Annotated in this window: 202 protein-coding genes, 1 rRNA gene, 1 other RNA gene and 5 pseudogenes (1 of these 209 running past the window's edge); 103 read left to right on the forward strand and 106 right to left on the reverse strand. The window is 60.5% G+C overall.

What is annotated here, in order from left to right; all coding sequences use genetic code 11:
• The 3 genes from E0D86_RS09805 to E0D86_RS09815 all read right to left on the reverse strand — a co-directional run.
• Window positions 1-292, reverse strand: the start of a protein-coding gene (locus E0D86_RS09805; protein ID WP_131649807.1) for an NAD(P)/FAD-dependent oxidoreductase. It extends 1,004 nt beyond the left edge of the window; the window shows 292 of its 1,296 coding nt (coding positions 1-292); the start codon lies at window positions 290-292; the stop codon falls past the left edge of the window.
• Between the two features lie 51 nt (window positions 293-343).
• Window positions 344-517 (reverse strand): DUF3094 family protein, encoded by a 174-nt coding sequence (locus E0D86_RS09810; protein WP_131649808.1) that lies wholly within the window; start codon window positions 515-517, stop codon window positions 344-346.
• 160 nt (window positions 518-677) lie between these two features.
• Complete coding sequence (locus E0D86_RS09815) at window positions 678-2,960, reverse strand: DUF1631 domain-containing protein (RefSeq protein ID WP_131649809.1); 2,283 nt, start codon at window positions 2,958-2,960, stop codon at window positions 678-680.
• Between the two features lie 337 nt (window positions 2,961-3,297).
• Here E0D86_RS09815 and nadC point away from each other — a divergent pair, with 337 nt between their 5' ends.
• On the forward strand, window positions 3,298-4,146 hold the full coding sequence (gene nadC, locus E0D86_RS09820; protein WP_131650043.1) for a carboxylating nicotinate-nucleotide diphosphorylase: 849 nt from the start codon (window positions 3,298-3,300) through the stop codon (window positions 4,144-4,146).
• A 39-nt stretch (window positions 4,147-4,185) separates the two neighbouring features.
• Here nadC and E0D86_RS09825 read toward each other — a convergent pair whose 3' ends face one another.
• Window positions 4,186-4,617 (reverse strand): YhcB family protein, encoded by a 432-nt coding sequence (locus tag E0D86_RS09825; protein WP_131649810.1) that lies wholly within the window; start codon window positions 4,615-4,617, stop codon window positions 4,186-4,188.
• A gap of 239 nt (window positions 4,618-4,856) precedes the next feature.
• Here E0D86_RS09825 and E0D86_RS09830 point away from each other — a divergent pair, with 239 nt between their 5' ends.
• The 3 genes from E0D86_RS09830 to zapE all read left to right on the forward strand — a co-directional run bounded on the left by E0D86_RS09830 (window position 4,857) and on the right by zapE (window position 8,167).
• Complete coding sequence (locus E0D86_RS09830) at window positions 4,857-5,486, forward strand: alpha/beta hydrolase (protein WP_131649811.1); 630 nt, start codon at window positions 4,857-4,859, stop codon at window positions 5,484-5,486.
• 75 nt (window positions 5,487-5,561) lie between these two features.
• Window positions 5,562-6,920, forward strand: a complete 1,359-nt coding sequence (locus E0D86_RS09835; protein WP_131649812.1) for a tryptophan--tRNA ligase — start codon at window positions 5,562-5,564, stop codon at window positions 6,918-6,920.
• 152 nt (window positions 6,921-7,072) lie between these two features.
• Window positions 7,073-8,167 (forward strand): cell division protein ZapE, encoded by a 1,095-nt coding sequence (gene zapE / locus E0D86_RS09840; RefSeq protein ID WP_131649813.1) that lies wholly within the window; start codon window positions 7,073-7,075, stop codon window positions 8,165-8,167.
• A 79-nt stretch (window positions 8,168-8,246) separates the two neighbouring features.
• Here zapE and E0D86_RS09845 read toward each other — a convergent pair whose 3' ends face one another.
• Window positions 8,247-9,239: a GlxA family transcriptional regulator gene (locus E0D86_RS09845; protein ID WP_131649814.1), complete on the reverse strand. Its 993-nt coding sequence runs from the start codon at window positions 9,237-9,239 to the stop codon at window positions 8,247-8,249.
• Window positions 9,240-9,420: 181 nt separating this feature from the next.
• Between E0D86_RS09845 and nfi the strand changes: the two genes are divergently transcribed.
• From nfi to E0D86_RS21915, 5 genes and pseudogenes are all read left to right on the forward strand, one after another.
• On the forward strand, window positions 9,421-10,149 hold the full coding sequence (gene nfi / locus E0D86_RS09850) for a deoxyribonuclease V (RefSeq protein WP_131649815.1): 729 nt from the start codon (window positions 9,421-9,423) through the stop codon (window positions 10,147-10,149).
• Window positions 10,150-10,222: 73 nt separating this feature from the next.
• Window positions 10,223-10,774 (forward strand): 1,6-anhydro-N-acetylmuramyl-L-alanine amidase AmpD, encoded by a 552-nt coding sequence (ampD, locus tag E0D86_RS09855; protein ID WP_131649816.1) that lies wholly within the window; start codon window positions 10,223-10,225, stop codon window positions 10,772-10,774.
• Window positions 10,775-10,796: 22 nt separating this feature from the next.
• The gene (gene ampE, locus E0D86_RS09860) at window positions 10,797-11,633 is read left to right on the forward strand and encodes a regulatory signaling modulator protein AmpE (RefSeq protein ID WP_131649817.1); all 837 of its coding nucleotides are present in this window, start codon (window positions 10,797-10,799) and stop codon (window positions 11,631-11,633) included.
• A 1,275-nt stretch (window positions 11,634-12,908) separates the two neighbouring features.
• Window positions 12,909-13,046: pseudogene (locus E0D86_RS21910) on the forward strand (HAMP domain-containing protein); the annotation flags it as partial.
• Window positions 13,047-13,196: 150 nt separating this feature from the next.
• Entirely contained in the window at window positions 13,197-13,901 is a 705-nt protein-coding gene (locus E0D86_RS21915) for a methyl-accepting chemotaxis protein (RefSeq protein WP_371924063.1), read from the forward strand.
• A gap of 2 nt (window positions 13,902-13,903) precedes the next feature.
• Here E0D86_RS21915 and E0D86_RS09870 read toward each other — a convergent pair whose 3' ends face one another.
• Genes E0D86_RS09870 through ada form a run of 3 tightly spaced genes read right to left on the reverse strand, consistent with a single transcriptional unit; the run spans window position 13,904 to window position 16,052 of the window.
• The gene (locus E0D86_RS09870; RefSeq protein ID WP_177493036.1) at window positions 13,904-14,683 is read right to left on the reverse strand and encodes a TatD family hydrolase; all 780 of its coding nucleotides are present in this window, start codon (window positions 14,681-14,683) and stop codon (window positions 13,904-13,906) included.
• 38 nt (window positions 14,684-14,721) lie between these two features.
• On the reverse strand, window positions 14,722-14,964 hold the full coding sequence (locus E0D86_RS09875; RefSeq protein WP_131649820.1) for a hypothetical protein: 243 nt from the start codon (window positions 14,962-14,964) through the stop codon (window positions 14,722-14,724).
• A gap of 50 nt (window positions 14,965-15,014) precedes the next feature.
• Window positions 15,015-16,052, reverse strand: coding sequence for a bifunctional DNA-binding transcriptional regulator/O6-methylguanine-DNA methyltransferase Ada (ada, locus tag E0D86_RS09880; protein WP_131649821.1), 1,038 nt, complete (start codon window positions 16,050-16,052; stop codon window positions 15,015-15,017).
• Between the two features lie 158 nt (window positions 16,053-16,210).
• Here ada and E0D86_RS09885 point away from each other — a divergent pair, with 158 nt between their 5' ends.
• The gene (locus E0D86_RS09885; protein WP_131649822.1) at window positions 16,211-17,101 is read left to right on the forward strand and encodes a PA4780 family RIO1-like protein kinase; all 891 of its coding nucleotides are present in this window, start codon (window positions 16,211-16,213) and stop codon (window positions 17,099-17,101) included.
• 495 nt (window positions 17,102-17,596) lie between these two features.
• Here the strand turns inward: E0D86_RS09885 and E0D86_RS09890 are convergent, their stop codons facing one another.
• Genes E0D86_RS09890 through E0D86_RS09900 form a run of 3 tightly spaced genes read right to left on the reverse strand, consistent with a single transcriptional unit; the run spans window position 17,597 to window position 23,227 of the window.
• Window positions 17,597-19,078: an efflux transporter outer membrane subunit gene (locus E0D86_RS09890; RefSeq protein WP_131649823.1), complete on the reverse strand. Its 1,482-nt coding sequence runs from the start codon at window positions 19,076-19,078 to the stop codon at window positions 17,597-17,599.
• Window positions 19,078-22,134, reverse strand: coding sequence for an efflux RND transporter permease subunit (locus tag E0D86_RS09895; RefSeq protein WP_131649824.1), 3,057 nt, complete (start codon window positions 22,132-22,134; stop codon window positions 19,078-19,080). The genes E0D86_RS09890 and E0D86_RS09895 overlap by 1 nt, the downstream gene beginning before the upstream one ends.
• A 4-nt stretch (window positions 22,135-22,138) precedes the next feature.
• Window positions 22,139-23,227: an efflux RND transporter periplasmic adaptor subunit gene (locus E0D86_RS09900; protein WP_131649825.1), complete on the reverse strand. Its 1,089-nt coding sequence runs from the start codon at window positions 23,225-23,227 to the stop codon at window positions 22,139-22,141.
• 217 nt (window positions 23,228-23,444) lie between these two features.
• Here E0D86_RS09900 and bfr point away from each other — a divergent pair, with 217 nt between their 5' ends.
• On the forward strand, window positions 23,445-23,912 hold the full coding sequence (gene bfr, locus E0D86_RS09905; protein WP_131649826.1) for a bacterioferritin: 468 nt from the start codon (window positions 23,445-23,447) through the stop codon (window positions 23,910-23,912).
• A gap of 45 nt (window positions 23,913-23,957) precedes the next feature.
• On the opposite strand, the gene E0D86_RS21920 is transcribed toward bfr, so the two are convergent.
• The 3 genes and pseudogenes from E0D86_RS21920 to E0D86_RS09915 form a co-directional block, all read right to left on the reverse strand.
• Window positions 23,958-24,821 (reverse strand): methyl-accepting chemotaxis protein, encoded by an 864-nt coding sequence (locus tag E0D86_RS21920; protein WP_371924064.1) that lies wholly within the window; start codon window positions 24,819-24,821, stop codon window positions 23,958-23,960.
• A gap of 42 nt (window positions 24,822-24,863) precedes the next feature.
• Window positions 24,864-25,880 (reverse strand): annotated as a pseudogene (locus tag E0D86_RS21925) (methyl-accepting chemotaxis protein); the annotation flags it as partial.
• 205 nt (window positions 25,881-26,085) lie between these two features.
• On the reverse strand, window positions 26,086-27,678 hold the full coding sequence (locus E0D86_RS09915; protein ID WP_131649828.1) for a malate:quinone oxidoreductase: 1,593 nt from the start codon (window positions 27,676-27,678) through the stop codon (window positions 26,086-26,088).
• An 85-nt stretch (window positions 27,679-27,763) separates the two neighbouring features.
• On the opposite strand from E0D86_RS09915, the gene E0D86_RS21390 reads away from it, so the two are divergent.
• Window positions 27,764-27,934, forward strand: a complete 171-nt coding sequence (locus E0D86_RS21390) for a hypothetical protein (protein WP_165914217.1) — start codon at window positions 27,764-27,766, stop codon at window positions 27,932-27,934.
• Window positions 27,935-28,126: 192 nt separating this feature from the next.
• On the opposite strand, the gene cueR is transcribed toward E0D86_RS21390, so the two are convergent.
• Window positions 28,127-28,537 carry a Cu(I)-responsive transcriptional regulator gene (cueR, locus tag E0D86_RS09920; RefSeq protein WP_131649829.1) on the reverse strand — a complete coding sequence of 137 codons (411 nt, stop codon included), beginning with the start codon at window positions 28,535-28,537 and terminating at the stop codon, window positions 28,127-28,129.
• 61 nt (window positions 28,538-28,598) lie between these two features.
• Entirely contained in the window at window positions 28,599-30,980 is a 2,382-nt protein-coding gene (locus tag E0D86_RS09925) for a heavy metal translocating P-type ATPase (protein WP_131649830.1), read from the reverse strand.
• Window positions 30,981-31,137: 157 nt separating this feature from the next.
• Between E0D86_RS09925 and E0D86_RS09930 the strand changes: the two genes are divergently transcribed.
• Complete coding sequence (locus E0D86_RS09930) at window positions 31,138-31,329, forward strand: heavy-metal-associated domain-containing protein (RefSeq protein ID WP_131649831.1); 192 nt, start codon at window positions 31,138-31,140, stop codon at window positions 31,327-31,329.
• Window positions 31,330-31,369: 40 nt separating this feature from the next.
• Here E0D86_RS09930 and E0D86_RS09935 read toward each other — a convergent pair whose 3' ends face one another.
• Window positions 31,370-32,002: a TetR family transcriptional regulator gene (locus tag E0D86_RS09935; RefSeq protein WP_131649832.1), complete on the reverse strand. Its 633-nt coding sequence runs from the start codon at window positions 32,000-32,002 to the stop codon at window positions 31,370-31,372.
• 202 nt (window positions 32,003-32,204) lie between these two features.
• Between E0D86_RS09935 and E0D86_RS09940 the strand changes: the two genes are divergently transcribed.
• Window positions 32,205-33,392, forward strand: a complete 1,188-nt coding sequence (locus E0D86_RS09940) for a Bcr/CflA family multidrug efflux MFS transporter (RefSeq protein ID WP_131649833.1) — start codon at window positions 32,205-32,207, stop codon at window positions 33,390-33,392.
• Between the two features lie 180 nt (window positions 33,393-33,572).
• On the opposite strand, the gene E0D86_RS09945 is transcribed toward E0D86_RS09940, so the two are convergent.
• From E0D86_RS09945 to E0D86_RS09955, 3 genes are all read right to left on the reverse strand, one after another.
• Window positions 33,573-34,523, reverse strand: coding sequence for an adenosine deaminase (locus tag E0D86_RS09945; protein ID WP_131649834.1), 951 nt, complete (start codon window positions 34,521-34,523; stop codon window positions 33,573-33,575).
• Between the two features lie 505 nt (window positions 34,524-35,028).
• A complete protein-coding gene (locus E0D86_RS09950; protein ID WP_131649835.1) occupies window positions 35,029-35,325 on the reverse strand; it encodes a hypothetical protein in 297 nt (98 codons plus the stop codon).
• 156 nt (window positions 35,326-35,481) lie between these two features.
• The gene (locus E0D86_RS09955) at window positions 35,482-36,072 is read right to left on the reverse strand and encodes a YigZ family protein (protein ID WP_131649836.1); all 591 of its coding nucleotides are present in this window, start codon (window positions 36,070-36,072) and stop codon (window positions 35,482-35,484) included.
• A gap of 182 nt (window positions 36,073-36,254) precedes the next feature.
• Between E0D86_RS09955 and E0D86_RS09960 the strand changes: the two genes are divergently transcribed.
• A complete protein-coding gene (locus E0D86_RS09960) occupies window positions 36,255-36,584 on the forward strand; it encodes a four-helix bundle copper-binding protein (protein WP_131649837.1) in 330 nt (109 codons plus the stop codon).
• Window positions 36,585-36,688: 104 nt separating this feature from the next.
• Here the strand turns inward: E0D86_RS09960 and E0D86_RS09965 are convergent, their stop codons facing one another.
• From E0D86_RS09965 to E0D86_RS10005, 8 genes are all read right to left on the reverse strand, one after another.
• Window positions 36,689-38,917, reverse strand: a complete 2,229-nt coding sequence (locus E0D86_RS09965; protein ID WP_131649838.1) for an esterase-like activity of phytase family protein — start codon at window positions 38,915-38,917, stop codon at window positions 36,689-36,691.
• Window positions 38,918-39,777: 860 nt separating this feature from the next.
• Complete coding sequence (locus tag E0D86_RS09975) at window positions 39,778-40,392, reverse strand: hypothetical protein (RefSeq protein WP_218568015.1); 615 nt, start codon at window positions 40,390-40,392, stop codon at window positions 39,778-39,780.
• A gap of 317 nt (window positions 40,393-40,709) precedes the next feature.
• Complete coding sequence (locus tag E0D86_RS09980; protein WP_177493037.1) at window positions 40,710-41,462, reverse strand: hypothetical protein; 753 nt, start codon at window positions 41,460-41,462, stop codon at window positions 40,710-40,712.
• Window positions 41,463-41,544: 82 nt separating this feature from the next.
• Window positions 41,545-42,054, reverse strand: coding sequence for a hypothetical protein (locus E0D86_RS09985; protein WP_131649839.1), 510 nt, complete (start codon window positions 42,052-42,054; stop codon window positions 41,545-41,547).
• Window positions 42,055-42,170: 116 nt separating this feature from the next.
• Complete coding sequence (locus tag E0D86_RS09990; protein ID WP_131649840.1) at window positions 42,171-42,647, reverse strand: hypothetical protein; 477 nt, start codon at window positions 42,645-42,647, stop codon at window positions 42,171-42,173.
• 83 nt (window positions 42,648-42,730) lie between these two features.
• Window positions 42,731-43,372, reverse strand: coding sequence for a hypothetical protein (locus E0D86_RS09995; protein WP_131649841.1), 642 nt, complete (start codon window positions 43,370-43,372; stop codon window positions 42,731-42,733).
• A 37-nt stretch (window positions 43,373-43,409) separates the two neighbouring features.
• The gene (locus E0D86_RS10000; RefSeq protein WP_131649842.1) at window positions 43,410-44,057 is read right to left on the reverse strand and encodes an AAA family ATPase; all 648 of its coding nucleotides are present in this window, start codon (window positions 44,055-44,057) and stop codon (window positions 43,410-43,412) included.
• Between the two features lie 85 nt (window positions 44,058-44,142).
• Window positions 44,143-44,670: a hypothetical protein gene (locus tag E0D86_RS10005; RefSeq protein ID WP_131649843.1), complete on the reverse strand. Its 528-nt coding sequence runs from the start codon at window positions 44,668-44,670 to the stop codon at window positions 44,143-44,145.
• A gap of 147 nt (window positions 44,671-44,817) precedes the next feature.
• Here E0D86_RS10005 and E0D86_RS10010 point away from each other — a divergent pair.
• Window positions 44,818-45,782: pseudogene (locus E0D86_RS10010) on the forward strand (integron integrase).
• A 233-nt stretch (window positions 45,783-46,015) separates the two neighbouring features.
• Here the strand turns inward: E0D86_RS10010 and E0D86_RS10015 are convergent.
• The 3 genes from E0D86_RS10015 to E0D86_RS10025 form a co-directional block, all read right to left on the reverse strand.
• On the reverse strand, window positions 46,016-47,311 hold the full coding sequence (locus E0D86_RS10015; protein ID WP_131649844.1) for a sorbosone dehydrogenase family protein: 1,296 nt from the start codon (window positions 47,309-47,311) through the stop codon (window positions 46,016-46,018).
• Complete coding sequence (locus E0D86_RS10020; RefSeq protein ID WP_131649845.1) at window positions 47,308-47,736, reverse strand: DUF2231 domain-containing protein; 429 nt, start codon at window positions 47,734-47,736, stop codon at window positions 47,308-47,310. Before E0D86_RS10020 ends, E0D86_RS10015 begins: the two co-directional genes overlap by 4 nt.
• A gap of 263 nt (window positions 47,737-47,999) precedes the next feature.
• Window positions 48,000-48,380, reverse strand: a complete 381-nt coding sequence (locus E0D86_RS10025; protein ID WP_131649846.1) for a hypothetical protein — start codon at window positions 48,378-48,380, stop codon at window positions 48,000-48,002.
• 329 nt (window positions 48,381-48,709) lie between these two features.
• Between E0D86_RS10025 and E0D86_RS10030 the strand changes: the two genes are divergently transcribed.
• The 5 genes from E0D86_RS10030 (at window position 48,710) to E0D86_RS10050 (ending at window position 56,536) form a co-directional block, all read left to right on the forward strand.
• Window positions 48,710-50,122: a sodium:alanine symporter family protein gene (locus tag E0D86_RS10030; protein WP_131649847.1), complete on the forward strand. Its 1,413-nt coding sequence runs from the start codon at window positions 48,710-48,712 to the stop codon at window positions 50,120-50,122.
• Window positions 50,123-50,566: 444 nt separating this feature from the next.
• Complete coding sequence (locus tag E0D86_RS10035) at window positions 50,567-51,721, forward strand: mandelate racemase family protein (RefSeq protein WP_131649848.1); 1,155 nt, start codon at window positions 50,567-50,569, stop codon at window positions 51,719-51,721.
• 379 nt (window positions 51,722-52,100) lie between these two features.
• Window positions 52,101-52,832 carry an oligogalacturonate-specific porin KdgM family protein gene (locus E0D86_RS10040; RefSeq protein ID WP_131649849.1) on the forward strand — a complete coding sequence of 244 codons (732 nt, stop codon included), beginning with the start codon at window positions 52,101-52,103 and terminating at the stop codon, window positions 52,830-52,832.
• A 96-nt stretch (window positions 52,833-52,928) separates the two neighbouring features.
• Entirely contained in the window at window positions 52,929-54,716 is a 1,788-nt protein-coding gene (locus E0D86_RS10045) for a sodium:solute symporter family protein (protein WP_131649850.1), read from the forward strand.
• Window positions 54,717-54,793: 77 nt separating this feature from the next.
• Window positions 54,794-56,536 carry a transporter gene (locus E0D86_RS10050; protein ID WP_131649851.1) on the forward strand — a complete coding sequence of 581 codons (1,743 nt, stop codon included), beginning with the start codon at window positions 54,794-54,796 and terminating at the stop codon, window positions 56,534-56,536.
• A 12-nt stretch (window positions 56,537-56,548) separates the two neighbouring features.
• Here the strand turns inward: E0D86_RS10050 and E0D86_RS10055 are convergent, their stop codons facing one another.
• The 4 genes from E0D86_RS10055 to E0D86_RS10070 all read right to left on the reverse strand — a co-directional run bounded on the left by E0D86_RS10055 (window position 56,549) and on the right by E0D86_RS10070 (window position 59,717).
• On the reverse strand, window positions 56,549-57,292 hold the full coding sequence (locus E0D86_RS10055; protein ID WP_131649852.1) for a FadR/GntR family transcriptional regulator: 744 nt from the start codon (window positions 57,290-57,292) through the stop codon (window positions 56,549-56,551).
• A 118-nt stretch (window positions 57,293-57,410) separates the two neighbouring features.
• Window positions 57,411-57,869, reverse strand: coding sequence for a DUF2214 family protein (locus E0D86_RS10060; protein WP_131649853.1), 459 nt, complete (start codon window positions 57,867-57,869; stop codon window positions 57,411-57,413).
• Window positions 57,870-57,871: 2 nt separating this feature from the next.
• Window positions 57,872-59,263 (reverse strand): MATE family efflux transporter, encoded by a 1,392-nt coding sequence (locus E0D86_RS10065; protein ID WP_131649854.1) that lies wholly within the window; start codon window positions 59,261-59,263, stop codon window positions 57,872-57,874.
• Between the two features lie 160 nt (window positions 59,264-59,423).
• Window positions 59,424-59,717 carry a hypothetical protein gene (locus E0D86_RS10070; protein ID WP_131649855.1) on the reverse strand — a complete coding sequence of 98 codons (294 nt, stop codon included), beginning with the start codon at window positions 59,715-59,717 and terminating at the stop codon, window positions 59,424-59,426.
• Between the two features lie 211 nt (window positions 59,718-59,928).
• Here E0D86_RS10070 and E0D86_RS10075 point away from each other — a divergent pair, with 211 nt between their 5' ends.
• Window positions 59,929-60,864 (forward strand): SdiA-regulated domain-containing protein, encoded by a 936-nt coding sequence (locus E0D86_RS10075; RefSeq protein ID WP_131649856.1) that lies wholly within the window; start codon window positions 59,929-59,931, stop codon window positions 60,862-60,864.
• A gap of 15 nt (window positions 60,865-60,879) precedes the next feature.
• Here E0D86_RS10075 and E0D86_RS10080 read toward each other — a convergent pair whose 3' ends face one another.
• The 6 genes from E0D86_RS10080 to cra all read right to left on the reverse strand — a co-directional run bounded on the left by E0D86_RS10080 (window position 60,880) and on the right by cra (window position 64,750).
• A complete protein-coding gene (locus tag E0D86_RS10080) occupies window positions 60,880-61,329 on the reverse strand; it encodes a DMT family transporter (protein WP_131649857.1) in 450 nt (149 codons plus the stop codon).
• Window positions 61,330-61,401: 72 nt separating this feature from the next.
• A complete protein-coding gene (locus E0D86_RS10085) occupies window positions 61,402-61,962 on the reverse strand; it encodes a DUF4136 domain-containing protein (RefSeq protein WP_131649858.1) in 561 nt (186 codons plus the stop codon).
• A gap of 34 nt (window positions 61,963-61,996) precedes the next feature.
• The gene (locus E0D86_RS10090) at window positions 61,997-62,617 is read right to left on the reverse strand and encodes a DUF4136 domain-containing protein (RefSeq protein WP_131649859.1); all 621 of its coding nucleotides are present in this window, start codon (window positions 62,615-62,617) and stop codon (window positions 61,997-61,999) included.
• Window positions 62,618-62,637: 20 nt separating this feature from the next.
• Window positions 62,638-63,387, reverse strand: coding sequence for a methyltransferase domain-containing protein (locus E0D86_RS10095; protein WP_131649860.1), 750 nt, complete (start codon window positions 63,385-63,387; stop codon window positions 62,638-62,640).
• Window positions 63,384-63,689 carry a nucleotide pyrophosphohydrolase gene (locus tag E0D86_RS10100; RefSeq protein WP_131649861.1) on the reverse strand — a complete coding sequence of 102 codons (306 nt, stop codon included), beginning with the start codon at window positions 63,687-63,689 and terminating at the stop codon, window positions 63,384-63,386. Before E0D86_RS10100 ends, E0D86_RS10095 begins: the two co-directional genes overlap by 4 nt.
• A 59-nt stretch (window positions 63,690-63,748) precedes the next feature.
• Window positions 63,749-64,750, reverse strand: a complete 1,002-nt coding sequence (gene cra, locus E0D86_RS10105; RefSeq protein ID WP_131649862.1) for a catabolite repressor/activator — start codon at window positions 64,748-64,750, stop codon at window positions 63,749-63,751.
• Window positions 64,751-64,948: 198 nt separating this feature from the next.
• On the opposite strand from cra, the gene ptsP reads away from it, so the two are divergent.
• The 4 genes from ptsP (at window position 64,949) to E0D86_RS10125 (ending at window position 73,065) form a co-directional block, all read left to right on the forward strand.
• Window positions 64,949-67,837, forward strand: a complete 2,889-nt coding sequence (gene ptsP / locus E0D86_RS10110) for a phosphoenolpyruvate--protein phosphotransferase (protein WP_131649863.1) — start codon at window positions 64,949-64,951, stop codon at window positions 67,835-67,837.
• On the forward strand, window positions 67,837-68,775 hold the full coding sequence (gene pfkB / locus E0D86_RS10115) for a 1-phosphofructokinase (protein WP_131649864.1): 939 nt from the start codon (window positions 67,837-67,839) through the stop codon (window positions 68,773-68,775). Before ptsP ends, pfkB begins: the two co-directional genes overlap by 1 nt.
• A gap of 21 nt (window positions 68,776-68,796) precedes the next feature.
• Entirely contained in the window at window positions 68,797-70,536 is a 1,740-nt protein-coding gene (locus E0D86_RS10120) for a PTS fructose-like transporter subunit IIB (protein WP_131649865.1), read from the forward strand.
• A 123-nt stretch (window positions 70,537-70,659) separates the two neighbouring features.
• Entirely contained in the window at window positions 70,660-73,065 is a 2,406-nt protein-coding gene (locus E0D86_RS10125) for a membrane-bound PQQ-dependent dehydrogenase, glucose/quinate/shikimate family (protein WP_131649866.1), read from the forward strand.
• Between the two features lie 133 nt (window positions 73,066-73,198).
• Here the strand turns inward: E0D86_RS10125 and E0D86_RS21930 are convergent.
• The 4 genes and pseudogenes from E0D86_RS21930 to E0D86_RS10140 all read right to left on the reverse strand — a co-directional run.
• A pseudogene (locus E0D86_RS21930) lies at window positions 73,199-73,332 on the reverse strand (hypothetical protein); the annotation flags it as partial.
• Window positions 73,333-73,564: 232 nt separating this feature from the next.
• Window positions 73,565-73,991, reverse strand: a pseudogene (locus E0D86_RS10130) (endonuclease domain-containing protein).
• A 34-nt stretch (window positions 73,992-74,025) separates the two neighbouring features.
• Complete coding sequence (locus E0D86_RS10135; protein ID WP_131649867.1) at window positions 74,026-74,334, reverse strand: hypothetical protein; 309 nt, start codon at window positions 74,332-74,334, stop codon at window positions 74,026-74,028.
• Window positions 74,335-74,405: 71 nt separating this feature from the next.
• Window positions 74,406-75,989 (reverse strand): peptide chain release factor 3, encoded by a 1,584-nt coding sequence (locus E0D86_RS10140; RefSeq protein ID WP_131649868.1) that lies wholly within the window; start codon window positions 75,987-75,989, stop codon window positions 74,406-74,408.
• 438 nt (window positions 75,990-76,427) lie between these two features.
• On the opposite strand from E0D86_RS10140, the gene E0D86_RS10145 reads away from it, so the two are divergent.
• Window positions 76,428-77,591 carry a type III PLP-dependent enzyme gene (locus E0D86_RS10145; RefSeq protein ID WP_131649869.1) on the forward strand — a complete coding sequence of 388 codons (1,164 nt, stop codon included), beginning with the start codon at window positions 76,428-76,430 and terminating at the stop codon, window positions 77,589-77,591.
• A 230-nt stretch (window positions 77,592-77,821) separates the two neighbouring features.
• Here E0D86_RS10145 and E0D86_RS10150 read toward each other — a convergent pair whose 3' ends face one another.
• Both E0D86_RS10150 and E0D86_RS10155 read right to left on the reverse strand, forming a co-directional pair.
• A complete protein-coding gene (locus E0D86_RS10150; protein ID WP_131649870.1) occupies window positions 77,822-78,637 on the reverse strand; it encodes a tetratricopeptide repeat protein in 816 nt (271 codons plus the stop codon).
• Window positions 78,638-79,318: a Fe2+-dependent dioxygenase gene (locus E0D86_RS10155; RefSeq protein ID WP_131649871.1), complete on the reverse strand. Its 681-nt coding sequence runs from the start codon at window positions 79,316-79,318 to the stop codon at window positions 78,638-78,640.
• Between the two features lie 156 nt (window positions 79,319-79,474).
• Between E0D86_RS10155 and E0D86_RS10160 the strand changes: the two genes are divergently transcribed.
• Window positions 79,475-81,760 carry a TonB-dependent siderophore receptor gene (locus tag E0D86_RS10160; protein WP_256681174.1) on the forward strand — a complete coding sequence of 762 codons (2,286 nt, stop codon included), beginning with the start codon at window positions 79,475-79,477 and terminating at the stop codon, window positions 81,758-81,760.
• A 165-nt stretch (window positions 81,761-81,925) separates the two neighbouring features.
• Here the strand turns inward: E0D86_RS10160 and E0D86_RS10165 are convergent, their stop codons facing one another.
• From E0D86_RS10165 to E0D86_RS10190, 6 genes are all read right to left on the reverse strand, one after another.
• Complete coding sequence (locus E0D86_RS10165) at window positions 81,926-83,488, reverse strand: sulfite reductase flavoprotein subunit alpha (protein ID WP_256681175.1); 1,563 nt, start codon at window positions 83,486-83,488, stop codon at window positions 81,926-81,928.
• Between the two features lie 175 nt (window positions 83,489-83,663).
• On the reverse strand, window positions 83,664-84,539 hold the full coding sequence (locus tag E0D86_RS10170; RefSeq protein WP_131649874.1) for a DUF4198 domain-containing protein: 876 nt from the start codon (window positions 84,537-84,539) through the stop codon (window positions 83,664-83,666).
• Window positions 84,540-84,555: 16 nt separating this feature from the next.
• The gene (locus tag E0D86_RS10175; protein ID WP_131649875.1) at window positions 84,556-85,065 is read right to left on the reverse strand and encodes a DUF2271 domain-containing protein; all 510 of its coding nucleotides are present in this window, start codon (window positions 85,063-85,065) and stop codon (window positions 84,556-84,558) included.
• A 9-nt stretch (window positions 85,066-85,074) separates the two neighbouring features.
• Complete coding sequence (locus E0D86_RS10180; protein WP_131649876.1) at window positions 85,075-85,668, reverse strand: PepSY-associated TM helix domain-containing protein; 594 nt, start codon at window positions 85,666-85,668, stop codon at window positions 85,075-85,077.
• Between the two features lie 162 nt (window positions 85,669-85,830).
• On the reverse strand, window positions 85,831-88,059 hold the full coding sequence (locus E0D86_RS10185; RefSeq protein WP_131649877.1) for a TonB-dependent receptor domain-containing protein: 2,229 nt from the start codon (window positions 88,057-88,059) through the stop codon (window positions 85,831-85,833).
• Window positions 88,060-88,307: 248 nt separating this feature from the next.
• Window positions 88,308-89,000 carry an SIMPL domain-containing protein gene (locus E0D86_RS10190; RefSeq protein WP_131649878.1) on the reverse strand — a complete coding sequence of 231 codons (693 nt, stop codon included), beginning with the start codon at window positions 88,998-89,000 and terminating at the stop codon, window positions 88,308-88,310.
• Window positions 89,001-89,320: 320 nt separating this feature from the next.
• On the opposite strand from E0D86_RS10190, the gene E0D86_RS10195 reads away from it, so the two are divergent.
• From E0D86_RS10195 to E0D86_RS10220, 6 genes are all read left to right on the forward strand, one after another.
• On the forward strand, window positions 89,321-90,580 hold the full coding sequence (locus E0D86_RS10195; protein WP_131649879.1) for an ATP-binding protein: 1,260 nt from the start codon (window positions 89,321-89,323) through the stop codon (window positions 90,578-90,580).
• 27 nt (window positions 90,581-90,607) lie between these two features.
• On the forward strand, window positions 90,608-91,168 hold the full coding sequence (locus E0D86_RS10200) for a response regulator transcription factor (RefSeq protein WP_131649880.1): 561 nt from the start codon (window positions 90,608-90,610) through the stop codon (window positions 91,166-91,168).
• Window positions 91,169-91,359: 191 nt separating this feature from the next.
• On the forward strand, window positions 91,360-92,301 hold the full coding sequence (locus E0D86_RS10205) for an AEC family transporter (protein WP_131649881.1): 942 nt from the start codon (window positions 91,360-91,362) through the stop codon (window positions 92,299-92,301).
• 175 nt (window positions 92,302-92,476) lie between these two features.
• On the forward strand, window positions 92,477-93,457 hold the full coding sequence (locus E0D86_RS10210; protein ID WP_131649882.1) for a M23 family metallopeptidase: 981 nt from the start codon (window positions 92,477-92,479) through the stop codon (window positions 93,455-93,457).
• Window positions 93,438-93,794, forward strand: coding sequence for a hypothetical protein (locus tag E0D86_RS10215; protein ID WP_131649883.1), 357 nt, complete (start codon window positions 93,438-93,440; stop codon window positions 93,792-93,794). The genes E0D86_RS10210 and E0D86_RS10215 overlap by 20 nt, the downstream gene beginning before the upstream one ends.
• Before the next feature lie 15 nt (window positions 93,795-93,809).
• Window positions 93,810-94,235, forward strand: coding sequence for a polymer-forming cytoskeletal protein (locus tag E0D86_RS10220; protein ID WP_131649884.1), 426 nt, complete (start codon window positions 93,810-93,812; stop codon window positions 94,233-94,235).
• A gap of 69 nt (window positions 94,236-94,304) precedes the next feature.
• On the opposite strand, the gene E0D86_RS10225 is transcribed toward E0D86_RS10220, so the two are convergent.
• From E0D86_RS10225 to gatC, 6 genes are all read right to left on the reverse strand, one after another.
• Window positions 94,305-95,396: a calcium/sodium antiporter gene (locus E0D86_RS10225; RefSeq protein WP_131649885.1), complete on the reverse strand. Its 1,092-nt coding sequence runs from the start codon at window positions 95,394-95,396 to the stop codon at window positions 94,305-94,307.
• 28 nt (window positions 95,397-95,424) lie between these two features.
• Window positions 95,425-96,510, reverse strand: a complete 1,086-nt coding sequence (locus tag E0D86_RS10230) for a calcium/sodium antiporter (protein WP_131649886.1) — start codon at window positions 96,508-96,510, stop codon at window positions 95,425-95,427.
• A 32-nt stretch (window positions 96,511-96,542) separates the two neighbouring features.
• The gene (locus E0D86_RS10235) at window positions 96,543-96,926 is read right to left on the reverse strand and encodes a septal ring lytic transglycosylase RlpA family protein (protein WP_131649887.1); all 384 of its coding nucleotides are present in this window, start codon (window positions 96,924-96,926) and stop codon (window positions 96,543-96,545) included.
• A 160-nt stretch (window positions 96,927-97,086) separates the two neighbouring features.
• Window positions 97,087-98,532, reverse strand: a complete 1,446-nt coding sequence (gatB, locus tag E0D86_RS10240; protein WP_131649888.1) for an Asp-tRNA(Asn)/Glu-tRNA(Gln) amidotransferase subunit GatB — start codon at window positions 98,530-98,532, stop codon at window positions 97,087-97,089.
• Between the two features lie 11 nt (window positions 98,533-98,543).
• Window positions 98,544-99,995 carry an Asp-tRNA(Asn)/Glu-tRNA(Gln) amidotransferase subunit GatA gene (gatA, locus tag E0D86_RS10245; RefSeq protein ID WP_131649889.1) on the reverse strand — a complete coding sequence of 484 codons (1,452 nt, stop codon included), beginning with the start codon at window positions 99,993-99,995 and terminating at the stop codon, window positions 98,544-98,546.
• Between the two features lie 14 nt (window positions 99,996-100,009).
• Window positions 100,010-100,297, reverse strand: a complete 288-nt coding sequence (gene gatC / locus E0D86_RS10250) for an Asp-tRNA(Asn)/Glu-tRNA(Gln) amidotransferase subunit GatC (RefSeq protein WP_131649890.1) — start codon at window positions 100,295-100,297, stop codon at window positions 100,010-100,012.
• A 313-nt stretch (window positions 100,298-100,610) separates the two neighbouring features.
• Between gatC and mreB the strand changes: the two genes are divergently transcribed.
• From mreB to tldD, 8 genes are all read left to right on the forward strand, one after another.
• Window positions 100,611-101,648, forward strand: coding sequence for a rod shape-determining protein MreB (gene mreB, locus E0D86_RS10255; RefSeq protein ID WP_131649891.1), 1,038 nt, complete (start codon window positions 100,611-100,613; stop codon window positions 101,646-101,648).
• Between the two features lie 127 nt (window positions 101,649-101,775).
• A complete protein-coding gene (gene mreC / locus E0D86_RS10260; protein ID WP_218568020.1) occupies window positions 101,776-102,747 on the forward strand; it encodes a rod shape-determining protein MreC in 972 nt (323 codons plus the stop codon).
• Window positions 102,744-103,232: a rod shape-determining protein MreD gene (mreD, locus tag E0D86_RS10265; RefSeq protein ID WP_131649893.1), complete on the forward strand. Its 489-nt coding sequence runs from the start codon at window positions 102,744-102,746 to the stop codon at window positions 103,230-103,232. Before mreC ends, mreD begins: the two co-directional genes overlap by 4 nt.
• An 81-nt stretch (window positions 103,233-103,313) precedes the next feature.
• Window positions 103,314-103,904 (forward strand): nucleoside triphosphate pyrophosphatase, encoded by a 591-nt coding sequence (locus E0D86_RS10270; RefSeq protein ID WP_131649894.1) that lies wholly within the window; start codon window positions 103,314-103,316, stop codon window positions 103,902-103,904.
• 245 nt (window positions 103,905-104,149) lie between these two features.
• On the forward strand, window positions 104,150-105,607 hold the full coding sequence (gene rng, locus E0D86_RS10275; RefSeq protein WP_131649895.1) for a ribonuclease G: 1,458 nt from the start codon (window positions 104,150-104,152) through the stop codon (window positions 105,605-105,607).
• Between the two features lie 271 nt (window positions 105,608-105,878).
• Window positions 105,879-109,679 (forward strand): YhdP family protein, encoded by a 3,801-nt coding sequence (locus E0D86_RS10280; RefSeq protein WP_131649896.1) that lies wholly within the window; start codon window positions 105,879-105,881, stop codon window positions 109,677-109,679.
• A 34-nt stretch (window positions 109,680-109,713) separates the two neighbouring features.
• Window positions 109,714-110,559: a carbon-nitrogen hydrolase family protein gene (locus E0D86_RS10285; RefSeq protein ID WP_131649897.1), complete on the forward strand. Its 846-nt coding sequence runs from the start codon at window positions 109,714-109,716 to the stop codon at window positions 110,557-110,559.
• A 2-nt stretch (window positions 110,560-110,561) separates the two neighbouring features.
• The gene (tldD, locus tag E0D86_RS10290; protein ID WP_131649898.1) at window positions 110,562-112,004 is read left to right on the forward strand and encodes a metalloprotease TldD; all 1,443 of its coding nucleotides are present in this window, start codon (window positions 110,562-110,564) and stop codon (window positions 112,002-112,004) included.
• Between the two features lie 60 nt (window positions 112,005-112,064).
• Here the strand turns inward: tldD and yjgA are convergent, their stop codons facing one another.
• On the reverse strand, window positions 112,065-112,586 hold the full coding sequence (yjgA, locus tag E0D86_RS10295; protein WP_131649899.1) for a ribosome biogenesis factor YjgA: 522 nt from the start codon (window positions 112,584-112,586) through the stop codon (window positions 112,065-112,067).
• A gap of 106 nt (window positions 112,587-112,692) precedes the next feature.
• Here yjgA and pmbA point away from each other — a divergent pair, with 106 nt between their 5' ends.
• A complete protein-coding gene (gene pmbA / locus E0D86_RS10300; protein ID WP_131649900.1) occupies window positions 112,693-114,039 on the forward strand; it encodes a metalloprotease PmbA in 1,347 nt (448 codons plus the stop codon).
• Between the two features lie 128 nt (window positions 114,040-114,167).
• Here pmbA and E0D86_RS10305 read toward each other — a convergent pair whose 3' ends face one another.
• From E0D86_RS10305 to E0D86_RS10350, 10 genes are all read right to left on the reverse strand, one after another.
• Complete coding sequence (locus E0D86_RS10305; RefSeq protein WP_131649901.1) at window positions 114,168-114,440, reverse strand: HPr family phosphocarrier protein; 273 nt, start codon at window positions 114,438-114,440, stop codon at window positions 114,168-114,170.
• An 8-nt stretch (window positions 114,441-114,448) separates the two neighbouring features.
• A complete protein-coding gene (gene rapZ, locus E0D86_RS10310) occupies window positions 114,449-115,306 on the reverse strand; it encodes an RNase adapter RapZ (RefSeq protein WP_131650045.1) in 858 nt (285 codons plus the stop codon).
• Between the two features lie 132 nt (window positions 115,307-115,438).
• Window positions 115,439-115,903, reverse strand: a complete 465-nt coding sequence (gene ptsN / locus E0D86_RS10315; protein ID WP_131649902.1) for a PTS IIA-like nitrogen regulatory protein PtsN — start codon at window positions 115,901-115,903, stop codon at window positions 115,439-115,441.
• Between the two features lie 6 nt (window positions 115,904-115,909).
• Window positions 115,910-116,218 (reverse strand): ribosome hibernation-promoting factor, HPF/YfiA family, encoded by a 309-nt coding sequence (gene hpf, locus E0D86_RS10320; protein WP_131649903.1) that lies wholly within the window; start codon window positions 116,216-116,218, stop codon window positions 115,910-115,912.
• A 68-nt stretch (window positions 116,219-116,286) separates the two neighbouring features.
• On the reverse strand, window positions 116,287-117,795 hold the full coding sequence (locus E0D86_RS10325) for an RNA polymerase factor sigma-54 (protein ID WP_131649904.1): 1,509 nt from the start codon (window positions 117,793-117,795) through the stop codon (window positions 116,287-116,289).
• Between the two features lie 149 nt (window positions 117,796-117,944).
• Window positions 117,945-118,670: an LPS export ABC transporter ATP-binding protein gene (lptB, locus tag E0D86_RS10330; RefSeq protein WP_131649905.1), complete on the reverse strand. Its 726-nt coding sequence runs from the start codon at window positions 118,668-118,670 to the stop codon at window positions 117,945-117,947.
• Window positions 118,670-119,218, reverse strand: a complete 549-nt coding sequence (gene lptA, locus E0D86_RS10335) for a lipopolysaccharide transport periplasmic protein LptA (RefSeq protein ID WP_131649906.1) — start codon at window positions 119,216-119,218, stop codon at window positions 118,670-118,672. Before lptA ends, lptB begins: the two co-directional genes overlap by 1 nt.
• On the reverse strand, window positions 119,205-119,777 hold the full coding sequence (lptC, locus tag E0D86_RS10340) for an LPS export ABC transporter periplasmic protein LptC (RefSeq protein WP_131649907.1): 573 nt from the start codon (window positions 119,775-119,777) through the stop codon (window positions 119,205-119,207). The genes lptA and lptC overlap by 14 nt, the downstream gene beginning before the upstream one ends.
• Window positions 119,778-119,785: 8 nt before the next feature.
• Entirely contained in the window at window positions 119,786-120,307 is a 522-nt protein-coding gene (locus E0D86_RS10345; RefSeq protein ID WP_131649908.1) for an HAD family hydrolase, read from the reverse strand.
• Entirely contained in the window at window positions 120,308-121,282 is a 975-nt protein-coding gene (locus tag E0D86_RS10350; protein WP_131649909.1) for a KpsF/GutQ family sugar-phosphate isomerase, read from the reverse strand.
• Window positions 121,283-121,542: 260 nt separating this feature from the next.
• Here E0D86_RS10350 and E0D86_RS10355 point away from each other — a divergent pair, with 260 nt between their 5' ends.
• From E0D86_RS10355 to hisC, 11 genes are all read left to right on the forward strand, one after another.
• Window positions 121,543-122,358, forward strand: coding sequence for an ABC transporter ATP-binding protein (locus E0D86_RS10355; RefSeq protein ID WP_131649910.1), 816 nt, complete (start codon window positions 121,543-121,545; stop codon window positions 122,356-122,358).
• Window positions 122,351-123,148: a lipid asymmetry maintenance ABC transporter permease subunit MlaE gene (gene mlaE, locus E0D86_RS10360; RefSeq protein WP_131649911.1), complete on the forward strand. Its 798-nt coding sequence runs from the start codon at window positions 122,351-122,353 to the stop codon at window positions 123,146-123,148. Before E0D86_RS10355 ends, mlaE begins: the two co-directional genes overlap by 8 nt.
• A complete protein-coding gene (mlaD, locus tag E0D86_RS10365) occupies window positions 123,148-123,606 on the forward strand; it encodes an outer membrane lipid asymmetry maintenance protein MlaD (protein WP_131649912.1) in 459 nt (152 codons plus the stop codon). The genes mlaE and mlaD overlap by 1 nt, the downstream gene beginning before the upstream one ends.
• 11 nt (window positions 123,607-123,617) lie before the next feature.
• Window positions 123,618-124,268: a phospholipid-binding protein MlaC gene (locus E0D86_RS10370; RefSeq protein WP_131649913.1), complete on the forward strand. Its 651-nt coding sequence runs from the start codon at window positions 123,618-123,620 to the stop codon at window positions 124,266-124,268.
• The gene (locus E0D86_RS10375) at window positions 124,261-124,587 is read left to right on the forward strand and encodes a lipid asymmetry maintenance protein MlaB (RefSeq protein ID WP_131649914.1); all 327 of its coding nucleotides are present in this window, start codon (window positions 124,261-124,263) and stop codon (window positions 124,585-124,587) included. The genes E0D86_RS10370 and E0D86_RS10375 overlap by 8 nt, the downstream gene beginning before the upstream one ends.
• Window positions 124,587-125,069 carry a phosphate-starvation-inducible protein PsiE gene (locus tag E0D86_RS10380; RefSeq protein ID WP_131649915.1) on the forward strand — a complete coding sequence of 161 codons (483 nt, stop codon included), beginning with the start codon at window positions 124,587-124,589 and terminating at the stop codon, window positions 125,067-125,069. The genes E0D86_RS10375 and E0D86_RS10380 overlap by 1 nt, the downstream gene beginning before the upstream one ends.
• Window positions 125,070-125,167: 98 nt before the next feature.
• Window positions 125,168-125,407 carry a BolA family protein gene (locus E0D86_RS10385; protein ID WP_131649916.1) on the forward strand — a complete coding sequence of 80 codons (240 nt, stop codon included), beginning with the start codon at window positions 125,168-125,170 and terminating at the stop codon, window positions 125,405-125,407.
• 97 nt (window positions 125,408-125,504) lie between these two features.
• Window positions 125,505-126,770: a UDP-N-acetylglucosamine 1-carboxyvinyltransferase gene (gene murA, locus E0D86_RS10390; RefSeq protein ID WP_131649917.1), complete on the forward strand. Its 1,266-nt coding sequence runs from the start codon at window positions 125,505-125,507 to the stop codon at window positions 126,768-126,770.
• Window positions 126,771-126,889: 119 nt separating this feature from the next.
• On the forward strand, window positions 126,890-127,519 hold the full coding sequence (gene hisG, locus E0D86_RS10395) for an ATP phosphoribosyltransferase (RefSeq protein WP_131649918.1): 630 nt from the start codon (window positions 126,890-126,892) through the stop codon (window positions 127,517-127,519).
• A gap of 131 nt (window positions 127,520-127,650) precedes the next feature.
• Entirely contained in the window at window positions 127,651-128,961 is a 1,311-nt protein-coding gene (gene hisD / locus E0D86_RS10400) for a histidinol dehydrogenase (RefSeq protein ID WP_131649919.1), read from the forward strand.
• Window positions 128,962-129,051: 90 nt separating this feature from the next.
• Window positions 129,052-130,095 (forward strand): histidinol-phosphate transaminase, encoded by a 1,044-nt coding sequence (hisC, locus tag E0D86_RS10405; protein ID WP_131649920.1) that lies wholly within the window; start codon window positions 129,052-129,054, stop codon window positions 130,093-130,095.
• A gap of 190 nt (window positions 130,096-130,285) precedes the next feature.
• Here the strand turns inward: hisC and algW are convergent, their stop codons facing one another.
• Window positions 130,286-131,443: a Do family serine endopeptidase AlgW gene (gene algW / locus E0D86_RS10410; protein WP_131649921.1), complete on the reverse strand. Its 1,158-nt coding sequence runs from the start codon at window positions 131,441-131,443 to the stop codon at window positions 130,286-130,288.
• Between the two features lie 215 nt (window positions 131,444-131,658).
• Here algW and E0D86_RS10415 point away from each other — a divergent pair, with 215 nt between their 5' ends.
• The 3 genes from E0D86_RS10415 to cysN all read left to right on the forward strand — a co-directional run bounded on the left by E0D86_RS10415 (window position 131,659) and on the right by cysN (window position 135,548).
• Window positions 131,659-132,417 carry a Nif3-like dinuclear metal center hexameric protein gene (locus tag E0D86_RS10415; protein WP_131649922.1) on the forward strand — a complete coding sequence of 253 codons (759 nt, stop codon included), beginning with the start codon at window positions 131,659-131,661 and terminating at the stop codon, window positions 132,415-132,417.
• Between the two features lie 302 nt (window positions 132,418-132,719).
• Entirely contained in the window at window positions 132,720-133,637 is a 918-nt protein-coding gene (gene cysD, locus E0D86_RS10420; protein WP_131649923.1) for a sulfate adenylyltransferase subunit CysD, read from the forward strand.
• Between the two features lie 12 nt (window positions 133,638-133,649).
• Window positions 133,650-135,548, forward strand: coding sequence for a sulfate adenylyltransferase subunit CysN (cysN, locus tag E0D86_RS10425; protein WP_131649924.1), 1,899 nt, complete (start codon window positions 133,650-133,652; stop codon window positions 135,546-135,548).
• Window positions 135,549-135,674: 126 nt separating this feature from the next.
• Here cysN and E0D86_RS10430 read toward each other — a convergent pair whose 3' ends face one another.
• The 7 genes from E0D86_RS10430 to E0D86_RS21750 all read right to left on the reverse strand — a co-directional run bounded on the left by E0D86_RS10430 (window position 135,675) and on the right by E0D86_RS21750 (window position 140,041).
• Window positions 135,675-136,115, reverse strand: a complete 441-nt coding sequence (locus E0D86_RS10430; protein WP_131649925.1) for a YtoQ family protein — start codon at window positions 136,113-136,115, stop codon at window positions 135,675-135,677.
• A 366-nt stretch (window positions 136,116-136,481) separates the two neighbouring features.
• Window positions 136,482-137,378 (reverse strand): ABC transporter ATP-binding protein, encoded by an 897-nt coding sequence (locus E0D86_RS10435; RefSeq protein WP_131649926.1) that lies wholly within the window; start codon window positions 137,376-137,378, stop codon window positions 136,482-136,484.
• Window positions 137,375-138,205: a hypothetical protein gene (locus E0D86_RS10440; protein ID WP_256681176.1), complete on the reverse strand. Its 831-nt coding sequence runs from the start codon at window positions 138,203-138,205 to the stop codon at window positions 137,375-137,377. The genes E0D86_RS10435 and E0D86_RS10440 overlap by 4 nt, the downstream gene beginning before the upstream one ends.
• A 1-nt stretch (window position 138,206) precedes the next feature.
• Window positions 138,207-139,016: an ABC transporter permease subunit gene (locus tag E0D86_RS10445; protein WP_256681177.1), complete on the reverse strand. Its 810-nt coding sequence runs from the start codon at window positions 139,014-139,016 to the stop codon at window positions 138,207-138,209.
• A 136-nt stretch (window positions 139,017-139,152) separates the two neighbouring features.
• Window positions 139,153-139,332, reverse strand: a complete 180-nt coding sequence (locus E0D86_RS10450) for a type IV pilin protein (protein ID WP_131649927.1) — start codon at window positions 139,330-139,332, stop codon at window positions 139,153-139,155.
• A gap of 62 nt (window positions 139,333-139,394) precedes the next feature.
• The gene (locus E0D86_RS10455; protein WP_131649928.1) at window positions 139,395-139,841 is read right to left on the reverse strand and encodes a hypothetical protein; all 447 of its coding nucleotides are present in this window, start codon (window positions 139,839-139,841) and stop codon (window positions 139,395-139,397) included.
• Between the two features lie 14 nt (window positions 139,842-139,855).
• Window positions 139,856-140,041 (reverse strand): type IV pilin protein, encoded by a 186-nt coding sequence (locus E0D86_RS21750; RefSeq protein ID WP_125023576.1) that lies wholly within the window; start codon window positions 140,039-140,041, stop codon window positions 139,856-139,858.
• Between the two features lie 514 nt (window positions 140,042-140,555).
• Here E0D86_RS21750 and pilB point away from each other — a divergent pair.
• The 5 genes from pilB to yacG all read left to right on the forward strand — a co-directional run bounded on the left by pilB (window position 140,556) and on the right by yacG (window position 145,460).
• Window positions 140,556-142,259, forward strand: coding sequence for a type IV-A pilus assembly ATPase PilB (gene pilB, locus E0D86_RS10465; RefSeq protein ID WP_131649929.1), 1,704 nt, complete (start codon window positions 140,556-140,558; stop codon window positions 142,257-142,259).
• Window positions 142,260-142,261: 2 nt separating this feature from the next.
• Complete coding sequence (locus E0D86_RS10470; RefSeq protein ID WP_131649930.1) at window positions 142,262-143,485, forward strand: type II secretion system F family protein; 1,224 nt, start codon at window positions 142,262-142,264, stop codon at window positions 143,483-143,485.
• Window positions 143,486-143,488: 3 nt separating this feature from the next.
• Complete coding sequence (locus E0D86_RS10475) at window positions 143,489-144,352, forward strand: A24 family peptidase (protein WP_131649931.1); 864 nt, start codon at window positions 143,489-143,491, stop codon at window positions 144,350-144,352.
• A 308-nt stretch (window positions 144,353-144,660) separates the two neighbouring features.
• Window positions 144,661-145,269 carry a dephospho-CoA kinase gene (gene coaE / locus E0D86_RS10480; RefSeq protein WP_131649932.1) on the forward strand — a complete coding sequence of 203 codons (609 nt, stop codon included), beginning with the start codon at window positions 144,661-144,663 and terminating at the stop codon, window positions 145,267-145,269.
• Window positions 145,266-145,460 carry a DNA gyrase inhibitor YacG gene (gene yacG / locus E0D86_RS10485; protein ID WP_131649933.1) on the forward strand — a complete coding sequence of 65 codons (195 nt, stop codon included), beginning with the start codon at window positions 145,266-145,268 and terminating at the stop codon, window positions 145,458-145,460. The genes coaE and yacG overlap by 4 nt, the downstream gene beginning before the upstream one ends.
• 183 nt (window positions 145,461-145,643) lie before the next feature.
• On the opposite strand, the gene E0D86_RS10490 is transcribed toward yacG, so the two are convergent.
• Window positions 145,644-146,336, reverse strand: coding sequence for an energy-coupling factor ABC transporter permease (locus E0D86_RS10490; RefSeq protein WP_131649934.1), 693 nt, complete (start codon window positions 146,334-146,336; stop codon window positions 145,644-145,646).
• A gap of 78 nt (window positions 146,337-146,414) precedes the next feature.
• Window positions 146,415-147,452 carry an NADP(H)-dependent aldo-keto reductase gene (locus E0D86_RS10495; protein ID WP_131649935.1) on the reverse strand — a complete coding sequence of 346 codons (1,038 nt, stop codon included), beginning with the start codon at window positions 147,450-147,452 and terminating at the stop codon, window positions 146,415-146,417.
• Between the two features lie 394 nt (window positions 147,453-147,846).
• Here E0D86_RS10495 and rplM point away from each other — a divergent pair, with 394 nt between their 5' ends.
• The 7 genes from rplM (at window position 147,847) to E0D86_RS10530 (ending at window position 152,691) form a co-directional block, all read left to right on the forward strand.
• A complete protein-coding gene (gene rplM / locus E0D86_RS10500) occupies window positions 147,847-148,275 on the forward strand; it encodes a 50S ribosomal protein L13 (RefSeq protein ID WP_019342644.1) in 429 nt (142 codons plus the stop codon).
• A 14-nt stretch (window positions 148,276-148,289) separates the two neighbouring features.
• Complete coding sequence (gene rpsI / locus E0D86_RS10505) at window positions 148,290-148,682, forward strand: 30S ribosomal protein S9 (protein WP_131649936.1); 393 nt, start codon at window positions 148,290-148,292, stop codon at window positions 148,680-148,682.
• A 262-nt stretch (window positions 148,683-148,944) separates the two neighbouring features.
• A complete protein-coding gene (gene petA, locus E0D86_RS10510; protein WP_131649937.1) occupies window positions 148,945-149,538 on the forward strand; it encodes a ubiquinol-cytochrome c reductase iron-sulfur subunit in 594 nt (197 codons plus the stop codon).
• Window positions 149,538-150,749 (forward strand): cytochrome bc complex cytochrome b subunit, encoded by a 1,212-nt coding sequence (locus E0D86_RS10515; RefSeq protein ID WP_131649938.1) that lies wholly within the window; start codon window positions 149,538-149,540, stop codon window positions 150,747-150,749. The genes petA and E0D86_RS10515 overlap by 1 nt, the downstream gene beginning before the upstream one ends.
• Entirely contained in the window at window positions 150,749-151,558 is an 810-nt protein-coding gene (locus tag E0D86_RS10520) for a cytochrome c1 (protein ID WP_131649939.1), read from the forward strand. The genes E0D86_RS10515 and E0D86_RS10520 overlap by 1 nt, the downstream gene beginning before the upstream one ends.
• An 89-nt stretch (window positions 151,559-151,647) precedes the next feature.
• The gene (locus E0D86_RS10525) at window positions 151,648-152,265 is read left to right on the forward strand and encodes a glutathione S-transferase N-terminal domain-containing protein (RefSeq protein ID WP_131649940.1); all 618 of its coding nucleotides are present in this window, start codon (window positions 151,648-151,650) and stop codon (window positions 152,263-152,265) included.
• 12 nt (window positions 152,266-152,277) lie between these two features.
• Window positions 152,278-152,691: a ClpXP protease specificity-enhancing factor gene (locus E0D86_RS10530; protein ID WP_131649941.1), complete on the forward strand. Its 414-nt coding sequence runs from the start codon at window positions 152,278-152,280 to the stop codon at window positions 152,689-152,691.
• Window positions 152,692-152,787: 96 nt separating this feature from the next.
• Here E0D86_RS10530 and E0D86_RS10535 read toward each other — a convergent pair whose 3' ends face one another.
• The 4 genes from E0D86_RS10535 to E0D86_RS10550 form a co-directional block, all read right to left on the reverse strand.
• A complete protein-coding gene (locus tag E0D86_RS10535; protein ID WP_131649942.1) occupies window positions 152,788-153,366 on the reverse strand; it encodes a BON domain-containing protein in 579 nt (192 codons plus the stop codon).
• On the reverse strand, window positions 153,363-153,956 hold the full coding sequence (locus E0D86_RS10540) for a phosphoheptose isomerase (protein WP_131649943.1): 594 nt from the start codon (window positions 153,954-153,956) through the stop codon (window positions 153,363-153,365). The genes E0D86_RS10535 and E0D86_RS10540 overlap by 4 nt, the downstream gene beginning before the upstream one ends.
• A gap of 98 nt (window positions 153,957-154,054) precedes the next feature.
• Window positions 154,055-154,426, reverse strand: a complete 372-nt coding sequence (locus tag E0D86_RS10545; RefSeq protein ID WP_131649944.1) for a YraN family protein — start codon at window positions 154,424-154,426, stop codon at window positions 154,055-154,057.
• A complete protein-coding gene (locus E0D86_RS10550) occupies window positions 154,423-156,183 on the reverse strand; it encodes a penicillin-binding protein activator (protein ID WP_165914218.1) in 1,761 nt (586 codons plus the stop codon). The genes E0D86_RS10545 and E0D86_RS10550 overlap by 4 nt, the downstream gene beginning before the upstream one ends.
• Before the next feature lie 121 nt (window positions 156,184-156,304).
• Between E0D86_RS10550 and rsmI the strand changes: the two genes are divergently transcribed.
• The 18 genes from rsmI (at window position 156,305) to lpxC (ending at window position 175,667) form a co-directional block, all read left to right on the forward strand.
• Window positions 156,305-157,177: a 16S rRNA (cytidine(1402)-2'-O)-methyltransferase gene (gene rsmI / locus E0D86_RS10555; protein ID WP_131649945.1), complete on the forward strand. Its 873-nt coding sequence runs from the start codon at window positions 156,305-156,307 to the stop codon at window positions 157,175-157,177.
• Window positions 157,178-157,276: 99 nt separating this feature from the next.
• Window positions 157,277-157,636: RNase P RNA component class A (gene rnpB / locus E0D86_RS10560), an RNA gene on the forward strand.
• Window positions 157,637-157,930: 294 nt separating this feature from the next.
• A complete protein-coding gene (mraZ, locus tag E0D86_RS10565) occupies window positions 157,931-158,386 on the forward strand; it encodes a division/cell wall cluster transcriptional repressor MraZ (RefSeq protein ID WP_131649946.1) in 456 nt (151 codons plus the stop codon).
• On the forward strand, window positions 158,383-159,330 hold the full coding sequence (gene rsmH / locus E0D86_RS10570; protein ID WP_131649947.1) for a 16S rRNA (cytosine(1402)-N(4))-methyltransferase RsmH: 948 nt from the start codon (window positions 158,383-158,385) through the stop codon (window positions 159,328-159,330). The genes mraZ and rsmH overlap by 4 nt, the downstream gene beginning before the upstream one ends.
• Before the next feature lie 17 nt (window positions 159,331-159,347).
• On the forward strand, window positions 159,348-159,617 hold the full coding sequence (ftsL, locus tag E0D86_RS10575) for a cell division protein FtsL (protein WP_131650049.1): 270 nt from the start codon (window positions 159,348-159,350) through the stop codon (window positions 159,615-159,617).
• Entirely contained in the window at window positions 159,614-161,341 is a 1,728-nt protein-coding gene (locus tag E0D86_RS10580; RefSeq protein WP_131649948.1) for a penicillin-binding protein 2, read from the forward strand. The genes ftsL and E0D86_RS10580 overlap by 4 nt, the downstream gene beginning before the upstream one ends.
• Window positions 161,341-162,804 carry a UDP-N-acetylmuramoyl-L-alanyl-D-glutamate--2,6-diaminopimelate ligase gene (locus E0D86_RS10585; RefSeq protein WP_131649949.1) on the forward strand — a complete coding sequence of 488 codons (1,464 nt, stop codon included), beginning with the start codon at window positions 161,341-161,343 and terminating at the stop codon, window positions 162,802-162,804. Before E0D86_RS10580 ends, E0D86_RS10585 begins: the two co-directional genes overlap by 1 nt.
• Complete coding sequence (gene murF, locus E0D86_RS10590) at window positions 162,797-164,173, forward strand: UDP-N-acetylmuramoyl-tripeptide--D-alanyl-D-alanine ligase (RefSeq protein WP_131649950.1); 1,377 nt, start codon at window positions 162,797-162,799, stop codon at window positions 164,171-164,173. Before E0D86_RS10585 ends, murF begins: the two co-directional genes overlap by 8 nt.
• A complete protein-coding gene (gene mraY, locus E0D86_RS10595; protein ID WP_131649951.1) occupies window positions 164,173-165,255 on the forward strand; it encodes a phospho-N-acetylmuramoyl-pentapeptide-transferase in 1,083 nt (360 codons plus the stop codon). Before murF ends, mraY begins: the two co-directional genes overlap by 1 nt.
• Before the next feature lie 6 nt (window positions 165,256-165,261).
• The gene (gene murD / locus E0D86_RS10600) at window positions 165,262-166,605 is read left to right on the forward strand and encodes a UDP-N-acetylmuramoyl-L-alanine--D-glutamate ligase (RefSeq protein WP_131649952.1); all 1,344 of its coding nucleotides are present in this window, start codon (window positions 165,262-165,264) and stop codon (window positions 166,603-166,605) included.
• Window positions 166,605-167,837, forward strand: a complete 1,233-nt coding sequence (gene ftsW / locus E0D86_RS10605) for a putative lipid II flippase FtsW (protein ID WP_131649953.1) — start codon at window positions 166,605-166,607, stop codon at window positions 167,835-167,837. Before murD ends, ftsW begins: the two co-directional genes overlap by 1 nt.
• The gene (murG, locus tag E0D86_RS10610; RefSeq protein ID WP_131649954.1) at window positions 167,827-168,897 is read left to right on the forward strand and encodes an undecaprenyldiphospho-muramoylpentapeptide beta-N-acetylglucosaminyltransferase; all 1,071 of its coding nucleotides are present in this window, start codon (window positions 167,827-167,829) and stop codon (window positions 168,895-168,897) included. The genes ftsW and murG overlap by 11 nt, the downstream gene beginning before the upstream one ends.
• Entirely contained in the window at window positions 168,890-170,344 is a 1,455-nt protein-coding gene (murC, locus tag E0D86_RS10615; RefSeq protein ID WP_131649955.1) for a UDP-N-acetylmuramate--L-alanine ligase, read from the forward strand. Before murG ends, murC begins: the two co-directional genes overlap by 8 nt.
• Window positions 170,341-171,285 carry a D-alanine--D-alanine ligase gene (locus E0D86_RS10620; RefSeq protein WP_131649956.1) on the forward strand — a complete coding sequence of 315 codons (945 nt, stop codon included), beginning with the start codon at window positions 170,341-170,343 and terminating at the stop codon, window positions 171,283-171,285. Before murC ends, E0D86_RS10620 begins: the two co-directional genes overlap by 4 nt.
• Before the next feature lie 3 nt (window positions 171,286-171,288).
• Complete coding sequence (locus E0D86_RS10625; protein WP_131649957.1) at window positions 171,289-172,146, forward strand: cell division protein FtsQ/DivIB; 858 nt, start codon at window positions 171,289-171,291, stop codon at window positions 172,144-172,146.
• A gap of 12 nt (window positions 172,147-172,158) precedes the next feature.
• Window positions 172,159-173,406 carry a cell division protein FtsA gene (gene ftsA / locus E0D86_RS10630; RefSeq protein WP_131649958.1) on the forward strand — a complete coding sequence of 416 codons (1,248 nt, stop codon included), beginning with the start codon at window positions 172,159-172,161 and terminating at the stop codon, window positions 173,404-173,406.
• A gap of 53 nt (window positions 173,407-173,459) precedes the next feature.
• On the forward strand, window positions 173,460-174,644 hold the full coding sequence (gene ftsZ / locus E0D86_RS10635; RefSeq protein WP_131649959.1) for a cell division protein FtsZ: 1,185 nt from the start codon (window positions 173,460-173,462) through the stop codon (window positions 174,642-174,644).
• A 111-nt stretch (window positions 174,645-174,755) separates the two neighbouring features.
• The gene (gene lpxC, locus E0D86_RS10640; RefSeq protein WP_131649960.1) at window positions 174,756-175,667 is read left to right on the forward strand and encodes a UDP-3-O-acyl-N-acetylglucosamine deacetylase; all 912 of its coding nucleotides are present in this window, start codon (window positions 174,756-174,758) and stop codon (window positions 175,665-175,667) included.
• Between the two features lie 181 nt (window positions 175,668-175,848).
• Here the strand turns inward: lpxC and E0D86_RS10645 are convergent, their stop codons facing one another.
• The 3 genes from E0D86_RS10645 to E0D86_RS10650 form a co-directional block, all read right to left on the reverse strand.
• Entirely contained in the window at window positions 175,849-176,382 is a 534-nt protein-coding gene (locus E0D86_RS10645) for a bacterioferritin (RefSeq protein WP_131649961.1), read from the reverse strand.
• Window positions 176,383-176,479: 97 nt separating this feature from the next.
• A complete protein-coding gene (locus E0D86_RS21590) occupies window positions 176,480-176,614 on the reverse strand; it encodes a hypothetical protein (RefSeq protein ID WP_256681178.1) in 135 nt (44 codons plus the stop codon).
• Between the two features lie 11 nt (window positions 176,615-176,625).
• Window positions 176,626-177,024, reverse strand: coding sequence for a Rho termination factor N-terminal domain-containing protein (locus E0D86_RS10650; protein ID WP_131649962.1), 399 nt, complete (start codon window positions 177,022-177,024; stop codon window positions 176,626-176,628).
• 361 nt (window positions 177,025-177,385) lie between these two features.
• Here E0D86_RS10650 and rfbD point away from each other — a divergent pair, with 361 nt between their 5' ends.
• Window positions 177,386-178,309 (forward strand): dTDP-4-dehydrorhamnose reductase, encoded by a 924-nt coding sequence (rfbD, locus tag E0D86_RS10655; protein WP_131649963.1) that lies wholly within the window; start codon window positions 177,386-177,388, stop codon window positions 178,307-178,309.
• Between the two features lie 131 nt (window positions 178,310-178,440).
• A complete protein-coding gene (locus E0D86_RS10660) occupies window positions 178,441-179,340 on the forward strand; it encodes an AEC family transporter (protein ID WP_131649964.1) in 900 nt (299 codons plus the stop codon).
• A gap of 12 nt (window positions 179,341-179,352) precedes the next feature.
• Here E0D86_RS10660 and E0D86_RS10665 read toward each other — a convergent pair whose 3' ends face one another.
• Both E0D86_RS10665 and E0D86_RS10670 read right to left on the reverse strand, forming a co-directional pair.
• Window positions 179,353-180,108 carry a VC0807 family protein gene (locus tag E0D86_RS10665; RefSeq protein ID WP_131649965.1) on the reverse strand — a complete coding sequence of 252 codons (756 nt, stop codon included), beginning with the start codon at window positions 180,106-180,108 and terminating at the stop codon, window positions 179,353-179,355.
• Between the two features lie 88 nt (window positions 180,109-180,196).
• A complete protein-coding gene (locus E0D86_RS10670) occupies window positions 180,197-181,150 on the reverse strand; it encodes a YbhN family protein (protein WP_131649966.1) in 954 nt (317 codons plus the stop codon).
• A 204-nt stretch (window positions 181,151-181,354) separates the two neighbouring features.
• Here E0D86_RS10670 and E0D86_RS10675 point away from each other — a divergent pair, with 204 nt between their 5' ends.
• Window positions 181,355-182,617, forward strand: a complete 1,263-nt coding sequence (locus E0D86_RS10675; RefSeq protein ID WP_131649967.1) for a cytochrome P450 — start codon at window positions 181,355-181,357, stop codon at window positions 182,615-182,617.
• Here the strand turns inward: E0D86_RS10675 and E0D86_RS10680 are convergent, their stop codons facing one another.
• The 12 genes from E0D86_RS10680 to E0D86_RS10735 form a co-directional block, all read right to left on the reverse strand.
• Window positions 182,618-185,419 carry a hybrid sensor histidine kinase/response regulator gene (locus tag E0D86_RS10680; RefSeq protein ID WP_131649968.1) on the reverse strand — a complete coding sequence of 934 codons (2,802 nt, stop codon included), beginning with the start codon at window positions 185,417-185,419 and terminating at the stop codon, window positions 182,618-182,620.
• A gap of 115 nt (window positions 185,420-185,534) precedes the next feature.
• Window positions 185,535-186,824, reverse strand: coding sequence for a phosphoribosylamine--glycine ligase (gene purD / locus E0D86_RS10685; protein ID WP_131649969.1), 1,290 nt, complete (start codon window positions 186,822-186,824; stop codon window positions 185,535-185,537).
• Between the two features lie 197 nt (window positions 186,825-187,021).
• On the reverse strand, window positions 187,022-188,626 hold the full coding sequence (gene purH / locus E0D86_RS10690) for a bifunctional phosphoribosylaminoimidazolecarboxamide formyltransferase/IMP cyclohydrolase (protein WP_131649970.1): 1,605 nt from the start codon (window positions 188,624-188,626) through the stop codon (window positions 187,022-187,024).
• 105 nt (window positions 188,627-188,731) lie between these two features.
• Window positions 188,732-189,052 carry a DNA-binding transcriptional regulator Fis gene (gene fis, locus E0D86_RS10695; RefSeq protein ID WP_131649971.1) on the reverse strand — a complete coding sequence of 107 codons (321 nt, stop codon included), beginning with the start codon at window positions 189,050-189,052 and terminating at the stop codon, window positions 188,732-188,734.
• A complete protein-coding gene (dusB, locus tag E0D86_RS10700) occupies window positions 189,049-190,062 on the reverse strand; it encodes a tRNA dihydrouridine synthase DusB (RefSeq protein ID WP_131649972.1) in 1,014 nt (337 codons plus the stop codon). Before dusB ends, fis begins: the two co-directional genes overlap by 4 nt.
• 188 nt (window positions 190,063-190,250) lie before the next feature.
• Window positions 190,251-191,519 carry a DUF3426 domain-containing protein gene (locus E0D86_RS10705; protein ID WP_131649973.1) on the reverse strand — a complete coding sequence of 423 codons (1,269 nt, stop codon included), beginning with the start codon at window positions 191,517-191,519 and terminating at the stop codon, window positions 190,251-190,253.
• A gap of 109 nt (window positions 191,520-191,628) precedes the next feature.
• Window positions 191,629-192,510, reverse strand: coding sequence for a 50S ribosomal protein L11 methyltransferase (gene prmA / locus E0D86_RS10710; protein WP_131649974.1), 882 nt, complete (start codon window positions 192,508-192,510; stop codon window positions 191,629-191,631).
• 108 nt (window positions 192,511-192,618) lie between these two features.
• The gene (accC, locus tag E0D86_RS10715; protein ID WP_131649975.1) at window positions 192,619-193,968 is read right to left on the reverse strand and encodes an acetyl-CoA carboxylase biotin carboxylase subunit; all 1,350 of its coding nucleotides are present in this window, start codon (window positions 193,966-193,968) and stop codon (window positions 192,619-192,621) included.
• Between the two features lie 17 nt (window positions 193,969-193,985).
• The gene (gene accB / locus E0D86_RS10720) at window positions 193,986-194,441 is read right to left on the reverse strand and encodes an acetyl-CoA carboxylase biotin carboxyl carrier protein (protein WP_131649976.1); all 456 of its coding nucleotides are present in this window, start codon (window positions 194,439-194,441) and stop codon (window positions 193,986-193,988) included.
• Between the two features lie 79 nt (window positions 194,442-194,520).
• Window positions 194,521-194,964, reverse strand: a complete 444-nt coding sequence (aroQ, locus tag E0D86_RS10725) for a type II 3-dehydroquinate dehydratase (RefSeq protein WP_131649977.1) — start codon at window positions 194,962-194,964, stop codon at window positions 194,521-194,523.
• A gap of 198 nt (window positions 194,965-195,162) precedes the next feature.
• Window positions 195,163-196,938: a protein-disulfide reductase DsbD gene (locus E0D86_RS10730; protein ID WP_131649978.1), complete on the reverse strand. Its 1,776-nt coding sequence runs from the start codon at window positions 196,936-196,938 to the stop codon at window positions 195,163-195,165.
• A 71-nt stretch (window positions 196,939-197,009) separates the two neighbouring features.
• A complete protein-coding gene (locus E0D86_RS10735; protein ID WP_131649979.1) occupies window positions 197,010-197,333 on the reverse strand; it encodes a Rieske (2Fe-2S) protein in 324 nt (107 codons plus the stop codon).
• Between the two features lie 182 nt (window positions 197,334-197,515).
• Between E0D86_RS10735 and E0D86_RS10740 the strand changes: the two genes are divergently transcribed.
• From E0D86_RS10740 to E0D86_RS10750, 3 genes are read left to right on the forward strand one after another with little or no spacing between them, the layout of a single operon-like run.
• A complete protein-coding gene (locus E0D86_RS10740; RefSeq protein WP_165914232.1) occupies window positions 197,516-198,499 on the forward strand; it encodes an iron ABC transporter permease in 984 nt (327 codons plus the stop codon).
• The gene (locus E0D86_RS10745) at window positions 198,499-199,266 is read left to right on the forward strand and encodes a heme ABC transporter ATP-binding protein (protein ID WP_131649981.1); all 768 of its coding nucleotides are present in this window, start codon (window positions 198,499-198,501) and stop codon (window positions 199,264-199,266) included. The genes E0D86_RS10740 and E0D86_RS10745 overlap by 1 nt, the downstream gene beginning before the upstream one ends.
• A 10-nt stretch (window positions 199,267-199,276) precedes the next feature.
• A complete protein-coding gene (locus E0D86_RS10750) occupies window positions 199,277-200,149 on the forward strand; it encodes a ChaN family lipoprotein (protein WP_131649982.1) in 873 nt (290 codons plus the stop codon).
• 232 nt (window positions 200,150-200,381) lie between these two features.
• Here the strand turns inward: E0D86_RS10750 and E0D86_RS10755 are convergent, their stop codons facing one another.
• From E0D86_RS10755 to E0D86_RS10770, 4 genes are all read right to left on the reverse strand, one after another.
• Complete coding sequence (locus tag E0D86_RS10755) at window positions 200,382-201,179, reverse strand: cyclic nucleotide-binding domain-containing protein (protein WP_131649983.1); 798 nt, start codon at window positions 201,177-201,179, stop codon at window positions 200,382-200,384.
• A 105-nt stretch (window positions 201,180-201,284) separates the two neighbouring features.
• Entirely contained in the window at window positions 201,285-201,557 is a 273-nt protein-coding gene (locus E0D86_RS10760; RefSeq protein WP_131649984.1) for a TfoX/Sxy family protein, read from the reverse strand.
• Between the two features lie 8 nt (window positions 201,558-201,565).
• Complete coding sequence (locus tag E0D86_RS10765) at window positions 201,566-202,318, reverse strand: class I SAM-dependent methyltransferase (RefSeq protein WP_131649985.1); 753 nt, start codon at window positions 202,316-202,318, stop codon at window positions 201,566-201,568.
• 149 nt (window positions 202,319-202,467) lie between these two features.
• Window positions 202,468-204,030, reverse strand: a complete 1,563-nt coding sequence (locus E0D86_RS10770) for a bifunctional aminoglycoside phosphotransferase/ATP-binding protein (protein ID WP_131649986.1) — start codon at window positions 204,028-204,030, stop codon at window positions 202,468-202,470.
• A 153-nt stretch (window positions 204,031-204,183) separates the two neighbouring features.
• Between E0D86_RS10770 and mrcB the strand changes: the two genes are divergently transcribed.
• From mrcB to E0D86_RS10785, 3 genes are read left to right on the forward strand one after another with little or no spacing between them, the layout of a single operon-like run.
• Window positions 204,184-206,496 carry a penicillin-binding protein 1B gene (gene mrcB, locus E0D86_RS10775; protein ID WP_131649987.1) on the forward strand — a complete coding sequence of 771 codons (2,313 nt, stop codon included), beginning with the start codon at window positions 204,184-204,186 and terminating at the stop codon, window positions 206,494-206,496.
• A gap of 50 nt (window positions 206,497-206,546) precedes the next feature.
• Window positions 206,547-207,248: a tetratricopeptide repeat protein gene (locus E0D86_RS10780; RefSeq protein WP_131650050.1), complete on the forward strand. Its 702-nt coding sequence runs from the start codon at window positions 206,547-206,549 to the stop codon at window positions 207,246-207,248.
• A complete protein-coding gene (locus E0D86_RS10785; protein WP_131649988.1) occupies window positions 207,248-207,580 on the forward strand; it encodes a YqcC family protein in 333 nt (110 codons plus the stop codon). Before E0D86_RS10780 ends, E0D86_RS10785 begins: the two co-directional genes overlap by 1 nt.
• A gap of 34 nt (window positions 207,581-207,614) precedes the next feature.
• Here the strand turns inward: E0D86_RS10785 and E0D86_RS10790 are convergent, their stop codons facing one another.
• Window positions 207,615-208,049 carry a DUF4124 domain-containing protein gene (locus E0D86_RS10790; protein ID WP_131649989.1) on the reverse strand — a complete coding sequence of 145 codons (435 nt, stop codon included), beginning with the start codon at window positions 208,047-208,049 and terminating at the stop codon, window positions 207,615-207,617.
• 404 nt (window positions 208,050-208,453) lie between these two features.
• On the opposite strand from E0D86_RS10790, the gene E0D86_RS10795 reads away from it, so the two are divergent.
• From E0D86_RS10795 to E0D86_RS10830, 7 genes are all read left to right on the forward strand, one after another.
• Window positions 208,454-210,178, forward strand: coding sequence for an acetolactate synthase 3 large subunit (locus E0D86_RS10795; RefSeq protein WP_131649990.1), 1,725 nt, complete (start codon window positions 208,454-208,456; stop codon window positions 210,176-210,178).
• A 2-nt stretch (window positions 210,179-210,180) separates the two neighbouring features.
• On the forward strand, window positions 210,181-210,672 hold the full coding sequence (gene ilvN / locus E0D86_RS10800) for an acetolactate synthase small subunit (RefSeq protein WP_131649991.1): 492 nt from the start codon (window positions 210,181-210,183) through the stop codon (window positions 210,670-210,672).
• Window positions 210,673-210,718: 46 nt separating this feature from the next.
• The gene (gene ilvC / locus E0D86_RS10805) at window positions 210,719-211,735 is read left to right on the forward strand and encodes a ketol-acid reductoisomerase (RefSeq protein ID WP_131649992.1); all 1,017 of its coding nucleotides are present in this window, start codon (window positions 210,719-210,721) and stop codon (window positions 211,733-211,735) included.
• Window positions 211,736-211,882: 147 nt separating this feature from the next.
• A complete protein-coding gene (pssA, locus tag E0D86_RS10810; protein ID WP_131649993.1) occupies window positions 211,883-212,716 on the forward strand; it encodes a CDP-diacylglycerol--serine O-phosphatidyltransferase in 834 nt (277 codons plus the stop codon).
• 57 nt (window positions 212,717-212,773) lie between these two features.
• Window positions 212,774-213,784, forward strand: a complete 1,011-nt coding sequence (msrP, locus tag E0D86_RS10815) for a protein-methionine-sulfoxide reductase catalytic subunit MsrP (RefSeq protein ID WP_131650051.1) — start codon at window positions 212,774-212,776, stop codon at window positions 213,782-213,784.
• A complete protein-coding gene (gene msrQ, locus E0D86_RS10820) occupies window positions 213,784-214,392 on the forward strand; it encodes a protein-methionine-sulfoxide reductase heme-binding subunit MsrQ (RefSeq protein WP_131649994.1) in 609 nt (202 codons plus the stop codon). Before msrP ends, msrQ begins: the two co-directional genes overlap by 1 nt.
• 576 nt (window positions 214,393-214,968) lie before the next feature.
• Window positions 214,969-215,184: ribosomal RNA gene (locus tag E0D86_RS10830) — 16S ribosomal RNA — on the forward strand; the annotation flags it as partial.

Raw genomic sequence — 215,184 nt, forward strand, 5'->3', positions numbered from 1 at the left:
CGAGCGAGGCGGCAAGGTGTACGCATTTGCGCTCCCGCTCAAGTCCGCTCATACGGCCGAGCTGGAACTCGAAATGGTTCCATTTGGCCTGTGCGACGTAATTGAGCTCATCGGCGGACGAGTTCAGCGAGCCGGCAGCGACCTCATGCAACAATGGCTTCCAGATATGCGTCAGATTGGCGTCGATCAGGGTGATGCGCGCCTTGCGGCACTTGCCCAGCGTTCTACCCAGGCGGGTGGCAAGCTCCAGGCCGCCGGCGCCGCCGCCGACGATTACGATACGGTGTGTCATGGATGGACTCATAAGGCTTTTGCGGAATTCGGTTGCTCATCTGGGCGATACTCATAACACCAGGCGGCTGAGGAGGCGGCTCAATAAGCCCAGGCCGATGACCGTCACGAGTATCAGCGCAAGGAGCAGCCAGGGCCGAAAGGGGCGGCGCTCGACTTGGTGCTGTGGCGCGCTGAGGTATTGGTCAACGCGTTTTTGGTCGTCGGGGTTCAGGCGGCTGGGCATACGCACCTCGAAGGATATGCGGGCATTCTAGCGGCGCGACGGCAAATGCCAAGCGCGGCGGCAAATGAGGGCGGGTATCGAAGCAGGGCGGAGGCTGTGTGATGCGGCAGCGGACAACGAAAGGAGGGCATGCAGGCATCAGCCGGCACGCCGGTTGCACTTAGCGTCCGCTGCTCTTCAGGCTGCGAAGGTTTCCGATCACCGATTCCAGTGCGCGATCAAAAAGCAGGGCATCGTTGAGTAGGCGGATTGCGCCGCGACGGAACTCTGTGGCGAGCCCCATGCGAGTCTTTTCCAGAACCTTCATGCCGGTGCGGTTGACGAAGATGTATTTGCCGGTGGGCTTGATCACAGCGGCCAGCTTGCAACGTAGCTTGTGGTCCTCGTCTTCCTGGAATTCGACCCAGCTACCGACCCGTAGATTATCGACCTGTATCAGCGCTTCATCATTGTCCGCCAGGTTGATCTCGGGTTCCTTCTCCCGGCTTTCACCAGGCGCCAATAGCACGATTTCCTCGCTGACTTCGACCATCGCTGGCGTGGGGGCTTCGGCGGGGTGTTCGTCGCGCGGCGGCAGTTCCAGCTTCGGTTCGGTGATGATTTCACCGTGCGCGAGCGGGGCGTTATTCGAAGTAGGTTGGTTGAGCTGCTGCAGGGTCTGGACATGCAGCGCTTCGAGCTGGGTGAAGAAGTCGCTGGTAGAGAAGGGGTCGAATGCTGCGCTGACCAGGCCTTCACGAAGATTCTTAAGAAGGCTGGGAACCAGCTCGAGCAGCCTTTCCCGGGACGCTGGATCCTCGTGAGGCGTAACGCTCCAGATCAGGTCGTCCATCGTCGCCATGGCGTCCCGCCATTGCTCGGATTGAGTGCCGTTTTTCAGGCAGGTCAACAATAGAACCTTGCTCCATGCTTCCTGCAGCAGCCGGACGACTACCTCGGGGAGAGTTCTGCCGAGCAGGCGTTCATTGAGAGCGTGCTCTACTTCCTGGCGGGCCATTTCGGCCTTGGCGCGTCCTTCTTCGGCGTCTCGCGTGCGCTGTTCAAGCAGCTCGCTGCGACGGCGCTCGTCTCCTGTGAAAGCGAGGAAGTCGGCAAGCAATTCGGAGAAGATGGCAGGATCGTCGACGAAGTCGTTCAGCAGGCGAGCCACGATCTGCTCGATCTTCTGATACAGGCTGTCGCGCTGCGCTTCGTCCTGATCGACCCAGCCCATGGCGGCCGAGGCGATCTCGTTGAGCAGGCGACGGGCGGGGTGACTGCCGCGACTGAAGAAGGTCTTGTCCAGAACGGCAACTTTCAGCACCGGGATCTGCAATCGACCGATCAGCGCTTTGAGCGAGTCGGGCAGGGTGCGGTCGTCGAGGATGAACTCGAACAGCATCGACACCAGATTAATGACGTCTTCGTCGACCTCTCCAACCACACGAGATTTACCGCTCTTGGCGCTGACGCGGTGCAGGAGCTGCTCGAGCTGGCCCTGCAGATCGTATTCATCGATCTGCTGTGGGGCGCGAGACTGGAGATGCGAAAGCAGCCGCATCAAGTCATTGCTGGAAATCGGAATGGCATCGCTAGGCAGGTTGCGGGCGGGCAGCGCGCTTCCGCGTAGTTCCGAAAGCAGTGTTTGGAGCGCGCCAAACGCTTCGTGAGCACTGTCATCTGAATATGCGGGCGACTGATTGAAGCCTGAGCCCGGTGTTCGTTGTGTACTGCCTTCCTGTGCGTTCGGGCGGCTAGGTGAGCGGCGCGGCGGGCTGGACTGCAGTTCCGGCAGAACGCCTGCTGCGACCAGGGTCTGGTTCGATTCGGCGTAAAGCTGTTTGAGGTCCGTCAGCACGTAACGCTCGAACAGTTTGAGAATGATCAGCTTGACCTTGATCTCGACGCCCAGGTTGCGGCAGGCCTCAAGAAAGTATTCGCATAGCTGCTGTGGGCCAAGCGGGTTGCTCTTGTCGTCCAGCTTCCTGCTGACCAGAACATTCATGCGTGTGGTGAGGTGACTGAGCGGCTGGGTGGTGCGGCTCATTACCTTGGCGACCATGGTGTCGATCGCAACCGACTCTTCCAGTTCGTCGTTCTGCACCAGCGCCAGGCTTTCGAATGATGCTTCCTGCGGCGCGGGTTTTCCGATTTCGTACTGGTTGAGCTTGGAAAAGGATTCGAAAACCTGCTGTAGAAAGCTGCGCTCGATGCCGCGGCGCTTCATCCGCAGATCGCGCATGGCTTCGAAGAATGCGTTCTGTTCGGCGTTGCTGGTAGCGCGGTCTGCGATTTCGAAGAGCGAGTCGTCAGCGTTGTCGAACAGCGTTTGCAATGCCGAACGCAGCTGCTGAGCTGCTTTATCGCGGACGCTGATGAGCGCGACGGGCAACCTGCCTGTCGGTGAGGTCTGCTTTTGCTCAGGGGCGGCCTTCAGGTGCACCACTTTCGCATCGGTTCGCATCGAGACTCTCCGGTCGCCTGCTGATGCAAGCGCTCAACAACCCGTAGCATGCCGCTGTTAATGGGCAGGGGCAACGATTTGTCAGTCATGGCCAATGGCCGCCATTTTGGTGGCGCCAATTAACGGAGACATTACATGCATCTTATTTATTAGCCTAGCGCGGTTTTGCCTTGGACATGATGCGGCTCACAGATACTTCCCGAAATTCCTACAAGCGGTTGGCAAGGCATTAGCCCAGGCACGGCTGCCCACGGGCATTTTTGCCCGCAAACGGCTCTATGCTGCGTCGTGGCGGGGCGACGCCGTATACTCTCGTCGAATTCAATGGGAGCCCGTCGTGACCAATATCACTCTTGCGGACCTTTCCGCCGAAATCGAAACCAATGTGCGTAAAGCGCTGACAGAGGACGTCGGCACCGGTGACATCACGGCTCAATTGATCCCTGCTGAACGGCTCGCGTATGCCTCGGTCATCACGCGTGAGGCAGCGGTAATCAGTGGCACGGCCTGGGTCGATGCCGTGTTTCGGCAGCTGGATCCGCGGGTGGCGGTTCATTGGCATGCGGCCGATGGCGAGCAGGTCGCGGCCGATCAGGTCCTTTTTCATCTTGAGGGGCCTGCGCGCGCCTTGCTCAGTGGCGAGCGTGCGGCGCTGAATTTTCTTCAGACGCTGTCCGGCGTCGCGACGCGCTGTCGGCATTACGCGGATCTGGTCGAGGGTACCGGAGTCCGTCTGCTCGATACGCGTAAAACGCTTCCGGGCCTGCGCCTGGCCCAGAAATATGCGGTGACGTGCGGCGGCTGCCATAACCATCGAATCGGCCTGTACGACGCGTTCCTGATCAAGGAAAACCATATTGCCGCCTGTGGTGGAATCGTCGAAGCCGTTGCCGCGGCTCATCGCATCGCGCCGGGCAAACCGGTAGAGGTGGAGGTGGAGAATCTTGACGAGCTGGAGCAGGCGCTGCGCGCAGGCGCCGATATCGCGATGCTCGACGAGTTGAGCCTGGCTGACATGAGAACTGCGGTAGGCATCGCGGCGGGGCGGGCAAAGCTGGAGGCCTCGGGTGGCATCGATGACGAGACGCTACGCGCGATTGCTGAAACCGGTGTGGACTACATTTCGATCGGTGCACTGACCAAGCACGTGCGGGCGATCGATCTGTCTATGCGTTTGAAGCAGTAGTGCGTGAGGGAGCGGCACGCGAGACGTGCCGCCCTAGAGTCAATGCCGGCTTTTCAGGCCGAAGTTTTCGTTCAGTGTGCCGGGCGTGTCGCCGTCTTTGGGCGCGTAGTCCTTCGGCGGCTCGGTAAATGCCGGTGAGTTCAAGCGTTCCCGGTGGCTGTGGCTTTCCTCGCTATGCAACGCGGCTAGCAGACGCTGACGGGTTTGTTCGTCGAGGGCGAGTTTGTCGGCGCCTTCGGATAGATGATTCTGCATGTCCTGGTAGCTGTTAGTCAGCTTGCGCAGCAGGCTGGCAGTCGTATTGAAATGCGTGACCACTTCGCTCTGATAGGTATCGAGGCGCTCCTGCAATTCATCCACCTGACGCTGCGTGCTGTTCGGTGCGCTGTTGCGCGCGATCAGATATCCAATGACGATGCCGGCAATCACGCCAACGATCGGGAGCAACCAGGTCGCGAGGGTCTGTTCCACGAGTACTTCCTCTATATAAACGGCTGTGCTGTTCGGCAGCGAAGCTGTGTGATGGTGAGATGCCGGACGCAGCTGACATCCGGTGCTCTGCACCGTCCTATCGGCTGCTGTGCGGTGGTTTTCCCACGGCCTGATACGTTAACGTCTCGTACCTGCCCTGTATACCGCGACGCGATGCGGCGATCGCGACGCAGGTGCAAGCAAGACGAGTCGACTCGCCCTAACGTCACGGAGTTACTTTGTTGAAACGTGAAACCCCCATTTCCATCGAGGGTCCGGCCGGTGTGCTGGAAGGCCTGTATTTCGATCAACCCGATGCTCGCGGGCTGGCGCTGATCTGTCATCCCAACCCGGTAAAGGGCGGGACCATGCTCAACAAGGTGGTCTCGACGCTGCAGCGCAGCGCGCGCGATGCCGGCTATGCCACGCTGCGCTTCAACTTTCGTGGCGTTGGCGGCAGCGCCGGCAGCCATGACATGAATACCGGTGAAGTGGATGACGCCGAAGCTGCCCTGCGCTGGCTTCGTGATCAGCATCCCGGGCTGCCATTGACCCTGATGGGTTTCTCTTTTGGTGGTTTCGTAGCGGCCACGCTGGCTGGTCGGCTCGAGGCCCGTGGCGAGTCGCTGGAACGGTTGTTCATGGTCGCGCCGGCGGTTTCGCGACTGGCGGATCAGCCGCTGGCCGAGCATTGCGAGTTGGTGGTTATCCAGCCAGACGATGACGAAGTCGTCGATCCGGCTTCGGTGCACGCGTTCTCGGCTGAGCTCCAGCGCCCCCACGAGCTGCTGAAAGTGGCAGAATGCGGCCACTTTTTCCACGGCAAGCTGGTCGAGCTGAAAGAGCTGGTAGCGCCGCGGCTGGCCTAGTGCTCCGCTGCGTGACCGCCTTCAAATGGCCTTCTAGCCGCCTGCCGTTTGCGCTGACTGAATCGAGATGATCGTATGAAAACCCGAATCCTTACCGGCATCACCACTACGGGCACGCCCCATCTGGGCAACTATGCCGGGGCCATTCGGCCGGCTATCGTGGCCAGTCGCGAAGCCGATGCCGATTCCTTCTACTTCCTCGCCGACTATCACGCACTGATCAAGTGTGACGATCCGCTGCGCATCCAGCAGTCGCGCCTGGAGATCGCCGCCACCTGGCTGGCCTGTGGTCTGGATGCGGATCGGGTGACCTTTTATCGGCAGTCCGACATCCCGGAAATCCCTGAGTTGACCTGGCTGTTGACCTGCGTTGCTGGCAAGGGGCTGCTCAACCGCGCGCATGCGTACAAGGCATCAGTGGACAAGAATGTCGAACTGGGCGAGGACCCGGATGCTGGCGTCACCATGGGGCTATTCAGCTACCCGGTGCTGATGGCGGCGGACATTCTTATGTTCAACGCACATAAGGTGCCAGTCGGTCGAGACCAGATTCAGCATGTCGAAATGGCGCGTGATATCGCCCAACGCTTCAATCATCTGTTCGGCAATGGCAAGGAGTTTTTTACCCTGCCTGCCGCCGTGATCGAGGAGGGCGTGGCGACCTTGCCGGGGCTCGATGGGCGCAAGATGTCCAAAAGCTATGACAACACCATTCCGCTGTTCGCCAGTGCCAAGGAGCTGAAAAGCACCATCGCGCGCATCGTCACCGACTCGAAACTGCCGGGCGAGCCGAAAGACCCGGACGACTCCCACCTGTTCACCATTTACCAAGCCTTCGCCGCGCCGGCGCAACTGGCCGAGTTCCGCGCCGAGCTAGTCGGCGGGCTGGCATGGGGCGAGGCCAAGCAGCGTCTGTTCCAACTGCTGGACAACGAGCTGGGCGAGGCGCGTGAGCGTTATCACGCACTGATGCAGCGCCCCGGCGATCTTGAGGACATCCTGCAGGCCGGTGCCGGCAAGGCGCGCAAGCTCGCTACACCGTTCCTCGGCGAGCTGCGTGAAGCGGTGGGGCTGCGTAATTTCCGCAGTGAAGTGGCAAGCGCCGCGCCAGCCAAGAAAAAAGGCGGAAAGGCCGCGCGCTTCGCCAGTTTCCGCGAAAGCGATGGTAGCTTCCGCTTCCGATTCTTTGCAGCCGATGGCGAAGAGTTGCTGTTATCGCGGCCGTTCAACGATCCCAAGGCGATCGGTGTGACCAGCCAACATTTGATCGCGCAGGGTGTGGATGCTCTGGAACTCCGTGCCGATGAGAGCAATCAATTCACGCTGTGGCTGGATGGCGAATGCATCGCCGACAGCCCCGGCTACGCCGATGAGCAGGCGCGGGAAGCCGCCATGCTGCGCCTGCGCCAGGCATTGGCGACACTTGCCGTGTAGTTCTTAGGGCTGTCTGCCGTTCATTACTTGAACGGCATCGCTGCCGATCCCTGTTTTCCTCGAGGCCCAAGCGCTTGAACGATCTGCGTAAATTGCCAACCACCGAGGGCACGGCTAAAGTGTCGGCCCCGTTTCACTACCCAGACCCCGCCATGACACCTCTTGAGCGCTATCAGGCAGACCTGAAACGTCCCGACTTCTTCCACGATGCCGCCCAGGAAACTGCCGTGCGCCATCTGCAGCGTCTGTATGACGATCTGCTCGCCGACGACCGCAACAAATCCGGGCTGCTGGGCAAGCTATTCGGCAAGAAGCAGCAGGAACCGGTAAAGGGCCTGTACTTCTGGGGCGGTGTCGGTCGCGGCAAGACCTATCTGGTCGACACCTTCTTCGACGCGCTGCCCTTCGAGCAGAAGACTCGCACCCATTTCCACCGCTTCATGAAGCGCGTGCACGAAGAAATGCGCACCCTCAAGGGCGAGAAAAACCCGCTGACGATCATCGGCAAGCGTTTCGCCGACGAGTCACGGGTGATCTGCTTCGACGAATTTTTCGTCTCGGATATTACCGACGCGATGATCCTCGCGACCCTGCTCGAAGAATTGTTCAAGAACGGTGTGAGTCTAGTAGCCACGTCCAACATCGTTCCGGACGGCCTGTACAAGGACGGCCTGCAGCGGGCCCGTTTCCTGCCGGCGATCGAGCTTTTGAAGAAGCACACCGAAATCGTCAACGTCGACAGCGGCATCGACTATCGCCTGCGCGCGCTCGAACAGGCCGAGCTCTACCACTTCCCGCTCGATGCCGAGGCGGAGCTGAGCTTGGAGAAGAGCTTTCGCAGCCTGTTGCCGGAGCAGTGTCGGGTGCAGGAAAACGAAGCGCTGATGATCGAAAACCGCGAGATCATCGCGCGCAAGACGGCCGGCGGCGTCGCCTGGTTCGAGTTTCGCGAGCTTTGTGATGGACCGCGTAGCCAGAACGACTATATCGAGCTGGGCAAGATATTCGACGCGGTGCTGGTCTCCAATATCGAGCGAATGGACGTTTCCAAGGACGACATGGCGCGGCGATTCATCAACATGGTCGACGAGTTCTACGACCGCAACGTCAAGCTGATCCTCTCGGCCGAGGTCGAGCTCAAGGACCTGTATGCCGGCGGCCGTCTGGAATTCGAATTCCAGCGCACCCTCAGCCGTCTGCTGGAAATGCAGTCGCATGAGTATCTGGCTCGACCGCATAAACCGTAGAGAGGAAGCTTGAAGCCAGTAGCTTGAGGCTCAAAAAAAGCAAAGCTTGGCCGGATTCTGTCCGGCCCGCTGACAGCTTCTAGCCGCTCTTATACCGATACTGCTGCCGATACCGATTCGGCGATAGCTCGGTGTGCTGGCGGAACAGCCGAGCGAAGAAGCTGGCGTCGTCGTAACCCACTTCGTAGCTGATGGTCTTGATGCTCTTGCGGGTGGTGGAGAGCAGGTTTTTAGCTGTCTCGATGCGCAACCGTTGCAGGTAATGCAACGGTTTGTCGCCGGTCGCCGCTTGAAACCGGCGCATGAAGTTACGAATGCTCATGCCGTGGTCGCGCGCCACGTCCTCGAAGCGGAATTTCTCCGCGAAATGCTCCTCGAGCCATTCCTGAATCTGCAGCACGCGGGTGTCCAGATGGAGCTTCTGGCCGCCAAAGCCGATGCGCCCTGGGCTGTAGTTGCGTTGCACCTCGAACAGCACGTCGCGGGCCATGCCCTGCGCGATATGCGAGCCGCAGAAGCGTTCGACCAGATGCATGTAGAGATCGCATGCCGAAGTGGTGCCGCCTGCGCAGTACAGATTGTCGCTGTCGGTCAGATGCTTCTCCTGAGTAAAGAGCACTCGTGGGAATCGCTCGACGAACTCACGCGCGAAGCGCCAATGAGTCGTGGCTTCGCGCTCGTCGAGCAATCCCGCGGCAGCCATCCAGAATGCGCCGGTGGCTTCGCCGCAGATGGTGCTGCCGGCCTCGTGTCGTTCCTTCAGCCAGGGCGTCACCTGCGGGTACTGCTGGCCAAGCGCATCGAAATCGCCCCAGAACGCCGGCAATATCACCGCATCGGCGCCATCCAGCGCGCCATCTACCGCAACGCTGGCACCGCTGAACGTGGTGACCGGCCGGCCATCCGGGCTGACCAGCACCGTCTCGAAGGCCGGCGTCAAATCCATCCCCAGCTGTTTGCCATAGCGCAGGCTGGCCATGTGGAAAAAATCCTTGGCATGCATCAGGGTGGATGCAAACACCCCATCGGTGGCCAGAATGCTGATACGTTTCAACGGTTGGGCGGTGAGCATGGGTGTGATTTCTACGTGTTTCGGTTGTTTTTATAGGAACTTTTATAGCGACAATGCAGGGTAAAACTGCCGTAGTCCGGCGGGAGCGTCCTTGTTTTTCGACTGACTGTCTAGTCGCAATCCGTCTCAGTCGGCGGAACCGCTCATGGCTCTGCCGATCTGATCAGCAAAGAGGGCTTCCATGACAATCAATACAACACGCTCGAGCGCCGGTGCATTCAGCGGCTGGGATGGCAGTCCCGGTGCTGCCCGGGAAATGCAGAAAGAGCTGGCCAGCAAGGTCGTGCTAGAGGATGACTTCGGGTCGCTGCGGTTGATCGCGGGCGTCGATGTCGGTTTCGAAGAGGGCGGCCAGATCACCCGTGCCGCAGTGGTGCTGCTGGACGCCGAAACCCTCGAACCGCTGGCGCAGACCTTGGCGCGGATCCCTACCTGCATGCCGTACATTCCCGGGTTGCTGTCTTTTCGAGAGCTACCCGCCGTGTTGCAGGCGCTCGATTCGCTCGGCCAGACGCCGGACCTGATCTTCTCCGACGGGCACGGCATTGCGCATCCGCGCGGCCTCGGCATCGCTGCGCATCTGGGCGTCATCACCGGGCTGCCGACGATCGGAGTGGCGAAGAAAATCCTCACCGGCCAGCATGAGCCGCTCGGCGAGCGGCGCGGCGATCAGGTCGATCTGCTGGACAAGCACGGCAAGGTGATCGGCACGGTGCTGCGCAGCAAGGACAAGGTTCGGCCACTGATCATTTCGCCCGGCAACCGGGTCAGCCTGGCGACCGCCCCGCAACTGGTGATGCGCTATGTCACCCGCTATCGGCTACCGGAGCCGACGCGGTTGGCCGACCGTCTGGCCTCGCGCAGGGATGAAAAGCGTGCGGGCGGGCAGCAGACCATCGACCTCGGGTAGCGCAGCCGGGTTGCGGCCGGCAGCGTGCAGGCGCTAGCCTGCAGACCCCACAGCCAACCCAGGTTCCGCTTCGATGCAGCTGGATCATGCGACAGGCTGGTGCCGAGGCATTCGCCATTGCCCCTCGCCCAATTTCAACAAGCGCCCGGATGACGAGATTTCATTACTGGTCATCCACAACATCAGCCTGCCGCCGGGTTGCTTCGGGACCGGCAAGGTCCAGCAGTTCTTTCAGAATTGCCTGCCCACCGACGAGCATCCCTTCTTCGAAGAAATCGCCACCTTGCAGGTCTCTGCGCATTTCCTCATCGAGCGTGATGGTGCGATCACCCAGTTCGTCTCCTGCCTGGATCGCGCCTGGCACGCCGGCATTTCCTGCTTCGATGGGCGAGAAAGCTGCAACGACTTCTCCCTTGGTATCGAGCTGGAAGGCACCGATGACGTGCCCTTCAGTGAGGCCCAGTACGACAGTTTGATCCGCCTTTGCCTCATGCTGCAGCAGGCATATCCGGCGATCACGCCGGAGCGGGTTCGCGGTCACAGCGACATCGCACCGGGCCGCAAGACCGACCCCGGCCCGGCATTCGACTGGCTGCGCCTGCGCGCGGCCTCGATCGTGGCCTGAGAGCCTCGCATAGGATTCGATAATGATTTTTCTCGTGGTGCTGCTGGTTCTGCTCATCGACAAACTCACCGATTGGCGACGTGATGTGCAGCACGACGGCCCGTGGCTGCAGCTGCTGCGGCGAGTCGAAGGGCGCGCGGACATGGCGTCCAGACCATGGCTGAGTCTTTCGCTGTTGGTCCTGCTGCCGGTGCTGGTGCTCGGCTTGTTACTGATGGCACTCAAGCCGCTGGCCTACGGCTGGCTCAGTTTGCCGCTGCATCTGCTGGTGCTGCTCTACAGCCTGGGACGAGGGCAGGGCAAGCGTGAATTCGGAGCATTCCGCGACGCCTGGCGCCGGGGCGATGACAACGCCGCCGCGCTGGTGGCCGAGCGTGATCTGGGCCTCAGCGCACCGGATGCGCCGAGCCTGTTGCGCGCCGTGGAGACGCAGCTGCTCTGGCGCAGTCATCAGGGCTTCTTTGCGGTGATCTTCTGGTATGTGCTGCTTGGTCCCATGGCCGCGCTGGCCTACCGGCTGCTTGCGCTGACGATCGAGCACACCGGGAGCGAAGCCATGCGCGAGCGGGCGGGGCAGCTGCGACACGCCTTCGACTGGCTGCCGGTGCGGCTTCTGCTGGTCAGCTTCGGATTGGTCGGTAACTTCGTCGCAATGAATCGCGCCCTGCTGCAGGATCTGCTGCGTTGGGAAACGCCCGCCCCGCAGCTGCTGGCCGACATCGGTCCGGCTGCGGCGGATCTGCGCGAGCCGTATGAAGGCGAGGCGGGTATCTCTCGGCTGGACAGCCTTGCCGCGCTGTTGGTGAGAACCCGCATGCTCTGGTATGCCGCCATCGCGCTCTGGACGCTCTTTCTCTAGCCGCCCCGTACAATCGTATCGGGCGCCGCGCCGCCTCAGCCCGTCGTCCGGCGCTCTGCATAAGCGCCGTGGATAGGCCGGAATTGGCGGGCCTTCTGCCGCTTGTCGCGCCATCACTCTGCCATTACCTTAAGTTACATAACCTGTGACCGATATCCCGTATAAGTTCCTCACACTCTGACGAGCCCTGCTGCAGCCTCGATGCTGTTGGCAACAATAAAAATTGGGAGACGTCTTTTGAAAGGTCTTTTGTATCCCGCCATCGCGTTGATGAATCGCCTGAGCTTCGGCATGAAGTTCAGCCTGATCAGCGTGCTTTTCTTCGTCCCCATGCTGCTCACCAATTTTTACCTGGTGCGCGACTCCTATCGGGAGTTCGAGGGCACCCGCACCGAACTGCAGAGCCTTGAGTTGCTGGGTACGGCATTGCAGCTGCGTCGCGAGATGGAAGACTGGAAAGACCTGGTGGAAATCGAGGGCATCATTGGCCAGACCGGCGAGGTGCAGGCGCTGGTGACCCGATTGGCGGATGCCGAACGAGGATTGTCCGCGCGGATGCAAAGCCTGACGCCGGTCAGCGATAACCCCGAACAGGTGGCCGAATTCAATACCCGCCGGGACGACCTCGATGCCGCCCTGCGCGAGGCGCAGGCGCAGCAATCCCTGCAAACCAAGGTCGCCATGGCGCGTGCGCTGTTGGGCAAGGCTCAGGTGATGATCAAGCTGATCGCCAGCCAATCGGGTCTGAGCCAGGACAGCCAGCGCGATGTTCGGATGCTGGCGGAGCTACTGACCTCGGTCACGCCCTCGATCACCGCCATTCTCGGCGAGGGGCGAGCGGTCGGCTCCTACACCTTTGGCCAGGGCTATCTGAACTCCGACGCCAGCAACAAGTTGGACGAACTTCTCCTAGAGCTGGAGAAGCAACAGGCTCAATACGGCGCTCAGCTACAGGACGTATTGGCCAGTAGCGGCTCTGCGCAGCGCCAGCTCGACAGCCACACCGCCGCCAGTCGCGACTCTCTGAAGATCAGCAGCGATATCTTCCAGGATCAGGTGATCATGGCCGAAGCGCTGGATCAGCCATGGGACGCGTTCTATGACCTGATCAGCGCCGAGATGGCCAAGACCTACGCGCTCAACGACGCGATTCTGGGCTTCCTCGACGAACAACTCGAACAGCGTCTGGAGCAGAAGCGCCTGCTCATGACTCTGTTGCTGGCCGCGCTGGTGCTGGTGTTCGTGCTTGTGGTGTATCTCTACAGCGCGTTCTACATGTCCACTCGCGCGACGTTGAAGAGCCTCGGTGCAACCATGGACCGCGTCGCCGCCGGTGACATGACCGCGCGTTTCAATGTGCAAAGCCGCGATGAGCTGGGCGAGCTGGGCCAGGTATTCAACGAGACCGTAGCCAAGATCCGTGAGTTGATCGAACGGGTCGGTCAGACGGTCGGCGAGGTGGAGCGTCAGGCTTCGCGCGTCGAAACCGTCTCTGGCGAAAGCAATCAGACGGTGTCCGAACAGCGCGGGCAGATCGAGCAGGTCGCCACCGCGATGAATCAGATGTCAGCGACCGCGCAGGGCGTTGCGTCCAGTGCCGAGGCCGCTGTTGGTAGCGCGCAGAGCGTCAATGAAGAAACGGTGAGCGGGCGCAGCCTGGTCGAAGCGCAGGTCGGCGGCATCGAGCGACTGGCCGCGGAGATCGAGCAGTCGGTCAACGTAATCAATCAGCTGGCCAGCGACAGCAAGGCCATTAGCCAGGTGCTGGACGTCATCAAAGGTGTCGCCGAGCAGACCAATCTGCTGGCGCTCAACGCCGCGATCGAAGCGGCGCGCGCCGGCGAGCAGGGGCGTGGTTTCGCGGTGGTCGCCGACGAAGTGCGCAACCTGGCCAGACGCACCCAGCAGTCCACCGAAGAAATCGAGCAGATGATCGCGCGACTTCAGGGCGGTGTCGGCGCTGCGGTGAAGACCATGCATGCCAGCCATTCGATGGCCGATGCGACAGTCAATCAGTCGGCCCAGGTTCGTCAGGCGCTGGAAAACATTCTCGGTGCGGTCGGCGTCATCGTCGATCAGAACCAGCAGATCGCCGCGGCTGCGGAGGAACAAACCGCCGTCGCGCACGATATCGATCGCAACATCGTCGCGATCAACGAAGCCGGGCAGCGTACCGCCGAAGGCGCTGGGCATACCGAGCAAGCCAGCCGCGAGCTCAGCGCACTGGTTGGTCGGTTGCAGCAACTCATTGGCGCGTTCCGCGTATAGGCTCAGCGCCAGCCGAACAGCTCACAGCTGTTGCAATAGCTGACCTCGGCCAACTCTTCGGGGGCGATACCGCGCAGTTCCGCCAGCCCGCGACAGATATCGGGAAGAAATTCCGGGCTGTTGCGCTGGCCGGCATGGCTGTGAGGGGTGATGTCGGGCGCGTCGGTTTCCAGCACGATGCTGTCCAGCGGTAGCTGCTGCAGCACGCGGTGCATGCGGTGCGCCTGTGGCCAGGTACCGGCGCCGCCCAGGCCGAGCTTGTAGCCGAGCTTGATGTACTCGCGGGCCTCTTCCCAGCTGCCACTGAAAGCGTGGGCGATGCCGGCGCGCTTGAGCTTGCGCTGCTTCAGCGTCGCGATCATCGCTGCATGGGCGCGGCGTACGTGCAGCAGTACCGGTAGCTCGAACTCGCCCGCCAGGTCCAGCTGGGCTTCGAGAATGTGCTGCTGCCTCTCCTTGTCCGGACCCTCGATGTAATAGTCCAGGCCGATCTCACCGATGGCGCAGAGCTTTTCTTCCCCTTGCAGACGTTGCAGCCAATCGCGCAACTCGTCCATGTGCTCCGGTCGATGATCCTGCAGAAAGACTGGATGCAGGCCCAGCGCGGCGTGCACGGCGGGCTCGTCCAGCGCCATTTGCCAGACCCTCTTCCAGTTGGCCTGATGCACGCCGAGCACCAGCACGCGCTCGACGCCCACACGGGCGCAACGGGCCAGCACCTCGCTGCGGTCGGTGTCGAAGGGGTCGAAGTCGAGGTGCGTGTGGGTGTCGATCAGGCGCACGGCGGGCGTCTCCTTTCGTGGCATCGGGTCATGGGCGCTCAGCGCCTTTCCTCTTCGATCTGAATGTCACTGACGCCCAGCTCGGCCATGCGGCTGTGCTCGCTGGCGCGCTCCGGAATCTCCCAAGGCGCATCGGTGGCTGCGCGCGGTTCCCTGACGTGGTGCAGAAGAATCTCCAGCTCGGCCTGCTCGATGGCGGGCTCCTCGAAGGCGTCCAGCGTTAGCGACGCCGGGTTGCCATTAATCAGGTAATGGATACGGTAGCGTTTCAGTTCGGTCATGGCGGCGGCTCTTTTCCGGTGGCGTGGAATATCCGACCGCCAGATCGCCGTCAGGCTCCCGATTTTCCTCGCTCCGATTCGAGCAGAGCGGTCTTGCGCTCGATGCCCCAGCGGTAACCGGTCAGCGCCTGGTTGGCCCCGACGACGCGGTGGCACGGCACCAGCAGCCCGATTGGATTGCTGGCGCAGGCTCGGGCGACGGCGCGCGCATGGGTGCCCAGGCTCGCGGCGAGTTCGCCGTAACGGCGAGTCTCGCCGGCCGGAATATTCTGCAAGGCCTGCCAGACGCGTTGCTGAAATGCCGTGCCGCGTAAGTCCAGCGGCAACAGCGCAGCGCGGGTTGGCTCTTGCAATTGCTCCAGGATCGAGCGCAGCCACTCGCCGAGCCCGGCCTGATCGCATGTCAGTTCCGCCGCGGCGAAGCGGGATTGAAGCTCGTCGAGCAGAGCCTTCTCCTCGTCGGCGAACAACAGGGCACAGATGCCCTTGTCGCTGGCGGCGACCAGCAGTAATCCCAGGGGGCAGGGGCTGATCGCATAACGCAGAGCTTCGCCGGCCCCCTTGCGCCGACGCTGTGCTGGGCTGAGTGCGGCAATGTCTTGGTAGGCGCCGCGCGTGCTGCCATAGCCTGATTCCAGTGCTGCGCCTAGTACCGATTCGGCGCCTGGGAGCTGCGCCTCCAACCGCTCGCGTCGGCGCGCCGCCGCCCATGCGTGAGGCGTAAGGCCGGTTCGGGCCTTGAATGCGCGGGCTAGGTGCGAGGTGGACAGGCCGATACGGGCAGCCAGCCGGTCCAGCGTCATCGGCTCGGAATTTTCATCGAGCAGACGGCAGGCGGCGATTACCAGCGCATCCAGCTGCTCAGTCGGGCTCTGGCCATGCGGTGCGCAGCGCTTGCATGCGCGATAGCCGGCGGCTTCGGCGTCGGCTGAATTGCTGAAGAAACTCACGCCGTCCCGCCGGGGGCGACGCGCCGGGCAGCTTGGGCGGCAGAAGATGCCGGTCGAGCGTACCGCGAACACGAAGCGGCCATCGAAGTCTGCGTCGCGTTCGCTGAGGGCTTGCCAGCAGCGGTCAAAATCGATCATTGCGCGGCTCCTTGGGTAGTCGGGTTCGATTGTCCGTCCTGCTCGCCTGCGATGCCAATCCGCAATGCGCTTTCAAACTTGCTGGCGAGCATGGAAGCGTGCTGACGATTACCGTAACCTGCAGGCCTGCATAGTCGAATAGGGTCTGTAAGCCACTGATGAAAACGCCAAAACGACTCGAGCCGCTGGTCGAGGATGGGCTGATCGACGAAGTGCTGCGGCCGCTGATGAGCGGCAAGGAAGCAGCTGTATATGTGGTGCGCTGCGGTGAAGAGCTGCGTTGCGCGAAGGTGTACAAAGAAGCCAACAACCGCAGTTTTCGTCAGGCGGTGAAGTACCAGGAAGGTCGCAAGGTACGCAGCAGCCGCGACGCCCGAGCCATGGCCAAGGGCTCCAAGCACGGGCGCAAGGAAAAGGAAGAGAACTGGCAGAACGCCGAAGTGGCGGCATTGTTCCGTCTGGCCGATGCTGGCGTACGCGTACCCAAGCCGTATGACTTTCTCGACGGCGTCCTGTTGATGGAAATGATCTCTGGCGAGGATGGCGATGCCGCACCACGGCTCAACGACGTTGATCTACACCCCGACGATGCCCGCGAATTTCATGCCTTCATGATCGGCGAGGTGGTGAAGATGCTCTGCGCCGGTCTGGTGCATGGCGACCTGTCCGAGTTCAACGTGCTACTCGACGAGTACGGCCCGGTCATCATTGACCTGCCGCAGGCGGTCGACGCGGCAGGGAATAACCATGCGTTCGAGATGCTCGAGCGCGACGTCGGCAACATGTCGGCGTACTTCGGGCAGTTCGCGCCGGAACTCAAGTTCACCCGTTATGCCAAGGAAATGTGGGCGCTTTATGAGGACGGCAAGCTGACGCCGGATACCGAGCTGACCGGTGAATTTGCCGAGCCGGAGGATGCTGCTGACCTGGACGCGGTGATGCGTGAGATTAAAGCCACTTTGGCCGAACAGGCGCGTAAGGAAGCGTTGCGCAATGCGACGGATGAGCCCAACGACGAGCCGCCGACGCCGCCGTGGATGCGGGGGTGATGGCTTGTTGAGTCGCGACTTGTTTGTCGAGTCGCTTGATGGTCGGGTTTCGCCCTGCTGGGCGAGTGAGAGATCATAAAATCCTTGCTTTGGCTTTTTGGCCCGATGCACGAACCCATCAGGCAACACCAACCGCCCCTTTCAGAAGGGTGAGCGGAATCGTTGCGTAGAGGGGCGAGCCGCAGGGATGCGGCGAGAGTCGTAAAGGGTGGATGGCCCTTGTACGACGACCCTCGGTGCGGCGATGGAGCGAACGAACCCCGGCGCAGCCGGGGCCGTATGCAGGGGCAAGCGTTTTTGGTTACTTTTCCCGCGTTTGGAAAAAGTGACTCGCCCAGCAGGGCGAAACCCGCGCATCAAACCGCTCGATAATCGATGAAATAAAAGTTGGATCGTACCCACGCTCCCGCGTGGGCACGGCGCTTCGGGACGCTTGCGTCCAAGACGCCGGAGCGCCTGGCGCCATCAGACCCACTCGCGTTCGGCGGGCTAACTCTACTGGCCTGACGTCTCGGCGTCCGTCCCGGCTCCGAGCGCATTCGGATCCATCTCCCAACCACCACCCAGCGCCACGAACAGCGCGACCTGCGCTGTCGCCAGAGCAGTACGGCCTTGCAGGGCTTGCTGCCTCGCCTGCAGCGAGCCGCGTTGGGCATCGAGTACTTCGTTGAGATTCGCCTCGCCCAATCGATAGCTCTTCTGCGCGAGCTCGTAGGCGTACTGGCGATGGCGCAGGGTGTTACGCAGCGAATTCAGGCGGCGTTGCTGCCCGTCGATGCGTACCAATGATCGTTCTACCTCTTCCAACGCCTCGGCCAGGGCCTGTTGAAAACCAAGATACGTGCTTTCACCCTCGACATCGGCCAGTTCGATGGCTGCGCCGCGTCGCCGGTAATCGAGGAAGGGCAGGCCAAAGGTTGCGCCTAGGCGGGCAAAGTTGGAAGCGCTGGAAATGGCATCCCCCAGCGCCAGCCCTGAACGGCCTACGGCAGCCTGCAGGGCCAGCGTCGGAAACAGGTCGCGGCGAGCGGCTAGCGACTGCAGTTGTGCGGCCTCCAATTGCGCGGCTTCGGCGATCAGATCCGGGCGTCTGCGCAGCAGGTCCAGCGGTTGCCCCGGCGGAATGGGCTGGTCTGCCAGCGGCACTTCGGTCGATGCCGCGAGCTGTCGCGCGATGCTGCCTGGTGGTTCGGCGAGTAGCGTATCCAATGCCAGTCGCGCTTCGGCCAGGTTGATGTCCAGCTCATCGAGATCGGCTTCCAGCGAAGCCCGCTCCGCGGCGCTGGCCTCGACATCCAGGCGGGTGACCTCGCCGGCCTCGAACAGCGCGCGGGCGATACGCTCAAGTTCCGCGGCCAATTCGATGCCTTCGACCAGCAACGCCCGCTGGCCTTCCAGCGCGCGCAGTTGCATATAGCCTTGCGCCGTATTCGAGGCAACCGCCAGCCGAGCGGCGATGGCCTGGGCCTGGGCCGAGCGAATCTGCTGCCGTGCACTGTCTGTCCGCGCGCGGGTGGCGCCGAAGATATCCAACTCCCAGGTGGCCTGTAGCGCCAGTTCCCAGCTGTCGAAGGTGATCACGTCGTCATCCGGGATGAACTCGCCGATGGGGCTGTCGGGATTCGGCTCGTTGTTGTTTTCAATCCACTGGCGGCTGGCCGAACCTGGCAGATCGAAAGTTGGGAAAAGCCCGGCGCGAGCCTGACGCAACTGCGCCCGCGCGGTGTCAACGCGCAGCATCGCCAGACGGATGTCGCGGTTGTTTTCCAATGCCCGGTGCACCAGCTGGGTCAACGCCGGATCCTCGAATTGCCGCCACCAGTCGGCGAGCGCCTCAGCGTCTGCCGGTTGCTCGCGCACCGCATGAAACCAGGATTCCGGCACATCGGGCTCGGGCCGCTCCGGCACGCTGGAGCAGGCGCCGAGCGCCAATGCCAATGCGCAGATCAGGGGCGTGCGAGGCAATCGGCGCGGCATCAGGTTTCCTCCGGTTTGACGCGCATGAACAGCAGGTACAGGCACGGCACCGCCAACAATGTGAGCAACGTGGCGAAACCCAGCCCGCCCATGATGGTCACTGCCATGTTGGCGAAAAATGGATCGAACAGCAGTGGCACCATGCCCAACACCGTAGTGCCCGCAGCCATGACCACGGGCCGTAAGCGCGAGGCGGATGCCTCGATAATGGCGGTCAGGCGCGGTACCTCGTCGGCGATCTGCCGGTCGATCTCATCCACCAGCACCACGGCGTTCTTGATCAGCATGCCGGTCAGGCTGAGCAGGCCGAGCAGCGCCATGAAGCCGAATGCCTGGCCGGTCAGCAGCAGGCCGAGGGTGACACCACACAGCGCCATCGGCACTACCAGCCAGATCATCAGCGGCTGGCGGACCTTGGCGAACAACAGCACCGTGACCAGCACCATCGCTAAGTACGGCAGCGCCAACGTGCTGGCCAGAGCCTGCTGCGCGTCGGAAGACTGCTCATGGTCGCCGCCCCATTCCAGCGAGTAACCGACCGGCAATTCGATGCCCTCGATCAGCGGACGAATCCGCTGGAAGGCTACGTTGGTGTTTTCTCCGTCGCGCGGTTCGGCGCGCACGGCGATGGTGCGCTCGCGACCGTAGCGGCGAATCATCGATTCTTCAGTGGTGGCCTCGATGCCATCGGCCACCTGTGCCAGCGGCACGTAGCGGCTGGTCGACGGGCTCCAGATCAGCCGTTGCAGCAGGTCGCCTGGTGCCGTGCGATCCTCGGGCGTTGCGCGTAGCAATATCGGGATCAGCTCGTCACCATCACGGAAAACGCTTACCTGCTGTCCTTCGCTGGCCACGGCCAATGCTTGCGCCACCTGCTGACGGGTCAGCCCCGCATCGGCCAGGCGGTCCAGATCCAGTTGCGGGCGTAGCACCGGCACCGGGGCGCGCCAGTCGTCGCGAATGTTGAAGACCTGTCCCTGTTCCTGAAGGATGCGCTGACCTTCGGCGGACAATTGGCGCAACTCATCCAGTTCGGGGCCACTGATGCGTGCTTCGAGCTTGGCTTCGGCGTTGGGTCCGAACAGGAATTGCGCGGCGGCGACATCGGCAGAAGGGTAGCGGCCCGGCAATGTCTGATTCACTTCGCCAACCAGCTCGGCAATCACCTCGGCGTCTTCGGTGCGCACCAGAAAGTGCATCAGCGAGGAGTTGGGCTGCTCCGGCGCGTAAGTCAGCATGAAGCGCGACGCGCCCGCCCCGACGAAAGTGGACACATCGGTGACGCCGTCGAGCCCCTCCAGGTAACCCTCGACGTCTTCGGCGGTGCGGCTGGTTTCGCGGATGTGCGTGCCCTGCGGCAGGAACAGATTGACGTAGAAAAGCGGTGTGCTCGACGGCGGGAAGAAGCTCTGCGGCACACGGCTGAAACCCAGCACGCTGAGCACGGTAAGCACCACCAATACCCCCAGCGTCAGCCAGGGGCGCGCCAGCACAGCGCCGGCCATGCGACGGTAACGGTTGTAGATCGGTCCGCTGTAGGCCTCGTCGGCACCGTTCGCGTCGTCCGCTTGCCGGTCATCTTTGCGCTCCAACAGGTAATGGCCGAACAGCGGCACCACCAGCAGCGCCAGCAGCCAGCTCAGCAGCAGTGAGACGGCGATGACGAAGAACAGCGAGAACAGGAATTCCCCCGTGGTGTCTTGCGACAGACCGATCCCGGCGAACGCCAGAATGCCGATGATGGTCGCGCCCAGCAGCGGCCATTGCGTCTGTTGCAGGGTCTTGCGTGACGCGTCGAGGATGCTCATGCCGCGCTGCTTCTGGATCAACATGCCATCGCAGATCACCACGGCGTTGTCCACCAGCATGCCCATGGCGATGATCAGCGCGCCGAGTGAAATGCGCTCCAGCTCGATTCCGGCCAGCCACATCAACAGCAACGTGCCGAGCACCGTCAGGAACAGCACCGCGCCGATGATCATGCCGGCGCGCAGGCCCATGGCCAGACACAGCACGCCGACGACGATCGCCACCGACAGGAAGACGTTCAGCGCGAAACTGTTAACCGACTCGTTGACGATGCTGTGCTGCTGGTAGAGCGGATGCAGCTCGGCACCCAGCGGCACCAGATGCTGCATGGCCTGCAGCGCTGCTTCGACGCTATTGCCTACCTCGACAATGTTGCTGCCTGAAATGCCGCTGATTCCTAGCGTCAGCGCCGGTTCACCGTTATGGCGGATGATCTGGCGAGGCCGCTCCGCGTACTCGCGTTTCAATGTGGCGATGGAGCCCAGATCCACGCTCTGCTGGCCCTGGCCGACCGGCAACGCGCGCAGGGCATCCAGCGAATCGAAGGCGCCGCTCGGGCGGATGTGCACGAAGAACTCACCGGCGCGAACACCGCCGGCCTCCACCGCGGCATCGGCGTCGCTGAGCGCGGCGACCAGTTCCTGCGGAGACAGACGCAATGCGGCCAGGCGCGCCTGATCGACCTCGACCAGAATCCGTTCCTCGCGCACGCCGGCGATTTCAACCTGGCCAACGCCATCGGCCGTGATCAGGCCGCGGCGCAGATCCTTGGCTACTTCGTGCAGTTCTTCCAGGGTCAGGCCGTCGCCGGTGAGGGCGAAGAAAATGCCGTAGACGTCACCGAAATCATCATTGACCAGCGGCGGATCGATACCCGGTGGCAGCTCCTGGCGGGCATCGTCGAGCTTGTTGCGCAGCTTGTCCCAGATCTGATCGAGTTGCTCGCCGGTGTAGCGGTCCTGGATTTCCACGCGGATTTCGGCCTGGCCTATCATCGAGCGTGAGCGGATTTCCTTGATCTCCGCGAGTTCCTGGATGGCGCTTTCCAAAGGCTCGGTGACTTCCTGCTCGACCTCAATGGCGGTCGCGCCGGGATATTGCACCGTGACGATGGCTTCCTTGATGGTGAATTCGGGATCTTCCAGGCGACCCATCTCGAAGAACGCGATGGTCCCACCAATCAGGCAGATCAGCAGCAACACCCAGATGTTGACCGGCTTGCAGATGGCGTAACGGGCTAAGTCCATCCGCTCACTTCCGCCGTTCGGCTTTGATCGGTTGGTCTTCGGACAGCTTGCTGCCACCGGCCACCACCACCAGCATCTGATCGTTCAGCTCGCCGCTGACCACCGCATGATCCGCTTCGATGCGTTCGAGTTGCAGGTCGCGGCGCTGGACGTGGCCGTCCACCGCTAGCCACAGATAGTGGCTGCCGTTCGGTGCCGCTTGTACAGCCGTCAGCGGCAGGCGAAAACGTGGCGGCGCATCGTCCTGCGCGGCGGGCGGGCGCTGCAGGCGAACCCGCATGGCCATCCCCGGCAGCAGGTTGTAGTCTGCCGGCGGGTCGCCTCGCAGCGTCAGACGATAGGTGCGCGAGCCTTCGCGTGGCTGGGTGCTGTGCTCTTTGTAGGTCAACGGCAGCGTCAGGTCGGCAATGACCAGCTCGCCTTCGGCCTGCAAGGTGGCGTTCAGCGGGACGTTCAAGGCGGCGGTCTCGGGCAGGTCGACCGTGACCTCGATGTGCTGGTTATTCTGCAGTTCGAGTACGGACGAACCGGTGGCGACCACCATGTCCGGCTCGACCAGGCGCCGCGCGACGACGCCGTCGAAAGGGGCATTCAGCGTGCTGTGGTCGATGTCACGCAGCGCGCTGTCACGGGCGACGCGCGCCGCCACGACATTGGCCTGCAACGGCTCGACCGCCGCCGGCGCGAGAATGCCTTCCGCGAGCAACGTGCGCTTGCGTGCCAGGTCCGCTTCCAGCTGGCGCAGCCGAGCCTCGGCCTCACGCAGTTGCAGCTCATAATCCGTGCGGTCGAGTTTGGCCAGCGGCTGGCCCTTTTCCACGCGCTCGCCTTCATCGACGAGCATGCGTTCGACACGCCCCGGTACCTGGAAAGCCAGTTGTGTGGTGGTCACGCTCTCGACCACGCCAGGAAAGCGCAGGGTCTGCGGGCCGTGATCGATGCGTTGCAGCGGCTCGACGAAGGCCACGCGCGGCGGCACTTGAGCGGGCGTCTCGTCGTCGGCGCAGCCGGACAAGAACAGCAATGCGCACAAGGCGGCGGTGATGCGGGAATGTGATAGCGGGCCTCGGGGTGTTCGCATTGGCTGCGGCATCCGTACTCCTGATAGGGCGGGCAAAGGCGTCGCGGCGACGATGCGAAACGCTGCGACAGATTCAGTAGAGCCCCGCTCCGGCTCGGGAGTTCGACCTATGCTGTAGTGACCGGCCGGTCAGGCGGTTTTGCCCGCGACAATGGGGGCAGCGGTTCGTCCGATGCCGATTGGGCGTATCATTGCCCGGGTTTTCAGATCAGCGCAGGAGAGAGTCGCAATGCAAGGTCAGCCACAGATCATCGAATATCTGAAAGAACTGCTGCGTGGAGAGCTGGCCGCGCGCGATCAGTATTTCCTGCACTCGCGAATGTATGCCGACTGGGGATTCTCCAAGCTCTACGAGCGCATCAACCACGAGATGGAAGAGGAAACCCAGCACGCCGATGCGCTGTTGCAACGCATCCTGTTCCTCGAAGGCACGCCTGACATGACGCCCCATGCGATAAACGCCGGGCATACCGTGCCCGAGATGCTGCGCAGCGATCTGGCTCTGGAGTACAAAGTGCGCGAAGCCCTGGCCAAGGGCATCACGCTGGCCGAGCAGCACGGCGACTACCAGACGCGTGACATTCTTGCGCTGCAGTTGATGGACACCGAAGAAGATCATGCGTATTGGCTCGAGCAGCAACTGGGACTGATCGACCGCATCGGCCTGCAGAACTATCTGCAATCGCAGGGGAGTTGATGCAAGCGAGGCCAGGCGCAATGCCTGGCCTCGGGCAACGACCGGTCAGATACGGAAGCGACTGACCATCGTCTGCAACTGACTGCCCAGACGGGCCAGTTCGACGCTCGATGCAGCCGTCTGCTCGCTGGCTGCGGCGGTCTGCTCGGAGACGTCGCGTACGTTCACCACGCTCCGGCTGATTTCCTCGGCTACGGCGCTCTGCTCTTCCGCCGCCGTGGCGATCTGCTGGTTCATCGCCTGGATGTTGGACACGGTGCGGGTGATGCTGGCAAGCGAGCTACCCGCGCGACGCGCCAGTTCGACGCTGCTATCGGTGAGATTGCGGCTGCTTTGCATGATGGCCGCGACCTGCTGGGTGCCGTTGTGCAGGGCGGTGACCAGTTGTTCGATTTCCTCGGTGGATTTCTGCGTACGCTGCGCCAGGCCGCGCACTTCATCGGCTACAACGGCGAAACCGCGACCGGCTTCGCCCGCGCGCGCCGCCTCGATGGCAGCGTTGAGCGCCAGCAGATTGGTCTGCTCGGCCACGGCGCGAATCACGCCCATCACGCTGCCGATCTTGTCGCTGTCGCGCTGCAGCGCCGCCATCGCTTCCGAGGAGCGGATGACTTCGCTGGCCATGCGTTCGATCTGCGTGACCACCTCGGCAACCACGCGGTCGCCGTCGCTCGCTTCGATATCCGCCTCGGTGGCAGCCCGCGCCGCCTGTTCGGCGTTCTGCGCGACTTCATGGACAGTGGCCGACATCTCATGCATGGCGGTGGCGACCTGATCGGTTTCCTCTTTCTGACTAATGACCCCGGCGCTGGTCTGGGTAGTCACCGCCGACAGCTCCTCGGCGGCGCTGCTGATCTGGCTCACGCCGTCGCGAATGCCGCCGATCAACGCTCGCAGGGTGCTGCCCATCTGCTGGATGCCCTGCTGCAGAACGCCCAGTTCGTCGCGGCGGGTGATCTGCGCGGTGGCGGTCAGGTCGCCCGCGGCGATGCGTTCGACGTCCGCGAGGGTGGTGCGCAGCGGCAGAACGATCTGCCGGGTGATCAGCCACGCCGCCAGAATGCCGAGCAGTACAGCCAATGTTGCGCTGAGAATCAGGCGATTGCCCGCTTCGCTGCCCTCGATATCCAGCCGTTCCAGCTGATAGGCATACAGTGCCTTGCTCAGTCGCAGGATTTCCGTCTGATGGTCGATCATGCCCTGGCGTGCCTTGGCGATTGCCTGGGTCGCGGCTTCGAGCGATTCGATTGCCGTGCGGTACTGGCCAAGAAGCGTGCGAATTTGCGGCGCCGCATCCCGGCTGGTCAGCTGGAGGGCGCCGTGGTGCCGGTCCAGGGTGGCCAGGGTTGCATCGAGCTGCGTATAGACGGCCTGGGCGTTCTGCGAGGTCGAAGAGGCCATGTAGATTCGCAGCAGATACTGAGCCTGCTTGATCGCTTCCTTGACCTCGGTGATGGCGCGGTACTGCCCGAGGTGCTGGTCGTTGTCTTCGGCCAGCTGCATGACCCGTGCGCTGACTTGCGTGGTGAGTTCGCCGAGCCGTGAGGCATTGTCATCGATCGTCTGTCGGGCGTCGTTGGCCAGCGCATAACCCTGGCGCATGTCGTCCAGCGAGCGGCGGAACAGCTCGTTGTAGCCGGCCTGCTCCTTGAGCATCGCCACGTTCACCGGGTTTTTGAAGGAGTTGAGCAGCTTGGTCTGATGGGTCAGGTAGACGTCCAGCGTCTGGTCCACGCGTGCGCTGGTGGTTGCATCGCCGTTGGCCAACATGAGTTGCAGGCGCGCGATGCGCAGATCCGTCAGGTCGTTGTTGAGCTGGGCGATTTGCGTCATCCAGCCGCTGCGCTGGATGACGCTGCTTAAGCTGCCCCAGCCGATCCAGGCCAGAACAAGCGTAAGGATCAGGACGGCACCGAAGCCGATGGTGAGCTTGCGGCTGACGCCAATGTTTCCAAACCATCTGTTCATGCAGATACCAATAAATGAGGATCAAAGAAGCTGTCGGTCATCGTCGCACTGAGCCGCTGCGCTATCGGCGGAGCCGGCGTATCCCTGCGACGTGAATATGACGCCAATTAAATGAGTGGGGCGAGCTGTTTGCGACGCCTAAGCGCGGGCATCGGGTCACAAAAAAGAAACCCGCCGAAGCGGGTTTCTCGTTCGAGCGAGTGCCTCAGTTCACCGGAGTTGCACTCGGCTTCACCGCGGCCTGAGCGGCCGGCACGTCGAGCTGCAGTTGCTGACTGGTGAAGGCGCGCACACGCGCGGTGAGGTCCGCGTCGTCGTTCAGTGCCAGGCCGTAGGACGGGAAGATGGTTTTCAGCTTCGCTTGCCATTCCGGCGACTCGACCTGTTCAGCGAAGGTCTTCTTCAGCAGGTTGAGCATGATCGGCGCGGCCGTGGAGGCGCCCGGCGAGGCACCCAGCAGGGCGGCGATGGAGCCGTCTGCGGAACTGACGACTTCGGTGCCGAACTGCAGCACGCCGCCTTTCTCGGCATCGTCCTTGATGATCTGCACGCGCTGCCCTGCAGTGATCAGTTCCCAGTCACTGGCATCCGCTTCGGGGAAGTAATTCTTCAGCTCCTCGATGCGGTCTTCCTGGCTGAGCATCAGCTGCCCGACCAGATATTGGCTCAGGTCGAGGTTATCCAGGCCGGCCTGGATCATCGGCAGTGCGTTGTCGGTGCTGACCGAGCGAGGCAGATCCATCAGCGAGCCGTTCTTCAGGAACTTGCTGGAGAAGGTCGCGAAGGGTCCGAACAGCAGCACTTTCTCGCCGTCGATCACACGGGTATCCAGATGCGGAACGGACATCGGTGGGGAGCCGACCGATGCCAGGCCGTAGACCTTGGCCTGGTGCTGGGCAACGACTTCGGGGTTACGCGTCATCAGGAACTGGCCGCCCACCGGGAAGCCGGCATAGCCTTTGGCTTCGGGAATGTCAGCCATCTGCAGCAGCTTCAGCGCGCCGCCACCGGCGCCAATGAAGACGAAGCGGGCCTTGACGCTGGTCTGAGCTTCACCGTCGGCGAGGTTGGCCGAGACCACGGTCCAGGTGCCGTCGTCGTTGCGCACGATGTCGCGCACTTCATGCTGCAGTTGCAGCTTGACCTGCTCGTTCTTGCCCAGTGCATCGAACAGCTGGCGGGTGATCTCGCCGAAGTTCACATCGGTGCCGAGTGACATGCGCGTGGCGGCGATCGGCTGGGTTTCGTCGCGGCCGTTCATCAGCAGCGGAACCCATTCGCCAATCTGCTCGGGCTGCTCGGAGTACTCCATGTCGCTGAACAGCGGGCTTTGTTGCAGCGCCGCATGACGTTTGCGCAGGAATTCCATGTTGTCCTCGCCCCAGACGAAGCTCATGTGCGGGACGGAATTGATGAACCGGCGCGGCTCCTGAAGCACGCCGCGCTCGACCTGATGCGCCCAGAACTGCTTGGAAATCTCGAACGACTCGGCAATGGTCACAGCCTTGCTGATGTCGATGCTGCCATCGGCTTTCTGCGGGGTGTAGTTCAGCTCGCAGAATGCGGAATGGCCGGTACCGGCATTGTTCCAGGCATTGGAGCTTTCATCGGCGACGCTGGGCAGGCGCTCGTAGACGTCGATGGTCCATTCGGGCTCGAGCTCGTGCAGGTAGGTGCCTAGGGTCGCGCTCATGATGCCGCCGCCAATTAGCAGTACATCAACGGTTTTCTCGGGCTCGTTGGGCTTGGAGCAGGCGGCCAGGCCCAAGCACAAGAGCGCCACTGTAAGTTTTTTCATCGGTGGTTTCGTTGCCCTAGTCAATTATCGAATGCGCACCTGTTGACCAATGACATGGCCGCATGGGTCTGCTCGGATAATTGGTATGACCATACCGAGCGCCGTGACACTGAAGCTGACCGCCACACGTGATGTGGCGAGGCAGGGCGCGCAGTGCGACGCCGAATCAGGTCAGGGACGCCGGGAAGTGGCGAACGAATCTACCGAACAGGCTGCAGGCAAGGCAGCCTATTCTTCTTTTTATTGGTTCAGGTGACGCGGGGAAGGCCAGAGGCCTCTGGAGACAAGGCGGCGTGATCAGGGCTGGAATTAAGCCCGGTGAAACGCCAGTGGCAATAAAGCCGCTGACCGCCTTGCATGGGCGGAAGTTTATTCATCGGGTTTACATATTGCAATGATTCAGACAAGTGGACTTACCAGTGACGTGGCGACGCACCTCGCGGCTGTATCACCGTTGCGGGTTCGAACCGCACCCGGACGCCAGGTCCTGAAGGATGGGGCAGTCGGGGCGGTGATCACCATGGCAGTGGTCGATCAGCTGTTGCAACGTATCGCGCAGGCTCACCAGTTCGGCGATCTTCTGGTTCAGCTCGTCAATGTGCGCGCCGGCCAGCGCCTTCACATCTGCACTGGCTCGCTGGCGGTCCTGCCAGAGTGTCAGCAACCGACCCACTTCTTCCAGCGAGAAGCCCAGATCGCGCGAGCGCTTGATGAAGGCGAGGCGGTGCAGGTCTTCCTCGCCGAAATGACGATAGCCATTGGCGCTGCGCCCGCTCGGCGAGATCAGCTCAATGGATTCGTAATAGCGGATCATCTTCGCTGACAGACCGGTTTTCTTCGCGGCTTGGCCGATGTTCATGTGGCTTCCCTCGTTTGAAGGTCTATTCGATTCCCGAGTCGCAGCCTCAGGGCATACGTGCTCATTCCTCAGGCTTCCAGCGTTTGAGCAGCAAGGCATTGCTGACCACGCTGACGCTCGACAACGCCATCGCCGCACCGGCTACCACCGGGCTGAGAAAGCCCAGCGCGGCCAGCGGGATGCCCACCAAGTTGTAGATGAAGGCCCAGAACAGGTTTTGCTGGATCTTGCGGTAGGTGCGCCGGCTGATTTCCAGCGCCGCCGGCACCAGTCGTGGATCGCCGCGCATCAGGGTGATGCCGGCTGCATGCATCGCCACGTCGGTGCCGCCGCCCATGGCGATGCCGACGTCGGCTGCCGCCAGCGCTGGCGCATCGTTGATGCCGTCACCGACCATCGCTACCACCGCGCCGTTTTTCTTCAAGTCGGCCACCGTGGCGGCCTTGTCTGCCGGCAGCACCTCGGCATGCACGCTATCGATCTGCAATGCCTCGGCCACCACCCGAGCGCTGCCCCGGTTATCGCCAGTGATCAGGTGGCTGCGAATATGTCGCGCATTGAGGTGAGCGATGGCATCGGCGGCGCCTTCCTTGAGGCTGTCACCAAAGGCGAACAGGCCGAGCACGCGCGGTTGCGGTGCTGTTTCGATCAGCCACGACAGGGTGCGTCCTTCGGCTTCCCAGGCCTCGGCCTTGGCGCCCAGATCGCCCGGTTGCAGGCCGCTGTCATCGAGCATGCGGCGGTTGCCCAGCGCCAGCGAACGGCCGTCAAGCTCGCCGGCGATGCCGCGACCGGTCAGCGACTGGCTGCGGCTCACGTCCGCGACCGTCAATGCCTGCTCCGCGCAACGGTCCAATACCGCCCGCGCCAGAGGATGCTCGCTGCCGCGTTGCAGTGCACCGGCCTGTCGCAGCAGCTCGGATTCATCGCCGTCGATAGAGTGCAGATGGACAATCCGCGGCTCGCCTGACGTCAGGGTTCCGGTCTTGTCGAAGGCCACCGCCGTAACCGCGTGGGCGACTTCCAGCGCCTCGGCGTCCTTGATCAGAATGCCGTGGCGCGCCGCCACGCCCGTGCCGGCCATGATCGCCGCCGGCGTTGCCAGTCCGAGGGCGCAGGGGCAGGCGATCACCAGCACGGCGACGGCATTGATCAGCGCAACCTCTACCGCTGCGCCGGCCAGCAGCCAACCGGCGACGGTGCATAGCGCAATGATCAGAACGGTCGGGACGAACACCTGGCTGACTTTGTCCACCAGCTTCTGGATCGGTGCCTTGGCGGCCTGGGCATCTTCGACCAGGCGGATGATGCGTGCCAGGACAGTCTCGCCGCCGAGCGCCGTGGTGCGTACCAGCAACCGGCCTTCGCCATTGATCGCACCGCCGGTGATGCGATCGCCGGGGGCTTTGCCGACGGGCAGACTCTCACCGCTGATCAAGGCTTCGTCGGCCTGACTTTCGCCTTCCACCACCTCGCCATCGACCGGGAAGCGCTCACCGGGCTTGACCAGCACCAGGTCATCCAGTCGCAGCGCGGTGATGGCGACGTCTTCTTCGCGGCCATCGATGACCCGTACCGCACGATCCGGCCGAAGCGCCTCCAATGCCCGGATGGCCGCGCTGGTCTGGCGCTTGGCGCGGCTTTCCAGGTATTTACCCAGCAGCACCAGGGCGATGACCACAGCCGAGGCTTCGAAGTAGAGATGCGGCATCTGCCCCGCCGGCGCTGCCCACCATTGATAGAGGCTCAGGCCATAACCGGCGCTGGTGCCGATCGCCACGAGCAGGTCCATGTTGCCCGCGCCGGCGCGCACGGCCTTCCAGCCGGCGACATAGAAACGAGCGCCGAGAATGAATTGCACGGGCGTGGCGAGCAGGAACTGCATCCACGGCGGCAGCATCCAGTGCAGGCCGAACGGCTCGCCCAACATCGGGACTACTAAGGGCGCGGCCAGCAGCAGCGCGGCGATCACGGCGAGGCGTTCACGCAACAGGCGACTCTTGCCATCTTCGGTGTTCGCCTGTGCGGTATTGGCGGCCCGAGCCTGATACCCCGCGGCCTCGACGGCCTGTATCAGTACCGCTGGATCGGCCGTGCCGAGCACCTCGACGCGGGCACGCTCGCTGGCCAGGTTTACCGAGGCGCTGCTTACGCCGGGTAGTTTGAGCAGGGCGCGTTCGACGCGACCGACGCAACTGGCGCAGGTCATGCCCTCCACGGCGAGTTCCAGCGTGCTCACCGGCACGCCATAGCCGGCTTTTTCCACGGCCCGGATCAGCTCGGCGGCGTTGCCTTCGGTGGCGTCGATACGGACCTGTTCGGCGGCCAGGTTCACGGCTGCGCTTTGCACACCGGGTACTTTCAGCAATGCACGTTCGACTCGCCCGGCACAGCTGGCGCATGTCATGCCGCTGATGGGTAGGGTGAAGGTTGAGCTGGTCATGGTTCGCTCCCCGAGTGATCTGTTGCCAGCATCTTCAACCTTTACCTTATGGAAAGGTCAAGACCAGTGACGTCGCAGCGAAGGTTTGACCTTCCCTATATGGCAAGGTTGATCATGCTCACCGAACAGCATGCCCACGAACAGAGGAGACTTATCTATGCAGACGTTCAACGTACAGGGGATGACCTGCGCCCATTGCGAGCGCGCCGTGACCAACGCGATTCAGGCGCTCGACGCACAGGCCCGGGTCCGGATCGATCGCCAGAGCGGTGTGGTGGAAGTCGAGGGTGACCTGAGCGAATCGGCGATCCGCGAGGCCGTCGAGCAGGAGGGTTATCAGGTCGGGTAATCGTCACGGCAGCGGGCGCGCCATTCCAGGACGGCGCGCCTCAGTTTTTCGCCTGGGCACGGTCCCAATCGCGCACCAGTCCTCGGAATATTGGATCGATCAGGGCCGGGCCGTCGGACTCGGGGTCGAACAAATCAGGATCGCGCGTCCAGTCGCTGAACAGGCCGACGATCAATGCATGGAGCGTGCGTGCGGCAAGCCGCGGCGTGATGCCCGGATACAGTGCGTCGGCGGCGTGCTCGAACAGCTTTTCGCAAAGATCGATGAACATATTGATGAACGCCTGATGGCGCTCTTCGGCTTCGCGCAGCTCCTCGGTGAACTCGCAGCGATGCAACAGGATGGTCATCACGCGGCGTTTCTGCTCGTCACGACCCAGCGCACCGAGACCCTCGATGCAGAGTTCGCGTAGTACCTGCAAAGGCTGCTGTTGCGTGCAGCTGCAGAGCCGTTCGGTCATTTGTTCCGGCGGCAGCCGCACCTGATTCAGCATTTCGTGAAACAGATGAGCCTTGTTCTGGAAATGCCAGTACACCGCGCCGCGAGTAACGCCAGCGTCGCGAGCGATCTGATCGAGGCTGGTGTGCGCCACACCCTTGTCCAGAAACAACCGCTCGGCCGAGGCGAGCAGGGCGATACGGGTTTTTTCGGCGTCTTCTTTGGTTCTTCGCATGTCTGCACTACGGCAGCGTTGAGGCTGCGTTAGGGTCCTGAAGGCGGATGGTGCTGAGTTGATTGCTCAATTCTCTGCAACGTTGGCTGTTTACAAACGTCCCTGTATGTAACAGCATCTTACCGTTCCTGTAAACGTTCGAAATCAGCCACGACCCGTTCTGCGCTGGCGAACCGGCATTCCCATTCTGCGAGTTTCCTTGATGCCCCTCCCGCTTCTCCTGATTCTGGGTGCCCTCAGCGCCTTTGGCCCGCTGGCCATCGACTTCTACCTGCCCGCGTTTCCGGCCATAGCGCGAGCATTCTCTACCGATGTCGAACATGTGCAATTGTCCCTGGCGGCTTATTTCATCGGCCTCGCGGTCGGCCAGTTGATCTACGGGCCGCTGGCTGATCGTTACGGGCGACGCTGGCCGCTGCTGATCGGCGTGACGCTGTTTACCCTGGCCTCGTTGGCGTGCTCGTTCGCACCGACGCTGGACTGGCTGATCGCCGCGCGCGTGGTCCAGGCGCTCGGCGGTTGTGCCGGAATCGTGGTGACACGCGCGGTGGTGCGCGACAGCTGCGATCCTGTTCAGGGCGCCAAGGTGTTCTCCCAGCTGATGCTGGTGATGGGCGTGGCGCCGATCCTTGCGCCGCTGGCCGGCGGGCTGCTGATGAATGCGTTTGGCTGGCAATCGATCTTCGTCGCGCTGACGATTTTCAGTGCACTGTGCGGTCTCGCAGTTGCCCTGCGGTTGCCTGAAACGCTCCCGGCCGATGCACCGAAACACCCGCTCGGCGGCACGCTGGGGCGTTATCTCGGGCTCTTCCGTGATCGCGAGTTCATCGCCTTCGCGCTCTGTGGCGGCGTGTCGATGGCAGGCATGTTTGCCTACATCGCCGGTTCTCCGTTCATATTCATCGAGCTATACGGCATCCCTGCCGAGCACTACGGTTGGCTGTTCGGCTGTAACGCAGCGGGGTTCATTGTGATATCGCAGGTCAATGCGCGATTGTTGCGGCTTCGCGGTCCGGGGTTCTGGTTGCGGCGTTTCGTCTGGTTCTACTTCGCATGCGGCGCCACGCTGCTGGTGATTGCCTGGAGCCAGCCGGCGTCGCTCTGGCCGTTGCTGGTCCCGCTGTTCATCGGATTGGGAAGCCTTGGCAGCATCCTGCCGAATGCGACCGCCTGCGCGATGGCGGGCCAGGGCCAGCAGGCGGGGCTGGCCTCCGCGCTGATGGGGAGCCTGCAATTCGGGGTCGCGGCTGGCGCATCGGCGGCGGTCGGCGCGCTGCACAACGGCACGGCCGTACCCATGGCGTTGGTGATTACGGTCTGCGCGCTGATGGCTGCGTGTCTGGCCTGGTACACCGGTCAGCTCAATGCGCAACGTGATCCGCAATCCTGATCAGTCGAGTAGGGTGGGCCGGGGCGTTCCGCTTTAGCCCGCCAGACACACTCGAGCATCCGCTGTTGGTGGGCTGAAGCCCACCCTACTGACTTACGGCTACTGGGCCGGTATTGGTCTTGTAGGGTGGGCCGGGCGGCGTTCCGCTTCAGCCCACCGGATACAACGGCCCGGTTTCGCTCAGTTCGCCAGCCGTGCGTCGAGGCTGTTTTGTGCCAGCCGGCGCGCCTGTTCTTCCGTCATGCCCAGGCTTTCATGCAGCGCCATGAAATTCTCCGTCACGTAACCGCCGAAATAGGCCGGGTCGTCGGAATTCACCGTGACCTTCACGCCCTGCTCCAGTAATTGCAGGATGTTGTGTTGGCTCATGTCGTCGAACACACAGAGTTTGGTATTCGACAGCGGGCAGACCGTGAGCGGAATCTGCTGCTCGATCAGGCGTTCGATCAGCTTCGGGTCTTCGGCGGCGCGAACGCCGTGGTCGATGCGGCTGACTTTCAGCAGATCCAGCGCTTCCCAGATGTATTGCGGCGGGCCTTCCTCACCGGCATGGGCGACGGCGAGAAAGCCTTCTGCGCGCGCCTTGGCGAACACGCGCTCGAACTTGCTCGGCGGATGACCCATTTCGGAACTGTCCAGGCCGACTGCGAAGAAAGCGTCGCGGAAGGGCATCGCCTCCTCCAGCGTCTTGAAAGCCGCCTCTTCAGGCAGATGACGTAAGAAACTGAGGATCAGACCGCTGCTGATGCCCAGCAATTCACGGCCATCGGCCAGCGCCTCGCTGATGCCGCGCATGGCCACCTCGAATGGGATGCCGCGGTCGGTATGCGTCTGCGGATCGAAGAAGGGCTCGGTGTGGACCACGTTCTGCTCTTCGCATTTCTGCAGATAGGCCCAGGTCAGATCATAGAAGTCCTGCTCGGTACGCAGCACGTCGGCGCCCGCGTAGTAGAGGTCGAGAAACTCCTGAAGATTACCGAACGCGTACGCGCTGCGCAGGGCGTCTACGTCACCCCAGGGCAGGGCGATCTTGTTGCGTTCGGCCAGGCGAAACAGCAGTTCGGGCTCGAGAGAACCTTCGAGATGCAGGTGCAGCTCGGCTTTAGGCAAGGCGTTGAGCCAGTCGTACATAAGGAAACCCCGTCCGGTAGGAAAGCGCCATTCTAACCACAACGCGCGAAGAGCTGACCCCAAGGTCAGGGCGCACGGGGACGAAACTAAGCGGATCGCCTGTCCTGCGCAAGAATTGACCAACACGCTGCAAACGAGCGCAGCCGTGCCCGGCGATAGACGATCCAAAGATTATCCACAGAGTTTTCCACGTAAATTGCGTATAAAAATCGCTTGGGAGATAGCATTTTGCCGCTATAGCCTGTCGGGCCGCTTGGAACGCCAAAAATGCTTTTAAATCAAGGCCTTTCAGAGCTCTGAATTGAAGTGGGCGCAGTTTGGCTAAAAAATGAACGACCGTCTCGAGCGCCCATTGCTACTGGCCTTGCGCGCTTCTTCCCAATGTTATCCACAAAGCCATGCACAGCAGCAGTGGAAAACTTATCAATAAAAAACGCCACGCCCTGACAGGAGGGCATGGCTCAAACGGACAACGGGTTCGTCAGAACATCCGCCACACAGCCGTTTAGTTTTGTGGAGTCGGCTCGGTTGTTGGAGCCGGTACGTTGGGCTCGACGGGCTCACCCATATCCGGCTCGTCGTCTGCGGGCATATTGACGTCGACGTCAGGCACCGTGATGGTCTTCTCCTCGGTATTGACATCTACATCCGGCGCATCCACATCGTATTCGGGCATGTTGCCGCCTTCGACCTCTACGTCCGGCAGCGAGCCTTCTTCGGTTTTTTCCACATCGCAACCGGCGAGGCCTAAGGAGGCGAGCAACACGGCGCCTGGGATGACCCACTTGTAATTGCTTTTCATTGGTTGACTCCTCTATCGCAACGGGAATGCGTGCTTCGGCACTTCCACGACCACGACATTGGTGGGACAAAGCGCGCAGCTGAACGGTTGACCCAACACAGTGCCGTTGTAATAGCGACTTCCCGTGTTGCTTGCAGTTCCCACAGGGACGGGCAGTCAGGCGTTCAGAAGGCGCAGTTCGCTGCGACCACGGCTGAGGTCCGCGAGCGTTTGCTGCAGCCGTGACCACTGCTCGGGCGGTAACGCCAGCACCAGTTCTGCACCCTCTGCGTCGAACGTCTCGTTTTCGATCAAAGTGTCGTATTCGCCCAGGCGCGCCTTGAACAAGGCCAGCTCGGCAAAGCGGCAATGACAGCCGTAGCGCTCGCGTCTGACCAACTCGACAAGCACGCCCGCCTGCAGACACTTCGCGGCAGAGCCGCCATAGGCGCGGGCCAGGCCGCCGGTGCCGAGCTGAATGCCACCGAACCAGCGGATCACGACCACCACGACCCGATCGCAGTCCTGACCTTCGATCGCAGTCAGCATGGGCCGGCCTGCCGTTCCGCCGGGCTCGCCGTCATCGCTGAACCGATACTGACTGCCGATCTTCCACGCCCAGCAATTGTGTGTCGCGGTGGCATCGCTGACCGCCTGAATGAACGCCTGGGCTTCTTCAGGGCTGGATACCGGGGCGGCCATGGCGAGAAAGCGGCTCTTGCGAATGGTTTCCTGGAACTCACAAGGCGCTGCGAGGGTGAACGTCATCGGCGTGTTTGCGTAGTGGAGTAGGCGGGCATTGTACCGGCGTCCGAGGCCGTGCTGTGCTGAACACACAGATACCGCTCGGTGGATCAGGCTGAACTTAAGACGCCCGCGTTCCCCAAACGAAATACCAGTGTCGTCGGGATGGCGACCTACCCAACAGCGACTTACCGAGGAGAACAGCGATGCTCAATTCCAAGTATCAGGCATGTATCCAGGCATGCTCCAACTGCGCACTTGTCTGCGAAAACTGCGCGGCGTCCTGCCTGCGCGAGGAAGACGTGAAGATGATGGCCGGCTGCATCACGCTGGACCGCGACTGCGCCGATCTCTGCGCGCTTGCCGCCGTCTTGATGACTCGTGATAGCGCCTTGGCCAAGGAAATGTGCCGGATCTGCGCACAAGCCTGCCGCGCCTGTGCCGAAGAATGCGCCAAGCACCAGGCGGACCACTGCCGGGCATGCGCTGATGCTTGCCGCAAGTGCGCCGAGGAGTGCGAGAAGATGGCGGCCTGACGGTGATCGCGCTGGCCGTCGCGGTGCAGGCCAATGCCGCGTAGCGATGAAGCCGCCGAACCAACACCGCTGCGTGCGCCGCTGAGTCGGCGGTCCGGCTGGTCCTATCGCTTGATCGTGCCAAGACGCATGAAGCGCGTTTCGCCGCTAGCGTCTTCCACGCCATCGTTGTCGGTCACGACGAACAGGCGGCCCTGCCTGTCGACGGCGGCGCCTTCGACCTTGTCCAGCACCCAGCCGCCGGTGCGCTTCAGGTCAGGCAGCAGGTCACGCGCCAGTTGCTTGTTGACCAGAGGGAAACGCTGGCCTTGGGTGCCGGGCTGCATACCGGCCAGATCGATGCGGTACAGGCGTTTGACCTCGGCCGCAGGTCCCTGCTGGTTGTCGCGCTCGATGACCAGGAACTGGCCGTTGCCGATCGAGGTGAGTTCGGACAACCCGACCCAGCCGCCCTCGACAGCTGGGTCGAGCGGGTAGTGATAGAAGCCCCACTCGCCACTGTTCGGATTGAACACGCCTATGCGCACCTTTCCGGCCGGGTCGTTCTTCCATTCCCGCTGGAAAGCCACGTAAATGCGGGTGCTGGCGCCTTCGCCGACCACCGCAACACCCTCAAAACCATTGCTGGTCTGCTGCGCCGCAACGTCTGCGGGCAGGGCATATTCTTCGAGCACCTCGCCCTGTGCATTGGTGCGAATCAGCAGGTTCGGCTTGGCCTTGCCGTTGCCTTCCGACGCCAGCCAGAAATCGCCATTACCGGCCTGGGCGATCCCCTCCAGGTCGTAGTCGACCGTCTCACCTGCCTTGTGCAGTTCGATCTGCCCATCGATAACCGCCGGCGTCTTGCTGGTATCGATGCTGAAGATGCGTGAGGCCTTGTAGTAGCTATCCGGCACGGCGTACAGGCGGTTGTCTTGCATACGGTCCGCGACCAGACCGCTAAGCGCGCTCCATGGGATGAGCGCACTATCGGTCGAGCGAATCTCAGGATATGACGCCGTCTTGGCGCCGAATTGATAGATTGAAAGGGTGGAGCGATAGCCGTCTTCAGCGGAGTCTTCCTCGCTACTGACCACCAACAGGTTGCGCGACGGGATCGGCAGCAACCCTTCCGGACCCATGCCTGTCGGCAGAAGCTGATGCAACACCGGCGCCCACGGGCGCGCCACGTCATAGACGGCCACTGCATTGCCGCGCTCGCTGCCGACGAACAGGAAGTCCTGCTTGCGGAAACTTGCCGAGGCTATGCCTTCGGGCTCGATGCCCTTGTTCTCCGAGCGGCTTTCCGGGTAATGGCCGGCGCGGATGAAGGCGTGCTCCATCGAGGCGCCGGCTTCATGCCAGACACTGCCGTTGTAGTCGAATAAGGTGAAGCTGCGGCTGCCACCTTCCTCGCCGTTCGCGTCCGTGTAATCGCCCTCGTTGGCGGTCGCCAGCAACGGCCCGACCCAGGCGATGGCGTCCGGCTCGCGGCGTTTGCCAGCGAGCACGCCGACGGGTTCGATGCGATCGTTCTCTTCCACGTCCACGCCTTGGAGATCGACCTGGCCGGCGCTGAAGTGGCGCAACACGCGGCCACGACGCAGGTTGACGAGCACAATGTGGTTGTTCTCCTGCAGCGTGACGGCAGCGACATCCTGGTCATTGATCGTGATGTACTCCGGCTCCGGATCACTTGGGGCCACATCGGCAAGTCCGGTCAGGTCCACATCCCGAGTGCTCCAGCGCGACGGCTGGCCCTTGAGGTCGACGATGCGCAAAAAGCCGGCCGGCAATTGCGGGATCAGCCCGTCGTTGAGGTCTTCGTCACGCTCGTTCTCGATCGCCACCGCGGCGTAGCGACCCCTCGGGCTGATAGCGATGGAGTCCGGCTGTCCGCCCATGGGCAGCGTGGCGACGCGCTTGGGCTGCGCGGGATTGCGAATGTCGAACACCGCCAACACGCCATCGGGCTGGGCAAAACTGAGCGAGGTATTCACCGCAACGAGCACGTAGTGCTGGTGCACGGCCACCGAGGTCGGCTCGCCTTCGAGCTGCACGAAGCCCGCCGGCTTCGGTGATTTCGGATCACGAATGTCCACCAGACCAATCCGCTTGCCAGGGCTGTCGGTGTAAACCAACGTCCGGCCATCGCGGCTCACGGCGGTTATTTCAGCGACGGTCTGGTTTGACGCGTCTTCATCGGCGCCAAGATTGCGATACACCGGTAAGGTCGCAACCCGCTCGAAATACTCCGCAGCCCGCGAAGGCGCGGCCTGAGCGGCCAACGGCAGCAGAGCCAAAGTCAGCGCGGTCGACAGCGCAGTGCGGGTCAGGCGGGTCGGGTTTCTCATGCAGGCCTCGGCGTTCGGTTATTGGAGTTAGCCAACGCACGCTATGCCGGGTTTCTTACGGGACGATGACCGACGCTCTTTGCGCCCGTCGCGCTCGGATGAGTGGTTATGTTTTGGACATTCCAGGCAGGCCAGAGATCGTGGTTCTGGCGAAGCGCATGAAAACCAGTAGATCAATGTCGCTGTACGGCATCAGGCCGCCGTCCAGCGCGAGCCGAACAGGTGTACCGCCAGTAGCATTGGTGCTAGGTGGCGTTCTATGACAGCGCGAGCTTGAGATAGCTGCGTATCAATCGAGGCGGTGGGTCTGAGGTCGGTCATGGTACTCAACGGTCAGTCGACGGCACGAAATGCTCAACGAGTGTCTGCAACAGTGATGCTCTGCTGCTCGGGCGTGCCAGAGCGCCCTTATATAACAGGCCTAAAATGCGGCGGACCCACTGCGAAATGCGGTTGTGACGCGAATGTTGGTCATGCCAAAAAACTAGTCTCGGCTTAAGCGCAGAGCTTAGCTTGACGCCAAGCGGGATGTCAGTGAGGCGATTGCCCAAGCCATCACCCAGGCGCCAATGATCAGAACGGCAGCGCCAATGGCCCAGCCCAATATTGTCGGGGTACACCAGCCCCAGCCGCACATACCGTTGTGCTCCAAGAGCCCCGGAAAGCCAAGTTGATGAAATGCGTAAACGGAAAAAAGCGGAACGGCCAACAGTAGGCCTAGCGGGGAGCTGGGGTATGAGGAGCTCCATGCTGCAGGCAGCCAAAGCAAGCCATACGCTAGAAGAAGCGCAGCCAGAAACTTCAGCGTGGGTGGCTTGAGCATTTCGGGAGAGTCCTAAGGTTTGGTTAACGGGTAGTTTTTAGCCCGTCCCAGTGAGCGAAGCGAGCGATTTGAACCAGCTGTTAGAAGTATTTAACTTGGCGCTAATGTTCAGGACGCGATTATCTAGCAGTATTGCCCCGCGCATGTGTAAGACATGACCGTTGACATGGGCTCTGTACGAACCGTACTCAGAGATTACTGCGTGCGGTATTAAGTATGCTTCGATGGGTTCATATGCTTCATTGAAAATTACAGCTATGAGTTCGTCAAAGTCATTTTTGTCTAGGTTGCGTATGACGCCTAACTGTCTTGAGCGATTGCTTGCAGTTATACGACGCCCTTTTATTTGAATTTTCTTGCCGTCGCTTGATTTTGCGTCGTGACCTGCTGCTGAATTTTTTGCGAGGGTTAAATTTAAAGCAGACGAAACCAACCATTCGGCGTAATCCCCGACTGGATTATTTTTTGTTCTGAGTACGCCGCGATTTTTAAGCTCATCAATGGCTGCCGCGTGAAGCTTTAGCAACTCAGGTATTGATAGGTTGGCTAGATCCATGTTGTTAAATACTTCTAACGTTCGGTTTAGGGGCGCTGCGTCAGCAGCGTCCCAACGAGCAGAGCGAGTGACTTGAACCGCTTTGTTAGGTTTCATTACAAGCCACCGAACGTTGCTAACCAAGATAGCTTTCGCTCGAACTTCCCGAATGCTGAATAACTGAATGTAATGCTCGGAGCGGCTATAACGCTGAAAATAGCAAACCCAATGGTCGCCCCAATGACCGAGTCAAACAGGAGCATAATTGCGCCAAAACAGAGAAAAGCGGCGCCAACTAATGCGAAGCCTTTCCGAGTACGAACTTGATCTGGATAGCGATTCAGCATCGGATAACCTAACGCTGCATTAAAGGGCCGAGCGAAGCGAGGTCCCAGCGAGCGCAGCGAACGATTTTGAACGCTTTGTTATACGCTTTAATAACTTGGTTCAACACGTGCCGGTCCCTTCCATTGGAAGCTAGCGAGTAAATGATTTGCAAGCTGGACTAATATGTTCAGCACGCCCGCACTAACCTCTACTTTTTGGTAGCTGCCATCATCAACGGTGTAACACAAGAAGTTACCTTCCAAATTACTTAGCCCCAAAAAACCTTGAAGCTCCATCTTCTTTCCTTGCTTCTTTTCCCATGGCGGACCATAGCCACGGGAACGATCCTCAATGTGCAGCGCTGAGTTTCTAATCTTTCGAACAGACGGCAAAAGTCGATTGAATTCGTCTACACACTGCGATACTGCTTCTGGCATATCTTCATATGCCCTAAGCTCCTCAATATACTTTCCGAATGAGTCTACAGCGTAAACAAAAGTATGGGCATGGATAAATGGTATTTTGTGCAGATAGGACCTCGGCAATATATCTAGTTCTGCTTTCTTTTCTCTAAGTCGTTTTTCCGATATAACTCTGTACTTTTCAAAATCTTGGTAGTATTTGTCTCCAACCTCTGCTCGAACCTCTTCATCAATCTGGCGCCTTAGATCGGCATCCCTTTCCCTTTCGTCTCTTGGGTTGTTTTCCTGACGCTGATATGACTCGAACATCGAAAGTGAAATGGCAGCTTCAGTTATAACTCTTTCAAGGCTTCGTATCATTCCCTCGATTTCGAACTTTAACTCATTGTTTTCGAGTTCAAGCCATGTTCCTGGGTAATTTATCTCAAATACGTACATGACTCTCCTTGCGTATAACGGTTAGCTAAGGGGCGGGCTTTAGCCCGTCCCAGCGAACGAAGTGAGCGACTTGTTATGCTTCTCATATTTTCAGCCTGCGTAGAACTTCGACTAAGGCGCCAGCAAGCAGTGTTGCGGTCAGGTCTTTTGTGATGAGATACACCAGCAAGTCTACTGCTACGTTGAGTAGTACCCAGGTTGTGTTGTAAGCCAATTTTAATTCAGTTAGTAAGTGGAGCTTTCCATGGTTGAGCTCGAAGCGCTCCGGAGCATCTCCTGAGTAGGATTCGCTCTGTTTTATTAAACTGTAATGCTTCAGATATTTGTCTTTTAGTAGTTCAACTATTTTGTTTTTTAATAAATTATTAATCATGCTGGCCGGGATAAAGTCCGCAATAGGTTTTCGCCAGCCATTTGTTTCGCTTCCAATCTTAGGTTCGCGTGTTTCGTGATTGTATGATGCTGTATTGGATAGCATTTCAATAAGGTGCTCTCCGACGTATAGCTCTAGCGGTAACATGATCAGCCATTTCCATGCGGATGTTTCGGTACCGCCTCGAAGAAACACACTTTTAAAAATACTTTCTCTCAATGTTGGTATGTCCTTGAGCGTTTATGTATAACGATTAAGCTAACGGGCAGGCAAAAGCGTAGCTTTTGACTGTCCAGCGAACGGAGTGAGCGACAGTTGAGCGCATTGTTAGGTTGCTATAGCACTGTACGAACTTCGCTGTAGTCTCTGTCGATTTCATATATTTCCAGTTCCCTTGCCTCTTCGGCCAATATTCCATTAATCATTTTTTGATTAGACCAAGAGATCCATGTTCTATCATTTTTCCTGCCTGACCTTCGGGCTTTGTCTGGAACAAATAGAATTTTCTTGTCGCCGGTTTCTCTAGGTGAGATATCAAGCATTTTTCCGTCAGCCACGATTACCGAATGAAATTCAGCCTCGATAAATCCTTTTTTCTTGTCTTCCCAAATTTGCCAGCCATATACGATTGATGCCCCTGTTTTTACGGACTCTTCCTCACAGTTATTGAAGCAGTATGTGGCTCTGTAACTGTCGGAGCGATGCGTGTAGTCAAGGAATTTGGGGGACTCTGTCAGGGCAAGGCTTTTTATTAGTGCCTTGACGGAAGCAGAGATCTTCTTTGGGGTTTTGGGCTTTATCGGCAATCCCATACTTTCTTTGCAACCTAACGACTAAGCTAAGGGGCGGGCTTTAGCCCGTCCCAGTGAGCAAAGTGAACGATTTGAGCGACTTGTTATACGCTTTCACGAATGAATCCTGCTTCAGAAAAGTAACGATCAAGATTGTTCAAGTTGTCAAAGTTTGAAGCGCAAAAGTAATTTAGCTCTTCCACTACGTTTGATTCGAAAGCTGGTGTTGGTAGATAGCAAACTCCATCATCTACGCTCACCAGAACAACTCTTTCGATGAGATTTTTATCGTAGTATATGTCGCACCAATAACCTGTGGCCTTTGGATGCAACCACTTGTTCGCCCATGGATCTATAAAGTCATCATTTTGAACGCCGTCTTCGTCATACCGCATTAGCATTCGCAAGCGGGGATCTTCTTTGAGAAATCGTTCCGATGACCAGTTCTTGGAGACGCCACCCCAATCGGACTTTGGGTTTGTTGTTACCATGAATCTCATGATTTCGTCGTGTGACATGTCGCGAACAGCTTTTCTGCTCGGATATAACAATTCGGCGGCATAGGGTAAGCCGAAAAATATTGAAGAAATTAAGCTCAACGTGAATGCAATAGGTTCAGCATCTTTGCCGAATAGCCAAAACACAGCCGCAATAAGAGTGAGTGCAAAAAATACAGCGCCAAACTCCCTTAATGTGTCGACTCTGCTTTTTATGAAAAAGGCAGGCCTCTTAAGTAATTTTTTCATTTCTTACCTGCGTATAACGCTTAAAACAGCGGCGCACTTATGCGTCCGCCTGGTTTTTCTTGTTATGTTCCGCACTCACAAATCCACACAACACGTCGAAGATATTGGCGCAACTTTTACCTTTCAGAACCGAAGATTCAGTGGCAATTAACTTTGCAAGATTTTTAGAATCGATTGACTCCATTATGCTGACTAAGCCTGGGGCACCCTCATTCATGGCTGCGAAGTATGCCAACTGCGGTTCGATCAACCGAAGATGCATTTCAAAATTACTTCTTGAACGGCTTGGATCTGATTCCTTTCTTCGCCTCAACTCTATCTCCCCCGCTGTTAACAAATAATATTTGTCAGGCAAGCGGATGGTTCCGGCGTTTAACTTTTCACAGTAGAAGCTGAGAACCGCATCAATCGACTGCAGTCCAAGATCCGAAAATATCCAGTTGTACCAGACCGGCTGAAATGGATCTCCGTCCAAAATAGCCGATCCGCCACTCGATGAGACCTCGTTCGCCATTTCCCAGCGATCGACCTGGCGCTCGAAATACCAGCTCGGAGATTCTTCTGAGCTACGTGCATACAGCTCATTAACTTCCGGAACTCTCGTAAAGCCAAATTCGGCTTCGAGGATACGACACACCGTGGTCTTACCCACAGAGCTTGCACCTTCAATACAAACAATCGTCATCAGCTTCCTCGGAGAACATAACGTTTGGTTAAGGGGCGGGCTTTAGCCCGTCCCAGCGAGCGGAGCGAGCGATTTGAACCATTTGTTATGGGCGCTCCCAACCTGAGCCGAGGATGTTTTTGCAATGTTCTAAAGTGGATTGCACTGCGGGAATAATGCAATTATTGGTAGTACAACCATTTTTTGGATACACCCATTCATAGAAGTTGAGCATTTCCGCGATGTTTTTGCCGGCAATTTTTTCGAGGAGTTCACCGCCTTTTTTTAGGCTAACTGGCTTTCCAGTATTGTCATCGATTATATGCGCTGCATATTTATTTCTGAATATACAAATTTCACGCTTCTCAATTTCAGCCCGCAATTTCTGAAGCGGAACCTTTACATGTGTTGGGAATTCATTAATTTCTTTGCCGTACACTTTTAGTATTTCATGAAGTTTAAACAGTGAAATAATTATGGCGTGATTGCAAAGGCGGAATTGACCTAAGGCTTCTTTGCTTTCTATATCGAAGTCCGGGTCGGCTAAATTTTTTCGCATTTGAACGATTGGCGTCGTGAGATCGTAAATTTGATCAACTAGCAGCCATTTTATATGGTTTATTTTTTCACTCATGCGAATAGCCTATAACTATAATTAGACACCCAGTGGTGTATAAGACGCCGAATGGATTTGGTGTACAACGTTCCTTGTCATTGAGGCTGTCCTTGTCTAGGCTGGGCGTTTCCGAAGGATGATTGATGTATAAAGGAGTTATACACCATGGAAGGGAAACCGCGTTTACTGGATCAGGTGCGTGAGCAGATCAGGCTCAAACACTACTCGATCAGAACTGAGCGTGTCTATTGCGAGTGGGTTAAGCGTTACATTCGCTTTCACGGATACCGCACCCGGTTGATATGGGTGCGCCAGGGGTAGAAGCCTTTCTTTCCGACCTTGCCGTTCGCCGTGACGTCTCGGCTTCGACGCAGAACCAGGCGCTCGCTGCATTGCTGTTTCTTTACAAACAAGTCCTCAAACAAGACTTGCCGTGGTTGGGCGAAGTCGTTCGCGCCAAAATGCCGACCCGCTTACCTGTGGTGCTTTCGATGGAGGAGGTTCATCAGATACTCGGATTGCTGGATGGGCAGGTTGGGCTCGTTGCGCGGCTCCTGTACGGTGGCGGCATGCGTCTGATGGAAGGCATTCGGCTCCGCGTGAAGGATGTCGATTTTTCTCGTAGCGAGATCATCATCCGTGACGGCAAAGGCCAGAAGGACCGCGTCACTGTGCTGCCTGCAAGCCTGGTCGGGCCGCTCAAGCAGCACATCGCCCCCACTCGGACTATCCATGATCAGGAACTGTCCGAGGGTAGGGGAGACGTCTACCTGCCCGATGCCTTGGCGCGTAAATACCCCAAGGCGCCTTGGGATTGGGCTTGGCAGTATGTATTTCCGGCATCCAGCCCTTCGGTAGATCCTCGCAGTGGCGCGGTGCGCCGGCACCATCTTGACGAGAAGCGAGTCCAGCGCGCATTCAAGCGTGCTGTTAAAGCTTCCGGTATCCCCAAACCGGCAACCCCTCACACCTTGAGGCATAGCTTTGCCACTCATTTGTTAGAAAGCGGGCAGGACATTCGCACCGTGCAGGAGCTGCTGGGTCATGCTGATGTAAAGACAACGATGATTTACACCCATGTGCTCAATCGTGGCGGCCTGGCGGTGTTGAGCCCTTTGGATCGGTTGTGAAAACTGCAAGCGAAGGGCTATGAAGGCGAGCCGTTTCATAGCAGGCGTATTGGCCCGATTCGCAACTTCTCGGATCGTCTAACCAGTTTCAGTATGGTCGTGACGGAAGCGCTCTTTCGACTGGAATAAAGAGCCTGGAGAATAGTCGTATGGCCGAATCTATTCGGCCATACGAAGTTGAATATTCAACCAAGGCGCCAGCAATGGGCCTTCAGCGAGTGGATCAGCACGGCTCACTGACTGCGGGTAACCCGCCACACTATGTTGGCCAAATCGTCAGCAACGATCAGCGCGCCGCTGGGATCGACGGTCACACCGACGGGTCGACCGCGGGTCTTACCATCTTCCGTGCGGAAGCCTGTCACGAAGTCGACTGGCGGACCCGAGGGGCGGCCGTTGCTGAATGGCACAAAGATGACTTTGTAGCCGACCGGATTCTTGCGGTTCCAGCTGCCGTGCTCACCAACGAACACGCCATCGGCGAACTGCTCGCCCATCGACGCTTCGGAGAAGTCCAGGCCGAGCGCCGCGACGTGGGAGCCCAGGGCGTAGTCGGGCGTGATCGTGGCGGCGACCTTTTCCGGGTCCTGCGGTCGCACGCGATCATCGACGTTCTGGCCCCAGTAGCTGTAAGGCCAGCCGTAGAAGCCGCCTTCTTGCACTGAGGTCAGGTAATCCGGTACCAGATCCTCGCCGAGTTCGTCGCGCTCGTTCACCACCGCCCACAATTGCCCGGAACCTGGCTGGATCGCCAATGCGGTGGGATTGCGCAGGCCGGTCGCGTAGGGTTTGTATGCGCCTGTCTCGGCGTTGATCTGCCAGACCAGGGCGCGGTCGACTTCGGCTTCCATCCCGCGCTCGGTGATATTGCTGTTGGAGCCGATGCCTACATAAAGGAAACGGCCGTCGGGGCTGATGGTGAGCGCCTTCGTCCAGTGGTGGTTAATCTCGGAGGGGAGGTCCACGACCTTGGTTGGCGGACCACTGGCTTCGGTCTGGCCTTCCTGATAATCGAAGCGTACTAGCGCGTCCTGGTTGGCCACGTACAGAGTGCCGTCGTGGAACGCCAGCCCGTACGGCGCGTTGAGATCTTCGGCGAACACGGTCTGGAGCTCATAGGTGCCGTCGCCATCGGCATCGCGTAGCAAGGTCAGACGATTACCGCTTTCGACCGAGGTATTGCCCTGCGCCTTGATGTAGCCGGCGATCACATCCTTGGGCTTCAGCTTCGGCGCGTTGCCGCCCCGACCTTCGGCCACGAGGATGTCGCCGTTAGGCAGCACGAGGGTCTGGCGCGGGATCTTCAGATCGGTAGCGATGGCCGTGACGGTGAAGTTCTGCGGCACCGTCGGCACCTGATCGCCCCACGGCGTGGGCTCGGCGATCTTCATGCTGGGCAAGATTCCCCGCTCGGGTTCGGGCAGTTTCGGGGTGGCGCCGTACTCTTGGGCTGTATCCTCGCCGCCAATGCCGCAACCGGCGAGCAGTACGGCCAGCGACAACGCGGTCAGTGCGTTCGGATGTTTCATCGTGCACCTCCGGCGCGCAGGTTGGTTAGGCCGATCCAGGTCGCAATGCAGGCCAGCACGGTGACAATCACAGAGAGAACCAGGCCGATGGGCATGGCAGCCCAGGCGTCCTTGGCATGCTCCAAGGCATTGATGAAGCCCAGCACCCAGGTCGCCAGCAGCAACAGGAAGTACACCAGCGGCCGCCCCTTCTTGTGATGGGCTCGTATCAGATTGACCAGTGCGAACAGAAGCGCCAGGCCGCAGAAAACCAGGCCCCCGGCAATCAGCCAGGAGGCGAAGTTGCTCCACTGGATCTGATAGCTGCGAAAGTAGGCGATGTCACTCAGCAGGGCGCCGAGAAAGAGGGGGACGGTTCCGGCAAGCAAGGTCGCGTGTAACGGGTTTGGCCTGCTTCGGTAGGTGCGCTGGGTGGTAGCGGTCACGGCGGACTCCTCTTCGCTGGGCGACCCTGGCCTGACTCGGTGCGGATGCGTTGGCCCGCCGGGCTCGCTCTGACTGTGTATAAAAGGGGAACGTACCGCCAGCGTATAGTTCACTCCGATCCGCTGGGCCGAAGGCCAAGTCGTCCCCGATCTCGCGCACGGTCGAAGCCAGCAGACAACACCGGTTCGCACCGCCAATGGCTTCCGTTTTGTCGTCGGGTGCCACGGCGGTTACTTCTTGGAGCCTGCTTGCGCGCGGTTATTTATTGGGCGGGGCTGCGCACTGCGGAGCGACAGGTGATCTCGGCGTAGGGTTCGCCCAATGAATATTCGCCCGGAACGCGCTCCACGGCCTGGCTATTGGGCGAGACGGTGAAAACCGGTGGCGCCGAGGTGTCCGAGCGCGCGTCGTCCGGTACGTGGAACTCGCAGGTCACTTGCTCGCCGGTATGGTTGAACACTTTCACGGCGCGTACGCCCAGCAGTTCGCCTTCGACGCCCTCCGCTTGCGTGGGCACGCCCATGGGGCTGACGTCGATCTTCAGGCCGTTCAGGTGGGCGATGATCTCCGGTTTCGGCGTCTCGGCGAATGTGACAGGCGCACAAAGTGCGAGGCCGCAGGCGGCGAGCAGTAGCTTGGTCATGGGAACCTCCTCGAGTCGATGCCTGCTTAGAAGGGCTCGAACGCCGAGGGTTCGGTTCTGATTCAGTGACTTTTGCTGGGCCCAAGGTGCGTATAACGCCTGCCGGCGTAAGGGGCGAGCCGAACCAGAGCCTTGATCGACAGAGCTGGCGGTTTCGATTGAACCCTTTTGGCCGAGCCGGTTCCGACCTTGCGTCTTTGCCGCGCGCTGTATGGCTGCGGGGGTATCGTCATCCGGTTATCGATCGCGAGCCCGCTCTAGCTGGTGCGCTCCGGCTCAGCGGCTAGAGTTAACCGTATCCTTCCGTCCCCTTACGATAAGGCGCCTACATGACCGCGATCATTGACTTTCTCAACTCAATCTTCTGGGGTTACATCCTTATTTACGGTCTGCTCGCGGTCGGGGTGTTCTTCACCATCCGCCTGGGATTCCTACAGTTCGTGCATTTCGGTGAGATGGTGCGCGCCATCAGAGGGGCGCGGCAGAGCGACTCTTCAGGCATATCGCCGTTTCAGGCGCTGTGTACCAGCCTCGCTTCGCGGGTCGGCACCGGGAACCTGGCGGGGGTGGCGGTGGCGCTCTATCTCGGTGGTGCCGGGGCGATTTTCTGGATGTGGATGGTGGCGCTGGTTGGCATGGCGACTGGCTATGCCGAGAGTTCGCTCGCCCAGCTTTACAAAGTACGCGATGGCCACGGCCAGTATCGAGGTGGGCCGGCGTTCTACATCGCCAAGGGCTTGAACGCACCCTGGGCCGGCGGTGTGTTCTCCGTTGCGCTGATCATCTCGTTCGGGCTGGTATTCAATGCCGTCCAGGCCAACTCGATTGCTGATGCGATGGAGGGAGCGTTCGGCTTTCCGAAGCTGGCTGTAGGGGTCGCCATCGCCATCCTCGCCGGGTTGGTGATCTTCGGCGGGCTACGTTCCATTGCGCGCTTCGCCGAGCTTGTGGTGCCGTTAATGGCGGGGCTTTATGTGCTCATGGCGCTGATCGTGGTGGTGATCAATATCAGCGAGGTACCCGGGGTGCTGATGACTATCGTCCGTAGCGCCTTTGGCCTGGAGGAGGCAGCGGGCGGCGCTGCCGGTTCGGTCACCGCCGCAATGCTCAACGGTATCAAGCGCGGGTTGTTTTCCAACGAGGCGGGCATGGGCTCGGCACCCAACGTGGCGGCGACTGCGACGCCAGCTCCGCATCATCCGTCGTCGCAGGGGCTGGTGCAAGCTATGGGTGTGTTCATCGACACCATTGTTATCTGCACTGCGACAGCCGTGATGATTCTGCTGTCGGGTGTGCTGGAGCCGGGTTCGGGCGTGACCGGGACGCAGCTGACGCAGCAGGCGATGGAAAGCCATATTGGGGTGGCGGGGAGCTATTTCGTTGCCATCGCCATTCTGTTTTTCGCCTTTACCTCGATCGTCGCCAACTATTCCTACGCGGAGAATGCGCTGATCTTCCTCGGCGCAGGCAACAAGCTCGGCCTGACGCTGCTACGCCTGGCGGCGTTGGCGATGGTGGTCTGGGGCGCCTATGAGGCCGTGGCCACGGTGTTCAACGCCGCGGACGCATCCATGGGGCTGATGGCGACGATCAACCTGATCGCGATCATGCTGCTCTCCGGCACGGTGGTGAAACTGACCAAGGACTACATGGCGCAGATCAAGGAAGGTGTGGTGCCGACGTTCAGGGTCAAGGATTACCCTGAGTTGAAGGCGAAAATCCACAACGACATCTGGCGATAGCGGGGCGCCCCGGTATTGATGCCGGGGTATCGCCATTCAGGTTTGATAACAACTCCTTCCGCCTCTTCGGCTGGGCAGCGCCCCGGTGAGAACGGGGCGGAATCCTGCCCATGACCTCTTCTGCCCAGCTGATGACCGCGCACTGCGTCCTCTATGTGGGTGTCTCGATATGCACTGTGAGCGACCGTTTGTACGATGAGGTGCTCTTCGTAGTTGTCTGACTAACGGTCGAGACGCATCTTCTCCTTTTGCTATCTCGCTATATTTTTCTTATAAAACAAGTATTTACATTATGGTTCTCCGTCGTGTTGGCAGCGGCGGGCTAATAAAGTCGTCATACCTCTGTGTTGACAAAGCAGTTTTAGCGGAAAATACTCTCCATTAGTACGACGACATACAGAGCGTGCAAATCAGAAGAACAATGCCCAGGACAGTCTCGCTGCTATGAAAATCACCCGTGTCAGTGTCGAAATGTTTTCCCATCCCACACGCCGAGCCGTCGACAGCGCCGGTCACTCCCACCCAGGTGAAGAAGTCCAGGCGCGCATGGCGTTACTGCGGATCGCTACCGAAGATGGCTGTGAAGGCTACGCCTTCGGTGCGCCGGAATTGCTTCGTGCACATATCATCGAAAGCTACGTGCGCAAGGTACTTGTCGGACAGAACGTCCTGGACCGCGAGCGTATCTGGCAGGATCTCGCGCATTGGCAGCGCGGAAGCGGCGGACAACTGACCGATCGCAGTCTGGCGCTGGTCGAGCAGGCACTCTGGGATTGGGCTGGGCGCAGATTCGAGGTGCCGGTCTACAAACTGTTGGGCGGCTATCGCGACAAGGTGAGGGCGTACGGTTCGACCATGTGTGGGGACGACACGCCGGGTGGTTTGTCCACTCCGGACGAATACGGTCAGTTCGCCGAAAAGCTGGTCAGTCGTGGATACAAGGGCATCAAATTGCACACTTGGATGCCGCCTATTTCCTTCGCGCCCGACCCCAAAATGGACGTCAGGGCTTGCGCTGCGGTGCGTGAAGCCGTTGGGCCGGATATTGCGCTGATGCTCGATGGCTACCACTGGTACAGCCGGACCGATGCGCTCTATATCGGCCAGGAAATCCAGAAGCTCGGCTTTGCGTGGTTCGAGGAGCCGATGATGGAGGAGTCGGCCGAGTCTTACGCCTGGCTCGCGGCGAACCTCAGCATTCCGGTGCTTGGTCCTGAAAGTCTGGGCGGCAAATACCACAGCCGTGCCGGTTGGGTCAGTGGAAAGTCTTGCGACATCCTGCGAGCGGGTGTGGCAGGGGTTGGCGGTATCGGGCCGGTCATGAAGGTGGCGCACTTGGCGGAATCCTTCGGTCTCGATTGCGAAATCCACGGAAACGGAGCGCCCAATCTTGCCGTCGTGGGTGCAATCAAGAACTGCGGGTGGTACGAACGCGGTTTGCTGCATCCGTTCTTGGAGTACGACGACGTACCAGCCTATCTCAACAGCATCGTCGATCCGATGGACGATGAAGGGTTCGTGCATTTGCCGCAGAGGCCTGGATTGGGTGAAGACATCAACTTCGCTTACATCGAGACCAATACGCTGAGTCGCCACTGAAATCCCGAGAGACCCAGCTTCAAGTCTGAATAAATACAAAAAGGCTGACCCATGAAGCGTTCCAGTAATCCCCCACTGTTGCCGGGCCTGACGGCCTGGCCAGCACTACCAAGCTGCACGCCCGTTACCACGGGATGCATATGGCGCTCCGATGATTATTGCGGGCGATCCCCGCCTGGATCGTCAGGCTGAACGGCTTGGTTCCGTTGTAACGCCCTTAATAAACCTTTGCTGTATTTGAAATTCGCTCTGCGCGGTGATGGTTTTCTTTCGCCTGAAAAAAGCGTAACTGCAAAAATAAGGTGAGTTGGTTAAGGGCGCCGAGACTGGGACATCCCTTCTCGCGAACTTTTAATCTCAACTAATAAGAATAAAATCCATGAAAAATAAAATCTGTGTCATGACCATGGCGGCGACTGCCGTGCTTTCATCGTTTGGCAGTGTCGCATTCGCCGACGGTTATATTAATTACCGGCACCAGTATCTGGACGATAGTCGTCTGCATTCAGATCGACTGCTGATCGGCAAGCGCCTTGAAAACGGCCTCGGTTTTCATGGCGAACTCAAATACAAAACCGCGGGTTCGCGCAAGGATGTGGCGTTCGACAACACGGTTGGTAGTGGCCATGAACTGGTCATCGACTACCGCCACGCACTCTCGCCGAAATGGACGCTGACGCCTTTCTTACGGCTGGACAGCGTCGAAGAATCCATGACATATAGCGGCGGCCTGCGTGTCGATCACCGTCTGAACGAGCAGTTCAATCTCGCCGGTCGCTATCGCTACGAGGCGCGCAAGCTGGACCGCGACAAAGTCGACGAAACGATACCGGACAGGGCGCGGCAGAATCAGCACATCAATCGGTTCGATGGCTGGCTTACCTACATGCCGGGCGGCAACTGGACGTACGAATACAACTTCGTCTACATGAAAACCGACTATATCCGCTTCGATAACGAGAAATACGATTACGAAAATAATTTCGCCTTCAAATACCGTTGGGACAAGAACTGGCAACCGTTCTTTGAAATCGGTGACGTCAAGGTCAATTCGACTGACGATGAAAGGCAACTGCGCTTGCGCGTGGGTGTGCATTACAAGTTCGACTAGCCATCAACAGACATGCGCAGCGCCGAGTTGCCGAGCCGGTCGTCCTGTTGATATGGCCCGGTACAACGTCGATGCCTCCCAATACGAGAGAGCGTAATGAACATAGATATTCTGGTAGTGGCCGGCTATTTCATACTGATGATCTTGATCAGTATTGCCTTCCGCAAAATGGCGAATCAGTCGACCAGTGATTACTTTCGCGGCGGTGGCCGTATGTTGTGGTGGATGGTCGGTGCCACGGCGTTTATGACGCAGTTTTCCGCCTGGACTTTCACCGGCGCTGCCGGTAAGGCGTTCAACGATGGATTTGCCGTTACCTTTGTATTTCTCGGCAATATCTTCGCTTACATTTTTTCCTACTGGTGGTTCAGCCATCGCTTCCGGCAAATGCGTGTCGACACGCCCACCGAAGGCATTCGACGCCGTTTTGGCAGCGGCAACGAGCAATTCTTCACTTGGGCGATCATTCCGCTGAGCGTGCTCAACGGCGGTGTCTGGCTCAATGGTTTAGCAATTTTCGTCGGCGCCGTGTTCGGCTACGACATGACCACTACCATTTGGATTACCGGCATCTCGGTATTACTGGTCTCGCTGCTCAGCGGAGCTTGGGGCGTGGTTGCCAGTGACTTCGTCCAGACGCTGGTGGTGGCGGTGATCTCGGTGGCTTGCGCCATCGTGGCGCTGGTTGCCGTTGGCGGGCCGGGTGAAATCGTCAGCAAGTTCCCGTCCGACTTCTTCATGGGGCCGGACATGAACTACGGACTGCTACTGGTTGGCTCGTTCATCTTCTTTTTGGTCAAGCAGCTGCAAAGTATCAACAACATGCAGGACTCCTATCGTTTCCTGAACGCGAAGGACTCGGCCAATGCGCGCAAAGCCGCATTGTTCGCCCTGGTGTTGATGGTGTGCGGCACGCTGATCTGGTTCATTCCGCCCTGGGCCACCGCCGTGCTTTATCCGGATGCCCTCAGTGCGCACGCCGAACTCGGCAACAAGGCCAGTGACGCGGTGTATCTGGTCTTTGCCGAACGCCTGATGCCGATCGGCACCATCGGTTTGCTGGTGGCAGGTTTGTTCGCGGCGACGATGTCGTCGATGGATTCGGCGCTGTGCCGTAACGCGGGGATCTTCGTTCGCAGCTTCTGGGTGCCGGTCGTCGCCCGCAACAACCCGCTGAGCGAAGGCAAGCTGCTGCGCATCAGTCAGGTCGCGACTATCGTAAACGGCGTGTTGGTGATTCTGATCGCTCAGATGTTCGCCCAACTCAAGGGGCTCAGCCTGTTCGAGCTGATGATGCGTGTCGCGACGCTGTTGCAATCGCCGATCCTGGTGCCGCTGTTCTTTGGCATGTTCATCCGCCGCACGCCCAAGTGGGCGGCGTGGGCCACGGTTTGCTTCGGCATGCTGGTGTCCTGGCTGGTGATGACTGTATTCACCGCGCAATGGTTTGCCGGCGTATTCGGTGTCAGCCTGACCGGTCGCGAATTGTCCGAGTTGACCACCACCATCACCGTTGCGGCGCACCTGATATTCACCGGCGGCTTCTTCTGCGCCACCAGCCTGTTCTACAAGCCGGAAACTGCCGCCGACGAAGAAGGCGAGCGTACCGCCCACTTCTTCCGCGATGTCGAAACGCCGGTGATCGCTGATAACGAGCAAGACATCTACGACCGCCTGCAGCGCAGCAAGCTTGGGCAGATCAGCCTGATGATGGGGGCCGGCCTGATGCTGATGGTGCTGTTACCGAACCCGTTGTGGGGACGGCTGATGTTCGCCGGTTGTGCCTTGTCCATCCTGCTGGTCGGCTACCTGCTCAAGCGTAGCGCCGAAGTCGAGCCGGTCGAACGGATAGTGCCGACGCCACTGGCTGAGCGGCCTTCCTAAGCTTTGCGTTGACCAACATCGGCCTCGTTTGCCGGTGTTGGTTTTTTTATTCGTTGTGACGTGGCGAAGAGCTGGCGATGACTTCACTGGACCAGGCGGTACTGGCGGTATACGTGCTGTTCATCATCGGCGCGGCCCAGTGGTTTCGTCGCATGGCGAGCGACAGCAGTCAGTTCATCAACGGCGGAGGCTCCATGCCGTGGTGGATGGCCGGCGCCACGGCATTCATGACCCAGTTCAGCGCCTGGACCTTTACCGGAGCCGCCGGCAAGGCTTACGCCGACGGCTTCGCGGTGTTGATGCTGTTCTGGGGCAATGCCCTTGGTTTCTTCATCGCGAGTCGATTCTTCGCTGCGCGTTATCGCAAGCTGCGGGTCGAAACTTCGATGCAGGTCATTGCGCAGCGCTTCGGCAGGCCGACGGAGCGCCTGTTCACCTGGCTGCAGTTGCCACTCTCCACCTTGACCGCGGCGATCTGGCTCAATGGTCTGGCCTACATCATCTCCGCCATGACCGGTTTCGACATGGTGCCGGTCCTGCTGGGTACGGGCGTGGTGATCACCTTCATCGCGGCCAGCGGCGGGGCCTGGACGGTCAGTGCCACGAACGTGCTCCAATTGGTGCTGATACTGGCCATCACGCTGGTCACCGGCAGCTATGCGCTCTACGCCAGTGGAGGCCCGGCCGAAATAATCAGCGACTTTCCGGTGAATTTCTGGCTGGGCCGGGACATGAGCATGGTCGGCATCCTTGGGTTCTGGATGGCGGTGATTCTCATGCAGCAGACCGTCTCGACCAACAACGCCATCACCTGTTATCGCTTCCTCGTCACGCGTAATGAACGCGAGGCGCAAAGAGCGGCGCTGCTGGCCGGGGTGCTGTTCGTCATCGGCCCGGTGTTGTGGTTCATCCCGCCCTGGGTCGCCGCGGCTTGGCATGTGGATCTGGCCGTCCAATATCCTCAGCTTGGCGAACAGGCCACCAACGCGGCTTATCTTTACTTCGTGGAGCGGGCGATGCCGGCGGGAACCCTCGGGTTGACGCTTGCCGCGATGCTGGCCGCGACGATTGCGCCGATGAGTGCCGCGCTCAATCGCAACGCCGGCATCTTCATACGCAACGTGTACCAGCGTCCCGGTCACACCGAGCCGCAGCTGATGAAGGTCGGGCGCCTGTTCACGCTGCTAAACGGTTTCCTGGCGACGCTAGTGGCATGGTGGATGGCGCAGCAGACCGAGTTTGATTTTTTCGACCTCGTTCTGATGATCAGCTCGATGTTGCTGCTGCCGATGTCCATTCCCGCGATGCTTGCGGTGCTGGTGCGCCGCACGCCGGACTGGGCCGGCTGGAGCACAGTGGCGGTGGGCGGCCTGATATCGGCGAGCATGTATCTGGGTTTCAACCCGGTGACGCTGCCGGAATGGCTAGGTGGCGAGGTGCTTAGTCCGCGCGAGGCGGGCGATCTCAAGTTCGCCGCGACCGTGCTGGCGCATCTGACCCTCACCAGCGGCTACTTCTTTTGCACCCGCGTGTTCTATCGGCCCCGACGCAATCCTGGACGAATGCGGCAGTTGCGGGCGATGTTCAGCAACATGTGCCTATCACTGCAGCCAGCCGAGATGGCACATGCTGATCCCTTGCAGGCCCGGCAACTCGGCGCGTTGTTGTTCGGGTTGTGCATTTTGCTGCTGCCCTTGTTATGGCTGGCGGAAGACTCGCAAGGGCTTTGGTTGCACGCCGCGATTGCCCTGACGGTGGGCGCGGCTGGGCTGGCGCTGCGCCGATTGGCGGGAAACGACGAGGGCGCGCGGCCAGATTAGCGATCGGTGCGTTTACTCGGCGTGGTAGGGCGATAGCTTCGCCATATGCGCCCGACGCAACCGCTCGCGGCTGTTGTTCAGATGCAGATACATGGCTGCGCGGGCCGATTCAGGGCTTTGCATGGCAATCGCGCCGAAGATGCTGTCATGCTCGTGGTGGACCTGCTCGAGATAGGCCAGGCGGTCCTCGTTCGAGACATAGGCGGAGTTCATCTGCGTGCGCGGGATCAGTTTGGTACCCAGGTGCTTCATGATGTCGAACATGTAGCGGTTGCCGGACGCTCTGGCGATGCGCAGGTGGAACTGGAAGTCCGCGTGAATGGCGATGCCGGGTTTCCTGGGGTCCGGCTCCTTCATTGCCTGCAGCGCTTGCTGGATGTCCGCCAGTTCGCCATCGGTGCGATTGCGCGCGGCCATGGCGGCTGTGTCGACTTCGAGGCTGATGCGTAGCTCGAGCAGATGCAGCACTTCTTCCAGCGTGGTGATGCTCTCCGGGCCGAGGCGCAGTTCCTGGGGTGGCGGCATGTCGATGATGAAGGTGCCTACGCTGCGGCGCGTTTCCACAAGGCCCGCTGCCTGCAGCCGCAAGATGGCCTCACGAACGACGCTGCGGCTGAACCCTTCATTGCTGGCGATTTCGACTTCCGGCGGAAGTTTTTCGCCGCGTTTCAGGACCCCGTCGCGGATGTACTGAGACAACCTCGCCACCAGGATTTCGGCGCGGCGCTTCGGCTGTTGTGGATGCCCTTCGATCATGTGCGGCTCATTTTTCTTTAGGTCGACCTGAACCATCAGCCGGCAGGATACACATTTCAGCGTTCATGCCGCTTGTTAGCGCTGAAGCGTCACGCAAACGTTTCGCAGAGGGAGCCAATCAGATCGGCTTGACCCCGAATCCCCTCGCCATCAGCGACGCCAGCAGCGGAATGAGCAACAGGGCGAGCAATTCGATGCGGATGACCAGCTTGACCCAGCGTGCCTTGGTTGGGCTGATCGATGGGATCTGTCCGGCCTTCAGCGCGGGGCGCCACTTGAGAAAGGTCACGGTGGGGTAGATCGACAATAGCGCGACCACCACGAACAGCCCGATCTTGGCGTGAAAGAAGCTGTTGTTGAGGTAGTAATCCAGGCCCTTGCCGTAATGCATGGCACGCGCGGCGCCGGTGATCAGTACCACGCCGGCGACGATGCCGAACGCCAAGTCGACGCGGAACAGGCTGCGCGCGCGCTTGAAGTTCAGCGGCAGGCGAAACAGCTGGTGTTCGAGTACCAGCAGGGCAAACAGCAGGAAGATCGCCACGAAGTGCAGGTAAGCGGCGACGGCGTAGGCCATTTTCAGCGTCCTTTGGTTGTGTTTGCTGTGGTGGGGGCGGGTGCAGCAGGCGCCATGTGGATCGAGGTGAACCATTGTTGTTGACGTTGCAGGCGTCGGGCGATGCTGCCCAGGCAAATGCCACGCACCAGCATGAAGGCGAGAAAGGCCAACCACAATCCATGATTGCCCATGCCGCGCAACAGCAAGCCCAATGGTAATGAAATCGCCACGGCGAACAGCATCGCATTGCGCATTTCCCGCGCGCGGGTCGCGCCGATGAACAGGCCATCCAGCAGATAACTCCAGACGGCCACCAGCGGCAGCGCGGCGAGGTAGGGCAGGTAGGCGAGCGCCGTTTCGCGGACGGCCGGAATGTCGGTCTGAAAGCCGATGAACAGCTCGCCGCCGAGTAGGAAGAACAGGCCGAAGACGAGGCTGGCGAGCAGCGACCATCCCCCGGCCACGGTCAGGATACGGCGCAGCTCGGTGCGATCCCGAGCGCCGATAGCGTGGCCGCTGAGTGCTTCGACCGCGTGCGCCAGACCATCGAGCGCATGGGCGGTGAGCATCAAACCGTTGAGCAGCAGCGCATTGGCCGCCACCGTGGCATCGCCCAGCCGCGTCCCTTGCACGGTGACCAGAAAGAATACGAGCTGAAGCGCCAGCGAGCGCACGAAGATGTCGCGGTTGACCGACATCAGTGGCCGCCAGCTGGCCCAACGGCGCAGGATGCTGCCGTCCAGCTGTCCCGGATGGCGCAGCAAGGCGCCGCGCGTCAGCGCCAGGCCGACCAGCACGCCGCACCATTCGGCGATCACCGAGGCGCGTGCCGCGCCGGCCACGCCCCAGCCGAGGCCGAGGACGAACCACAGGTCCAGCGCGACGTTGACGAGGTTGGTGGTCAGCAGGATCGCCAAGGGCGCGCGGGCATTCTGTGCGCCGAGGAACCAGCCGATCAGTGCCAGGCTCGCCAGTGCGGCGGGCAAGCCGAACAGCCGCGTGTAGAAATACTGCTGGGTGAGCGCGTCGAGCTCGGCCGAGGGTTGCATCAGTTGCAGGGCGAAGCCTTTGAGCGGCAAGGCGACCACGCTCAATAGCAGCGCGAAGCCCAGCGCCAGTAACAAACCCTGCAGGAGGATCTGGCGCAGCGCGCCGCCGTCTTTACGCCCGGCGGCCTGCGCGGCGAAACCGGTGGTGCCCATGCGAAGAAAGCCCATCACCCACACCAGCAGGGTGTACAGACTGCCGCCCACCGCCACCGAAGCAAGCTGATGCGCGTGCGGCAGATGGCCGATCACGGCGCTGTCGACCAGCGCCACCAGTGGCACGGAAATATTGGACAGAATCATCGGTGCAGCCAGCGCCCATACCCGTTTATGGGTGGGCGCGTGCTGCCAGGCGGTCAACAACATGAAGGGCTCCAGAACAGCCCGAAATGATACGTCGGCACGACGAAGGCGGCCAGCGAGCGGGCTGCCGGCGAAAAGATCAAGGTTCGAAAGGCACGCTAGAAGCTTGACGATGAAAGCAGCGCCCTGTTTTTTTTTCTCCCAGCTTCCAGCGTCTACTCCATCAATGAATCAGCCAGCTCAACAACCAGAGGCCCAGAAACAGGTAAATCACACCGGCGATGAACGAGCGTCGGAAGAAGGCTCGGAATGCCCCAACGAGTAGCAACAGGCCGATGGCCAGCGCAATCAGGCTGATTATCGAGCGGTCCATGCCCAGCGTTCTCGAAAGCCCCTCGAGGAAGTTGGCCCCGGCCTCGGCGAACAGGTAGAAGATCCCGCTGAGTGCATCGACGATGTAGCGAATCACCGTGCCGAGTGCCTGTCCCAACCATTCGAAAAAGCTTTCCACCCGCATGCTGCTCTCCTGCCGTACGATCTACGGCTGCAAGCGCAGCCGTTCCATGGGGCATTGGGCTATCAATCCGCCTGGCAGTTCCCAGCGGCTGATTGAACCCACCGCTCGCTGATGGGTCAGTACCGGGTTGATCCGCTGCCTATTAGCGCGTGTCACGTAATTGCAATCTTTCCCGAGCAGGCTGTTCGCCGTTGCTCCGACGAGAAATCACATGCCGATCATTACCAATGTACGACCGCAGTGGCTGCCGGGCGCGCGCCCTCGGGTCTGGGCGCTAGGCATGCTGGCCGCCGCTTCGCTCTATTGCGCCACGGCCTTTCACCTGGATGAGCGGCTCTACTACGGCTTGAAGTCGGCCTGGCACGAGAACAGCTGGGAAGCGCGTAGTCTGTGGTTGCCTGAATACAAGGTGCGTGTCGATGCGCTGCCGGTAGCCTCGGTCGACGACAACCTCTCCGGACTGACCTTCGATGAGCGCCGCAATCACCTCTGGGCGGTGGTCAACAACCCCGAGGAACTGGTCGCGCTGGACCGCGATGGCAACTTCCTTGCGCGCTATCCGTTGAAGGGTTTCACCGACGTCGAGGGCATCACCTACCTGGGCGACAATCTGCTGGCGGTTGCCGAAGAGCGCAGCCAGACGCTGGTGATCCTGCCGGTGCCCGAGCGCCCCGGCGCGCTGCAGCGCGCGGACTATGCGTCGATCTCGTTGGGGCTGGGCTCGGGCGACAATACCGGTTTCGAAGGGCTTGGCTATGATCGCGCCGGTGACCGGCTGTTCGTGGTCAAGGAGCATTCGCAGCGCGAGCTCTACGAAATCCAGGGCATCAAGAGCAGCCTGCACGGTCAGTTGAACCTGAACATCATCGACCGCAAGGAATGGATAGCAGACAAGGACATGGCCAGCGATTTGTCCTCGGTGCACTTCGACGAGCGCACCGGGCATCTGGTGCTGCTCAGCGACGAAGCGAAGATGATGCTGGAGCTCGACAGCGACGGTGAGCTGGTCAGCTATCGCTCGTTGTGGAGTGGTTTTGCCGGGCTGAAAGACAGCGTGCCCCAGGCCGAGGGCATGACTTTCGATAACAAGGGCGAGCTGTATCTCGTCAGCGAACCCAACCTGTTCTACGCCTTCGAGCGCCAGTAGCGGCGGTCCGTCGCGTCAGCCGCGGCGGATCATCCAGACGCCAGCGACGATCAACAGCAGGCCGGCAATCTTCCCGATGCTGATCGAGGATTGCCGGAATCCCGCCCAACCGAAGTGATCGAGCAGCAGCGCCATGCTCAGCTGCCCGGCCAGTATCAGCGCCATGAGCAGCAGCGCGCCGATGCGCGGGCCGGCGAAAGCCGCCGTGGCGATCAATACGCAGCCCATCAAGCCGGTGGTCCAATGCCACCAGTTGAGGCTTTTCAGCGCTTGAAGCGAAGGCACGTCTCGCTGGATCAGAACGACGCAGATCAGCGCTACGGTGCCGATTGCAAAAGACAGCAGCGCCGCGCCCATGACGCTGTTCAGGTGTTTGGCGACTTGTCCGTTGATGCCTGCCTGCAGCGGCAAGAATGCCCCGGCGATAAACGGCAAAACAAAAAGCCACCAGGCAACGACCGGCATTCGAACCTCTCCATTAATAGACAAAACGAGTTCAGCCCCGCCGGGATCGGCGAGGGCTGTGGCATCAGGCACTCAGTGCGGCGGGTATTGGGACAGGACTTTCGTGATTGTCTCGCGAAACATCCCGGCGCGTTCCTGCGGGCTGCCGGGATTATCGCGCAGAACTTGCTCGGCGCTGCCGCGCCAGATCAGCTTGCCGTCATCGGCGTCGTAAAAATCGATCTGCAGCGTGCCGACCTGGTAATGAACGGTGCGGGTATCGGTGTACATGGGCCCGCCCCAAAAGCCGTGCCAGGGGCTACCCCAGGCGCCCATCGATGCGGAGGTGTATTGCTGGGAGCGCTCGTCGACGATGAACCAGGCCTGGATCAGCACATCTGCGGGGTTGGCGCCCTGGGCCTGGCGCAGGCCACGTTGGTCGAGCTGCTCGCTGACCGCGCTGCGAATGCGCTGTTCGGTGAGGTCGCTCTTGATGCGCGGATCATCCGGGCGGTATTGCAGCGCCGGTTCCTGCCAGCTCCAGGTCCGGTAGGCGGAGAAGTCGCGCTGCGGGTCGAAATCGCGCTGCACCTGGGTGCTCTGGCAGGCGGCCAACAGCAGGAGCAGGGGAAGCATCAGTAATGAACGGATCATCTCGGTTCTCCTCGCAATAGGGACCGGCGCAAATTCAGCGCGGCGGGTAGTCGGCAAGCGCGCGGTTCACGGCGTCACGTGCCGCATCCTTGCGCTCGCCCTGATCGCCGCCGCTACGGGCTTCGGCACGGTTGCTCCAGACGGATTGGCCGGAGCTCGCGTCGAACATCTCGATGCGCACCGATACCACCTCTTCTTCATAGTTGCGCACGATGGGCGCGCTCGTTCCGATGCTGTAGCCGCTACCGTATCCATAGCCGCCACCATAGCGACCCACACCGACGCGGGGGCCGTAATCATCGTAGGTTTGTCGCACCCGCGTTTCCATCTGGGCGCTGGCGTTGATCTGCACATCGCCCTGGCTGTTGTTCGGCGCCGGGCGTAGGCCGCGCTGATCCAGGGCACCAGCCACCATCTCCTGTAACTCTTCGCCGGCAAGCGAGGCCGTGCCCGCCGGTGGGGTGCGCCAGCTCCAGCTCTGGTAGCTGGAAAAGTCTCGCGGCGCGGCCGGATAGATCGGCGACTGGATCTGCTCGACGGGCGGCGCCGGGGGAATCGGAGCGGATTCGCTGGTGTAGGGATTGCTGCTCTGGCAGGCCGCAAGACTTAGGCCGAGCAGGGGACAGAGCAGTGGCAAAGCAGTGCGGATCGACATTGGTACCTCCCAGCCGGCATTCAGCGGGGCCGACACAACCAGTGCAGGTAACGCCCAAGGCCTGCGAAAGTAGGGTGGCGGCGGTACGCCAGTTCCATCTCGATCAGGTCAGCAGGCTCGGTGCGGGCCTGGAAATCGGCGGGCATGTAATCATGAAATACACGCACGCCACTGGTTGATTCGACCTGCCAGTGCGGTGCGAGTTGCGCGGCCAGCTCACGCGGGTCGAGCGGCTGCTGTGGCGTCAGGCTCTGGCGCTCGCCGGCAAAGCTCTGGCTGCGCAGCTTTTTGAAATGCCCTTTGAGCAGGTTGCGGTAGATCAGCGCGTCGCGGTTGTAGAAGGCCAGCGACAGCCAGCCATCGGCGGCGACCAGGCGATGCAGCACCGGCAGGATCGCCTGCGGTTCGGCCAGCCATTCCAGCACCGCGTGGCAGATAACCAGATCGAAACGGCCCTCGACATGGTTTTCTACGTCCTGCCAGGGTGCCTGAATAAAGGTGGCGTTCTGGCCCGCTTCGGCAAAACGCTCGCGAGCACCTTCGAGCATCGGTTCGGCAGGCTCGGCTAGGGTCACCTGATGGCCTTGCTGCGCGAGCCAGAGGCTCATATGGCCGAGGCCGGCGCCAATATCGAGCACGCGCAGCGGGCGTTGCGGCAGCACTTCGGCGAGGTCCGCCTGCAACACCGCAAGACGGATCGCACCCTTGGCGCCGCCGTAGATCTTCTCGGCGAAGCGCGTCGCCAGCTCATCGAAATGGCGGTCGCTCATCGGGCAAACCGCCGCTCGTTATCCGCCAGCTTGGCTAGCAGCGCTTGCTCCATGTCGATGCCCAGCTCGCTGCACATCAGCAGCAGGTACATAAGGATGTCGCCGACTTCCTGGCCGGCGTGTTCCAGCTTGTCGGCCGGCAGCTGGCGCGACTCGTCTTCGGTTAGCCACTGGAAGATTTCTACCAGCTCGGACATTTCCACGCTGGCGGCCATGGCCAGGTTTTTCGGGCTGTGAAAGCGCTGCCACTCGTTACGATCGCGGATCGCATGCAGGCGTTGGGTGATCTGTTCGATGTTCATCAGTTAGCGGCTCGTTGGAAGGCGGCTAGCTTCGGCCAGTGCGACGTTCCCCGCAAGGACTACGCATCTACCGCGCTGCGCCGTATCCGCAGCACGCGCTCCACGGCGAGCACGCCGGGGCGATAGTCATTCTGCTCGATGGCGCGAATCGCCTGATCCAATGCCAGTTCGGCGATCTGCTCGTGCTGCTGGGAAATCGCGTTGACCCGAATCGGCAGAAAGTCGAGCAGCTGCGCATCACCGAAGGTCGCCAGTCGCAGATGCTCGGGCCAGAGCAGGTCGCGCTCGCGCAGCGCATCGAACACTCCTTCTAGCAACACGTATGCGGTAGTGATCAGCGCATCGGGTAACGGACCTTGATCAAGCAGGGCGAGCGTCTGTTCACGACCGCAGGCGCGGCTGAACTGCTCAGCCTGCATCACGTTGATCTGACCCGCGTGGCTTTCCAGCGCCTGGCGAAAGCCTTGCTCGCGTTGCTGGCTGATGCGCAATCCGGGCCGTGCGCTGATCAGCGCGATATGCGCATCGGCAGGGATGTTTAGCGAGCGGGTCAGCTGCGCCGCGGCCTCACGGTCGTCGCTGACCACGGAGCAGAAGTGCTCGGCATCCAGCGCCCGGTCGAGGGCGATCACCGGTGTGCCGCTCGCCTGAATCTTGCGATAGCTGGCGTCATCCGCCGGCAGGCAGCTGGCAACGATCAGTGCATCGCAACGCCGCGAGCGCAGCACCTGAATGACTTGGCGCTCGGCGTCCGGCTCATCATCGGAGCTGGCGATCAGCAGCTGATAACCAAGTTGGCGGGCGCGCTGTTCGAGCAGTTTGGCCAGCCGGGCATAGCTGGGGTTTTCCAGGTCGGGAACGATGAAGCCCAGGGTGCGCGACTGCCCACGCCGCAAACCGGCGGCCTGCTGATCGAGCTGAAATCCCTGTTGCTCAGCCACCGCCATCACCCGATCCACCGTGCCCTGGCTTATCCGCCGCTGTACGGCCTTGCCGTTGAGGACGTAGCTGGCGGTGGTTACCGAGACGTTGGCGAGGCGGGCGATGTCGGTCAGTTTCAACGATGAAAATCCTGGGAAGGACGGGTGGTATGAACTCGGGCTTCTAGAGTTACCCAATATTGCGTAATGTGCCAGCCTTGGCTGAAACGTTTCAGCAACTATTCGGTCATAAGCGCCAGCCCAGGATTCGGGCCATGTCAGCGTCCCTGCCGGACCGGCCGGTAAAGAAACAATCGTGAGCCCGCACAGGAGTTCTCCATGCTTGAGTTGAATGCCCAGCATATCCACATGCATCAGACGGCCGCCGACAAGCCTGCCGCCCTGGCCTTGCTGGCCGAGGTGCTGGTGGCGGACGGGCTGGTGGCGCCCGGTTATCTCGACGGGCTCCGTGCGCGCGAAGCGCAGGGCTCGACGTTTCTTGGCCAGGGCATCGCCATCCCGCACGGCACGCCGGAAACCCGCGATCAGGTCTTCACCACCGGTGTGCGCCTGCTGCACTTTCCAGGTGGCGTGGACTGGGGCAATGGCCAGCAGGTGTATCTGGCCATCGGCATCGCCGCGCGTTCGGATGAGCATCTGCGTTTGCTGCAGTTGTTGACCCGAGCGCTTGGCGAAGGCGATCTGAGTGAGGCGCTGCAGAAAGTGGATAGCCCCGAGGCGATCATCGACCTGCTGCAGGGCGCGCCGCAGGAATTGGCGCTGGACGGCCAGTTGGTCGCCCTCGGTGTTACCGCAGATGATTTCGACGAGCTGGCCTGGCAAGGCGTCAAGCTGCTCAAGCGCGCCCAGTGCGTGGAGCCCGGCTTCAATGCCGGGTTGGCGCTGAACCAGGCGCTGCCGTTGGGCGACGGTTTGTGGTGGCTAAGCAGCGAACAGTCGGTGCAGCGTCCCGGGCTGGCCTTCGTCACACCCATCAATTCGTTGGTACACCAGGGGCAGCCGCTTAATGGCCTGTTCGTGCTCGCCAGCCTGGGTGAGGCGCATCGGGCGATGCTCGAGCGCTTGTGCAATCTGCTGATCGAAGGCCGCGGGCAGGAACTGAGCCAGGCGACCTCCAGTCGCGTGGTGCTCGAAGCGCTCGGCGGCGACGTACCGGCCGACTGGCCGAGCGTGCAGGTGCCGTTGGCCAATGCTCATGGTCTGCATGCGCGGCCCGCCAAGGTGCTGACCGAAATCGCTCAGGCCTTCGACGGCGATATCCGTGTACGTGTGGCCGGTAGCGAGACTGCCGGCGTGTCGGTAAAGAGCCTCAGCAAACTCCTGGCGATGGGCGCGCATCGCGGTCAGGTATTGGAATTCATCGCCGAGCCCTCGGTTGCCGCCGATGCGCTGCCGGTGCTGGTGCGCGCTGTGGAAGACGGCTTGGGCGAGGAGGTCGAGCCCTTGCCCGCGCCGGGCCAGGTGATGGAAAACGCCGGCGCGTCGCTTGCCGCGCAACCGGATCAAAAGACTGTCGAGCACGCGGCTTTGCGTGTCGGCGAGCGCGTGATGGCCATTGCCGCCTCGCCCGGCATCGCCATCGGCCCGGTGCTGGTGCGCAAGCCACAGGTGATCGACTACCCCAAGCACGGCGAATCTCCAATCGTGGAGCTGCAGCGCCTGGATGCAGCGCTGGATACCGTGTTCAGTGAAATAGGCGTGCTGATCGAAGAAAGCCAGGTCGCCAGCATTCGCGACATCTTCACCACCCATCAGGCCATGCTGCGCGATCCGGCACTGCGCGAGGACGTACAGGTACGCCTGCAAAAAGGCCTGAGCGCCGAAGCCGCGTGGGTGGAAGAAATCGAAAACGCCGCGCAGCAACAGGAATCGCTGCACGACAAATTGCTGGCCGAGCGCGCGGCGGATCTACGTGACGTCGGCCGCCGCGTACTGGCTTGCCTGACGGGTGTCGAGGCAGAGCAGGCGCCGGATGAGCCCTACATTCTGGTGATGGATGAAGTGGCTCCGTCGGACGTTGCCACGCTCAACTGCCAGCGCGTCGCCGGCATCCTCACCGCTGGCGGCGGCGCGACCTCGCACAGCGCGATCATCGCCCGTGCGTTGGGCATTCCGGCCATCGTCGGCGCCGGGCCAGGCGTGCTGAGGTTGGCGCCGAACACGCTATTGCTGCTCGACGGCGAGCGCGGCGAACTGCTGGTCGCGCCAAGCGATGCGCAACTGGAAGAAGCCAGAAGCGAACGCGCCGAGCGCGAGGAGCGCAAGCGTGTGGCGAACGAGAGACGACTGGAGCCGGCGATCACTCGCGACGGTCATCCGATAGAGATCGCCGCCAACATCGGCGCGGCTGGAGAGACTGCCGAGGCTGTTTCTCTCGGAGCCGAAGCCATCGGCCTGCTGCGTACCGAACTGGTGTTCATGAACCACTCCCAGGCGCCGGACCAGGCGACTCAGGAAGCCGAGTATCGCCGCGTGCTGGAAGCGCTCGAAGGGCGGCCGCTGGTGGTGCGTACGCTGGATGTAGGTGGCGACAAGCCGCTGCCGTACTGGCCGATGCCGGCCGAAGAAAACCCCTTCCTCGGTGTGCGCGGCATTCGCCTGAGTCTGCAGCGCCCGGACATTCTCGAAACCCAGCTGCGCGCGCTGCTGGCCGCCGCCGACGGTCGCCCGTTGCGGATCATGTTTCCCATGGTCGGCAACATCGATGAGTGGCGCACCGCCAAAGCCATGGTCGACCGCCTGCGGGTGGAAATGCCGATGACCGATCTGCAGGTGGGCATCATGATCGAGATTCCCTCGGCGGCGCTGATCGCCCCGGTGCTGGCGCAGGAAGTAGATTTTTTCAGCATCGGCACCAATGACCTGACGCAGTACACACTGGCTATCGACCGCGGTCATCCGACCCTTTCCGGTCAGGCCGATGGCTTGCATCCGGCGGTGCTGCGGCTGATCGACATGACGGTCAAAGCCGCGCACGCGCATGGCAAGTGGGTCGGGGTGTGCGGCGAGCTGGCTGCCGATGCGCTGGCAGTGCCGATGCTGGTGGGCCTCGGTGTCGACGAGCTGAGCGTATCCGCTCGCAGCATCGCGCTGGTCAAGGCGCGGGTGCGGGAGCTGGAGTTCGCCGCTTGCCAGCAATTGGCCCAGCAAGCGCTGCTGTTAGCGGGCGCACATGAAGTACGGGCTTTCGTCGGAGAGCATTGCTGATGGCGCGCGTCCTGACGGTCACCCTTAATCCAGCGCTGGATTTGACTGTGCAACTGCCGTCGCTGCGCCTGGGCGAGGTCAATCGCAGCGAAAGCGTGCAGGTGCATGCTGCCGGAAAGGGCCTCAATGTGGCGCAAGTGCTGGCCGATCTGGGACACCAGCTGACGGTGACCGGCTTTCTCGGCGCGGACAATCCGCAGGCGTTCGAGCAGTTGTTCGAGGCGCGCGGGTTTGCCGATGAGTTTGTTCGGGTAGCGGGTGAAACCCGCAGCAACATCAAACTGGCCGAAGCCGGCGGGCAAATCACTGACATCAACAGCCCTGGGCTGATGATCGCCGAGACGGAGCGCGTCGAGCTGCTCGCCAGGCTAAAGCGCCTCGCCCCTGTACATGACCTGGTTGTGGTTGCCGGCAGCCTGCCACGCGGTGTCCAGGTGGAATGGTTCGTCGAGCTGTTGCAAGCACTCAAGCAACTGGGCGCGCGGGTCGCGTTGGATACCAGTGGCGCGGCCCTGCGCGCCGGCTTGGCGACCGCGCCCTGGCTGATCAAACCCAATGAAGAGGAGCTGGCCGAGGCCCGCGGAATGCAAACCGCCGATGCGCCGGCGCTCGCCCGTGAAGCCTGGCGACTGCAGGTCGAAGGCGTCGAGCACGTGGTCGTCTCTCAGGGCTCCGAGGGCGTGAGCTGGTTTGCACCAGGCGCTGGCCTGCACGCTTGTCCGCCAAGAGTGCAGGTGGTCAGCACCGTTGGCGCGGGCGACTCGCTGCTCGCCGGCATGCTTCACGGCTTGCTGGAGAACTGGCCCGCCGAACGCACGCTCCGCCACGCCACGGCCATCGCCGCGCAGGCGGTCGGGCAGATCGGCTTCGGCATCACCGGCACGGCGCAGCTCGCCGAGCTTGAAGCCGCCGTTCGCCTTCAGCCGCTGAGCCAATAACTCCAATAAGAGGTGAAAGGAATGAATCTTCTCATCGTCACGGCCTGCCCCAACGGAATGGTCACCAGTGTGCTCACGTCACGCTTGCTCGAAGCGGCCGCTCATCGTCTGGGCTGGTCGACCGCTGTGGAAGTCCATGATCCCAAGGCAATTGGGTCGCCGCTCACGCCCGCGCAGATCGCAAATGCCGATCTGGTCGTGGTGGTCAAGACCGGGCCGTTGTCGCTGCAGCGCTTCATTGGCAAGCGCGTCGAGCAATCGACCCCGTCCGAAGCGCTGCTCGATCCCGAAGGATTCTTGCGCTCTGCTGCCGAGGCGGCCAGCGAGCTGCAGCAGGATGATGAGGCTTATATCGCCCAGACCCGCGGCAAACCCAAGCTGGTGGCCATCACCGCGTGCCCGACTGGCGTGGCGCATACCTTCATGGCTGCCGAAGCCCTGCAGCAGGCGGCGATCCGCAAGGGTTACGACCTTCAAGTGGAAACCCGCGGTTCGGTGGGCGCACGCAACGTGCTCGACGCGCAGGCCATTGAAGAGGCGGATGTGGTGCTGCTCGCCGCCGACATCGAGGTGGATGTCGCCCGCTTCGCCGGCAAGCGGGTGTTTCGCTGCGGCACTGGCGTGGCGTTGAAGCAGCCCGACGCGACGTTGGATCGTGCTCTGGAAGAAGCCGTGCTGCTCAGCGGTGGCGCCGCGGTCAGTGCCGGTGGCGGCGAGCAGAAGGGCGAGAAGACCGGCGTCTACAAGCACCTTCTTACTGGCGTTTCGTACATGCTGCCGATGGTAGTGGCGGGCGGCCTATTGATCGCGTTGTCCTTCGTCTTCGGCATCGAGGCGTTCAAGGAGGAGGGCACGCTGGCGGCGGCGTTGATGAAAATCGGTGGCGAGACGGCCTTCCAGTTGATGGTGCCGCTGCTGGCCGGTTACATCGCTTATTCCATCGCCGACCGCCCTGGTCTCGCGCCGGGCATGATCGGCGGACTGCTGGCCGGCACGCTGGGCGCAGGCTTTATCGGCGGGATCATCGCGGGCTTCGTCGCCGGTTACGCGGCCAAGGCGGTCAGCCGCTGGATTCCGCTGCCGGCCAGTGTCGAGTCGCTCAAGCCGATCCTGATCATCCCGCTGCTGGCCAGCCTGGTCACCGGCCTGGTGATGATTTATGTGGTCGGCACTCCGGTTGCGAAATTGCTCGCCGGGCTCACCGAGTTTCTCGACACCATGGGCACGTCCAACGCCGTTCTGCTCGGGCTGTTGCTCGGCACTATGATGTGCGTCGACCTCGGCGGCCCGGTGAACAAGGCGGCCTATGCGTTTTCGGTCGGCCTGCTCGCATCGCAAAGCTACGCACCGATGGCAGCAACCATGGCTGCCGGCATGGTCCCGCCTATCGGCATGGGCATCGCCAGCATCCTCGCCCGTCGCAAATTCGCTCAGAGCGAGCGCGAAGCCGGCAAGGCCGCGTTGGTGCTCGGTTGCTGCTTCATTTCCGAAGGCGCGATTCCCTTCGCCGCGAAAGACCCGCTGCGGGTAATTCCGGCCAGCATCGCCGGTGGCGCGCTGACCGGTGCGCTGTCGATGGCCTTCGGTGCGAAGCTGCTCGCGCCTCACGGCGGGCTGTTCGTGCTGCTGATTCCCAACGCGATCAACCAGGCGCTGCTGTATCTGTTGGCGATTCTGGCCGGCAGTCTGGTAACAGGCGTGATCTATGCCGTGATCAAGAAGCCCGAGGTACAGCCGCTCGCCATTGGCGCGGCAACCTGACCAGCGGGCCGAAACCGCTGAACTAAACGCCTTCCCGCTGCATCCACTAAAAGCTGGTCGAAATTCTGTGTCAGAACGTTTCGCCAGCTTTTGCGTTGAAACGAATCGGCTGGAGAGCGTTGGATGAGCATCGAATACGGGCCGCGCCCCTTGCGTATCACCCTGACGGCCATTGTTGTACTGGTGTTAGGGGCGCTGATGACGATCGGCGGTGGCTACCTCGCGGTACTGGGAGGGTCCTGGTATTACCTGAGCGCTGGAATCGCGCTGCTCATCGTCGCCGCTCTGCTGTTTGCCAGACGGCGCGCAGCTATCTGGCTGTATGCATTGCTGTTGCTGGCCACCCTGGTCTGGACGATCTACGAGGTCGGGTTCGATTGGTGGCAGCTGGCGCCACGAATCGATCTCTGGTGCATCCTCGGGCTGTGGCTGATCCTGCCCTTCGTCAATCGTTACGTGAGCGATCGGCTAGTCTGGCGTGACGGCGCCAGTGGGCTGCTCGGGCTCGGCTTGCTGGCCGGGGCGCTGATGGCTGGCTACTCGCTGACGCAGGACTATCACTCGATCAAGGGTGAGCTCAGCGACGCGCAGATGCAGGGCCTCGAACCGGACGGACAGGCGGGGCGCTCGGCAAGCGAGTGGCCAGCCTACGGTGGCTCCAGCAACGGCGATCGCTATTCGACGGCGGACCTGATTACTCCGGAAAACGTCGGGCGGTTGGAGAAAGCCTGGGAATATCACACCGGCGATTTGCCGGGTGAGGGCGATCCGGGCGAGCTGACCAATGAGGTGACGCCGCTGAAAGTGGGCGACACGCTGTTCATCTGCACGCCACACAGCATCGCCATCGCGCTGGATGCCGATACCGGTGAAGAGCGTTGGCGCTTCGATCCGAGCATCAACCGTGATGCCGAGTACTACCAGCACATGACCTGCCGCGGCCTCGCGTTTCACGATGCCGGTTCCTATGGCCAGACCGCGACGAGTGTCCCGTCGCCGGGACAAGCTGCGGCCCGCTGCGAGCGCCGGCTGTTTCTGCCGACCAATGACGGTACGTTGATCGCGCTGGATACAGAAGACGGCAAGCCTTGCGAGGACTTCGGCGATGCCGGGGTGGTGGACCTGAAACTCGGTCTCGGCGAAGGCGCTCTGGGTGTCTATCTGCCAACATCGCCTCCGGTGGTGACCGAGAAGCTGGTCATCGTCGGCGGCTCGATTACCGATAACGGCGCGGTGGATTCACCCGGCGGCGTCATTCGCGCCTACGACGTGCGCAACGGGCGACTGGTGTGGAATTTCGATCCGGGCAACCCGGATGCTACCGATCCGCTGGCACCGGGCGAGACCTACGTGCGCAGCACGCCGAACTCCTGGACCATCGCTACTGCAGACGAGGCGCTGGGGCTGGTCTATATCCCCACCGGCAACCAGACGCCTGATCAGTGGGCCGTACCGCGTACGGCCGAATCCGAGCGCTTTACCGACACCCTCGTCGCGCTCGATCTGGAGACCGGCAAGGTGCGCTGGGAATTCCAGACCGTGCACCACGACCTCTGGGATCGCGATTTGCCGTCCCAGCCCACGCTGGTGGATATCGACGGGCCGCAGGGCAAGGTGCCAGCCATCATTCAGCCGACCAAGCGCGGCGATCTGTTCGTGCTGGACCGCCGCACGGGCGTCCCGATCGTTCCGGTCGAGGAAGTCCCGGTGCCGCAGGGCACGGTGGAAGGTGACTATGCGGCGCCGACCCAGCCGGTTTCTGCGCTCAGCTATGCGCCGGACGAGCCGCTGTATGAAAAGGACATGTGGGGTGGCACGCCGCTGGATCAGATGATGTGCCGCATTCAGTTCCGCAAGCTGCGCTACGACGGTGATTTCACGCCGCCTTCAGAGCAAGGCTCGCTGATCTATCCGGGCAATGTGGGCACGTTCAACTGGCCGTCCGTGGCGGTCGATCCGAGCCGGCAGCTGCTGTTCGGTGCGCCGAACTATCTGGCGTTCATATCGACCATGGTCAAGCGCAGCGAAGTCGATCCGGAAGAACGCACCGGTGGCGGCGAGACCGGGCTGCAACCGAACCTCGGCGCACCTTATATGGTGCGGCTGGAGCCGTTCATGTCCGTGCTCGGTCTGCCGTGCCAGACGCCGCCATGGGGCTTCGTCACTGCAGTTGATCTGCGCAGCATGAAAAAAGTCTGGATGCACAAGAACGGCACTAGCCGCGACAGCGCACCGCTCGGCATCCCCTTCCCGGTGGGCACGCCAGCGCTAGGCGGACCGATCGTCACCGCTGGCGGTGTCGCCTTCATGAGCGGCACCCTGGATTACTACCTGCGTGCCTATGACCTGCAGAGCGGTAAAGAGCTATGGAAGGGGCGGCTGCCGGCGGGTGGGCAGGCGACGCCGATGACCTATGTTTCGGAGAAAACCGGCAAGCAGTACGTGGTACAGATGGCCGGTGGGCATGGCTCGTTTGGGACGAAGATCGGGGATTCGGTGATTGCCTGGACGTTGGAGGAAGGGCAATAGGCGCTGATGTTCAGGTGTTGGGCTGCCTGGTGAGTGCTGTTGTCGGTCTAGCCGAAGGTACGGCGGCGCCACGTCCCCTCACTCTAGCCCTCTCCCCGGAGGGAGAGGGGACTGGTCGGAGTGGGGACTTTCCCATTGGGCTCAGATTGACCCGCGTCGGCGCCAGGTAGGTCAGTGGCCGCCGCCGTCCACGGTCAGGTTCTCGTAGGCCTTGTCGCTGAACTCCTAGAGCTTCTTCTCATCGCTGCATTCGTTCCGGTGCGCGGACAGACGTTGATCGCTGATGTTAAGGGGCTGCTTAGTGAGCGCTCTTCTCGGGCTGACCGTATACGGCGGCGCCACGCCCCCTCACCTAGCCTCACCCCGGGGGGAGAGGGGACTGGTCGGAGTGGGGATTTTCGGTTCGTTGGCGGCGGAACGTATCTTTCCGAGAAAGCTGGCCTTTGCGACTCGCATAGCCATAGCGCAGCCAGAGGCCCCGCTTACTCCATGAGTCGGGCTAACCGCGCTGATACGGAGGCCTCACCCCAACCCTCTCCCCTTTGGGGAGAGGGTTGGGGTGAGGGGAGCAGGCTTCAACCCAGCGGAGTATTTCAGCCAGAACCCCTGCGAGATTCTGCAACACATCCAGATTGCTGAACCGCAGCACGTCCAGACCTTTGTGCTGCAGATAGTCGGTACGCACTCGATCCTTCTCCTGCCCGGCATCGTCGTAGTGTTGACCGCCGTCGAGCTCTATCACTAACCGCAGCTGCGCAGTAGAAATCCAGTACATAGGGCGGGAACGGATGTTGTCTGCGGAACTTGATGCCCGCCAGGCCACGGTTGCGTAGTCGCCGCCATAGCAGGCGCTCGCAGTCGGTGAGCTGCGTGCGGAGTTGCTGGGCAAACACGCGGTGCTCGGGTGTAACACGTTCGGTTGGCATTTCACGATCCTTGTGAAATAGGCGTCTTAAGCAGTCAGCAAGGGCGCCCCGGATACTTGCGATCCCCGCTGGGCTCCACGCACTGCTGCTCCGTATGCTGCTCCATGCGTGGAGATTTGTCCCGCAGACTGGACGTCAGGCTGTTCAAGAACTTTGTCGCCTGGGTCTGATCATCGAAGCGTCGTGCGCCATTCAGCGAGCCGGTGTAGCTGCCGTTGCTGGCGGCATAGCATTCCTGATTATTGGCGCATGTCAGCGCGACGACCCAGAACGGACTGTTGATCAGCACCCCTGCCTGAGCGGCAGAGGTGGAAAGGGCAAGAGCGAGCAGAAGGTTCCGCATGATGTTGCTCCGATGTGTGGAACCGGAAACATATCCCATCGGCCAGATGCTGACTGTGGTGTTTCTCCCGGTTAGTGATGCTCGCGCGTCGCCCTAAATTTCACATCCGGCCAGCGTTCTTCCATAAGGCTCAAGTTGACCCGCGTTGGGGCCAGATAAGTCAGGTGACCACCGCCATCGACCGCCAGGTTTTCGTAGGCCTTGTCGCTGAACTCCTTGAGCTTCTTCTCGTTGTCGCACTCGATCCAGCGCGCGGACCAGACGTTGATCGCCTCGTAAGCGCACTCGACCTTGTATTCCTCTTTCAAGCGGCTGGCGACGACGTCGAACTGCAGCACACCGACGGCGCCGAGGATGATGTCGTTGTTGCGCTCGGGGAAGAACACCTGGGTCGCGCCTTCTTCGGCCAGTTCCTGCAGGCCCTGGCGTAGCTGCTTGGATTTCAGCGGGTCCTTCAGGCGCACGCGGCGGAACAGTTCCGGGGCGAAGTGCGGGATACCGGTGAAACCGAGGTTTTCGCCTTCGGTAAAGGTGTCGCCGATCTGGATGGTGCCGTGGTTGTGCAGGCCGATTATGTCGCCGGCCCAGGCTTCCTCCAGCTGCTCACGCTCGCTGGAGAAGAAGGTCAGGGCGTCGGCGATGCGGATGTCCTTGCCGATGCGCGCGTGGCGCAGCTTCATGCCTTTTTCATACTTGCCCGAGCAGATGCGCATGAAGGCAATGCGGTCGCGGTGCTTGGGGTCCATGTTCGCCTGGATCTTGAACACGAAGCCGGTGAACTTGTCCTCGACCGGCTCAACCACCCGCTCGTTGGCGGCGCGTGGTAGCGGGCGTGGGGCCCAGTCGACGACGGCGTCGAGCACATGGTCGACACCGAAGTTGCCCAGCGCCGTGCCGAAGAACACCGGCGTCAGCTGACCCGCAAGAAACTCGTTCTGATCGAATTCGTGGCAGGCGCCTTGGACCAGCTCCAGTTGTTCGACGAAGCGGTCGTACTCGTCGCCGATGTGCTTGCGTGCCTCGTCGGAGTCGAGTTTCTGGATGATCTTCACCTCGGTGCGCTCATGCCCGTGGCCTGGCGTGTAGACGATGATGTAATCGTCCTTGAGGTGGTAGACGCCCTTGAAGTCGCGGTAGCAGCCGATCGGCCAGGTGATGGGCGCGGCTTTGATCTTGAGGACCGCTTCGATCTCGTCGAGTAGTTCGATGGGGTCGCGGATGTCGCGGTCGAGCTTGTTGATGAAGCTGACGATGGGGGTGTCGCGCAAGCGGCAGACGTCCATCAGGGCGATGGTGCGCGGCTCGACGCCCTTACCGCCATCGAGAACCATCAATGCCGAATCCACCGCGGTCAGGGTGCGGTAGGTGTCTTCCGAGAAGTCTTCGTGGCCGGGGGTGTCGAGCAGGTTGATCATGTGCTCGCGGTAAGGGAACTGCATCACCGAGGTGGTGATGGAGATGCCGCGCTGCTTTTCCATTTCCATCCAGTCGGACGTGGCGTGGCGGTCGGATTTGCGCGACTTCACGGTACCGGCGACAGCGATGGCCTTGCCCATCAGCAGCAGCTTCTCGGTGATGGTGGTCTTGCCCGCGTCGGGGTGGGAAATGATGGCGAAGGTGCGGCGCTTCGCGACTTCGGCGGCCTGAGAGGTCATGGCGGTCCCGGTATAGAAAGCGTGTCGGAAAAAGCCGGCGATTATAACGCAAAGGCTGTCCGTCAGCGTGGCGCACGTCGCTGCGCCCGGGCCGGCCAGGCTCAGAGGGGGAACATCGCTGCGTCACATTTGTCGGTTTGAATAAGGGTAGGTTCGTCGACATGGGAAAAATGGAAGCGAGTACGGATTTTTCATTGATATCGAACAGCTGTGGTTCTAAAGTTCGCGCCCGAACGTCCATGCTGGCAACGATCCATCCGGCTCAAGTACTGACGACGAGAGATCAGGATTCACCAGGTCACCGCACCCGTTGCCGTCGACCTGGCCGTGATACTCGGCGACATGCCTTGGGAAGTAGGCGAACCAAAGTGGGGAAACTGATCAGGCGTTCTTGCTCACCCCTTATCCGACTTTACGTTTCCCGATTTGGAGCCATGCATGTCGATCAAGATCGAAGATTACTATCCGCGCGAAACCTTCCAGAAAATGAAAGCCTTCGCCGATGAGCGCGAAACCCCGTTCGTTGTCATCGACACCAAGATCATCAGCGATTCGTACGACCAACTGGTCGGCAATTTCCCGTTCGCCAAGATCTACTACGCCGTGAAGGCCAATCCGGCCACTGAAATCACCGAGCTGCTGCGCGACAAGGGTTCGAACTTCGATATCGCCTCGATCTACGAACTGGACAAGGTGATGGCCACCGGCGTCGGTCCGGAGCGCATCAGCTACGGCAACACGATCAAGAAAGCCAAGGACATCCGCTACTTCTACGACAGGGGCGTGCGCATGTTCGCCACCGACTCGGAAGCCGACCTGCGCAACATTGCCAAGGCCGCACCGGGTTCGAAGGTCTATGTGCGGATTCTCACCGAGGGTTCCAACACTGCCGACTGGCCGCTGTCGCGCAAGTTCGGCTGCCAGACCGACATGGCGCTGGACCTACTCATCCTGGCCAAGCAACTGGGTCTGGACCCCTACGGTGTGTCCTTCCACGTCGGTTCGCAACAGCGCGATATCGACGTCTGGGACGCGGCCATCGCTAAGGTCAAGGTGATCTTCGAACGTCTGAAGGAAGAGGACGGCATCGTCCTGAAGATGATCAACATGGGCGGCGGCTTCCCGGCGAACTACATCGCCAAGACCAACGACCTGACCACCTACGCCGACGAGATCATCCGCTTCCTGAAGGACGACTTTGGCGACGATCTGCCGGAGATCATCCTCGAGCCGGGCCGTTCGCTGATTGCCAATGCCGGCGTGCTGGTTTCCGAAGTGGTGCTGGTGTCGCGCAAGTCGCGCACCGCCGTTGAGCGCTGGGTGTTCACCGACGTGGGTAAGTTCAGCGGCCTGATCGAAACCATGGACGAGTCCATCAAGTTTCCGATCTGGACCGAGAAGAAGGGCGAGATGGAAGAAGTGGTCATCGCCGGCCCGACCTGTGACAGCGCCGACATCATGTACGAACATTACAAGTACGGCCTGCCACTGAACCTCGCCAGCGGCGACCGTCTGTACTGGTTCTCCACTGGCGCCTACACCACCAGCTACAGCGCGGTGGAATTCAACGGCTTTCCGCCGCTGAAGGCTTATTACCTCTAAGCGCCTTCAGCAATGCCGTAACAGCCGCGGCAGCAGCCTGATGAAACCCCGCCTCCTTGGCGGGGTTTCGCTTTCTTGGTAGGCCACCTCTAGTAGACCTTCGGGGCGAAGCGCAAGCTACTTTTGTAAGAAGCCCGCCCACGGGGCGAAGCGTTTCAGGCTCGGTGCCGCCGCCATTCGCCGCGAGGGCGCGCCCTCCACAGGGGTACGGAGGTTCCCATACTCTTGCGTTATGCGTCGGATTCGAGCGGGTCAGGCCGGGTCGTGGCGAGCTGGCGGGCAACCAACCGGTCACCCTGATCACCGATGTCGGCGCAGCGGGTGACATAGGCCACGGCGATATCGGTGATCGGTTCGATCCGCGCTGCCAGCAACTCGTCTCGCGCCTTGCGCAGAAACTTCAGGTGACCGAGCGCCAATGCCTGGATCAGCCAGTGCCGCGCCTCGTCCCAACGCTGCTGGCTGATCAGCACCGCTGCATAGCTGAACTGGCCTCGGAAATCGCCTGCCTCGGCGGAGCGCCGATACCAGTTCCAGGCGGCGTCCGGATCGGCCGGCACCACCAGGCCTTCTTCCAGATAGCGTCCCAGCAGATTCATCGACTTCGCATGACCCAGCTCCGCTGCCTGGCGATACAGCTGTAAGGCCTGCGCCTGATCCTGCGCGACCCCACGGCCAGTGGCGAACAGGTTGGCAAGGTTGTACATGCCCCAGTCGAGACCCTGTTCGGCCGCGTTGAGGTATTCGCGCGCTGCCGTCGAAAGATCCGGATTGCAACCCCAGCCATGTTCCAGGCAGCGGCCGAGCATGTTGTGCGCCATCGGGTTGCCTTGCGCCCGTGCGATGCGAAACCAGCGGACTGCCAGCGCGGGGTCGCGTTGGATGCCACGGCCTTCCAGCAGGATCTGGCCGAGCATCACTTGGGCGTCTGCGAGGCCCGTTTCCGCCGCGGCGAGTATGGTCCGCGCAGCTTCTCGTGGCTCGCCCGTCAGCAGGTTGGGCAGCTGGTCCGGGGAGACTTCCTCACGACGAGATAGAAAACGCATTCAGACGTCTGCCCAGCGACGCAGCAGGTTGTGGTAAGTGCCGGTCAGCTGGACTAGCGATGGATGGTCCGGCAGATCGCGGGTCAGTTGCTGAATCGCCTGATCCATCTCGTAGAGCAAGGTGCGCTGGCCATCATCGCGGACCAGGCTCTGGGTCCAGAAGAACGAGGCGATGCGCGTCCCGCGGGTGACTGGCTCGACCTTGTGCAGGCTGGTCGCGGGATAGAGCACCAGGTCGCCGGCGGCGAACTTGACCCGCTGTGTGCCGTAGGTGTCCTGAATGACCAGTTCACCTCCGTCGTAGCTATCCGGATCGCTGAAGAACAGGGTCGAGGACACATCGGTACGGACACGCTCGGGGCTGTTCCTCACCTGGCGGATGGCGTTGTCGATGTGATAACCGAACGAGCCGCCTTCTCTGTAGCAGTTGAACAGGGGCGGAAACACCTTGTGCGGCAGCGCAGCGGACATGAACTGCGGGTTCTGCCAGAGGCGCTGCAGCATGGCTTCGGAGATTTCCCTCGCCAGCGGCGAATCCTCCGGCAATTGCAGGTTGTGCTTGGCCTTGGCCGATTGGTAGCCGGCGGTGACCTTGCCGTCAGCCCAAGGGGCTTGTTCCAGCGCACTGCGGATACGTTTGACTTCGTCGGAGCTGAAGATGGCGGGGATGTGCAGAAGCATGTCGAGGGCCGATTGGGCTGGTGGGCGCGGTGGATGAAGCTCGGCGTACTGTTGCGGAGCCCCATAAGTATTTCAAGATTTTTCTGTCACATATTGATATCAATTATCGTTTGCTCTAGATTTCGCGTCTTCCGATTTTCCCCAACGAGAATAATGATGGCTTCCATGTCTTCGGATCGCCTTGCCTGCACTCCGCGTTTGCTCGCCACCGCCGTCGGTGTGGCCATTACTGGCATGTCCGCCGCGCAGCTGGCGCAAGCCGACCAGACCGAACCGCTCAGCCTCGGCACCACGACGGTGACGGGCGATGCCGTTGAAGGCGACTACAAAGTCGAGCAGGCGCAATCGTCCAAATACACCGCACCGCTGCGGGATACGCCGCGTTCGGTCACGGTCGTGCCTCAGCAAGTCCTGAAAGACACCAACTCGTTGAACCTGCAGGACGCGCTGCGCACTGTGCCAGGCATCACCATGGGTGCCGGCGAGGGCGGTAATCCCACTGGGGATCGTCCGTTCATTCGCGGCTTCGACTCACAAAGCAGCATGTACCTCGACGGCGTGCGTGACACTGGCGCGCAGACCCGCGAGCTTTTTGCCGTTGAAGCGGTGGAAGTGGTCAAGGGTTCCGACTCTGCTATGGGCGGTCGTAACTCCGCCGGCGGCAGCATCAATCTGGTCAGCAAGACGGCGCATCTCGGCAATTCGCTGGACGGCGGCTTTACCTGGGGCTCGGACCAGACCCAGCGCTACACGCTCGATGGCAACTATCAATTCAACGAAACCACCGCAGGCCGGCTGAACCTGATGAGCCACGAAAACAACGTGGCGGGCCGCGATGCGGTGAACAATGACCGTTGGGGCCTTGCGGCTTCGCTCGCTTTCGGTCTGGGCACGCCCACTCGTGTTTTCCTCGATTACTACCACATGGAAAACGACGATCTGCCGGATTCCGGCATTCCCTACAGCCTGAACACCGGTTCGTCCGGCACGCGCACGTCGGCCAATCCCGACAAGCCCACCGACGGTGGCGACAGCAGCAACTTCTATGGATTGAAGGGCCGCGACTTCTCCAAAGGTCGCGCGGATATCTCCACCATCGCCGTCGAGCATGACCTCAGCGACAACCTGACGGTCAAGAACACCCTGCGCCATGGCAGCTCCATGCAGGACTACATCTGGAGCCAACCGGACGACAGCAAGGGCAACATTCTCAACGATCAGGTGTTCCGCCGCGCCAACCAGCGCGTCAGCAACACCACTAGCACCATCAACCAGACCGAGCTGTTCGGCGAAACCGTCATCGCCGGCTTCAAGAACAACTTCTCTTTTGGTGTTGAGTTGGGCCGCGAGAACGTGGACCGCTCCGGTTATACGCTGCCTGGCACTAGCGCAGGTACCTGTACGCCCGCACTGGTTGCCTCCGGCGATTGTACTTCCCTGTCGAATCCGAACCCCAACCAGGCCTATACCGGCACCATCACGCGCAACTACTACGGCACCGACACCGATGCCGATACCCGTGCGCTTTGGGCGTTCGACACCCTGGAGTTGACTCAGCAGTGGCTGCTGAACATGGGCCTGCGCTACGACTACTTCGACACCAGCGCCAAGACCAGCGCCGCCACCGGCGTAACCAAGATCGAAGACACCAGTGAGTTCATCACCGGTCAGCTGGGCCTGGTCTACAAGCCGGTCGAGAACGGCAGCATCTACGTCTCCTATGCCACCTCGGCGACACCACCAGGATCAACCTTGGGCGAAGGCGCAGAGCCAAACGGGCTGAACGACGGCAACGGCACCTCCGGCAGCATCCGCAGCGACATGGAGCCGGAAGAAACCACCAACTACGAGATCGGTACCAAGTGGGATCTGCTCGATAACCGACTCTCACTGGGTGCAGCGGTGTTCCGGACCGAGAAAGACAACGCGCGTGTGCTGACCAGCAACTTCACTTACGAAAACGTCGGCAAGACCCGCGTGGACGGCTACGAGCTGACCGCAACCGGTCGCCTGACCCGCAAGTGGAACGTGTTCGCCGGGTACAGCTATCTGGATAGCGAACTAGTGGAAGGTGGTGCGGTAGGCAATCGCGTAGGCGCAGTGACCAGCGCGGTGAACCCGGACAACGGCAACCAGCTGGCGAATACGCCCAACCACGCCTTCAGCCTTTGGACCACCTATGACGTGACCGATAAGCTGGCCGTCGGCGGTGGGGCGTTCTATGTCGACGAGGTTTACGGCAACACCGCCAACACGCTGCTGGTCGATTCCTACTGGCGCTACGATGCGATGGCCAGCTACAAGGTCAACAAGCACCTCGACTTCCAGATCAACGTACAAAACTTGACCGACGAGACCTACTACGACAAGGCGTACGGGGCTCACTATGCCAACCAGGCCGCAGGCCGTACGGCATTGCTGAGCACCAACTTCCACTTCTGACCGAAGCTGAAGCAGAGGCCATTTCTGGGTGGTCTGGCAGTGATAACGACGAAACCCCGCCGATGGCGGGGTTTCGTTTTTCCGGCATTCAGTTTGCGCCGATCTTGAATCCGCAGCGCACCGGCCCTCCGGTACATCGCGCCTTCTGCAGACCAGTGTGGCCGGTCAGTAAAGATCCCGGCGATATCGACCTTGCTCGGCAAACGCCTGCAGCTGCGCTTCACCCAACACACCGGCCAGAATTTGCTGCACCTCGCGGCCCATGCCTTCGAGGCTCCCGCATATGTAAAGGGCTGCACCGTCATTGATCCACCGACGCAGCTCGTCCGCGGCATCGCGCAGCAGATGCTGGACATAGATTTTCTCTGCCTGGTCGCGGGAAAACGCCAGGTCGAGTCGCTGCAGGTGGCCGGACTGCAGCCATTCTTTCAATTCGTCGTGCAGCAGATGATCGTGAGCGGCGCTGCGCTCCCCGAAGAGCAGCCAGTTGCGCGAGCCCGTGGCGGCACGCTCACGCAAATGTGCGCGCAGGCCTGCAATGCCGGTGCCGTTTCCGATGAGGATCAGCGGGGTGCCGGCATCCGGGCCGTGAAAGCTGGGGTTGCTGCGGATGCGCAGGTCGATCAGGCTGCCCGGTGTTGCATGCTGGCAGAGCCAGCCAGAGCCAAGGCCGAGGCGTCCATCAGCATGCCGGGCTTCGCGTATCAGTAGCTGCACATGGCCTTCGTCTGGAATCGAGGCGATGGAATATTCACGGTGGGGCAGGCGGGGCAGCGCCAGCAGCCTTTCGAGCTCGCATCCGCGCAGTTCGTCTGGGTCCGGCGGCAGGCGGCGACAGGCGAGGGCCTCGGCCAGCGAACGTTCACCCTCGACGGGAAGCGCCGGGTCGAAGCCGAGCTGCCGCAGCAGCTGCTCCACCTCCGTCGTGGCGTGGCGTGGACCGACTTCGGCGATGTCACCGGCCTGCCACTGCGATGTTTCGCCAGTTGGACAAAGTGTCAGATGAAACACCGGCGCACCTTGGCTGCCCGGGTTGAGCAGCACCCGGTTGTGCAATAGCCAGGGCTGGTAGGGCGCGGGCTGCCAGTCGGTAAAGTCGCTGCGGCCGCTGATGTGGCCCAGTTGATGCTGCCAGTGCCGTAGCGCACCTGGATCGGCGCGATCAGCCTCCAGCCGATCGAATAGCGACAAGGCGCCAAGTTCGCGCAGCCGGGTATCGATCCGCTGGCCGAAACCGCAAAAATGAGTGTATTGCCGGTCGCCGAGCGCGAGTACGGCAAATTCCAGGGACGAGAGGTCGAGCGCATCATGTAGCAGGCGTCGCTCAAAGCGAGCGGCATTGTCCGGCGCTTCGCCCTCGCCGTAGGTACTGAGAATGAACAGGACACGGCGCGCCCTGGCCAGCGTCGCGGTGTCGAGGGCGTTCAGCGGTCGGACGTCGACCGCCATGCCGGCAGCGCGCAACTGCTCTGCGCTGCGTTCGGCCAGCTCACGCGTCTGACCGCCCTGGCTGGCATAGGCGATGATCAGAGTATCGGTCGTGGGATGAGTAAAAGGTTGCGCGTGCTTGCGGTGATTGCGCCAGAGGTGCAGGCAGACGCCGAAATAAGCCGCTATCACCAGCGAGGCCGAGATGATTCGCGAAGGTTGCCACCAAAACAGCCATACGGCGAGCAACAGGCACGCCAGCAACGGGGCGTAGCGCACGAGTACGAAAGTGCGAGCCAAGGTAGCCGTCTCCTGGAGTCTGGCCGTAAGCATGGTGGTTTGTCCGCGCGATGCCGTTGCGGCTGCATGTGCGTGCTGGAATGGCGCAGCCGTCTCGTCACAGCTTGTGGGAGACGGCAAATGGCGCGTTTACAGGCCGTAGCGAGGTTTCGGCGCCGCTACGGCGATCGCCATGTTACTGCGGAAGTACTTCGAGCGTGGCGCTGTAGCTGGCGCGGCGTTCAGTGGCCGGCTTGCTGACGCCCTTGTCGCTGGTCAGTTCGGCTTCCAGCCAGTACATACCGGCGTCCGGCCAGGTGATGCTGACCTTGCCCTGCGCATCGGTCTTGGCATTGATTTCGCCGAGCTCATCGCGGTAGCGATTACCGCCCGGGATTACGCTTATCTCTACGTCCGCGGCTGGCTTGCCATCGAGCAGGAAGACGAATTCTGCCGCTTCGCCCGCATACAGGTCGTTGGGGTGGGTGACGGGCGACAGTTCCAAGCCTTTGCCGGTGGGCTCCAGCACGGTTTTGGTCGGTGCTCCGGACGTGGCGAACACTTCCATGCGGCTGCTGTTCTGGCTCACTTGCAGATCCTCGGCCTTGGCCGGGACTTCCTTGGCGAAGGCGTCCGGGTTACCCATCCAGCGGCGGGTTTCGCCATTCTCTTTCCAGCGTGCGACAAGGCCGCTGTTGGCGATTGCCAGCTTGTAGGTGCCTTTCTCGGTCAGATGCACATCGAAGGTGCTGCGATAACGGCCGATGCTGCCGTTTTCCGGCTGCACCTGGGAGCCATCCGGCGCGATCACTTGCAGTTGCGCAGCCGGACGTGGACGCATGCCGGGCGGGCCGCCAGCCGGTGCCTGATCGAGCTGGCCGATGCCCTGCAGGCGCAACGGGAAATGTTCGAAATAGAACAGGTCATTCGACACGGCGGCGTCCACGGTGATCCACGGATCTTCGCCGGACAGCACGGTGGCCGAGGGCAACATCCAGGCGCGATGGGCCTGGGCGGACAGTGGCAAGCAGACGGCCAGGGCCATCGCGGTCCATTTGATCATGGGTTTCATGCTGGGCTTCCTTGGGTCATTGAGTCAATTCGAGAGTGACGGTGCCCAGTTCGCTTTCGCCCTGGGCCTGATGCGTTTCGGTCTTTTCCGGCGGCCAGCTGAATGGCAGGCGCAGCAGTTCGCGTCCGCCGACTTCACGCGCGGCCTCCACCACCAGACGGTATTCGCCGGCAGGCAGTGTGTTGAGCGGTGCGTTTTTGTCCGTAAAGCTCAGGCTATGGGTGCCGACCGCGCGTGTTGCGCCGCTGACGCCATCCACCGGCATGTCCAGGCTGCGACCGCTGCGTCGCCACCATTCGCGCATGTCCTTGAGCCATTTTTCGCCTTCGTTGTCCTTGAGCTTCAGGTCGTACCAGACGGCGAGGTTGGCGACATGGCTCTTGTCGGGCTGCTCCAGCCACAGCGCCACGTAGGGACGGTGATACTCGGCGACCTGCAGACGCGGGATTTCCACCTCGATTTTCAGATCGGCGGCCATCAGCGGCGCACTGAGTAGGGCTAGGGGCAACAGCAAGGTTTTTCGCATGGTAGATCCTTAATGAATAAACAGCAGCGCCAGCAGCAGCGGGATAACCAACCCGGCCCCGACCAGCGGCCAGGTCGTCGGTCGGCCACCGGCGTGACGCTGCAGTAGCAACAGGCCGGTAAGGCTGAAGACCACACAGGCCGCCGCGAAGATGTCGATGAACCAGCTCCAGGCAGTGCCGGTGTTGCGGCCCTTGTGAAGGTCGTTGAGGTAGGAAATCCAGCCGCGATCGGTGGATTCGTACAACAATTCGCCGCTGTCCAGCGCAAGGCTCAGCCAGGCGTCGCCGCCGGGGCGGGGCAGTGCGATATAGAGCTCGCCATCGGACCATTCGGCGTCGCGATCGGTCAGGTCGATCCGCAGTTCATGCTCGATCCACTGGCGCAGCGTGTCGGGCAGCCCAGCTTCAGGCGTCTGGGACAGCAATTGACTTTGCAGCGCCGTTGGCAGCTCGGCTTGGCGTTCGGTTACCTTGGGTTGCGCCTCAATCTGCGCGGCATGGTTGAGCGTGATCCCGGTAACCGCGAACAGCAGCATACCGACCAGGCACAGCGCAGAGCTGATCCAGTGCCATTGGCGGAGCGTGCCGAGCCAAAGGTGCATGGTGGTCCTTGTCGTGTGAGGGAATGGCGGATTCTAGGACGCTTGATCTTTCAAACGCTAAAGATTTACCAATGGCATACATTCGCGTCTCGCAGCGGGCAGCTGATCCTAAAGCGATGAAGCCGGAGTAAACCCCGGCTTCATCAGCGTCACGCTGCTGGCTCAGAACGTGATGTTGGCAGACAGCCAGAGGCGGCGGCCTTCTTCGATGACCCCGTCGGTGCCGCGACCGATCTGTGCATAGTCGGAGACCCAGCTCGCACCATTGTTGTAATAGGTGCCGGTGGTGAAGTCCTTGTCGAAGAGGTTGTAGATAGTGGCATTGAGCGTCAGGTTTTGCGTGGCTTTATACGAGCCTCCCAGATGGAAAACCTCATAGGCTTCGAGGTCGCCCGCGGCATCGATCACCTGTCTGTTAGCGTTCGTCAGGGTTGCGTAGCGCTGGTTGAAGCGCGCACGCTCACCGCGGTATTCACCCTTGAACCAAAGGTTCAGCTGATCGGTCGCTTGCCAGCTCAGGCGGGCAAACGCCATGTGCATAGGTGTATTGGTCAGCCGTGCGCCCTTGTCTGCGCCAGTAGTTTGCTCGCTGTCGGTATAGGTGTAGTTGGCGCTCACACTCCAGGTTGGAGCGAACGCCCATTTGCCAGCTAGCTCGAAACCGCGAATCCGGGCCTCGCCAATATTGATGTCCTGCGAGAAGAACTCCTGCTGGAAGCCTGGCCCATAGCTGACGCAGCTTGGCTGATTAGGCGAGCCGGGGAAAAAACAGTTTGCCTGGCTTGGGCCGGTATCGATCTTGTCCTTGAACTTCGTATGGAACAGGGTCGCGTTGGCGTTGAAGTTCGAAAGGTTGTCGTAGTAAACGCCGAACTCGGTGTTGGTCGATTCTTCAGGGTCAAGATCCGGATTGCCGAACGAGATGTTCTGGCCTTGGCCACTGATTGAGCTGATGCCGTCATGCAACTGATTGAGTGTCGGAGTCTTGTAGCCTTTGCTGACGCCGCCTTTCATCGTCCAGCTGTCTGTCGTGTTCCAGACGAGATAGGCGCGCGGGCTGATGTGGCCACCGAACGCTTCGTGATCCTCGTAACGTGCACCAAGGGTGAGCGCCAGATCGTGGCGCAGCCGCCACTCGTCTTCAACGAACAGTGCCCAGGATTTCTGTGCGAAATCTTCTCCTGCGACGCCGTCGGTCACTTCGGCATCCCAGTACTGACCGCCCACGGTGAGGATATGGTTGTCGCCTAGAGGCGCGACGAGCTTGGTGTCAAAAACCAGGTCGGTGGATTCGAGCTCCCGATCATCGCCACCGATGATGGCTTGATAGGGCGCGTCGTACGGCACACCGAGAGTGCCGGGAATGGTACGGCCGAGGGTCTCTGTCTGGTTGTAGGTGATGCTGCTGTCCAAGGTGCCGAAGCCCAGCCGTCCGGTGTGGCTGAGAGCGAATTGATCACGCTCGAAACGTAGCTGATCCTGATAGCCGCTGATGTTGGTCGGGTCGTCTGCGGCGCAGCCAGCTACGGCGTTACTGCCGGTCGAAGCCTTGCCATCGAGGGTGCCCAATTGACAGTTGTCGTTCTCGTAAACTTGCCGGCCGCGTTCGAAATCCAGAGCGAAATCGTGATCATCGTGAGGGGTCAGGGTGAGGCGGGTGCCGATGGTGTAGTTGCGGCCCTCGACCGGGGAAGCGCCGCGCTTGCTGACGGTGGAGTCGTTATCGAAGGTCAGATTCGACTCTTCACGATCAAAGAAGCTCCCGCGCACCGCCAGGCCAAGCAGACCTTCAGCGAGCGGGCCGCTGGCGTATACGCTAGTGCTGCTGGTGTCGCCGTAGTCGCTGTCTTCCTGAAACGTATGATCCAGCGTGACCGCCGCGCCCCATTTGTCAGCGACCTTCTTGGTGATGATGTTGACCACGCCGCCCATGGCATCCGAACCGTAGAGTGTGGACATCGGGCCACGGATCACCTCGATGCGCTCGATAGCCGACAGCGGTGGCATGAAGCTAGTACGGGTTTCGTTGAAGCCGTTGGGGGTCACGTTACCGGCAGTGTTCTGACGGCGCCCATCGATGAGGATCAGGGTGTAGTCGCTGGGCATGCCGCGCATGCTGATGTCTAGGCCACCGGTCTTGCCGGTGCCCTGGCGAATATCCACACCTTCAACCTCATCCAGCGCCTGGGCGAGGTTGCTGTAACGCTTGGTCCGGAGTTCTTCACTGCTGATCACACTGATGCTTGCCGGAGCCTCGGTAATCTTCTGCTCGAAACCCGAGGCGCTGACCACGGTGTCGCTCAGCGTGACTGGGCTGGTGTCGGCGAACGTATGAAAGCTGCAGCCGAGCAAGGCCACGGCCAGTGCTGAGCGAGTGAACGGGGCGTGCATGCGCGAAGATCCTTTGTTAGAAGCATTGTTTGGCGCGCATGATAGTGATTCGCGATAACCGTTTGGAATGATGTCGTTACGGCAAATCGCTGCGGACTCGAAGCTGCAAGGCTGCGCGCCTTGCGCCGTCAGGCTTTGCGACTGTGTATCAAATTATTTGGCAGGGTTGCGGTTGAGGGCGCCGTACCGACCCGTCCCGTTTGCAACAGCCTCCTCGGCTGATTGGCAGAGGAGACTGCATATCTGGCTCAGGGCATCTGAACTTCGATCACGCCGTCGGCGTTGATGCTGATCTGACGGGTTCCGGCCTCGACCTCCGGTGTCGGAGCGGAATCCATGCTCTTCATCGCGAAGTTACGCATCACCGGTTGATAACCACCGCCGCTGTTCAGGTTGAGGTTGACGATCTTGTAGTCGCTGCCGCCGAGCGCTTCGGTGGCCAGTTGTGCGCGGGCGCGGAAGGCCGCGACGGCATCCTTCAGCAAGGCGTCCTCGTTCTGTTTACGGATGGCGTCGGAGACGCTGAATTGCATGCTGTCCATCTTGAGGTCTTGCATCAGCTCACCGGTAAGCTTGGACAGTGCAGCGAAATCGCCACTTTCCAGGCGCAACTCGGCACGCTCGCGCCAAGCGGTGATCTGCTGCCCTTTTTCCTCATAGACCGGATAGCTGCTGCGGCTGCCTTGGCTGACGACGATGCCTTTCGCCAGGCGCGCACGCTGCAGGGCTTTGTTCATGGCTTCGGTCGTTTGCGCGGCCAACTGCGCCGGATCTTCGTGCTGGGCCTCGCTGTAAAGCGTGACATGCATGCGATCGTGCGCCACTTCGCTGGTGGCCTCGGCTCGCAGGGAAATCTGGTTGTAGTGTTGCTCATCGGCGACAGCCGAGAGGCAAACGATAGAGGCCAGCAGTGCGACGCTGCGGGTTACGGATACGAACATGACGGCTCCTGAGTTCGATGGCACCAGTGGTGCGGCGCAGAGACTTTAACAGGCTGTTAGGAAACTATCTGCGTCGCCTGGCCGGCCGCATCAAACCAGCGTTACAAATCGCCAGTCCGGTCGAAATACTCATCTACTAGTTCGTAACTCGATCGCGAGCCCGGTCCGTTTCTCCGCCTTGTCTTGGCTGCCTCGCCAACGTTTTTCAACAGCCTTGTTAGACGTTGAGCGGCGCGATGCAGTTTTTCGTGCGTCGCGTTGCCGCATGAGGGCTGTCTTTCGGGCGCCTTGGTTATACTCGCGACTCCGTTGGAGAGTCCATGTACGCATCCGTTCACCTGCTTTCAGCCAGTCGCCAGAATCTACGGCTACTTACTCTGATCCGCATCCTTGTGCTCGCCGCGCAGGCGGGCGCGGTGGGGCTCGCCTATGCCACTCAACTGTTCGGACTGCCGTGGTTTCATCTGGGCGTCACACTGGCCGTCTCGGCGCTGATCTGCCTGGGCACCGCTCTGCGATTGCGCGGACCCTGGCCGGTGACCGAGCTCGAATACGCCGTGCATCTGGCCGCAGACCTGTTGATCCACAGTGCGCTGCTTTATTACTCGGGCGGTTCGACCAATCCGTTCGTTTCCTATTATCTGGTGCCGCTCACCATCGCTGCTGCGACCTTGCCATGGATGTATTCGGTGGTTCTGTCGGGGCTGGCGCTTGCCGGCTATACCTTGATGCTGGTGTGGTACGACCCGGTCATCGCGCCGCCGGTCGATCGCACGACCTTGCTGGTTTACGGCATGTGGCTGAGCTTTGCGCTGGCGGCAGCGTTGATCACCTTTTTCGTGGCGCGCATGGCCGAGCAGCTGCGCCGCCAGGAAGAGTTCCAGGCTCAGCGACGCGAGGAAAGCATGCGCGATCAGCAATTGCTCGCCGTGGCAACGCAGGCAGCTGGGGCGGCGCACGAGCTGGGAACGCCATTGGCGACCATGAGCGTGCTGCTCAAGGAGCTGCGGCAGGACTATCAGCAACCTCAATTGAACGAAGATCTGGCACTGCTGCAATCGCAGGTTCAGCTGTGCAAGGAAAGCCTGCGCCAGCTGGTGCGTGCCGCCGAGGCGGATCGCCGCCAGGCCGTCGTCGAGCAAACGGCGCGTGAATGGGTTGAGTCGGTGCTGCAGCGCTGGCATCTGATGCACCCGGAGGCCACCTTCCGCTTTCAGTGCCTGGGCAAGGGTACGCCCCCACGCCTGATGCCGCCGGCTGATCTAGGGCAATCGCTGCTCAACCTGCTGAACAACGCCACCGATGCCAGCCCGGATAATCTGGATATTCGCCTGGATTGGGATGCGCAGTGGATCAAACTGACCATTCGCGATCATGGCGCCGGTGTACCGCTAGCGATCGCCGAACAGATCGGGCGGCCGTTCATCACGACCAAAGGCAAGGGGTTCGGCCTCGGCCTGTTCCTGAGCCAGGCCAGCGTTACCCGCGCCGGCGGCACGGTGAAGCTCTACAATCACGAAGAAGGTGGCACCCTGACAGAGTTGCGCCTGCCGCATGGCTCGGTGCGGGCCAGAACCTGACGTGACACTAACGCGAGGAATGCAAGCATGACCGAAGAGTTGCAGCACGAAGGCGAAGATCAGCCTCATCTGCTGCTGGTGGACGACGATCCCACATTTACCCGTGTCATGGCGCGGGCCATGAGCCGTCGTGGTTTGCACGTCAGCATCGCCGGGTCGGCCGAGGAAGGCCTGGAGATGGCGAAGCAGGAACTCCCTGACTACGCGGTGCTGGATCTGAAGATGGATGGGGATTCCGGTTTGGTGCTGCTGCCCAAATTGCTCGAGCTGGACCCGGAAATGAAGGTGCTCATCCTCACCGGCTATTCGAGCATCGCCACCGCGGTCGAGGCTATCAAGCGTGGCGCCTGCAATTACCTGTGCAAGCCCGCCGATGCCGACGATGTGCTGGCCGCGTTGCTTTCCAAACATGCCGATCTGGATACGCTGGTTCCGGAAAACCCCATGTCGGTCGATCGCCTGCAGTGGGAACATATTCAGCGCGTACTGGCCGAACATGACGGCAACATTTCCGCCACGGCGCGCGCGCTGGGCATGCACCGGCGGACTTTGCAGCGCAAACTGCAAAAACGTCCGGTAAGGCGGTAGAAAGGCAGCCTTGAACTTGAAGCTGGAAGCGAGTCGTTTGGCGGTTCGTACCCAGCTTGCGACTTAGGATGAAAAGCGGCGGTAAACCTCAAGCTGCAAGAAAAAACTCGACGGGCTTGGGGCAGTCCAGCCCATTAGCTTCCAGCTCTTAAGCGATTACCATAAGCGGCCCCTTCGCCATCGAGCCCATCATGCTTTCCGTTGCCGTTCAGACCCTGGGCGTTACCGCCCCGGTGTTCGTCATGTTGTTCATCGGTATAGCGCTCAAGCGGCTGGGCTGGATCGACGCTGCGTTCATTCAGACGGCATCGGCGCTGGTGTTCAACGCCACCATGCCTGCCCTACTGTTCATCTCGATCATCAAGGCCGATCTGGATGCGGCGTTGCAGCCGAGCCTGTTGATCTACTACGTCATCGCCACCGTCGCGACCTTCTTTCTCGCCTGGGCCTGGGCGCTCTGGCGTTGTCCGTCTGCCGATCGTGGCGTCTACGTTCAGGGCGCGTTTCGCGGCAATAACGGTATCGTCGGCCTGGCGCTGGCAACCAGTCTTTATGGCGATTACGGCCTGTCGCTGGGCGGTGTTCTTGCGGGCGTGGTGATACTGCTCTACAACAGCTTGTCGGCGCTGATTTTGGCGATCTACAGCCCAGGCGCGCGCGCCAGTGCTGGATCGATCCTGCTCAGCATCTTGCGCAATCCGCTGATCATCGGCGTGACGATGGCCATCCCATTTGCCTATTGGCAGATTCCGCTGCCGGACTGGTTGATGACTTCCGGCCAGTATTTCGCACAGATGACCTTGCCGCTGGCGCTCATTTGCATCGGCGGCACACTGTCGCTTTCGGTCCTGCGCGAGAGCAGTGGCATGGCCATCAGCGCGAGTCTGATGAAGATGGTCTGGCTTCCCGCGCTGGCCACCGCAGGGGCTTGGCTGGTCGGCTTCCGCGGCGCGGAGCTGGGTATCTTGTTCCTGTACTTCGCCAGCCCTACGGCTTCGGCAAGCTTCGTCATGGCGCGAGCGGTCAACGCCAATCATCAACTGGCGGCGATCATCATTGTGATCACCACATTGATCGCTGCGCTGAGCATCAACCTCGGGCTGTTATTGCTTGGCTGGCTGGGGTGGCTTTAAACGCCGCTTGCCCGTGTTGTGATCAATGTCCTCTTTCCCAGCTTAAGAAATTCAGCGGAATAGTCGTAATCGCTCAATAGGCCTCAGAAAAAAACACCGGTTTCCGTCACATTGCCTCGGACGGTCGATGGCGTTTCTATCAGTGGTGGGCCGCCTTGTTTTCTGAGGATTGACGATGTCGTTTTTCACACCTTCGAGCCGTTCGCTAACGCGTGATGCCAATCGCGTCGTCAACCAGCATCGCCTGTTCGGTCCAGGTCTGGCGTTGCTGCTGCTCCTCAATCTCGGAACCTTTGCCGGTGGCATTTGGATCGGACGGGATATAGAGCCTCAGCGTGAGGCCGCGAGTCAGGAAGAGCCGGCCCTCGGAAGCGAAGATCGCTTCGCCATTGCGCGTGTCGGAAAAGTGGTGGGTCGGCTGAAATCCATCGAGGCCGATGTGCTCGCATTGCAGGACATGCTCGGCGAGCAGCGTATTCTGAGTCAGCAACTCTCGGCCCTCGATCCAACCCTGCTGCCCTTGCTGGCGCCGGAGCCGGCTGTTGGCGGCGAAGGGCAGGGCGGCGTGCTGCTACCGCCACGAGGATGCTCGAGTGAGCTGACATTGGGGGTCGACAGCGTATCGCTCGACGATCTGGAACGCACCGAGACGTCGGCGCACTGCATGCGTGTGTTGTTGGACGGCATGCTTCAGCGTGTGGCAGAACGCAACGCGGCGCTCATGGCGATTCCGTCCCGCCGCCCTGTCGGCGAAGCGCGCTTGGGATCGGCCTACGGTAACCGTATCGATCCGTTCAGAAAGCAACCAGCCTTCCATTCGGGCGTGGATTTCGCGTTGCGCTCCGGTTCCGACGTAGTCGCTGCGGCGGGTGGTCGGGTGAGCTTTGCCGGCTATCGCGGCGCGTACGGCAAGCTGGTGGTAATCGATCACGGCAATCGGCTGGTGACTCGCTACGCACATCTGTCGCGTCTGCACGTGCGCATGGGCGATGTGGTAACGCCTGAGCAGCTGATCGGGGCGGTGGGTTCCACCGGGCGCTCCACTGGTCCGCATCTTCATTTCGAGGTGCTGCACAAGGGGCGATTCGTCGATCCTCAGCGCTTCCTCGCCCTTGGCGATCTAGAGCGGGACAGCGATGTTCAGGCTCAAGACTAAAACGCTAGATACTCGCGAACTGCTACGTTCCGAGCATCGTTTACAAGCCCGTCGCAGCTCGCGTTCGTGGCTCTGGTTGATCTTCGCGATGCTGTGCGTGATTGGCGCGCTGCTTTATTTGCGCGTTATCGAGCATGGCGCCTACGAGCGGCAGGTCGCCGCGCTGGACATTGAAAATCAGGCGCTCCGGGATGCGCTCGAGCAGAGTCGGCTGCACCGCCAGGAAGCCGAAGCGACGCAGGAGCAGTTGCTCGGGCGCATCGCCAAGCTGTCCGAGCAAATCGAGCGACTGCAGACAGACCTGGCTTTTTTCCGCCAGCAGAAGAAAGCCCGTTAATACCGAGGAATAGAAATGTTCGACAAGAAGAAGCCGGCGCCGAAAGTCGCCGTCGACCAGTTCTCCAGTCTGATTTCCGGCAATGTCTCGCTGGCCGGCGATATGGCGTTCGAGGAAGGGCTGAAAATCAGCGGCACGGTGACAGGCAACGTCTGCCACAAGCCTGGAACGCACAGCCTGCTGGCATTGAGCGCCGACGGCCGGATCGAGGGTAATGTCAGCAGTTACGATGCGCTGATCGACGGCGTCATCGTAGGCGATCTGGTGGTCGAGCACCTGCTCGAACTGCATTCCAACGCTCGGGTCTGCGGGAATATCCGCTACCGTCAGCTGAGCATGGAAAACGGCGCCGTAGTCGACGGCACGCTCAGCCGGATGAGTGACGAAGAAGAGACCGCGCAGGTTTTCGAACTGCCGCGGTCTCAGGCTCGCGAAGGTTGAGTCGAGGAGCGGCCCGGCCTGAAGTCCGCTTGCTTCCAGGCCGGTCCGCTAGCAGGTGTGCAGAGGCTGCTATTGGCGCTGTTTCTTCCAGGCCCGGCTGGCGATAACTAGTAACGTCACTGCGGTCAGAGGTAAGGCATAGCCGATCATCGCATCACCAAAGGTTTCAGCAAACGGTCGTCCAGTGCTGGCCATTACCAGATACACCGTATACGCCACGTAATAGGCCAGGAACAGCAAGCCCTCCCAGCGGTTGATGGCGTAGCCGGTGAAGAAGATCGGCAGACATGCCAGCGCCACCGCGATCATTACCGGGAAGTCAAAGGCCAGCGCGCTGGCAGCCACCGTGATCGCCTCGGGGGACACCATCGACGCCAGTCCCAGTACGCAGAGCAGGTTGAAGATATTGCTGCCGACGATATTGCCTACGGCGATGTCGCGCTCACCACGGATGGCGGCCAGGATCGAGGTGGCCAATTCGGGTAGCGAGGTGCCGACGGCGATCACCGTCAAGCCGATTACCAACTCTGACAAGCCCAGCGCGCGGGCCAGGGACACGGCGCCCTCCACCAGGAAGTTGGAGCCCACCACCAACAGGATGAGTCCTACAACGACCAGGCCAGCGTTGATCAGGCTGGCATAAGGTTTGGGTTGCGCTTCGAGACCGAATTCTTTGGCGAACTCATCATCTGCGGTTGCGGCTGCATTGGCCTTCCGACTGCTGATGATCAGAAATAGGGTGTAGCCGACGACGGCGGCAAACAGCAGGGCGCCATCGAGGCGGCTCAGCGAGCCGTCCCAGGCCAGGGCGTAGGTGACCAGGCTGGCGCCAATCATGATCGGTACGTCGAGGCGGATCAGCTGGCGTGAAACGATGAGCGGCGCGACCAGCGCGGTCATACCAAGAATCAGCAGAACGTTGGCGATGTTGCTGCCGAGTACGTTACCGATGGCGATGTCGCCGCTGCCGTTCAGCGAAGCCTGCACGCTCACAGCCGTCTCCGGTGCACTGGTGCCGAATGCAACCACCGTCAGGCCGATGATCAACGGGGGAATGCCGAATTGCGCTGCCAGTTTGGCCGCGCCGCGTACCAGCACTTCGGCACCGGCAACGAGAAGCACCAGGCCAGCTATCAAGTAGACGAACGTCATCAGGGACACGAATGGTTGCTCCAAAAGAAGGGTTGGCTCAGCGCTGGTGTTTCCAAGCGCGCAGAAAGATCACGAAAAGCGTGATGGCGGTCAAGGGCAATACGTACCAAGTCATTGCATGGCGTAACAGGCTGATAGACGGCAGGCCGGTGGAAAACATCACGAGATAGAGCGTGTACGCCAAGTAATAGCCGAAAAACATGGCGCCCTCCCAGCGATTGATCCGGTAACCGGAGAAAAAGATCGGTAGGCAGGCACCAAATACGGCGAGCATGACGGGCAAATCGAAGGCTAGTGCATTGGGTGAAATGGATAAGCCGCCAGCCGAAACCAGTGCCCCGGCGCCAAGCACCAGCAGGAGGTTGAAAATGCAGCTGCCCACTACATTGCCGACGGCAATATCACGCTCTCCGCGATACACCGCCAGCAGCGAGGTTGCCAGCTCGGGCATGGAAGTGCCGACTGCAATCACCGTGAGACCGATCACCAGCTCCGACAGGCCCAGCGCCCTTGCCAGAGCCACCGCGCCGTCAATCAGCAGGTTCGACCCTGCCACCAGCAGGATCAGCCCGAGCAGTACCATCGACAGTTGAATCAGCCAGCCGAGTGGTTTCGGCTGGTCTGCAGGGCCGTATTCGATAGCGAACTCGTCGGGCCGTTCGCGCTTTTTCTCGCGCCTGCTGGCAATGACTAGAAAGGTTGTATAGAGCAGCAGAAAGGCAACCAGAACGCCGCCGTCCAGCCGACTGAGATCGCCGTCCCATGCGAGGGCGAAGGTCAGTATGCCAGCGCCGATCATTATCGGTACGTCCAGGCGTACCAGTTGGCGCGACACCAGCAGCGGCGCCACCAGCGCGGACAGTCCGAGAATCAGCAGGATGTTGGCGATATTGCTGCCGATCACATTGCCAACCGCGATGTCGCCGCTGCCGTTCAACGCGGCTTGAACGCTGACAGCCGTTTCCGGTGCGCTGGTGCCGAACGCGACGACGGTCAGACCGATGATCAGCGGCGAGATACCGAAGCGTGCTGCAAGCTGCGCGGCGCCATGCACCAAGGCTTCGGCGCCCAGCACCAGCAATATCAATCCGCCAGTCAGGTAGGCGAATATCATCAAACTCATCCGAACTCCGTGTGAACGGGCGTGTAGGCCCCTCAGTCGATTGTTTCGATTTCTACGTTGACTACACCATCTTCGAGCAGATCGAGCTTGCCGGCCGCAACCCGCGACAGGTCGATAATGCGTCCCGGCTTGAACGGGCCTCGGTCGACGATACGCACCGTTACCTTTTTGCCGTTCTCCAGATTGGTCACCTTCACCTGTGTGCCAAATGGCAGGGTCTGGTGCGCGGCGACTAGTTCGTTCTGATTGAAGATCGTGCCGCTAGCGGTCTGCTCGCCATGAAAGCTACGAGCGTAATAGGAGGCCTTGCCCTGCTGGGTGAAGGTGCTTTTGACTTTCCGGTCGTTGCTCTGGTCTTCGGCGCAGCCGCCGATCAGGGCGAGCAGCAGTGGAACAAGCAGCGGTCTGGTACGCATGAGCCAATCCTTCTGCGCGGAATCGGTCAGATACCGGCCAGCGGATTGCTTCATGGCCTCGAAAGGCTTTGAGCGTCAAGCGGGGCAGCCGTTCAACGTTTCGTGTGTTGCGGTCAGTAGCGAAACGAGGCGAGCCCGATGACAGACCCGCCCCGTCGATTCAACCCTCGAGTTTGCGTTTGAGCAGTTGGTTCACCTGGCCGGGGTTGGCCTTGCCTTTCGATGCCTTCATTGCTTGCCCGACGAAGAAGCCGAACATTTTGCCGCGCTTGGCTTCGTCGCTGGCGCGGTACTGCTCGACCTGCTCGGCGTTAGCCGCCAGCACCTCGTCCAGCATCGCCTCGATGGCGCCGGAGTCGGTGACTTGCTTGAGGCCTTTCTTCCCGATGATTTCGTCAGCCGAGCCTTCGCCGGAGGCCATCGCCTCGAACACCATCTTGGCGATCTTGCCGCTGATGGTGTCGTCCTTGATGCGTACGATCATGCCGCCCAGCTGTGCGGCGGATACCGGCGACTGGTCGATCTCCAGCCCATCCTTGTTGAGCAGACTGGACAGCTCGCCCATCACCCAGTTGGCGGACAGCTTGGCATCGCCGCAGGTTGCATTGACCTGCTCGAAGTAGTCGGCCAGCTCGCGGCTGGCAGCCAGAACGTCGGCGTCATAGGCGGACAGCCCGAATTCGCGCTGGAAGCGCTCGCGCTTCTGTACCGGTAGTTCCGGCAGGCTGGCACGGATATCGTCGAGAAAGCTCTGCTCGATCACCACTGGTAGCAGGTCGGGGCAGGGGAAGTAACGGTAGTCGTTGGCTTCCTCCTTGCTGCGCATGGAGCGCGTCTCGTCCTTGTTCGGGTCGTACAGGCGAGTTTCCTGCACCACCTTACCGCCGTCCTCGATCAGTTCGATCTGGCGCTGCACCTCGTGGTTGATGGCCTTTTCGATGAAGCGGAAGGAGTTGACGTTCTTGATTTCGGCGCGAGTACCGAACTCGGCCTGCCCCTTGGGCCGTACCGAGACGTTGCAGTCGCAGCGCAGCGAACCCTCGGCCATGTTGCCGTCGCAGATGCCCAGGTAGCGCACCAGCGAGTGCATGGCTTTCACATAAGCGACCGCTTCCTTGGCCGAACGAATGTCCGGCTCGGATACGATTTCCAGCAGCGGCGTGCCGGCGCGGTTCAGGTCGATGCCGCTCATGCCGTGGAAGTCTTCGTGCAGGCTCTTGCCGGCATCTTCTTCCAGATGCGCACGGGTGATGCCGATGCGCCTGGTAGTGCCGTCTTCCAAGGTGATGTCGAGAAAGCCCTTGCCGACGATGGGGTGGTCCATCTGGCTGGTCTGATAGCCCTTGGGGAGGTCCGGGTAGAAGTAGTTCTTGCGCGCGAAAACGTTCTTCTCGGCAATCTCGGCATCGATCGCCAGGCCGAATTTGCAGGCCATGCGCACGGCTTCGGCGTTGAGCACCGGCAGCGTGCCGGGCATGCCCAGATCAACCAGACTGGCCTGAGTGTTGGGTTCGGCGCCGAAAGTGGTAGCGCTGCCGGAGAAAATCTTCGATTGGGTCGAGAGCTGTGCGTGAATTTCCAGCCCGATCACGGTTTCCCATTGCATCTTCAATCTCCTCAGAATCCGGCCGGGGCGCGCAGGTGCCAGTCGCTGACCTGTTGATACTGGTGCGCCACGTTGAGCAGGCGCGCTTCTTGGAAGTAGGGCGCCAGAAGCTGTACGCCCACCGGCAGACCGTCGATGAAACCGGCCGGCATGGACAGGCCCGGAATGCCGGCGAGGTTGGCGGTGATGGTGTAGATGTCTTCCAGATAGGCCGAGACCGGGTCGGCGTTCTTTTCGCCGAGCTTCCAGGCCAGGTTCGGCGTGGTCGGGCCGAGAATCACGTCGACTTCATTGAAGGCGCTGACGAAGTCGTTCTTGATCAGGCGACGGATCTTCTGCGCCTTCAGGTAATAGGCATCGTAGTAGCCGGCGGACAATGCATAGGTGCCAACCATGATTCGGCGCTTGACCTCGTCACCGAAACCTTCGGCGCGCGACCGCTTGTAGAGATCGGTGAGGTCCGCTGGATTCTCGCAGCGGTAACCGAAACGCACGCCATCGAAGCGTGACAGGTTGGAGCTGGCTTCGGCGGGCGCGATCACATAATAGGAAGGGATGGCGTGCTGCATGTTCGGCAGGCTGATGTCCTTCACCGTCGCGCCGAGTTTCTTCAGCTCTTCGACCGCCGCCATCACCGCAGTAGCGATCTTGGGATCGAGGCCTTCGCCGAAGTATTCCTTCGGCAGGCCGATACGCAGGCCGGCGAGCGGCTGGCTAAGCGCGGCAAGGTAATCGTCCAGCGGCTGGTCGACGCTGGTGGAATCCTTCGAGTCGAAACCGGCCATGGCGCCGAGCATCAGCGCGCAGTCCTCGGCGGTGCGGGCCAGCGGGCCGCCCTGATCGAGACTGGAGGCGTAGGCGATCATGCCCCAGCGCGAGACGCGTCCGTAGGTGGGCTTGATGCCGGTGAGGTTGGTCAGCGCGGCGGGCTGGCGGATCGAACCGCCCGTGTCGCTGCCAGTCGCGGCGGGTATCAGGCGCGCCGCCACCGCAGCGGCGGAACCACCCGAGGAGCCGCCCGGCACGCGGGTCAGGTCCCAAGGGTTTTTCACCGCCCCATAAAAGCTCGATTCGTTGGCCGAGCCCATGGCGAATTCATCCATGTTCAGCTTGCCCAACGAGACTGCACCGGCAGCGGCGAGCCGCTCGACAACGGTGGCGTCATAGGGGGACTTGAAGCTGTCGAGGATCTTCGATCCGCAGCTGGTACGCACCCCCTGGGTACAGAAAAGATCCTTGTGACCGATTGGCGCACCCAGCAGCGCGCCATTCTCACCATTGGCCCGGCGTGCATCGGCCGCCTGAGCCTGGGCAATGGCCTGCTCTTCGGTCACGGTGATGAAACTGTTCAGTTGCGGGTCAAGCGTCTGGATGCGCCCGAGCAGCGAGCGAGTCAGCTCTTCGGCGGAAAAACGCTTGTCGGCCAGGGCGCGGGCGATTTCGGCGAGAGTCAGTTGATGCATGTCGGCGTCCTTCATTACTCGATCACCCGCGGGACCAGATAGAGTCCGTCTTCCACGGCCGGTGCGATCGCCTGGTAGCTGTCGCGCTGGTTGCGTTCTGTGACCTCGTCCGCACGCAGGCGCTGGCTAGTTTCCAGCGGGTGCGCCAGCGGCTCGATGCCGTTGGTGTCGACGGCTTGCATGCGGTCGATCAGGCCGAGGATGTTGTTCAGGGTCTCGGTGGTGCGGGGCAGGTCGTCTTCATTCAGACCCAGGCGGGCCAGATGAGCGATCTTTTCCACCTCGGAGCGTTCAAGCGCCATCGGGATTCTCCAGCGGGAAGCGAGTCGGGCGTGCCTTCCGTCGGCCAAGACCGACGCAAGAGCAGCAGGGGCGAGTCGCAGCGGTGGGCATTCGAGCCCGGAAAAGCCATCAATCTTACATGTCTACGGCGCTTGCCGGTAGCGCGGCTGCGGCTTGCCGGCGGTCTGGGGGTTTCGCAGCGTCGATCATTTTTCGCGCGTTGGCTCACGTCTGGCCCGCCAAGCGCGGACTCGCGCCTTGCCCTACGTTCGCACCATTGTTAGAGTTTGCGGCACTTTTTTCCCCACGCGTTTGCCCCAGGGCCCTTTTCCCATGTTCAAGAAACTGCGTGGCATGTTTTCCAGCGATTTGTCGATCGACCTGGGCACTGCCAATACCCTTATTTATGTGCGCGATCGCGGCATCGTCCTGAACGAGCCGTCAGTGGTTGCCATTCGTTCTCACGGCAACCAGAAAAGCGTCGTCGCGGTGGGTACCGACGCCAAACGCATGCTCGGTCGTACCCCCGGCAACATCAACGCCATCCGCCCGATGAAAGACGGTGTGATCGCGGACTTCAGCGTCTGTGAAAAAATGCTGCAGTACTTCATCAACAAAGTTCACGAGAACAGCTTCCTGCAGCCCAGCCCACGCGTGCTGATCTGCGTTCCTTGCAAATCCACTCAGGTCGAGCGCCGTGCGATCCGTGAATCGGCTCTCGGTGCTGGTGCGCGTGAAGTATTCCTGATCGAAGAACCAATGGCTGCGGCCATTGGCGCCGGCCTGCCGGTCGACGAAGCGCGCGGTTCGATGGTCGTCGATATCGGCGGCGGTACCACCGAGATTGCGCTGATCTCTCTCAATGGCGTGGTCTACGCCGAATCCGTCCGTGTCGGCGGCGATCGTTTCGACGAATCCATCGTCACTTACGTGCGACGCAACTACGGCAGCCTGATCGGCGAATCCACTGCCGAACGCATCAAGCAGGAAATCGGCACCGCCTTCCCCAGCACCGATGTGCGTGAAGTCGACGTTCGCGGTCGCAACCTGGCTGAAGGCGTGCCGCGCAGCTTCACGCTCAACTCCAACGAGGTGCTCGAGGCCCTGCAGGAATCCCTGGCGACCATCGTCCAAGCGGTAAAAAGCGCGTTGGAGCAATCGCCACCGGAACTGGCCTCCGATATTGCCGAGCGCGGCCTGGTGCTGACCGGTGGCGGCGCTCTGTTGCGCGATCTGGACAAGCTGCTGGCGCAGGAGACCGGGCTGCCGGTGATCGTCGCCGAAGAGCCGCTGACCTGCGTGGCGCGTGGCGGTGGCCGGGCGCTGGAAATGATGGATCGTCACGCCATGGATCTTTTGTCCACGGAGTGAACCACAAGCAATAAGCTCCAAGCGCAAGCCGAAAGCGGGGTGAGCCCTGCTCTCGGCTTGTCGCGTTTAGTTTGAAGCCTGCAGCTGCGAGGACCCGTCCATCAAACCACTATTCGCCAAAGGACCCCTGCTCGGAGTGCGCCTGCTGGTGCTTTCCGTGCTCTGTGTCGTGTTGATGGTGGTGGATGCACGCTTCGAGACGCTCAAACCCTTGCGCAGCCAGATGGGGCTGGTGCTGACGCCCTTTTACTGGCTAGCCGATCTGCCAGTGCGAACCTGGCAGCGGGCCACGGAGCAGCTCACCAGCAGCACCAGCCTGGTCGCCGAGAACGAGAAGCTCAAGGCCGAGGCGTTGTTGATGCAGCGGCGCCTGCAGAAGCTGGCGACGCTGACCGAGCAGAACGTGCGGTTGCGCGAGTTGCTCAACTCCGCCGCACTGGTCGATGACAAGGTGATCGTCGGTGAGTTGATCGGACTCGATCCCAATCCTTTCACGCACCGCATTCTGATCGACAAGGGCGAGCGTGACGGCGTGTTCCTTGGCCAGCCGGTGCTCGACGCCAGTGGCTTGATGGGGCAGGTCGTCGAAGTGATGCCCTATGCCGCCAGGGTGCTGTTGCTGACGGACGTGACCCACAGCATCCCGGTGCAGGTCAACCGTAACGGGCTGCGGGCCATTGCGGTTGGCACCGGTAGCCCGGACTACCTGGAGTTGCGCCACGTTGCCGAGACGGCTGATATCAAGGAAGGCGATCTGTTGGTCAGTTCCGGGCTGGGGCAGCGTTTTCCCAGCGGCTATCCGGTCGCTCAGGTCACCGAAGTGGTGCGCGGCTCCGGCCAGCCTTTCCTGATCGTCCGCGCCATTCCCACCGCCATGCTCAACCGCAGCCGCTATCTGCTGCTGGTCTTCAGCGATTCGCGAACGCCGGAAGAACGTGCTACCGACGCAGCGCAGGCGCAGGAGACGGCGGATCGCGAGGCGGCCGATTCAGGCGAATCAGCGACGGCCGCACCCGCCGAGGCTGAATCCGACGCTCAAACACCCGATGCCGCGGTCGCGCCGAACGAAACACCGCCGAATGGCGAGGAGCGGCCATGATCAGCGGACGGCAGAATAATGGCTGGGTCATCTGGTTATCGCTGGCGCTGGCGCTGCTGCTCAGCGTGGCGCCCATGCCGCAGAGCTTCGGGCTGGCGCGTCCGCTCTGGCTCGGCATGTTCATCGCTTACTGGGCAATTGCACTACCGCACCGTGGTGGCATGGCGGCGGCGTTCTTCTTCGGCTTGATGCTCGATGTGCTGTCTGGAACCTTGCTAGGGCAGAACGGTTTACCGCTGATCTTGATCACCTTTCTGGTGCTGAGCCTGCAGCAACGCCTGCGGATGTTCCCCTTGCTACAGCAAAGTCTCGTGTTGATGGTGATTCTGGGGATCGGGCAACTGGTGCAGCTGTGGCTCAATACGCTGACAGGCAATCGCCCGCCGACGCTTCTGTTTCTCATACCCGTGCCGGTCAGTGCCTTGCTCTGGCCCTGGGTCTTCGTCGCCCTGCAATGGGCGCGTCGGCGTTTCAACGTCTACTGAGCTGCAGGTGCACGGTTCCGGGATGCTTCCGAGCATGGACTGGATCTGCGAATCTGCTTCGCTCATACCCAAGGAGTTGGCATGCCGACATTGTTTCTCGCCTCCGCCTCACCGCGCCGCCGTGAACTGCTGATGCAGATCGGCGTTCCGTTTTCCGTCCTCTCTGTCTCCATCGATGAAACCCCTGTCCCAGCAGAGCCGCCGGACGTCTATGTCCAGCGTCTGGCCCGGGAGAAAGCCTTGGCTGGTCTGGCGCTGCTCGACGATGCCTCGGCCTGTGTGCTGGGCGCCGATACCACGGTCGTGCTGGACCAGCAGATCCTCGGAAAACCGGCGGACAAGACCGATGCGCTGAAAACGCTGCTGGCGCTGTCCGGACGCGAACATGAAGTGATGACCGCCGTCGCGCTGGCTAGCCCGGCGGGTTGCGTGGTGCGACTGGTCACCAGCAAGGTGCGCTTTCGGACCATTCGGCCTGAGGAGGCCGAAGCCTATTGGGCCAGCGGCGAGCCGCAGGACAAAGCGGGCAGCTACGCCATTCAGGGCTGGGGAGCGGTCTTCGTCAGCGCGCTGGAGGGCAGCTACTCGGGCGTGGTCGGGCTGCCGTTATGCGAAACGGCGCAACTGCTCGGCACGCACGGGATCGAGTACTGGACTAAAAGCTGCGCCTAGCCTGTACGGCTAGTTGATTACCTCAAGTTCGGACGACTGAGGTTCTGAGACGAGGCGCTGCGACGAGTCATAGCTGGCTATGGTGAGGAGCGGCAACGCAGTATCAGGGCCTCAGGCGCCGAAATTGACTAATTGAACTAGCCACACAGGCCACTACAGCCCTGTGGCTTGAAGGCGTATGCCGTTAGAATCGAGCCAACTCGTCAGCTTCGGCTGGTTCACCTGTCCATCGGCCGAGAACAACAATGAGCGAAGAAATTCTGATGAACATCACCCCCATGGAGTCGCGGGTGGCGGTGGTGGAGAACGGTGTCCTGCAGGAGGTGCATGTCGAGCGCACCCAGCGCCGCGGCATCGTCGGCAATATCTACAAAGGCAAGGTGGTCCGCGTGCTTCCCGGCATGCAGGCGGCCTTCGTCGACATCGGTCTGGAGCGTGCGGCATTCATCCATGCATCGGAAATTTCCAGCCGGGAAGGCAATGCGGTCGAGCCCATCAGCGCGCTGGTTCATGAGGGGCAGGCGCTCGTCGTGCAGGTCACCAAGGACCCGATCGGCACCAAGGGTGCGCGCCTGACTACACAGCTGTCGATACCTTCGCGCTACCTGGTCTACATGCCCAAGACCAGCCATGTCGGTATTTCCCTGCGCATCGAAGATGAAGCCGAGCGTGATCGCCTCAAACAGGTGGTCGCCGAGTGCGTCGCGGCTGAAGGCATCAAAGAGACCGGCGGCTTCATCCTGCGCACCGCCGCCGAAGGTGCCGGCAGCGATGAAATTCTGATGGACATTCGCTACCTGCGCCGCTTGTGGCAGCAGATAGATGGGCAGATGAAGACTGCCGGCGCGCCTTCGGTCATTTATGAGGATCTGTCGCTGGCCATGCGCACCCTGCGTGATCTGGTCAATCCGCGCATCGAAAAGATCCGCATCGACTCGCGCGAAAATTTTCAGAAGGTCAGCCAGTTCGTCGATGAGCTGATGCCCGAGCTGAGCGAACACTTGGAGCATTATCCCGGCGAGCGGCCAATCTTCGATTTGTACAGCGTCGAGGACGAAATCCAGAAGGCGCTCGAGCGCAAGGTCATGCTCAAGTCCGGTGGTTATCTGATCATCGATCCTGCCGAGGCAATGACCACCATCGACGTGAATACCGGTGCCTTCGTCGGCCATCGCACCCTCGAGGAAACCATCTTCAAGACCAACCTCGAGTCCGCCACCGCCATCGCCCGTCAACTGCGGCTGCGCAATCTTGGCGGGATCATCATCATCGATTTCATCGACATGGAAGACGAAGAACACCGTCGCCAGGTCCTGCGCACGCTGGAAAAGCAGCTCGAACGTGATCACGCCAAGACCAACATCATCGGCATCACCGAGCTGGGGCTGGTGCAGATGACGCGCAAGCGTACACGCGAAAGCCTTGAACAGGTGCTGTGCGAGCCGTGCATGTGCTGCCAGGGGCGCGGCAAATTGAAAACCCCCGAGACCGTCTGCTACGAGATTTTCCGCGAGATTCTTCGCGAGGCCCGCGCCTATCAGCCCGAAGGCTATCGGGTGCTGGCGAACCAGAAGGTCATTGACCGGTTGCTCGACGAGGAGTCGGGAAACGTTGCCGATCTCGAGAGCTTCATCGGACGCTCGATCAAGTTCCAGGTCGAGACCATGTATTCCCAGGAACAGTACGACGTGGTGTTGCTCTGAATAAGGTCTGTTGCCGTTTCGCTGCGAGCCGCGCAACCCGTAGGGACGGGCCGGTTTTTGTGCGATACGGCGTTTCTCGTTGCTTATTTGGAACGACCAAACTGCGCGACTTGTGCGATCTCCATGGATGGAGTGAATGCCGCAAGCCCGCCGGGAGCGGGCGCGGCCTTGTCTCGCGCAAAAACCGGCTCCGTCGCGGCCGCGACGAAACGGGAACAGACCCTAGACGCAAGCCTGGCCATCCGGGCTCGGATGAGCGGAGCGTATCCGTATGAGTCGGCTGCTGGCGGTGGTTCTCGTCTTCCTGCGTCGTTGCCTTTGGTTGGGCGCGATCGGCCTGATGCTGCTGGCGCTCTACGTGAGTCTCGGTCGTCAGCTGGTTCCGTTGGTCGCGGAGTACCGTTTGGAGGTTCAGGACAAGGCGCGTGAGTTGCTGGACATGCCGGTGGCGCTCGGAAAGCTGGAAGGCCGCTGGGATGGTTTTGCACCGCAGTTGCTGGCGCAGGATGTGATTCTGGGCGCGGGCGATGCGGCGGTGCGGCTGGATCGACTGACGCTGGTGCCGGACGTGGTCGCGAGTCTCCTGTCTCGTCAGTTGCACTTCAACGCAGTGGAGTTCACCGGCGTGCACCTGAGCCTAGTGCAGAGCGCCGAAGGCAAATGGCGTGTCGATGGCCTGCCCGAGCGCGCCGACAATACCCCCATGGACCCTCAAAAGCTGCTTGCCGAGCTGCAGAAGATTCGGCGTTTACGGCTTCTGGACAGCCAGATAACCCTTGAGGCCCATGCCGAAGCGCCACTGACCCTGACCTATGCCTATCTCGAATTGCGCACCGAGGACGGAAAGCTGCGCCTGGACGGCCGCTTGCTGTTACCGGATGGTCAACCCTTGAGCCTGCGTGCCCAAGCGCGCGTCGCAGCGAATGACTGGCGCGCCAGTGAGGCCGAGCTCTACCTCAGCCTGCCGCAGAGCGAATGGGCCGCCTGGATACCGGCGAGTCTGACCGGCAACTGGAACCTCGCCCAGCTACAGGCAGGCGGAGAGATCTGGCTGGACTGGCGTGACCAGGGCGTGTCCCGCGCGGTGGCCCGAATGAACGCGCCGGCATTACAGGTAGGCCAATCGCAACGCGAGCCGGTGCAGATTCAGGATCTGGCGATAAATGCTTATCTCGACCGCGCGAGCGAAGGCTATCGCTTGCACCTCGATGGTCTGGCGTTCACCTTCGAAGAAACTCGCTGGCGGGAGACCGCCGTGGTGCTCCAGCAGAACATTGCCGAGAATCGCTGGCGCTTGCAGGCCGATCACATCGCCATCGCGCCGGTAGCGGCGCTGGTGCATGCCGGAGTCGAACTGCCCGAAGTAGCCGCCGAGTACCTGCTCGGCCTGGCTCCCAGCGGAACGCTGCGCAATCTGCAACTCGACTACCGCCCTGCCGCGCCCGGTGCCGAGCGGCTGGCCTTCACCGCCAACCTCGATGAGGTCAGCATCGCTGCGCATAAGTGGATACCGGCTGCGCGCAATGTCAGTGGCGTGGCAGAGGGTGATCTTGCCGGCGGTGAGCTGCGTTTCGATAACCACGACTTCAGCCTGCATTTAGCTGAGTTGTTCCCGGAGCGCTGGGATTACCCTCGCGCCCGCGGCAGCCTGCGCTGGAAGCTCGACGAGCAAGCGTTCACGCTTGCCGCGCCCTATCTGCAGATCGATGGAGATGAAGGGCGGATCGCCGGCGATTTCCTGATCCGCCTGATGCGGGATCCAGCGGTCGAAGACTATATGGATCTGCGGGTCGGCATCAGCGACGGCGATGCTCGCTACACTCAGAAATACTTGCCGACCCGTTTACCCGCGTTGAGCCCCGCATTGAGCGAATGGCTGAACACGGCGATACGCGGCGGTATCGTGGAACAGGGTTATTTCCAGTATCAGGGAGCGTTGGGTAAAAGCGCTGACGATAACGCCCGCAGCCTTAGCCTGTATTTCAACGTGAAGGATGCCGAACTTGCCTTCCAGCCTGGCTGGCCGGTGTTGCGTGAAGGGCGTGGCGAGGTACTGATCGAGAACAGTGGCGTGCGGGTACGGCTTGCCGAAGCGCGCATGCTCGACAGTCGTGTGCGTGACGCCACGGCAGACATCCCGCTGGGCCACGCCGCTCCGCCGCGGTTGAATATTCAGGGTCGGGTGGACGGCCATCTGCGGGACGCGCTGACCGTGATGCAGGTGGCTCCGATCGGCACCGCCGAGCTGTTCGCCGGCTGGCGCGGTGACGGTCCCCTGAGTGGCTCGCTGCAATTGGGCATTCCGCTGGGCGGGGGCGGGCGCCCCCAGGTGATTGCTGATTTTTCCAGCACCGATGCTTCGCTGTCGATTACGCAGGCAAAGCTCCAGCTCGAAGCGTTGGCGGGCGAGTTTCGCTATGACAGCGAGCGGGGCTTCAGTGCTAAAGCGTTCCGAGGGCGCACGCTGGGTAGTCAAGTGCAGGGAAAGGCCACCGCCACTGGTGAGCCGGGCAAACCGTCCACGCGAATCGAGGCGTCAGGCACCGTGGCGGTGCAGCAGCTGCTGGCGTGGGGCGAAATCGAACAAGCCTTGCCGGTATCTGGACAGCTGCCTCTCCGGCTAAACCTTTTCCTGGGGAGCGAAGGCAGCCATTTGCAGGTGGACTCTTCGCTGCTGGGCGCGGTGCTGGCGCTTCCCGCGCCGTTCGGCAAGCCTGCCGTGGAGCGGCGTGACACCACGCTACGGATGACATTCGGCGGTGAGCGCCAACAGTACACGCTCAGGCACGACAGGCTGGCGGCGCTGACCTTCGTCGCGCCGGGCACCAACTGGGCTGAGGGCGGCGGTGAGCTGGTACTGGGCGGTGCTGCGGCAAACATGCGTACTGATCAGGGCTTGCATGTGCGAGGCAGCCTGCCACGGCTGAACCTAGGGGAATGGCAGGCGTTGCTGGAATCCTATGGCGATACGTCGAAGAGTGAGGCCGGTGTTTCGATGCTGCGTTCGGTTCAACTCAACATCGGCGTGTTTGAAGGCTTTGGCACGCAAATCGATAACCTGGGTATCGAGCTGCAGCCTGCTTCTACCGGTTGGTTGCTGGGTCTGAATAGCGAGACGGTCGCTGGGACCGCCCGCCTGCCGAATACCGACGGCGAACCCATCGTGCTGGATCTTTCACGCTTGCGGCTTCCGGCAGCCGACCCGAACGAGCCACAGGAGCAGCCACGTGATCCGCTGGCCGCCGTTGACCCCAAGGCGCTGCCGGCAATAGATATCGCCGTGGCCGAAGTACTGCGCGGCGAGGAGCCGCTGGGCGCCTGGTCGTTGAAGATGCGACCCACCACCGATGGCGTGGCTTTTTCAGATATCGATCTGAACCTCAAAGGGCTGAGGATCGGCGGCAATGGCGGTTGGAACGATTCACGAACCTGGTACAAGGGCCGGCTAGAAGGCGAGAACCTCGCGGATGTGTTGCTGGCCTGGGGCTTCGCCCCCTCGACTACCAGCGAGGATTTTCGTCTGAACGTGGACGGCAATTGGCCGGGGTCGCCGGCATTCTTCGGTATGAATCGATTGTCCGGCCGGCTCGACGCCCGACTGCGCAACGGGCAGCTCCGCGAAGTGGACGGCGGGGCGCAGGCGCTGCGGATCTTTGGCCTGCTCAATTTCAACTCGATCGGACGTCGACTACGGCTGGATTTCTCCGATCTGTTCGGCAAGGGGCTGAGCTACGATCGGATCGAGGCTGAACTGCTCGCGACCGACGGCATCTACACGACCTCAAAGCCGCTGACGGTTACCGGGCCGTCAAGCAATCTCGAACTCAATGGCCGGCTGGATCTGGTCAATGATCAGATCGACGCCAGGCTGCTGGTGACGCTCCCGGTCAGCAACAACCTGCCGCTGGCGGCGCTGATCGTCGGCGCGCCGGCCATCGGCGGTGCTCTGTTCGTCGTCGATAAGCTGTTGGGCGACAAGGTCGCCCGCTTCGCCAGCGTTCAGTACAAGGTCGAGGGCTCGTGGCAGGCGCCGAAGATCACCTTCGACAAACCCTTCGAAAAGCCCAACTGAGCCTTCTTCAGCGCGACCAATCCAGAGTATGTCCATGACCCTTGCCGTGATCCAGATGACCAGTCAGGCCGATATCCAGGCGAATCTCGCCACTGCCAGACGGTTGCTGGAACAGGCTGCCGAGGCTGGAGCAAAGCTTGCGGTGCTGCCGGAAAATTTCGCCGCCATGGGGCGCACCGATCTACCCGCAGTCGGAAGGGCCGAAGCCGACGGTGCCGGCCCGATACTGCCGTGGTTGAAACAGACCGCACGTGACCTCAGGTTATGGATAGTCGCCGGCACGTTGCCGCTGCCGCCGGATGAACAGCCGCAGGCGAAAGCCAGGGCCTGTTCGCTGCTCGTCGACGACCAGGGTCAGCGCGTTGCGCGATACGACAAGCTGCATCTGTTCGATGTCGATGTCAGCGATGCGCGGGGCCGCTACCGTGAGTCGGACGACTATGCAGAGGGTGATCGGCTGGTGGTAGTCGATACGCCGGTGGGCCGGCTGGGAATGACCGTCTGCTATGACCTGCGTTTTGCCGAGCTGTACTCGGCGTTACGTCTGGCCGGCGCCGAGTTGATCAGCGCCCCTTCGGCCTTTACCGGGGTGACCGGTCAGGCTCATTGGGAGATGTTGATACGCACGCGGGCCATCGAGACGCAATGCTATATGCTGGCCGCAGCCCAGGGTGGCGAACACCCTGGCGGACGAATGACCCACGGGCATTCGTCTATCGTGGATTTCTGGGGACGCGTGTTGAGCGAGCAGGCCACTGGCGAAGCGGCATTGATCGCCAAGCGTGATGCCGACGAACAGGCTGCGATGCGCCAGCGTATGCCGGTGCTGAACCATCGCCGATTTTGCGCGCCCCGTATTGCCTCGGGCACTTTGGAGTAGATATGAGTGAACTGTTGTTACCCGTCACCGAGCGACTGCTGACACCGGGTGGGCTGGGGCTAGATGATTTGCCGGGCTTGCTTGGCGAACTGGCCGGCCCCGGCATCGATGCTGCGGACCTGTATTTTCAGGACCAGGTGACCGAGTCCTGGGTGTTAGAAGATGGCATCGTCAAGGAAGGCAGTTTCCACATCGAGCAGGGCGTGGGCGTCCGCGCATTGTCCGGAGAAAAGACCGGCTTCGCCTACAGCAACGCGATCACAGCCGATGCGCTGCGCCAGGCAGCCGAAGCGGCCCGCTCGATTTCTCGCAGTGGCCAGCAGGGCAGTGTCGAGGTGCTGTCGAAGGCGGCCTTTGCACCGTTATACGTTCAGGACAATCCGCTGGATGGGCTCGGCCGGGCGGAAAAGGTCGAGCTGCTCAAGCGCATCGACGTCGCCACGCGGGCGCTGGACCCGCGCATCAAACAGGTGACGGTGAGCCTGGCCGGTGTTTGGGAGCATGTGCTGGTGACGGGGCTGGACGGCGGCATGGCTGCCGACATTCGCCCGCTGGTGCGCTTCAACGTCAGCGTTATCGTCGAGCAGAACGGACGTCGCGAGCGCGGCGGGCAGGGCGGCGGTGGACGTACCGGCTATGACTACTTTCTCAGCGAAGACCGCGCGATGGGCTATGCGCGTGAAGCACTACGGCAGGCGCTGGTGAATCTCGAGGCCGTGGCGGCGCCGGCCGGCACCCTGCCTGTCGTGCTTGGGCCGGGCTGGTCCGGCGTGTTGCTGCACGAGGCGGTGGGGCATGGCCTGGAAGGCGATTTCAATCGCAAGGGCAGCTCGGCCTACAGCGGCCGGATCGGCCAGCAGGTCGCCTCCAAACTGTGCACCATCGTCGATGACGGCACCCTCGCCAACCGCCGGGGCTCGCTTAGCGTCGACGACGAAGGCACGCCCACTCAGTGCACAACGCTAATCGAAAACGGCATTCTCAAGGGCTACATCCAGGACAAGCTCAACGCGCGTTTGATGGGCGTTGCGCCTACGGGTAATGGACGGCGTGAGTCCTACGCGCACCTCCCGATGCCACGGATGACCAACACCTACATGCTGGCCGGCGAAAGCGACCCGGAAGAGATCATCCGCTCGGTGAAGAAGGGCATCTACTGTGCGAGTCTCGGCGGCGGGCAGGTGGATATTACCAGTGGAAAATTCGTGTTCTCGACCAGCGAGGCCTATCTGATCGAGGACGGCAAGATCACCGCGCCGGTGAAGGGGGCGACTCTGATCGGCAACGGTCCGGACGTGATGAACAAGGTGTCGATGGTCGGTACCGACCTGGAACTGGACAGCGGTGTCGGCACCTGCGGCAAGGACGGCCAATCGGTGCCGGTGGGTGTCGGACAGCCGACACTGAAGATCGACGGGATTACGGTGGGGGGAACGGGAGCTTGAAGCTGAGGCCCGAAGCTGAAAGCCAGTCCAGATCACTTCAGCTTCAGGCTTCAAGGCAGCTTATTTCAAACCGCGCTTGGTTTCATCGAGGTCGCGGATGTACTTAAAGATCTTGCGACTGGCCGCTGGCGGCTTGTTTCGCGCCGCTTCGTGCTGAGCATGGCGGATCAGGCTGCGCAGTTGCTGGCGGTCGGTTTCGGGATATTCGGTGACGAAGGCTTCGAGGGTTTCATCGTTGCCGGCGATCAGGCGATCGCGCCAGCGTTCCAGGGCGTGGAAGCGCTCGTTGTACTGGCGAGTGGAGGCGTCGAGCTGGTCGACGAGGGCCAGGATGCCTTCGATATCCTGGTCGCGCATCAGCTTGCCGATGTATTGCAGGTGGCGTTTACGCGCGATGTTTGCCGTGTGCTTGGGCGCATCGGCCAGCGCCTTGCGCAGCGCATCGGTGAGAGGAAGGCGATCCAGCACGTCGGGCTTGAGTGTGGCGAGGCGTTCACCCAGCTCCTGCAGAGCATGAAGCTCGCGCTTGACCTGGGTTTTGCTTTTTTCCTCGAAGCCGTCGAGATCGGAAATATCAGACATGGGGCTGGTCCAGTAGGAAATGCCGCCATGATAACAGCAGCTTTGCTGCGCAGCTCAGCCGAGCGCTGGCGGCTGCGATTTGATCGAATCAATGCTTGGAGTGTTTATGAGTGAAGTTGAGGGGATAGGCCCGCACGTGTTGCCGGGACTGCGCGACAGGATTGCGCAGATCATCGAAGAGGCGAGCCGCCAGGGTGCCAGTGCCTGCGAGGTGTCCGTCTCGATGGAGCAGGGGCTGTCGACGACGGTTCGTCAGCGAGAAGTGGAAACGGTCGAATTCAATCGTGATCAGGGCTTCGGTATCACGCTGTACGTCGGTCAGCGCAAGGGCTCGGCGAGTACCACCGGCAGCGGCGACGAGGCGATTCGCGAAACCGTGGCGGCGGCACTGGCGATCGCCAGGCATGCGTCGGAAGACGAATTCGCCGGGCTCGCCGATCCTGCTCTGATGGCTAAGGATGTGCCGAACCTGGACCTTTACCATCCCTGGAGCATTGCGCCGGATGAGGCGGTGGAGTTGGCCTTGAGCTGCGAGGCGGCGGCCTTCGCGGCTGATTCGCGCATTCGAAATGCAGACGGCACCAGCCTGAGCACCCACCAAGGGTGCCGCGGCTATGGCAACAGCAACGGCTTCATTGGCGCCTACTGCAGCACCCGCCACAGCCTGAGCAGCGTGATGATCGCCGAGTCCGATGGGCAGATGCAGCGCGATTATCACTATGACGTCAGCCGCGTCGCCAGCGATCTGGCCTCTGCCGAGTCGATCGGTCGTCGTGCCGCTGAGCGCGCCGTTCGCCGTCTCGGCGCTCGCCCCGTGCCGACGTGCGACGTTCCAGTGCTGTTCTCCTCGGAACTGGCGACTGGGTTGTTTGGGCATTTCCTCGCGGCGATTTCCGGCGGCAATATCTATCGCAAGTCTTCCTATCTGGAAGATGCGCTGGGCCAGACGCTGTTTCCCGAGTGGCTGAGCCTCGACGAGCGTCCGCACCTGCTGCGCGGGTTGGCCAGTTCGGCCTATGACAGCGATGGCTTGGCGACCTACGCCAAACCCTTCGTCGAGAATGGCAAGCTGCTTTCCTATGTGATGGGCACCTACTCCGGACGCAAGTTGGGAATGCCCAGCACGGCCAATGCGGGCGGCGTGCACAACCTTTTCGTCACCCACGGGGATGAGGATCAGGCTGCACTGATTCGCCGTATGGGACGTGGTTTGCTGGTCACCGAATTGATGGGGCAGGGCTTGAACCTGGTCACCGGCGACTACTCGCGCGGTGCTGGCGGTTTCTGGGTCGAGAATGGTGAGATTCAGTTCCCGGTACAGGAGGTTACTATCGCCGGCAATCTGCGCGACATGTTCCGCCAGATCGTCGCGGTCGGCTGCGATGTCGAGACGCGTAGCAGCATTCACACGGGATCGGTGCTGATCGAGCGAATGAAGGTGGCGGGGAGTTAAAGCGGCAAGTTGAAAGCCGATAACAGCTGGAGGCTAGCTGGGCGAAAAGAGGCTGTAAGGTTGAAGCGAGTAGTTTGAAAAGGCTCGGCGGGGCTCGGCACTGTTTCGCTCCCAGCCTTCCAGCTGCTCTATTCTCCTTCCTCGAAATAGTCTTCGATCAGTGCGATCAGCGCATCGACTGCCTCTTGCTCCTGCTCGCCCTCGGTGTGCAGGTGCAGGTTGGTGCCCTTGTTGGCGGCTAGCATCATGACCGCCATGATGCTTTTGCCATCAACGAGGGTGGCAGGACAACGGCCAATGCGGATGTCGCAGGGAAACCGGTTGGCGACGCCGACGAACTTGGCGGCTGCGCGGGCATGCAGGCCCAGCTTGTTGATGATGGTGATTTCGCAGGAGGGCATGTGGGGTCCTAAGCCAGGTCGCGATGGCGTACCTGGACATTCTTCAAAGGTTCGCGCAGCGCCTGGCCGAGTCGCTCGGCCAGATAGACCGAACGGTGATGCCCGCCGGTGCACCCGATGGCGACCGTGACATAGGCGCGATTGCTGGCGGCGAAGCGCGGAAGCCATTTGCTCAAGTAGGCGAAGATGTCCTGAAACATATCTTCGACATCCGCTTGTGTGGCGAGATAGTCGATGACGGGCTGGTCCAGCCCGGAAAAGTCGCGCAGATCGGCCTTCCAGTACGGATTCGGCAGGCAGCGCACATCGAACACGAGGTCGGCATCAACCGGCATTCCACGCTTGAACCCAAAGGACTCGAAGAGAAACGCCGTGCCCGGTTCCGGCTTGTTCAGCAGGCGAAGCTTCAGCGTGTCACGCAATTGATAGAGGTTCAGATGCGTCGTGTCGACCTTGAGATCGGCGAGGTCGATGATGGGAGCCAGAAGCAACTCCTCGTCACGGATGGCCTCGGCCAGCGAGCGATTCTGGTTGGTCAGCGGATGGCGCCGACGGGTTTCCGAGAAGCGCTTGAGCAGTGTCTCGTCCGCCGCATCGAGGTACAGCACATCGCACTGGATATGCCGGGCGCGGGCCTCTTCAAGCAACTCGGGAAAACGCTTCAACTGGCTGGGCAGGTTGCGCGCATCGATGGATACGGCGACCTGCGGCTGTATCAGCTCCGTATGCAGCAACGCCCGTTCCGCCAGTTCCGGCAGCAGTCCGGCGGGAAGGTTGTCGATACAGTAGAAGCCGTTGTCCTCGAGCACGTCGAGCGCGGTGCTCTTGCCAGAGCCGGAGCGACCGCTGACGATGATCAGGCGCATGGCGGCGCGACGCCCGGCAGGATACGAGCGTGCTGGCATGAGCCTGGCTGCACGCTGTGCTGTCGAGGTGGTTGGTGCAAGGTTAGGGACACGTCTCTTTCCTCACGTCGCAGGCCAGCGAAATGGTTTCCGCTAGTGGCCGCTCTGAATATCAACGACGGTCTGATATAGATCCTGTCCCGTTCTGGCCTGGCGCAGACGCTCACGAACGTCCTCGCGATCGAGCATGCTAGCAATCTGGCGAAGCAGTTCGAGGTGTTCGTCAGTCGCCGCTTCCGGCACGAGCAGGACGAACAACAGATCGACCGGAGCGCCGTCGATGGCATCGAAGTCCACCGGATCATCCAGCCTCAACACCGCGCTGAGCGGCGAGGTGCAGCCGGGCATGCGGCAGTGCGGGATGGCGATCCCGTTGCCGAAGCCGGTCGAGCCTAGCTTTTCGCGGGCAACGAAGCTTTCGAAAATGGTTTGAGAATCCAGATCTGGAAGGTCTCGGCCAAGCACCTTGGCGATCTGTTCCAGTACGCGCTTCTTGCTGCCGCCCGGCACGTTCACGAGGGAACGTGCGGGGGTCAGGATGTTTTCTAGTCGGATCATGATGGGCTAGCGAGCTATTGCACCCTGGTTATGGTCGAGCTGTTTTTCTTTGTGCTTGATGAGCTGCCGATCGAGCTTGTCGGCAAGGAGATCGATTGCCGCGTACATGTCTTCATGCTCGGCATTGGCGACGACCTCGCGTCCGGCGACGTGCAGTGTGGCTTCGGCTTTTTGCTTGAGCTTTTCGACTTGGAGGATCACCTGAACGGCAATGATGCGATCGAAATGCCGTTCCAGTCGGCTGAATTTCTCTTCGACGTAGTTACGCAGGGCTTCTGTGATTTCCAGATGAAGTCCAGTGATGTTGGTTTGCATACTGCATCTCCTTTTTGCCACGTGCGATTGACGGGATGACCCGCCACCGGAAGAAATCGACCTGACATTTACATCAACCGCTTACGTTCGCTGGATGGAGCGATACCGAGTGATTCGCGGTACTTGGCGACGGTACGGCGTGCAACTTGAATCCCCTGTGCCTCCAGTAAACCAGCGATCTTGCTGTCGCTCAATGGCTTTTTCGGGTTTTCCGCAGCCACCAGTTTTTTGAGTATCGCCCGTATGGCGGTGGAAGAGCATTCGCCGCCCTCCGCCGTGCTGACATGGCTGGAGAAGAAGTACTTCAGCTCATAGATGCCGCGTGGCGTGTGCATGTACTTCTGCGTGGTGACTCGTGAGATCGTCGACTCATGCATGCCTACCGCCTCGGCGATGTCGTGCAGCACCAGCGGCTTCATCGCTTCATCGCCGTGCTCGAAGAAGCCGCGTTGATGTTCGACGATCTGCGTGGCGACCTTCATCAGCGTCTCGTTGCGGCTGAGCAGGCTCTTGATGAACCAGCGCGCCTCCTGAAGCTGGTTGCGCATGAAGGTGTTGTCGGCACTGGCATCGGCGCGTTTGACGAAGCCTGCGTACTGAGCGTTCACGCGCAGGCGGGGCATTGCCTCCTGGTTCAGTTCGACCAGCCAGCGGCCATTGTGCTTGCGCACGATCACGTCGGGCACGACATACTCCGGCTCGCTCGCTTCGATCTGCGAGCCGGGCCGTGGATTGAGCGTCTGGATCAGATCGATGACTTGGCGCAGCTCGTCTTCCTTGAGCTTCATGCGGCGCATCAGCAGGCTGTAGTCACGGCTGCCGAGGATATCCAGATGGTCGCTGACCAGCCGCACCGCCTCGCTTAACCACAGGGTTCGCTCCGGCAGTTGACGCAGTTGCAACAGCAGGCACTCGCGCAAGTCACGTGCCCCGATGCCCGCCGGTTCGAATTGCTGAATGCGGCGCAGCACCACCTCGATCTCGTCGAGTTCGATTTCCAGCTCTGGATCGAACGACTCGAGTACTTCCTCAAGGGTCTCGTCGAGGTAACCCTGTGGGTTGATGCAGTCGATCAATGTGGCTGCGATAAGGCGGTCTGTATCGCTCATCGGTGCGAGATTGAGCTGCCAGAGCAAGTGGCTCTGCAGGCTTTCACCGGCTGAGGTTCGAGTGGTGAAATCCCATTCGTCATCGTCGCTGCTGGGCAGGCTGCTGGCGCTCGTCTGGTAGATGTCTTCCCAGGCGGTGTCCACCGGAAGCTCATCGGGAATGCGGTCACCCCAATCGCCTTCCTCGAGGTTCTCCACCGTGTTGATGGGTTCCTCGTAGTGACTGTCAGGCTCGCTCTGTTCGGTCGGCGTGCTTTCCGGCTTTTTCTCGATCGACTCGGCCATCGGATCGGAGTGATCGAAATCCTCTCCGTCCTCTTCACGCTCGAGCATGGGATTGGAATCCAGCGCTTCCTGAATCTCCTGCTGGAGATCGAGCGTGGATAACTGGAGCAGTCGTATGGCTTGTTGCAGCTGCGGTGTCATCGTCAGCTGCTGGCCCATCTTCAGGACTAGCGATGGTTTCATGGCAGAGGACTTCGAACCTTGTTTGCCGGCGCAACCGCGCCTGTTCCGATTTCGCTGGCGCTGGCAGGCGCCAATGTAAGCAAATTATATGCCTGCCATCGAAGCTTTTGCCTAGTCCTGGGTGGCCGTCTCGGCGGAAAAAAATGACATCAGAGGCGGAATTCGTGCCCGAGGTAAACTTCCTTGACCAGCTGATTGGCCAGGATCGTCTCGGCGTCACCTTCGGCAATCAGTTGGCCATCGTTGACGATGTAGGCGGTTTCGCAGATGTCCAGTGTCTCGCGTACGTTGTGGTCGGTGATGAGTACGCCGATGCCTTTGGCCTTGAGATGGTGAATGATCTGTTTGATGTCGCCGACCGAAATAGGGTCGACGCCCGCAAAGGGCTCGTCTAGAAGAATGAACTTGGGCGCGGTGGCCAGGGCGCGAGCAATTTCGACGCGCCGCCGCTCGCCACCCGAGAGGCTCATGCCGAGGCTGTCGCGAATGTGGTGGATATGAAATTCCTGCAAGAGCCCTTCAAGCGCTTGCTGACGCCCGCTGCGATCGAGGTCCTTGCGGGTTTCCAGGATCGCCATGATGTTGTCGGTTACCGACAGTTTGCGGAAGATAGACGCTTCCTGCGGCAAGTAGCCGATGCCTGCGCGCGCGCGACCATGCATGGGCAGATGCGTGACGTCCTGTTCGTCGATCAGCACGCGGCCCTGATCGGCCTTCACCAGCCCGACGATCATGTAGAAACAAGTGGTCTTCCCGGCGCCGTTCGGCCCCAGCAGACCAACGATCTGTCCGCTTCCAATGGACAGACTTACATCACGCACGACTTGGCGGCTTTTGTAACTCTTCGCCAGATGCTGGGCCTTGAGGGTCGCCATTACTCGGTCTGCTCCGCTGCCGGCTGATCTTTACTGCGCGGCTGAATCACCATGTCCACGCGCGGGCGCGGCGTGGTGACATCGGTATCGGTCGCACGGCCGGCATTGACGATCTGCCGCTGGGTGTCATAGACGATTTTTTCGCCTTCGAAGGTATTGCCTTCCTGAACGACTTTCGCCTGATCGATCAGGACGATGCGCTCGTTGGCTGCGAAATACTGGATGGTCAGGCCGTAAGCCTTGACGATCTCCTTGTCGACCGCAGGCTTCTGCTCGTAGTAGGCGGGCTTGCCGATGGAGGTGAATACCTCCACATCGCCATTTTCGTCCTGGGTGATCGTCACCGTATCGCCAGTGATCTTCATGGTGCCCTGGGTGATCACCACATCGCCGCGATATACGGCTACGCCCTGTCGATCATCAAGTTCCGCGGTATCCGCCTGGACGCGGATCGGCTGGTTGCGGTCTTCTGGAAGCGCATGTGCAGTCGTGCCAAGCAGAAAGATGCTCAAGCCGATCAGGAGGGGGAGGGTCTTAACGCAGCTCATGCTGGCCTCTTACATTGGATAGCAGGAGCATCCTGCCTTCATTCAGATACGCTTTCATGCCCGTGGCGGTCGTCACGCCGTTCGCGGCGACGATTCTAACGGGTTGGCGGGTCTCGGCATAATCCTTCTCGGGAAGCACCGTCATCCGGCTGGTGGTGACTATCGTCGGACGTCCCTCGGCGTCGTTGCGTTCGATCCTGACGTTATCGATCAGCTCGACTTCCTCGCCCTTCGGGCCGACTTCTCCACGCTCGCTGGTGACATGCCACTGCAGCTCAGCGCCCCGATAGGAACGCAGATCGGGGCGGGTCAGCAGGCTGACATCGCTGGCCTTGACGTGCTCGACCTTTTCGGAGAACAGCACGTAGTTGCGCTTGCCATCCGGTTGATACTGCACGGTTCGCGAGTTGGTGACGTAAAAGTCTATCGGCGATGTCTCGCCCTGTGTCACCGGAGCTTCCTGCATGAAACTTTCGGGGCGAATGTTCCAGTAGCCGACAGCGATCAGTAACAGTGCGATCAGCAGCAGGACGGCAGGGAAGCGGATTCTGCTCAGCATTGGAACCTCTAGAGATAAGCGGTCTGGGCGGCTTCGAGGCTGCCCTGCGCGCGCATGATCAGTTCGCAGAACTCGCGCGCAGCGCCTTCGCCGCCGCGGGCGCTGGTCACACCATGGGCATGATCGCGAACGAAGGCATCGGCGCTGGCGACGGCCATTCCCAGACCGACCCTGCGGATCACCGGCAGGTCCGGCAAGTCATCGCCCAGATAGGCCACTTCAGAGTAGTCGAGTCCGAGTTCAGCGAGCAGTTCATCGAGGACCACCAGTTTGTCCTCGCGTCCTTGGTAGAGATGCTGGATGCCAAGGTTCTGTGCGCGACGCTCGACCACTGGCGTCTTACGACCGCTGATGATCGCGGTACGCACGCCTGAATTGATCAGCATCTTGATGCCATGGCCGTCGAGTGTGTTGAATGTCTTGAATTCGCTGCCGTCGACGAGAAAGTACAGCTTGCCATCCGTGAGTACACCATCGACGTCGAAAATGGCCAGGCGAATGTCGCGGGCGCGCCGCAGTAGGTCGTTCACTTACATCACTCCCGCGCGCAGCAGATCATGCATGTTCAGCGCGCCGACCGGTCGGTCATTGTCATCGACCACCACCAGCGCGTTGATCTTGTTGTCTTCCATGATTCTCAGAGCTTCAGCGGCGAGCATGTCGGCGCTGGCGGTCTTGCCGTGGATGGTCATGACCTGATCGATGCTGGCCTGACGCACGTCGACGCCTTTGTCCAGCGTACGGCGCAGGTCGCCGTCAGTGAATATGCCGGCCAGACCGCCATCGGTCTCCACCACCGCCGTCATGCCGAGCCCTTTCTGAGTCATTTCCAGCAATGCTTCGCGTAATGGTGTGCCGCGCTTGACCTGGGGCAGACGATCGCCTGCGTGCATGACATGTTCGACCTTGAGCAGCAGGCGTCTGCCGAGTGCACCGCCCGGGTGCGAGAAGGCGAAATCCTCGGCGGTGAATCCGCGCGCTTCGAGCAGGGCGATCGCCAGGGCGTCACCGAGTACCAGGCTGACGGTGGTCGAGGAGGTCGGCGCGAGATTTAGCGGGCAAGCTTCGATGGCTACGCTCGCGTCGAGGTTGACCGCCGCCGCCTTGGCGAGCACCGACTCGGGATTGCCAGTCATGCTGATTAAGATGATGCCGAGACGTTTGATCAGTGGCAGCAATGTCACGATCTCGTTAGTGCTGCCGGAGTTGGACAGGGCCAGAACGACGTCGTCGCGGGTAATCATGCCCATGTCGCCATGGCTGGCTTCGGCCGGGTGAACGAAGAACGCAGTGGTTCCGGTGCTGGCGAGCGTGGCAGCGATTTTGTTGCCGATATGTCCGGACTTGCCCATACCGACCACGACGACGCGGCCTTTGCATTGCAGGATGAGCTCGCATGCCTTGACGAACTGTTCATCGATGCGGGCCTTGAGTTGCTCGACCGCTTCAATTTCCATGCGAATGGTCCGCTGGGCAGTCTCGATCAGCTGGCTGCTCTGACTCATGTCTGTTTCATCGCCTGAATGAAAACGCGGGATTATAGCGGCAAACCCATCGCGGCTCACCGAAAAGCTTTCAAGCGGATCGTCGCGTCTGAAGCTGAACTCAAGCTGAACGAATGTGCGCTCGCTCATGCGGCGATACAGACGCTGGCTTGGGAGGCTCCCGGCGCGGTGCTATAGTTCGCGCCGCCAAAACGGCTCTGCGAAGTATCTCCGAAACATCGGAGGGCGTCAGATTCGCAGACCGTATCCGAGGAGATCCGATGAGCGCCGCCAACGCTAACGCCGTCGAGCTGAAGGGGGTTACCTTCATGCGCGGCGAGCGAAGCATTTTCAATAATGTCGATATCGTCATACCGCGAGGCAAGGTGACGGCCATCATGGGGCCGTCCGGCTGCGGTAAGACCACGCTGCTGCGTCTGATCGCCGCCCAGCTCAAGCCGACCAGCGGCGAAGTTTGGGTGGCCGGGACCAACCTGCCCACGCTGTCGCGTCGCGAACTGTTCGACATGCGCAAGCAGATGGGCGTGCTGTTCCAAAGCGGTGCACTGTTCACCGATCTCGATGTCTTCGAAAACGTCGCCTTCCCGCTGCGGGTGCATACCAAACTGCCGGAAGAGATGATTCGCGACATCGTTCTGATGAAGCTGCAGGCGGTGGGTTTGCGTGGTGCGGTGGAGCTGATGCCCGATGAGTTGTCCGGCGGTATGAAGCGTCGCGTGGCGTTGGCGCGGGCGATCGCGCTCGATCCGCAGATCCTCATGTACGACGAACCTTTCGCCGGCCAGGACCCGATTGCCATGGGCGTGCTGGTGCAGCTGATTCGTCTGCTCAACGATGCACTGGGCATTACCAGTATCGTGGTTTCCCATGACCTGGCCGAAACCTCCAGTATTGCCGATTACATTTATGTGGTCGGCGATGGGCAGGTGCTGGGGCAGGGCACGCCGGCCGAGCTGCGCGAATCCACGAACCCGCGTATCCAGCAATTCATGCGAGGCGCGGCGGATGGTCCAGTGCCTTTCCATTTTCCGGCGCCGGCCTATGCCGAGGACTTGTTGCGAGGCTCCGATGCGTAAGCGTTCCCTGATCGAGCGAATCCGGCTTTTCGGTGAGGCCGGATTGAATGTGGTTGCCGCGCAGGGGCGCGCCACGCTGTTCCTGTTCCACGCATTGTTCGGTCCCAGCGGGCTGGACAACCGTTTCTCTTTGCTGGTCCGGCAGCTCTATTCGGTTGGCGTATTGTCACTGGCGATCGTGGTGGTTTCCGGCATCTTCATCGGCATGGTGCTGGCGCTGCAGGGCTACAGCATTCTCAGCAACTACGGTTCCGAGCAGGCGGTGGGGCAGATGGTCGCCCTGACACTGCTGCGCGAGCTGGGGCCGGTGGTCACTGCGCTGCTGTTCGCTGGTCGTGCCGGGTCTGCGTTGGCTGCCGAGATCGGCAACATGAAATCCACCGAGCAGTTGTCCAGCCTGGAAATGATCGGTGTCGATCCGCTGAAATACATCGTCGCGCCACGGTTGTGGGCCGGCTTCATTTCCCTGCCGTTGCTGACCGTCATTTTCAACGTGGTCGGTATCTGGGGGGGGGCGATGGTTGCCGTGGACTGGCTCGGCGTCTATGAAGGCTCGTTCTGGGCCAATATGCAGAACAGTGTTGTTTTCACTTCGGATGTGCTCAACGGCGTTATCAAGAGCATGGTGTTCGCTGTCGTGGTGACCTGGATTGCGGTGTTCCAGGGCTATGACTGCGAGCCCACCTCTGAAGGTATCAGTCGTGCCACCACCCGAACGGTGGTTTACGCCTCGCTGGCCGTGCTCGGCCTCGACTTTATTCTGACCGCGTTGATGTTTGGAGATTTTTGATGCGTATCCGCACCCTGGAAATTGGTGTTGGCCTGTTCCTCTTGGCGGGCGTCCTGGCCCTGATGCTGCTGTCGCTACGGGTCAGCGGGCTGAGCGTCGATAGCGCTGACACGTACCGGCTGTACGCCTATTTCGACAATATTGCCGGTCTGAGTGTCAGATCCAAGGTAACCATGGCCGGCGTGACGATTGGCAAGGTGACGGCGATCGACCTGGATCGCGAGAGCTATACCGGGCGTGTCACGCTGGAGGTTCAGCAGGACGTCGATATCCTGCCGATCGATTCCACCGCGTCGATTCTGACCGCCGGCCTGCTGGGCGAAAAATACATTGGCATCAGCGTCGGCGGCGAAGAGGAAACACTGGGTGACGGCGATACGATTCGCGACACCCAGTCGTCCTTGGTACTGGAAGATTTGATCGGCAAATTTTTGCTCAATTCGGTCAATAAAGAGTGAGGAACATCCCCATGATGAATGCCCTGCGTCGCAGTTTGCTGGTATTGCTGACCGCCCTGCCCATGCTGGCTCTGGCGGCCCCGAGCGCTCACGAAGTGATTCAGAAGACCACCGACGAGCTGCTCGCCGACCTCAAGGCCAATAAGGATCAGTACCGGCAGGACCCGAACGCCTTCTACGAGTCGCTCAACGACATCCTCGGTCCGGTGGTCGATGCCGAGGGGATTTCGCGCAGCATCATGACCGTGAAGTATTCGCGCAGCGCCAGCCCGGAGCAGATGACCCGCTTCCAGGAAAACTTCAAGCGCAGTCTCATGCAGTTTTATGGCAACGCGCTGCTGGAATACAACAATCAGCAGATTCGAGTGCTGCCGGCCAGTGGCAAGCAGGATGCCGAGCGTACCAGCGTTGGTATGGAAGTAACCGGTCGCCAGGGTGAGATCTATCCGGTGTCGTACACCATGGTCAATCAGGGAGGCGAATGGCGGGTGCGCAACGTGATCATCAACGGCATCAATATCGGCAAACTGTTCCGTGACCAGTTCGCCGACACCATGCAAAAAAATGGTGGTGATCTGGACAAGACCATCGCTGGCTGGGGCGAAGTTGTCGCACGCGCCAAGGACACCGAGGCTGGCCAGCAGGCGACAGGCGATGAGTGAGGGGCGTGTCGAAAGCGGCGCCAGCGGCGAGTTGCGGCTTTCCGGCGTGCTCGATTACCAATCCGGGCCGGCCTTGCGCTGGGCCGGTCAGACCTTGATCCGTGGTGTTAAAAGGCAGCCGCTGCTGATCGATTGCTCGTCGGTGGAAAAATCCAGCAGCGTCGGGCTGTCGCTGCTGCTGACCTATACCCGGGACGCAATCTCGTTAGGACGCGAAGTGACCATCGCCGGCATGCCCGGCGACATGCGTGAAATCGCCAGGGTGTCCGGCTTGCTGGACGTCCTTTCGCTAGCGGACGAAGTGCGAGGAACGGTTTGATGACGCTACGCTGGGCAGAAACGGCGCGCGGCAAGGTGCATGCCGTTGCCGAGTCGCTGGGTAATCTACTGGTCGAGACCTTTCATTACCTGGCCCTGTTCGGCATCGGTGCGGTCACCGCCTGGGCCGGGTTGGTGGCCTTTCTGGGCATGATCGAAAAGGGAAGCATCAGTGTCGATGACATCCTGTTGCTGTTCATTTACCTCGAACTCGGTGCGATGGTTGGTATTTACTTCAAAACCAATCACATGCCGGTGCGCTTCCTTATCTACGTGGCAATCACTGCCCTGACTCGCTTGCTGATTTCGGATGTTTCGCATCATCACCGTCCGGACATGGGGGTCGTCTATATTTCCGGAGCCATTCTGCTGCTTGCGGTGGCGATTCTCGTCGTACGCTTTGCGTCTTCAAGGTTTCCCGCAGTAGAGGCGGGCACGCATCACAGGCGTCCGCGCAGCAGCGAGGCAGAGGCGCTCGATTAGCGAGGCTGCGTTAGCTCGACGGGCTTCGGGGTTCGCAGTCTTCGGGCTTTTTTGTATGATGGCCGGCCGCGCGCGTCCGGCGCCGATAGAGGTTGAACATGCAGGCCTTAGAAGTTAAGAATTTTCTGGAAGAGAAGCTTCCGGACGCACAGGTGGAAGTCGAAGGCGAAGGCTGCAATTTCCAGCTCAACGTGATCAGCGACGAGTTGGCCGGATTGAGTCCGGTCAAGCGCCAGCAGCAGATTTATGCGCAGCTGAACCCGTGGATAGCCGACGGCAGCATTCATGCCGTCACGATGAAATTCTTCAGCCGTGCCGACTGGCTGGCGCGTAGCTGATCACCGGTCACGACAGACATATTCGAGCCGCGCGCTGCACTGACTGGGCGCGGCCCCTCTTCGCAAGCGCTTCGAGCATGCGGGTTACAGGAATATCATGGATAAATTGATCATTACTGGCGGTGCCCGCCTCGATGGCGAGATTCGCATCTCCGGTGCCAAAAACTCGGCCCTGCCAATCCTGGCGGCCACCTTGCTTGCCGATACTCCGGTAACCGTTTGCAACCTGCCGCACCTACACGACATCACGACGATGATCGAGCTGTTCGGCCGCATGGGCGTGCAACCGGTCATCGACGAAAAGCTCAGCGTCGAAGTCGACGCCAGCAGCATCCAGACGCTGGTCGCGCCTTACGAGCTGGTCAAGACGATGCGTGCATCGATCCTGGTGCTCGGACCCATGGTTGCGCGTTTCGGCGAAGCGGAAGTCGCGCTGCCAGGCGGTTGCGCCATTGGCTCGCGCCCGGTCGACCTGCACATTCGCGGCCTGGAAGCGATGGGCGCGCAGATCGACGTCGAAGGTGGCTACATCAAGGCGCGGGCGCCAGCTGGCGGTCTACGCGGCGCGCACTTCTTCTTCGATATCGTCAGCGTGACCGGCACTGAGAACATCATGATGGCCGCGGCGCTGGCCAACGGCCGCAGCGTGCTGGAAAACGCCGCGCGCGAGCCGGAAGTGGTCGATCTAGCGAACTTCCTCAATGCCATGGGCGCGCAGATTTCCGGCGCCGGCACCGACACCATCGTCATCGACGGCGTCAAACGTCTGGGTGGCGGTCGTTACAGCGTGATGCCGGACCGCATCGAGACGGGCACTTATCTGGTCGCCGCTGCGGCAACCGGCGGTCGCGTGAAGCTCAAGGACACCGACGCCACCCTCCTCGAGGCGGTATTGCACAAGCTCGAAGAAGCCGGTGCCTATATCGATACCGGTAGCAACTGGATCGAGCTGGACATGAAGGGCAATCGGCCGAAAGCGGTGAACATCCGTACTGCGCCGTATCCTGCATTCCCCACCGATATGCAGGCGCAGTTCATTGCGCTGAACGCCGTTGCCGAAGGCACTGGTACGGTGATCGAGACGGTGTTCGAGAACCGCTTCATGCATGTATACGAAATGAACCGCATGGGCTCGCAGATTCTCGTCGAGGGCAACACTGCCATCGTGACCGGCGTGCCGAAGCTCAAGGGCGCGCCCGTCATGGCGACCGATCTGCGTGCCTCGGCGAGTCTGGTGATCGCCGGCCTAGTGGCCGAAGGCGACACGCTGATCGATCGCATCTACCACATCGATCGTGGTTATGAATGCATCGAAGAGAAGCTGCAATTGCTGGGCGCCAAGATTCGCCGCGTACCGGGCTAGCTATCGGCAATGGGTCGAAGCCGTCACTCTCGGAGTCGGCGGCTTTGGCTGAGACTGGCGCTCGCTCGCCGCTGCCTGCGCCAAGGTCGCCATTAACAGGCTTCAAGGAATAACCGTCCATGCTCACCATTGCCCTTTCCAAAGGCCGCATTCTCGACGACACGCTGCCGCTGCTGGCGGCGGCAGGTATCGTGCCCACCGAGAATCCAGATAAAAGCCGCAAGCTGATCATCCCGACCACGCAGGATGACGTGCGTCTGCTGATCGTGCGCGCCACGGACGTGCCGACCTACGTCGAGCATGGCGCGGCGGATCTTGGCGTGGCTGGCAAGGACGTGCTGTTGGAGTACGGTGGCCAGGGGTTGTACGAGCCGCTGGATTTGAAAATCGCCAACTGCAAGCTGATGACGGCCGGCAAGGTCGGTGCGCCGGAGCCCAAAGGGCGGCTACGCGTTGCGACCAAGTTCGTCAATGTCGCCAAACGCTACTACGCCGAGCAAGGCCGTCAGGTCGACATCATCAAGCTCTATGGCTCGATGGAGCTGGCACCGCTGGTGGGATTGGCGGACAAGATCATCGACGTGGTCGACACCGGTAATACGCTGCGTGCCAACGGGCTGGAGCCGCAGGAGCTGATTGCCATGATCAGCTCGCGCCTAGTGGTCAATAAGGCCTCGATGAAGATGCAGCATGCGCGTATCCAGACGCTGATCGATGCGTTGCAGAACGCGATCGAACAGCAGAACTGATCTTCCGCCGGGCTGCTACAGCCGGCTCGCCTATTCGTGTCATAGCCTTAATTCTCAGGTGCCCGCACGGTTGGCTTGTTAATCTACGGGCGCCTGCAAACCGCTTCGCCGCACTCCTTATGAGGCCCGTTATGACCGCTCCCATCGACATCCGCCGACTCAACGCTGCCGATCCCGAGTTTTCGCGACACCTGGATCATTTGCTGAGCTGGGAAAGCGTGTCCGATGACGGCGTTAACCAGCGCGTGCTGGAGATCATTAAGGCGGTGCGCGAGCGCGGCGATGCGGCACTGGTCGAGTTGACGCAGCGTTTCGATGGATTGGAAGTGGCCTCGATGGCAGATCTGATCCTGCCGCGTGAGCGTCTCGAGTTGGCGCTCGAACGCATCAGCTCGGCGCAGCGTCATGCACTGGAATCAGCCGCCGAGCGGGTTCGTCGCTATCACGAAAAGCAGAAACAGGACTCCTGGACCTACACCGAAGTCGACGGCACGGTGCTGGGTCAGAAGGTCACGCCGCTCGATCGTGCTGGGCTTTACGTGCCAGGCGGCAAGGCGTCTTACCCCTCGTCGGTGCTGATGAACGCCATTCCGGCGAAGGTTGCCGGTGTGCCGGAAGTCGTCATGGTCGTGCCCACACCGCGCGGTGAAATCAACGAACTTGTGCTGGCTGCGGCCTGCATCGCCGGTGTCGACCGCGTGTTCACCATCGGTGGCGCCCAGGCGGTCGCCGCGCTGGCATACGGTACCGAGAGCGTACCGCCGGTGGACAAGATCGTCGGCCCCGGCAACATCTACGTCGCCACGGCCAAGCGCCACGTCTTCGGCAAGGTCGGAATCGACATGATCGCCGGACCCTCCGAAATTCTGGTGGTATGCGACGGCCAGACCGATCCCGACTGGATCGCCATGGACCTGTTCTCCCAGGCCGAGCACGACGAAGATGCCCAGTCGATTCTGGTCAGCCCGGATGCAGCATTCCTCGACAAGGTTGCCGAGAGCATTGCCCGGCTGCTGCCGACTCTGGAGCGTAGCGAGATCGCCCATGCATCATTGCAGGGCCGTGGTGCGCTGATTCGGGTCGCCGACATGCAGCAGGCCATCGAGGTGGCCAACCGCATTGCGCCGGAACACTTGGAACTGTCGGTGGAAAATCCCGAGCAGTATCTGGAGCAGATCCGCCACGCCGGCGCGATCTTCATGGGCAGATACACGGCCGAAGCGCTGGGCGACTACTGTGCCGGCCCCAACCACGTATTGCCGACCTCCGGCACCGCGCGCTTCTCATCGCCGCTGGGTGTTTACGATTTCCAGAAACGCTCGTCGATCATCAATTGCTCGGCGGAAGGTGCGTCTGAGCTGGGCAAGATCGCCTCGGTGCTGGCTCGCGGCGAGTCGCTGACCGCGCATGCGCGCAGCGCGGAATATCGGATTAAAAGATAGATCGCTAGAAACTAGACCCTGCACTGATGCTTTCTTCCAGCTTCAGGCTTCTAGCTTCCAGCTTTCCCCCTACCAATCGAGGAACTGTTTGTGAGCCGTTTCTGGAGCCCCTTCGTCAAAACCCTGGTGCCCTACGTACCGGGTGAGCAGCCGAAGCTGAGCAAGCTGGTCAAACTCAATACCAACGAAAATCCCTACGGCCCGTCGCCCAAGGCCATTGCTGCGATGCAGGCGGAAATCGGCGACAGCCTGCGCCTGTATCCCGATCCGAACGGCGAGCGCCTCAAGCAGGCGGTGGCTGACTATTACGGTGTGCAGCCGGGCCAGGTCTTCGTCGGCAATGGTTCGGACGAGGTGCTGGCGCACGCCTTTCACGGCCTGTTCCAGCACGGCAAGCCGCTGCTGTTTCCCGATGTGACCTACAGCTTCTATCCGGTCTATTGCGGGCTCTATGGAATCGACTACGAAACCATCGCGCTGAACGCGCAGTTCCAGCTCGACGTGGCTGACTACAATCGGCCGAACGGCGGCATTATCTTCCCCAATCCCAACGCGCCCACCGGGTGCCTGCTGGCGCTGGAAGCGATCGAGCGGTTGTTGCAGACAAACCCCGATTCGGTGGTCCTGGTGGATGAGGCCTATATCGATTTCGGCGGCACATCGGCCATTGCGCTGGTGGATCGCTATCCGAACCTGCTGGTCACTCAGACCCTGTCGAAGTCCCGTTCACTGGCGGGACTGCGCGTTGGTCTGGCTGTCGGGCATCCGGATCTGATCGAGGCGCTGGAGCGCATCAAGAACAGCTTCAATTCCTATCCGCTGGACCGCATCGCCATCGCCGGGGCGGCGGCCGCGTTCGAAGATCGCGATTATTTCGAGCAAACCTGTCAGCAGGTGATCGCCAGTCGCGAAGCGGTGGTGACCTCGATGCAGGCGCTGGGCTTCGAGGTGTTGCCGTCGGCGGCGAACTTCATTTTTGCCCGTCATCCGCAACGCGACGCTGCCGAGCTCGCCGCAGGGCTTCGGGAGCAGGGCGTCATCGTGCGGCATTTCAAGCATCCGCGAATCGACCAGTACTTGCGGATCACCATCGGCACGCCGGAGCAGAATCAGGCGCTGTTACAGGCGCTATAGGAGCGGCTACAAGCTCAAGCCACAAGCTTCGAGTAAGCTAAAAAGCATCGTTGTCGTTGCGGCGTCGGCCCGCATACTGATTCGCTTGCAGCTTGCAGCTTGCAGCTTGCAGCTTGCAGCTTGCAGCTTGCAGCTTGCAGCTTGCAGCTTGCAGCTTGCAGCTTGCAGCTTGCAGCTTACAGCTTGCAGCTTACTGCGGGCTCTTCTCTACCGGAGGCCGCATGCCGACCTCGGCGGTAAGTGTCAGCGGTTTCCCGTTGCGCAGAATATCGATATCGATCTCATCGCCCGGCCGCACGCGCGCGACCTGGTTCATCGAGGTGCGTCCGTCACTGGACTGCTGTCCATCGATGCTTAGGATCAGATCACCTGGCCGCAGACCGGCGCGTTCAGCCGGTCCATCCCGATAGACGCCGGCAACCACGATTCCCGGCCGACCTGCCTGGCCGAAGGATTCCGCCAGTTCCTGGGTCAGCGATTGCACCTCCACGCCGAGCCAGCCGCGAATCACCTGGCCGTGTTCCACGATGGATTTCATTACTTCCATGGCGAGCTTCACTGGAATCGCGAACCCGATGCCTTGCGAGCCGCCGGATTCAGAGATGATCGCCGTGTTTATGCCAATCAGATGTCCGGCGGTGTCGACCAGCGCGCCGCCGGAGTTTCCACGGTTGATCGCCGCGTCGGTCTGAATGAAATCTTCATAGGTATTGAGACCGAGCTGGTTGCGCCCGGTGGCGCTGATGATGCCCATGGTCACGGTCTGGCCGACGCCGAACGGGTTGCCGATCGCCAGTGTCACGTCGCCAATGCGGATGCTGTCCGAACGGCCGATGGTGATCGCGGGTAGCTCCGCCAGATCAATCTTCAGCACCGCAAGATCGGTTTCCGGGTCGCTGCCAATGACCCGCGCGAGCGTTTCCCGGCCATCGCGCAAGGCCACCACGATCTGCTCGGCATTGGCGGTGACGTGGTTGTTGGTCAGCAGATAGCCTTCGGGGCTCATGATTACCGCGGAGCCCAGGCTTGATTCCATGCGGCGCTGGCGCGGCAGGTTGTCACCGAAGAATCGCTGAAACAGAGGATCGTCCTTGATCATCGGCGGCTGGCTGGAGCGGTCGATCACCTTGGTGGTGTAGAGGTTGGCCACAGCTGGCGCCGCGCCGCTGACCGCATTGGCATAGGAATAGGGGCCTTGTTGCGGTATCCCCACCAGCGGTGCCTGACGCAGGGTGTATTCCGGCTCGGTACTCAGGCCTACCAGATGCGGATAACGCTGAATGATTAGCAGGGCCACCAGCAGGCCTACCAGCAACGGCCAGCCAAGAAAACGCAGGGCATTGATCATCGCGATTCGAAATCCGGACAGGTTGCGGAGGGCGATTGCGCCCCTTAAGGTGGCGGCATTATACGAAGCTGGCTGCGAATTGCAGCCTTGCCGATGGCGATTCTGTGCCGGGCCGGTGAGGTGGTTTCAGCCATGTCGTTTCAATCCGTCCATCGCGCAGCTTTCAGCCTCCGCGGCGGCCGCGAGATACCCGTATTTGCCAAGAGGATGTATGCATGGCCGTTGCGCTAAGCACGCTGGTCGAAGAAGCCGATCGCTACCTGAACACCACCAAGATCTCTGACTATTGCCCCAACGGCTTACAGGTAGAAGGACGGCGGCAGGTGACCCGCATCGTTAGCGGTGTGACTGCCAGCCAGGCACTGCTCGATGCCGCAGTCGAAGCGCAGGCCGACGTGGTGTTGGTCCATCACGGCTATTTCTGGAAGAACGAAGACCCGCGCGTCGTAGGCATCAAGCTGCGGCGGTTGAAGACGCTGCTCAGCAACGACATCAGCCTGCTTGCCTATCACCTGCCGCTCGACGTGCATCCGGAAGTGGGCAACAACGTGCAGTTGGCACGGCTGCTCGGCCTCACCGTTGAAGGGCCTCTGGAACCCGACAATCCCCGCTCGGTTGGCCTTGTCGGCTCGCTCGATGTACCGCTCGCGCCTGCTGATTTCATGCGACGGGTGACGGCCGCGCTAGGACGTGAGCCGCTGATGGTCGAAGGTCCGCGGCCGATCAGACGCATCGCTTGGTGCACGGGCGGCGCCCAGGGCTATATCGATCAGGCCGTGGCCGCGGGTGTTGACGCGTATCTAACCGGGGAGGTTTCGGAGCCCACGGTGCATATCGCGCGTGAAAATGGCTTGAGCTTCTTCGCCGCCGGACACCATGCCACCGAGCGTTACGGCGTTCAGGCGCTCGGTGACTATCTGGCGAAGCGGTTTGTCGTCGAGCATCGGTTCATCGATTGCCCCAATCCGGCCTAAGCCGCCTAGAGGCGCTGCCTTGGCGCGCAAAGCGCACCCGACAAGTATGGCAAATGATTTGGACGTAGGGTGCGCTCTGCGCATCGGCGGCACTGTAGAAGCAGACGGCTTGGTTCTGAGCCATGAGCTTGGCCTCACAGCTGAAATACCCCCGCTGAGCCGCCACCGTTTGCCCAATGACCGAGGCATAAATTTAGTCAATTTCGTTCTAAGCAGCGGCCTGATTAGAAGTTTGCGCCGTGTTAGAGTTGCGCCCTCGCTCCGGCCCGCCGGCCGTCCATCTGCCAAATTCGTGAGTAGCCATGGTCGACAAACTGACGCATCTGAAACAGCTGGAGGCGGAAAGCATCCACATCATTCGTGAAGTGGCCGCCGAATTCGATAACCCGGTGATGCTTTATTCCATCGGCAAAGACTCCGCCGTAATGCTGCATCTGGCACGCAAGGCGTTTTTTCCCGGTCGTCTGCCGTTCCCGGTGATGCACGTCGACACGCGCTGGAAGTTCCAGGAGATGTACCGCTTCCGCGAGCAAATGGTCACGGAAATGGACCTGGACCTGATCACCCACGTCAATCCGGATGGTGTCGCTCAAAACATCAACCCGTTTACCCACGGTAGCGCCAAGCACACCGACATCATGAAGACCGAGGGTCTCAAACAGGCGCTGGACAAGCATGGCTTCGACGCTGCTTTTGGTGGCGCGCGTCGTGATGAAGAGAAGTCCCGTGCCAAGGAGCGCGTGTACTCCTTTCGCGACAGCAAGCACCGCTGGGACCCGAAGAACCAGCGTCCCGAGCTGTGGAACGTCTACAACGGCAACGTCAAGAAGGGCGAATCCATCCGCGTCTTCCCTCTGTCGAACTGGACCGAGCTGGACATCTGGCAATACATCTATCTGGAACAGATTCCGATCGTGCCGCTGTATTTCGCCGCCGAGCGCGAAGTCATCGAGAAGAACGGCACCCTGATCATGATCGACGACGAACGCATCCTCGAGCACCTCACTGACGAGGAAAAGGCGCGCATCGAAAAACGCATGGTTCGCTTCCGTACCCTCGGCTGCTACCCGCTGACCGGCGCAGTGGAATCCACGGCCTCGACCCTGCCCGAAATCATCCAGGAAATGCTCCTGACCCGCACGTCCGAACGTCAGGGTCGGGTCATCGACCACGACGGCGCCGGGTCGATGGAAGAAAAGAAACGTCAGGGCTACTTCTAAGGATTCCGCACCATGTCTCATCAGTCTGATTTGATCAGCGAGGACATCCTCGCGTACCTGGCCCAGCACGAGCGCAAGGAGCTGTTGCGCTTTCTCACTTGCGGCAACGTCGACGATGGCAAGAGCACCCTGATTGGGCGCCTGCTGCATGACTCGAAGATGATCTATGAAGATCACCTCGAAGCGATTACCCGTGACTCGAAAAAGTCTGGCACCACCGGCGATGACGTGGACTTGGCACTGCTGGTCGACGGCCTGCAGGCCGAGCGCGAGCAGGGCATCACGATCGATGTCGCCTACCGCTACTTCTCTACTGCCAAGCGCAAGTTCATCATCGCCGACACGCCCGGTCATGAGCAGTACACCCGCAACATGGCCACCGGGGCCTCGACCTGTGATTTGGCGATCATCCTCGTCGACGCCCGCTACGGTGTGCAGACCCAGACCAAGCGCCATAGCTTCATCACCTCGCTGTTGGGCATCAAACACATCGTCGTCGCCATCAATAAGATGGACCTGATGGACTTCGACCAGTCCGTTTTCGAGCGCATCAAGGCGGATTATCTAAACTTTGCCGAGCGCATCGATCTGCAACCGTCTTCGCTACACTTCGTGCCCATGTCGGCGCTCAAGGGCGACAACGTGGTTAACCGCAGCGAACGCGCGCCCTGGTATGAAGGCCAGTCGCTGATGGAGATTCTCGAAAGCGTCGAGATCGCCGGCGACCGCAATTTCGATGACCTGCGCTTCCCGGTTCAGTATGTCAATCGTCCCAACCTCAACTTCCGCGGCTTCGCCGGCACCCTCGCCAGCGGCATCGTGCGCAAGGGCGATGAGATCACGGTGCTGCCGTCCGGCAAGCGCAGCAAGGTCAAATCCATCGTCACCTTCGATGGCGAGCTGGAACAGGCCACGCCGGGCGAGGCGATCACCCTGACGCTGGAAGATGAAATCGACGTGTCCCGTGGCGACATGCTGGTTCACGCCGACAACCAGCCACGCATCGCCGACGGCTTCGAGGCCATGCTCGTATGGATGGGCGAAGAGCCGATGCTGCCGGGCAAGAAATACGACATCAAGCGCGCCACCAGCTATGTGCCGGGCTCGATTGCCAGCATCACCCATAGCGTCGACGTCAATACTCTGGAGCATGGCGCGGCGAGCAGCCTGCAGCTCAACGAAATCGGTCGCGTCAAGGTCAGCCTGGATGCGCCGATCGCCCTGGATGGCTACGCGCAGAACCGCACGACTGGCGCATTCATCGTCATTGATAGGCTCACCAACGGCACCGTTGGTGCCGGCATGATCATCGCTGACCCGCTTGCTCATGGTTCTACTGGGCATCACGGTGCGCTGGCTCATGTGTCCACCGAAGAGCGCGCAGCGCGCTTCGGTCAGCAGCCGGCCACCGTGTTGTTCACTGGCCTTTCGGGCGCGGGCAAGAGCACGCTGGCCTACGCCGTGGAGCGCAAGCTGTTCGACATGGGGCGGGCGGTATACGTGCTGGATGGCCAGAACTTGCGCCACGATCTGAACAAAGGCCTGCCGCAGGACCGTGCCGGTCGTACCGAGAACTGGCGCCGCGCCGCCCATGTGGCGCGCCAATTCAACGAGGCGGGTCTGCTGACCCTTGCGGCCTTCGTCGCGCCGGATGCCGAAGGCCGCGAACAGGCCAAGGCGTTGGTAGGTGCTGATCGCCTGCTCACGGTTTATGTCCAAGCTTCGCCGCTGACCTGTCAGCAACGCGATCCACAAGGCTTGTATGCTGCTGGTGATGACAACATTCCCGGCGAGTCCTTCCCCTACGATGTGCCCGGCAATGCCGATCTGGTAATCGACACCGAGTCGTTGACGGTGGAAGAGGGCGTCAGGCAGGTCGTTGATCTGTTGCGCGGGCGCGGCGCGATCTAAAAAGCCGCGGTAACAAAAACGCCCTGCAGATGCAGGGCGTTTTTGTTTATAGCGGTTGCTTTGCTTGTGTAGGAGGCGCGCCCTCGCGGCGAATGCAGGCTATCGGCCTGCCGATATCGCTAGCTATCAGTCGCGAACCACGTACTTAAGAATCCCCACCACCTGCTCGGTGGTCGTAGCCCAAGCCATGGCGGCTGCGTCGACTTCCTTCAACGGATGCACAATGTCGTCGCCGTGCAATGTGACATAAGGTTTACCCAGGGCTGCGCAGTAACCGGCGTCGAAGGCCGCGTTCCATTGCTTGTACTTGTCGCCGAAGCGCACCACCACGAGGTCGGCTTGTTGGATCAGTGTCTTGGTACGGATCGCGTTGATCTTGGAGGACTTATGGTCGCGCCAGAAGCCATTAGGCTCTGCCCCCAGACAGTCGCCAGCGGCATCGCTGGCGTCATGGTCGGTCACGGCGGAAGTAAAGACTACATCCAGCTCGGCGGCGTTGGCGCCGCGCTCGATTTCATCGCGCCAATCGGTATGGATCTCGCCGGACAGGTAAACGGTAAAGGGCATGGTTCCTCCTGAAAATTAGTGTTGCCTGCGGTATGTCTGCAGGCACAGAGGGGGGATGCTAGCCCGCAGGAGGCTCTAAGACCAGCCGATGCCGTACGACGCGCAGCGTGAGGCAGCGCAAAGCATGAATCGCAATACAGCTAACGAGCGTATCGACATCCCGCTATAGCTGGCTTGTAAGCAAGCTTCGCCCCGTCACCCACCAACAAAAGCAAAGCCCGCACCGCACCTCTTATTTTGGGATGCGCCCCCCGCGGCGACAGCAGGCGATAGCCTGCTAGCAAAGCCCCAAAGTTTCGCATCGGGTCGGCTCTCCACAGACACCAAAGCCACACCGTGCCCTTTTGTTAGGTCGCGGCCTAGACTTTAAGAGGCGTCGGCGAGGATGCGGAAGAATACCGTTTCCAGTGATACGGCCGGTTTAATGGTCAGCAGATGGCCGCCATTGTTTCCAAGTTGGGCGATGGCGGCGGGTAGCTCGGCTTGTGATAGCTCGCATTCGAATTCGCCGGGTCGCAGCGCGACACAGGTTTGCCCCATGGCTTGGTCCGCCTGGTAGCGCAGGATAAAGCAGTCGGCACGCTCGGCGGCCAATTCGCGGGGTGATCGGACCGTCACCAGTTGCCCCTTGTTGATGAAACCGAAGCGGTCGGCGATACGCTCAACGTCATGCAGCACATGCGAGGTGAAGAAAATCGCGCCGCCCTGTTTCTTGTAGTCGTTGAGGATATCGACCACGTCCTTACGGCCTACCGGGTCGAGGCCCGAGAGCGGTTCATCGAGGATCAGCAGCTTCGGCTCGACTGCCATCGCATGGGCCAACGCGACCCGCTGCGCGGTTCCCTTGGACAGCTCACGCATACGGCGCTTGCCGGTGCCGTCTACGGAAAAGCGTTCCAGCCACTCCAAGCACCAGGCATCGGCATCGGTGCGTTTGATGCCGTACATGGACAGGCCCATGCGCAGGATTTCCAGCGGCGTGAACTGGTCGTATAGCGCCGGCGCTTCCGGCACGTAAGCCATGCCCCGGCGGGCCTCGGCCTGGCGCGCATTGGTGCCGTAAAGTGTCACCTGGCCCTGATAGTCATTGATGATGTCCAGCATGATCTTGATGGTGGTGGACTTGCCGGCGCCATTGGGGCCGACGAAGCCGAACACCTCGCCTTCGGCCAGGCTGAAGCTGACATCACGCACAGCCTGGACCTGCTTGCCCTTGGTGCGATAGGTATGGCTGACACCCTTGAATTCCACGGCTGCGCTCAAGGTTGTTCCTCCAGTCCGGCGATCTTCAGTTTTTTCAGCTCGATGTGTCCGTCACGCAGCTCGTAGCCGAGGCGCAGGGGGTCGACTGGCAATTGATCGAGGATGCCTCGATCGACCAACAGTTGAAGGTCCGTCAGCGACCCATGTTCGCCTTCGTACTGGCGCTGTGCTTCGCGTAGTTGAATCAGCCCCTGCAAGCGGACGACGCGCTTGTCGAGCATGTCCTCCAGCTTGGGGTCGGGGCTGCTGTCGCGTTGCTGGATGAGGTAGTTGAGCGCCAGTCGCTCATCAGCGAACTGCTCGGCGCGCAGCATCACGGCCAGTTTTTGCATAGCGGCAGCGTTATCGGTGGAGCGTTGCGCGCCGATCTCCAGCATGCGGGCGGCTTCCTCGTTGTCACGCTGGAAGAACGACAGGTTGATGCCATAGAAGAAGGGCGGGAATTCGTCCCAGAAGCGACATTCGACGGCGGCGCGCAGCACCTCATTGCCTTCTTCCACGGCGCCGCCCCAAGTCAGCAGGCCGTTGGCGAGATAGTAGTTGTCCTCATGGCAGGCGTTGAGCCGGGCAACTTCGCGCTGGGCGCGGACCAGATAGTCGGTATCCACGCCACGATCATCCAGACCGGTGGCGGCCAAGCGCATCGTTTCCAGATTGGCAGCAAGGAAGCGGTCGCCGCCGTTTAGCGCGACCAGCAGCGGCGCAGGAATCACCACGCGGTCGGCGAAGAATTGAGGCGTAAGCACTACTGGTTGTTGGGCACGCCAGGCGGCGATGGTCGCGAACAGGGCGAAGCCTGCCAGGGCTAGAAGCAGGGGTGGGCGCATATCAGGCAAAACGCTTGCGTTGCAAGGCCCAAACTGCCAAGGCCAGCATACCGGCCGTATAGGTCAGGCTGGACAGTACCAGCCATGGCCAGTCGGCAGGCAGCAGTTCTATCTTGCCGTAGAGGGCGATCGTGCGCACATCCAGTGCGCCCAGATCGGGCAGCAGGTAACCCAGTAGTCCGACGCCGGAGCGGTAGCTTTCGGCATCGCTCACCACGTCTGCATTGTGAGTCAACAGTTCGACGATGGCACCGAAGGAGCGGGCGACCAGCATAAAGCCGATGGTGCCGATCAATACGAAACTGGGTGTAGATGCCACAACGGCAAGTAGCGTGGCGACGGCAGAGAGCAACAGCAAGTCGAGACCGATAAAAGCGATGGTGATCAGATAGTGATAGCCTAGTGCAACAGGAGTTCCTTGCGCATAGCCCCTGCCAATCAGCCAGACCAGCAACCCCAGCGCGCCAGCCAGCAGCAGCAGCAGTCCGAGCGCCAGGGCCGAGACAGTGATAAAGCGGCCTAGCAACAGGCTATGCCTTGGGTGAGGATAGGAAAGGGTATTAAGAAAATAGCGTCGGTCGAATTCGCGTGAAAGCAGCTCTTGGGTCATCAATACCAGCACGAGAGGCAACAGAAAGCGAATTACCGAAAGGCCGATATCCAGTGCCACGGCGGTGGGTTGGCGACCGCTGAACTGGGCGGAAAGCAGCGCGGCGAGAATTACTACCAGCAAGCATCCCATAACCATCCAGTCAGCACGGGCGCGTGTTGCGAGGCGGAGGCCGGTGGAGAAATTTGGCGAAGATAGCATGAAAGGTATCTGGCTATGGCAGTCAGCGTGCGGAAGAAGGTATTGTACCAAGTTTATCTGTAGCGCTAGTATGAATTGGAGTGGTTGTTCGCGAAAAATACTTCATGGGAATAATGAGAGGCGAGCTTAAATTTGATTAACGTAACATGTGCATTGCGAGAGCCGCTATCGCATTGCGAGCATCAGCTGCAGCTGCAGCGTCGGAACTTTGTGTGCGGTACTCATTAAACTGTGGTGATGCAATTGTAATTAGAAGCGCCACAATAGCTACTGTCAGAATTAGTTCGATTAGCGTGAAGCCGTGCGCGCTTTTCATGGTTGTATTTATAATGTGTCAAAGCCGCTGCAAACTCATCTGAGTTTGCAGCGGTATCAATCTTAGTTCGGCAGAACTGCGGTAACTGTTGTATCGTCGCAGAATCCGCCCAGGCTTGTGGCACCGATGCTCCCGCCAGTAGTGGAGCCTACAAATGCTTTGCCTTTATTGTCGACGTTAAAAGTATTCTCTGGCCCAGTGCCTTGACAGCTGGGGTCGTTGTATGTTGGTTCGCCTTGTTCATTGGCGCCGGTGACAACGCAGCGCTCTGGGCCAACTTTGCGGCTGCCAGCAAAATGGCAAGTCGCGACGGTGATGGAGTTGTTGTTCTTGGTGCAGTTGTAGGCGCCGTGAACGTTGTTTGACAGCGTAAGTACTACGTTGTCAGCCAAAAGCTCACACTGGGCATTACCAATGGCTCCGCCGGAAGTGATTACGGTCGGGGCGGCAAATGCATTGCTAGCAAAAAGGCTGGAGGCAATAACAAAACCAGCAAAAATCTTCTTCATCTCGTTATTCCTTATCAGAGCTGTGCGGCAGACATAACGGTAAGGGTGTTTTTCGCGTCCGCGTTGGCTACGGTATCGTTCGACTTAGCACGATACTCATTGAACTGCGGAATAGCGATCGCAGCCAGAATGCCGATGATCGCAACCACAATCATCAGTTCAATCAGGGTAAAACCTTTTTGCTTCTTGATGGACTTCATTGAAAAGCTCCTTTGTTGGTGAGGTCGTTGGACCTGTCGAATAAGGAGCAGCTTCTGTGCCAGACGAGGTGGGTGGTTGGGTGGAAGTTTTGGGGCTGTGCGCTGCGTCGCGTTTCCCTGCGGCTTTCTGGTGCGGCGTTTGGGTGGGAGTAGAGGTTTCGGGTGCGAGTTTTCTCTGCGGGGCGTGCCTTCCAAAAAGGCGGACTGTGCTTAAAGCTCCTGCCGGGCTTGGGTTGTAGGGACTTTGAAGGTGGATGCTGTGCCGGTGAATCAGCCTTGTTGAACTGGCTTTGCTTCTATTAGCGGTGCTGGGCTGGGTTATTCGCCGCGAGGGCGCGCCTCCCACGATGATGAAGGTGCGATGTAGTTGCGATGGCCGTCACTGCTGATTGTTAAATCACTCTTCTAGTCAGCAAGTGACAAAAAATGCCACCTTGTTTGTGCGCGTTTGGCTCTCCCCAGGAACTGCGTTATAAGGGCGCTATATTTTATTCAGCCTTTATGGGCATTTCAGATGAACGAAAACGCTCCCCTCGGCGGTCTGGCTCGCCAGTTGGTATTGGTCGGTCACCTTGATGAAAAAGTTGCGCTACAGGCACAGCACCAGGCCCAGCGTAATCAGGTGCCGCTGGTTTCCTGGTTGGTGCAAAACAAGCTGATAAAAAGCCGAGCGATAGTCGATGTTGCGGGTGAGCAGTTTGGTGTTCCGTATTTCGATCTGAGTGCTTTAGACAAGGAAACCCAGCCTACGGACCTCATTAGCGAGAAGCTGGTGCGTCAGCATCGTGTGCTTCCGCTGCAGCGGCGCGGCAATAAGCTGTATGTCGCCGTTTCCGATCCAACCAACCATCAAGCCATTAGCGATATTCAGTTCAATACCGGGCTTTCGGTCGAGTCGGTGCTGGTCGAGGATGACAAGCTCGGCGAGGCCATCGAAAAGCTGTTCGAGTCTGCCAATACGGCGCTGGATGGGCTCACCGATTCCGATCTGGATGATCTGGATGTCGAGATCAGCGGCGCTGCCAAAGAAGACGATGGAGAGCACAACGAGGCGGATGACGCGCCGGTGGTCCGCTTCGTCAACAAGATGCTACTCGATGCGATCAAGCGTGGCTCGTCTGATTTGCACTTCGAGCCCTACGAGAAATCCTATCGGGTGCGTTTTCGTACCGACGGCGTGTTGCACGAAGTGGCGAGGCCACCGGTGCAGTTGGTCAGTCGAATTTCCGCGCGCCTTAAGGTCATGGCGGCGCTGGATATTGCCGAGCGGCGCAAGCCGCAGGACGGCAGGATCAAGATGAAGGTCTCGAAGACCAAATCCATCGACTTCCGTGTCAACAGCCTGCCGACATTGTGGGGCGAGAAGATCGTGATGCGGATTCTCGATTCGTCCAGCGCGAAGATGGGTATCGATGCACTGGGCTATGAAGAGGATCAGAAGGCGCTCTATCTGGCTGCGCTGAAGCAACCGCAGGGGATGATTCTGGTCACCGGCCCGACCGGCTCGGGCAAGACGGTTTCGCTGTATACCGGTCTGAATATCCTCAACACCATCGATGTGAACATCTCCACTGCCGAAGATCCGGTGGAGATCAACCTGGAAGGCATCAATCAGGTCAACGTCAATCCGCGTCAGGGCATGGATTTCGCCCAGGCGTTGCGCGCGTTCCTGCGTCAGGACCCTGACATCATCATGGTCGGCGAAATCCGCGACCTGGAAACCGCCGAGATTGCGATCAAAGCGGCTCAGACAGGCCATATGGTGATGTCGACGTTGCACACCAACAGTGCTGCCGAAACCCTGACCCGCCTGCGCAACATGGGGGTGCCGGCCTTCAATATTGCAACCTCGGTCAACTTGATCATTGCTCAGCGCCTTGCGCGCAAGCTCTGCCCGAGCTGCAAGAAAGAAGTGGAGGTGCCCCGCGAAGCGCTTTTGAAGGAAGGCATCCCGGAAAACAAAATCGGTACTTTCCAGCTTTACGGCCCGGTGGGCTGCGACAATTGCAACGGCGGTTATAAGGGCCGTGTCGGTATTTATGAAGTGGTTAAAATCACGCCTGCTCTACAGCGGCTTATCATGGAGGAAGGGAATTCCATCGATATCGCCATTCAAGCGCGCAAAGATGGCTTCAATGATTTGCGTCTTTCGGGTCTGGTCAAAGCCATGCACGGCATCACCAGCCTGGAGGAAGTTAACCGCGTGACCAAGGATTAACCATGGCGCAGCAGAAAGCGTTGAAAACCAGTGTGTTCACCTGGGAAGGCACTGACCGCAAGGGCAGCAAGATCAAGGGTGAGCTGTCTGGCCAGAGCCCGGCGCTGATCAAGGCGCAACTGCGCAAGCAGGGCATCAATCCGCTTAAGGTGCGTAAAAAGGCGGTTTCGCTGTTCAGCGCGGGCAAAAAGATCAAGCCGATGGACATCGCGCTGTTCACCCGGCAGATGGCGACCATGATGAAGGCCGGCGTGCCGCTGCTGCAGTCGTTCGACATCATCGGCGAGGGTTTCGATAACCCGAACATGCGCAAGCTGGTCGATGACGTGAAGCAAGAGGTGGCCGCCGGTAACAGTTTCGCCGGTTCGCTGCGCAAGAAGCCGCAATATTTCGATGACCTTTATTGCAACTTGGTGGAATCCGGCGAGCAGTCCGGCGCGCTGGAAACCTTGCTGGACAGGGTCGCGACCTATAAGGAAAAGACCGAGCAACTCAAGGCAAAGATCAAGAAGGCCATGACCTATCCAATTGCGGTCATCGTGGTGGCAATCATCGTTTCCGCCATTTTGTTGATCAAGGTGGTGCCGCAGTTCGAAAGTGTGTTCCAGGGGTTTGGTGCGGAGTTGCCTGCCTTTACACAGATGGTGGTCGGGCTTTCGCGTTGGCTGCAGGAATGGTGGTATCTGGTTTTGATCGGCCTGTTTGCGGCTGCATTTCTGTTCAAACAAAGCTACAAGCGTTCGGAAAAATTCCGCGATGCGCTGGACCGCGGGCTTCTAAAGATGCCCATCGTTGGCGACATCTTGTACAAAGCTGTAGTGGCGCGTTATGCGCGGACGCTGTCGACGACCTTCGCTGCAGGCGTGCCGCTGGTTGATGCGCTGGATTCGGTGGCGGGTGCTACAGGTAACGTGGTGTTCCGCAATGCTGTTGCCAAGATACGCAACGATGTTTCGTCCGGTGTGCAGTTGAACTTCTCCATGCGGACGACTGGGGTCTTCCCCTCAATGGCGATCCAGATGACGGCTATCGGCGAGGAGTCCGGATCGCTGGATGAGATGCTGGACAAGGTGGCCAGCTTCTATGAGGACGAGGTCGACAATATGGTCGACAATCTCACAACTTTGATGGAGCCACTGATCATGGCGGTGTTGGGCGTGCTGGTAGGTGGCCTGATCATTGCGATGTATCTGCCTATCTTCCAGCTGGGCAGCGTGGTCGGCTAAAGAATGATTGTGCAAATTCTGGCCAGCAATACGCTGGCCTTTGTTTTCTGCGTGTTTGTGCTTGGTCTGCTGGTCGGCAGTTTTCTCAACGTCGTGATACACCGCCTGCCCATCATGATGCAGCGCGATTGGCGCGCTCAGGCTCGTGAGTTTCTCGAGCTGCCTGGCGAGCCTGCCACGACGTTCAATCTGATCCTCCCTCACTCCCATTGCCCGCATTGCAATCACGAAATTCGGCCGTGGGAGAACATCCCGTTGGTGAGTTGGCTGGCGCTGCGGGGCAAGTGTTCGTCATGCAAGGCGCCGATCAGCAAACGCTACCCTTTAGTTGAGCTGGCGTGCGGATTGCTCTCGGGCTACGTCGCCTGGCATTTCGGCTTCACCTGGCAGGTCGGTGCGATGTTGCTGCTGACCTGGGGACTGCTGGCGATGAGCATGATCGATGTCGATCATAAGCTGCTGCCGGACTCCCTCGTGTTGCCGCTGCTTTGGCTGGGATTGCTTGTCAATCTGTTCGGCCTGTTCGCTACGCTGCCGGATGCGGTATGGGGTGCGGTTGCCGGCTATCTCAGCCTTTGGTCGGTGTACTGGTTGTTCAAGCTGGTGACCGGCAAGGAGGGCATGGGCTATGGCGACTTTAAGCTGCTGGCGATGCTTGGTGCCTGGGGTGGGTGGCAGGTCTTGCCGTTGACCATTCTGTTGTCGTCGGTCGTTGGGGCGGTGCTGGGTACGATCATGCTGCGTGTGCAGAAGGCCGATAGCGGCACGGCCATTCCTTTTGGGCCCTATCTGGCGATCGCTGGCTGGGTCGCCCTGCTTTGGGGTGATCAAATCACGTCGAGTTATCTGCAGTTCGCGGGGTTCTGACGAACGGAGGTTGTGCTTGAGAAGAGCGGACGCAGAGCAGCCTAGCCTGCGTACCCACGCGGGGCGTGGATAAAATCAGATGCAAAAGCTTCGCCCCGAGGGCGGGCCTCCTACATAAGCCGTGGTGCACACTGACCAGTGGGAGGCGCCCCGTGGCGAAGAAGATTTGCCAGCTCGAAGCCCATCGTTTTCATCCCTAGGGCAGACTCACGTTGATTGCGAATTTGCCATCCATGAACTCCAGCAACTTGCATCCACGCTGATCAGGCGTTACTACTGCGCGTCGTTTCTGGTCTGGGCGGTGCGTGATGAAGCCATGGGTGCTTGGTTTGACTGGCGGTATCGGCAGCGGAAAAAGCGCTGTGGTGGAAGCATTCGGGCAGCTCGGGGTGCACTGGGTGGACGCCGATCATGCCGCGCGCTGGGTGGTGGAGCCTGGCAAGCCGGCGTTGAGGTTGATCGCAGAGCGCTTCGGCGAGCCGGTTCTTACATCGGATGGCAGTCTGGATCGGGCGGCGCTGCGTGAGCGGGTATTTCAGGATCCGGCTCAGCGCAAATGGCTTGAGGAGCTGCTCCATCCGTTGATCCGTCTGGAGGTTGCCGAGCATCTCGCTCGGGCAACCTCTCCGTACGCCATCATGGTGTCGCCACTGCTGGTGGAGTCCGGCCAGTATCGTCAGGTCGACCGAGTGCTGGTTGTCGATGTGCCTGAAACTATGCAGATCGAGCGTGCCGCCCGGCGAGATCAGTCCAGCGAAGCGCAGATCCAAGCCATCATCAAGGTCCAGGCCAGCCGCGAGGAGCGCCTGCGTCATGCCGACGATGTGCTGGTCAACGATCATGATCTGGCTTGGCTGAAAGCCGAGGTGGAACGGTTGCACAATTTCTATCTGACGTTGCGAGGAGGTCAGGAATGAGCACTACGGTTGAATGCCCTACTTGTGGCGCGCCAGTCGAGTGGGGCGTGAAGAGTCCGAATCGGCCGTTCTGTTCCGAGCGCTGCAAGCTGATCGATCTGGGTGCCTGGGCGTCGGAAGAGCATGCGATTCCGGGCAATGAGCTCGAGGATGATCTTTTTTCCGGTGACGTGCCGCCTCGCCAGCACTGAGGCCTGGGCCAGCAGAATGGCGGCTTGAAGCGGTCGTCTAGCCCGTAGATGCATTCGCCGCGAGGGCGCGGCTCCACGGATCGGATGCATCTGGCGCTTTGTGGGAGGCCCGGCCTCGGGGCGAACGTGCTTTATGAGCAATAGCAGCTTGTCGCTTGTGCTGGGTTGCGTTACCGGCACTGCTCAAGCCTGCTTGTTGCCGTCATCTTTCCAGGGGGCTTGCAAATAGCGGCTGCGGTTGAAGGTTTCCATCCAGTCTGGATAGAAGACGACCAGAGCGCTGACGACGGTTCCGTTGATGAATGCCTCGGGAAACATCACCAGCCAGATATAGCCGGCAAAGTCTTCCAGCCAGGGAGGCATTGGATAGCGACCATCGATCAGCAGGATTCCCAGTCCGGCCAGAATGCACAAAAGCGCTGCTAGGCCGGCGGCAAAGAAGCCGGAAAAGAAAATGTAGACGAAAAGATTTCGCGGCTGGGTGCGTTCCACGGCAAAGGCGCAGAGCTCCGTTACCGTAACCGGTATCAGTACTAACAGCACGCCATTCAGGCCGAGCGCTACCAGCTGTTGATGGCCCGTCACGGTCAGCCCAAGCTGGGCAATGAAGGCGGCAAGGATTGCCAGTGGCCAGTCCAGTAAGAGTGTTACGGCTGTCAGTCCGATGAAGTGGAAGGACAACCCAGAGTCGAAGTCTCGACGAACCAGCCACAGCAGAAATATCGCCAGAACGGCGCCGAACACTAGATGCTGGCGCCGGGTATCGCTGAACAGTTCCACCCAGGGCGCTCGCGCGCAGGCCCAGAGCAGCCCGGCGGTATAAAGCAGCCAGCCCAGAAAAAGGCTGAATGGTGCGAGCAGTTCGGCGGCAATCATGTTCGGGCTCTTCGCTTGTGCGGGCTGGGTTTGGCGATCGTGGCGATACCAATATTCTGGCTCTTTTTTGTGTATTCCTCAGGGTGCGGGATTGGGTTGTTCGGTGTGAATCGCCTCTATGCCTTCAAGCACCTCGGCGGACAGTCGCAATTCGGCGCTGGCGAGATTGGTTTCCAGCTGGTCGAGTGACGTGGCACCGATGATATTGCTAGTGACGAAAGGCTGTTGCGTGATATAGGCCAGCGCCATCTGGGCCGGGTCCAGGCCATGTTCGCGAGCAAGTGCCACATATCGAGAGCAGGCGGCTTGCGACTGTGGATTGGTATAGCGCAAAAAACGGCTGAACATCGTGATTCGTGCTCCGGCCGGTCGAGCGCCTTGTTCGTATTTGCCGCTGAGCATGCCAAAAGCCAGGGGCGAATAGGCCAGCAGCCCGCACTGTTCGCGAATGGCTATTTCGGCCAAGCCGACCTCGAAGGTGCGATTGAGCAGGTTGTAGGGGTTCTGGATCGAAACGGCGCGCGGCCAGCCTCTGGCTTCGGCGAGCTGCAGGAACTTCATTGTGCCCCAGGGGGTTTCGTTCGACAGACCGATGTGGCGGATCTTTCCGGCCTTTACCTGCTCGTCCATGGCTTCGAGCGTTTCCTCGATGGGCGTGAAATCCTGCTCCTGATGGCGGTAACCGAGTTGGCCGAAGAAATTGGTGCTGCGTTCTGGCCAATGCAGTTGGTACAGATCGATCCAGTCCGTCTGCAGGCGCTGAAGGCTTGCATCGAGGGCCGCAACGATGTGCTGCCTGTTCATCTTCAGCTGGCCGTCACGGATGTGACTGATTCCATTGCCGGGTCCGGCGATCTTGCTGGCCAGGATCCAGTCGGCACGATTCCCGCGGGCCTTGAAATAGTTGCCGATGTAGCGCTCTGTGGTGGCATAGGTTTCCGCTCGCGGCGGCACTGGATACATTTCGGCGGTATCGAGGAAGTTGATGCCTGCGGCTCTGGCGCGATCCAGCTGAGCGAACGCTTGATCCTGATCGTTCTGTTCGCCCCAGGTCATGCTGCCCAGGCACAGCGCGCTGACATTCAATTCGGTGCGGCCAAGTTGGCGCAGTTCCATGCGGAGTCCTTTGGTCTGTTAGGTTCGTGAATCGGATTATGGGGTCGGCCGATAAGTTTCGTTCTGAGCCACGAGCCGAGTCGGTTCGTGCTGATGCGCGATTATGCCTCGGTGAGTGACGGGGCGGGCACGGCGGGTGATGATTCGCCTACTAACATGCTTGCTATTTTTCGCGTAATCCGGATAATTCCGCAGCCTGTCGCCGGGGATGCCTAGCCCGCTGACGCAAAAACCAAGGTAGGGGATGCCTAGCCTGCCGAACACTGCCGTAGCGGACGCGCTGACCCGAGCCCCCGATAGCGTCTGTTTCCGGCTGTCCTGGCCTTGCCAGGGCGAGCACCATTCAGTAAGATTCGCCGTCTTATTTTCAGGGCGGCCCCTGAGGCTATAACGAATGAAGACTTTTACTGCTAAACCGGAAACCGTCAAGCGCGACTGGTTCGTCGTCGACGCTGCCGGCCAGACCCTGGGTCGTCTGGCAACCGAAATCGCTAGCCGCCTGCGTGGCAAGCACAAGGCGGAATACACCCCTCACGTCGATACCGGTGACTACATCGTTGTTATCAACGCTGAGCAAGTGCGTGTTACCGGTGCGAAAACCACCGACAAGATGTACTACTCTCACTCCGGCTTCCCGGGTGGCATCAAATCGATCAACTTCGAGAAGCTGATCGCCAAGGCGCCAGAGCGTGTGATCGAGACCGCGGTCAAAGGCATGCTGCCTAAGAACCCGCTGGGTCGCGACATGTATCGTAAGCTGAAGGTGTACAAGGGTGCCAATCATCCGCACACCGCTCAGCAGCCCCAAGAACTGAAGATTTAACGGAATAGTTCATTATGTCGGCGACTCAAAATTACGGCACTGGCCGTCGCAAGACTGCAACCGCGCGCGTGTTCCTGCGCCCGGGCACTGGCAAGATTTCCATCAACAACCGTGAGCTGGACAACTTCTTCGGGCGCGAAACCGCTCGCATGGTGGTTCGTCAGCCGCTGGAGCTGACCGAAACCGTCGAGAAGTTCGATATCTACGTTACCGTTCTTGGTGGTGGCGTAAGTGGTCAAGCTGGCGCCATCCGTCACGGCATTACTCGTGCGCTGATGGATTACGACGAAACACTGCGTCCTGCTCTGCGCAAAGCTGGCTTCGTTACTCGCGATGCTCGCGAAGTTGAACGTAAGAAAGTCGGTCTGCGTAAAGCGCGTAAGCGTCCGCAATACTCGAAGCGCTAATCCGCTTCACAAAAAACGCCCAGCTTCATACGAAGCTGGGCGTTTTTTTATGGGCTGATTTTCACCCATGCGACAGCGTGTCGCGTTTAAGAAGTCCCGACTTTCGGGGCCTGGCGCCTAGTTGTGTCCGGTTATTACCTTGTCATGCAAGGGGCTTTTCTTTACCATTTGGCGAATTTTTTCGCGGCCTAGTTTTACGGTAGACGCACGTAGTAGACGCCTGCTTTCGGTAGGCCATAAGAAACTGATGGGAGACGACTGAATGAGCAATGACGGCGTGAATGCTGGCCGGCGTCGCTTCCTCGTAGCCGCTACTTCGGTAGTAGGTGCTGCAGGAGCGGTGGGTGCCGCGGTCCCGTTCGTGGGATCGTGGTTCCCGAGTGCCAAAGCCAAGGCAGCCGGTGCACCGGTTAAGGTAAATATCAGCAAGATCGAGCCAGGTCAGCAGATGGTTGCCGAGTGGCGCGGTCAGCCGGTGTTCATCGTGCGTCGTACCGAGGAGGCGTTGGCCAATCTGGGCAAACTCACCGATACGGTCGCCGATCCGAATTCCGAAGCTTCCGAACAGCCGACCTATGTTGATCCTGCGGTTCGCTCAATCAAGCCGGAAGTACTGATTGTGGTCGGACTATGCACTCACCTCGGTTGCTCCCCGTCCTTCCGTCCGGAAGTTGCGGCGCCTGATCTGGGTGCCGATTGGCTCGGTGGCTATTTCTGCCCGTGCCATGGTTCGAAATATGACATGGCTGGCCGCGTCTACAAGGGCCAGCCTGCGCCCTTGAACCTGCCGGTTCCCCCTCACACTTACGAGACGGACTCTTTGGTCGTCATCGGCGTGGATCAGGAGAGCGCGTGATGAGCAAGTTCATGGAATGGGTCGATGCGCGCTTCCCCGCGACCAAGATGTGGGAAGACCACCTGAGCAAGTACTACGCACCGAAGAACTTCAACGTTCTGTACTTCTTCGGTTCCTTGGCGTTGCTGGTTCTGGTCAACCAGATTCTCACCGGCATCTGGCTGACGATGAGCTTCGAGCCGTCCGCCGAAGGTGCATTCGCATCCGTCGAATACATCATGCGGGACGTGGAATACGGCTGGATCATCCGGTACCTCCACTCCACTGGCGCATCGGCGTTCTTCGTCGTCGTCTATCTGCACATGTTCCGCGGCATCCTCTACGGCTCCTACCAGAAGCCGCGCGAGCTGGTGTGGATCTTCGGCATGATGATTTATCTGGCGCTGATGGCCGAGGCTTTCATGGGCTACCTGCTGCCTTGGGGCCAAATGTCCTACTGGGGCGCCCAGGTGATCATTTCGCTGTTCGGTGCGATTCCTGTCATCGGTGCTGACCTGACCCAGTGGATTCGCGGTGACTACCTGATCTCCGGCATCACGTTGAACCGCTTCTTCGCGCTGCACGTCATCGCGCTGCCGATCGTGATCCTTGGCCTGGTGGTTCTGCACATCCTGGCACTGCACGAAGTGGGTTCGAACAACCCGATGGGTGTGGATATCAAGAAGACCAAGGACGAGGCTGGCGTGCCGCTCGATGGCATTCCGTTCCATCCTTACTACACGGTCAAGGATATCGTCGGTGTGGTGGTGTTCCTGTTCGTGTTCTGCGCCATCGTGTTCTTCTTCCCTGAAATGGGTGGCTATTTCATCGAGAAGCCGAACTTCGAAGTGGCGAACGCCTTCAAGACGCCCGAGCACATCGCGCCTGTCTGGTACTTCACGCCTTACTACGCGATCCTGCGCGCCGTTCCGGACAAGCTGCTGGGCGTAATCGCCATGGGTGCCGCGATCGCTGTGCTGTTCGTGCTGCCATGGCTGGATCGTAGCCCAGTCAAGTCCATGCGCTACAAGGGCTGGATGAGCAAGGTAGCTCTCGTGCTGTTCTGTATTTCCTTCGTCATCCTCGGCGTGCTTGGCGTGCTGTCTCCTACTCCTGAGCGCACATTGGTATCTCGGATCTGTACTGCTATCTACTTCGGTTACTTCATCCTGATGCCGTTCTACACCAAGCTCGAGAAGACCAAAGTAGTTCCGCAAAGGGTGGCTGGCTGATGAAAAAGCAATTTGCTGCATTGATTCTTGCACTGGTGCCGGCATTTGGTTTCGCCGCTGGTGGCGGCGTTCACCTCGATGAAGTCGATATCGATCTGACTGACAAGGTAGCGCTGCAGGACGGCCTGAAAACCTTTACCAACTACTGCATGGGTTGTCATAGCGCGCAGTACCAGCGCTATGAGCGTGTTGCGACAGATCTGGGTATTCCAGAAGAAGTCATGCTCGACAATATCGTCTTCACTGACGCCAAGATTGGCGATCACATGAAAATCGGTATGAAGCCGGATGATGCCAAGGGCTGGTTCGGCGCGGCTCCGCCGGATCTGACGCTGGTGGCACGAGTGCGTGGCAATGACTGGTTGTACTCGTACATGCGCAGTTTCTACGAAGACCCGGCGCGCCCGTATGGCGTCAACAATACGGTCTTCCCTAACGTGGGCATGCCGCACGTCCTGGCGCCGCTGCAAGGCCGTCAGGTCCTGCCGAGCAAGTTGCCAGAAGGGGAGTCGGTTGCCTGCAAGCAGGTCCAGGTTGTCGAGGATGGCCGCAAGCAGTTTGATCCGCTGACGGGTACGCCGATCACGCATGAAGACTGCAACGCAATGACGGTTGTGCCGGGCACCGGTGAGCTGACCGAAGCGGAGTACGACGAGAAGATCAAGAATCTGGTGACCTTCCTGGCCTACTCGGCCAACCCGGTCAAGCTGGAAAGCCAGCGCATCGGTACGTACGTGCTGCTGTTCCTGGCGGTCTTCTTCGTATTCGCCTATCTGCTCAAGCGGGAATACTGGAAAGACGTCCACTGATCCGTCGCTGTTATGCGGTACCCTGCGCGCGCCCTTTTGGGCGCGCGTTTTTTTCTGCTGCGCCATAAATTTCAATGAGGAGGGACCCTATGGCCGTGACCAACCGGTTGGCCTGCTATTCCGATCCCGCCGATCATTATTCGCATCGGGTGCGCTATGTGCTTGCCGAAAAAGGTGTCGACGCCGAGATAATCGACGTCGATCCGGTGCGTTGTCCTGTCAGGCTGACAGAAGTGAATCCATACGCCAGCGTGCCTACGTTGGTGGATCGTGATCTGGCTTTGTATGAGCCAGGCGTAATCACGGAGTACTTGGAGGAGCGCTATCCGCATCCGCCGTTGCTTCCGGTGTATCCCGTTGCAAGGGCCAATACCCGGCTGCTGACGCATAGAGTTCAAAGGGACTGGTGTGCTCTGGTGGACCGAATCCTCGATCGCCGAACCACAGAGGCGGTTCGGGTGCAGGCTCGTAAGGAGCTGCGCGAGAGCCTTACAGGCGTATCGCCCGTATTCGCCGAAAAGCCCTATTTCATGAGTGAAGAGTTCAGTCTGGTGGATTGCTGTCTGTTGCCTATCCTGTGGCGTTTGCCCAAACTCGGTATCGAGTTGCCCCGGGCTGCAAAGCCGCTGCTCGATTACATGGAAACCAATTTCGCTCGCGAGGCCTTCCAGGTCAGTCTATCCGCCGTTGAGCGCGGCATGCGCTAAGAGAGGCTGCATATGACTTCAAGTCGTCCCTATCTGGTTCGGGCGTTGTATGAGTGGATCGTGGATAACGATTGCACTCCACATCTGCTGGTCAATTCCGACTATCCGGGTGTTCAGGTGCCTGATGGCTTTGCCAGCGATGGCCAGATCGTGCTGAATGTTGCACCCAGTGCGGTTCGTGGCCTGCAGATGAGCAACCAGACGATTACGTTCGAAGGCCGATTTGGTGGCGTTCCGCATAGTCTGCATGTCCCTTCCGCGGCGGTCATGGCGATCTATGCGCGGGAAAACGGGCAGGGAATGGTATTCGAGATTGAGCCGACGCCGCCGGATGACGATGCGCCCACCGATGATGCCTCGGTTGGAGCAGGCGCACCATCACGCCCGGCCTCTGCGGGCCGTCCTAGTTTGAAGGTCGTTAAGTAAGCAGCTGCAAGCTCCAAGCGGCAAGCCTGAAGCAAGAGCGAAAGAGCACTCAGCTGGCGGAGCTATGGCGCCGCTCATGCTGGCTTGGAGCTGCCTTCAGTCGATATATTCGAACAGTTTGACGATGCGTTGTACGCCGGAGACGCCCTGCACCACGTTTGTGGCACGGTTGCCTTCCTGACGAGTGACGAGCCCCAGCAGATAGACAATGCCGTTCTCGGTGATGACTTTTATGCGCGAGCCGGGAACGTTCTCGTCCGTGAGCATTTGCGCCTTGATCTTGGTCGTCAACCAAGAGTCATTGCTGCGGGCCAGTGCCGATGAGGGCTGCAGTACCTGAAGCTCGTTGTGTACTCGTTTGACGCGCTGTACCGAACTGGCGGCCTGTTCGGCCATTTGCTTCAGCTCTTCCCGTGGCGTCTGGCCGGCCAGCAGCACCACTCCGTTGTAGCTGGCAACGACGATATGCGACGCTTTGTCCAGATCGGCATGAGCCTTAGCGATATTCACGGCTGCTTTTGTTTCGATTAGGGAATCATCGATCTTGCTGCCGATCGTGCGGGTTCCACGGTTGTCGTTGATGGGATCGTCGCGCGTGGCGGTGAGAACTGAGCTGCAGCCGGTTACGGCCAAGGTCAGTGCAAGCGTGAATACAGGCAGTCGAACCGATTTCATTCTTCGCTCCCGAACAGTTGGTTGTCGATCAGATCGCACAGACAGTGGATAGCGAGCAGGTGAACTTCCTGGATGCGCGCGGTCACTTTCGCCGGAACGCGAATCTCGACGTCCTCTGGCAGCAGCAGCGACGCCATTCCTCCGCCGTCGCGTCCGGTGAGCGCGACGACAACCATTTCGCGATCGTGCGCAGCCTGGATCGCCTGGATGACGTTCGCGGAGTTGCCGCTGGTGGAGATCGCCAGCAGCACGTCGCCCGGCTGACCCAGTGCGCGGATCTGCTTCGAGAAAACTTCGTTATAGCTGTAGTCATTGGCGATGGAGGTCAGCGTTGAGCTGTCGGTCGTCAGGGCTATCGCAGGCAGGCTGGGGCGCTCCCGCTCGAAGCGGTTCAGCAGCTCTGATGAGAAATGCTGTGCATCGCCCGCCGATCCACCGTTGCCGCAAGTCAGGATCTTGCCTTCACTGAGCAGCGTGTTGACCATTACCTGTCCGGCCTGCTCGATACTAGGGGCGAGCACCTCCATGGCGTTCTGCTTGGTTTCGATGCTGGCCTGGAAGAGCTGACGTATACGGGATTGCATGTCCATCGGAGTTTAACCTTCAGGTGACGGGCTGGGCTGCTTGGGCCGCGCCGTAAGGAAATTGGTCAGATGCGGTTTTGGCGGTACGGGGCGGAGCGCTCTGATCAACTGTCGAACGCATTTCGGATCCAGTTGGGCTTTTCCGAGGCGTCCGCTGTCGCCCCTATGGCGACCACGTCAAAGCGGCATGGGTGCCTCGCCCAGCGGGACTCCTTCTGCAGGAACAGCTGGGCTGCCTTGATCAGCTTCTGCTGTTTACGCAAGTCGACGCTTTCGAGAGCACCACCCCATGCGGCGTGGCGTCTGTAGCGAACCTCGACGAATACTACTGTATCGCCATCGAGCATGACCAGATCAAGCTCGCCGCTGCGGCATGTCCAGTTTCGACAAAGCAGGCGCAGTCCGTGAAGTTGCAGGTGGCGCTGTGCGAATTCTTCGGCGAGCTGTCCGCTGATCTGTTTGCTGGTTGCGCTCAATAGGGAGTGTCCGCGAGCGGTTGGACTTCACCATCGTGGAATTCGGCCCACGGTAGGCGTCGCTCGATTCGCTGCTCGGGGGTGATGCTGAGCGTGCCGGACAGGCCGTCGAGCTGTGTTTCCGGCAACGCTAGCAGTTGGTTCAGGCGCGGTGCGAGCAGATAGGCGTCGGCACCCATGGCGTATAGCCTGCCCAGGCTTCCCCGCGCTTGTGGCCATTTGCGTTCGATTTCCTGGCGAAGGGGCAGCTGGGGATTCAGCAGCCAGGGTGTTTCGGTGAACCGGATACCTTCGAGATCGAGGTATTGGGTGCGATTATCGGTTGCGGCGTGCAGATGAGAGGTCGCGTATACGGGCAGATCTCCGGCATATTGGAATATCAGGGTGGGCTTGACCTGCTGCGCCTGCTGCGGTGTCGCTGCAAGGAACAGGAAGTCGACATCCTGGCGGCGCGATGGCTGTGATGCAGCGCCGCTGCTGCGTACCTGCAGCAGGTCGGCAATTTGATTGGCCAGTTCGACGGGTTCGGCCAGCGGCGCGGCAGCAACTACGGTTCCACCTTGTTCCTGCCACTCCTGGCGAAACGCGTCATAGACGCGATTGCCCCAGTCGCCCCGCGGCGTCAAAGCTATTGCACGGCGATGCCCATCGGCCCAGGCGCGGCGCGCAACCTCGCGCGCTTCGTCCTCTGCAGCGAGGCCGAACTGAAACAGCTGAGGCGGCGCCTTCTGGTTCGCGTCGCTGTAATTGAGAGCAAGGGTGGTTATCGGCAGCTGCTCGCGGTCGGCCAGCTCGTGCACCATCTTCTTGTCCAGCGGGCCAATGACCAGCTGGACCCCCGACGCCTCTGCCTGTCGGTAGAAGTCATCGAGCGAAGATAGGCGGGAGCTGTCGAACAGCTCGATTTTCAAATCTTGCTGTGCTTCCAGATGCGCGGCGAGAAAACCGTCACGCAGTGCACGCGCTACGCTAGCCAGCGGGCCATCCATGGGGAGCAGTAACGCTACGTGGGTCAGCGGTTTGTCTGCCAGCTCTCGGAGTTTTACCAGCGACTCGGGCAGGCGTCGTGCGGCGGGATGGCTGGGGTTCTGCTGCACCCAGGCGTCGATCGCCCGCTGCTGCTGACTTATGGTTCCGGCCTGTTTTACCGTCGCGGCAAGCGCTAACCAGCCGGAAAGATCCACGTCTGCGGTCGGTTGCAGCTGGTCTGCCGGCAGGCTCGATACCAGCGACCAGATCGCTTCATGATTCCGCTCCGCTGCTTCGCCGCTTAGGAGTGGTGCGATGAAAGTGCGCTCGCGCGCCGCGTCGAGGGGCTGATCGTTGGCTTCAAATGCTTGCGCGCGCGCCAGTTGGGTGCGCAGCTGCTGATCTACCGGCAGCTCCGCGAGGCGTCGGAATGCGGGATGTTGCAAGGCTTGAAGGGCGCGCTGTGGCTCTCCGTCCGCTATTGCCAGCTCCGCCTCCAGGGTTTTGGCAAACATCTGCTGAGCCGGCATCAACTGCTCGATATCGATTTGTTCGAGTATCTGCCGAGCCTGCGCCTGGTTGCCTTGCTGGATGCTCTGGTCGGCAGCCGATAAACGCAACAGTGCAGCTTCGGCCGGGTCGCTGGCATCGGCTTCCTTCAGCAATTGTTGTGTCGACGCCTGCGGAGTGCGCGGCAGCTCGCCCAGGGTAGAGGACGGCGAGCTGGCGCAGGCCGAAAGCACGGCGGCAATGCATAAGAAGAGAAACGGGCGAAAGCGAGCCATCATGTGATCATTCCTGGAGGCGCTGCGAGTGTCGGCGGATTGTACCCAAGGGTTGCAGGGGCTGCGATGTCGTGACCGCTAAACGGGCTACAATGCGCGTTTTTCCGTGACTGAGGTACGCCCTGTGACTGCGCCAGATGATGTGAATTCCGCTGCAGGCACGCTCTATGTCGTCGCCACGCCTATCGGGAATCTTGAAGATATCAGTGCTCGGGCGTTACGCGTGCTGAACGAGGTGGCCCTGATCGCGGCAGAAGACACACGTCACTCGGCTCGTCTGTTGCAGCACTTCGGTATCTCCACTCCATTGGCAGCGTGTCATGAGCATAACGAACGGGACGAAGGTGGTCGCTTCATCAAGCGGCTTCTGGCTGGTGAAAATGTGGCGCTGATTTCCGATGCCGGCACGCCGTTGATCTCCGATCCCGGCTATCACCTCGTCAGACAGGCGCGTGCGGTCGGTATAAGAGTTGTTCCGCTGCCCGGCGCTTGTGCACTTGTTGCAGCGCTTTCCGCTGCGGGTTTGCCATCCGACCGTTTCATCTTCGAAGGTTTTCTGCCGGCAAAGCAGGTCGCGCGTCGTACTCGTCTTGAGCTTCTGAGAGAGGAGCCGCGGACGCTGATCTTCTATGAGGCGCCACATCGTATTCTCGATTCCCTGACCGACATGGAGGAAGTGTTCGGTCCAGAGCGGCCTGCTGTTTTGGGGCGTGAGCTGACCAAGACATTCGAGACGCTGAAAGGATTGCCGTTGGCTGAATTGCGCGTCTGGGTGGCGTCCGATAGCAATCAACAACGTGGCGAATGCGTGCTGGTGGTGGGCGGCTGGCAGGCGCCACAAGGCGAAGGGGCGATCGATGCGAATGCGCTTCGTGTGCTGCGTTTGTTGTTGGCGGAGTTGCCTGTGAAGCGTGCGGCAGCCGTGGCCGCCGAAATAACCGGTGCCAGAAAGAACGTGCTTTACCAGCTTGCGTTGCAAGAAAAGAGTTCGGAATAGAACCGCCTTCATGCTCGCAGGCGTCTCGGTCGGCGAGATTTGTCAGCTTGCAGGCTTCAGCTTGCAGGCTGGGGACGTGCACAGTACCCTAGCGCCCGGAGAGTCGATCAGACAGTCGCTGTCTCTTTTTGTTCCGGCAAAAAGGGAGGGAGGAAAGTCCGGGCTCCATAGGGCGAAGTGCCAGGTAACGCCTGGGAGGCGTGAGCCTACGGAAAGTGCCACAGAAAATAACCGCCTAAGCGCTTCGGCGCCGGTAAGGGTGAAAAGGTGCGGTAAGAGCGCACCGCGCGGCTGGCAACAGTCCGTGGCTAGGTAAACCCCACTTGGAGCAAGACCAAATAGGGATCCATTGGCGTGGCCCGCGCTGGATCCGGGTAGGTTGCTAGAGGCAGTCAGCGATGGCTGTCGTAGAGGAATGACTGTCCTCGACAGAACCCGGCTTACAGATCGACTCTCCGACTTCTTCCCCCGTAATACCCCTTCTGTTAGTCCAAAATATTATTGCTCTTAACAAAGTACTTTAACTTTGTGGGGCAGGCTTTTGGTTTACCTGTAAAAGATCGTCTTGCAAGTTTGTCGCTTGACCGTTCATTCCCCTCTCGTTCGCTAAATTGCCGTTCCGTAAGGCTTTTTCCGCTCAGGCTCACCTTGACGGTGGGGCTGCTGCATTTCTATAGTGCGCACGAGTGGTAAAAAGTGGAGTGAAGTGGGTAATTATGGATACGGATAGCTAAATTCAGAGGAAGCGCAGCCGTGTTTCGCGGAGCAAACGCCATCAGTCTCGATGCCAAAGGGCGGCTAGCTATGCCCAGCCGGTATCGCGACGAGCTCGTTTCGCGTTGTGAAGGCCAGTTGATCATCACCATCGACGCCGTAGACCGCTGCCTCTGCATTTATCCACTTCCCGAGTGGGAGCAAATCGAAGCCAAGCTTCGTGAATTGCCATCGCTGAATGAGGAGAGCCGGCGGTTGCAGCGTCTGCTCATTGGCAACGCGGTAGATCTGGAGATGGACGGCAGCGGGCGTGTGTTGGTGCCGCCACGCCTGCGTGAATACGCCGGCCTAGACAAGCGGGCCATGCTGGTCGGTCAGCTCAACAAGTTCAGCCTATGGAACGAGGACGACTGGAACGCGCAAGCAGATGCGGATCTGGCGGCCATTAAACAACCCGGCGCGTTGCCGGAAGCATTGCGTGATCTAATCCTGTGACCCAGACCAGCTGCTATAACCATGTCACCGTGTTGCTCGACGAGGCCGTTGCGGCGCTCGCTGTGCGCCCGGATGGCCGCTATCTGGACGGCACCTTTGGGCGCGGAGGCCATAGCCGCCTTCTTTTGCGGCAGCTTGGGCCTGAGGGTTGTTTGCTAGGATTCGACAAAGACCCGCTAGCAATCGCTACGGGGCAAGCATTGGCGGCCGAGGATGGCCGCTTTGTCGTTGTGCAGAGAAGTTTCGCCGAGCTCGGGGCCGAAGTCGCGCAGCGCGGCTGGACCGGTACGTTGAGCGGCGTGCTGCTGGACCTCGGGGTGTCCTCGCCACAGCTGGACGATCCGGAGCGCGGCTTCAGTTTCCTCAACGATGGCCCTCTCGACATGCGCATGGATCCCAGTCGCGGAGTCAGTGCTGCGGATTGGATCGCCACGGCCAGCGAAGAAGATATCGCTCGGGTACTCAAGGAGTACGGCGAAGAACGTTTTGCCAAACGCATGGCGCGCGCCGTCGTGCAACGGCGAGCCGAGCGCCCGTTCGAGCGTACGGCCGATCTCGCTCAGGTGCTGACCGTTGCCAACCCCGCCTGGGAAAAAGGCAAGAATCCGGCGACTCGCGCCTTTCAGGGGCTGCGCATCTTTATCAACAATGAGCTCGGTGATCTGGAGGTCGGGCTCGAGGCTGCTCTCGAGGCGCTCGATGTCGGTGGCCGGCTGGTGGTGATCAGCTTTCATTCGCTTGAAGACCGCATCGTCAAACAATTCATGCGCCGCCACGCCAAGGGCGAAGCCGACAACCTGCCCCGCGACCTGCCGATCATTCCTGAGAAGTTCGTGCCACGCCTGAAACTGTTGGGCAAGCCGCAGTACGCATCCGCCGAAGAGGTCAAAGCCAACCCCCGGTCACGCAGTGCCGTGATGCGCGTTGCGGAGAAGCTGCGGTGAATACGCTACGACGCGCCATGCCCAACGGCAGCCTGATGATGCTGGTGCTGTTCATTACCGTGCTCTTGTCGGCGATCGCGGTTGCCTATAGCGCGCACTGGAACCGCCAACTTCTCAACGAGCTGTATGGCGAACTCAGCGTGCGCGACAAGGCGCAGGCCGAGTGGGGTCGCTTGATTCTGGAACAGAGCACCTGGACGGCGCATAGCCGTATCGAGACGCTGGCGACCGAGCAGTTGAAGATGCTCATCCCGGAAGCGGCTGATGTCAGGCTGGTGGCTCAATGAAGCTCCAAGGCGCGCTGTATCCGTGGCGCTTTCGTATCGTCCTGGCGTTGCTGGCGCTGATGGTCGGTGCCCTTGCGTGGCGTATCGTCGATCTGCAAGTGATCGATCAGAGCTTTCTGCAGAACCAAGGTGACGCTCGCAGTGTGCGGCACATTCCTATCCCGGCGCATCGCGGCTTGATTACAGATCGCCACGGCGAACCTTTGGCAGTCAGCACGCCGGTCACGACGCTTTGGGGTAATCCGCGTGAGCTTCAGGCTGCGCAAACGCGTTGGCCAGAGCTGGCGCAAGCGCTAGGCCAAGAACCGGTCGCGCTTCAGCAGCGCCTCAAGGAGCAAGCCGAACGCGAATTCACATACCTGGTGCGTGGGCTGACACCTGAACAGGGCCAGCGTGTGCTGGATCTCGGCATTCCGGGCGTGTATTCCCAGGAGGAGTTCCGTCGCTTCTATCCCGCCGGCGAGGTTGCCGCGCATGTGGTTGGCTTCACGGATATCGACGATCGTGGCCGGGAAGGCCTGGAGCTGGCATATGACGAGTGGCTGGCCGGCGTTCCCGGTAAGCGTCAGGTGCTCAAGGACCGCCGTGGCCGGTTGATCAAGGATGTGCAGGTGGTCAAGAACGCCAAGCCCGGCAAGGCGCTGGCGTTGTCCATCGATCTGCGTTTGCAGTATCTGGCTCATAGTGAGCTGCGCAAGGTAGTGCAGGAGCACGGTGCCAAGGCTGCCAGTCTGGTGATGGTCGATGTGCAAACCGGCGAAGTCCTCGCCATGGCCAACCAGCCTACCTACAACCCGAACAATCGCCGCAATCTTCAGCCATCGGCAATGCGCAATCGTGCGTTGATCGACGTGTTCGAGCCCGGCTCGACGGTCAAGCCATTCAGCATCGCGGCAGCGCTCGGGACAGGTAAATACCAGCCGGAGTCGGTGGTCAATACCTTGCCGGGCTGGATGCGTATCGGCCGGTACACCATTCGCGACGTTTCTCGCGGGGGCATGCTCAACCTGACCGGCATCCTGATGAAGTCCAGCAACGTCGGGATCAGCAAGATCGCGTTGGATATCGGTCCGGAGCCAGTGCACACCATCATGCAGCAGGCTGGGTTCGGTCAGGCCACCGGTCTCGGCTTTCCGGGCGAGCGCGTCGGCAACCTTCCCAATCACCGCAAATGGCGGGATGCGGAGACCGCTTCGCTCGCATACGGCTACGGCTTATCGGTGACGGCAGCGCAGCTCGCTCATGCCTATGCCGTACTAGGTAACGAAGGCAACAATGTACCCATGTCGCTGCTGCGTCTGGACCAGCCGCAGGAAGGCGTGCAAGTCATCGATAAGACGATTTCCACCACGGTGTTGCGGATGTTGCAGTCCGTGGTCGAGGAAGAGGGCGGCGGCGGCACTCGCGCCAAGGTGCCGGGCTATCACGTGGCTGGCAAGAGCGGCACGGCGAAAAAAGTATCCGGAACCGGTGGCTATACCAAGGACGCCTATCGTTCGTTCTTCGCCGGTGTGGCACCGGTATCCAATCCACGCATCGCCGTCGTCGTCGTGGTCGACGAGCCCAGCGAGGGCGGGTATTACGGCGGGCTGGTCGCCGCGCCGGTGTTCGGCAAAGTGGCGGCTCGCGCGTTGCGATTGATGAACGTTGCGCCAGACAACCTACCGCCACCCGCAGATGTTCAAACCGCCGAGGCGGCCAAGGTCAAGGGAGGACGGATCTGATGCCGATGCCGTTGAATCAGCTGCTGCCTCAGGCCGACAGCGCCACCTTGATTCGTGAGCTGACCCTCGACAGCCGCAAGGTGCGGCCGGGCGACCTGTTTCTGGCCGTGCCTGGTTACCAGCAGGACGGTCGCGTGCATATCGCCGATGCCGTTTCCCGCGGCGCGGCGGCGGTGGCCTACGAAGCCGAAGGCGCGGTGCAAATGACCGCAGCAAGTGCCGTGCTGGTTCCCGTGCGTCATCTGGCGGAGCAATTGTCGGCGATAGCCGGACGGTTCTATGGCGAGCCGAGCCGTGGTCTGCACCTGGTCGGGGTTACCGGAACCAACGGCAAAACCAGCGTCACTTATCTGGTCGCTCAGGCACTGGATCGCCTGGGCGAGCGTTGCGGCATCATCGGCACCCTGGGCACCGGTTTTCATGGTGAGCTGATACTCGGCCAGCACACGACGCCTGATGCCATCGGTGTGCAAGCCAACCTGGCAAATCTGCGCAAGCAAGGCGCACGGGCCGTTGCGATGGAAGTGTCGTCCCATGGCCTGGATCAGGGGCGGGTTGCCGCACTGGCGTTCGATGTGGCGGTGTTCACCAATCTTTCGCGCGATCATCTGGACTATCACGGCTCCATGGAAGCCTACGGTGAAGTCAAGGCTCGGTTGTTCAAGATGCCGGAGCTCAGCTGCCGCGTGATCAATCTGGATGATGCGTTCGGGCGCGTTCTTGCTGCTGAAAAAGGCGAATCACGGCTGATCACCTACAGCCTGGACGATGCCTCCGCGTACCTTTACTGCCCAGAGGCGCGGCTGGACGACAACGGAATCCATGCGCGCCTCATTACCCCGCAGGGTGAACGCTCGCTGCGTAGCCCTTTGCTTGGCCGTTTCAACGTCAGCAATGTGCTCGCGGCGATCGGCGCGCTGCTAGGGATGCACTATCCGCTGGATGAAATCCTCGCCGTACTGCCTGAGATCGACGGTCCTGCCGGACGCATGCAGCGTCTGGGTGGTGGTGAGCGTCCGCTGGTCGTAGTTGATTACGCCCATACGCCTGACGCCCTCGAAAAGGTTCTCAGCGCACTGCGACCGCATACTCGTGGCAGGTTGTTGTGCCTGTTCGGCTGCGGTGGCGATCGCGACCGCGGTAAGCGTGCGCTGATGGCGCAGGTCGCTGAGCGCCTGGCGGATAGCGTTGTGGTGACTGATGACAATCCACGAAATGAAGATCCGCTGCAGATTCTCGATGAGATTCGCGCCGGCTTCGGGGCACCCGAGCGGGCCGCCTTCGTGCCGGGTCGTGCCGACGCCATCGCCCGCTGCATCGCCGATAGCCATGTCGATGACGTAGTGCTGCTGGCCGGCAAGGGCCATGAGGATTATCAGGAGATCAAAGGAGAGCGCTTGTCGTTCTCCGATCTCGACCAGGCATCGATCGCCCTGGCTGCCTGGAGGGGTTCCAATGCTTGAAGCCATTCGCCTGAGTGATCTCGTCGAGTCGCTGTCCGCCAGGCTGGCGAATGCCGATGCGGCGTTCAGTTCAGTCAGCACCGACAGTCGTGCCATCGAACCAGGACAGTTGTTCGTGGCGCTGACCGGTCCCCGCTTCGACGGTCACGCCTATCTGGCCGAGGTCGCTGCCAAGGGCGCCGTTGCCGCCCTGGTCGAGCGGCACGTGGACGATATTTCGCTGCCTCAATTGGTGGTGGCCGACAGCCGCATCGCGCTGGGCCAGCTGGGTGCGCTGAACCGCGCCGTCTTTACTGGGCCGGTCGCGGCAATTACCGGCTCCAGTGGCAAAACCAGCGTAAAGGAGCTGCTCGCCAGCATCCTGCGCGCCGCCTTTGGCGCCGATGCGGTACTGGCCACTCGGGGCAATCTCAACAACGATCTTGGCGCTCCGCTCACGCTGTTGGAGCTGTCGCCTCAACACAAGGCCGCAGTGATCGAGCTGGGCGCTTCGCGGCTCGGAGAGATCGCTTATACCGCCAGCCTGACGCAGCCGGATGTCAGTCTTATTACCAACGCCGGAACCGCTCATGTCGGCGAGTTTGGCGGCCCCGAGAAGATCGTTGAGGCCAAGGGTGAAATTCTTGACGGCCTCGCGGCTGATGGCATCGCCGTGCTCAATCGCGACGACCGCGCCTATGCCACTTGGCAGCAGCGGACGGCCGGAAAATCGGTGCTCAGCTTCGCGATACAAAGCCCTCTGGCGGACTTTCATCCATCATCGATTGCTTATGACCAACGCGGTTGCCCGAACTTCGTCTTGAACTGCCCGACCGGGTCCGCTCGCGTCCAGCTCAATCTACTCGGTCGCCACAGCGTGGCCAATGCACTCGCCGCCGCGGCCGCTGCGCACGCGCTGGGTGTCGCGCCCGAACACATCGTCGCGGGTCTCGAGAGCCTGCAGCCGGTCAAGGGTCGCGGCGTCGCGCAGATGCTTGCCAATGGCGTTCGGCTGATTGATGACACCTACAACGCCAATCCCGCCTCCATCTGCGCCGCCACTGATGTGCTGGCCGGCTTCGCCGGGCGCACCGTGCTGGCGCTGGGGGACATGGGCGAGCTGGGCGAGTGGGCCGAACAAGGCCATCGCGAGGTGGGCAGTTACGCTGCCGGCAAAGTGGATGCACTGTTCGCGGTCGGTCCGCTGATGAAGCATGCCGTCAATGCCTTTGGGGCTGGCGGTCGCCATTTCGTCGATCAGCAGAGCCTGATCGATGCGTTGCGCCTGGAGCAGGGCAACGCCACAACAATATTGATCAAGGGATCACGGAGCGCCGCGATGGATAAGGTCGTCGCTGCGCTTTCTGCGTCCGGCATGGAGAAACATTGATGCTGCTGCTACTCGCCGAGTATCTGCAACGCTTCCACACGGGCTTCGCGGTCTTCCAGTACCTGTCCCTGCGCGGAATCCTCGGCGTGCTTACTGCACTGGTGCTTTCTCTGTGGATGGGCCCCTGGCTGATTCGCACCCTGCAGCTGCGCCAGATTGGCCAGGCCGTTCGTACCGATGGGCCGCAGACGCATCTGTCTAAATCCGGTACCCCGACCATGGGTGGCGCCTTGATTCTCAGCGCCATCGCCATCAGTACGCTGCTCTGGGCGGATCTGTCTAACCGCTACGTCTGGGTGGTGCTGGCCGTCACGCTGTTGTTCGGGGCGGTGGGTTGGGTCGACGACTATCGCAAGGTGATCGAGAAGAACTCGCGCGGCCTGCCGAGCCGCTGGAAGTACTTCTGGCAATCGGTGTTCGGACTCGGTGCGGCGATCTTCCTTTATATGACCGCGCAGACGCCGGTCGAAACCACGCTGATTCTGCCGCTGCTGAAGAATATTGAGATTCCGCTCGGGATCGGCTTCGTGGTGCTGACCTACTTCGTCATCGTCGGCTCGAGCAACGCGGTCAATCTCACCGACGGCCTGGATGGTCTGGCGATCATGCCGACCGTGATGGTCGGTGGCGCGCTGGGTATCTTCTGCTACCTCTCGGGCAACGTGAACTTTGCCCAGTACCTATTGATTCCCTATATCCCCGGCGCAGGCGAGCTGATTGTGTTCTGCGGTGCGCTGATCGGTGCCGGGCTCGGCTTTCTCTGGTTCAACACCTACCCGGCGCAAGTCTTCATGGGCGACGTCGGTGCTCTGGCACTCGGCGCTGCACTGGGCACCATCGCCGTGATCGTTCGCCAAGAAGTCGTGCTGTTCATCATGGGCGGTGTGTTCGTGATGGAGACCCTGTCGGTAATGATCCAGGTCGCCTCGTTCAAGCTCACCGGCAAACGGGTCTTCCGCATGGCACCGATTCATCACCATTTCGAACTCAAGGGCTGGCCCGAGCCTCGGGTCATCGTGCGCTTCTGGATCATTACGGTGATTCTGGTGCTGGTTGGTCTCGCTACGCTGAAACTGAGGTAATAAAGAGTGCTCATCGCTTCCGATCAGTTCCGCATCGTCGTCGGTCTCGGCAAGAGCGGCATGTCCCTAGTTCGCCATCTGGCGAGCCGTGGCGTGCCGTTTGCCGTGGCCGATACGCGCGCGAATCCGCCGGAACTGGCCACTCTGCGAGCACAGTATCCGGACGTCGAAGTCCGTTGTGGCGAGCTTGATGCCGAGTTTCTCTGCCGCGCCAGCGAACTGCTGGTCAGCCCCGGCCTGCCGCTCAGCACACCGGCGCTTCAAGTTGCCGCGTCCAGAGGCGTGAAGCTGTCAGGCGACATCGAGCTGTTCGCTCGCGAAGCCAAGGCGCCGATCATCGCGATTACCGGCTCCAATGCGAAAAGCACCGTAACCACGTTGGTCGGCGAGATGGCCGCCGCAGCCGGTCGCAAGGTCGCGGTGGGCGGAAATCTCGGAACCCCCGCACTGGATTTGCTTGACGACGACGTCGAGCTCTATGTGCTGGAACTCTCCAGCTTCCAGTTGGAAACCACCGATCAGCTGAACGCACAGGTTGCGACCTGCCTGAACATTAGCGAAGACCACATGGATCGCTACGAAGGGCTGCCGGCGTATCACCAGGCCAAGCACCGGATTTTCCGCGGCGCACGGCAAGTCGTGATCAATCGTGACGATCGTCTGAGCCGTCCGTTGATCGGTGATGACGTGCCGGCATGGTCGTTCGGCCTTGGCAAACCTGACTTCAAGGGCTTTGGGCTGTTCGAGGAGAACGGGGAAAAGTATCTGGCCTTCCAGTTCGATGCTCTGATGCCTGCTAATCAGTTGAAGATTCGCGGTGCGCACAACCAATCCAACGCTCTGGCCGCTCTGGCCCTAGGGCATGCGGCGGGGCTGCCGTTCGAACCGATGCTCGCTACGTTGCGCCGCTTCGCCGGTCTTGCCCATCGCTGCCAGTGGGTGGGTGAGCGCAAGGGCGTTCATTATTACGACGACTCCAAGGCGACCAACGTGGGCGCTGCGCTGGCCGCCATCGATGGTCTGGGCAGCGATATCGACGGCAAGCTGGTGTTGATTGCCGGCGGCGATGGCAAGGGTGCCGATTTCTCGGGGCTGCGTAGCCCGGTTTCGCATCACTGCCGCCACGTCGTTCTGCTGGGGCGTGATGCCGAGCTGCTCGCGGCTGCGCTCGATGGTGCCGCGCCGATTCACCGTGTCCAGACCCTGCAGGAGGCCGTGCAGCAGGCGGCCGAGCTGGCGCAGTCTGGCGATGCGGTATTGCTGTCGCCGGCCTGCGCCAGCCTCGACATGTTCGTCAATTTCGAAGATCGCGGACGTCAGTTCGCCGCTGCGGTGGGGGCGCTCAACTGATGCTCGCGTTCCTGCGCAGTGCGCCCTCTCCGCTATTCAGCCGCCGTGGCCTGGATCTCGATTTCCCGATGCTCGCGGGTTGTCTGGCGCTGCTGGGCCTGGGGCTCGTGATGATTACCTCAGCGTCCTCGGAGGTCGCTGCGGTGAATGCCGGCAATTCGCTGTACCACATGGTTCGCCATCTGGTGTACGTGCTGCTCGGTCTGGGGGCCGCGGCGGCCGTGTTGTTGGTGCCCTTGTCCGTATGGCAGCGGTCGGACTGGATGCTGCTGTTAGCCGCGTTTGCGTTACTGATCCTGGTACTGATTCCGGGCATCGGTCGCGAGGTCAACGGCTCCATGCGCTGGATCGGCTTCGGCGCCTTCAACGTGCAGCCGTCGGAGTTGGCCAAGCTCTTCGTCGTGGTCTATCTCGCCGGTTATCTCGTGCGCCGTCAGCAAGAAGTACGCGAAAGCCTCTGGGGCTTTCTCAAGCCATTCTTGGTGCTGCTGCCGATGGCGATGCTGTTGCTGCTCGAGCCCGACTTCGGTGCGACCGTCGTCATGATGGGCGCGGCGGTGGCGATGCTGTTCCTCGGTGGTGTCGGCTTGATCCGCTTCAGCCTGCTGGTGCTGCTGGCGGTCGGCGCGGTGTTCATCCTGGTGCAGACTCAGGAGTATCGCCTGCAGCGGTTGATCACCTTCACCGACCCCTGGGCTGATCAGTATGGTGCCGGCTACCAATTGACCCAGGCGTTGATTGCGTTCGGGCGGGGCGAATGGCTCGGTGTCGGTCTGGGTAACAGCGTGCAGAAGCAGTTCTACCTGCCTGAAGCGCATACCGATTTCGTGTTTTCTGTGCTGGCGGAAGAACTCGGCATGGTCGGTGCGTTGCTAACGATTTTGCTGTTCGCCTTCGTCGGCGTACGCGCTCTGTATATCGGGCTGGCAGCCGAGCGCGCACGCCAGTTCTTCGCCGCTTACATCGCCTGGGGCGTGGCGTTTTTGTGGCTCGGACAGTTTCTGATCAACGTCGGTGTGAACGTTGGTCTTCTACCGACGAAGGGGCTGACCTTGCCATTCCTGAGCTATGGCGGCAGTTCGCTGGTGGTGACCTGCGCCAGCATGGCTTTGTTGCTGCGTATCGAGTGGGAGAGCCGCACCGTATTGGGTAGCGAAGACGCCGAGTTCAGCGAAGAAGACTTCGCCGAAGTGCCGGAATCCAAGGTCAAGGGGGTCGCCCATGGCCGCTAACGTACTGATCATGGCCGGCGGCACCGGCGGGCACGTTTTCCCGGCGCTGGCCTGTGCGCATGAATTCCAGAGCCGCGGCTACAGCGTGCATTGGCTGGGCACGCCTCGCGGGATCGAGAACGAAGTGGTGCCGGCCGCCGGTCTGCCGCTGCATCTGATCCAAGTGAGCGGGCTGCGGGGCAAAGGCGTGGCGTCGTTACTCAAGGCTCCTTTCCAGCTGCTGCGTTCACTCGGGCAAGCCCGTCGGATCATGCGGGAGCTCAAGCCGGTCTGCGTGCTGGGGCTCGGTGGCTATGTGACGGGTCCAGGCGGTTTGGCCGCGAAGCTGGCCGGTGTGCCGTTGGTGATCCATGAGCAGAATGCCGTCGCTGGGACCGCCAATCGTAGTCTGGTGCCGTTCGCGCAGCGGGTCTGCGAGGCCTTTCCGAATACCTTCGCCAACAGCGCGAAGCGCCGCACGACCGGTAATCCGGTGCGCCATGAACTGTTTCTCGAAACGCCCCGGCAAACGCTGCTAGGGCGTCGTCCTCGTCTGCTGGTGCTGGGTGGCAGTCTGGGCGCCGAGCCATTGAACAAACTGTTGCCCGAAGCCCTCGGCCAATTGGCGCAGGAACTGCGTCCCGAGGTGTTCCATCAGGCGGGCAAGCAGCACGCCGACATCACCCGGGAGCGCTATACCGCCGCGGGTGTCGAGGCCGAAGTCGCTCCCTTCATTAAAGACATGGCCCGTGCCTACGCCTGGGCCGACCTGGTGATCTGCCGCGCGGGTGCGCTAACCGTCTGTGAGCTGGCCGCGGCCGGGTTGCCATCGTTCCTGGTGCCTTTGCCCCATGCGATCGACGATCACCAGACCCGCAACGCCGAATATCTGGCGAAGGAGGGCGCAGCCGTTCTTCTCCTACAAGCAAAGACCGATGCTGCCGCGCTGGCCGCGCAGCTGACCGAGGTAATGATGCAGCCGGAAAAACTCAAGACCATGGGGGCCACGGCACGCCGCCTGGCTCGGCCGGACGCCACCCGTACCGTCGTTGATATCTGCCTGGAGGTGGCGCATGGCTAAGTCTCCCGCAGCGGTTAAGGCCGAAGTACGTCGCATGCGCCGCATCCGCAGGATTCATTTTGTCGGTATTGGCGGCGTCGGCATGTGCGGCATCGCAGAAGTCCTGCTGAATCTCGGCTACGACGTCTCCGGCTCGGATCTGAAAGAATCGGCTAGCACCGAGCGTCTGCAGAATTTCGGTGCGCAAATCTATATCGGACATCAGGCCGGCAATGTGGCCGGGGCCGATGTGCTGGTGGTTTCCAGTGCGGTGAATGCCTCCAACCCCGAGGTCGCATTTGCGCTTGAACAGCGGATCCCGGTGGTGCCGCGTGCCGAGATGCTTGCCGAGCTGATGCGCTATCGCCACGGGATTGCGGTTGCCGGCACCCACGGCAAGACCACCACGACCAGCCTGCTGGCATCGGTGTTTGCTGCGGGCGGACTCGATCCGACCTTCGTCATCGGCGGGCGCCTGACGGCGGCCGGAACCAATGCGCAGCTGGGTAGCAGTCGCTATCTGATTGCCGAAGCCGACGAGAGCGACGCCAGCTTCCTGCACCTGCAGCCGATGGTCGCCGTGGTCACCAACATCGATGCCGACCACATGAGCACCTATGGCGGTGACTTCGGCAAGCTCAAGCGCACCTTCGTGGAGTTCCTGCACAACCTGCCGTTCTACGGGCTTGCGGTGCTCTGCGTAGACGATCCGGTGGTACGCGAGATCATTCCCCAGATTGGCCGCCCGATCACCACCTATGGCCTCAGCGAAGATGCCGATGTGCGGGCCGTCAGCATCCGCCAGGAAGGCATGCGTACCTACTTCACGGTGCTGCGCGATGGCTGCGATGCGCTCGATGTTTCGGTCAACATGCCGGGCAAGCACAACGTCCTCAATGCGCTGGCAACGATCGCCATCGCGACCGACGAGGGCATCGATGATGGCGCCATCGTCCAGGGTTTGTCGGAGTTTGGAGGTGTCGGCCGACGCTTCCAGGTCTATGGCGAGCTGCCGGTGGATGGCGGCAGTGTGATGCTGGTCGACGATTACGGTCATCACCCACGTGAAGTCGCCGCGGTGATCCAGGCCGTACGTGGCGGCTGGCCCGAGCGTCGTCTGGTGATGGTCTATCAGCCTCATCGTTTCAGCCGAACCCGCGATCTGTACGACGATTTCGTTCAGGTGCTGACCGATGCCAATGTGCTGCTGCTGATGGAGGTCTATCCGGCAGGCGAGGAGCCGATTCCTGGCGCCGACAGCCGCCACCTGTGCCACAGCATTCGTCAGCGCGGCCAGCTCGATCCGATCTATATCGAGCGCGGTGTCGAACTGGCGCCGCTGGTCAAACCGCTGCTGCGCGCCGGCGACATTCTGCTCTGCCAAGGCGCCGGAGACATCGGCGGACTGGCTCCCCAATTGATCAACAGTCCCCTGTTTGCTGGCGATGCCGCGAGGAAGAGTGAATGACTGGCCTGCAATCGACCCGTGATCCCAAGGCGTTCGGCCGGGTTGCCGTGCTGTTCGGCGGCAAGAGTGCCGAACGCGAAGTGTCGCTGAAGTCCGGTGCTGCCGTACTGGGCGCGCTGCAGTCGGCGGGTGTCGATGCGTTCGGCATCGACGTTGGCGATGATGTGCTGGCTCGCCTGAACAGCGAGCATGTTGACCGCGCCTTCATCGTGCTGCACGGCCGTGGCGGCGAAGATGGCAGCATGCAGGGCCTGCTCGAGTGCGCCGGCATCCCCTATACCGGCAGTGGCATTCTTGCGTCGGCGCTGGCCATGGACAAACTGCGCACCAAACAGGTGTGGCAGAGCCTCGGTCTGCCAACCCCGCGCCATGCCGTGCTGACGACTGAGGCTGACTGTCACGCTGCGGCCGACAGCCTGGGCTTTCCGCTGATCGTCAAACCCGCGCATGAAGGTTCCAGCATCGGCATGGCCAAGGTCGGCGGCATCGCCGAGCTGATTGCCGCTTGGCGCGCTGCCAGTGCCTATGACTCTCAGGTGTTGGTCGAGCAATGGATTCAAGGGCCGGAATACACGGTCGCCACGCTTCGCGGTTCGGTCTTGCCGCCGATCGGGCTGGGTACCCCGCGCACCTTTTATGACTACGACGCCAAGTATCTGGCCAGCGATACCCAGTACCGCATTCCCTGCGGTCTGGATGCGGCCAAGGAAGAAGAACTCAAAAATCTTTCCGCCCGTGCCTGCGAGGCCGTGGGTATTCAGGGCTGGGCGCGTGTCGACGTCATGCAGGACAGCACCGGCGCCTTCTGGCTGCTGGAGGTTAACACCGTTCCGGGAATGACCGATCACAGTCTGGTGCCGATGGCGGCGCGCGCGGCTGGGCTGGATTTCCAGCAGCTGGTGCTGGCCATTCTCGATGCCAGCCTGGCGGCAGGTAACTGATCCATGATTACCACGCTACGTCACTCGCAACCCGCTACCGGCCGCGCTTCGCGCAAACCGGCGCAGCGGGGTGCGAGCCGGCTGGTGCAACGTGAACCGCTTTCAGCGCGCCTGCCGCGCCCAAGCCTGAGTTCGCTCAAGCGTGTTCTCTGGCCGGTGCTATTGGTTGCGCTGGTGGTCGGGCTCTACGAACTGGGCGAGCGGCTCGCGCCTTATGCCGATCGGCCCATCGCCAAGGTCAGTGTTCGGGGCGAGCTGAGCTATGTCGATCAACAGGTCGTGCAGGCGCGCATGGCTCCGTTCGTCGAGGCCAGTTTCTTCAAGGTCGATCTCGATGCCCTGCGTCGCGATCTGGAGCAGATGCCATGGATCGCGCACGTGGAAGCACGCCGTATCTGGCCGGATGAGGTCATGGTGCGCCTCGATGAGCAATTGCCCATCGCCCGTTGGGGCGATGAGGCGCTGTTGAACAACAACGGTCAGGCCTTTGCGCCCAATGACCTAGCTCAGTATGAACACCTGCCGCAGTTGCATGGTCCGAAACGGGCCCAGCAGCGAGTGATGCAGCAATACCAGATGCTCAGCCAGATGCTTCGGCCGCTCGGGTTCTCCATTGCCCGTCTGGAATTGCGGGCTCGGGGCAGCTGGTTCTTGACGACCAGGCAGGGCGTCGAGCTGTTACTGGGAAGGGATCAGATAATCGAAAAAATGCGGCGCTTCACGGCCATCTATCAGCAGGAGCTGGCGCCGGAGAGCGAAAGAATTGCGCGGATCGACCTCCGCTACGCCAATGGCCTGGCCGTTGCGTGGCGCGAGCCGAGCCCGACCACGACGGACGAATCCGTCGTTGCGAAGAATTGAGGAATGAAACACATGTCTAGCGTGCAAAGCGGCAAGATGATCGTCGGCCTCGACATCGGCACATCCAAGGTGGTGGCGCTGGTAGGCGAAGTGACGCCGGACGGCGAACTCGAAATCGTCGGGATCGGCACCCATCCGTCGCGTGGCCTGAAGAAGGGCGTGGTGGTCAACATCGAGTCCACCGTTCAGTCGATCCAGCGTGCCGTCGAAGAAGCGCAGCTGATGGCCGGCTGCCGCATCCACTCCGCCTTCGTCGGTCTGGCCGGCAATCACATCCGCAGCCTCAACTCCCATGGTATCGTCGCGATCCGGGATCGCGAGGTCAGTACAGCGGATCTCGAACGCGTGCTCGATGCCGCACAAGCGGTGGCGATTCCGGCGGATCAGCGGGTGCTGCATACGCTTCCGCAGGATTATGTGATCGATAACCAGGAGGGCGTCCGTGAGCCGTTGGGCATGTCCGGCGTGCGTCTGGAAGCGAAGGTTCATGTCGTTACTTGCGCCGTCAACGCAGCGCAGAACATCGAAAAGTGCGTACGTCGCTGCGGCCTGGAAGTCGACGACATCATTCTGGAACAACTCGCATCGGCCCACGCCGTCCTGACCGACGATGAAAAAGAACTGGGCGTCTGCCTGGTGGATATCGGCGGCGGCACCACCGACATCTGCATCTTCACCGAAGGCGCGATTCGGCATACCGCGGTCATTCCGATCGCCGGTGATCAGGTCACCAATGACATCGCCATGGCTCTGCGTACGCCGACCCAGTACGCCGAAGAGATCAAGATCCGCTACGCCTGCGCGCTGGCCAAGCTGGCGGGCCCCGGCGAAACCATCAAGGTACCGAGCGTCGGGGATCGTCCGCCGCGGGAACTCTCACGCCAGGCGTTGGCCGAAGTCGTGGAGCCGCGTTATGACGAACTCTTTACATTGATCCAGGCTGAGCTGCGTCGAAGCGGCTACGAGGATCTGGTCCCGGCAGGGATCGTTCTCACCGGCGGTACGGCGAAGATGGAAGGCGCCGTCGAGCTGGCCGAGGAAATCTTTCACATGCCAGTGCGCCTGGGCGTACCGCACAGCATCAACGGACTCACGGATGTGGTCCGCAATCCTATCTATTCAACGGGCGTGGGCCTGTTGCTGTACGGCATGCGCAAGCAGACCGATGGCACGACCATGTCCGGTCTCGGCCACTTCGCCGAAGAACCCAAAACATCTGTCGTGGACCGGCTCAAAAGCTGGATCCAAGGCAATTTCTGAGCAGTGCGGCAGTAGCAGTAACCACAACTAGAAAGCTGGAAGGAGAGAGGGAAATGTTCGAACTCGTAGATCATACCCCGCAAAGTGCAGTGATTAAGGTCATTGGCGTAGGCGGAGGCGGCGGCAACGCCGTCAATCACATGGTGCGCAACAGCGTCGAAGGCGTCGAATTCATCTGCGCCAACACCGATGCTCAGGCGCTGAAGAAAATTGAAGCGCGGACCGTACTGCAGTTGGGTTCCGCTATTACCAAAGGCCTGGGCGCCGGCACCAATCCTGATATTGGTCGTCAGGCTGCCATGGATGACCGCGAGCGCATCGCCGAGGTGCTGCAGGGCGCTGACATGGTGTTCATCACCACCGGCATGGGCGGTGGTACCGGTACCGGCGCCGCGCCGGTCATCGCTTCGGTTGCCAAGGAAATGGGCATTCTGACCGTAGCAGTGGTGACTCGCCCGTTCCCGTTCGAGGGGCGTCGTCGCATGCAGGTCGCCGATGAGGGCATTCGTCAGCTCTCCGAGTGTGTCGACTCGCTGATCACCATTCCCAACGAAAAGCTGCTGACCATCCTGGGCAAGGATGCGAGCCTGCTCGCGGCTTTCGCCAAGGCCGACGACGTACTCACCGGCGCCGTGCGCGGCATTTCCGACATCATGCAGCGCCCCGGCCTGATGAACGTTGACTTCGCCGACGTGAAAACCGTCATGGGTGAAATGGGCATGGCGATGATGGGTACGGGTTGCGCAACCGGCCCCAACCGCGCTCGCGAAGCCACCGAGGCGGCTATCCGCAACCCGCTGCTGGAAGACGTCAATCTGCAGGGTGCTCGCGGCATTCTGGTCAACATCACCGCTGGTCTGGATCTTTCGCTCGGTGAGTACGCTGCCGTCGGCGAGATCATCGAGGCGTTCGCGTCCGATGAAGCGACCGTCAAAGTGGGTGCTGTGATCGATCCCGATATGCTCGACGAACTGCACGTTACCGTCGTCGCTACGGGACTCGGCCCGCGTAATGAGAAACCGGTCAAGGTTGTCGACAATACCCTGCAGACCGCTGCGGTCGCGCCGCAGGCAGCGCCGGCTCCACGTCAGGATCAGGCAGCGGTGAACTACCGTGATTTGGACCGCCCGACCATCATGCGCAATCAGGCCAACGTGGCGACTGCGGCGAAAATGAATCCTCAGGAGGATTTGGATTACCTTGATATTCCGGCCTTCCTGCGTCGCCAGGCTGATTGATTTGATTTATCAGGAGTATTGGGTTGATTGGTATTCAGCAAACTGGGGTTCTGCTATGATCGCCACCTTTGTTGGAAACCATTCGCAACAGCGCAATAGCGAAACCAAGCCATGATCAGACAACGCACCTTGAAGAACATCATTCGCGCCACTGGCGTCGGCCTGCATTCGGGGGAAAAGGTATACCTGACCCTGAAGCCGGCACCCGTGGATACTGGAATCGTGTTCTGTCGCACCGATCTCAACCCGCCCGTGCAGATTGCCGCACGGGCCGAGAACGTCGGCGAGACAACCATGTCGACCACGCTGGTAAGCGGTGACGTCAAAGTCGACACGGTGGAGCATTTGCTTTCGGCCATGGCTGGACTTGGCATCGATAACGCTTATGTCGAGCTTTCCGCATCGGAAGTGCCGATCATGGACGGTAGCGCTGGCCCCTTCGTATTCCTGATTCAATCAGCCGGCCTGCAGGAGCAGGACGCCCCCAAGAAATTCATCCGCATCATCCGCGAGGTCACGGTGGAGGACGGCGACAAGCGCGCCACGTTCATACCATTCGAAGGCTTCAAAGTGAGTTTCGAGATCGACTTCGACCATCCGGTTTTCCGCGGTCGCACCCAAACCGCCAGCGTGGATTTCTCCAGCACTTCCTTTGTCAAGGAAGTCAGTCGTGCACGGACGTTCGGTTTCATGCGCGACATCGAGTTCCTCCGCTCGCACAATCTGGCTTTGGGTGGAAGCGTTGAAAACGCGATTGTGGTTGACGAAGACCACGTGCTCAACGAAGACGGCCTGCGTTATGAGGACGAGTTCGTTAAGCACAAGATTCTCGATGCGATCGGTGATCTTTACTTGCTGGGCACCAGTTTGATCGGCGAATTCCGCGGCTTTAAATCCGGACATGCATTGAACAATCGTTTGCTGCGCACCTTGATGGAACAGAAGGACGCGTGGGAGATGGTGACATTCGATGATTCCCAGACCGCACCGATCTCCTACATGCGCCCGGCAGCTGCCGGCTGAGCAGTACTCTCCTTTCCTTTTTGAGGCCACCTTCGGGTGGCCTTTTTTTGCTTCAAGCTTCAAGCTTCAAGCGCGCCAACCTCATCTACGGGCCACACTTGACCGTGCTTTTCTAGACACCCGCCGGTATCTAAGCGTCCTCCATCGATCCGACAATCCTTGCAGGCTGCAGCTTGCAGTCTCAGTTCATGCCGTCGAGCAGGCTGGCCATGTCATCGGCGTGTTCTTCTTCCTGCGCGAGAATATCCTCGAAGATCCGTCGTGTGGTTGGGTCCTTGTCGCCGATGTACTGAACGATCTCGCGGTAGCTGTCGATGGCGATGCGCTCGGCAACCAGGTTTTCGAAGACCATGTCGCGCAGGCCGTTGCCTTCGGCATATTGCGCATGTGATCGCTCGGTAAGGCTGTCCGGATTGAAGTCTGGTGCGCCGCCCAGCTGCACGATACGCTCGGCCAGTCGGTCGGCATGTTCCTGCTCTTCGTTGGCGTGCTCAAGGAACTCTGCTGCGGCAACGCTCGATTTCAATCCAGTCGCCATGTAGTAATGGCGCTTGTAGCGCAGGTAGCAGACCAGCTCGGTGGCCAATGCCTCGTTGAGCAGATTGATCACGGTGTCGCGGTCTGCTGAATAGCTTTCGGTCACCGCACCGTTTTCGACATGCTGCCGGGCACGCTCGCGCAAGGTCTGTTTGTCGCTCAGTTGTACATAGCTCATCACGGTCTCCTGAATTCAATAGGGCTGTTTAGCCATACCGCCGCGCCTGTTGGCGTCTCGCTGGGCTTTAGCTGTGATGGATGAGGAGCTGGAAAGTTTAGCCGGCTCCGCCTTTCTCCGACTGATCAGGGTCGTCGGGGTCTTCGATAGGCACCGGTTGATCGGGCTCCTTGCGCTCTGGATCTGGAAAGGGGCTCGGCGTTCCATCGTCCCGCGGATCGGGATCATGCATGTCGGTTTCCATCAGCTGAGTGCCTTGATCAGCTCGTCCTTGCGCATCTTCGACCGACCGCGGACGTCACGCTCACGGGCTTTCTGCATCAGTTCGTCCCGCGTCAGTTCGGTGAGCGAGCTACTGCCGGAGCGATTGCTACGCGCCGAGCCCTTGTTGGGTGAATCGCCGGAGCGTGCTTTCGCTGCGCGATGAGAAGAATCCTTGCGGTCGGCGCGCTTGGCTGTCTCGCTTTTGTTCTGCCCCGACCCACCCTTGCGCTCGCCGCCGCCAGATTGCTTGTTCACCGTGGCCCACGCACGTGCTTCGGCTTCCTTCTCGGGCACACCGCGCTCCTCATAGCTCTGTTCGATATGTTCGGCTTTGCGTTGCTGTTTATCGGTGTACTTGGATTTTTCACCTCTAGGCATAACGATTCCTCCACAAGCATGAACGATGCGAGGCCTACAGGCTTGGGCACGCCGTAGGTTCCGCCATAACACCACCTCTTTCAGATTGGTCCCCACCGGCGGTGTCGAGTTTCACGCGTGTTGGCACCGCCCGCTTGCGAATTGTCTTCATGAAGTTGTCATCACGGTCCCGCCATGCTTCCGACGAGCTGGGAATAATTCTTATCAGCCTTGCTTTCGACGGAACAAAATTCGTTTATGCTGGCCTGAATGTGCTTGAGCCGCGCTATCCCGGCGGTTTCAGCGCGATGGGCCTGTATCGAATCTGCTTTACGAATCGTGCTTGCCGTTACTAGCGAGCTTTGAATGAGGTGATAACCAGATGCGAATCCTTGTATGCGGTGCCGGTGGCCAAGTCGGCCACGAGTTGGTAGACCGTGCGAATAAGTATGGTCTCGAGGCGCTTAGCATGACCCGGGAGCAGCTGGACATTACCGATGCTGATCAGGTGGCAGCTGTCGTAGCCCTGCTCGAGCCGGGGATGATCATCAACGCGGCCGCCTACACTCATGTCGACAACGCCGAGACGCATAGCGAGCAGGCGTTCGCAGTGAACCGTGAGGGGGCGGCCAGATTGGCCGAAGCCGCCCGGTATGCCTGCATCCCATTGCTGCACATCTCCACTGATTACGTGTTTTCCGGCGAAGCCCGAGAGCCTTACCGCGAAGAAGACGAAGTCGAACCAACGGGCGTATACGGTGCGAGCAAGCTGGCTGGTGAAGAGGCCATCCGGGCTGTGTTGGATGAGCATCTGATTCTGCGAACCAGCTGGGTGTATGGCGCGCATGGCCACAATTTCGTCAAGACGATGCTGCGCCTGGGGCGTCAGCGTGACTCGCTTTCGGTGGTCGCTGATCAGTTTGGCTGCCCTACCCAGGCCGGCAGCATTGCCGATGTGCTACTGCAGCTGGCTCAGCGATATGCACGTGAAGGCGCGCTTGCATGGGGGCTCTATCACTACAGCGGCCGTTCGCCCTGTACTTGGTTCGATTTTGCTGTAGAGATTTTCCGCCAGGCAGCAGTCAAGGGCATGCTTCCTAAACAACCACAGGTATCTTCGATCACGACCGCACAATACCCGACGCCCGCGCGTCGGCCGGCCTGGTCCGTGCTCGATTGCACCCGATTCGAAACAACCTTTGGCATCGCTACGCATGACTGGCACGAAGAGTTGTCGGTTGTGCTCGACGCATTGGCCACTGCGGAAACGGGTGCCGCGGTTGTCGCTGCGCCTCCTCAGATCTGACGGCTGACCTATCGGATTTGCCCCGGGGTGACTTGGGGCCACACCTGTTGGTTATCCTGTCCGCGAGTCGGTATTCTTTGCCACCTTTTTACGGGGCGGCATGAGGCCGTACCGGTCGTTGGAGTAGCTGCGTGGTCGTGTTTGAGGCAATCCTGCCCATCTTTGGCTTGATCATGCTCGGCTATCTGCTGGGCTGGAGAGGTTGGCTCGCTGGTGAAGCGGCAGCCGGGCTCGCCAATATCACTTTCAAGTTGTTCATGCCGGCCGTCCTGTTCACCGGTATCGCCCGCGCACAGCTGAGCGACGGCATGTCTCCGATGCTATTGCTGGCCTATTTTGGTCCGGTGCTCGCCATCTTCATCTTCGTAGGGTTGATTGCGCATCGTTTGCTGGGGCGCGCTTCGCCGCTGGGATTGACGGCTGCCTACTCCAATAACGTGCTGGTCGGAATCCCGCTGGTGACCACGTTGCTCGGACAGGCGAGCCTGGTGTACGTATTCGCAATCCTGGTTTTTCACAGCCTGATCCTGTTTTCGCTGCAGAGCTTCTACAGCGCGTTCGGCTCGGGGCAGAAGGTCAGTGGCACGGCGCTGCTGAAGAATCTCGCCAACCCGCTCATTGTGGGGCTGTTGCTCGGAGCCTTGCTGAACGTTTCGGGCTTCGGTCTGCCGCAGTCGATATGGCGCATCGCTGATTGGCTGGCCCAGGCAGCGTTGCCTTGCGCACTGCTGGTGCTGGGTATCAGTTTGTCACGCTATCGGCTGCGTCCAAGTCCTACTGCGTTGGCGCTGACGCTCGTCAAGCTGGGCTTGTTTCCATTGCTGGTGTGGTACGTCAGTGGGTTGTTGCCCGGGCTGAGTCATGAAGCACGTAGCGTGCTGGTGCTGCTGGCGGCCTGTCCGAGTGGCGTGAACGTGCTGGCTTTCGTGGCCAATCCGGACGATACCCGCGCGGTCAGTTCGACGGTGTTTCTCTCGACCATGCTCGCGGCGATCAGCCTGCCGTTGTGGATGCTGCTGATGTCGGCGTGATCGCCGAGGCGGTCAGGATTTTCCACCACGCCGATCGGCGTGCGCGTGCGGGGCGATGATGTCCTCGAGGTGCAGGCCGGTCAGGCCGTGAATGGTGCGCCAGAGGTAATAGAAGATCGCCATCATCATCAACATGCTCGGGATCGCGATCATAGGGTAGCTGAGCAGGGTCATGCGACCCAGCTCGGCGTTGAAGGCTTCACTGCCGGCCGGGCTGTTGACGATCCATTTGGCCAGTACATAGTTCATGAAAGAAGAGAAAAAAAAGGTACCGCTGAGAAAGTAGGTGGCGCGCAGCAGCCGCGTTTCGAAGTGAGCGGTTTGCCCGTTGCGCTCGAGCTGCTCGTGAACCTTGTCGACGTTGAGCACCTTGGGGTTGTAGAGCAGGGTGCGGATCAGCGGGAAGCGGGTGCGGGTCGAGGCCAGTACCGCAATGCCGATGATGCCGGGAATTGCGGCTTCCTTGACTGCCAGCCATTGGGGGTCGAGTTGCAGTAGGCCGATGCCGCCGGTAAGCAGCACGCTGACGAGGCCCAGCAGGGCGATCCAGTTGAATTTACGATATTTCGCCAGTTCAAACAGACCCCAGCCGAGCGGAAACGCCAGCGCCAGCAGAAGCGCGCCGTCGGCGCCAAGGCGGTTCTCGCCGCTAAGCTTCATCAGGATCAATGATGGGATCACGATGCTGATCGCCAAATCCATCAAGGGCCGTGGCTTGTGCTCGGGCGGTTGATCGGAGCCTGGTCGGGTGGTACGGGTGTCGGTCATGTGATTTCGTGTTTCATCTCGAAATGGAGGCGAATGATCACCCGAGCGAGCGAACATAGCCATACTGCAATGGTGGTGTTCCCGTAGTTTACTGACCGGAGCCGATGCCGGTGCGTCGTTTTGCCGACCACTGGGTGGCTTCGAATACCATCACGATCAATATCGCCAGGGCGAATGGCAGCAGAAGGTAGAAGGCCCTGAATACGATCAGTGCAGCCAGGACGTCGGCGGTAGGCAGCTCCGGCAAGGCGGCGATGAAGGTCACCTCGAGTACGCCGAGCCCGCCGGGTGCATGGGACAACAACGCCAGCGAGAAGGATGCGAGAAATACTCCGAGTACCACCAGATAGCCGGGGTTCTGCGCGTCGGGAAGCGCGAAGTAGATGATTGCCGCCGCGCAGGCCAGTTCCAGTGGTGCGGCAATCAGCTGCCTGCCGACGATCGGAAGGCGTGGGTAATCGATTCGCCATTTCCCAAGATGCATGGGCGCGAAATGTCGCCAGGCCCCAATCACGTAAAGACCGACCAGGCACAGCAGGGACGTCCCAATGGCGAGCGAAAGCCAAGGGTCTGCGTCGATGAGCCTGCTCAGCAAATCCGGCCGCAGAATCAATACGGCTCCCCCAGCCAGCAAGGTGCCGAGAAAAAACGTGAGGGAACAGAATACGATCAATACGCCGATCTCATGCGGACTGAGTCCCTTGCTGCGATACGCGCGATAGCGCACGACCGCCCCGGAAAACACCGACGCGCCCACGTTGTGCGCCAGGGCATAGGTGGTGAACGAGCAAAGCGTGATGAACCACCAGGAGATGTTCTTGCCCAGGTGGGCTATGGCAATCCGGTCATACCAAGCCAGCGCGGTGTAAGCACCAAGCGTCGCCAGGCCAGCCAGCAGCCAGTCCCGATAGCTGATGGCCTCGAGACTTTCGGTGAGTTCGGCCAGCGAGAGATTGTGAATTTCCTGATAGAGCAGATAGCCGGAAAGCAGTACCGCCGTGATGCCGACAAAGGTCCAGACGACATCGCTCCTCTTCATCATTGGGTTGGCTCCTTGGCGACGGCTTATGCCTCGAAGCGAAGGTTCGGACAATGGGGCACAAGCGTCGCGGAATAGTTCGGCCAGTCTTTTATCGGCATCGGAGCGCGCGTTTTGTTCATTCTGGCATTGGTGTGAGCGGGAACGGGCACCGGGACAACGGGATGGGGTCCACCGTAGGGCCTGACATCAAGGGAGGAAACAGTAGTGCCTGATATCCCGCGTGATCTACAAGCAGAGAGTTCGCTTTCGCTGCTCAGCGAAGGGTACTCGTTCATTCCCAGCCGATGTCAGCGGCTGGGATCAGACATCTTCCAGGTCCGCCTGCTGCTACAGAACACGATCTGCATGAGCGGCGAAGAGGCTGCGAGGTTGTTTTACGACGAGCAGCTATTCGAGCGTCAGCACGCCGCACCGCGCATGCTGCAGAAAACGCTGTTTGGCCAAGGCGGTGTGCAGGGGCTGGATGGTGAGGCCCATCGGCATCGCAAGCGACTATTCATGTCGTTGCTGACCGACGATGCGGTCGCCGAACTGGTGCGGTTGAGCGAGACCCATTGGCAGGCGGCCATCGAGACCTGGCAGCGTAGCGACCGCATCGTCCTCATGCCGGAGGTCCAGGCGATTCTCACCCGCTCGGTGTGTGGGTGGGCCGGCGTACCGCTCGCCGGGGGTGATGTACTACTGCGTCGTGATCAGCTGGCCGCCATGATCGATGGCGCGGGTGGTATTGGAGCCCGCCACTTGCGCGCGCGCAAGGCGCGTAAAGAGGCGGAAAACTGGATGATCGAGCTGATCACACGAGTGCGAGCCGGGGAACTGCAGGTCGATGAAACTCGGGCGCTGGCCGTGGTTGCGCAGTATCTCGATTTAGACGGAAAGGCGCTTGATGAAAGAGCGGCGGCAGTCGAAATGCTCAATCTGTTGCGCCCGACAGTTGCGGTTACGCGCTTCATTATCTACGCCGCGCTGGAATTGCTGGCGCATCCAGCGTGGCAGCAGGGGTTGCAGCGAGATGATGCTGCGCTGGAACCCTTTGCACAGGAAGTTCGCCGGCTTCATGCCTTTTTTCCTTTCACTGCGGCGCGCGTGCGAAAGGATTTCGAATGGCGGGGCTATCACTTCCCTAAAGGTACGCGAGTGCTCCTGGACCTCTACGGGACCAATCGGGACTCGCGGCTCTGGACTGAGCCTGAAGCGTTTCGGCCCGAACGTTTCGCCACCTGGGATGGCAGTGCGTTCAATTTCATCACTCAGGGCGGTGGCGATGCCGCGACAGGGCATCGCTGTCCCGGCGAGCGATTGGCGATCGCACTGCTGATGAGTGCACTGCGCATGCTGACGCGACGGATGACTTACGCCGTCCCTGCTCAGGATTTACGGATGGATACTTCACGAATGCCGGCGCAACCGGAAAGCCTCCTGGTAATTGAGGATGTGCGCAGCGTGTCGCCAATTTCCCAGCAATGATCAGGGGCGGTTGTGCCGATCCGCAGAGGCTGCCGCTCGGATATCTACCCAACGTTCGATCAGTTCACGCAGTTGCGACATCTCGACGGGTTTGGACATGTGCCCATCCATGCCGGCTTCGCGGGCGCGCTCGCGATGCTCACTGAGAATATGAGCCGTCAGCGCCACTACAGGCGTTCGCGGGCGACCTGCCAAAGACTCCCAGGCGCGTAGCCTCGCGGTCGCCTCGAAGCCGTCCATGACAGGCATCTCGCAGTCCATTAGCACCAGATCGTAGGGTTGCGTCTTGATCAGTTCGAGCGCTTCCTCGCCGTTGCTGGCAGTGTCCGGCTTGAGGTTCAGCTTGTTCAGCATGCCTCGGATGACTTTGGTGGAAATACTGTTGTCCTCGGCGACCAGGATGAGGAAGTCGTCCGGTACCGAAAACGGTGTGCTGGATTGAATGGCGGTGGAGGCTACGGTAGTGGTGCGGCGAGAGATCTCATCGGCGAGGGTCGTTTTCAGGGTGTAGCCAGCAACGGGTTTGGCCAGGATGCGCTTGATTCCGGCGTTGCGCGCAATGATCTTGCTCGGCGCGCTGCTCATACCGGTCAGCATGATCAGCAGAATGTCGTGGTTGATGCTGAAGTCTTCCTTGATCTTGCTGGCCAGCTGCATACCCGTCATGCCGGGCATGTCCTGATCGAGCAGGACGACATCGAAGTATTCGTGCAGGTGCGCCTTGGTGCGGAGCAGGGCAAGCGCCTCCTTGCCAGAGGCCACGGCACTGACGTCCAGGCCCCAGCTGCTGCACTGCTGGCTGATGACCTTCCGGCAGGTGTCGTTGTCATCGACTACCAGCAGGCGTGCCCCTTTCAGCTGGCTGTCGAGATCGCTGGCGGGTTGTTCGGTAAGTTCGGCACCCAACGGCAGGCTTATCCATAACGTGTTGCCTGAGATGCCGCCGGTCTGGATGCCGAACTCGCCGTCCATCAAGTGAACGAGTTGTCTGGCGATGATCAGACCGAGTCGGCCGCCGTGGCGGGTTGCGGAGAGGAAGTCGCGGCTATCCAGAGCAGCATTGAGCAACGCATCGCGTTCCTGCGCTTCCAAGGGCCGCCCACTGTCTTGCACGGTGATGCGCAGCCGCGGAGGCGCTTCGTGCTCGTCCACCGCTGCGATCAGCAGGACTTCGCCTTCTTCCGTCTGCTTGAAGGCATTTTCGAGCAGGTTCAACAAGGCCTGGCGCAGACGGGTAGGGTCGCCTGCGACGACATGTGGAATCTGCGGCTGAACAAAGCTGATCAACTCGACCTTCTGCTGCTCGGCCTTGGCCCGGAAGATACTCAGACAGTCCTCGATCAGGGCATTGAGGTCGAACTGAACATCGTCCAGTTCGATTTGTCCGGACTCCAGCTTGGAAATATCCAGGATCTCGTTGATCAGGTTGAGCAGTTCGTTGCCGGAGCTGTGAATCGTCTGTACGTAATCGCGCTGTTTGGCCGACAGCGAAGTGTCCAGCAACAACTCGCTCATACCCAGCACCCCGTTCATGGGGGTGCGAATTTCGTGGCTGATCTTGGCAAGGAAGTCCGCCTTGGTCCGTAGCTCAGCGCTGGTGACCGCCTCAGCAGTGTGCTGATTGCGACTGTTGGCCTGGATCTGCCGTTGCCGCTCCAGCAATGCGAAGCTGAGGATTAGACCCGAGCACGTGGCGACACTGAACATGATGCCGGTCAGCCAGTTGGGATCGAGCTGGTCGAAGCCCAGCAGAATGGGCAGAACGAATAAGAAGCCGCCATCGAACAGCAGCATACCGGCGACTACCAGCCTGGCGGGCTCATAGCGCTGCCGCCAATGATGGATCGCCACCGCGGTAACGCTGAGCGCAGTGACCAATACCGAGACGTAGATCAGCCAACTGAACCACAACTCGCCGGTGAGCAATATGATGGTCGCCAACGCGATGACAACGCCTGCTAGCGTCGCCAGCAGCCACGTCACCCAGGATCGCGTGCGGTGCTGGAAGAAGCCAAAGGTGTAGGCAAGCAGGGACAGGCAGGTGAGCAGCGCCGCCATATCGGCAATCAATGGTTGGCTATAGATCAGGTTCGGTATCCATACAGCCAGCAAGCCGAGGTTCGCCATGGCGCAGATCAGCAGTGCGCCGTGTAGCACGGCCAGCCATACATGGCTGTAACTGAGCGTGTAGGCGAAGCGCAGCAGGTTGTAGACCATCAGCAGCGCCAGGGCACCGAACAACGCACCGAACAGGTACGCCGGGCGGGCCTGCTCGACCAGCCCAGCTTCGTCGATCGTATAGAACCAAGTCATGATCGGGTGCGACGACTGCAACCGAACGTAGGCCTCGCGAGGCGCATCGTCGTTGGGCAGCGAGAACAGGTAGGCGCGCGTCGGCAGAGGGCGCGAATCCAGCGGTCTCAGCTCGCCGGTTTCAATATGTTGCTCGAGCTGCCCGTCGCGTAGCAGGTAGAAGTCGAGATATTGCACACGAGGGGCGAATACCCACAGCCAGTTCGGCTGAGTGAAGGGGGGGAGGCTCACCTGTAGCCAAACGGCGCTGTCGCTTGCCGGAGCAGCATAGGAGCGGGTGTCGATTCGCTGGAACAGACCGCGCTGATCCAGAACCTCATCGAGCGTAAGCAGGCCTGACTGATCAATGAGCAGTCGCCAATTGGGTCCCGTTTGTTGCGTGGCGGCAGCGGGGTCGGAAGAGAGTGGCTCGGCCACCGCGTCGAATGACGACAGCGCAGCCAGCAATAGACTGAAGGCAAAAGCAATGGCGACTCTAAGTCGACGCACGATTGAAGTCCCTTCATCTATCTGACGGCAGATTATAGCCATCGCCATGTGCCCCTGTAATGCGTGCAACGGAAGATAAGGTCTGCCGTTGCGCACATTCCAGCGAGTTCCTCGCTCAGCTTTTGCCCTGTTCGCGCGCAATTGCACGGTAGCCGATGTCATGGCGGTAGAAGTGGCCGTCCCATTCGACGCGTGCAGCCAGCGCGTAGGCGTTTTGCTGGGCTGCCGAGACCGTTTCGCCCATGGCTGTTGCGCAGAGCACGCGTCCGCCGGAGGTAGTGATCGCGCCGTCCTTCAGCGTCGTGCCGGCATGGAATATCTTGCCTTCCAGTTGCGCTGCAGCCTCCAGGCCGCGAATCGTCGCGCCCTTGCTGTAATCGCCGGGGTAGCCTCCAGCCGCGAGAACGACGCCCAGACTCGGGCGAGGATCCCATTGTGCCTCGATCTTATTCAGCGCCTTCGCCAGTGCTGCCTCGACCAGGAGCACCAGACTCGATTGCAGGCGCAGCATGATGGGCTGGGTTTCCGGGTCGCCGAAGCGGCAATTGAACTCGATGACCTTCGGTGCGCCGGCCTTGTCGATCATCAGGCCGGCATAGAGAAAGCCGGTGTAGACATTGCCTTCGGCGGCCATGCCCTTGACGGTCGGCCAGATCACCTCGTCCATGACACGCTGGTGAACCTCGGCGGTGACCACCGGAGCGGGCGAATAGGCGCCCATACCACCGGTATTCGGCCCGCTGTCGCCATCACCGACGCGCTTGTGATCCTGGCTGGTGGCCATCGGCAGGACGTTCTCGCCATCGACCATGACGATGAAGCTGGCCTCTTCGCCATCGAGGAATTCCTCGATCACGACGCGTGCGCCGGCATCACCGAAGGCGTTGCCCGAGAGCATGTCGCGTACGGCTTCTTCAGCTTCTGCCAGGGTCATGGCGACGATCACGCCTTTGCCGGCTGCCAGGCCATCGGCCTTGATCACGATGGGCGCGCCTTTCTCATGCAGATAAGCCAGCGCCGGCTCCACCTCGGTGAAGTTTTGATAGTCGGCGGTAGGGATCTGGTGACGAGCAAGGAAGTCCTTGGTGAAGGCTTTTGAGCCTTCCAGCTGCGCGGCTGAGGCGGTGGGGCCGAAACAATCCAGACCACGCGAACGGAACAGGTCGACCACACCTTTGACCAGTGGCGCCTCTGGACCGACGATGGTCAGCTGCACGTTCTTTTCGGCGAAATCCGCCAGTTGCTCGATGGCCAGCACGTCGATGTCGACGTTTTCGCACTTGGCTTCGGTCGCAGTGCCGGCATTGCCCGGCGCGACGAACACCTTATTCACCCGTGGGTCCTGCGCCACCTTCCAGGCCAGCGCGTGTTCACGTCCGCCGCTGCCGATGATCAGTACGTTCATGAAAAATCTCCTGGCGGGTCCGGACGATGCCGGATCGTTGGGTATCGCTTCGCTCATCCCAACCTACGAATCTCGAGGTCGTAATCGGGTCGGTAGATGCAAGGCGTCAGGCCCTTTACCCAGCGGAGCTGCCTTCTGGCATGAGCATGGGGGAGGGCCGGACAACGCCGCAGATGCCTGTCCGAGCGCGACCGTTATTAGTGTCTGAAGTGGCGCATGCCGGTGAACACCATGGCGATGCCGGCTTCGTCTGCCGCGGCGATGACTTCGGCGTCGCGCATCGAACCGCCCGGTTGGATCACTGCAGTGATGCCGGCTTTGGCGGCATTGTCGATGCCGTCGCGGAACGGGAAGAAGGCATCCGAGGCCATGACCGCGCCGGGTACCGGCAGGCCAGCATGTTCGGCCTTGATCGCGGCGATGCGGGCGGAATTGACCCGGCTCATCTGGCCGGCGCCGACGCCCACGGTCTGGCGATTCTTGGCGTAGACGATGGCGTTGGACTTGACGAACTTGGCCACCTTCCAGGCGAAGATCAGGTCGTGGATCTCCTGCTCGGTCGGGGCGCGCTGGGTCACGATCTTCAGATCGTCCGCGGTAATCATGCCTATATCGCGGCTTTGTACCAGCAGACCACCGTTGACCCGCTTGTAATCCCAACCCGGTGCGCGTTCGGCCGGCCATTGGCCGCACTCGAGTAGGCGCACGTTGGCCTTGGCGGCGACAACCTCACGGGCTTCGGCGGATACGCTCGGCGCAATGATCACTTCAACGAACTGGCGCTCGACGATGGCGCGGGCGGTTTCACCGTCCAGCTCGCGGTTGAAGGCGATGATGCCGCCGAACGCCGATTCGCTGTCGGTGGCATAGGCCAGCTCGTAGGCCTGGCGGATGCCGCCCTCGTCTTCCGGCACCACGGCGACGCCACAAGGGTTGGCGTGTTTGACGATGACGCAGGCCGGCTTGACGAAGCTTTTTACGCATTCCAGTGCGGCGTCGGTGTCGGCCACGTTGTTGAACGACAGCTCCTTGCCCTGCAGTTGGGTAGCGGTCGCGACGCAGGCTTCATCGGGCTGCTCGACGTAGAAGGCGGCGATCTGGTGTGGGTTCTCGCCGTAGCGCATGTCCTGCGCCTTGACGAACTGCGTGGTGAGGGTGCGAGGCAGCAGGCTGCGGCCTTCGGTGGAAAGGGTGTCGACGCTCTGGTCGATGGTGCCCAGGTAGTTGGCAATCATGCCGTCGTAGGATGCGGTGTGTTCGAAGGCTTTGAGTGCCAGATCGAAGCGCTGCGCGTAGGTCAGGCCGCCGTTGCGCAGATTCTCGATGACGTCGGCGTAGTCATCAGCATTGACCACGATGGCCACGTCTTTATGGTTTTTCGCAGCGCTACGAACCATGGTCGGACCGCCGATATCGATGTTCTCGATGGCGTCCGGAAGCGTGCAGCCGGGTTTTGCGACGGTGGCGGCAAACGGGTAGAGATTGACCGCGACCAGATCGATCGGGGCGATGCCGTGCTCGGCCATGACCGCATTGTCCAGATCGCGACGGCCAAGAATGCCGCCGTGGATCTTCGGATGCAGGGTCTTGACCCGCCCGTCCATCATTTCCGGAAAGCCGGTGTAGTCTGCGACTTCGACGGCGGCGATGTCGTTCTCGCGCAGCAGCTTGAAGGTGCCGCCAGTGGACAGGATCTCGACACCGAGGGTGGCGAGTTCACGGGCGAATTCAACGACGCCGGTCTTGTCGGACACGCTGATCAGCGCGCGGCGGACGGGAAGGCGGAGGGAATGGTCGGTCATCTTTATTCCAGTCGATGGAGGCGGATTCGGGGCAGCTAGCTAGAAGCTAGAAGTCGAGCCGTATGCCGAGGCTGGAAACGTCCGGCTTCCAGCTTTTGGTTCGGCTTACAGCAGATCGTACTGCTTGAGTTTCTTGCGCAGGGTGCCGCGATTCAGGCCCAGCAGTTCGGAGGCCTTGGTCTGGTTGCCCTTGACGTAATTCATTACGGTTTCGAGCAGTGGTGCTTCCACTTCGGAAAGGACCAGGTTGTAAACGTCCGTGACGTCCGCGCCTTCCAGATGGGCAAAGTAATTGTGCAACGCCTTCTCGACACTGCCACGCAGGGTCTGGCCTGCTTCGCTTGGCGTGTTGAGGTGTTGCTTGAGGTTCACGTTGTCGCTCACGGATGTTGTTCCAGTTACCAGTGTTTCGTTCAACAGCGTCATGCAGCCACCCCTTTCCCTTCCCCCGAGTCAGGGCCTGTTCGGCGTTCGGCAAAGAATGCTCGAACACTGGCGCATTGCGCGTCCCTGTCTTCCAAACCATTGAACCGGGCGCGATATTCACGCGCGCCGGATAGTGTTGCGAGATACCAGCCGACATGCTTGCGCGCGATGCGCACACCCATGACATCGCCATAGAAGGCGTGTAGCGCGCTCAGGTGTTCCAGCAGAACGTCTTCGATTTCGGTCAGACCCGGCGGAGCCAGCAGCTCGCCGGTCGCCAGGTAGTGATTGATCTCGCGAAAGATCCAGGGTCTGCCCTGTGCCGCTCGACCAATCAACAGTGCATCGGCACCTGTTGCGCTCAACACCTGACGCGCCTTGAGCGGCGTATCGATATCTCCATTGGCAAACACCGGTATCGACACCGCCTGCTTGATCGCCGCGATGGTGTCGTACTCGGCGTCGCCCGTATAAAGGTCGGCACGGGTACGGCCATGTACGGCCAGGGCTGCGATTCCGGATTGTTCGGCGATCTTCGCCACCGTCAGTCCGTTTTTGTTCTGCCTGTCCCAGCCGGTGCGGATCTTCAAGGTCACCGGAACATCAACCGCACCGACGACGGCTTCCAGAATTTCCGAGACGAGCCTTTCATCTTTCATCAACGCCGATCCGGCGGCCTTGTTACAGACCTTCTTCGCCGGGCAGCCCATGTTGATGTCGATGATCTGCGCGCCCAGCTCGACATTGCGAGCGGCGGCTTCGGCCAGCATCTGCGGATCGCCACCCGCGATCTGCACCGAACGCGGCTCCGGATCACCTTCATGCAGCAAGCGCAATCGCGATTTGCGGCTGTTCCAAAGGCGTACGTCACTGGTCACCATTTCCGACACCACCAGACCTGCGCCGAGACGCCGGCAAAGCTGGCGGAACGGCTGATCGGTCACACCGGCCATGGGTGCGAGGATCAATCGATTCGGAAGGGTATAGGGGCCGATGCGTACCGCTGACATGAAGATTCCCTGCTTGGAGCCTGCTTGTTAGGTCGATCGGGACAGCAAAAAAGGGTGTGCATAATACCCGCTCCGGATGACGGGTTAAAGGTTGTTTTGAACAAAATCTGAGCAGCCCTAAGCTTATAACCAGCGCAAGGAATGGCACGCCGATACGACAGGCGGCGGAGGCTATAGCGTGCTTGGCCCTAATCCGGCGAGCGGAAGCTCAGGCTGTAGTTAACTGCCTTTGCGCCTGGGTCGAGGATGTCCAGGGCGATATGAATGGGAATCTGCGATGGCATTTCCCGCCGACCGGCAAGCTCCCCCGACAGGTACTCGCCAGGTTTGAACGTGCGCTGCGCCAGTGTCTGCCCGTTGATGTCGGCGAAGCGGATTTCCAGCAGCGGAAACGGTTGGGCGAACGACGCGCGGTTGTAGATGATCGCATCGACCACTAGCGCTCCGGCGAAGTCGGGGTGGCTGCGCACCACCAGATTGCTGCTCTTGATCTGGCTGATATCGACCCTGGGTGGCAGCTCGCAGCCCAGAGCGGGACAGATTCGCGCCAGCCATGGGCGATATTGGTCCTGTCGCGACACTTCATCAAAGTTGTACGCAACATATTGGCCAGCGAGCGCAAGCAGGGCGATCAGGTTCAGCAGGCCCCAGCCCAGCCAGCGTCCCCAGGGGCGGCGGTGCGCCTCCCAGCCGAGTTGCAGTGGCTCGTCGTCGAGTTCGAACAGCGGGTCCTCACGGTTCCTGCGGGTCGTTCGCTCCGGAGCCTGCTCCGCGTCGCCCGGTTCGGTCGCGACTTCCGGCTCGATCAGTCTGTTGAAGACGGGCTCGACGCGCTCCCGTGAATCGGGGTTCTCGTTCAGCGGAACGGGCCGGTTTGTCAGTGGACTTGGCGGCGCGGGATGTTCGGCGCTTACCGGTGTAAAGCGAAGATCGGTCGTCTGGGACAATGGCTCTGTCGTGAGCGCTGGCTCCGCTTGCGTTCGGTTGTGGTTTGTCGGTGTGTCGGTTTCCGCGCTCAGCAGCTGCTCGGCCCAGGCCTCGTCATCGGCCGACGAGAGTTCATCCGTTGGGGTGCGCAGGCGTTCGTCAGGCCGTGGCTCCAGCTCCAGAAAATCTCGCGACAACTCCAATTCCTGGCGTTCGAGCTTCGCCAGTTCCTCATCCAGGTCGAGGCTGTCCAGATCAAGGTCATCGTGGATCCAGAGCGTTTCGTCAGTGGTGGGATGCGCGGGTGACGTCGCGTGAGTCGGTGCCGGTTCGCTGCGGGAGGGCTGGCTGGCTACCGTCGGATCAGCGACAACGTCGCTCGCGATATCGTCCCCTTGCAGGTAGCGGGCTGCATTGAACAGTTCCATGCAAGCGCCGCAACGCACCACGCCTTGGGCAGCTGCGAGTTGAGCGCGGCTGACACGAAAGCTTGTACGGCAATGAGGACACTGAGTGACGAAGCTGGTCATGCGTTGGTCCGGCGAAAAATGCCCGTAGTCTAGCGCATGCGCATCGATGAACGGCAGTGGCGTCTCGCAACGGAAATCGCGGCACTACTGCCGCGATTCGACGCTTTGTTCAAGAGCGTCGAATTCCCGTAATCCGCACCCAGCCGTCTTTTTCAGCGGTGGGGTCCAGGTCGAAGTGGCCCGCGTAGGCGGCGCGAACCTCTTCGGCTTGTTCGACCAGAATTCCAGACAAAGCCAGGCGACCGCCGAGTTTGGCGCGCTCGATGATCCGTGGTGCCAGTTCCACCAGCGGCCCCGCCAGGATATTGGCGACCACGACGTCGAACTGGCCTTCCGGCAACTGCTCGGGCAGATACAGCGGGAAGCGTGCAGGGTCGATGCCGTTGCGTCCGGCATTATCACGGGACGCCTCGATGGCCTGAATATCGATATCGGTACCAACCGCCTTGTCAGCACCCAGCAACAGCGCGGCAATGGCAAGAATGCCCGAGCCGCAACCGAAATCCAGCACCTGCAGGCCGGTCAGCTCTTGAGAATCCAGCCATTCCAGGCATAGCGCGGTGGTGGGGTGGGTTCCAGTGCCGAAGGCGAGGCCGGGATCGAGCAACAGGTTCACCGCATCTGGCTCGGGCGCGGCGTGCCAGCTGGGCACGATCCACAAACGACGGCCGAAGCGCATGGGCTGGAAGTTGTCCATCCAGCTGCGCTCCCAGTCCTGGTCCTCGATGCGCTCCAACTGGTAATCGGGCAGTTCACCGCCGGTCAGCAACTGCAGGTGCGCGAGCAGGTTGCTTTCATCCACATCGGCTTCGAACAGGGCCAGCAGGTGGGTATGCGACCACAACGGCGTGGTGCCCAGGTCCGGCTCGAAAATGGGTTGGTCCTCGGCATCCATGAAGGTCACCGATACCGCGCCGACGCCGAGCAGGGCGTCTTCGTAGGATTGCGCCTGTTCCGGGGCGATGGCGAGGCGAAGTTGTAGCCAGGGCATGCGAAGCTCCCTTCGAAAGCGGCTTCAGGCGACAAGCCTCAAGCTGCAGGAAAAAGAAAGGGAGCGGCTATGCCGCTCCCTTCGGGTGCACATCATATCGCTTGCAGCTTAGTGCTTATCCATACCCAGTTTCTTTTCCAGGTAATGGATATTCACGCCGCCCTTGCAGAAGCCTTCATCGCGAACCAGATCCCGGTGCAGCGGGATGTTGGTCTTGATGCCATCGACGACGATTTCGTCCAGGGCATTGCGCATGCGCACCATGGCTTCTTCGCGCGTGGCGCCGTAGGTGATCAGCTTGCCAATCAGCGAATCGTAGTTCGGCGGAACCGAATAACCACTGTACAGGTGCGAATCGACGCGTACGCCGTTGCCGCCCGGTGCGTGGAAATGCTTGACTTTGCCAGGGCTCGGGAGGAATTTCTCCGGGTCTTCGGCGTTGATCCGGCACTCCAGCGAATGGCCGCGGATGACTACGTCTTCCTGCTTGATCGACAGCTTGTTACCAGCGGCGATGCTGAGCATCTCCTTGACGATGTCCACACCAGTGACCATCTCGGTGACCGGATGCTCGACCTGCACGCGGGTGTTCATCTCGATGAAGTAGAAGCGCCCGTCTTCGTACAGGAATTCGAAAGTGCCGGCGCCACGATAGCCAATCTCGACGCAGGCGTCGGTGCAGCGCTTGAGTACTTCTGCCCGGGCCTTTTCATCGATGTAAGGGGCTGGCGCTTCTTCCAGGACCTTCTGATGGCGACGCTGCAGGGAGCAGTCGCGATCGCCCAGGTGAATGGCGTTGCCCTGGCCATCGGAAAGCACTTGGACTTCCACGTGGCGCGGGTTGCCGAGGAATTTTTCCAGATAGACCATCGGGTTGCCGAAGGCAGCACCGGCTTCGGTGCGGGTCAGCTTGGCTGACTTGATCAGGTCTTCTTCCTTGTGCACCACGCGCATGCCGCGACCACCGCCGCCGCCTGCGGCCTTGATGATCACCGGATAGCCCACTTCACGGGCGATGCGCAGGGCTTCCTTCTCGTCTTCCGGCAGCGGGCCGTCGGAGCCGGGAACCACGGGTACGCCGGATTTGATCATGGCGTCCTTGGCGGACACCTTGTCGCCCATCAGGCGGATGGTTTCCGCTTTCGGGCCGACGAAGGCGAAGCCGGATTTTTCCACCTGTTCAGCGAAGTCGGCGTTCTCGGCGAGAAAACCGTAGCCGGGGTGAATGGCGGTGGCACCGGTCACCTCTGCCGCGGCGATGATCGACGGGATGTGCAGGTATGAATTGGTGGCAAGGGGCGGGCCGATGCAAACGGACTCATCCGCCAGGGCCAGGTGCATCAGCTCGCGATCGGCAGTGGAATGCACCGCGACGGTCTTGATACCCAGCTCCTTGCAGGCTCGCAAGATCCGCAGGGCGATTTCACCGCGGTTTGCGATCAATACTTTTTCCAACATCGCTGGCTCTCCGCGGTTCAAACGATGGTGAACAGCGGCTGGTCGTATTCGACCGGCTGACCATTCTCCACCAGGATGGATTCGATGGTGCCGCTGGTTTCGGCCTCGATGTGGTTCATCATCTTCATGGCTTCGACGATGCAGAGGATGTCGCCCTTCTTGACGCTCTGGCCAACATCGGCGAACGGCTTGGATTCCGGCGAGGAGGCGCGGTAGAAGGTGCCGACCATCGGCGAGCGGACCACGGTGCCGTTCAGCTTCGGAGCAGCTGGAGCGGCATCAGCGACCGGGGCGGCAGCCACAGGTGCCGCTGCTGGTGCGGCGGGGGCCTGTGCGTAGATCGGCTGTTGCATGGCCACTTGTTTGCTATGGCGGCTGATGCGTACCGACTCTTCGCCCTCGTGGATCTCCAGTTCGTCGATCCCGGACTCTTCCAGCAGTTCGATCAGTTTCTTGACTTTGCGAATATCCATGAAGCGTTGACTCCCAGGTAAGTTCAAAGGGTGTTGCCGCTCGCTTTATCGAGCCCCGGCATGCTTGCGCGCAGGCCCGTCAGGAAGCAGCGAGTTGTTCCAGGGCGGCCTCCAATGCCAGCCGATAGCCGCTGGCGCCAAGGCCGCAGATCACACCTACCGCGACATCCGAAAAGTAGGAGTGATGGCGGAAAGGTTCACGTTTGTGCACGTTTGAGAGGTGCACTTCGATGAATGGGATGCTCACTGCCAGCAACGCGTCACGTAACGCGACACTTGTATGTGTGAAGGCGGCAGGATTAACGAGGATGAAATCGACACCCTCATCGCGAGCGGCGTGAATGCGCTCGATCAATTCGTATTCGGCGTTGGATTGCAGGTGCAGCAGATGGTGGCCGGCATCACGCGCGCGCTGCTCTAGATCTTGATTGATCTGCGCCAGCGTCATCGAGCCGTAGACGCCCGGTTCGCGGGTGCCGAGCAAATTCAGATTCGGGCCGTGAAGGACCAGAAACGTCGCCATGAATATTCCTTGTTGTTGTGTCCGATCGCGCCAGTAAGGTGGGGCTGATCGGGAAGGGGAAAAACTATGCACGAAGCGGGGGCTGACTGTCCAGTCATGCTGCGATCGGCGTAAATGCCCGCATTATGAGTGGAGATTGCCGCAAGGTTGCTGGGCGTAATCCCGTTTCGCTGTGATCGCGGCGAAGCGGGGCAGGCGCTAGCGCAATGCTTCCGCGCGGTTCAACCGTTCAGCGAATTGAGCTACGTCGATTTCGCCGACGACACGGGCATCGGAGATTTCCTGGCCGCTGCGATCGAAGAACAGGACGGCCGGTGGGCCGAACAGTTTGTAGCGATCGAGAAGTGCGCGCTGCTGCGCATTGCTTTCGGTGATGTCGAAGCGGATCAGGCGGTAGTCGGCCAGGCGAGGCGCGATCAGCGGGTCGGCAAATACTTCGCGTTCGATCACCTTGCAGCTGATGCACCAGTCGGCATACCAGTCGAGCATCAACGGCTCTCCCGCAGTGCGAGCGGCTGCGAGTTGTGCGTCGAGTTCCGCTGGTGTCGACAGGGTGTGCCAGTTTTCGGCTTGCGCGGGCCCGCTGCCTGCGGCGAGCGTGGTACGTGGCAGCGGCCGCAACGGATCGGAGCCGCCTTGTAATGCGCCGATCCACGCGGCCAGGGCATAGACCAGCAAAACCAGGCCAAGCAGCTGCGCGAGCTTCTGTTGTGGTGTCTTGGGAGCGAGTTCAAGGGTGCCCAGAAACAACGCCGTACCGGCGGCCAGCAACCCCCACAACGCCAACGCCAACGGACCCGGCAGCACGCGTTCGAGCATCCAGACCGCCACGGCGAGCAGCAGAACGCCGAAGGTGTTGCGTACGCTGATCATCCAGGGGCCGCTCTTGGGCAGCAGCGCACCGCCACTGGTGGCGAACAGTACCAGCGGGGCGCCCATGCCCAGGCCCAGCGCGAACAGTTTCAAGCCGCCGCCCAGGGCATCGCCGCTGGCGCTGATATACAGCAGGGCGCCGGCCAACGGCGCCGAGACGCACGGAGAGACCAGCAAACTGGAGACGCCGCCTAGCAGGGCGGCGCCCGTGAATGAGCCGCCCTTGGCGTTACCGGCCAGACGATCGAGACGACTGCTCAGTGCGTGTGGCAGGCGCAGTTCGTACAGACCGAACATCGCCAGCGCGAAGGCCACGAAGAACAGCGCGAAGGGCACCAGGACCCAGGGTGATTGCAGACGCGCCTGCAAATTCAGTTCGGCGCCGAACACGCCCATCAGTGCGCCCAGCAGGGCAAATCCGCCGGCCATCGGCAATACGTAGGCGAGCGACAGTAGGAAGCTGCGCATGCCGCCGGGTTGTCCGCGCAGCACCACGCCGGAAAGGATCGGCAGCATCGGCAGCACGCAAGGCGTGAAGGTCAGGCCCAGGCCGGCGAGAAAGAACAGCGCCACCGAGCGCCAGGACAGGGCATCGCCGCCGGTATCGTGGGTGGCGCTGGGTGCAGCCGGGGCCGGAGTGCCACCTGCGGCGATCTCGAACGACTCGGTTTCCGGTGGATAGCACAGCCCCTTGTCGGCGCAGCCCTGGTAGCCGACCTGCAGCGTGAAGGGTCTGTTGTCGGGGTTCCGCACCGGCAGTTCGACGTCAAGTATGCCGTAATAGACTTCGACCTCACCGAAATACTCGTCGGTCTTCTGCTCGCCTGGCGGAAGCTGAGCGTCGCCGAGAATCACACCGGCGTCGCTCGCCTTGAACTGAAAACGATGCCGGTAGAGGTAGTAGCCCTCGGCGCCGATGAAGCGCAGTTTGATCCGCTCGGGCGTTGCGTCCACCAGGCTCAGGCGGAAGGCTTCACGCACCGGTAGAAAGTCGGCGCTGTTGTCCAGACCGCCCAGGGTGGCACTGGGGCGACCATCGAACAGGCCCGCAGTGGCAGGAAGGGTGAATAGCAGGATCAGCAGACACAGCAAACGGCGCATGGTCATCTCACTTGGGGCAGTGGACGAATGATACCCAACGTGGCGAATCGTCGCCTGGGCGCAACGTCGCACTACCGCGCGTTTTGCAACCAGATGATGCCGTCGCGCTCGGTGCTCGGCAGTGCTCGAAGGGCTTGACCGGCACAGGGGCCGGCTACGCACTCGCCGCTCTCGATGAGGAACAGCGCGCCATGAGTGGCGCATTGGATCAGGCTGCCGCTAGTGTCGAGAAACTGGTCCGGAACCCATTCCAAGGGTATCCCTCGATGCGGACAGCGGTTCTCGTAGACATGCACGATGTCGTCCTTGCGTATGACGAGCAGGCGCTGCCCCTGTACTTCCAAGCCTTTGCTCTGGCCTTCGGCGATATCGCTCGCGGCGCATAATCGAATCATGTGTCCCCCTGTCAGCCCGGGATTATCACTCAGGCGCTCGGATCGGTGGAGACCAAGGCGGATTAAAGGTGGCGGACCGACTGGCTGGCTTTTATCCTTCGCCCGAACTCCGACTGGCGACACTCTCGATGAGCCCTGTGCTGACCGCACGCCCCCTGTTCCTTTCGTTGGGCCTGTTGTGGCTGATTGCCTTCTGGCTATCGCTGGCATTGGGGCCGGTCAGCCTGTCGCTCGGTGAAACTCTGCAGGCCATGCTGCGTCTGCTGGGTCTCTCGTTTGGCGCCGAGGGTACAGCGCAGGCCGAACTTATCCTGGGGCAGATACGTTTGCCGCGGGCCTTGCTCGGGATGGCTGCAGGCGCTGTATTGGCGCTCGCCGGCGTCGCCATGCAGGGTTTGTTTCGCAATCCACTGGCAGATCCCGGACTGATCGGCGTCTCGAGTGGTGCCGCATTGGGCGCGGCAATGACTATCGTTGGGGGCGAACTGATCGGCGGCATTTCACCGCTACTGGAACCCTATCTGCTGTCGCTTAGTGCATTTGTTGGTGGCCTCGGGGTTACCGCGCTGGTCTATCGCCTGGGGCGTCGCGAGGGACGCACCGATGTCGCCACGATGCTGCTCGCGGGCATCGCGCTGACTGCGCTGGCGGGCGCCATGATCGGGCTGTTCACCTACCTTGCCGATGACAGCACGCTGCGCACGCTGACGTTCTGGAATCTTGGCAGTCTCAACGGTGCAAGTTACGCGCGGCTCTGGCCGTTACTGCTGGTCACGGTGGCGGTGATGTGTTGGCTGCCACGCCGTGCCCGAGCGCTGAATGCGCTGCTGCTGGGCGAATCCGAAGCGCGTCATCTGGGTTTCGACGTCGAGCGGCTCAAGCGCGAGCTGGTCTTTTGTACTGCACTGGGCGTGGGGGCGGCAGTGGCTGCAGCGGGCATGATCGGGTTCGTTGGGTTGGTGGTGCCCCATTTGGTACGTCTGTTGGTCGGACCCGACCACCGATTGCTGCTACCGGCCTCGGCGCTGGCTGGCGGCAGTTTGCTGCTGCTGGCCGATCTGCTGGCGCGGCTCGTACTGGTGCCTGCGGAGTTGCCGATCGGCATCGTCACCGCGCTACTGGGCGCGCCTTTCTTCCTTTATCTGTTGCTACGAGGGCGTCGCTGATGCTCTGCGCCCGGAATGTTTCGGTCAGTCGCGGCGCCATGACCGTGCTTGAGAACATCGATCTCGAATTGGCGTCAGGCAAGGTTCTGGGCGTGTTGGGCCCCAACGGCGCTGGTAAAAGCACCTTGCTTGGGGCACTGAGCGGTGAGCTGGCGATCAGCGCCGGTGAGGTGCAGCTGCATCAACGGTCGCTGCATGACTGGGATGGGCCTGAGCGGGCACGCTGTCTGGCGGTGCTGCCGCAGACGTCGACGCTGAGTTTCGGTTTTCGTGTCGACGAAGTGGTCAGCCTCGGGCGGTTGCCCCACGCCAGTGGCCAAGACCTAGACAGACGGATCGTCGCTGCTGCGCTGCAGGCTGCGGATGCGCAGCACTTGGCAGCCCGCAGTTATCTGGCGCTGTCGGGCGGAGAGCAGCAGCGCGTGCACCTTTCGCGCGTGCTGGCGCAGTTGTGGCCAGGTGGCGCCGGGCAGGTCCTGCTGCTGGACGAGCCCACAGCCATGCTCGATCCATTGCATCAGCACGGCATTCTGCAGGCCGTCCGGCAGTTCGCGGAGCAGGGCGGCGCGGTCATGGTGATTCTGCATGATCTGAATCTTGCGGCACGCTATTGCGATCACCTGTTGCTGCTGGCGGACGGGCGGGCGCGGTTAAGTGGTGCGCCCGAGCAGGTGCTGCGTGCAGAACCGCTGAAGTCGGTATTCGGCCTGGATGTGTTGATACAGCAGCACCCTGAGCGGGGGCACCCGCTTGTCATTGCGCGCTGAGGAGTGATCGATGCGATTTTTGTTGTCTATTGCCATGATCCTGCTGACTGCATGTCAATCGATCCCGCCATTGCCGTCCTGGCAGAGCCCAGAAGGCCTGGCGCATCCTGACCTTGGTCAGATCATAGATCTGCGCAGCGGCGAACGGCTTTCGGCGCAGCAGCTGGTAAGGGAGTTGGCCGATGTCGATCAGGTATTGATTGGTGAGCGCCATGACAACCCCGACCATCACGCCCTACAGCGCTGGTTTCTTCAGGCGCTGGCTCAGCGGCGCGAGCAGGGCAGCCTGCTATTGGAAATGCTCAACCCGGATCAACAGAAGCGTGTCGCGCGAGTGCAGGCGTCTATCGGGCGAGGGCAATGGCCGGCGGATCTGCCCGGAGCGCTGGATTGGCAAAAGGGCTGGGATTGGGACCTTTACGCGCCAGTAGTCGAGTATGCCTTGGCGCAACCTTATCCGATGCTGGCGGCGAATCTCGATCGCGCTGAGATCACCGATATCTACCGCCGCAAACCGCAGTTGACGGGGGTCGCAGCTGCAGAGCCTGTGCAAAAGGAACTGCTGGCGCAGATACGCGTTTCTCATTGCAACATGCTGCCTGAGGCCCAGCTGCCAGCAATGTTGGCCGTGCAACAGCAGCGCGACCGCCGAATGGCCGACCAACTGAACGCGGCCCCGAAGCCTGCGGTGTTGCTGGCGGGAGCATTTCATGTGCGGCGTGACCTTGGCGCGCCCTTGCATCTGGTGAATCGCGACACGAAGGTCCTGATGCTAGCCGAGGTGGGCGAGGCCTTGAGCGCGGAGCAGGCCGATATCGTTTGGTTTACACCGGCCCAGCCGCAGCAGGACCATTGCGCCGAGTTTGGTACGAAGTTGCAGTAGCAAGCATGCGAGCCGGCAGGCATTTATTTCGGGCAAAAAAAAGACCCGGCAAGAGCCGGGTCAAAACCGTGATTAGCCTGATGAGGAGATAACCTGAAAGTCCGACTGCCTGGCCTTCCAGCTTACCAACTGATCTCTCGACCAGTGGTGCTAATAGTAACAATTCTCATTTCGACGTCAACAGCTGATTCGAAATAATTTCCGCCCAGAACGAATCGGCTTCGTTGCGCGCTCAAGCGGAGATTGGCAGGCGCAACTGGGTGACTTCCTTGTTGAGTAGGTCGATCCGCCTGGCCATGCTTTCTATCAGGCTATGCGCGATCTTCGGGTTGTTCTGCATCAAGCTGAGGAATTGATCCTTGGGAATCAGCATGACCGTGCAGGCGGACGTGGCGACAACGCTCGCGCTGCGCTTTTCGTGGGTGAACACAGCCATGGCACCGAAGATTTCATCGCGCTGGACATCGCCGACCTTCTGGCCGTCGACAATCGCTTCGGCGTGTCCCTCGATGATGATGAATACATTGTCTGCATCGTCGCCCTGACGAATCAGCTCTTCGCCAGCAGCAAAATGCTGGAATCCGGTCGTCGGATGAACTTCGGGCTGCTTCAGGCGGGCCAGCGCATCGGATAACAGTACCGTCTGGCCGATGAGATATTGCGTAAAGAGCTCCTGTCGGCGCTGATCGGCATGGATATGTTGAAACACCGCGCTTCGTGAATACGGAATCAGACGGATCGATTCGTCGCTGCGATAACGACAAGCTGGCAAGTCGATGCCTTGGCGAAGGCCGAGAAGATCCCCTTCCTGCATATAGAACAACGGTCGTTCATCAACGAGCGCATGCAGTAGCCCGCTCTCGATGATGAACAGTTGCTGTTCGGGCAATTCATCGGTGAGATCGTCAGAACCCTTGATTTCGATAGGTGGGGCAGTAGGTGCCAGGCCTTCCAGAAGTTGCGCGGGGATCCCCTGCAAGCGGTTGATCAGCTGATCGGCATAAGCCGGTTGTTCCCCGAGTAGATACATGACGACAGTCCTTGAACAGCGGGCTCAGAACGGTTGAGCGATGTGCACACTCACGATAATGCTGCCGAGGGGTAGGAGTAAATCACGCTACGTAGAGGTTGTGAGCTAGCTCTTGTCTCCAGCGTCGCCGCCATTGAGCCGCTGGTTCAACTCATTCTTGAGCGTATCCGGAAGCTCCTTCCAGTTCATGTCACGCAATGCCCCTTCGATGGCATAAAGCAACACGCGTGATGCGTTGAATCCTCGTGACTTGACCGCCTGGTAAGCGTTGACCGCGCCGAGCCGATGCAAGTCCTCGGCTGTATGGATACCCGAGGCGTGCAGCCATTGCGCGGATGTCTTACCGAGGTTTTTCAGGGTCAGCAGCTCGTCGTGCACGGTTGCTCCTATCGGCCCGGATAGCCGGCAAGGAAGTGAAGCGGCCAGCGAACTCTGCGCTGTCGCTCCGGATCGCCCCAGCGCTGCGCGAGTTCGGGTGCGAGCTGAGTTATCGGATCGTTCCCATGAGCTTTTTGCCACTGTTTCACGGCTGACCATGTCCGCATATAGCCGAGCAGTTGGCGCAGATTCCAATGGGCCTCGATTGCGAAGTCCGGAGGCTCGAGGGTTTCGAATGGCGCATGGATATCGCGATAGCCTGCGTCGACACTGGCGCGCCCTTGTGGCCAGTAGCCGTTCAGCGTTTCGCAATGCAGACGAGCAATGACCGCATCCAGCCTCGGTTCGATACGAAGCAGGGAATAGCACCAGGCGCAGAAGAAGCCGTCGGGCGCGAGTACTCGCTTTGCCTCGGCGAAGAACGCCGGGGTAGCAAACCAGTGCAACGCCTGCGCGACGACCAGTAGATCGGCCATACCATCGCGCAACGGCAGCCGCTCGGCCTGGGCAGCGAAGCGCGTTGCGGACCGCCAGCCCGAACTGCCGGTCAGTTGGTGAGGGCTGGCATCGCAGGCAAGAACCTGCTCGAAATGTTCCAGCAGAGGAAGCGTCGCCTGGCCGCTGCCAGCCGCGACATCCAAGGCATAGCGACGTCGTGGGCTCCGCTCGGCGAGCCAGCGGAACAGGTCGTCCGGATAGGTAGGGCGGAACTGTGCATACTCGTCGGAGCGAATCGAAAAAAGCCGGACGCTGTCACCCATGGCGATGGTCCGGCAGCAAAGGCAGAGCGCAGTGTGGCATGGTCGACTTCCGCAGACAGGCATCGCCAAGTATAGAAGCACCGCCGGGTTCTGCCCGTAGCGGTGCGTGAATGCCGTCGGTTGCGCCTGCGGGATGTCGTATCCGTGCGTTAGAGCCCTGGCAGCCGTTGGCGAACCGCACTGACAAGGTTGTCGAGGCTGCCTGCCTCGGGTGTGTTGATCTGGCGGCTGAGCAACTGTTCGCGTTCGGTCAGCGGCTCGCGGGCGGCCTGTTGCGCCTTGACCACGGCCATGGTCGCGTCGGATGGGTCACCGCCTTCGGCCTGCCGCTGGGTAAGCCATTGTTCGATCACCGCCTCGGGCGCTTCGCACGTGAGGATCAGGAACGGGACGCCAGTCGACTCAGCCACTTGCCACGCCGACTGACGCTGCTGCTGCTTGAGATAGGTCGCATCGATCACCACCGAAAAGCCGGCATTCAGTGCGGTCTCAGCCACTGAGTGCAGCCGCTGGTAGGTCGATTCGCCCGCTTCGGCGCTATAAATACCTGCGTCCAGCTCAGCGGCAAGGGCTTGCGGCTGCTCACCATGCAACCGCTTGCGCTCGACGTCCGAACGCAACCTGATGGCGCCCAGCGCCTCGACCAGACGTAGCGCAACCTGGCTTTTGCCCACTGCCGAGACGCCATGGGTGATGGCGAGAAAGCGAGAAGGAATGGCGCTGTAGCTTTCGGCCAGATTGGCGTAGCTGCGGTACTGGCGCAGGATCACGCGGCGCTGTACCGCGTCCTGCTCCTGATACAGCCGGAACAGGCTGACCTTGGCACGAACCATCGCCCGATAGGCTTTGTACAGGCTGAGCAATTCGAGCGAGGCGTAATCTCCGGTGCGCTCCAGCCAGCCGTTGATGAAACGACGTGCTTGGCACTTCAGGCCACGGTCTTCCAGGTCCATCGCCAGGAACGCCGCGTCAGAGGCGATATCGATCAGGCGGAAGGGCTCGTTGAATTCAATGCAATCGAACAGCACGACCTTGTCGTCGATGATCGTTGCGTTGCCCAGGTGCAGGTCACCATGGCATTCACGGATGAAACCGTGCTGGGTGCGCTGCTCCAGCAGCGGTTGCAGGCGGGCAATGCTCGTTTCGGTCCAGGCGAGTAGCGCGTCGAGTTGTTGCAGGTCGGACTGCTCGCTCAGCAAGGGGCGGATCTGCTCGAAGTTTTGCCGCATCGGCGCAACGATCGCGTCGGCACTGTTCAGCGAGTGGCCGGCCGGCACCTGAGGAGTGCTCAGATGAAATTGGGCAATCTGCTCGGCGAGGGCATCGATATGTGCGTCGGTCAGCTCGCCGCGTGCCTGCACTTCGGCCATTAGTTGAGCCTGCGGAAACTCGCGCATTTGCAGAAGGTAATCGATCGGCTCGCCGTTGCCGTCGATCACCGGGGCGTCAACGCTGCCGGTAATAGGCAGGACGCGCAGATAAATGTCTGGCGCCATTCGTTGATTCAAACGCAGCTCTTCGTTGCAGTAATGCTTGCGAGCCGTCAGGTCGGTAAAGTTGAGAAAGCCAAAATCCACCGGCTTCTTCATTTTGTAGGCATAGGTGCCAGTGAGGATGACCCATGAGATATGGGTTTCGATGATCCGGAAGCCGTCGACCGAATGTGGGTAGAGGGCCGGATCTTGCAGTGCGGCGATCAATGCTTGGCTCACGGTCATTCCTTGCAGTTTGTCGATGGGGTGTGCGGGTCCAATGGGACGCAGGTCACACACTCGAAAGCGCTCCATTATGTCTTCCCCGACCAGACCTGCAAACCGCCAGGAGGCCGTCTTCCGGGCAAATCAAAGTGCGTATAATGCGCCGCCATGACTAAAGCACGCTCCTCTCGATCCCGTACCAAGCGCCGTTCCAATGGGTCTCGCCCCTGGCTGGGCTGGGTAATCAAGCTATCTATCGTGGCCCTGGTGATACTCGCCGGCGTCGCCGTTTACCTCGATGCCGTGGTGCAGGAGAAATTCTCCGGCAAACGCTGGACCATTCCGGCGACGGTCTATGCACGGCCGCTGGAATTGTTCGTTGGGCAAAAGCTCGCCAAGGATGACTTCCTGACGGAGCTCGATGCGCTGGGGTATCGCCGCGAAAAGGCTGTCAGCGGTCCCGGCAGTATGTCGGTTGCCGCAAGCACCGTGGAAATGCACACCCGCGGGTTCCGGTTTTATGAAGGGATCGAAGAGTCGCAGCGCATCCGTGTGCGTTTTTCTGGCGATTTCGTCGCCGGTCTCACTCGCGCCAATGGTGACGAGCTGCCGGTGGCCCGCCTCGAGCCCGTAACGATCGGTGGGCTTTATCCGGCTCACAACGAAGACCGCATCCTGATCCAGCTCGACCAGGCGCCGCCCTATCTGGTCGAAACATTGGTCGCGGTCGAGGATCGGGAGTTTTTCGATCACTTTGGTGTTTCACCCAAATCCATCGTGCGCGCCGTCTGGGTTAACCTGACTGCCGGCGAAGTGCGCCAGGGTGGCAGCACGCTCACCCAGCAGCTGGTCAAGAACTTTTATCTGACTAACGAGCGCAGCCTCAGCCGCAAAGCCACCGAAGCGATGATGGCCGTGTTGCTGGAGTTGCATTACGACAAGAACGAAATCCTCGAGGCCTACCTCAACGAGGTGTTTCTCGGACAGGACGGTCGCCGAGCCATTCACGGGTTTGGTCTGGCCAGTCAATACTTCTTCGGCCGTCCACTGGCCGAATTGAAGGTTCAGCACATCGCGCTGTTGGTCGGCATGGTGAAGGGCCCGACTTACTACAATCCGCGGCGCCATCCGGAACGGGCGCTGGAGCGCCGCAACCTTATCCTCGACCTTCTGGCCGAGCAGCAGGTACTCACTTCCGAAGAAGCCGAAGCAGCTCGGAAAGCTCCGCTCGGGGTGACGCAGCGGGGCAGCCTGGCGGACAGTTCCTATCCGGCATTCCTCGATCTGGTCAAGCGCCAGCTGCGCGAGGATTACCGTGACGAGGACCTGACGGAAGAGGGGCTGCGGGTCTTCACCAGCTTCGATCCGATTCTGCAGATGAAGGCCGAGAGGGCGATGAGCGAAACGCTGAAACGCCTCGGCAAGGCCGCCGAAGGCGTCGAAGGGGCGATGCTCGTGACCAACCCGGAAACCGGGGAGTTGCAGGCGATGCTCGGCGGTCGTCAGCCTGGGTTCGCCGGTTTCAATCGTGCGTTGGATGCGTCGCGACCCATCGGGTCGCTGATCAAACCGGCCATCTACCTTGCGGCGCTGGAGAAGCCGAGTCAGTACACGCTGACCAGCCTGCTGGAAGATGAACCTTTTTCGGTTAAGGGCGCTGATGGCCAGGTATGGAAGCCGCAAAATTACGGGCGCACCGCGCACGGTACCGTTTATCTCTATCAGGCGCTGGCCAATTCCTACAATCTATCGACGGCGCGCCTTGGTCTCGATCTAGGGGTGCCTCATGTCTTGAAGACCCTGGAGCGACTGGGCGCTTCACCGGATTGGCCAGCCTATCCCTCGATGCTGTTGGGCGCTGGCGGGCTGCGGCCTATTGAGGTTGCAGACATGTACCAGACGCTGGCCAACGGAGGTTTCAATACGCCGCTACGAGGTATTCGCAGTGTCTTGGCCGCCGACGGAGAGCCGCTGAGTCGTTATCCATTCAAGATCGAACAGCGTTTCGATGCCGGCGCTATCTATCTGACCCAGTACGCCATGCAGCGCGCCATGCGCGAGGGGACGGGCCGCTCAGCATACAATCACGTCCCGAGATCGTTAACGCTGGCGGGCAAGACCGGTACCACCAACGATTCACGCGATAGCTGGTTCGCCGGGTTCAGTCAGGACCTGCTTGCGGTGGTCTGGCTGGGGCGTGATGACAATGGCAAAACGTCGCTGACCGGCGCCACTGGAGCGTTGCAGGTATGGGCAGATTTCATGCGCCGTGCCGATCCGCTGCCGCTGCAGGCCGCGTTGCCTGAGAATGTCGAGATGGCCTGGGTAGATGCGCGAACCGGTGAGGGAACGCTGGAAAACTGTCCTGACGCCGTACAGATTCCCTACATTCGCGGTAGCGAGCCTGCGCCGGGCCCTGGTTGTGGAATCCAGGCGCCGACCGAATCGGTCATGGATTGGGTTCGTGGCTGGTTACCCTGATCGGCCAGCTGAGTGAATTTCAAGAGGTTCGAATGTTGAGCAAGCAATGGATGATAGTTGTGATGGCCGCTGTGTTGGTGCAAGGCTGCGCAACGGTTAAGCGAGGGGCGATACCTGTCGTCGACTCGGGCGCGCCGGTTTCCGAGGAGGTGTCGGCGCGGCAGGCTTCGCGTCCGGCTGTTCCGTCTGCAATGACAAGTCCTGCTGCTGCGCAAGAGTCTGGCGTCACGGTTATGGTGCCGCAGCAGAATTCGGAACCGCTGCAGACGTTCGCGGCTCCGGATAGCGCATTCTCTGGATCTGTAGCGCCGGCACCGGATGCACCAGAGCAATGGAGGGCGCCGGAACCGGCTCCGATTCCGACGCCGAGCCAATCCGTGCCCACCGGTATTCCGTCCAATAGTGGGACGCTGTCGGCCGATGAGCGACTCGATGGGCCCGTGCTGGCATTGCTGACCACGGCTCAGCAACAACAGGGGGGCGGTGATTTGAACGGTGCGGCCTCCAGCCTAGAACGCGCTCAGCGCATCGCGCCCCGTGAACCTCAGGTGCTTTACCGCCTGGCCCAGGTGCGCCTGGCTCAGGGTGATGCGGTGCAGGCCGAGCAGCTTTCCCGGCGGGGCTTGAGCTATGCCAGTGGCCGTCCGGCGCTGCAGGCGAGCCTGTGGGAGTTGATCGCCCAAGCGCGCGAGCGTCAGGGTAATGCCGCAGGCGCCGCGCAGGCTCGTGAGCGAGCCAAGGTAACGATGTAATGGATAGTCGTGTTCCCTATTTGGCTGAACAACTGCTGCTCATCGAGCGGGAGCTGCGTGTGTGCGGGCTATGGGCTTCGTCACCACCAGACGCTCAGGCATTTGCGAGCCAGGAGCCTTTCTGCGTCGACACGCTATCGTTCGAGCAATGGCTGCAATGGATTTTTCTTCCGCGAATGAAGGACATTCTGGAGCGCGATGATTCGCTACCGACGGTTTCGGGCATCCTGGCGATGGCGGAGATGGTCTATCAACGCCAGCCGCATAAGATGGCCGGCCTGCTGAGGGCGCTCGAAACCTTCGATGAGTTGATCAGTCGCGGCGAAGCGTGACGCGCGCCAGCCGGAAGGCTGGCGCTGGCTGTGTTCATTGGTTGCAAGTGTCAGCGATTTTCTGGCTGGTTTCGGTAATGCGTTCCTGACGCTCTTCTTCCTTTAGCCGACGTATTTTCCCATCTTCTTCTACGCGCACTCGAGGATTGTTCTGGAGCTGCGCCAGGTTGGTTCGTAACGACGTGCAGTAGCGTTGACGCTCCGCTTCTTGTTCGGCCACCTGTTTCTTTACTTGGCGATCGATCTCGCGCTGTTCCGATTCTGCCGACGGTTCCGACGTAGCAGGTGCCGCTGGAGCTGGCCTGGGTGGCGGAGTAGCGGTGTTGAGCGCTTCGGCGGGTTGGCCCTGCGGAGGTTGCGCACCAAAGTGAGTGACGCCTTGTGCATCCACCCACTTGTAAACCTGGCTGGCCATGACGCTGCTGCTCAAGGCAAGCAGCAGACCGCCAGCGAAAATCGTCAAACGCATGCTAATCCCTTCTGTGGAATGCAGAACCAGGTCGGTACTATACGCAAAAGCCGAGCGCCTTCATTCTGCGCTGGATCACAGCTGAAACAGCCGGAAGGCCAACTGTAGACTTGACTTGGACAGGTCTAATCCGAACAATTCCACGCTTACTGTTCTGATTGGTCGGTGAAACGGGCCTTTCAGCAATCATGAAGGTGCACACCCGCGCCGACTTGTAACATCCGCAACGCGTTACCTCGCGCTGGGAAGGAAGGCTCCGCAACACTTTGGGGCGTTCCTGAATACTCGCTAGTCAGCAGCTGACGTAGTCGGCGACCACCGTCGCTCATGCGCTGTCTGGCAGTAAACCAATTTCTGGCCGGTCCAACGCGGGGCGGCTATCTGGCGTTTTAGAGGTGAACAACGTGGAACTTTTATCAGGCGCTGAAATGGTCGTCCGCTTCTTGCGCGACGAAGGCGTTAAGTACATCTATGGCTATCCTGGCGGCGCCTTGCTGCACATCTACGATGCGCTGTTCAAGGAAGAGGAAGTCACGCACATTCTAGTTCGCCACGAACAGGCCGCCACGCACATGGCCGATGGCTACGCCCGCGCGACCGGCAAAGCTGGCGTGGTGCTGGTGACCTCTGGCCCCGGCGCGACCAACGCCATCACCGGTATTGCCACCGCCTATATGGACTCGATCCCGATGGTGGTGATCTCCGGCCAGGTGCCGAGCACCATGGTCGGCACCGACGCCTTCCAGGAAACCGACATGATCGGTATCTCCCGGCCCATCGTGAAGCACAGCTTCATGATCAAGCATCCTTCGGAAATCCCCGAAGTAATGAAAAAAGCGTTTTATCTCGCAGAGTCTGGCCGCCCTGGACCGGTCGTCATCGACATCCCGAAGGATATGACCAACCCGGCCGAAAAATTCGAATACGTTTACCCGAAGAAAGCCAAGCTGCGTTCTTACAGCCCGGCGCTGCGTGGTCATTCGGGGCAGATCCGCAAGGCCGCGGAGTTGCTCCTGTCAGCCAAGCGGCCAATCATCTACGCAGGTGGTGGCGTGGTCATGGGCGGCGCCTCAGCGCAGCTGACCGAGCTGGCGAAGATGCTCAACCTACCAGTAACCAACACCTTGATGGGGCTTGGTTGCTATCCGGGTAGCGACCGCCAGTTCGTCGGCATGCTCGGCATGCACGGCAGTTATACCGCCAACTTGGCAATGCATCACTCCGACGCGATTCTTGCGGTCGGCGCGCGTTTCGATGATCGCGTGATCAACGGTGCGACCAAATTCTGCCCGAACGCCAAGATCATTCACATCGACATCGATCCGGCCTCCATCTCGAAGACCATCAAGGCAGACATTCCGATCGTCGGACCGGTCGACAGTGTGCTCACCGAGATGGTCGCTATCGTCAAGGAGATCGGCCAGGCGCCGAATACCGAGACCATCGCGAGTTGGTGGAAGCAGATAGAGGAGTGGCGCGGGAGTCGCGGCCTATTCCCATATGACAAGGGCGACGGCACTATCATCAAGCCGCAGGCCGTTATCGAAATGCTATGCGAAGTGACCAAGGGCGAGGCCTATGTAGCCTCTGACGTTGGCCAGCATCAGATGTTCGCGTCCCAGTACTACCGGTTCGACAAGCCCAATCGTTGGCTCAACTCCGGCGGCCTCGGCACCATGGGCTTCGGTTTCCCAGCGGCGATGGGCGCCAAGTTGAATTTCCCAGAAGCTGACGTCGCCTGTGTCACTGGCGAAGGCAGCATCCAGATGAATATTCAGGAATTGTCGACCTGCCTGCAGTACGACCTTCCAGTGAAAATCATCAACCTCAACAATGGCGCGCTGGGCATGGTCCGCCAGTGGCAGGACATGATGTACAGCAGCCGTTATTCGCATTCCTACATGGAGTCGCTGCCTGACTTCGTCAAGCTGGCCGAGGCTTATGGGCATGTGGGCATGCGCATCACCGACTTGAAGGATCTCAAGCCGAAGATGGAGGAGGCTTTCGCCATGAAAGATCGGCTGGTGTTCCTCGATATCGCCGTTGATACCAGCGAGCACGTCTATCCGATGCAAATCAAAGACGGCGCGATGCGCGATATGTGGCTCAGCAAGACGGAGCGGACTTGATCGTGAGACACATTATTTCCCTTTTGATGGAAAACGAACCAGGCGCCTTGTCTCGTGTGGTCGGGCTGTTCTCGCAGCGCAACTACAACATCGAGAGTCTGACCGTCGCGCCAACCGAAGACCCTACGCTGTCGCGGTTGACCCTGACCACCGTAGGTCATGAGGAAGTGATCGAGCAGATCACCAAGAACCTCAACAAGTTGATCGAGGTCGTCAAGCTGGTCGACCTGTCCGAGAGCGCGCACATCGAGCGCGAGCTTATGCTGATCAAGGTCAAGGCGACCGGTGCACAGCGCGCCGAGGTCAAACGTACCACTGACATCTTCCGTGGGCAGATCGTCGACGTCACCTCCAATGTCTATACCATCCAACTCGCCGGCACGACCGACAAGCTGGACAGCTTCATCCAGGCCATCGGCACCACGTCGATTCTGGAAGTCGTGCGCAGCGGCGTCACCGGGATCTCCCGCGGCGACAAAGTGCTGAGCATCTAACACGATTTATCGAATGGCCTGAATGGCCAGCAACAGGGGTAATTCCATGAAAGTTTTCTACGACAAAGATTGTGACCTCTCCATCATTCAAGGCAAGAAGGTCGCGATCATCGGCTACGGCTCCCAGGGCCATGCGCATGCCTGCAACCTGAAGGATTCCGGTGTCGACGTGACTGTCGGCCTGCGCGCCGGCTCGCCGTCGGTTGCCAAGGCTGAAGCCCATGGTCTGAAAGTTGACAATGTGGCCGCTGCGGTTGCTGCCGCTGACGTCGTGATGATCCTCACCCCGGACGAATTCCAGGGTCGTCTGTATAAGGACGAAATCGAGCCGAACCTGAAGAAGGGCGCAACCCTTGCGTTCGCTCATGGTTTCTCGATTCACTACAACCAGGTCGTACCTCGCGCTGACTTGGACGTGATCATGATCGCGCCGAAGGCTCCCGGTCACACCGTGCGTTCCGAATTCGTCAAGGGCGGCGGTATTCCGGACCTCATCGCCATTTATCAGGATGCTTCCGGTAATGCCAAGAACGTTGCGCTGTCCTACGCTTCCGGCGTTGGTGGTGGACGTACCGGCATCATCGAAACCACTTTCAAGGACGAAACTGAAACCGATCTGTTCGGTGAGCAGGCGGTTCTTTGCGGTGGTTGCGTCGAATTGGTCAAGGCTGGCTTCGAGACTCTCGTCGAAGCTGGCTATGCCCCGGAAATGGCCTATTTCGAATGCCTGCATGAGCTGAAGCTGATTGTCGATTTGATGTTCGAAGGCGGTATCGCCAACATGAACTACTCGATTTCCAACAACGCCGAATACGGCGAGTATGTGACTGGTCCGGAAGTCATCAACGCCGAATCCCGTGCCGCCATGCGCAATGCGCTCAAGCGTATTCAGGATGGCGAGTACGCCAAGATGTTTATCACCGAAGGTGCTGCCAACTATCCTTCGATGACTGCCTACCGTCGCAACAACGCTGCCCATGGCATCGAAGTGGTCGGCGAGAAGCTGCGTTCGATGATGCCGTGGATCGCTGCCAACAAGATCGTCGACAAGAGTAAGAACTGATAACGGTTCTGCTTGAAAAGAACGCGGCCTAGGCCGCGTTCTTTCGTTATGCCGGCTGGTATCTGTTATAAAACGATGCTGCTGGCGGGCTGAACCCGTCATGTCAGGGTCTGTCGAAATTATTCAAACCTGCTGTAGGTAATCTGCATGAGTGAGCATCCCGAAGAGCCGAACAAGTCAGTCGAGCCGGAAAGCTTGCTGCCTATCGACGAGCACATCGAAGAAATTCAGGATTCCGAAGGCCGCAAGGTCCGTCATCGTGGCATCTATCTGCTCCCCAACCTGTTCACCACGGCGAATTTATTCGCGGGCTTCTTCTGCATTATTGCCGCGATCAACGGCAATTTTTACGTTGCTGCGGCTACGGTATTCGTGGCGATGGTGCTGGACAGTCTCGATGGCCGCGTGGCGCGTTTGACCAACACTCAAAGTGCATTTGGTGCGGAGTACGATTCGCTATCCGACATGGTTGCCTTTGGTCTGGCGCCCGCTGTGTTGGCCTATGAGTGGGCACTTTCGGGTTTGGGCAACGTTGGGCTTACTGTTGCTTTCATTTACGTTGCGTGCGCCGCGCTGCGTCTCGCACGTTTCAATACGCAGATCGGCAAAGTTGACAAACGCTGGTTTATCGGTCTTGCCAGTCCGGCAGCTGCTGGTGTCGTCGCCGGCTCGGTGTGGGCGGTCTGGGCGTTGGATGAGCCCGGTATTCGCGGTGTGGATTTGCCGATAGCCGTGGTGATGCTGTTCGCTCTGCTGGTCGCAGCGGCCGGTCTGCTGATGGTCAGCAACATCAAGTACTACAGCTTCAAGGACCTCGATCTCAAAGGTCGGGTGCCGTTCGTGGCGATTCTGGTGGTGGTCTTGGTGTTTGCGGTGGTATTCAGCGACCCCCCACGGATCCTGCTTTTGATCTTCCTTGCGTATGCCGTTTCGGGGCCTGTGCAGTTCCTGATGCGTCGTCGAAAGCGCGTCGAAAGTTGATTTCTTCAGTGATCCGCTGTCTATTGAATGGCCCAGGCTCAGGCAGCGGAGCATGTCATGCTTATCAAGATATTTCGTCGTAGCGACTGCCGCGAAACCGATATAACGCCCGAGACGCTTTATCTTAAACGTCGGCACCTACTCAAAGGTGCCGCGTTTTCCTTTGCCTATGCCGGTTTGCCGATGACGGTGCATGCGGACCAAGGGCGCTACGACGGCGTAGACGCTGCCGATGCGCCTGCATGGTTCGACGCAAAACTCGGTCAGGTTCATTGGGGGGCCTCCGTTGCGGAGGGTGAGGCCATCACGCCCTATCGCGATGCGACCCACTACAACAACTTCTATGAGTTCGGCCCGGATAAGGGGGATCCCGCCGCGCACGCGCCCAAGCTTGTAACCGAGCCCTGGACCGTCTTGGTCGATGGCGAAGTGGCGAATCCGGGGCGCTACTCGGTCGAGGGGCTGTGTGGTTCGGCCCAGCTTGAAGAGCGCATCTATCGTTTGCGCTGTGTCGAGGCGTGGTCGATGGTCATCCCATGGTTGGGCTTTCCCCTAGGTGACATGATCCGCCGCATGAAACCGACCTCCAACGCAAAATACGTGCGCTTCGAGACGTTGGCTCGGCCCGAACAGATGCCCGGGATGCGTACGGGCTTTTCACTGATCGACTGGCCCTATATCGAGGCTATGAGGATGGACGAGGCGATGCATCCGCTAAGTTTGATGGCGGTCGGTATGTACGGTCGGATCCTGCCCAATCAGAATGGGGCACCCCTTCGTTTGGTTGTGCCTTGGAAATATGGCTTCAAGAGCATCAAATCCATTGTGCGCATCAGCTTCGTTCGTGAACAGCCAGCAACGACCTGGCAGACCATGGCGCCTCAGGAGTATGGCTTCTACGCCAACGTCAATCCGGATGTTTCCCACCCCAGATGGTCCCAGGCACGGGAACGTCGGTTGCCCGGTAGTCTGTTCAGTCCCAATGTTCGAGCGACACTTCCTTTCAATGGTTACGGCGATGAGGTTTCGAGCCTTTATGCTGGGATGGATCTGAGTAAGGATTACTAATGCGGTACCCATGGTGGCGACTGCTTCTGTTTCTATCAGCGGCTAGTGCGCCCTGCTACTGGCTTTATCTGGGGGCTATTGCTGCATTGGGGCCTGATCCCGGCAAGGTGCTGGTGGACAATCTGGGGCAGGGCGCTTTGGTCTTGCTGCTGTGCTCGCTCGCAATGACGCCATTGCAACGGCTCACATCCTGGTCAGGGTGGATCGCATTTCGCCGCCAGCTTGGGCTGTGGTCTTTCAGTTACGCGGTGCTGCATCTCACGGCTTATCTCTATTTCCTGCTAGGGCTCGACTTCACAAGCTTCACGCTCGAACTGGTTGATCGACCCTATATGGCGGTGGGCGCGATTGCGTTGCTGGGCTTGCTTGTACTGGCTGTTACATCCAACCGTTGGAGCATGCGCAAGCTGGGCAAGCGCTGGAAGAAACTGCATCGGATTGTTTATCCGGTGCTCCTGGTTGTGCTGCTGCACATGTTATGGGTCGTGCGCGCCGACGCCGGCCGCTGGGCGATCTACGCCGCGATTGCCGCTGCGCTGCTGCTGGTGCGCTTACCACTCATCGAAAGGAAGCTCAGTTGCCTTCAAGGTAAAGCGAGCGCGAAATAAAGCTGAAGCAATCGTTGACACGACGTTCTGAGTGCCTATAATGCGCACCTTCTCCGGCGCAGGGCCTAGGCGAAACCTCTTGCAAATCAAGAAGTTAGCGAAATTCAGGGCTTGCACGGATGGCGAATTCGAGTAGAATGCGCCGGGCTGGCAGGGTGGTGGTTGAGTCCTGTTGGCGGCTTCGGTCAGGTTGATCGAAAGCGGTTTCACGAGGCGGTTGACAGCGGGTTTGAACGCTGTAGAATTCGCCTCCCGCTGACGAGAGGCTCTAGCTGATCGAAAGCGCAAGCGGTTGAGAAGAAAGAAAAACTTCTTCAAAAACAGCTTGACGAGACACAAGGCTGCTGTAGAATGCGCGGCCTCGGTTGAGACGAAAGGCTTGATCGAAACGCTCTTTAACAACTGAATCAAGCAATTCGTGTGGGTGCTTGTGAGGTAAGACTGGTAGTCAGCAAGATTATCAGCATCACAAATACTCAGCGAGAAATCATTGAGTGCTCTTCTTTGGGGTGACCTTGAGAAGAGATTGCGATTGCTGAGCCAAGTTTAGGGTTTTCTCAAAACCCAAGCAGTATTGAACTGAAGAGTTTGATCATGGCTCAGATTGAACGCTGGCGGCAGGCCTAACACATGCAAGTCGAGCGGATGAAGGGAGCTTGCTCCCTGATTCAGCGGCGGACGGGTGAGTAATGCCTAGGAATCTGCCTGGTAGTGGGGGACAACGTTTCGAAAGGAACGCTAATACCGCATACGTCCTACGGGAGAAAGCAGGGGACCTTCGGGCCTTGCGCT

It is taken from the genome of Pseudomonas sp. IC_126 (assembly GCF_004331835.1).
GTDB lineage: Bacteria > Pseudomonadota > Gammaproteobacteria > Pseudomonadales > Pseudomonadaceae > Stutzerimonas.

Bases quoted from the DNA above. Each gene is read 5' to 3' on its own strand.
- cysN (WP_131649924.1), top strand. From the start codon at position 133,650: ATGTCTCATCAGTCTGATTTGATCAGCGAGGACATCCTCGCGTACCTG.
- E0D86_RS10125 (WP_131649866.1), top strand. From the start codon at position 70,660: ATGAGCATCGAATACGGGCCGCGCCCCTTGCGTATCACCCTGACGGCC.
- lpxC (WP_131649960.1), top strand. From the start codon at position 174,756: ATGATCAGACAACGCACCTTGAAGAACATCATTCGCGCCACTGGCGTC.
- algW (WP_131649921.1), bottom strand. From the start codon at position 131,443: ATGATCAATGCCCTGCGTTTTCTTGGCTGGCCGTTGCTGGTAGGCCTG.
- mlaD (WP_131649912.1), top strand. From the start codon at position 123,148: ATGCGTATCCGCACCCTGGAAATTGGTGTTGGCCTGTTCCTCTTGGCG.
- E0D86_RS10060 (WP_131649853.1), bottom strand. From the start codon at position 57,869: ATGGCCTACGCCGTCGCCGCTTACCTGCACTTCGTGGCGATCTTCCTG.
- E0D86_RS10440 (WP_256681176.1), bottom strand. From the start codon at position 138,205: ATGCGCCCACCCCTGCTTCTAGCCCTGGCAGGCTTCGCCCTGTTCGCG.
- E0D86_RS10355 (WP_131649910.1), top strand. From the start codon at position 121,543: ATGAGCGCCGCCAACGCTAACGCCGTCGAGCTGAAGGGGGTTACCTTC.
- E0D86_RS10190 (WP_131649878.1), bottom strand. From the start codon at position 89,000: ATGTTCGTATCCGTAACCCGCAGCGTCGCACTGCTGGCCTCTATCGTT.
- E0D86_RS10455 (WP_131649928.1), bottom strand. From the start codon at position 139,841: ATGAAGAAGATTTTTGCTGGTTTTGTTATTGCCTCCAGCCTTTTTGCT.
- E0D86_RS10475 (WP_131649931.1), top strand. From the start codon at position 143,489: ATGATTGTGCAAATTCTGGCCAGCAATACGCTGGCCTTTGTTTTCTGC.
- mraY (WP_131649951.1), top strand. From the start codon at position 164,173: ATGCTGCTGCTACTCGCCGAGTATCTGCAACGCTTCCACACGGGCTTC.
- E0D86_RS10195 (WP_131649879.1), top strand. From the start codon at position 89,321: ATGTACGCATCCGTTCACCTGCTTTCAGCCAGTCGCCAGAATCTACGG.
- fis (WP_131649971.1), bottom strand. From the start codon at position 189,052: ATGACGCTGTTGAACGAAACACTGGTAACTGGAACAACATCCGTGAGC.
- E0D86_RS10005 (WP_131649843.1), bottom strand. From the start codon at position 44,670: ATGAGTGAAAAAATAAACCATATAAAATGGCTGCTAGTTGATCAAATT.
- E0D86_RS10520 (WP_131649939.1), top strand. From the start codon at position 150,749: ATGAAAAAGCAATTTGCTGCATTGATTCTTGCACTGGTGCCGGCATTT.
- E0D86_RS10015 (WP_131649844.1), bottom strand. From the start codon at position 47,311: ATGAAACATCCGAACGCACTGACCGCGTTGTCGCTGGCCGTACTGCTC.
- ptsN (WP_131649902.1), bottom strand. From the start codon at position 115,903: ATGATCCGACTAGAAAACATCCTGACCCCCGCACGTTCCCTCGTGAAC.
- E0D86_RS10350 (WP_131649909.1), bottom strand. From the start codon at position 121,282: ATGAGTCAGAGCAGCCAGCTGATCGAGACTGCCCAGCGGACCATTCGC.
- E0D86_RS10145 (WP_131649869.1), top strand. From the start codon at position 76,428: ATGTCGATCAAGATCGAAGATTACTATCCGCGCGAAACCTTCCAGAAA.
- lptA (WP_131649906.1), bottom strand. From the start codon at position 119,218: ATGAGCTGCGTTAAGACCCTCCCCCTCCTGATCGGCTTGAGCATCTTT.
- E0D86_RS10065 (WP_131649854.1), bottom strand. From the start codon at position 59,263: ATGTTGTTGACCGCCTGGCAGCACGCGCCCACCCATAAACGGGTATGG.
- E0D86_RS09835 (WP_131649812.1), top strand. From the start codon at position 5,562: ATGAAAACCCGAATCCTTACCGGCATCACCACTACGGGCACGCCCCAT.
- E0D86_RS10090 (WP_131649859.1), bottom strand. From the start codon at position 62,617: ATGTCGATCCGCACTGCTTTGCCACTGCTCTGTCCCCTGCTCGGCCTA.
- murA (WP_131649917.1), top strand. From the start codon at position 125,505: ATGGATAAATTGATCATTACTGGCGGTGCCCGCCTCGATGGCGAGATT.
- ftsW (WP_131649953.1), top strand. From the start codon at position 166,605: ATGCTCGCGTTCCTGCGCAGTGCGCCCTCTCCGCTATTCAGCCGCCGT.
- E0D86_RS21920 (WP_371924064.1), bottom strand. From the start codon at position 24,821: ATGGGCAGCACCCTGCGAGCGTTGATCGGCGGCATTCGCGACGGCGTG.
- E0D86_RS09975 (WP_218568015.1), bottom strand. From the start codon at position 40,392: ATGAAACCTAACAAAGCGGTTCAAGTCACTCGCTCTGCTCGTTGGGAC.
- pssA (WP_131649993.1), top strand. From the start codon at position 211,883: ATGAGTGAGCATCCCGAAGAGCCGAACAAGTCAGTCGAGCCGGAAAGC.
- E0D86_RS09875 (WP_131649820.1), bottom strand. From the start codon at position 14,964: ATGACCGAACTGAAACGCTACCGTATCCATTACCTGATTAATGGCAAC.
- E0D86_RS10230 (WP_131649886.1), bottom strand. From the start codon at position 96,510: ATGAGTTTGATGATATTCGCCTACCTGACTGGCGGATTGATATTGCTG.
- E0D86_RS10790 (WP_131649989.1), bottom strand. From the start codon at position 208,049: ATGCGTTTGACGATTTTCGCTGGCGGTCTGCTGCTTGCCTTGAGCAGC.
- E0D86_RS10160 (WP_256681174.1), top strand. From the start codon at position 79,475: ATGGCTTCCATGTCTTCGGATCGCCTTGCCTGCACTCCGCGTTTGCTC.
- msrQ (WP_131649994.1), top strand. From the start codon at position 213,784: ATGCGGTACCCATGGTGGCGACTGCTTCTGTTTCTATCAGCGGCTAGT.
- E0D86_RS10040 (WP_131649849.1), top strand. From the start codon at position 52,101: ATGAAAAATAAAATCTGTGTCATGACCATGGCGGCGACTGCCGTGCTT.
- E0D86_RS09950 (WP_131649835.1), bottom strand. From the start codon at position 35,325: ATGAAAAGCAATTACAAGTGGGTCATCCCAGGCGCCGTGTTGCTCGCC.
- gatA (WP_131649889.1), bottom strand. From the start codon at position 99,995: ATGCATCAACTGACTCTCGCCGAAATCGCCCGCGCCCTGGCCGACAAG.
- E0D86_RS10305 (WP_131649901.1), bottom strand. From the start codon at position 114,440: ATGCCCTCCTGCGAAATCACCATCATCAACAAGCTGGGCCTGCATGCC.
- E0D86_RS10075 (WP_131649856.1), top strand. From the start codon at position 59,929: ATGCCGATCATTACCAATGTACGACCGCAGTGGCTGCCGGGCGCGCGC.
- E0D86_RS10035 (WP_131649848.1), top strand. From the start codon at position 50,567: ATGAAAATCACCCGTGTCAGTGTCGAAATGTTTTCCCATCCCACACGC.
- purD (WP_131649969.1), bottom strand. From the start codon at position 186,824: ATGAACGTACTGATCATCGGCAGCGGCGGACGTGAACACGCGCTGGCC.
- rpsI (WP_131649936.1), top strand. From the start codon at position 148,290: ATGTCGGCGACTCAAAATTACGGCACTGGCCGTCGCAAGACTGCAACC.
- hisG (WP_131649918.1), top strand. From the start codon at position 126,890: ATGCTCACCATTGCCCTTTCCAAAGGCCGCATTCTCGACGACACGCTG.
- tldD (WP_131649898.1), top strand. From the start codon at position 110,562: ATGAGTGAACTGTTGTTACCCGTCACCGAGCGACTGCTGACACCGGGT.
- E0D86_RS10045 (WP_131649850.1), top strand. From the start codon at position 52,929: ATGAACATAGATATTCTGGTAGTGGCCGGCTATTTCATACTGATGATC.
- E0D86_RS09935 (WP_131649832.1), bottom strand. From the start codon at position 32,002: ATGCGAAGAACCAAAGAAGACGCCGAAAAAACCCGTATCGCCCTGCTC.
- E0D86_RS10580 (WP_131649948.1), top strand. From the start codon at position 159,614: ATGAAGCTCCAAGGCGCGCTGTATCCGTGGCGCTTTCGTATCGTCCTG.
- E0D86_RS09900 (WP_131649825.1), bottom strand. From the start codon at position 23,227: ATGCCGCAGCCAATGCGAACACCCCGAGGCCCGCTATCACATTCCCGC.
- lptB (WP_131649905.1), bottom strand. From the start codon at position 118,670: ATGGCGACCCTCAAGGCCCAGCATCTGGCGAAGAGTTACAAAAGCCGC.
- ftsA (WP_131649958.1), top strand. From the start codon at position 172,159: ATGTCTAGCGTGCAAAGCGGCAAGATGATCGTCGGCCTCGACATCGGC.
- E0D86_RS10665 (WP_131649965.1), bottom strand. From the start codon at position 180,108: ATGACCGACACCCGTACCACCCGACCAGGCTCCGATCAACCGCCCGAG.
- E0D86_RS10370 (WP_131649913.1), top strand. From the start codon at position 123,618: ATGATGAATGCCCTGCGTCGCAGTTTGCTGGTATTGCTGACCGCCCTG.
- pmbA (WP_131649900.1), top strand. From the start codon at position 112,693: ATGAGTGAAGTTGAGGGGATAGGCCCGCACGTGTTGCCGGGACTGCGC.
- E0D86_RS09995 (WP_131649841.1), bottom strand. From the start codon at position 43,372: ATGAAAAAATTACTTAAGAGGCCTGCCTTTTTCATAAAAAGCAGAGTC.
- cueR (WP_131649829.1), bottom strand. From the start codon at position 28,537: ATGAACATCGGCCAAGCCGCGAAGAAAACCGGTCTGTCAGCGAAGATG.
- pfkB (WP_131649864.1), top strand. From the start codon at position 67,837: ATGGCGCGCGTCCTGACGGTCACCCTTAATCCAGCGCTGGATTTGACT.
- E0D86_RS10220 (WP_131649884.1), top strand. From the start codon at position 93,810: ATGTTCGACAAGAAGAAGCCGGCGCCGAAAGTCGCCGTCGACCAGTTC.
- yacG (WP_131649933.1), top strand. From the start codon at position 145,266: ATGAGCACTACGGTTGAATGCCCTACTTGTGGCGCGCCAGTCGAGTGG.
- E0D86_RS09810 (WP_131649808.1), bottom strand. From the start codon at position 517: ATGCCCAGCCGCCTGAACCCCGACGACCAAAAACGCGTTGACCAATAC.
- accB (WP_131649976.1), bottom strand. From the start codon at position 194,441: ATGGATATTCGCAAAGTCAAGAAACTGATCGAACTGCTGGAAGAGTCC.
- gatC (WP_131649890.1), bottom strand. From the start codon at position 100,297: ATGGCGCTTGAACGCTCCGAGGTGGAAAAGATCGCTCATCTGGCCCGC.
- gatB (WP_131649888.1), bottom strand. From the start codon at position 98,532: ATGCAATGGGAAACCGTGATCGGGCTGGAAATTCACGCACAGCTCTCG.
- lptC (WP_131649907.1), bottom strand. From the start codon at position 119,777: ATGCTGAGCAGAATCCGCTTCCCTGCCGTCCTGCTGCTGATCGCACTG.
- E0D86_RS10200 (WP_131649880.1), top strand. From the start codon at position 90,608: ATGACCGAAGAGTTGCAGCACGAAGGCGAAGATCAGCCTCATCTGCTG.
- E0D86_RS10080 (WP_131649857.1), bottom strand. From the start codon at position 61,329: ATGCCGGTCGTTGCCTGGTGGCTTTTTGTTTTGCCGTTTATCGCCGGG.
- E0D86_RS21915 (WP_371924063.1), top strand. From the start codon at position 13,197: ATGTCAGCGACCGCGCAGGGCGTTGCGTCCAGTGCCGAGGCCGCTGTT.
- bfr (WP_131649826.1), top strand. From the start codon at position 23,445: ATGCAAGGTCAGCCACAGATCATCGAATATCTGAAAGAACTGCTGCGT.
- hisD (WP_131649919.1), top strand. From the start codon at position 127,651: ATGACCGCTCCCATCGACATCCGCCGACTCAACGCTGCCGATCCCGAG.
- rplM (WP_019342644.1), top strand. From the start codon at position 147,847: ATGAAGACTTTTACTGCTAAACCGGAAACCGTCAAGCGCGACTGGTTC.
- E0D86_RS10095 (WP_131649860.1), bottom strand. From the start codon at position 63,387: ATGAGCGACCGCCATTTCGATGAGCTGGCGACGCGCTTCGCCGAGAAG.
- E0D86_RS09885 (WP_131649822.1), top strand. From the start codon at position 16,211: ATGAAAACGCCAAAACGACTCGAGCCGCTGGTCGAGGATGGGCTGATC.
- E0D86_RS09980 (WP_177493037.1), bottom strand. From the start codon at position 41,462: ATGTACGTATTTGAGATAAATTACCCAGGAACATGGCTTGAACTCGAA.
- E0D86_RS09965 (WP_131649838.1), bottom strand. From the start codon at position 38,917: ATGAGAAACCCGACCCGCCTGACCCGCACTGCGCTGTCGACCGCGCTG.
- E0D86_RS10385 (WP_131649916.1), top strand. From the start codon at position 125,168: ATGCAGGCCTTAGAAGTTAAGAATTTTCTGGAAGAGAAGCTTCCGGAC.
- E0D86_RS10175 (WP_131649875.1), bottom strand. From the start codon at position 85,065: ATGCGAAAAACCTTGCTGTTGCCCCTAGCCCTACTCAGTGCGCCGCTG.
- E0D86_RS10750 (WP_131649982.1), top strand. From the start codon at position 199,277: ATGCGATTTTTGTTGTCTATTGCCATGATCCTGCTGACTGCATGTCAA.
- E0D86_RS21390 (WP_165914217.1), top strand. From the start codon at position 27,764: ATGACCATACCGAGCGCCGTGACACTGAAGCTGACCGCCACACGTGAT.
- E0D86_RS10450 (WP_131649927.1), bottom strand. From the start codon at position 139,332: ATGAAAAGCGCGCACGGCTTCACGCTAATCGAACTAATTCTGACAGTA.
- nfi (WP_131649815.1), top strand. From the start codon at position 9,421: ATGACAATCAATACAACACGCTCGAGCGCCGGTGCATTCAGCGGCTGG.
- E0D86_RS09815 (WP_131649809.1), bottom strand. From the start codon at position 2,960: ATGCGAACCGATGCGAAAGTGGTGCACCTGAAGGCCGCCCCTGAGCAA.
- pilB (WP_131649929.1), top strand. From the start codon at position 140,556: ATGAACGAAAACGCTCCCCTCGGCGGTCTGGCTCGCCAGTTGGTATTG.
- E0D86_RS10515 (WP_131649938.1), top strand. From the start codon at position 149,538: ATGAGCAAGTTCATGGAATGGGTCGATGCGCGCTTCCCCGCGACCAAG.
- E0D86_RS10470 (WP_131649930.1), top strand. From the start codon at position 142,262: ATGGCGCAGCAGAAAGCGTTGAAAACCAGTGTGTTCACCTGGGAAGGC.
- E0D86_RS10100 (WP_131649861.1), bottom strand. From the start codon at position 63,689: ATGAACATCGAACAGATCACCCAACGCCTGCATGCGATCCGCGATCGT.
- E0D86_RS10645 (WP_131649961.1), bottom strand. From the start codon at position 176,382: ATGAGCTATGTACAACTGAGCGACAAACAGACCTTGCGCGAGCGTGCC.
- mlaE (WP_131649911.1), top strand. From the start codon at position 122,351: ATGCGTAAGCGTTCCCTGATCGAGCGAATCCGGCTTTTCGGTGAGGCC.
- ptsP (WP_131649863.1), top strand. From the start codon at position 64,949: ATGCTTGAGTTGAATGCCCAGCATATCCACATGCATCAGACGGCCGCC.
- E0D86_RS10745 (WP_131649981.1), top strand. From the start codon at position 198,499: ATGCTCTGCGCCCGGAATGTTTCGGTCAGTCGCGGCGCCATGACCGTG.
- ftsL (WP_131650049.1), top strand. From the start codon at position 159,348: ATGCCCAACGGCAGCCTGATGATGCTGGTGCTGTTCATTACCGTGCTC.
- coaE (WP_131649932.1), top strand. From the start codon at position 144,661: ATGAAGCCATGGGTGCTTGGTTTGACTGGCGGTATCGGCAGCGGAAAA.
- ftsZ (WP_131649959.1), top strand. From the start codon at position 173,460: ATGTTCGAACTCGTAGATCATACCCCGCAAAGTGCAGTGATTAAGGTC.
- E0D86_RS10755 (WP_131649983.1), bottom strand. From the start codon at position 201,179: ATGTATCTACTCGGGGAACAACCGGCTTATGCCGATCAGCTGATCAAC.
- E0D86_RS09930 (WP_131649831.1), top strand. From the start codon at position 31,138: ATGCAGACGTTCAACGTACAGGGGATGACCTGCGCCCATTGCGAGCGC.
- E0D86_RS10380 (WP_131649915.1), top strand. From the start codon at position 124,587: ATGACGCTACGCTGGGCAGAAACGGCGCGCGGCAAGGTGCATGCCGTT.
- yjgA (WP_131649899.1), bottom strand. From the start codon at position 112,586: ATGTCTGATATTTCCGATCTCGACGGCTTCGAGGAAAAAAGCAAAACC.
- E0D86_RS10785 (WP_131649988.1), top strand. From the start codon at position 207,248: ATGGATAGTCGTGTTCCCTATTTGGCTGAACAACTGCTGCTCATCGAG.
- E0D86_RS10000 (WP_131649842.1), bottom strand. From the start codon at position 44,057: ATGACGATTGTTTGTATTGAAGGTGCAAGCTCTGTGGGTAAGACCACG.
- E0D86_RS10415 (WP_131649922.1), top strand. From the start codon at position 131,659: ATGGCCGTTGCGCTAAGCACGCTGGTCGAAGAAGCCGATCGCTACCTG.
- E0D86_RS10780 (WP_131650050.1), top strand. From the start codon at position 206,547: ATGATAGTTGTGATGGCCGCTGTGTTGGTGCAAGGCTGCGCAACGGTT.
- E0D86_RS10235 (WP_131649887.1), bottom strand. From the start codon at position 96,926: ATGCGTACCAGACCGCTGCTTGTTCCACTGCTGCTCGCCCTGATCGGC.
- E0D86_RS09890 (WP_131649823.1), bottom strand. From the start codon at position 19,078: ATGCCGCGCCGATTGCCTCGCACGCCCCTGATCTGCGCATTGGCATTG.
- murC (WP_131649955.1), top strand. From the start codon at position 168,890: ATGGCTAAGTCTCCCGCAGCGGTTAAGGCCGAAGTACGTCGCATGCGC.
- E0D86_RS10030 (WP_131649847.1), top strand. From the start codon at position 48,710: ATGACCGCGATCATTGACTTTCTCAACTCAATCTTCTGGGGTTACATC.
- E0D86_RS10550 (WP_165914218.1), bottom strand. From the start codon at position 156,183: ATGATGGCTCGCTTTCGCCCGTTTCTCTTCTTATGCATTGCCGCCGTG.
- E0D86_RS09990 (WP_131649840.1), bottom strand. From the start codon at position 42,647: ATGGGATTGCCGATAAAGCCCAAAACCCCAAAGAAGATCTCTGCTTCC.
- E0D86_RS10490 (WP_131649934.1), bottom strand. From the start codon at position 146,336: ATGATTGCCGCCGAACTGCTCGCACCATTCAGCCTTTTTCTGGGCTGG.
- E0D86_RS10070 (WP_131649855.1), bottom strand. From the start codon at position 59,717: ATGCGGGTGGAAAGCTTTTTCGAATGGTTGGGACAGGCACTCGGCACG.
- E0D86_RS10135 (WP_131649867.1), bottom strand. From the start codon at position 74,334: ATGCGGAACCTTCTGCTCGCTCTTGCCCTTTCCACCTCTGCCGCTCAG.
- zapE (WP_131649813.1), top strand. From the start codon at position 7,073: ATGACACCTCTTGAGCGCTATCAGGCAGACCTGAAACGTCCCGACTTC.
- ada (WP_131649821.1), bottom strand. From the start codon at position 16,052: ATGATCGATTTTGACCGCTGCTGGCAAGCCCTCAGCGAACGCGACGCA.
- E0D86_RS10180 (WP_131649876.1), bottom strand. From the start codon at position 85,668: ATGCACCTTTGGCTCGGCACGCTCCGCCAATGGCACTGGATCAGCTCT.
- E0D86_RS10210 (WP_131649882.1), top strand. From the start codon at position 92,477: ATGTCGTTTTTCACACCTTCGAGCCGTTCGCTAACGCGTGATGCCAAT.
- E0D86_RS10705 (WP_131649973.1), bottom strand. From the start codon at position 191,519: ATGACCAGCTTCGTCACTCAGTGTCCTCATTGCCGTACAAGCTTTCGT.
- ampE (WP_131649817.1), top strand. From the start codon at position 10,797: ATGATTTTTCTCGTGGTGCTGCTGGTTCTGCTCATCGACAAACTCACC.
- E0D86_RS09915 (WP_131649828.1), bottom strand. From the start codon at position 27,678: ATGAAAAAACTTACAGTGGCGCTCTTGTGCTTGGGCCTGGCCGCCTGC.
- murF (WP_131649950.1), top strand. From the start codon at position 162,797: ATGCTTGAAGCCATTCGCCTGAGTGATCTCGTCGAGTCGCTGTCCGCC.
- E0D86_RS10285 (WP_131649897.1), top strand. From the start codon at position 109,714: ATGACCCTTGCCGTGATCCAGATGACCAGTCAGGCCGATATCCAGGCG.
- E0D86_RS10730 (WP_131649978.1), bottom strand. From the start codon at position 196,938: ATGCGCCGTTTGCTGTGTCTGCTGATCCTGCTATTCACCCTTCCTGCC.
- E0D86_RS10205 (WP_131649881.1), top strand. From the start codon at position 91,360: ATGCTTTCCGTTGCCGTTCAGACCCTGGGCGTTACCGCCCCGGTGTTC.
- E0D86_RS10025 (WP_131649846.1), bottom strand. From the start codon at position 48,380: ATGACCAAGCTACTGCTCGCCGCCTGCGGCCTCGCACTTTGTGCGCCT.
- E0D86_RS10185 (WP_131649877.1), bottom strand. From the start codon at position 88,059: ATGCACGCCCCGTTCACTCGCTCAGCACTGGCCGTGGCCTTGCTCGGC.
- E0D86_RS09945 (WP_131649834.1), bottom strand. From the start codon at position 34,523: ATGTACGACTGGCTCAACGCCTTGCCTAAAGCCGAGCTGCACCTGCAT.
- E0D86_RS10735 (WP_131649979.1), bottom strand. From the start codon at position 197,333: ATGATTCGATTATGCGCCGCGAGCGATATCGCCGAAGGCCAGAGCAAA.
- E0D86_RS09845 (WP_131649814.1), bottom strand. From the start codon at position 9,239: ATGCTCACCGCCCAACCGTTGAAACGTATCAGCATTCTGGCCACCGAT.
- E0D86_RS21590 (WP_256681178.1), bottom strand. From the start codon at position 176,614: ATGCATGATCCCGATCCGCGGGACGATGGAACGCCGAGCCCCTTTCCA.
- E0D86_RS10150 (WP_131649870.1), bottom strand. From the start codon at position 78,637: ATGCGTTTTCTATCTCGTCGTGAGGAAGTCTCCCCGGACCAGCTGCCC.
- E0D86_RS09940 (WP_131649833.1), top strand. From the start codon at position 32,205: ATGCCCCTCCCGCTTCTCCTGATTCTGGGTGCCCTCAGCGCCTTTGGC.
- E0D86_RS21750 (WP_125023576.1), bottom strand. From the start codon at position 140,041: ATGAAGTCCATCAAGAAGCAAAAAGGTTTTACCCTGATTGAACTGATG.
- E0D86_RS09960 (WP_131649837.1), top strand. From the start codon at position 36,255: ATGCTCAATTCCAAGTATCAGGCATGTATCCAGGCATGCTCCAACTGC.
- E0D86_RS10535 (WP_131649942.1), bottom strand. From the start codon at position 153,366: ATGAAATCGGTTCGACTGCCTGTATTCACGCTTGCACTGACCTTGGCC.
- rfbD (WP_131649963.1), top strand. From the start codon at position 177,386: ATGCGAATCCTTGTATGCGGTGCCGGTGGCCAAGTCGGCCACGAGTTG.
- E0D86_RS09925 (WP_131649830.1), bottom strand. From the start codon at position 30,980: ATGACCAGCTCAACCTTCACCCTACCCATCAGCGGCATGACATGCGCC.
- E0D86_RS10495 (WP_131649935.1), bottom strand. From the start codon at position 147,452: ATGGAACTGCGCCAACTTGGCCGCACCGAATTGAATGTCAGCGCGCTG.
- aroQ (WP_131649977.1), bottom strand. From the start codon at position 194,964: ATGGCGACGTTTCTGGTCCTTCACGGCCCGAATCTGAATTTGCTCGGC.
- prmA (WP_131649974.1), bottom strand. From the start codon at position 192,510: ATGCCCTGGCTACAACTTCGCCTCGCCATCGCCCCGGAACAGGCGCAA.
- E0D86_RS10765 (WP_131649985.1), bottom strand. From the start codon at position 202,318: ATGGGTGACAGCGTCCGGCTTTTTTCGATTCGCTCCGACGAGTATGCA.
- accC (WP_131649975.1), bottom strand. From the start codon at position 193,968: ATGTTGGAAAAAGTATTGATCGCAAACCGCGGTGAAATCGCCCTGCGG.
- E0D86_RS09895 (WP_131649824.1), bottom strand. From the start codon at position 22,134: ATGGACTTAGCCCGTTACGCCATCTGCAAGCCGGTCAACATCTGGGTG.
- E0D86_RS10140 (WP_131649868.1), bottom strand. From the start codon at position 75,989: ATGACCTCTCAGGCCGCCGAAGTCGCGAAGCGCCGCACCTTCGCCATC.
- cysD (WP_131649923.1), top strand. From the start codon at position 132,720: ATGGTCGACAAACTGACGCATCTGAAACAGCTGGAGGCGGAAAGCATC.
- E0D86_RS10270 (WP_131649894.1), top strand. From the start codon at position 103,314: ATGCCGACATTGTTTCTCGCCTCCGCCTCACCGCGCCGCCGTGAACTG.
- petA (WP_131649937.1), top strand. From the start codon at position 148,945: ATGAGCAATGACGGCGTGAATGCTGGCCGGCGTCGCTTCCTCGTAGCC.
- E0D86_RS10525 (WP_131649940.1), top strand. From the start codon at position 151,648: ATGGCCGTGACCAACCGGTTGGCCTGCTATTCCGATCCCGCCGATCAT.
- mrcB (WP_131649987.1), top strand. From the start codon at position 204,184: ATGACTAAAGCACGCTCCTCTCGATCCCGTACCAAGCGCCGTTCCAAT.
- E0D86_RS10120 (WP_131649865.1), top strand. From the start codon at position 68,797: ATGAATCTTCTCATCGTCACGGCCTGCCCCAACGGAATGGTCACCAGT.
- E0D86_RS10170 (WP_131649874.1), bottom strand. From the start codon at position 84,539: ATGAAACCCATGATCAAATGGACCGCGATGGCCCTGGCCGTCTGCTTG.
- E0D86_RS10530 (WP_131649941.1), top strand. From the start codon at position 152,278: ATGACTTCAAGTCGTCCCTATCTGGTTCGGGCGTTGTATGAGTGGATC.
- purH (WP_131649970.1), bottom strand. From the start codon at position 188,626: ATGACCGACCATTCCCTCCGCCTTCCCGTCCGCCGCGCGCTGATCAGC.
- mreD (WP_131649893.1), top strand. From the start codon at position 102,744: ATGATCAGCGGACGGCAGAATAATGGCTGGGTCATCTGGTTATCGCTG.
- E0D86_RS10620 (WP_131649956.1), top strand. From the start codon at position 170,341: ATGACTGGCCTGCAATCGACCCGTGATCCCAAGGCGTTCGGCCGGGTT.
- E0D86_RS10625 (WP_131649957.1), top strand. From the start codon at position 171,289: ATGATTACCACGCTACGTCACTCGCAACCCGCTACCGGCCGCGCTTCG.
- ampD (WP_131649816.1), top strand. From the start codon at position 10,223: ATGCAGCTGGATCATGCGACAGGCTGGTGCCGAGGCATTCGCCATTGC.
- E0D86_RS10540 (WP_131649943.1), bottom strand. From the start codon at position 153,956: ATGGACATGCAATCCCGTATACGTCAGCTCTTCCAGGCCAGCATCGAA.
- E0D86_RS10280 (WP_131649896.1), top strand. From the start codon at position 105,879: ATGAGTCGGCTGCTGGCGGTGGTTCTCGTCTTCCTGCGTCGTTGCCTT.
- E0D86_RS10445 (WP_256681177.1), bottom strand. From the start codon at position 139,016: ATGCTATCTTCGCCAAATTTCTCCACCGGCCTCCGCCTCGCAACACGC.
- dusB (WP_131649972.1), bottom strand. From the start codon at position 190,062: ATGTCAGCGGTACGCATCGGCCCCTATACCCTTCCGAATCGATTGATC.
- murG (WP_131649954.1), top strand. From the start codon at position 167,827: ATGGCCGCTAACGTACTGATCATGGCCGGCGGCACCGGCGGGCACGTT.
- ilvC (WP_131649992.1), top strand. From the start codon at position 210,719: ATGAAAGTTTTCTACGACAAAGATTGTGACCTCTCCATCATTCAAGGC.
- msrP (WP_131650051.1), top strand. From the start codon at position 212,774: ATGCTTATCAAGATATTTCGTCGTAGCGACTGCCGCGAAACCGATATA.
- E0D86_RS10055 (WP_131649852.1), bottom strand. From the start codon at position 57,292: ATGATCGAAGGGCATCCACAACAGCCGAAGCGCCGCGCCGAAATCCTG.
- E0D86_RS10650 (WP_131649962.1), bottom strand. From the start codon at position 177,024: ATGCCTAGAGGTGAAAAATCCAAGTACACCGATAAACAGCAACGCAAA.
- E0D86_RS10375 (WP_131649914.1), top strand. From the start codon at position 124,261: ATGAGTGAGGGGCGTGTCGAAAGCGGCGCCAGCGGCGAGTTGCGGCTT.
- E0D86_RS10325 (WP_131649904.1), bottom strand. From the start codon at position 117,795: ATGAAACCATCGCTAGTCCTGAAGATGGGCCAGCAGCTGACGATGACA.
- E0D86_RS09955 (WP_131649836.1), bottom strand. From the start codon at position 36,072: ATGACGTTCACCCTCGCAGCGCCTTGTGAGTTCCAGGAAACCATTCGC.
- E0D86_RS10670 (WP_131649966.1), bottom strand. From the start codon at position 181,150: ATGATGAAGAGGAGCGATGTCGTCTGGACCTTTGTCGGCATCACGGCG.
- mreB (WP_131649891.1), top strand. From the start codon at position 100,611: ATGTTCAAGAAACTGCGTGGCATGTTTTCCAGCGATTTGTCGATCGAC.
- E0D86_RS10085 (WP_131649858.1), bottom strand. From the start codon at position 61,962: ATGATCCGTTCATTACTGATGCTTCCCCTGCTCCTGCTGTTGGCCGCC.
- E0D86_RS10430 (WP_131649925.1), bottom strand. From the start codon at position 136,115: ATGCCCTTTACCGTTTACCTGTCCGGCGAGATCCATACCGATTGGCGC.
- E0D86_RS10215 (WP_131649883.1), top strand. From the start codon at position 93,438: ATGTTCAGGCTCAAGACTAAAACGCTAGATACTCGCGAACTGCTACGT.
- rng (WP_131649895.1), top strand. From the start codon at position 104,150: ATGAGCGAAGAAATTCTGATGAACATCACCCCCATGGAGTCGCGGGTG.
- rapZ (WP_131650045.1), bottom strand. From the start codon at position 115,306: ATGCGCCTGATCATCGTCAGCGGTCGCTCCGGCTCTGGCAAGAGCACC.
- E0D86_RS10050 (WP_131649851.1), top strand. From the start codon at position 54,794: ATGACTTCACTGGACCAGGCGGTACTGGCGGTATACGTGCTGTTCATC.
- hpf (WP_131649903.1), bottom strand. From the start codon at position 116,218: ATGCAAACCAACATCACTGGACTTCATCTGGAAATCACAGAAGCCCTG.
- E0D86_RS10155 (WP_131649871.1), bottom strand. From the start codon at position 79,318: ATGCTTCTGCACATCCCCGCCATCTTCAGCTCCGACGAAGTCAAACGT.
- E0D86_RS10585 (WP_131649949.1), top strand. From the start codon at position 161,341: ATGCCGATGCCGTTGAATCAGCTGCTGCCTCAGGCCGACAGCGCCACC.